We start from the raw sequence: 225,164 nt of genomic DNA on the forward strand, positions 1-225,164 counted from the left end.
CGGAAGGGATGTCGACCCTGCGGCTCATGTACCGGTACGCCACGCCTGCCGGGTCTGTGGCGATGAAGGAGCCCTTGGCGTCGATGAGCCGTCGTACGTACTCACCGTGGGTGGAGGCCGCATTCTTGTCGAGAATCATGGCGCGGTCACGGTGTGCGATGAACATCCCCCGGTCGTCCACGAAGAAGAAATGACCCGTCCTGCCTATTGTCGCGCCCTTGATGTACTTGTCGGTGAAGTAGTCCATGCGTGGTGCGAGGATGATGGTGCCGATGTTGCGCCCTTCATCCATGACCGGGGCGGCGATGACGAAGATGGGATTGCCCCGCAGCAGGCTGGGGTAGACTTCACTGATGAAGTAGGGGCGACCTTCGCGGGTGGCACGGTTGAAGCTCAGTTGTGCTCCTCCTTTGCCCAGTGTCTTGCCGTGCACCGTGTCTGTGAAGAACGCGCCGTCCCTGATGACACGCTCCTCACCCCCGACATTGACGGTGAAGGTGCGCCCGTCCGGCAGGTTCGCAGCCAGCGGAATGTTCTCATAGAACCCGTAGGCATCGTGGAACCCTTGCAGCATCTTCCGGGCCTGCTCGGCCTTTTCGGCGTTCCATGGTTCACGACAGGCGGCTATGACGCTCTCGTCGCGCGCCAGAACCTGCGCCAGTTGGGCCTGACTGCCTATCCAGTCCTGTAGCGCCTGTGCGATGTCGCCAAGCCGTGCCTCGCCGAACGATTCGTTGTAGTCCATCTCGCGGTGAACTTGTGTAGTGTAGGTATACCAGCCGAAAATGCATCCTACGAGAGACAGGACGCAGATGACGGAGAATATGTAGCGTACTGCGATATAGCGTTTCAGGATGTTCATTGCGGATACTCCTGCGATCAATCGTTGGATGAAAGATGCGAGGGTATGCAATGTGAATGGGCGGTGCAATGTCTATGAATGTTCTGGTAGTGCCAGTTTGTGGGGCAGTCGAACTCTGCGTGCCCTTTGGGTAGGCCATGCTGTCATGAAAAGATATCATAGGGCGATGTGTGCGTGGGATTTCGGTATCGATGTTGTGGCTCACCGTTTCTCTGCGAAGTGACGCGGGAGTCGCGTTGATGCGGTGCAGAACATAAAATAACGCCCACACCTTGCGGCGCGGGCGTTTCGGAACGGCGTGAGGGCGATGGCTACATCACATGACCGAAGGAATGGATGATGTTCTTGCGGAAGGCTCGGCCATTCCAGACCGTCTCCGCTCCTTCGGCCCTGACTTCTTCGGCGATGATGGCACGCAATTCGTCCATCTGCGTCGCATCTAGGTCGAGGCGCGAGATATCACCGAGAAGCTCGAGGGGATCGGTCCATTGGACGGGCATGGGCGCTTCCTCGTTGTGGTAGAGAAAGTAGATGACATGCTCACCTTGAACCGGAGTCTTGTGCAGGAAATGTTTCATCGTGTTCCCCTATGCGCGTGGCACGCGCCCTAGCGTTAGCAACCTTTCTTTTTTGCGGTGGGCGTGCAACGGCCTGAAATCCACCCACCTGCAGCCACGACATGTGTCGTGCTGCCGACCCGAAAAACAAAAAACCTCCCCAACAACGGAGAGGCCGACGCCGCAAGCCTGGCCTCATGTTCCCGCGTTCCCGTCGCGGCTGGTTGGCACCGTTGTGCTGGCTGACGGCGTCTCGCCTGCACAGGTTGCCGGGTGGTCATCGGGCCAAGTCCCTCGCACCCTCGTCATGAGTGACGCAGGAATAGCATGGTCGCAGAAAAAACGTCAACAATAAAATATATATTGAGATGAAGGGATATAGTTTGTTTTTCAGTATGTTGAAAATGAAGTTCTGTGGTTCTTTGTAGTACTACTGCTGCCATTGTCCGTTCGCATGGGGCGTGTGGCGCAAAGTGCCCTGATAGGATAGTTCTTCGTCACGTCAGGAGGCCCGGACTATCATGCGACTTTTCACGCGCGTACAGCATATGGGGGCGGCAGCGCTGCTGCTGGCCGTCAGCATCTTCCTTTCCCGATTCATGGGCCTTGTGCGCGACAAGGTCATCTCGTGGCATTTCGGGGCGTCAGCCGAGGCCGACATCTATTTCGCAGCCTTCGTCATCCCGGATTTTCTCAATTATCTTCTGGCAGGGGGCTATTTCTCCATCACCCTCATTCCCCTGCTTGCCGCTGCCTTTGAAAGGGATGCCGACGATGGCTGGCGTTTCTTCTCTGCCGCCTTCTGGTGGGTCGCCATGGCCATAGGCTCACTCACCGCCGTAGCGTGGTGGTTTGCGCCGCAGCTGGCACATCTGGCGGCACCCGGCTTCAGCGAGGTGGAATCGGCCCGTCTTGCGCGGTTTCTGCGAATCGTGCTTCCCGCGCAGGCGTGTTTCCTTCCGGGGGCCTGTCTGACGGCCCTGTTGTACCACCGGAGGCAGTTCACCGTTCCCGCGCTGACCCCCCTTGTCTACAACGGCAGCATCATCGCCGGGGGGCTGCTCATGCTCGACCGTGGCATGGAGGGCTTCTGCTGGGGGGTTCTCGGCGGTGCGGCGCTGGGCAGTCTGCTGCTGCCGCTGCTTGCCGTGCGGTCGGGTGGGCTGTCGTTGCGCCCGGTGTTGCGGCATCCGCAATTGCGTCGCTTCGTGCTGCTGGCGCTGCCTCTCATGCTGGGGCAGTCCATCGTGGTGCTGGACGAGCAGTTCGTGCGGGTCTTCGGTTCTATGGCCGGTGAGGGGGCCGTCAGTCTTCTCAACTATGCCCGACGCATCATGCTCGTGCCCGTTGGTGTAGTGGCGCAGGCGGCGGGCGTGGCGTCGTACCCGTTTCTCGCTGCGCTGGCCGCGAAAGGCGACGGTGCGGCCTTTGATGAGACCATGCGGACGGCCCTTCGCAATACGCTGGTGGTCATCCTGCCGCTTGCTCTCTGGATGGCCGCTGCTGCCGAACCCACACTACGCCTGATCTTTCAGGGCGGTGACTTCGCCACGACCGAGACGCTGGCAGCCACGCCGCTGTTGCAAATCATGTTGTGCGGCGTGGCCTTCTGGGCGGTGCAGCAGGTTGTCGGCCGGGGATTCTATGCGCGGCAGGATACGGTGACGCCTGCAGTGGTCGGCACTGTCGCCACACTGACCACGCTGCCGCTGTACGTCATCGGGGCGAAAAGCCTCGGTGCCACGGGGGTCGCACTCGCCGGGACATGCGGTGTCGTGGTCTACACCGTGTTGCTCACACTGGTCTGGCGCAGACGTCATGGTGGCGGCGGGCTTGAAGGCAGTCTGGGTGCCGCGTTGCGGTCGCTTGCCGTCTGTGTTCCTGCCATGGCGGGGGCATGGTTCTGTGCGACGTCACTTCCTGCATGGGCCCGTGCGATAGTGCCGTTGCCGCCTGCTATCGAGGCCCTTGGCGCACTGGGTGTGAGCGGTGGAGTTTTCGGGGTGGTCTACCTTGCGCTGGCCTGTCGCTTTGCGCCCGATGTGGCCGCGCCTGTCGTGGGACGCGTGCGGGGTGTCCTGAAGCGTCTGACAGGGCGGGGATGAAGGCCGTTCGTTATCAGTTCGTCACGAAGCAAGAGAGCACCGGATGGACCCGCCACCCGGTGCTCTTTGCATCAGAAGCTGAAAAACTGATACCGGATGTCTCCCGGACTGTACGTCGCCCAATCCCGACGGGGCGATGTGCAGGTGGGAACGCTGCGCGGCTGCCGGGACGTATCTGCGGCCAGTCCACATGGTGCACGGAACGACCGCTGTCCTTCGTCTGTCTATCCCGCCGTGCCCTAGACGCCACCACTGGTGGCAGAGGGGCTTGCGCCAATCGGCGGGAGTGGCAGGGGGGCGTCCGAGTGCAGATTGGGACTGAACCCTTTCGCGGCTACTGTTCCAGTCCGGCATCGCCGTCGTACATGAGCGGCGCGCCTTCCTCTTCCATCTCCAGCGTCTCGACCTTGTCTTCCAGCCATTCGAGGATGGCGCGTGCCGAGTGGTAGTTGAGGATGAGCTTCGAGTGGATGTGGCGGGTGATGACCTTCACGTCTTCGTCGTAGGGTGCCACTTCATGGCCGAAGCTGCCGTCGGGCGCGACGATGCGTTCCGAGAACGGGGGAAGCTTGTCGCTTTCGAGGTAGAAGTTCATCTCCACCTCGCCCTGCGGGTTGATGCCGCCCCATACGCCGTGCGCGTAACGCAGGCGTGTATCGGGGTCCTGTTCATATTCGTAGCGGATACGGGTGGGGTATTTGCCCTGACTCATGGACGCTCCTTGCGAAAGATGCGCCCCGAAGGGCGCTCAAATGCGGTGTTGTATGATGGTGCCCGCCCAGCGTTCGGGGATGGATATGCCTCCCATCGCAGCAGCCGCCGTCTTCGAGCGCGCCTTGACGATGGCTTGAGCGCGTTGCAGGCGTGCATCCGCCTCAAGGTCGCCGATGACGATGGCGGCGTCATCCATGAGCGGGGTATAGGGCGGCGGCAGGTAGGGCGGGTCGTTCCACGGGTCGCTGGTTGCCCGGTAAAGCTCGTATTCGCAGGGGCCACCGAAGGGGCACGTTTGCGGGGCGAAACGGGAAAAGGCGACCGGCATGGCTCTCTCCATGTTACATGCGGCGGATTTTACGAGACTTGGCAGGTGAAGTAAAGCAGCCATGGCGGTGCCGTGTCCGTAGCGGGCGCGTGTGCCTTCCCGGTGATTTCCGCAGCCGTCTCCAGCCGGATGAACGCGGACCACGGGTCACCTGCCGGGGGCGCATCGTCTTGACGGCGACGCCAGCTTCTGCTCAAAGTCTCTGGCGCATGGTGCCTCTGGTCGCTCGTCACCACGAGGATGCCGTGCCGGGAGGCTTTCGCGTGAAGGTGCTTGCGCCATTGTACGGTGAACCTCCGCATCAATCCCATCATAGGAGCACCCCATGTCCGAACATACATCCGAAGCCATCTCGATTCAGCCCTATTTCGACATAGAGCTTCTGATGAGCACCTGTCAGGAGACGCGCATCGGTGGCGACGTCATGAAGCGCCTTGCCCAAAGGTGGGAAGCCTGGCTGCCGTCCCTCAACGTACGCCGCATCGACACCGGTAAAATCCAGTATCTTGCTGTATGGCTCGATGCCAGCGTCGAGGATGAGGTCGACAGGGCATGGGAAGAGGCACCTTCCGATGCCTTCATCATCAACGCCCTTGCACAGACCATGTGCATGAGTGTCGTGCACGAAGTCCTTCCTGAAATCGAGGATGCGGGCTGTGCCCCGGCACCGAAGCCCACCGAGAAGCTGCGCGCAGCCATGGCTGCCGAGGGAGTGCCCTACAATGAGGTGGGCAATCTCACGCGCCGGTACGCTGTGGTCACGCACTACCCGTTCAAGGGCGGCTGCGAGATATGCCACCTTCAGAGTGACTGTCCCAAGGGACAGGGGCAGGCAGGAGCACCCTCGTCGCTGGTGTTGCCGGGGTACGAGCGGGAGAACTAGCCTCTTCGGCGACGGCTTGCGTATCGGCTGAAGCCGTTCAGCAATCCGATTCCAGTTGTAAAGGGACAACGGGCATATGCCATCGGCATGTGCTCGTTTTTGCGTTCATGACGGGTTAAGGAACAACCGTCTCGGTAAGGAATGACAGGCGGTGTGCCGGATTGCGGGGGGGGAGTGCGCAGCGCGCCCATGCCTCAAGAGTTGGCGCGTCGCCCCCCCCGGAAGGGGCGGCGCATGGCACTCCGCTGATGGCAGCAATGATTCCGGTGCGGACGAGGTCGCCTCTCCCGGAATGTTCCGCAGGCGTGAGGCGTGGCGCCGGTTCAGCTGTCTGCCGGGTTCAAGGTCCCGTTACCATCGGCAATCATCACACGGCATTCGATTGCCTCTGTCCCTTGTGTCACGAGTCGGGTCAGGACTGCGTCGCGGTCTTCCGTGTGCCCATGCGACAGGACGGTAGCCTTTTCGTCTTCGCGCAGGAATGACGCGATGCGTGCGGCTTCGACGATGACGCCGCGTTGCAGCAGCTTGTGTGCCACTGTGTGCAGGACGAGTCCGAAGATGCGCATCTGGATGCGTCCCCGTTCTTCTGCGGGCTTGTCCGTATCGTTGGTGCCGGTGATGCCGCCCCTCAAGGCGGCTACCGGGCTGTTGCGGCGCATGGCGATGCCCGCCGCCCCCGGAAGTGCCCCGGCTATGGCAATCCGTCCCCCGTCAGGGACACTTGTCCTGTCGATGTCGTCAATGGGATGTCCGTCGAGAAATACGGCATCCACGTGCCGTTCGACGTAGTCAGGGGCAAGCCCCAACTGACCGGTCAGCAGACTGCGAAGTGACGTCCCCGTCGTCACGTCGAGAAATACGCCTTCCTGCAGGAGAAGGCGCCATAATGTCGATGGTGTCATAATGAGTAATTCTTGGTCGTTTATGGTTCTATTCATGCAGTAATCTCTTTTATTGGGCTTTATAAAGAGTGTGAATGACACATAGGCAGCTATAGTGACCTGTAGGGCATTGCACTTGGCTTTGACGATGCTGTCATAGGTAGGTATGTACTAAAATAGTATAGTGAGCAATATTCGGTGTCGAAAGGCATTGGTTGATGCTGCCACATTTCAGTCTGCAACAGGAGTGTATGTCATGCCGAGGATACTACGTATCAATACAAGGGAGCGTAGCTGGAGGTTCGAAGAACCGGGAAAGTACGCAGGACTTGGGGGGCGCTCTCTCACTTCGCGCCTTGTTCAGGACGAGGTTCCAGCGGATACGCATGCGCTGAGCGCAGAGAACAGGATCGTGGCTGCCATCGGCCTGTTGTCCGGCACAGGTGCGGCGAACTCCGGTCGTATTTCCATCGGGGCCAAGTCGCCTCTCACCGGCGGCATCAAGGAGAGCAACTCCGGCGGTTCGTTCTGCCAGAAGCTTGCCCGACTCGACATTCTCGCCCTCGTGCTTGAAGACAAGCCCGAACCCAATGCACCTCTGGTCAACATCGTCCTGACGAAGGATGGCGTGCGCTTCGATGAGGCGGGAGACATGGCCGGAAAGGGCACCTATGCCTGCATGGATGCCGTATCGGAACGCTACGGCAAGAAGGCTTGCGCCATGCTCATCGGCCCTGCCGGCGAGTCGCTTCTCACCGGCGCCTCCATCCAGTTCTCCGACCCGTGGGGACGTCCCGCCCGTGCGGCAGGGCGTGGCGGGCTTGGTGCCGTCATGGGGTCGAAGCGTGTGAAGGCCATCGTAATCGATGACGAAGGCGGTACGCGCTTCGGATACGCCGATGAAGCCCGCTTCAAGGCCGCTTCGAAGCGCTGGGCCGAGATCCTGCGCGCCCACCCTGTCACGGGGCAGGGCTTGCCCGGCTTCGGGACGGCCATCCTCGTGAACATCATCAACGAGGCGGGTGCGTTCCCCACCCAGAACTTCCGTACCGGTCGCTGTGAGCATGCCCCCAAGATCAGCGGCGAAGTCATGGCCGAGTACATGGAGAAGCGTGGTGGCAAGGTCAAGGAAGGCTGCCACGCCGGGTGCATCATCCAGTGTTCCCAGAACTATGTCGACCCGGCTGGCGAGTACATCACCTCCGGTTTCGAATACGAGACGGTGTGGGCCTTCGGGGGCAACTCCCTGATTGCCGACATCGATGACATCGCGCGGCTGGACAGGATGTGCGACGACCTCGGTGTCGACACCATCGAGATAGGCAACACCGTTGCCATCGCCATGGACGCGGGCATCATCCCGTGGGGCGACGGCAAGGCGGCATTGAAGCTGCTTGCCCGCATCGCAGACCCCTCCGACGCCCTCGGCCGCATCATCGGTTCGGGTGTCGGTTTCGCGGCGCAGGCCTTCGGCATCGACCGGGTCCCCACCGTGAAGAACCAGTCCATGCCCGCCTACGACCCCCGTGCAGCCAAGGGTGTTGGCGTGACCTATGCCACCACCACCATGGGGGCCGACCACACGGCTGGCTACGCCATCTGCCAGAACATGCTCAAGGTCGGCGGTGACGTGAACCCGCTAGGCAAGGAAGGGCAGGTCGAAACCTCGAAGGCCCTGCAGGTCGCCACGGCTACCGTCGACTCGCTGGGTCTGTGCCTGTTCGTTGCGTTCGCGGTGCTCGACACCCCCGATGCCGTGCAGTGCATCTGCGACATGGTCTCGGCGCGCCACGGTATAGACTTCACTCCGAACGACTTCATCGCCATCGGTACCGATGTTCTCAAGGTGGAGCAGAAGTTCAATGCCGATGCAGGGTTCACTCCCGAAGACGACCAACTGCCCGCGTTCATGAAGCGCGAACCCCTGCCTCCGCACAATGTCGTGTGGGACTTCTCGGTGGAGGAGTTGCAGCAGGCCAAGGTCTAAAGCTGTACCGGTTGCCGGTGGGGTAGGCTCTCTTGTAGGGCGTGCCGCGGGCAGCAAGGTATGTGCCCTCGTACCGTTGTAATGCAAAGGGCCGAAGCGAAAGCTTCGGCCCTTTTTGCTGTCGCGGCCCAGAAGACCACGGCCCGGTGACGTTGCCGGCTTCCCATGGGCGGAGGCGTGGACATTCCCCCCTTCCCGCGGTCCGGGGGATAGCGACGGTGGATTGCTAGCCGCCACCCACGGCAGGGAAGAGGCCAAGCCTGTCGCCGGACTGCAATACCGTCTCCGGCGTGGCGTGAATGCCGTTGATGAAGACGATCTTGACGTCGTCCGCCGCGATGCCGAGCGCCTGCATCACCCCGGCAACGGTCGTCCCGCCGTCAAGCTGCATACGGCCCCCTTCGGGAGTGAAGCGCGAAAGTGTGGCAAAGCATTTGATCTCGATATCCATGGAGTTCTCCCGGTCAGGATGCTGTGGAAAGGAAGGCATGAAGGCGCGGGTTGTCGCTGCGGACAAGGTCAAGGCACACGCCAGCCGCTTGCGGGCAGAAGAGGGTGCCCATGCCGCTTTCGATCTCGCTCATGGCGTAGGACAGGGGCAGGGCGGGTCTGTAGGGGCGGTGAGAACAGATGGCCTCAAGCACGTCGGCAACGGCGATGATGCGGGCTTCCGCAAGGATGGCATCTCCACGCAGACCTGCGGGATAGCCCGAACCGTCGAGCCGTTCATGGTGCTGGAGCACGATGTCGGCTACAGGCGAGGGAAAGGGGATATCGGCAAGAATCTCGTACCCGAATTGTGGATGCTGTCGCAGGAATGCCATCTCGTGGTGATCGAGCCCTCTTGGTTTGGTCAGAAATTCCGATGGAATGCAAAGTTTGCCGATGTCGTGCAACGTGGCGGCGACACGCAGCCCGTCCAGTCTTTCCCCTTCGTAGCCCAGCACTTCTCCGATGGTGGTGGCGATGATGGCGACACGGCACTGGTGCGCTTCGGTGTAGGCGTCCTTGAGGTTGGTGAGCTTGGAGAGAGATTCGACGGTGGCGAAAAGAGTGGTGTGCAGGCGCGACGATGCCGCCTCGAGTTCGGCGGTGCGCTGGCGCACCATCTGTTCAAGACCGTTGCTGTAGGCCGTGTTCTCGGCGATGAGGGCTGCCCTTTCGAGGGCCCTGCGGATAAGGCGTACGAAGCCTGCGGTGTCGGCAATGGGTTTCGCGACATAGTCCCATGCCCCGTCACGAAGGGTTCCCACGGCGTCTTCGAGCACACCGGTGCCGGAGACCACGATGACAGGGACGAGGGGGTCGGCACTGTGCAGGTGGCGCACGACATCGCGCCCGTTCATGTCGGGCATGGCAAGGTCTACCAGAACAAGGTCTGGCGGCGATGTCGCGAACATGGACAGTCCCTCTGGCCCTGAAGACGCATCCATGACGTAGAAGCCTTCGTCCTCAAGCAGGGCCTTCAGCCCCATGCGGACAGAGGCGTCGTCATCAATGATGAGTATGGTGGCGGGGGCGGGCGCAGATTGCATTGTCGCAGGTGGCATGTTCATACCTGCAATCTAGCAGTGGATATTGCACTAGGCAAGGTCACTTGCAGGAATGGCCACACCCCGTAGCCCGACACAGCGTGTCGTAGCCATGACGGGGGTCAGGTGCAACAGTACATCGGTCGAACCGTTGCAATCGACCACGAGACGGCATGACAATGTCACGGGATGGCTGTGCTGCATGGCTAGCCCGACCCTTTCAGCCAGCCTCGGTCTGTCATCGGGGTGTACGATGTCGAGCAGCCCTGCATCGCCCTTGAGCGCTGCGCGTGCGACAATCATCCGGGTTGCGGGGTTCATGTGCCGGAAGCCTCCGGCTGCGTCCGTCTCGAAGACGGGGATGGTCAGGCCATTGAAGAGCGCGTTGATTTGCCTGTCGTCACTACGGCGCATGGCATCGAGTTCGTGGACTTCAATGGCGTTGGCGCATTGGCGCAAGACCAGCCGCAAGAGGGAAAGGAGCACGGCTGAGACATTGCGGGCGTCACGCGGGTGAACCCCTATGAACATGCCCCGCACGCGCGCTGTCGTGGCCAGCACGCACAAGACGAGACGGTGCGTGCCGTTGCGCGAATAGATGGTGATGGGCCGATTCTCCCTGATGGCAAGGGCGAAAAGACCGCTCTCGGTAAGATGCCGTACCTCGTCGTCGATGAACGCCTGCTGTGATTCGGGGATGCACAGGGCGGGCATGAAATCGGAAGTGCCTTCGACGACAAGCATGAAGCACGTGGTGGCGAACGGAATGAGGTCGCTCAGGCGGGCATGCGTCTCGCTGAGTATCTGTTCCGGCGTCGCCTTGCGGTTCGTCAGGGCCTGGAAGTCGGACAGTTCCGTCGCCATGTCGAGGATGTCGAGGGTCAGACGTGCCTGGTCCTCAAGATGGCGGATGTGCTCGCCAAGAGGGAGCGATGTCTGATGGTCCGTCACAGGGCCTCCATGCATTGTAGAAGGTCGCCGACCTGTCTTTCAAGCTGTGCTGCTGCGGTGGCGAAAGCTGTAGGGGCCAGTCCCGTGGCCTGCCAGGTTTCGGCGCTGAGGCGCGGCATGAGCCGTTCACCGCTGGAGCCCGGGCCGAAGAGATTGGCGAGCGCGTCGGCAGCGGCGAGGATGGCATGGCGCCTTTCGGGGATGTCTGGCGCGTGCACGGCGCGCTGGTCGTCTACGAGGTAGGGGGGGCAGTTCCAGTGTGTGAGCAGTGCGGCCCCGATTTCTCCGTGGTCGGCCCCGACAATCTCCTCTTCGATGTCGACGAGACGCACCTGTCGTCTCGCCGCTTCCTGCAACAGGCAGGCGGCATGGTCTGGGAGGTGGATGAAAGTCACCAGCCTGCCGATGTCATGCAAAAGCCCGGAGAGGAAGAGCCGGTCGGTCGCCTCCAGTCCCGCGTGGACGGCAAGGATGCGGGCAGCCACGCCACATGCCACCGAATGTTGCCAGAAGGTTCGCATGTCGACCATGCGCGACGGAATGCCTCGAAACGACCTGATGAGGCATGTGCCGGTGGCGATGACCATGAGTTGCGCGACCCCGATGACGATGACGGCGCGGTTGATGTTGTCTACCGGCGAGCGCAGCCCGAAATAGGCACTGTTGGCGAAGCGCAGCAGGCGTGAGGCGAGGTCGGGGTCGTAGCTGATGATTTCCGCGGCATCGGCGGCGGTGCTCATGGGGTCGTGAAGGACCTCGGTGAGTCTGTGGAATGTCTCGGGCAGGGTGGCGAGTCTGGTGCCGAGTTCGAGCAGCGTGGGCCTGTCTACGGGGGGCGGGCACGCACACTGCGCACCCACATGACCCGTTGAGATGTCGGCAGCACCCAAGATGCAGGGCGACCTTTCCTCAAGGCGTGTGGCAAGTTCTTCAGCCATGACCCGGTTGTGGGGATGCTCGATGTCGCAACCGTGGAAGCGGCGCTTCACCTCGGCCCATGCCGGAGATGGCATGGAGTGGGGATGTGCCTGCAAGTCTGCCCTTGAGTCCGTGTGGGCAGCCGAAGTGGCTGGCGACCTGTCATCAACGACGACGACCTCTGTGACTCCCCACATGGCGAGAATGCGCAGAGTGGATTCGGTGACTTCGTGTCCGGCGGGAAAAAGGCGACGCCCGTTGATATCCCGCACGGTCTCGACGAGAACCATGCCGGGAAGCAGTCTGTTGAGGCTGAGTGTGCGCATCGTGACTCCGGCGGTCAATCTAGCCGAATGCATGGCCGCGTGGCAACCGGGTTGGGCGCTTCCACTCCGCGACAAGTTCTGATAACCCCGAAGCCACGACGCCGCACCTCTCGCCAAGGCATGGCGCGGCCATCCGTCCATCACGTCACCAGTGCCCCGCCGGGAGAATCATGACGCCGAACTATCTGGATATCGCCTTTCTGGCCGTTCTGGGCCTCTTCACGTTGCGCGGGCTCTTCCGTGGTCTTGTGGAGGAGGTCGCCGGACTCGTCGGTGTCATCGGCGGCTTCTGGCTTGCCAACAGGCATCACGCCGATGCCGCGGCCTATGTCGGTCGCGTGGTCGAAGACCCCGCATGGGTGGGAGTGCTCTCCTATGTGGTCGTCTTCCTCGGTGTTCTGCTCGTGGTCTCCATCGTGGCACGCATCATCCGGAAATTGCTGGTACTCTCCTTCGCGGGGTGGCTTGACCATCTTGCCGGGGGTGCGGTCGGCGTGGCCAAGGGGGTGATCATATGCTCCATCCTGCTGGCGGTGCTGATGCACTTTCTGCCCGACGCCTCTTTCGTGCGCGACTCGCGCGTCATACCCCATCTCGCCAAGGTGACCTCGTTCATCAAGGGCTATCTCCCTCAACAGATTGTAAACTGACGCCTTCCGGCGTCCGGGAATCATCACATGACCAAGGACAACGCATCCCTCGCCCGTCTCACCGATGTCATCGACCGTCTCCTCGCCCCTGAAGGCTGCCCGTGGGACAAGGAGCAGACCCCCGAATCGCTTTGCGACTATCTCGTGGAGGAGTGCTTCGAACTGGTGGAGGCCATTCGCAGCGGCAATGCGGACGAAGTGCGCGAAGAGATGGGCGATGTCATGTTCCTTCTCGCCTTCCTCGGCAGACTCTACGCCGACAAGGGGGCATTCACCCTTGATGACGCCATGGCCAACAACGCCGCGAAGATGATTCGCCGTCACCCGCATGTGTTTTCGGATACGACCTATGCGGACCGCGATGAGTTCCTCCGTAACTGGGAGAGCATCAAGCGCGCCGAAAAGGCCGATGCCGAAGGCGAACCGCAAGGCGTGTACGACAGCCTGCCAGCCTCGTTGCCGCCGCTTCTCAAGGCGTACCGTATCCATTCCAAGGCTGCCCGCGTAGGCTTCACATGGCCCGAAGACGAGGATGTGGAACGGCAGGTCGAGGCCGAATGGCTTGAACTGCTGGACGTGCTGGCCGGAGACGACAAGGCCGCACAGGAGAACGAACTCGGCGACCTCATCTTCTCGCTGGTCGAACTCGGTCGGCGCAAGGGAATCAAGGCCAACACGGCACTGGATATGACCAACCTCAAGTTCCTGCGCCGTTTCCGCAGGATGGAGGCACTGGCCCGCGAGCGCGGTCTCGATTTTCCCGCGCTGTCCCTCGACGACAAGGACGAGTTGTGGAACGAGGCGAAGGCTGCGGAAGCGGCAGCGCGGTAGAACGCCTCGCAGCAACCCTGCTGCGGGCGTTGCGGGAAGGGCTTGAGGTCGACCCCCCGACGTCAGCCTTTCTTGCGTCGCAATTGGGAGAGGCGTCGGCACAGGCGCTTGCTGATGTGCTGGGCGACCCCTCCCACCCCGACCACGACACCGTGCTTGACTATCTCTGCTCACCCGGCCCGGCGTTGCGGCATGAGGTGGAGACGATACTGCTCAAGGCGGGCGATGGGGGGGCCTCCTGCCTGCTTGCGGGACAAGTCGTGGACGCCCTGCGAGCTGCGGTGCCGGGTGTGGATGCTGGCACTTTTGCTGTCGATGTGCGGCTGGACGGGGGCGTGATAGGCTCTGTGTCTCTGTCCGTGGCCGACCTCTCGTCACTGGTCGGGCGACTTCGCCTCGACGCCGGGCCGGATGCCTCGACGACGCGCGTCATGGCGGCGGTGCTGTCCGGGGAGGCGCTCCTACAGGCGCGGCTGGCAGTACGCGCCGCACGCATCCCGTGCACGGTGTTCCATGCGGACCTTGTTGCCTCGTTTTTCAGGTGTGTGCCCGTCACGTCGCCCCATGGCGAAGAAGTGCTTCGCCTCTGGCTGGACATCCTCGAGAATCTTCCGGAGGGCGGCGACCCGGTGGCAGCGGTGCGTCGTCGTCGAGACAGGCTTGTCCGGGCCGCCCGCGAAGCTGATGCCTTCTTCGCCCGACTTGCCCGCTACAATATGGAGATGCTCATGATGCAAGGCATGAGCGCACCGGCGATTGATGGCGACGAAGCGAGGCGCCGGGCCTACCTGCTTGACAGGTTGTGCCTTGCCCTGTTCGGAGTGGTACTTGATGATGAGCGGTCTTTTCAGACCGGAGAGGCCGACCTTGGCGTTCTCGACCTTGATGCCGGGCCAGATGCCGTGCCAGATGCCGTGGCGCGGCTGTTCGACGCGGTGTGAGCCGGACTTTTCGCGAGGCCCGGCGCCGTGGCTGAAGGCTGCGGCGGATGCCCCGCCACCGTTCCATCCCCGTGGAGGTGCGTACCATGTTCGTTACAGCGAGTGATGCCGCAGCCCGTATCTGTCCGCTTCTGCCGCCCGTGGCGGACAAGCCTGCTCCATGTCAGGGCAGCGCATGCATGATGTGGCGTTTCAGGTATCCCGAGCGTCGTTCCGTGGACGACACCGGCTACTGCGGACTCGCCGGCAAGCCTGCCGGGGCGATGTGACCCGCGTCACCACTACAGGAATCCCCATGAACAATGTGCCCAGCGGACGCCATCACGTCTCGACCTCCCGCAATCTCTTCGCCTGGTTCCTCTTCGCCCTGCTGCTGCTTTCGCTGTATCTCAGTTATCAGCTTGTGGCCCCGTTCCTGCACACCATAATCCTCTCCAGCGTGTTCAGTGCCAGCATCTACCCGTTCTACCGCAGGCTGACGTCATACCTTGGCGAGAGGCCGGTGCCCGCAGCGCTACTGGTGCTTGCAGGCGTGGTGATTCTGGTCGTCATCCCTGTCGTCGTCTTCGTCATCGGCCTCATTCCGCAGGCGGTGGCTTCGGTGTCCGCCATCACGCGCTGGCTGGCAGGGCATGGCGGTCTGGACGGTCTCAACGACGCCGCCCTCGCGCCCTACATCGCATGGGTGCGCGAGAATCTGCCCTTCATCGACCCCGCCCAACTCGACGTGCGCAGTAGCCTTGTTCAGGCTTCAAGGGCGGCAGGGCAGACCCTGCTGCAGTGGGGAACGTACGTCCTCGGCAACACCCTGTTGCTGTTCGGACATTTTCTGCTGCTTCTGCTGTGCATGTTCTTCATGCTGAAGGACGGGGCGTGGATGGTACAGCGTGTGCGGTATCTCTCGCCGTTGCGTATCGACCAGCAGGACCGCATCATCCTCGAATTGCGCCGCGTGGGGCGTTCCGTCCTCGTGGGCGGACTTCTCGTCGCGGTCATCCAGGGGCTTCTCGGAGGCGTGGCGCTGGCTGCGGTGGGCATTCCGGCCCTGTTCTGGGGAACGCTGATGGCGTTCGCCTCTCTCGTGCCTGTTGTCGGCACAGGACTCGTGTGGGTTCCTGCCGTGTGCTACCTGCTGCTGACATCGCAGTGGGAGTCGGCCCTCTTCCTGTCACTCTGGTGCGGCATCGTGGTCGTGGGCGCGGACAGCATCCTCAGGCCCTACTTCATGCGTGGCGGCGTGGGGATGCCCGTGTTCTTCATCTTCCTGTCCATCCTCGGAGGGGTCAAGGCCTTCGGGATGCTTGGCATTCTCGATGGCCCGCTGATTCTGAGCTTCACCGTGGTGATGCTCTCACTCTATGGGGACGAGTACCGCGACATCCTTGATGCCGGAAGCCTCGCACACTCTCGTGGGGCGGAGTGCGAAAAGGGTGAAGCCTCCGAGGAAGGGCCTGACGGCACGTAGCCGTCAGGTTGCCAAGTCTTCTCGCTTCATCTACGAAGAGGGGGAGAGGTGCGCACGGATGCCCGTCCGCTTTTCTCGTGAATTTCCGGTCCTCTTCGTGGGATACCCCGCGTGACCGTAGTGCTTGAGGCATTATCCTCGGAGCATGGCCGCTTCGACCTGTATGGTTTTCTGTTGTGGATGTGCCGTCCTTTGGCCAGTAGACCTGCCTTCACGGGACTGACGACACATGAGCACTCTGCCCGATAGCCGCGAATCCCGTGAGATGCCTTCCGGTAAGGAAGGCGGTCTCCCCGGGAGTGCGCACGAAGCCCCGATTGTTGCCCGGGGGGATGTCTCGCGTTCCTCCGACAGCACCGGCCTTGAATATGCTTCGGCTGCAGCACCCGTGGGCGACTTGCTGCGGGCCGTACGTGGCGGCATGCATGGTGTGACGGCCTCCCGTGGGGGTGTGTCCGGTGCCAATGCCAGTGTGGGGGTGGCGGTTTTCGACGGTGCCGGCAACCTGCTGGAGATGAACCCGCAGCTGGCACGCCTTCTGGGGTGCGGTGACTGCCCGCCGCCTTCCCTCTTCTCTTCGGGTTTCGTCGGCCTTGAAGGCACGACAGAGGTCCTTTCGCTGTTCATGCGCATCGCAGCCGGAAAGGTTCCGGGGGGCATGTGCCGCAAGCGATTTTGCGGCGAGGGCGGCAAAACGTTCACTGCGCGGGTGACTCTCTACGCCGAACATGACATCTCTGGGCGCGTCGCACGCATCGTCAAACTGGTGCAGCCCGAGGCGGGAGAGGATGCCTCTGTTCCGGGGGCGGACGTGGCCGACAAGGTGCGCGCCGCACTCGACCTCATCGCCTACGCGCGTCTCAATGAACGTGACCTGCCTTCCCTGGTGGCGCGCTTCCATCGCATACTCCGGTCGCTGATGCCGTTCGAACATTGCTATGTCGCACTCTGCGACGGGCCGGGCGGCATGGTGAGTTATCCCTACTATCGCGACATCGGTGTCGTCAGCCGCGATGCCCGCGCCTTCGGCGATGGCATCAGCGAGTACATCTACACGAACGGTGCTGCGCTGGTCCTTGATGCGCAGGGGATAGAGTCGCTTGAGCGCGCGGGGCGCTTCCGCCTGCGTTGTGCGCGCCCTCGGCACTGGATAGGCGTTCCGCTGCGGACGCACGGGGGCGAGGTCATCGGTGTCTTCGCGGGCAAGAGTTATCGTGAGGGCGATGCCTACACGGTCGAAGACCGGTTGCTTCTCGAACTGGTCTCGGGACATGTGGCGGGGGCCATCATCGAGCGGCGCAAGGCGTTTGCGCTACAGGAAAGCGAAGCACGGTTCAGGGCCATCTTCGAGCATTCAGCCGCCGGCATCTGCCTAGTGGGGCGTGACGGCCTGCTGATGGATGCCAACCCTGCCTTCGAGGAACTGCTCGGGCTGACACGTGCCGAAGTGGTGGGGTGCCGCTTTGACGCCTTCCTGCCCGTGAAGGCCGCATCCGAGCTCGATTCCACCTGCCGCAGCTCTTTTGCCGAGGGGCGCGACACCGTGTCACTGCGGCTGCCGTTCCTGCGGGTGGATGGCGAGCAGCGTTGGGGCAGACAGATCGTCACCGCCGTGCGCGACGTGGCGGGTGATGTGGCCTTCGTGCTTGCGCAGGTCGAGGACATCACAGAGCAGCAGCAGACCGAGGCGCGGCTGACACGCATGGCCTTCCATGATGCGCTCACCGGCTTGCCCAACCGCGTTCTTTTCCTCGACAGGGTGGAGACGGCGCTGCGCCGCGCCCGTCGCCATGAGACCTACCATTTCGCCGTACTCTTTCTCGACCTCGACAGGTTCAAGGTCGTCAACGACAGTCTCGGTCACAAGGCGGGTGACGAGCTGTTGCGCCAGTTCGCAAGGCGTCTGGAACCCTGCCTGCGCGAGGTGGACACCATGGCGCGCTTCGGGGGAGACGAGTTCGCCATCCTGCTGGACGACATGAGCGACGTTGACGAGTCGGTGAATATCATCGAGCGTCTTCAGGCTGCGTTGCGGCAGCCGTTCCTCGTGCAGGGGATGGAGGTCTACACCGGTGCCAGTATCGGGGCTGTGCTCCGCGCCCGCGACTACACGCAGGCGGAAGATATCCTGCGGGATGCCGATATCGCCATGTATCGCGCCAAGGATAGCGGCAAGGGCCGGTTCGTGGTGTTCGAGTCGAGTGCTGCTCCCGGGGCACAGGACATCCTGCGTCGCGAGAACGAATTGCGCAGGGCGCTCGATGGTGACGAGATCGAGCTGTACTTCCAGCCCATAGTGGCCTTGCGGACGGGACGCATCACCGGTCTCGAGGCTCTCGTGCGCTGGCAGCATCCCGAACAGGGGCTGCTGGCTCCCGGCACGTTCATCCCGCTGGCGGAAGAGTCCAATCTCATCTGCGACCTCGACATGCACGTCTTCCGCAAGGGATGCCTTGCCGTGGTGGCGCTGCAGGAGGCCTTCGAGGGGCCGCTGGCAGTCAACATCAATATCTCGGCCCGCAGCTTCCGCAGGCTACGCATGGTGCAGGACATCACGGACATCCTGCGCGAGACGGGATGCCCGCCACAGATGGTGAAGCTCGAGATCACCGAGAACCTGCTGCTGACAGGGCTTGAAGTGACGGACAAGCTCTGGCGTCTCAAGGACCTTGGACTGTCCCTCGTGCTTGACGATTTCGGTACGGGCTATTCTTCGTTGAACTACCTGCGCCAGTTCCCCATGGATATCCTCAAGATAGACAGGTCGTTCATCAGTCGCGTGCACGAGGAGAGGGCGGCGAGGGGTATCGTTGAGTCCATCGCCAACCTCGGGCGCACGTTGGGTCTCGGAGTCGTCGCCGAAGGCATCGAGGTGTCGGAACAGGCAGAGATTCTGCTGGAAGTGGGCTGCCCGCACGGGCAGGGCTATTTCTATTCCCGCCCTCAACCGTTCGACCGGATGCTTCGCACGCTCGAACGACGTCGCCCGTTGCCGTTGTCAGCAGGATAGGGCTGGCCCTCCCCCCCCTCGCGCATTCGCAAGCCGTATGAGGGGGAATGGGCGCATCCCATCACGTTGCGACCTCCTGTCTCCAGCTTCAAGCCGTGCCGGGTTCCGTATGCCCTAGCCGTCTGACAGGGGGGGCGACTCATTCCGTCACGCCGTGTCGGCGGCAAATGCGGTTGCGCCTGAACTTGGGGGCAAGACCCGCCTGCGAAGAGCATGAACCGCCACGCCCGGTCCTTCCGTGACCATGGCCTCTCGTACGTTCCGGTCACGGGCGCAAACGTCATGGACGGCCCGGCCCCGGTGCCGCTGTGGGGATTCGTCGAGAAAGCCCCCGCCCTTCTTCGGAAAGGCGGGGGCTTGTCATTCAGACCTTGCAGCCGGTGTCGGTTCAGTTGGGCTTGAAGGCTACGGGCAGCACGTCGTCGATGTGCGATGCCAGATGCACTTCGATACGGCGCAGCAGGTCGGCGGGCACGTCTTCAAGGTCCTTGGCGTTCTGGGCGGGAATGACGACGTGCTTGAGACCACGCGCCACGCCTGCGAGAATCTTCTCCTTGATGCCGCCCACCGGCAGCACTCTGCCACGAAGGGTGATTTCACCCGTCATGCACAGGTCGCTGCGTACGGGTCTGCCCGTGAGTGCGGAGATGAGCGCGGTGACCAGTGTCACACCTGCCGAAGGGCCGTCCTTGGGGGTCGCCCCTGCGGGGACGTGGATGTGCAGGTCGCGGTCTTCTGCGAAGCCGGGGTCGATGTCCAGTTCTTCTGCACGGCTGCGGGCGTAACTCACGGCTGCCTGTGCGCTTTCCTTCATCACGTCGCCAAGCTGTCCGGTGAGGATGAGCTTGCCCTTACCCTTGAGGGGGGAGACCTCGACATTGAGCACTTCACCGCCATAGGGCGTCCATGCAAGGCCGAGTGCCACACCGGGCAGCAGTTCCTTTTCGTGTTCATCTTCAAGGAAGCGGGGGGCACCAAGGAGTTTCTGGGTGAGCGCGGGCGTCACACGGAAGGGGCCTTTGGAGCCTTCAGCCTTGCGTCGTGCGAGTTTGCGGCATACCGAGCCTATCTCGCGTTCGAGATTGCGGAGTCCCGCTTCGCGCGTGTAGCCCCGCACCAGCGTCTCTATGGCTGCGTCTCCGATGGTTATCTCGTTCTCTCCGAGGCCGTTGGATGTGGCCTGACGCGGGACGAGATGCCTGCGTGCGATGGCGACCTTCTCCTGCATGGTGTAGCCGGGGATGGAAATGATCTCCATCCGGTCGCGCAGCGGCGCGGGAATGGTATCGAGCTGGTTGGCCGTGCAGATGAACATGACCTTCGACAGGTCGAAGGGGACGTTCAGGTAATGGTCGCTGAACGACCAGTTCTGTTCCGGGTCGAGCACTTCGAGCAGGGCGGACGAAGGGTCGCCCCTGAAGTCGGCACCTATCTTGTCGATCTCGTCGAGCATGATGACCGGGTTGCGCGTGCCGCACTGCTTGAGGCTCTGGATGATGCGACCGGGCATGGAGCCTATGTAGGTGCGCCTGTGCCCGCGAATCTCGGCCTCGTCCCTCATGCCGCCCAGCGAGATGCGCTGGAACTTGCGGCCCAGTGTGCGGGCGATGGAACGCCCCAGCGAGGTCTTGCCCACGCCGGGAGGCCCGGCGAAGCACAGGATGGGGCCTTTCGAGTCCGGGTTGAGCTTGCGTACCGAAAGGTATTCGAGGATGCGGTCCTTGACCTTGTCGAGTCCGAAATGGTCCTCGTCGAGAATGACCTTGGCCTTGCGGATGTCGAGCCTGTCGCGCGAGAGCTTGCGCCACGGCAATTCCGAGAGCCATTCGAGATAGGTGCGGGTGACGGTGGCCTCGGACGAGTCGGGATGCATGGCGGCGAGTCGGCGAAGCTGTTTGTCGGCCTCCTTGCGGACGTCCCGGGGCAGCTTGGCGATGTCGAGAGCACGGGCAAGTTCCTCGAGTTCTTCGTCCTCGTTGCCCGATTCCCCCAGTTCACGGCGAATGGCCTTGAGCTGCTCACGAAGGAAGTAGTCCTTCTGGGCCTTGTCCATGCCTTCGCGGGCCATGCTCTGTATCTTCGCCTGCATGGAGGCCACTTCGGCCTCCTTCATGAGCTGCTTGTTGACGAGTTCGAGTCTTGCCACAGGGTCCACGCATTCGAGGATGTCCTGTGCGTCGGAGACCTTCATGCGCAGGTTGGCCGCGATGAGGTCGGCGAGGCGTCCCGGTTCGTCGACGCTGTTGAGGACGGACATGATTTCCGACGTGGAGATGCCGCGCAGGGAGAGTATCTTTTCACTCTGCTCGCGCGCCGTGCGCATCATGGCCTCCTGCTCGACGGTCAGGGGGCCGCTGTCCACTTCCGGCATGGGGGTGACCCGTGCGGAGATGTGCGGTTCCTCGGACGTGAAGGCGTCCACGTGTGCCCGCGTGACACCCTGTACCAGCACCTTGATGCGCCCGTCGGGCATCTTGAGCATGCGCATGATCATGACGACCGTGCCGGTGTGGTGCAGGTCGTCGGGGGTGGGGTCGTCCACCTGTTCGTCGTGCTGTGTGCAGACCATGAGATAGCGGCTTCCGTTGAGGGCCGCGTCCACGGCTTGCACCGATTTCTCCCGCCCGACGAACAGGGGCAGAATCATGTAGTTGAACACCACCACGTCGCGTACGGGCAGGACAGGAAGCTCCTGCGGGATTTCAGGCGTCTCCTGTGCTGCGTCGTCTGATGCAGGCGAAGCGTCATCGGATTCGGGCGTACCCGCATCGTCATCCGCCTCCGCGGCAGGGGCGTTCTCGTCATCCGCACCGGAGGCAGACTTGCCATCTGCTTCCGGGGTGTCGGCAGGTTGCACCGCCGCAAGTGTGTCACCGTCATCCACGACGGTGTCCGGCTTGTCGTCGGTGTCCACGGTGGCGATGGTCGTGCTTTTCGTGTCGTCGTTCGTATGGGTCATTCGCTGGCACTCCCTGGTGCTCGGAAACGTATGTCGAAAGTGTCGGGTAGCGGGCCTTCATGGGCGGGGTCGTCATGTTTCACGACGTGGTCAACCCGGCTGAACATGGGACCTTTGCGCAAGGCCGTCTCCAGTGTGGCGAGGGCCTCATCCGTCCCGTCGGCGCACAATCGCACCGTCCCGTCCGGTTCGTTGCGCACCCATCCGCGGAGGTCCAGGCGCAGGGCCGTTCGCCGTGTCCATGAACGAAAGCCCACGCCCTGGACACGGCCGATGACAGAATAGGAACGGCGGGGCATGAAAACTCCTAGAGCAGACCGTCTTCCTTCAGGCTGTAACAATCTTCGTCCGTCACGATGACATGGTCAAGTAGGCGGATGCCGAGCGTCAGCGCCGAACGCGAAAGCTGGCGGGTCACCTCGAAGTCGGGCTGCGATGGCACAGGGTTGCCACCGGGGTGGTTGTGCACGAGGATGATGCCCGATGCACTGCAACGCAGGGCCATCTCGAGCACATCACGCGGATAGATGACAGAGGCGTTGACCGTGCCCTTCGTGGCACGTTCCCACGCGATGAGTCTGTTCTGGTTGTCCAGAAGGGCCACCCATACTTCCTCGTGCGGGCAGTTGCCAAGGCGCATCCGCGCCATCTCCGCCACCGACTGCGGGGTGCAAAGCACCTTGCGTTCCCGTGCAGGACTCTCTTCGTATCGTGCCATGCATTCGCGCAGCAGAAGCCAGTAGTCCAGAAGCCCCGGCCCGAAGCCCTTCACCGAGAGAAGTTCCGGTGTCCGTGCATCGAGCACGCCCCGCAACGAGCCGAAACGGTGCAGCAGTTCCTTGGCCAGAGGCTTGGTATCACGCCGCAGGACGACAGTGCCGAGCAGCAGTTCCAGCAATTCATAGTCCCGCAGACCCGTACCGTCGACTCGCAGCCGTTCCCGCAATCGCTCCCTGTGGCCGTGGTAGTGTGGCTTGTCTGACATGATAAGTAGTTGTGACCATGGGGCAAGGGGTTGGGTCACATTCTCCTTGTATGGCGTGGGACAGGGCGGGCGAAGACGGTGAACAGGCCCGCCACCAGTGCATCGAGAGACTGTTCGGGAGAACGTTCGCCGGTCTTGATGCCACGTTCGGCTTCAAGGGTCAGGTCGAGCATGCGGGTAAGCCCGCTGTAGCCGAGTTGCTGCGCAAGCTGTTGCTTGACGGGAAGCACCGACGGGGGAAGGCGTACCGGTTCGCCTGAAAGAAGTTGCCAGAGTTGACGCGTCTCCCGCAACAGCATGCCGATGAACGGAAAGACCATGCTGTCTCCGCCAAGCTTGTCCCGTTGCACCTGCCGCCATACGGCCTGTGCGTTGCCACCTTGCAGGGCCTTGATGAAGGCGAAGATGTCGAGGTCGGGCTCATGGCTGACCAGTTTGGCAAGTTCGGGGCCGAGCGTTGCGTCGAGGCCTGCGGCAAGCAGCAACTTGTCAAGTTCCGTGGCGGCGGCGGTGGCATCGGCGGGCATCGCCGCGGCGATGGCGTCGAGTGCCCCGGGGGCGAAGCGCGCCCCGGCGTCGGTCGCCCGCTGCTGGAGAAATCGCCGGATGCCACGTTCGTCAAGACCGGGACTGCGCCACACCCACCCTTTGCGTTCCGCGAAGTCAAGACAGCGAAGTTTGGCGATATGCGCCGGAATCTTGGGTTGCCCGCGTTCGAAGGGCACTTCGAGGCAGAAGAAGGGCCATGAAAGAGGGTTGGGACGGGCGAGGGCTGTGGACAGGCGCTTCCATACGTCGGCGGGCAGGTTGTGGGCGTTGCGCACCACAAGGGCGCGGGGGCTGCCGAAGAGCCCTTGCAGCGTGAGATGTTCCCAGAAGACGGGGGGAAGAGCCTCGTCGCCCCAGAACACCTGTCGCTCAAAACAGGTTCCGCCGGTTTCGGTGGCGTTGACCAGCCCGGATATGTGGTCCTTGAGGAGGCGACTGTCGGGGCAGATGCAGAAGCTGAAGCCGGGTCTGTCCATATTGCTGCTCGCACGGGAGAAATTGAAGGCCCGGAGACTCTTCGTCTCCGGGCCCTGTATACATGAGGTCGCCTTGGAAGGTCTAGAAGTTGCGGCGCATGGCGTCGGTAAGCTCACGCACCAGTTGCTTCGTAGACTCCTTGATGGCCGCCGCTTCGTCGTAGGTGTCGAGCAGGTCGCTGTAGTAGCGTACCCCCGACTGCCATGCCACGGTGTTCGTCGAACCGTTGTACAGGATGAACTCCATCCCCATGACCGACGAATAGAGAATGGCGGTCGTCTGTCGGTCACCTGCCCAGCGACGCAGCGTCATCTGGGTGATGCGTATCTGCAACTCGTAGTCGGTGGGGCCGCTATCCTTCCAGACGGCGAGCTTGCGGGCACCTATCTCGTCACGAACCTGCGAACGGATGATGTGCGGCAGATTCGCATACATGGTCGGGTTTTCGACCCCCTTGATCTTGAGGGTCTTTGTTCCGTCGCCGAGGGTGCTGGGCCCGTCGGCCGACAGCGTGTACCCTGCGCAGCCCGAAAGGACGAGCAGCGCGGCCATGCACAATAGGGCGGCCCGCAGGGGGGCCAGTCTAGCTGACGACCACATTGACGAGTTTCCCGGGGATGACCACCACCTTGCGCACCGTCACGCCTTCCAGATAGCGGAGGACGTTGGGTTCGTTGAGGGCGAGGGTCTCCACCTCTTCGCGCGACGCATCGGCGGGGATGTCGAGCTTGCCGCGCAGTTTGCCGTTGACCTGCACCACCAGCGTCACCGTATCGCGCACGAGGGCATCCTCCTTCCAGCGCGGCCACGGCAAGGTGCTGACGCTTTCGGTGTGGCCGAGAAGCGCCCAGAGTTCCTCGCTAAGGTGCGGCGTGAAGGGAGAGAGCAGCGTGAGCACGGTGGACACGGCGGAAGACAGTACCTTGCGACCGGATTCGTCTGCGACGAGTTCATCCTTGGCGAGATACAGGGCGTTGACCAGTTCCATGACAGCCGCGATGGCCGTGTTGAACTGGAACCTGTCGTTGAGGTCGTCACCGGCCTTGCGGACGGTGGCATGTTCCTTGAGCCGCAGTTCACGCGCGACGGGTGTCTTCGCGTCCTCGGCGGTGCTGGAACAGGCGCCCACAGCCAGAAGGTGCTCGCGCAGTTCTTCGACAAGACGCCATACACGGCCCACGAAGCGGTACGAACCTTCGATGCCGCTCTCGCTCCAGTCGAAGTCGCGCTCCGGCGGTGCAGCGAAGAGGCAGAAGAGGCGCACGGTGTCCGCGCCGTAGCGGGCTATCATCTCCGTGGGGTCGACGACGTTGCCCTTCGACTTGGACATCTTGCTGCCATCCATGAGCACCATGCCCTGCGTGAGCAGGTTGGCGAAGGGTTCATCGAGTTCGATGAAGCCGCAGTCGCGCAGTGCCTTGGTGAAGAAGCGGGAGTAGAGCAGGTGCAGGATGGCGTGTTCGACACCGCCGATGTACTGGTCCACGGGCAGCCAGTAGCGCAGGGCGTCAGGCGTGAAGGGCGCCTTGTCGTTGGTGGCGTCGGTGTACCGTGCGAAGTACCACGACGACTCGACGAAGGTGTCCATGGTGTCCGTCTCGCGCCGTGCCTTGCCGCCGCATACGGGGCAGGTGCACTCGTAGAATGCCGGAGTGTGCGGCAGCGGCGAGCGACCGTCATCGTGGGTCTTCACATCGAGCGGCAGCACCACGGGAAGGTTCTCTTCCTTCTCGGGCACCACGCCGCAGGCGTCGCAGTAGATGACGGGAATGGGCGCACCCCAGTAACGCTGGCGCGAGATGTTCCAGTCGCGCAGGCGGTAGTTGATGGTGCGGCGTCCGTTGCCGGTGGTCTCAAGGTCGTCGGCGATGCGCTGCTTGGCGTCTTCGTTGGCAAGCCCGTCGAAGGCGCCGGAATTGACCAGCGCACCGGCTTCGGTCCATGCCGCAGACATGGTGGCGGGGTCGAGCGCTTCGCCCTGGGGCTGGATGACCACCTGCATGGGCAGGTCGTACTTGCGGGCGAATTCGAAGTCGCGCTGGTCATGGGCGGGAACGGCCATGACAGCCCCGGTTCCGTATTCGGCGAGAACGAAGTTGGCCACCCATATGGGCATCTTTCGGCCGGTGAAGGGGTTCACACAGTAGGCACCGGTGAACACTCCCTCCTTTTCGAGGGTGTCGGACTGGCGGTCGATGCGGTCCATGTTGCGGATGCGCTCGACGAAGGCTCGCACGTCATCAGCTTGCGGCTTGCCGTCGATGAGCTCTTCCACGAGCGGATGCTCGGGGGCGATGCTCATGAAGGTGGCACCGAAGATGGTGTCGGGGCGCGTGGTGAAGACGGTGATGGAGTCGTCGCGCCCGTCCAGCGCGAAACGTATCTCTGCACCCGTCGACTTGCCAATCCAGTTGCGCTGCATGCTGAGGACGCGCTCGGGCCAGCCGTTCTCGAGCTTGGAAAGGTCGGCCAGAAGCTCTTCGGCATAGTCGGTGATGCGCAGGAACCACTGGGTGAGTTCCTTCTGTTCCACTGCGCTGTCACAGCGCCAGCACAGTCCTTCGATGACCTGCTCGTTGGCGAGCACGGTGTGGCACTTGGGGCACCAGTTCTGGGCCGCCTTCTTGCGGTAGACCAGACCCTTCTCGAGGAAGCGCAAGAAGAAGAGCTGCTCCCACCTGTAGTACTCGGGTGTGCAGGTGGCCACTTCGCGCTGCCAGTCGTAGGAGTAGCCAAGCCGTTTGAGCTGGCTGCGCATGTTGTCGATGTTGGCGAACGTCCACTTTGCAGGGTGGGTGCCGTTCTTGATGGCCGCGTTCTCGGCGGGCAGGCCGAAGGCGTCCCATCCCATGGGGTGAAGGACGTTGAAACCCTGCATGCGCTTGAAGCGCGCCACCACGTCGCCGATGGAATAGTTGCGGACGTGCCCCATGTGGATGTTGCCCGAAGGGTAGGGGAACATCTCGAGCACATAGTACTTGGGCTTGTCGGCTTCGGTATCGCACTGGAAGATGCCGCTGTCTTCCCACTTCTTCTGCCACCGGGTCTCGATGGACTGATGATCGTATTTCATGCCCGCATATTCCTTTGATTTCTCGTAGTGAAGGCTCCCCGGTCAGACGCGGGGTTTGAGCTGCCCGCCTTCGAGGGCCTTGGCTGCGGCATCGAGGATGCCGTTGATGAAACCGCGTGCGTTGGCGTCTCCGAATTGCTTCGATAGCTCAAGGGCCTCGTTGATGGCGACCTTGGGCGGGACGTCGATGCGGTAGAGCATTTCGTACACGGCGATGCGCAGGAGCGTGAGTTCGACCCTTCCGATGCGGTCGATGCGCCAATTCTGCGAGAAGAGGCCGATGACCTCGTCGATGTTCGCCTGTTCAGTCCAGATACCCTCGATGAGTTCCCACGCGAAGCCCTCCGGCTGCGGCGAGCGCCCCTTGTCGGCCACGTCGGGCGACGAGGCATAGGCTTCGCGCAACTGCTTCACCGAAGCGGCAGGCGAGAAACCGAGCCCGTAGAGTATCTGGAAGGCAAGTGCCCGCGCGGCCCGGCGGGAAGGGGTGCCTTTGGTCGTCATGGTCTACAGCTGCTCCATCACGCGCACGGTCTCGAGCACTGCGGCGGCGGCTTCGGCACCCTTGTTGCCTGCCTTGCTGCCGGCGCGTTCGATGGCCTGCTCGATGTTGTCGGTGGTCAGCAGGCCGAAGCCCAGCGGCACGCCGCTTTCGAGGCAGGCCTGTGCAAGGCCCTTCGAGGCTTCGTTGGACACGAAGTCGAAGTGGGGTGTGGCGCCGCGGATGACCGCGCCGAGCGCGATGATGCCGTCATACTTGCCGCTGTGGGCCAGCTTCTTGGCTACGAGGGGCATCTCGAAGGCACCGGGAATGCGGACGATGGTGAGGTTCTCGCGGTCGCAACCGTGACGCTGGAGATAGTCACAGGCGCCGCCGATGAGACGGTCGACGATGAAGTCGTTGAAACGGGTGGCGACGATGGCGAACTTGAGGCCCTTGGCGTCGAGCTGGCCTTCGATGGTCTTGATGTGCAGCATGGTTGCTCCTTTTCCGGGCTGGCCGGCGGCTGATATATGCGCCCCTTGCGGGGTTGCGGTCCTTCGGGCCGCGCTTCGGCCAATCTGGCCCGGCGCGGTGTGCAGACCCGTACGGGGCTGCGACGACGCCTCTAGGCGTCGCCTCCGTTCTCGTGGTGCTTCAGTTCAAGCAGGTGGCCCATCTTCTCCTTCTTGGTGCGCAGGTACTCTTCATTGAAGGCGCACGACTCGAGTTCGATGGGCACACGTTCGACGACTTCTATGCCGTAGCCTTCGAGGCCGACGATCTTCTTGGGGTTGTTGGTCATCATGCGCATCTTGCGCACCCCGAGGTCGACGAGAATCTGCGCACCGATTCCATAGTCGCGCAGGTCGGCCTTGAAGCCAAGCTTGTGGTTGGCCTCAACGGTGTCGTACCCTTGGTCCTGAAGCCCGTAGGCCTTGATCTTGTTGCCGAGGCCGATGCCGCGTCCTTCCTGGCGCATGTACAGCAGCACGCCCGACCCCTTGGCCGCAATCTGGCACAGTGCCGCGGCGAGCTGGCCGCCGCAGTCGCAACGCAACGAACCCAGCACGTCACCGGTGAGGCATTCGCTGTGCACGCGCACGAGCACGGGCTCGCTGGGCGAGATGTCACCCTTGACGAGGGCGATGTGGGTCTCGTCGTGCAGTTCGTTCTCGTAGGCGATGATCTGGAAATCGCCGTAGCGGGTGGGCATCTTGGCTTCACCCACGCGCTTCACCGAAAGAAGGCCCGACTGCATCCGGTAGCGGATGAGGTCCTTGATGGTGGCGATCTTCATGTTGTGCTTTTCGGCGAACTCGATGAGGTCGGGCATCCGCGCCATCTCGCCATCTTCGCGCATGATTTCGCAGATGACTGCGGCAGGCTTGAGATTGGCGAGCTTGGCGAGGTCGACGCTACCCTCGGTCTGTCCGGCACGGACCATGACCCCACCCTTCTGGGCACGAAGGGGGAAGATGTGACCGGGCGTGACGATGTCTTCGGCCTTCACGTCGTCGGCGACGGCGGTCAGGATGGTCGTGGCACGGTCGGCGGCGGAGATGCCGGTGGTGACACCGCGGCGCGCCTCGATGGAAACAGTGAAGTTGGTGCCGAACTTGGACTCGTTGCGGCGGGCCATCAGGGGCAGCTGTAGCTTGTCCACCCACTCGGGGGAGAGGGCCAGGCAGATGAGGCCGCGCCCGTGGGTGGCCATGAAGTTGATGACCTCGGGCGTGACGTGCTGCGCGGCGATGGTAAGGTCGCCTTCGTTTTCGCGGTCCTCGTCGTCGACGAGGATGATCATCTCGCCCTTGCGGATGGCGTCGATGGCCTCTTCGGCCTTGCAGATGGACATGTGGTACCTCGCTTATGTGAAGGGAAAAGGGCTAGAAGCCGTTCTCCCGCAAGAAATCCAGCGTGATGCGTCCGGAGGGCGCGTCCTCTCCCGTATGGGGGGTGTTCCACGGCGCGAGCATGTTCTGGACGTATTTGCCGATGACGTCGGTCTCCATGTTCACGCGGGTTCCCGGCTTCCAAGAGGCGATGGTCGTCACACCCTGCGTTTCGGGGATGACGTTGACCTCCAGAAAATCCGGCCCGCAATGATTAACCGTCAGGCTGATACCGTCAAGGGCTACAGAGCCTTTGGGGATGACCTGCGGCCCGAATGCGGAAGGAAAACCGAGGCGATAGACCTTCGACAGCCCCGCCTGCGTGATGGAACGCACCTCGGCCACGCAGTCGACGTGACCGCTGACGATGTGCCCGCCCAGACGGTCACCCACGGCGAGTGCCCGTTCGAGGTTCACACGCGCACCCTGACGCAGGTCGCCGAGGTTGGTGCGCTGCATGGTCTCTGACGAGGCGTAGGCGGTGAACCAGCGGTCGCCGTATGTTTCCACGGTCAGGCATGTGCCGTTGGTGGCGATGCTCTCGCCTTTGACGATGGCGTCAAGGGCGAACAGTGCGCGCAGACGCAGGCGGGTCTCTCCGCCCATCGGTTCCACGGCGACCACTTCGCCCTGTCCCTGTATGATGCCGGTGAACATGTTCGCTATCCTTTGCCGGGGCGCAGAATCATGATGCAGTCGTCGCCACGGCGTTCGATGCCGGTCATGCGGAGGCGCAACGCCTCGTCCATGTGCAGGGGGGCCCTGCCGTCGAACAGAAGTGCGGCCTCGGCATCGCCGATGATCTTGGGGGCCATGTGCAGATGGAATTCGCCGACGAGACCCGCCTCAAGGAGTGAGAGCGCCAGTTTGCCGCCGCCTTCGCACAGGACGTGTTCAACGCCGTGGTCGGCGCGCAGGCGTGTCAGACCGGCCCGGAGGTCGAGCCTGCCGGACGGGGTGAGCGGCAATGCCATGATGCAGACGCCGGAAGTGCGAAGCGCGTCGGCAGCTTCGGTTCCGGCACCGGTGGAGTCGGTCCACACGACGCATTGTCCGGGACGTTCACGGAAGATACGTGGCAGGGCGTCATGGTGCGGGACGTGCCTCGTCGCCACCACCGCCATGGGTTGGCGGCGGGGCAGGGGGGCGACCCGTGCGGTGAGCTGCGGGTCGTCGGTGTAGAGCGTTGTGCCGCCCACCAGTACCGCTCCGCCCGCCTCGCCTATGCGTGCGCGAAGCTCATGTACGGCGGCACGGGCCTCTGCGCCGCTGATCCACTGCGAGTGTCCGCTACGTGTGGCGATGCGTCCATCAAGGGTGCTGGCGAGTTTGAGGATGACGTAGGGCAGGTCGGTGAGCTTCCACGTGAGAAAATCGGCCACGAGGTCGTGGCATTCCTGCTCGCAGACGCCCATGTCCACCGTGACACCGTGGGCGCGCAGGTACTCGGCACCGCCACTAGCTACGGGATTCGGGTCGGCGAGTCCCACCACCACACGGGTGATGCCCGCCTCGACGATGGCGTGGGAACAGGGCGGCGTCTTGCCGTGATGGTTGCACGGTTCCAGCGTGACGACCAGAGTGCAGTGTGCGGGGTCGACTCCTTTCGACGCGGCGTCACGCAGGCATTCCACCTCGGCATGGGGTTTCCCGTAGCCTGTGTGCCAGCCGCGTGCGGCGACTTCGCCGTCACGCACCAGCACCGCCCCCACGGTGGGGTTGGGGGCCGCGTACCAGCGTCCGCGTTCGGCGAGGGCGATGGCCTCGCGCATGAAAGGGGTGAAATCGGGGCCCATGCCTAGCCTTCTCCGTTGCCGCAGCCGCAGGCAACGCCGTCGCAGCCGCAGGGGCCAGATATCCTTGCGGAAGATGCAGGCGCAGGCTTGAAGTCCATCACCGCATACGACACACCGGCCTCGCGCAGCATGGCTTCGGCAAGGCTGTCAGGGTAGGACTCGGTGTAGTAGACGGCACGTACTCCGCAGTTGATCAGCATCTTGGTGCAGATGAGGCAGGGCTGTGTGGTGCAGTAGATTTCGGAACCCGTCAGCGAGACGCCGTGGATGGCCGCCTGTATGATGACGTTCTGTTCGGCATGCAGGCCGCGGCATATCTCGTGACGCTGTCCGGAGGGGACGCCCAGTTGCTCGCGCAGGCATCCCACCTCGAGGCAGTGAGCCACATTGGACGGGGCGCCGTTGTAGCCCGTGGCGAGGATGCGCTTGTCCTTGACGGCAATGGCCCCGACCTTGCGACGGGTGCAGGTCGAGCGCTCCGCCACGAGATAGGTTATCTGCATGAAATAGTCGGGCCAGGGCATACGGGACATGGGGCCTCCGGGCGTCGGACTTGAAGGCGTAGCGGGGCGGCCAAAGGCCGCCCCGCATGCCGTTGCTACCATGCGAACAGGGGGAACTGCCGTGCGAAGCGTTCCACTTCGCGGCTGATCTCCGCCAGTCGGGTCTCATTGGTGGTGTTGGCGATGGCGTCCACGATCCATCCGCCCACCTTCTCCATCTCGGCGGCCTTCATGCCGCGGGTGGTGAGGGCCGGGGTGCCGAGACGCACACCGGAGGTCACGAAGGGCGAACGGGTCTCGAACGGGACGGTGTTCTTGTTGACGGTGATGCCCGCCTTGTCGAGGGCTATCTCGGCGTCCTTGCCGGTGACGTCCTTGCTGGTGAGGTCGACCAGCATCAGGTGGTTGTCGGTACCGCCCGAAACGAGATCGAACCCGGCGGCGGTGAGCACACCGGCAAGGGCGGCGGCGTTGTCCACCACCTGCTTCTGGTACTCCTTGAACGCGGGGCGCAGTGCCTCGCCGAAGGCCACGGCCTTGGCGGCGATGACATGCATGAGCGGGCCGCCCTGAATGCCGGGGAATATCTGGCTGTTCAGCGTCTTGCCGTTGTCCTCGGTGGAGAGGATCATGCCACCGCGCGGGCCGCGGAGCGTCTTGTGCGTGGTGGTCGTGGTGTAGTGGGCGTGCTGCACGGGGCTGGGGTGGTAGCCAGCGGCGACCAGACCTGCGATGTGGGCCATGTCGACCATGAGCTTCGCGCCCACTTCATCTGCGATGGCGCGGAAACGGGCGAAGTCGATGGTGCGGGGGTAGGCGCTAGCACCGGCGACGATGAGGGAGGGCTTGTGCTCGCGTGCGAGTGCGGCCACCTGCTCGTAGTCTATGCGGCCAGTCTCCTTCTCGACACCGTAGAACACCACGTTGAAGAGACGACCGGAAAAGTTGACGGGGCTGCCGTGCGTCAGGTGACCGCCGTGCGAGAGATTCATGCCGAGGATGGTGTCGCCGGGCTTGAGGCACGCGAAATAGACACCCATGTTGGCCTGACTGCCCGAATGGGGCTGCACGTTGGCGTATTCGCAGCCGAAGATGGTGCGGGCGCGTTCGATGGCGATGTTCTCGGCGATGTCGACGAACTCGCATCCGCCGTAGTAGCGCTTGCCGGGGTAGCCTTCGGCGTACTTGTGGGTGAGGACGCTGCCCTGAGCCTGCCGGACGGCGGCGGAGACGAAGTTCTCCGACGCGATGAGCTCAAGCTTGCCGGTCTGACGTTCGATTTCGAGAATGATGGCCTTGCCGACCTCGGGGTCCTGAAGCAGCAACTCGTCCATGTGTGCGCCCTCCGCAGTAAGGGTTGTGGCCGCACGGCAAGCCGTGCGGCCTTGTACTCTAGTCTTCGTACCGTTTGAACAGAAGGCTGGCGTTGGTGCCGCCGAAGCCGAACGAGTTGCACAGCGCATAGTGGGCCTGCATCTCCTTCGAACCTTCCGTCATGTAGTTCAGGTCGCACTCGGGGTCCGGCGTCTCATGGTTGATGGTGCCGGGAATGATGCCCCTGTGCAGGGTGAGCACGGTGAACACGCTTTCCAAACCGCCTGCTGCGCCCAGCAGATGGCCCGTCATCGACTTGTTGGCCGTGATGGCGATGTTGTAGGCGTGCTGACCGAAGACCTGCTTGATGGCGCGGGTTTCGCACAGGTCGTTGAGGTGGGTCGAGGTGGCGTGGGCGTTGATGTGGTCGACGGCTTCCACAGGTATGCCCGCTTCCCTCACGGCATTGCGCATCGCGAGCGCCATGCCATCCCCTGATTCGTGGGGGGCGGTCATGTGGTAGGCGTCACCCGACGCACCGAAGCCGACGACCTCGGCGTAGATGGTCGCACCGCGCGCCAGGGCCGAATCGAGCGATTCGAGCATCAGCATGCCGCTTCCCTCGCCGAGGACGAAGCCGTCACGTTCCTTGTCGAAGGGGCGTGACGCCTTCTCGGGCGAGTCGTTGTGCGCGGTGGAGAGTGCCTTCAGGGCGGTGAAGCCCGAGACACCCATGGGGGTGATGGTCGATTCGACGCCGCCGGTGATGGCTGCGTCGATACGTCCCAGCTTGATCTCGCTGAAGGCGTAGCCGATGGCATGGGTGGCAGACGCGCATGCGCTCGTCATGACCACGTTGGGGCCTCTGGCTCCTGTGAATATCGAAACCTGCCCCGGTGCCATGTTGGAGATGAGCATGGGGATCATGAACGGCGAGACCTTGTTGGGGCCTGCCTCCATGAGTTTGGTGTGGAAGACCTCGATGGTCTCGAGACCACCAAGCCCCACGCCCAGAAGCACGCCCACGCGGTCGGCGTTGCTCTCGTCGATGACGAGGCCGGAATGCTCTACGAGCATCTTGCCGGTGGCAACGGCGAACTGGACGAAGCGGTCCATGCGTCGTGCCTGCTTGGCGGGCATGAACTTCTCAGGATCGAAATCCTTCACTTCGCCTGCGATACGCGAGGCGTATTCTGTGGCGTCGAAGCGGGTGATGGGCCCGATGCCGGACTTGCCGGCAACAAGGTTATCCCAGCTGGTTTCGATGTCATTTCCAAGGGGGGTGAGGGCTGCAAGGCCCGTCACCACAACGCGCTTTCCGGTCATTCGGATGATCCTCTCGGCGTTTCGGACGCATCGGCCCCGCCTGCCCGTTTGAGCGAAAGAACAGCAGTTCCGGTGTGTTGGCACCGGCGGGGTCGGTCGCCGATCGTCCCTGAGAAAAATGCGCAAGAGCGTCTTATGACACCGTCATAAGACGCCCGTGCTCAGTGTCGCATAGAAGAAGACAAGACTACTGCTTGTTGCTGACGTAGTCGATGGCGTCTTTGACCTTGAGAATCTTCTGGGCGTCGTCGTCATCGATTTCAACGCCGAATTCCTCTTCCATGGCCATGATCAGTTCAGTCAGGTCGAGGGAGTCTGCGCCGAGGTCTTCAACGAAAGAGGCTTCGGGCTTGACTTCCTCGGCGGACACGCCGAGCTGGTCCATGATGATCTTCTTGACTTTTTCTTCAACGGACATGGGTCCCTCCAATGCGGTGTTTTCGGTTGTTCAGTCTGTAAGGCAGGCGCGTGTCATCAGCAGTACATGCCGCCGTTGACGGCGAGAACCTGTCCGGTGATGTACGATGCCCTTTCCGAGGCCAGAAAGGCCACTGCGTCCGCGATGTCCTGGGCGGAACCCAGACGACGCAGCGGGATGGCCTCGACATATGCTTTGCGAACCTCTTCAGGGAGGCCCGCCGTCATATCCGTTTCGATGAAGCCGGGGGCCACGGCGTTGACCGTGACGTTGCGGGCGGCAAGTTCCTTCGCGGCCGACTTGGTGAGCCCGATGAGACCGGCTTTTGCCGCGCAGTAGTTGGCCTGCCCGGCGTTGCCCATCTGCCCGACGACAGAGGTGATGTTGATGATACGCCCGAGACGCTGGCGGGTCATCAGTTTCGATGCCTCGCGCAGGCAGGTGAAGGCGCCGCACAGGTTCACGTCGAGAACCCGTTCGAAATCCTCGTCCTTCATGCGCATGATGAGGCCGTCCTTGGTGATGCCCGCGTTGTTGACCAGCACGTCGAGGCGCACCTTGTCCTTGATTTCGGACTGGAAGAAGGCGGCAACGGCGGCGGCGTCGGAGACGTCGAGTCGGAAGGCAGTGGCGCTTCCGCCTGCGTCGCGGATGCCTGCGGCGACGGCCTCGGCCTCATCAGGCTTGCTCACGTAGGTCAGGAACACCTGAAGACCGGCACGGGCCAGCGTTTCGGCAACGGCCTTGCCGATGCCACGCGACCCGCCGGTGACGATGGCGGTGGGGGTAAGTTCGCTCATCACAAACCTTGCATTCTGCGGTTTGACGAAAGGCATCGCCTTATACCTCAAAGGCGTGCCGACTTCAATTGCCGAAGAGGGCCTCTAGAAACGCAGCAATGCCGCGCCCCATGTGAAGCCGCCACCGAAGGTCGTCAGAAGCACCCTCATGCCGGGGCGGATGCGCCCCTGCGCGCGGGCGTCGGCAAGTGCCAGCGGAATGGATGCCGCGCTGGTGTTGCCGAAGTCATGGACGTTGACGAAGACCTTTTCGGACGCGAAGCCGAGACGGTCGCCCACGGCTTCGATGATGCGAAGGTTGGCCTGATGCGGAATGACGAGGTCGACGTCTTCGGTCGTGAAGCCGTTGCGGGCAAGCAGGTCGTTGCAGACCTGCGTCATGCTGCGTACGGCGTGCTTGAACACGTCGCGGCCCTGCATCCGCACGAAGTACTCCTCGCCGACGCTGTCGCCGATGGCATAGGGGTTGGCTGTGCCGCCGCCGATGGTCAGCAGGTCGCCCAACGAACCGTCGGAGGTGACGATGCTGTCTTCAAGCACGGCAGTGCCCTGTGTCGCGTCAACATCAGCCGTGACCACGGTCGCACCTGCCCCGTCGCCGAAAAGGACGCAGGTCGTGCGGTCCTTCCAGTTGCAGCGCAGGGACAGGGCTTCGGCAGCCACGAGAAGCACCCGGGATGCGGGGCGTGCGGCCACGATGCCCTGTGCCAGTTCGAGTCCGTACAGGAAGCCCGAACACGCGGCGTTGCAGTCCAGCGCCATCACCCCCGTCATACCCAGCTTGCGGGCGACGATGCAGGCGGTGTTGGGGCAGGATGCGTCGGGGGTGCAGGTGGCCACGAGGACATGGGTTATGTCTGCGGTGTCCAGTGCCGCGTCGGCAAGGGCTGCGCGGGCGGCTTCAACGGCGAGGTCGGACGTGGTCTGTCCGGGGGCCACCACATGCCGCTGGCGGATACCCGTCCGGGTGGTGATCCACTCGTCGGTGGTCTCGACCATGGACTCGATGTCGGCGTTGGTGAGGATGCGTTCGGGAGCATAAGCCCCAAAGCCCCTCAATAGGCTCGGTGAGGTCATGTCGCTTGTTCCGGAAGATGGGGGACGGTCGGTGTTTCCGTCCTGTGATGGGGGGGTTACTGCCTGACGGCCTTGCCGTAGCGGGTCAGTTCCTCGTTGGCGCAGATGGCTTGCACGACGCGTTCGTTGGTCTTCTTCTCGACGAAGGTCGCAGCCATGTTGACGGCACTCTTTATGGCCTTGGCGTTGGACTTGCCATGACAGACGATGGCGATGCTCTGAAGGCCAAGAAGCGGAGCGCCGCCGTATTCGGCATAGTCTACCACGCGGGCGAAACGCTTGAAGGCCGAACGGGCCAGCAGCGTGCCGAGCTTGGGCAGAAAGCCGGAAAGCAGTTCGCGCTTGAGTACGCGGCTCATGGACGAGCTGAGCCCCTCGCTCAACTTGAGTGCCACGTTGCCCACGAAACCGTCGCAAACCACGACGTCGACTTCACCGGTGAAGAGGTCCCTCCCCTCTACGTTGCCGACGAAGTTGATGTTCTGGGCCAGCTTGAAGAGTTCGTACGCTTCCTTGACCAGCGTGTTGCCCTTGCCCTCCTCCTCTCCGATGCTGAGAAGGCCGATGCGCGGCGTCTCGTAGCCCAGAAGGTCGCGGGCGAAGGCGTTGGCCATGAGGCCGAACTGGAAAAGGTGGTGGGGTTTGCAGTCCACGTTGGCTCCCACGTCGAGGAGTACGATGGGCTGCTTTTCGGTGGGCATGACAGAGGCGAGGGCAGGGCGTTCGACACCCGGCACGCGACCCATGATGAACATGCCGCAGGCGACGGAAGCACCGGAATGACCGGCGCTGACGATGCCGTGGGCGTGACCGTCGCGAACGAGACGGCAGACGACCTGTATGGAGGCGTCCTTCTTGCGGCGGAGAATGTCGGAGGGTTTTTCGTCCATTCCGGCGACTTCGCTGGCATGGACGACTTCCACTTCGACACCGTCGAGGGGAATCCTTGCGAGTTCCTCTTCGACCTTTTGCCTGTCTCCGACGAGCAGGACCTTGAGCCCGCGTTCCCGGGCCGCGTCAACGGCACCGGGAACAACCACGGAGGGGCCGAAATCCCCCCCCATGGCGTCCACGGCGATGATGGTGCTATTCATTGTCCTGCTTGGTCACCTGACGGCCCTTGTAGGTACCGCAGCTGGGGCAGGCACGGTGGGGAGCGGTGGGCTCGCCGCAGGCGCAGTACACGACGGCGGGCACGGCCACGCGGTCGTGGGAGCGACGCATCCCCTTGCGGGAACGGGACTTCTTGTTCTGCTGAACGGCCATGGCTATCTCCTTGCAGTCGGCCGGGGCGTACCCCGTGCCGGGTTCTAGTGCTTGTCTATCCTCACCCCGCGCAGAACAGCCAGACGGGGGTCACCCTCTTCGTGCGCACACGCACAGGGGCCCTCGTTCAGGTTCTTCCCGCAGGACGGACACAGACCCTTGCACGCGCCGCCGCACAGCGGCTTCACGGGCAGGGCCAGCAGAAATTCTTCCCAGAGCAGCCCCGAGAGGCTGATCTCGAAACCCTTGCCTTCAGGCACGGGGCGCAAAACCTCGGTGTCGACATCCGCATCGTCGTCTTCACCGGGGAAGGGCTCGAAACTTTCGAAACGATGTTCTACAGCGACAAGCGTCGGTTCGGCGCATCTGTCGCAAGGCACACTGACCTTGCCGCCGAGGGTGCCGCGCACGAGAACGCCGTCTTCCTGCGGAAGCAGGAACACAGTGGCCCGAAGAGGCTCCGCCACCTGATAGGGCAGGGAGAACTCCTTGATGGGCGCGGCCCACACCGAGGCTTCGTCGACCTCATATTCCTGTCCACCCGACGGGATGTCGTTGAGCGGAACCCAAATCTGATGCATAGCTACCTCGCGAGCAGGGTTTACTACATGCGAACCGACTCCCCTGTCAAGAAACGCCTTGTCGGGGGTTGCATTTTCCGCAGTCAGGGTATAAGACCTCTTTCTCTTGGCGGCGGGGCTACCTGTGCAGGGTTGCCGACATGCCCGCTGTCCGCCATATTACGCCATCATCCAGACATTTGCACATATATGGAGGAACGTCATGGGTAAGCAGTGCGAAGTTTGCGGCAAGAAGCCCCAGGTCGGCCACCATGTGAGCCACTCGAACATCAAGACCAAGCGTCGTTTCGAGCCCAACCTTCAGAGCGTTCGTCATCAGCTTCCTTCTGGCGAAGTGAAGACCGTGACCGTGTGCACTCGCTGCCTGCGTTCCGGTGCCGTCACCAAGCCCGTGGTTCGCAAGAGCGCCTAAATTCTCATCCGGCTCACGGATGGAAGACCCCGGTAGTCCGCTGCCGGGGTTTTTTGCATTGACGGTCGGGGCGGCGAGAGCGGCTGTTCTCTCGGGCGCTGCTCCATCCGTGATTCGCCCCCGATGACACGCCATCTCCGTTTGCCATCTGATTCCGGCGGGTTGACCACTTGCCAGCTTCACGGCAGTGTCTATTTCTTATGCGTCGCCGATATCGGGAGTCATCGCATACGTTCTTCTGACCTGAAGGGGCGATACGTCCCATGGTGAGCGGCCACCCCAACCACAGACCGCCCCGGAGGGTTCATGCTGTCGAGGCTTTTTCTGCTTTTTGCCCTTGTTCCTTTCCTTGAACTCTATCTGCTTGTTCAGGTCGGAACAGTCATAGGTGCAGCACCTACCATACTCCTAGTCATCCTCACCGCTGTAGTAGGGGCGTGGCTTGCCCGCACGCAGGGGCTTGGGGTGATGGCACGCGTGCAGAACGACCTTGCCCGCGGCATCATGCCCGGTCAGGCGCTGATCGACGGATTCTGCATCCTTCTTGCCGGTCTGCTGCTCCTCACACCGGGCTTCCTCACTGATGTCGTCGGTCTTTTGCTGCTTCTTCCGCCCTTTCGCGCGTTGCTGGCGTCGCGCCTGCAACGTCATTTCGCCGTGCGTTACGCCTCCTCGGGTACGACTGCGGAGGGGGGGCACTTCATCGTGTACGGCAGCAGCGGCCCCGCGGCCCATGAAGAACCGCGCCACGCTGTCGTCATCGACACGCAGCCCATCGATTCGTCGTCAGCCGCCACGGGACTCGCCGATGACACGAAACCCCTCGGCGATGCGCAGCCCTCTGGTGACGGACGGCCCCGTTCGTGATTCCCCCACCGCGTCCGCGGCGCGTCCGCATCGGCGGACGTCCACGAATCCGTTTGCGCCGTCGGCCCGGCGGTGCGTCTCCCTGGTGGCGCGACATCACCTGCGCTGTTCCGGGGGGCGGCGAGACGTCACCTGTCGCACCGCACCGTCTCGTCCAGTGGCGCCTCGTCCTCTCCTCGAAACGCATTCCTTTCCGGCAGGTGCAGCGCGGGTCGCGTGTCGGGCTCTATGTGCCCATCGTTCTTGAACGTATGGCCCGCCAGGAGATAGCGGCCTATGAGCTTGAGGGCGTGCGTCCCAGCGTAGAGCGTCGGCCCGTCTCCTTTTCCAATGCCCACGTCACGTTGATGGTGCTTCTCCTGCTCGTACTCTGGCATGGAGTGCGGATGGGCTGGTGGAAGCTTTTCGGGCTTGCGACAGTCCCCGCCCCGGATGCGTGGTCATCCATGGGGGCGCTGGATGTCTACCGGGTCATCGAGAGGGGGGAGTGGTTCCGTGCCGTGACGGCGCTCACACTTCATGCCGATAGCCCGCATCTTTTCTCCAACATCCTTTTCGGGGGGGCGTTTCTCGTTCCCCTGTGCCGCAGGACTGGGGCCGGACTCGGCTTCATGCTCACCCTGTGCGCGGGTGCGCTTGGTAACGTTCTGAACGCTGTCGCCCGTCCTCTTTCATATGTCAGCCTGGGGTCGTCGACTGCCATGTTCGGGGCGGTGGGTGTACTTTCAGGTCTTCTGGCTTTCGAGGACGGGGGGCGTGGGTGGCGACGCATGTTCGTGCCTCTTGCGGCGGGTGTCGCCGTGCTGGGTATGCTTGGCACCGAGGGCGAGAATACCGACGTAGGGGCGCATCTCTTCGGGTTGCTGGCGGGATGTGTCGTGGGTGCAACAGCGCAGTTGCGGCTCAACCGGGTTGGCTTGCCGGGATTCGTCGGGCAGGTTGTTCTGGGCGCGCTCGCTCTAGTTCTTTGCGGTCTGTGCTGGTGGCTGGCGTTCGTCGCCAGAGGCTGATGGCCAGTACGCCTGTCGTCGAGGTCGCGCCGCGCGGGTATGAGCGACGAGGATGCCAGCCGCCTCCGGCAGTGCTCTACGGCCGTCCGCTTTCGCCTTGTATGGCGCACACGTTCTCTCGGTCGCCTGTCCTGTGGTTTCGTTGCCTCATGCGGAGGGATGCCTCCGAATGCATCGCCGTACCTGCCTCATTCCGTTGCCTTCGATGACGCCACCGCATCGCAGTCGACTTCCGTATCTCTACACCGGCATGTGGGCATCATGTGCTGCTGGCTTCCCCCGCCGATGACGGGGGGGCACCGCCGAAGAGGCTGGCTGTCTTGCCAATGGAAAAGGCCCACGGGGACTACCCGTGGGCCTTTTGGCTTTCCATCCTGTGGTCGTACTACTCGGGAGCGCCGGGTGCTGTCGCGTCGTTCCCGGTCTGTTGCGGGGCGACAGGCTGTGGTGCCGGCATGGCGGGCAGTGCGGGCTGGTCCTGGGCGGCCGCGTCGGGGGCGGTTATGGCCTCGGGCTGCGGTGCGGGTGCCACATCTGTGGGGGCGGGCGATGCCGAGGGCGTGGCGGGAGTCTCCACGGCAGGCGATGCGGGGGCTTCAACCGGCACAGCGGGGGCGGGTGCTGCGTCGGGTACTGCATGGCCCTCTGTGCCCGCAGCCGCCGGGGTTTCCACGGTCGGGACGGGCGCGCCCTCCGGCGTCGCAGCAGCGGCATCGGGGGCGGCCGATTCGGTGACCACGACCACGAATTGCCTGTCGACGATCCACTGGCGCTGTATCTCGCGGGCGGAGGCAGGGCGGTTCGGCCACTGTTCCCAGTCGTCAAGACGCATGGCGATGACAGCGCGCGGGTGCGCGCTCAGTGCGGCGTCGAGAAGGGCCCAGTCACGCTGGGTTATCTCCTCAAGCTGTGTCCCGGCGTAGAACGTGTAGGTTCCGGGGTACACGCGGTAACTCAACGGGTGATAGCCCTCTTTCGCATGGGCACCGATGATTTCGGCCTGTGCCTTGGGGCTCATGACCGGGTCGAGGGAAGGGGCCGTGTAGAGTGCCATGGGCTGGACGAACACGGTGGTGAACAGCACCAGCGTGAGCAGGGCCCCGCGAGGCTGGCTACGGTCGGTGGCTTTGAACAGGAGCAGGGCGAAGATGAGACACACACCACCGAGCACCGGGGCACCCGCGACGATGTCGAGCAATGCCAGCGCCTGCGGAGGCAGGGCATCGCGCACCGAACCGGGCAGCAGCGGCAGGGCTGCCACGGCGCCGAGACCGACGGCGAGAATGAAGAGCAGCAGGCTCACCAGAAGGTAGAAGACCCTGCTGTTCGTTGCCGGAAGCCGCAGCAGGCAACGTGCGGTGATGATGGCGAGGATGGGGAAGAGCGGCAGCAGGTAGATGACGATCTTGATGCTGACAGCCGAAAGCAGGGCCACACCGCTGAGCAGGCTTATCCAGAGGTAGGCGGTTCCCAGTCCTTCGGGTTTGCGGGTGTCGAGGGCGTCCCGGACGGGGTTGCGCAGGACGCGTCCCCACGGTGCCGTGAGCAGCAGCAGCGTCCACGGAAGCCACGCGGCGGGGAAGGTGGCGAGGTAGTGCCACCATGGCTGTGCGTGATGCCATGTGGCAGTGGCGCGCTTGACGATCTGGTCCTGGAAGATGTTGCGCAGGTACTCGCTTTCACCTGTCATCCACGCCGCAGCCACCCAGCCGAGGAGGATGACCAGCATCACGGCGAAACCAGCAACGGCGTCACGGTTGTGCAGACGTCGCACCTTGCCCTGCCAGAGGACGAAGAGCACACTCGAGAGCACGGGGAACGCAAGGCCGAGCGGCCCCTTGATGAGAGTCGCCACGGCGGCGAGGGCATAGCCTGCGATGAGCCATGCCGGAGCACTTTCGCGACGCCAGCCCTTGTACATGCAAAGGTGGCTGAGGGTGATGACGGCGGTGAAGAGCAGGTCCATGCGGGCGTAGTGTGTCACGCCAAGAAAGTAGAAGCCCGAAAGCAGGATGAGGCCTGCGGCAAGTCCCGTGGCCTTGTCGTTGCCGGTGGCACGGGCGAGGGCATAGGTCGCCCACAGGACGGCAAGCCCGGATACGGCAGCCCCCAGCAGAAAGAGCATGGGCGGCCGGACACCGGGAATCATGTCCAGTGCAGCAAGAAACCAGAAGTATACCGGAGGCTTGTCAGGGTATGGCACGCCATTGAGCTGGAGCACGAGCCACTTACCGGCGTCGATGACGTTCTGGTAAACGTCGGCGTGGCGCACTTCATCCGAGAACCAGAGCGCGCGGGCATCGAAGCCGCCCATGGTCTGCAGCACCAGCAGAATGGTGAGGGGAAGCAGGGGGAATATGGCGAGCAGGTCGAATGCTCGTGCTGCCATGCTGCGTTGCGGAGTGCCGGAAGCTGTAGCTGTCGCCTGCGAGGCCTTCTGCGTGGTCGCACCGGGGGTGTCGGTCGTTCCGGAAGGTGCGGCGGTTGCGTTGCTGCCGGAAGAGGCAACCCCCTTGCTTTCGGAGGTCGTGCCCAGCGTGGCTGACGCGGGTTCGTTCATGTCCTGCTGTTCGCTCATGAAGGAGTCCTGTCGGCTAGACGGTGTATGATCCATGCGGCCACGCTGCCCAGCAGCAGACCGGCGAAGACATCGGTGATATGGTGCATACCAAGGTAGATTCGTGAATAGCCCACGATGCCCATGTATATGCCGAGAGCCAGTGTGGGGAGCAGGGCCTTGCACCGCCATGCGAGGGGAACGACCGCGCCCACGATCTCTGTGGTGTGCCCCGATGGAAAGGAGTTGTAAACCCCTTTGAAGCTGAAGGGGATAGCGGGGCCTTCGGTGCCGGGTCTTGGCATGCCGAAACCTATCTTGAGGATGCGTACGGCGAGGAACGACACCAGCAGCTGCACGACGATGTAAACGGCCACAAAGCGCATGTCATGCCTGTCTCCGCGCTTGCGCGCCCTGAAGAAGATGGCACCGTAGACCAGATACAGCAGCGGGTTGCCGAAGTCGGTGATGACCTGCATGCACGCCGTCAGTGCAGGATGCGCCTGCCGGTACTGTCGGAAAAAGTTGACGACCTCGTCACCTGTTCCGATGGAGACGGCTGTTGCCAGTAGCGCCATGACCAGGGGCAGGGTGGCAAGTATGTAGGCGGGAAGAATGGTGGGGCGTGACATCCGGCGGACTATAGGGACAAACGAGGCGGAAGAAAAGAGCATAGCAGACGGTGCGAAGACCGGGTTGCATGGGGGCGAGACCGTATGGCGATACCCTGCCTGATGCTAGGACTGCCCGCCTGATGCTTGGACTTCCGGTCTGATGCTAGGACTGCCCGCCTGAAGCGGGTACATCCGGCATGGTGATGGCACATCCGGCATGGTGATGGCACATCCGGCATCATGTCCCGATGGCGGCGACGCCGGGTGGCATTGCGGGCTGAAGTATGGCATTGACATCGACTTGACGCATCGTGCGGGGCACACTAGAGCATAGCGGCACTCGCTCATCCTGTTTTCACCGACCGGCCCCGGTAGAAGTCCCTCGCGCTGCTGCGCGGGTGCTTCTTCTGTGTCCTGCCCGGAGAGACGACGTGAGGGCGGGGACGGGGCCTTCCCCTCAGTGCCTATCGTGGGCCGTCCGGCTTTGCCGATGACCCGTGTTCCGACCGTTCAGGTCGGGTCTTACGAAATATCTTCGGGGGGGCGTCATCCAGACGCTGGCAAATCCCCCGCTTTGCGGGCGTTCATGCCCCGTCAGCCGGTCATGGCCCTGCCGTACCGGATGAGTGCCCCCTGCGGCACCGGGGTGGCAGTGGACGTCGAAACAGCACGGCTGAGGCCGTGACAAGGTATCCATGTCTTCCAAGTTCCCTTCATCTTTCGCGGAAGTCCGCGCGCGTTGGCGCGAACCGGGCGGGTATCGCGAGGTCCTGCACATCGGCCTGCCACTGGTGGCGGGTATGGCCTCCACGACGGTGATGCAGTTCACCGACCGTCTGTTCCTGAGTCATTATTCCGTCGAATCCATTGCCGCGGCGTTGCCCGCCGGACTGGCTTCGCTGCTTCTGCTGCTCACCTGCATGGGTGTGACCGGCTATGCCAGCGTGTTCATCGCCCAGTACATCGGTGCCGGGCAGCCGCACCGGGTCGGCGGAGTCCTCTGGCAATCGCTCATCGCCAGTCTTGTGTTCGGAGGTCTGCTGGCCATGACAAGCCTGCTGGCAGAGCCCATTTTCTCGCTGGCCGGACACGCGCCCGAGTTGCAGCGCCTTGAGGAGACCTATTTCATCATCCTCCAGCTTGGCAGTGTGCTGTCGCTGGTCGGCAACAGTCTCGGAACCTTCTTTTCGGGCAGGGGACGCACCCGGCCCGTCATGCTGGCCAACATCGCGGCAGCGGTGGTGAACGTGCCGCTGGACTACGTGCTCATCAACGGAGTGTGGTTCTTTCCGGAGATGGGTATCGCAGGGGCTGCCGTGGCCACGGTCATGGGGTGGGGCGTGACGGCCGTGCTGCTTGCCATCGCCGTGTTCAACCGCGACCATGAAACCCGGTTCGGGGTGCGCAGCCAGTGGCGTTTCGATGCAGTCATGATGCGCAGGCTCATGCGCTATGGCTTGCCCAGCGGCGTCAACTTCTTCATGGAACTGTTCGCGGTGACGTGGTTCGTCTTCGTCGTGGGCACGCTTGGCGAGGTGGCGCTGGCGGCGACGAACATCGCCTTCTCCATCAACTCCGTCGCATTCCTGCCCACGGTGGGATTGAACATCGCGGTGGGTACGATGGTGGGGCAGGCCATGGGGCGCGGCGACCCGGATGGCGCGGCCCGTGCCACGGGCAGTACCCTGCATGTGGCCATGGCGTGGATGACGGCACTGGCTCTGGTCTTCGTTCTTCTGCCGGGGCCGCTGGTCGACCTCTTCAGGCCGGACAACCTCACGCCTGCGGCCTATGCCGACATCCGGGAGACCACGGCGAGGCTGCTTGCCTACGTCGCCTTCTACTGCCTGTTCGACAGCCTCACCATCATCTTCTGCGGAGCACTCAAGGGGGCCGGAGATACGGCTTTCGTCATGTGGAACATGACGGTGGGGTGCATCTTCGTGCTCATCATCCCGGCGTATGCGTTGCGCGCCCTCGGCTGGTGGAGTCTCGATTCGCTGTGGCTGGTGTTCTCGGTGTATGTCTCGGTACTGGCGGTGGCGTCGTATGTCCGCTTTCGCCTGGGCAGGTGGCGGAAGCTGCGCCTTGTCCATCCCGCCTGACGATCCATCGAGGTCTGATTGTACAAGGGGAGTGCGCCTTCGGGCACACTCCCCTTGTTGATGGCAACGTGCTGTTGCGGGTTGGCGAAAGCCGGCAAAGGATGCTGGCGTATGAAACAGGAGGCGGAGGCTGCATTTGGTCTGCGTGCTCTTGGGGCAACCCCTTGCCGCGACATTGTGCCCCGTCTCGTCCCGTGACGCACCATTGCGCACTCTCGGGAAGAACATGCTCCAACACCTGACGGCAGCCGCATCCTGCGATGGGGCATGCCTGCAGGCTGTCACGTCAACCGGAATGTCTCGACTCCGGCTGCACGCCCTGCGAGGCGTTCAGGCTAGCCTGTCCTCTACGGAAGCCATCTTCTGTGAAAGCCTGCCGTCTCCACCACGGCGTGCGTCGATTTTGAGGGTCATGTACAGGCGGTCGGAGTCCTTCTCGAGGGTGCGGTAGCATCGGTCGACGACGCGCATGACCGCCTCCCATTCGCCTTCGACGCATGTGCCCATGGGGCCGAAACTGTGCGGCAGGCCGCTTGCCCGGATGACGGAAACGGCCTTAGCCACCCATTCACTGACACTGCCGCCCTTGTCCATGGGGAAAATGGCGATCTCGGCGATGACACCCATCATTTCATTCGTCCTCTCGTCTGTAGTCATGTGGTGCCGGAGTCAGGCTGCCACCGTCAGCGCAGTAGAATCACCCTGCATTGCCGGGCTGCCATGGGAATCTGCATATCCGTTCCCATCGACGTGAAGGTCTCGTCGAGCATGTCCTTGCCACGGGTACCGGCATCCAGGTTCCATGTCCTTTCCAGCCTGATGTGCTCTGTCGTCGGCGTCGCGGCGAAGTTGGCGATGGTGAGGATGTGCCCGCGGTCGCCGGGCAGACGGGTGAGCAGGGCGACCGAGCCTTCACCCCGGGTGGCGGGACGCGCGACGACGATGCCCTGCGCCACACCAGTGGCAGTCCGCAACGACGCAAGACGTGCCATGCCGGATACGAACGACCCTTCGATGCCTTTCTGCACCACCACAGGGGGATAGGCCGCAGGGGCGCGTGGAACGCCGCCACGCGTGATGGCAAGTCCTGATATGGGAGGCATGGGCGACCATGCCCCTCTGGCTGCCTGTTCCTTGCGCCATGATTCCGGGCGCAGTGCCACATGTTCCCACGTCAGCGGCAACGTGCCCGCGAGGTTGTCGGCGGGCAGCATGAACAGTCCGGGTTGCGCCGCCTTGAATGCGGCCAGAAACAGGTGATTGCGGACGATGGCGACGACGTTCTCATCCGCAGCAGCCTGGGCGGGCGTGAACCCTGCGGCGATGGCAGAGAGTGTGGTGGCGTTGACATAGAGCACATCCCCTATGAAGGGTGCCTGTTCACCCCATGCCCCGATGCGGCGATGCGCCCCCGCCACCATGTGCGCCTGAAGCACGGCCCCCGGAAGCCCGCCGGGCGAGAGGGGGCGGTGTCCCGCCGCCATCATCTGTGGCAGGGAATAGTCGATGCCATCCGCCGAGGGGAGTGTGTTCACGAAGCGTCTGAATTCGAGGCCGGACTCGAGGGCACTGTCGATGCAGTCGCGCAGGGCCGAGGCGTCTTCGGTCAGCAGGGCGTGTTCCACCGTCGTGGTGGTGACGGGCGAGGTGGCAAAGTCAGGGCCGTCGGGCATGATGTCCTGAAGGTCGGCGAAGGGCAGCACGTCGCGCATCCATGTCCATCCGCCGTAACGCCTCACTTCGCGACCCAGACTGCGTGCCGCCTCGGGCAGGGGGGCTGTCGACACGGTCGCGCCTCCTGCCTCTTGTCCTGCCAGTGGTGCGATTTCGAGCCCCACAAGCGGGAGACGGCGCAACCCCACCTGCCTGATGGCACTGGCGGAGAGGGTGCGGCGGGCTGTCGCGCTGGGGTCGTTCCAGTTGAGGACGGGGCGTCCTGGTTTCTGGTGGAAGCGGTAGACCCACCGTCTGAGGGTGCCGTCCGCCCCGCGTACCTCTCCCGTGGAGGCCCATCCTCCCGTGGCGGCCCACACCAGCGCGTCGCGGGCGAGTCGTGCGGGCAGGATGCCACGTTCGACAAGGGCAGAGGTCTGTGACGCATCAAGGGCTACGCCCCGCCATTCGCCTTCGGGCGGAGGCAGCAGCCCCCACAGGTCGCGGGGTATCTCTATGGCGCAATACAGTCCGGGGTAGTCTCGCACGCCACGTGCCGCGAGAAAGAAGTCGGGACCGAGGCCCGTTGCAGCCGGCACGAGGTCGGAGGCGAGAAGGGTGCGTGACTTCGATGCCGTATGGGCGAGACGCGAGAAATCCTCTTCCGTTCCCACATCTTCGGCGAATCCGTGTCCGGTGATGTCGTTGCCCGTGGTGGTGGCGGCACGGTCATAGCCCCACACGGCGCCCGCCTCGGCTGCCGCGCGAAGGTAGACACCGCGGATGCCGCATGCCCGTAGCGCTTCGAAGACCGGAGGTTGCGCCAGTTCTTCCAGCGCAGAGCGTTTGCCGCCCGTGAGCAGAAGACGGGGTTCCACCGACAGCCACATGTCGGCTTCGGTCAGAAGCAGTGACGGGACAGGGGGGCTGCCGGGCGCGCGCCAGCCTATCTCGCTGCCTGAGACCACGACAGCGGCTTCAGGGGCGGCCCCCAGCAGGGATTGTCGTTCAAGCCACTGGAGAAAACCGGGGTCGGCCCTGCCGAGAGTCCCCGACCCGCCGGAGAGGACGGGCTGGTCCTTTCGGGGGGCCTGTCCGGCACAGCCGGCGAGGGACAGGGAAAGAAGCACGAGCGAAAGCACGAACAGGGGTGTGAGCCGTAGTGCGAGCAGCGGTTCAGGCAGGCGCGCGGGGGACAGTATCGGATGTGGTGGGCGTAACGGCATGGGTCCTCCATCTCGCGCAACCTACTCTTACGCCTTCAATCCTGTAAAGGGGTGGTCTTCCAGATGTTGTTCAAACGCACAGTAGAGGGCTTGGAGAGAACGCCCGCTTGGGGTAGAGAAGTCGCGGAGTCACGACTCCGAAGCGATATCTCACCCGGAGGAAGCAATGGCCTTTTTCGAAGTCGATGCGCAGCGTTGCAAGCGCGACGACATTTGCATAGCCGAATGTCCCATCCACATCATCATCTCCGACCGGGACAGCGGCGTTCCCAAAATGCGTGACGGGGCCGAATCGGTCTGCATCCGTTGCGGGCATTGCGTCGCCGTCTGCCCCCACGGTGCCGTGCGTATTGAAGACATGCCCATAGAGGCGTTCACGCCGGTGGACAAGAGCCTCGCCATCGACGCGCGTCAGGCCGAACAGTTCCTGCGCGGCAGGCGCTCCATCAGGACCTTTCGCGATACGCCTGTTCCCCACGACCAGCTTGCCCAGATCATGGAGACCGTACGATGGGCTCCCAGTGCGAGCCATAAACAGCCGGTACACTGGGTGATGGTGGAGACGCCTTCAGCCGTGCGCGAGATGGCGGAACTGGTGGTGGACTGGATGACCGAGGTGCGTAAGGAGAACCCCGAGCTCGCCCGACGCTTCAATGTGGCGGGCCTCATCGCCGGTTGGCGCAAGGGGCAGGACCTCATCCTTCGAGGTGCGCCACACCTTGCTGTCGCGTGGACGGAACCCGCGGCCACATGGCCCGAGGTGGACTGTGCGGTGGCCCTCACCTATCTTGAACTGGCTGCCCATGCCCATGGTGTGGGCTGTTGCTGGGCGGGGTACTTCACCTATGCGGCCAATGCCTACGGCCCGTTGCGCGAAGCCCTCGGCCTGCCACAGGATGCGCGGGTCTGCGGTGGTCAGATGATGGGCTACGCGCGCTTCCGTTATCGCCGCTTGCCGTGGCGCAAGCCACTTGCCATCGACTGGAAGTGACAGAAGGGGACTTCCCGGTCCCGTCTGCATGTCGCAACGGCAAGCAACCCGCGGGGCGTATGTGCAGAAGGGACAGCCCCGACTACTGTGCCAGTGTCCACGCTTTGCCGTCCGCCATATCAGTGCCGAAGACGGCACAACCTGCGCGGCATGGCATGTCTTCACCCCGGAGGGGCATAGCCCCGGCTTCGCAACGCTGATAGACCGATGCAGGGAGATTTCATGAGCCGCGAACGTTTCGATACGACTGGATTCATGCAGCAACGTGCCGATGTGGCTGACGCCGAACGTACCATGGTGTTCGGCCCCGGAGGACGGGGGACTACGGCTGCGCCTGTTGCGCGGCTGGTGGTGCTGGGGATGCGTGAACAAGGGACGGAAGCCCTTGCAAGCCTTGCCGCATCCCGTCTGGGCCTTGAAGCACGCATCCTTGCCGAGACCGCCGCCTCGCAAGACGTCATCGACGCGTGTTCCGGCGAAGGGTTCGTCCTTGTGCCGCCCCTGACCTCGCTACGTGATGCGTCCGTGTGCGCTGCGTTGCGTGCCTGCAAGGTCTTTCATCTCATGGTCAATCCTGCACGCATCGCCGCGTCCAAGGGGCTTTCGGGCGAGTCGGCCGAAGCCTTCTGCCGCGAGGCCATGGAACTTGATGCGCTGGGGATGTGCGTGATGCAGCACCCCATTGCCGACGGCAAGACCCCCGACGAGATGCTTGAGAACGTGCTGGAGAGTCTGGGCATCATGTCCTGACGACGAGGCGTGCCGTCCTTCCGGGCACGCGCACTGAACGCTGCATCAAGACTGCGAAATGTCTGTATGATGAAAGGCCGGGGCAACCACCCCGGCCTTTTCGTGTCGTCGCGGGGCGCACGCAGCGTGCGACGTTCTGTGCACTGATGCGAGGGCGTGCGCTGGCGTCAGATGTCGTAGCCCATGCGAAGGTAGTTGCGGTAGAGGCGACGGCTGATGCGTGTGCAGTCGTCGAAGTCGGCCGTCAATTCCAGACCGGGGATGAGGGCCTTGACCACCGGCAGACCCAGGTCTGCACGGGTGAGTTCGACATAGACGGGGTGGTGCCCCGTCGATGCCAGCGTCTCTTCGAGCAGGGCGAGATTGCGTTCCGGTGACTCCAGCGTGAATGAGGGCAGGTCTTCAAGCTTGCGTTCGGGCAGTCCGCGAAGCCCCGGCCCCGAAGCCCCGCCTCGGGGGTATGGGTAGGGGGTCTCGGTGAGTGCCGAGATGGCGGCGCGCCTGCCATCGAGCCCCGCACCGGTACCGCGGGCCAGTTTGCCTCGGCTGCTCATGACGAAGCAGGTGTAGCAGGGGATGCCCCATTCCGTGGTCATGTCCTGCATCTGTATCTGGATGCCTCGTGCCGCATAGTCTTCGAGCAGTGACCTCAGAAGCGGGTCGTCGGTGGCGGGCCGGAAGCAGCGTGCACGGTCGTAGGGGGTGGTCGCCTCCGCGTCACGTTCGAGAATCTCGGTGAGTGCCGCGACCTTCGCCTCGGCAAGGGTGTTGCCCGAAGCCAGCCCCGTGGAACTGGACGAGGTGAACAGGGCCACCTCGTCGAGGTTGCAGAACAGGTACACCATCTGGGCGGGCACCAGTGTGGGAGCATTCCCGTTGGCTTCGCTCGCGTGTCCTGTCAGCCAGTGGATGGGCTGGTCGCGATAGGGCACTTCAAGAGGGATGGCGTTGGGGTCGAGCACGGCAAGACCTTCGGCCACAAGTTCGGAGTAGCGTGCCTTGCGGAGGGGCTGCTGACGTGTGAGGCCCAGTATCCCCTCGGGGCCCACATTGGCGTATGAGCTTGCGCGTTCGACCATCTCCATGGCGTACGAGGCCCGCGCGTCGGCAAGCGAAAGGCCGCGACCGTAGGTCGTAGCCTCGCCCCGCAGCGTGTAGGCGAGGCCGCCATTGCGTACCCCCAGGTCGAGACGCCAGCGCCTGAGCAGGGCGATGGGGCTCAACGACGCTTCGTGGCGCATCTCGACACCGGCGATGATGTCGTTCTCGACCAGCACCTCAAGGGCCTTCTGGGCTGTCTCATGGGCAGGCGGGCGTGACCATGGGGTCCCGGGGGCTGCTGCCAGCCGGGCATGGACTGCGGTGATGGGCGGGTCGGGCCGCGTCGCGGGCTCTTCATCGGCGTAGAGAGGCGCGAGGTCGTTGTCCTCCGGGTGGGGCAGCATCCTGTGATTCTGGATGTTGTCGGAGAAGAGACGGCACCACGCCTGATGCAGTTCCCTGTCGGGGAGTGCCGCCCATCCGATGTACGGAAGCGGGGTGTAGGCGCCCAATCGTTCGGCGATGGCGGCAGGTGAGGCCTCTGACGTGGTGGGCAACCCCTCCAGAATCTCCGTGAGGGTTGCCCGCAGGGGCGAACCTTCGGGGGCGAGGGCGCAGAGTTCGCAGAAGAGAGCCTCAAGAACAGGAGACGCCTGAAGCGTTGGACCGAGCTTCGCCAGTTCCTCGGGGCTCATCTCGCCCAGTCGGCGCAGCAGGTGCCTGTGCATGAAGTCGTCCATGGGGTGGACGGCGAGCCATGCAAGCGCCTGCTCCATGGTCATGTCCTGCGGCGGTTCGCACGAGAAGTAGCCCGTGGTGGCTTCGGTTCCGGTGTGGGTGTAGCTGTAGGCCAGCGGTGATGTCGGTCGTGTGGATGCTGACATGTTGCCTCCGGTCGTGTGTCGTCCGCGAGGCATAGCGCATGGAAGCTCTCTTGAAAACTGCGGAGTGGCTGCCACACCCGCAGAAGGTGCGGCTGCATGAATGGACCCGCCCGAGAACGGCGGCAGAAAGGGGGAGCCGTTCTCGGGCGGGTGTTCCGGGGGCTGTGTCGGCGATGTTCCGGGCCAGCGGCCCTTGCATCGTGATTCCTGTCTACACGTTGCCGGGGTCGTATGACAGTGGGCACATCCCGTAAATCGCGAGTAGTGGCACGGGTAGGATATGCCGTAGAAGGGGGGCGGACTTCCGGGGGGCGCTTCTCCTCCGGAGGGGCTGGTGGGCCTTCAGGCGTGCGTCTCGGTGTAAGCGCGGCGGGGCGGCACTGGTAGAGCCCCTTCGGGCAGTAACCGACCTGACGCCCTCTTGGTATCCGGTGCTCATCGAAGTGTGGATTGCCCCTGCATCGGGCATGGCGTATGGGTCATGCGGCGGTGTGGGGCGTTATCGAAGTTCACCCTGCAGGAGAGAGTATGCCGTTGTTCGGAGCCCACATGTCCGCCGCTGGCGGAGTATCCAACGCCATTCGCGATATCGTCGAGATTGGCGGCGAAGTGCTGCAACTGTTCACTGCCAATCAGCGGCAGTGGACGCCCAAGGCCCCGTCAGAGGCTGACGTCGAGGCGTTCGGGCGCCGTCGTGCGGCGTTCGGGGGGCCGGTGTTCTCCCATGCCTCGTACCTCATCAACATCGCCAACGGGGATGGGGCGGCATCGGCGAAGGCGGTGGAGGCCCTTGTGCGCGAGTTCGAGCGTTGTACCGCCCTCGGCGTGGATGCGGTGGTGCTCCATCCCGGTGCGCACCTCGGGGCAGGCCGGGGTACGGGCATCCTGCGGGCCGCCCGGAACATTGATGAGGTGTTCGACAGGTGCGGGGGGCAGACGCCTGTACTGCTGCTGGAGAACACCGCAGGGCAGGGTACCTGTCTCGGAGGTGATCTGAACGACCTTGCGGAGATCATCGACGCCTCGCGCCATGCCTCACAGCTTGGAGTCTGCCTCGATACGGCCCATGCCTTCGGTGCAGGCTATGCCCTGCATACCGATGAGGGCTACCGTCGTTGCATGGAGGACATCGAACACGGCCCCGGGCTGGCGGCCGTGCGCCTGTTTCATGTGAACGACAGCCTTGTGCCGTGTGGAAGCCGCAAGGACAGGCATACGCATATCGGCGAGGGGCAACTGGGTGAGGCCGCCTTTGTCCGCCTCCTGAACGACCCGGTCTTTGCGATGCACCCCATGGTTCTTGAGACACCCAAAGAGGACGGCCATGCCGCGGACAGGCGTAATCTTGCCACGCTTCGTCGGCTTGCCAGAAGTTGATGGGGCTTGATGATGGGGCGTAGGGCGTAGCCTCGTTCGAAAGCCTGCCGCAATCATCCCGCCATCGTCAGAGTGGTGCGGGAGAGGTGGCTGTTTCGGCGCTGCAACGACCCGCCGAGAGTCCTTATCCCGGCTTGAAGCGCTGGCCTCGAAGACATGAACCGCCTGCTCATGGAGGGAGTCGGCAGTCCTGCGATAGGCAAGGATGGCCGACAGACAATCCCCTGCTGGCGCTACGGACCTATCGGCACAGACGTCAGAACAACGTGGGCATTGGCGGCAGCATAGGGCGTGCCTCGCACGTTCACGGCCCCCCCGTGGGGGCATGTCTGATGATGACGTCCGGTGATGGCGTCGGGCGATGGCTTTGCCGGTAACTTCTGATGATGCCCCTGCTGATGTCCTTTGGCGATGGCCTAGGGTGGTGCCATCTGCCGAGGTTGCCCGTCGAGGTAAGCCGTCATGCCCCGTGGCCTCAGCCGCGCGTCACTGGCGGGGCGTGGGGTCGTGCTGCCTCGACAGCTTGGCACGCAGGTAGGCACCAAGGGCGTTGCCCGTCGCATCGGCGTCTGCCATGCGTACGCCGAGGGCTGCGAGGTCCTCGGCTACCTGCTTCTCCATTCGTTCCGACTCCATGAACATCACGTAGACGAGGGCTATGGTGGCGTCGTTGTCTGCGCTGCCGTCACACAGCGACGCAAGCTGCGTGCGTTCGACCGTCTCAAGAAGCCTGTCTGCGAAGAGTGTTGCCCACTTCTCATACAGGCTGTAGGGCAACTCCGGGACAAGGGTGGCGACCTTGTCGGCACTTTGCCCGTCGATGGTGGGCAGGGTCACCTCCATGAATTCTTGCAGGGCTTCCTGCCGCCGTGCGGGGTCTTCGTCGAATCGTCTGAGTACGGTCGATGCGAGGTGCGCGTGCAGGGTCTTGTCATCCATGATGTTCTCCTGTGCTTGGCGGGGGAAGGTACTGTAAGGCTGCACCGGAGGCAATACTTGATGAAGGCACGATGTGCGCGCTGGCGCTGGTCGTTCGCTGGAAGTGACCCGCCATGGGTATCCGTGCGCAGCATGACTTGGCCACGTCGCGGGGCGTGTGTCATGCCGGTGTAGGGTGATTTAAAGGACATGCTGGAACCGGGAGTGTCCGTGGCAGGCGGTCGTGCGGCCAAGGTCTGTCGCATGTTCCATGCGCGGGGGGGCAATGAAAAAAGGGGGCTGATGCCCCCTTTCCGGTTGTGATGACGGTTTTGTAAAACGTCTAGATCGCCTTTTTCGCAGCTGCGATGGCTCCAGCATAGTCAGGTTCGGTCGTCACTTCGGGCACTATCTGGGCATGCGTTATCGTGCCGTTGCGGTCGACGACGAAGACGGCACGGGTAAGCAGACGCAGTTCCTTTATGACCACGCCATAGGCCATGCCGAACGAAAGGTCCTTGTGGTCGGAGAGTGTTTCGACCGCCTGCACTCCTGCGGCACCGCACCAGCGGGCCTGCGCGAAGGGCAGGTCGCAGCTGACGGTGAGTATCTTCACGTCTTCTCCGAGGTTTGCCGCCTCCTGATTGAACCGGCGCGTCTCCATGTCGCATACGCCCGTGTCAAGTGAGGGTACGGCGCTTATGATGACCACCTTGCCCTTGTAGTCGCCGAGGGTGCGGGGAGAAAGGTCGTTGGCAAGCACGTTGAATGAGGGGGCCTTGTCGCCCACGCCAGCGGGCGTACCGAGAAGAGTGAGACCGTTGCCCTTGAAAGTGATGATGCCAGTACGTTCTGTGGTCATGTATGTTTCTCCGATGGATGAGGATTGTCGAGAATGAATGCTGATAACACGGCTTTCGTCCCTTGTGAACCTGTCGGCGCTATTTTTGTGGTTGTTTTAAAAACATGCCAATTTACAATTTTATTCTTTTTGAACTTTATAAAACGACAAAAATGCAAAAAACATAAAAAACAATAAAAACATAACCATCTGAAATTGTTGAACGCATGTTGTCTGGCGCAGTTGGCACGCGACTTGCCTTATGACAGGTGTGTGCAACGCAGGATGGGCCAGCGTTGCGAAAACACCTTCGAGGAGGTCTTATGAACGCGGCCGATACCGCCTTCATCCTTATCTGCGCGGCACTGGTGATGTTGATGACTCCCGGCCTCGCCCTGTTCTATGGCGGCCTCGTCAGGGCCAAGAACGTGCTCTCGACAACCATGCACAGTTTCGTTCTCGTGGGCGTGGCCTCGGTGGTGTGGGCCATCATCGGGTATACACTCGCCTTCGGGCCGGATGTGGCAGGTGTCATCGGAGGACTCGACCACCTGTTCCTCAAAGGTGTGGGCATGGAACCTTCAGAGGCTGCCAAGACCATACCGCATCTCGCGTTCATGGTGTTCCAGTGCATGTTCGCGGTCATCACGCCCGCGCTCATCTCGGGTGCCTATGCCGAGCGTATCAGTTTCCGGGCCATGCTGCTGTTCTCGGTGCTGTGGCTTGTTCTGGTGTACGCGCCCATGGCCCACTGGGTGTGGGGCGGGGGCTGGATGTTCAAGATGGGTGCGCTCGACTTTGCCGGTGGCGCGGTCGTGCACATGAGTTCTGCCGCTGCCGCGCTTGCCGCCGCGCATGTGCTCGGAAGACGCGAGGGCTATGGCCGTGAACCCTTCGTGCCCCATAACCTTCCCATGACGGTTCTCGGTGCGGGCATCCTGTGGTTCGGCTGGTTCGGCTTCAATGCGGGTAGCGCCCTTGCCGCCAATGGTCTTGCCGCCATGGCCTTCGTCACCACGCACCTTGCCACCGCCGCAGGCGTCATGGGCTGGCTCGCCGTAGAGTGGATGCATAGCGGCAAGCCCACCACGCTGGGTGCTGCCTCCGGTGCCGTTGCCGGTCTCGTTGCCATCACGCCCGCTGCTGGCTTCGTAGAACCCATGCCCGCCATGATCATCGGTTTCGGGGGCGGGATGCTCTGCTACGGCGGCGTTCTGATGAAGAAGGTCTTCAAGTACGACGACGCGCTCGACGTGGTCGGCGTGCATGGCGTGGGCGGTACGTGGGGTGCCCTTGCAACGGGATTGTTCGCCAGCGAGGCCGTGAACGGCGTCAATGGTCTCTTCTACGGCAATCCCGGTCAGCTGTGGACGCAGTTCCTTTCGGTGGTGGCTACCTGGCTGTTCTGCTACCTCATGAGTCGCGGTATCTTCCACGCGGTGGACGCCCTGATGGGGCTGCGCGTGACGGTCGATGCCGAACGCGCGGGACTGGATGTGAGCGAACACAACGAGCGGGCCTACGAGCAGTAACCGTATTGCCCGGCCATTGCCGCAGGGCACCGGGCTTGCGGGGGGATGTGATTGTCGCCTACAGATGCGTGAGGATGTTCCCCTTTCGCAGAATATGAACCAGTCTTTCGAAGGTGGTCGCCATGAAGAAGCTCGAGATTATCATCAGGCCGTTCAAGCTGGACGAGGTGAAGGAAGTCCTTGCATCCATGGATGTGAAGGGGATGACCGTGACCGAGGTGAAAGGCTTCGGACGTCAGCGTGGACACAAGGAAGTATACCGCGGGGCCGAGTATCAGGTCGATTTCATGCCCAAGGTCAAGATAGAGGTGGTGCTCGAAGACGCCCAGGTCAAAGCTGTCGTGGATGCGGTCTGCAAGGCCGCACGCACAGGCAAGGTGGGGGACGGCAAGATATTCGTGCTGCCCGTCGACGACGCCATACGCATACGCACCGGCGAGTCCGGCGCCGAAGCCATCTAGCCGCAAAGGGCCGCACTCTCAGGGGGGGTGCGGCCCCTCGCATGGAAGCATGCCGATGCCGAGGAAGAACACTCCGGACATCCCGGGAACCGATTGCAAGAACGACGCCCGGAAGACACTGCGTGAAGGCCGGTCCGCCCTAGCTGAAGGGCTGGCACAGGCGTCCTCCGATGCTCTTCCGTTCGAACACGCCTACAGCCGTCTGCTGGATACGTATTTCAGGCTGCGGCTTGCAGAGTTGGGCACGGGGCATGACCGGGTGGCGCTGGTGGCTGTCGGGGGTTACGGGAGGCAAGAGCTTTGCCCCGCCTCGGACATCGACATCCTGGTCCTTTGCAACCGTAGTATTCCACCGCAAGCCATCGACCTTGCGCAAGCACTCTTCCTGCCCCTGTGGGATGAGGGGTTCACCCTCGGGCATGGTTTCCGTACCGTAAGCGATTGCGTGAAGCTGGCTGCCCACGACCACAAGGTATTGGCAAGCCTCCTCGATGCCCGGCTTGTGGCCGGGAGTCCTGCGCTGCTGGAAGACATGGTCAGAAGGCTGGACGAGCGCGTGCTGCCACGGCGCAGCCACGCGTTTCTCTCATGGCTTGACACCGAACATGAACGCAGGCTGGCGGCCCATGGCGATGGGACGGTGCTGCTTGAACCCAATCTGAAAGAGGGGTTGGGGGGCTTGCGTGATTATCACAGGATACTCTGGCTGGCGCGGATTCGCGGAAAGGCGGGTACGGTCGAGGAACTCATGGCGCAGGCCGGTTTCTCTTCCGGAGACGCCACCCTGTTGCGTCAGGCCGTGACTTTTCTGCATGGGGTGCGCAACAGGCTGCATCTGCTCTCTGGTCGCAAGAACGATACCCTGTTCCTCGACCTGCAACCGGGCATAGCGCAGACCATGGGCTTCCATGACGACGGCGGGTTGCTGGGAGTGGAGCGTTTTCTCGGCGCGCTGCATCGCTGCATGTCGGACATCAAGGGGCTATCTGATGCCTTCCGGGGGGTCCCGGGTGGCCCTGTGCTCCCGGTCAGCCCGTGCCCGGAAGTCGATGCGGGAGTCGTCATCGCCGGGGGGGCCGTGCACCTGTGCCTGCCTGATGGTGTCGAGGCGAGTCCCCGCCTGACCCTCGAGACGTTCGTCCGTGCAGCCGCATCTCCCTCCGGGCCGACGCCCCGACTCGACTGGAACACGAGGCGACGCATGGCGGCGGCCATCGCAGGCAGGGCATCTGAACTGTCCGGTGTGGAAGTGGGGCGTGCCCTCATCGCCATACTCACCTCGGCCAGGGCGTTCGACGTGCTGGAACAGATGGACGCCGTGGGGTTGCTCCCTGCCTTGTTGCCAGCCTACGGCGCTGCCCGTGACAGGGTGCAGTTCGATGGCTTTCATTCCTACCCTGCCGGTATGCATACCCTTTTCACCATACGGCAACTGGAGCAGCTCGCGACGAATGGCCCCGAACCCTTTGCGACCCTATGGCGTGAATGCCCCGAAGGCGCAGGTGGCGGTGCTGAACCGGGCAGGCTGTCGGTGTTGCTGGCGGCGTTGTTCCATGACCTCGGCAAGGGGCTCGAAGATGCTTCGCACCATGAGGAGAGCGGTGCAGGCATCGCCCGTGACGTGCTCTCCGCATGGGGACTTCCTGCACCGGTCGTGGACGATGTGACGTTTCTGGTCAGGGAACATCTGCTTCTCATGCGTACCGCGCAACGCCGCGACCTCAACGACGAGGCTGTCGTGGGACAGGTGGCGGGCATTGTCGGTGACCGGGCACGGCTTGAGCGTCTGCTTCTCCTTTCCTACGCGGATGCCAGCGCGACCGGCCCCAAGGCATGGAACAGGTGGGCCGCCAGCCTCCTTGACGAACTGCGCGGCAAGACCCTCAACATGTTGCGGGATGTCGAGGCGGGGGGCATTCATACCGCCGGAAGTGTGGGCGATGTGCTCGCACGTGTACGGACACTTGCGACGCACCAGCCGACGACGCCTCCCCTAGGTGAGGACATCGCCGCGGCGTTCTTGGCAGCCATGCCGCCGCGTTATGTGGTGGCCAATGACCCTGAACGGATACTGCGGCATATGGAGATGGCCCGCCAGCTCAATCTCGATGTGGAAGAGGCTCGCAAGCGCCTCGAACCGGGCAGGGCCGAACGGGGGCTGGTGGTCATGGAAGGCCGACCTGTACACGGGGGGCGTGAAAGCGACCTGTGGGAGGTCACGATTCTGGCGCGCGACCAGCAGGGGCTGTTCGCTACGCTCGCTGGAGTGGTCGCCCTGCATGGCCTGAACGTCTACGCTGCCGACGCCTTCGTGTGGCGCGACGGGACAGCGCTCGACGTCTTCCACGTCACGGCTCCCCCCGACCCCCTGTATGCCCGTGAATTCTGGGGCAAGGTACGCAGCTCGGTGCAGTACGCCATGACAGGCAAACTCGCCCTCGACTATCGCCTTGAAGAGGCACGCGCCAGCCGCATCCTCCCCGATGCCCTGCGCGAGGCGTTGCGGCGTCCGGCTGAAGTGAGGGTGGACAACGGCCTCTCGGACTTCTATACCGTCATCGACGTCTTCGCACCGGATCGTCCGGCACTGCTCTATGACGTGGCGCGCACGCTGCAATCCCTGCATCTCGACGTGCTGTTCGCCAAGGTGTCAACACTGGGAAATCGCACTGCAGATACCTTTTCCGTGCGGACGGCCCAGGGCCAGAAACTCACGGATGAGGAACATCTCGCAGAGGTGCGGGCCGCCCTGCTGCACGCGGTGGCTTCCCGATAGCTTTTCACGGTAGGCTCATGTCCTTATTGTGCGACGCCCACCCCCACGGGACGGGCGCATGACTGAAACTGTGTCCTTCACCGCGGCCATCTTCGTGGCGGCCGGTTTTCTTCAGGGGTTCGCCGGGTTCGGCGCGGGACTGCTGGCGGTCCCGCTGCTGCTGCTCCGTTTCGATATCACGGTCGCTGTCCCGGTCTGCGTTCTGGCTTCCATCGTCCTCAACGCCCAGTTGTGTGTCAGCTACCGCGACGCCCTCTCGTGGGGCAGAATCATGCCTCTGCTACTGGGGAGCATCCCCGGTCTCATTCTCGGAAGCCTCGTGCTGGTCCATGCCCCGCCCGTGCTGACACGGTCTGTACTGGGCGGCATCCTTGTCGCGTATGGCCTCTGGGGGCTATGGGCGAAGAGTGCTACCGGCATGATGGGCTCACCCCGCCCCGTCTACGGGTATGCCGCAGGCATGGCTTCAGGGGCGATGGGGGCCGCGTTCAGTGCCAACGGGCCGGCAGCTATCGTATACGTATCACTCACCGATTGGCCCAAGAACACCATCAAGGGCACGCTCGCCGGTTACTTTCTGGCCAACAATGTCGCAACCCTCGCCGCAGAGGCGGCTTCGGGTCTGCTGACGTTACAGGTCGCCCTTGCAGGTATGGTTGGGGCAGCCGGAATCGGTCTCGGCGGCTGGATGGGGGTGCGTGCGTGCTCCCGGCTGGGTGAACGTGACTACCGACGTGCCATGTTCGCGTTGTTGTTTCTCATGGGGGGCAACCTTCTCGTCGACGTGATGCGGCATGGATGAGCGTTTCGAACCTCGCAGGTGCACCCTGTTTCGCAATGTGCGTTGGGCCGTCGTCCTCTCCCATGCGCGGCGGTCGGGAAGGCTGTAGCGTAGTGCTTGCGCCATTCCGGTAGACACCCGCCAAGCCGCATCGTCAGAGTGCCGAGCCCCTGCCTGCTGTCTCCCTTCTGGAGTGTCTCGCCTACGAAACCGTTCTGTTCTTTCGCCCATTATCCTTCTGCGGCGCGAGAATGCCTCTGCGTCGGGCTTGCAGCGGGGCTGAACGGGGTCTGGATCACGCCTGCCGTGTGCCTCCACATCGTGTAGCCCCGGCAGGCGCTTGCGGTCTCCCGTTCCAATCACTATCCTGCGGCGATTCTCAGGATGGATGGCAAGGAGATGCTATGCCGGATTATCATGACAGGGTGAACATGCTCATCGGTGAGCATTGCAGCGTCGACGCGCTCAATGCCCGTCTGCAAGGTGAGGGCGACGCAATATCGATCATGGATGACTTCTCCGGTGTTCCGGATATGGAACGCTGGAAGTCTTTTTGCGATGCATGGAACAGGGAATGCTTCGACAGGGCAGGTGTGCGCCGTGAAATCACCTGTACGCGCTTCGGGGCCGGGCATCGCGCAGCACTGCATCTCTATTCCGCCGATAAGGCCCATCTTTTTTTCGGCTGGCTTGCTTCGTTTCGCACGGCTGTAGTTCGTGGCGATACGGATATGGCTTCACAGTATGCTTCCTATCGCGGACTTGGTCTGGTCGGTGCGGGGCCGTTTCTCTTTTCATTGTTGCTGTATCTGCACGCCCCCGAGTGCTATTTCCCGTATAGGCGGTCTTACGCACTGGCATTGGCGACCATCATGGGCGAGGAGGCGGAATCGCTGACACCTTTCTCGCCGGAATCATACGCATTATACTGTAAGGGATGCTCCGCATTCCGAGAGACATTCAACGTGCTTCCGCAGGAAGTCGACTTTTTGCTGCGAGAGTTGGCGCGTGAGGGAACCGCATAGGTTCAAGAGTCGATATGATGGTGTTGCGCGGAACGTGAGGACTATTGCATAGCTGCCAAGGCGGTGAGGACTCATCCGTAGGGCAGGGCCGCTACCCACGTGAGATTCTGCCGTCTGGGAGAGATGCTCGGGCAAGGGCCAGATTCTTGCTCTAGGTGCACGAGGCCCCTTCGCGGCAACACGACCGGTTTCCGGCACTGCCGCACGTCGGGGATTCCGTCCCGATGCGTGACCGGTTCGCAGGAAAGTGCCTGGAAAGACTGACGGGGAGATGGTCGTGGACCATCTCCCCGTCTTGCTTGTGCCTTTGAGGTGCCGTTGTTCGGCCGGTTAGCATGGGATGCGCGGCAGCGATGCAGCGACAGTCCCGTGCGACCCTTTAGAGAATCTGTTGCAGGAACTTCTGAAGGCGCGGATGTTCCGGCGCCTCGAAGAAGTGCTGCGGTGTGCCCTGTTCGAGAATCTGCCCGTGGTCCATGAAGATGATGCGGTCTGCGACTTCGCGCGCGAAGCCCATCTCGTGAGTCACGCACACCATGGTCATGCCTTCCTTGGCAAGGGTCACCATGACATCAAGCACTTCTCCGATCATTTCGGGGTCGAGCGCCGACGTCGGTTCGTCGAAGAGCATGATCTTGGGGTTCATGGCGAGAGCGCGGGCTATGGCGACACGTTGCTGCTGACCGCCGGACAGCATGGCGGGGTAGACATTGGCCTTGTCGCTGATGCCCACCTTCTTGAGCAGGTCGAGTGCTCTTGATTCCGCTTCGTCCCGGGGAACCTTACGCAGGCGCATGGGCGCCATGGTGAGGTTCTGGAGCACCGTCTTGTGGGGGAAGAGGTTGAAGCTCTGGAACACCATGCCGAGATCCTGCCGGATGACGTTGATGTCGCTGTCCTCGGCCCGGATGTCCTTGCCGTCGACGATGATGCTGCCCTTGTCGACGTTCTCGAGACGGTTGATGGAGCGCAGCAGGGTCGACTTACCTGAACCGCTGGGGCCGATGATGACGACCTTCTCACCGGCCTGCACATCGAGACTCACATCATGGAGGGCCGTGAGCTCACCGAAGAACTTCCAGACGTTGCGGATGCTGATGATGGGTTCGTTAGCGGCGGTCATAGTAGTTCAGTCTCGCTTCCATGATGCTGACGCCCTTGGAAAGAAGCAGGGTGATGAGCAGATACACGAGCGCGATCATGGTGTAGGTTTCGAAATACTGGAAGCTCTCGGAGGCGAATTCGCGGCCACGGCGCAAGATGTCGGCGACGGCGATGATGGAGACAAGGGATGTGTCTTTCAGCATGGCGATGAATTCGTTGCCGACAGGGGGCAGGATGGTGCGCCACGCCTGCGGCAGAACAACGAGGAACATCGTCTCGACGCGGTTGAAGCCGAGCGAACGGGCGGCCTCGGTCTGTCCCTTGGGGATGGCTTCGATACCCGCGCGGAACACTTCACCCATGTACGCGCCATAGCACACGCTGAGGGCGATGATGGCGGCGAGCATGTCCGGGACCTTCAGGAAGCGTCCCAGTGCGTAGTAGATGTAGAAGAGTTGCACCAGCAGCGGAATGCCGCGCACCACTTCCACATACGTTGAAGCCACGAGGTTGATGCCCCGGTTGCGCGACAACCTCCCCAGACCGGTGATGAGGCCGATGGGGATGGAGCAGATGATGGAGAAGACCGTCACCTGAAAGGTGACGAGGATGCCGTCCGGCAGGAACTGCAGAAGGCGCCAGTAGGGGTCGGGTTGCGAGGCGCAAAGATAGATGAGGGTACCGATGGCGGCAAGGAACGAGAGCGACCATGCTGTGATCAGTCGTCGTTCTTTCGGGTCGGGGATGGAGGCGCCGTCGGTGATCTCTATGCGCACATTCTGATGTTCGGACATGGCAGTGGTGATGTTGACGTTGGCAAAAGCAGGGGACTGGCGGCATTCCGCCAGTCCCCGTCATATGCGGTAGGCTTTGGGGAAACGGCTACCTGCCGATCCACTTGGCGCGCAGCTGCGCGTCGATACCCTTGGCCTTGACGGCTTCGATGCCCTTGTTGATGAGGTCGACGAGTTCCTTGTTGCCCTGCTTGACGGCGATACCATAGTACTCGCTCTCGGGCGTGTCGACGATGAAGGCGATCTTCAGCTTCTTGGCGTATTCTTCCTGCTGGAGAGCGTAGTTGGCGGCAACGGGGTCGTCGCACACCACGCCGTCGATGCGGCCGTTGAAGAGGTCTTCCATGGCGAGGCCGATCTCGTCGTACGACTTGGCAGTGACGCCAGCAGTGCGCTTGATGGCGAAGTGGCCGGTGGTGCTGATCTGGGCGCCGAGGGTCTTGCCCTTCATGTCTTCGAGGGTCTTGGCTTCGGTGGTCTTGGGAACCACGAGCGCCTGCTTGACGTCGAAGTAGGGCATGGTGAAGTCCATGGCCTTCTTGCGTTCTTCAGTGATGGTCACCGAAGAGGCGATGGCGTCGTACTTGCCAGCGGCGAGACCGGCGAAGATGCCGTCCCACGCCACGTTCTTGTGCACGACCTTGAAGCCGGCTTCCTTGGCGATGGCGTCGACGTAGTCGACGGCAAGGCCGACAATCTGCTTGTTGGCGTCGACGAATTCCATGGGCGGCCAGGTGGCGTCATGGGCGAAGACGACGGTGCGCTCTGCGAAGGCGACGTTGGTCGAGAGCAGCAGCGCGGCGACGGTGAGCAGGACTTTCTGCAGCATCCTCAGGCACTCCTCATAAGTTGATGGTGAAGCAACGGATGAACCCTTGTCTTGGGGGTAAGTGAGCAAATTGTCAAGAAAAGAGTGCCGTGCTGCCATCTTGGCGCAGGCCGATTCACAACTGTGTAACATCACCACGAAAAGATGACCGAAATCAGCAGCGGTACAGCCACGGTGAGCACCATACCGCTGAACACGGCCACGATACCGCACCGTTCGCCAGCGTATCTTGCAATGACGGGGAGGCAGGTGTCCATGGCGGTGGCCCCCCCCGCGGCAACCGGCGCCAGTCCGCCGAAAGCACGAACCAGCAGCGGTGTGGCGAGCAGCGTCGTCAGTTCGCGGGTGATGTTGGCAAGCAGCGCCACGGACCCGAGTGCCGCGTCACCCATGCGCGTGATCATGATGCTTGAAAGACTGTAGTAGCCGAAACCGGCACCGACCCCCAGCACATCGCGCAGGGGCATGTCTCCAAGTGCAAGCCACGCCATGGCAGCCCCGCCGAATGTGCCTGCCATCACCGCCAGCGGCACGAGTGCCACCTTGATGTGCAATTCGCGCAGGATGCGCCATGAGCGGGTGTCGAAACCTATGCCCATGCCCACCACGAACAGCAGCAGGTACAGTGCCCATGAGGCAAGGTCACCTCTGGCGATGGCATCGGGCACGATATCAAGGCGTCCGACGAGTACCCCGGCAAGGAAGAAGCACAGGATGATGCAGCTACCCTTCATGGGAATGCTCCACCGGCGTCTTGCCGCCCTGTGCAGTTGGCTTCAGGTTGACGGCGCTGTCGTTGGGGCCATTCCCTCCGTGGGAGGAAGGCTGACGGGTTGCCTCGTCTCCTGCCCCTGCCCCGAACACGTCGGCGGGCAGAAGCCTTTGCAGTGCCCATGCGGCGAAGACGCTGCCCATGAGCGAGCACAGGCTGATCACCACGGCGCGCATGCCGAGGTCTCCTGCACGGCTGATGAGTTCGTCGTCCGACCCCAGTGAAAGCCCTAGAAGAAAGAGCAGGGCATAGATCGACCAGCTTGTGAGCCTGTCCACGCAGCGCAGGGCCGCCTGTCTATGGCGCAGGGCGAATCCCAGAGGGATGCCCACGGCAATGCACGAGATTTCCGTTATCATGGCAGATGGTTCCGGCTAGAGGTGAAGCTACCGGGTAGCTTCTGGCGGTGGATGTGTCAATTGCCGTGCCGCAGCCAAGCCTTGATGTCGGCGGATTCTACTGGACTCGCCAGCATAATGCGGGCGTATGGTAAAACTGTCGCCATCATTGTGCGGGTGTGATGCGCGTCACGTCCTGTTCTGCTGCCACTGCCTATAGTCATGAAGCAAGAGGCTGCATGAATGGGTTCTTCCATCCCCGGCAGCGTCAGGTAGCGCATCGTGCCGGGGCAACCCTCACCCGAGATCGAAACAAGGAGCAGGTCATGAAGCTCATCAGCAGGGAAGACTACACGACATTCAAGGACGGCGGTTTTCGTATGGATGTCATCAGCGACACCGAGAACGCCAAGATTCTCAACTGCAACATCCGCGCAGGTGCGGAATTGCCCGTGCACAGCCATGACATCGAAGGTGAGCTTTGCATCACCATCCTCGCAGGCGAGGGACTGTTCCTCGGTGCGAACGGGGCTGAACTTCCGGCGCGTGCCGGCGACATGCTCATCAGCGAGATTCGCGAGCCTCATGGGCTGCGGGCTGTGTCAGACCTCCGCGCCATTGTGGTCATCACTCCCCCCATCTAGCGGGGCGGGAAGGGAGTCCAGACTCCCTTATGCGAGACATGAGATAGTCAGAAGGGAGGCCCATGGGCCTCCCTTCTGATTCTGCAATGTCCGATGTGTTCACGAACGCCGTTGCCGGAGTGTCAACGGCGTATCTTGTCGCGTCGCAACTGGATGTAGGCGTTGCGAACAGCCGTGTAGGGTTCTACAGAACCGGACTTGAGACCTTCATAGCCATCGATGGCAGGCCCGAGACCGTTGAGTTGCTTGTACCCGTTGGCAGCAATGGATTCTTCGAGTGTAAGAGCGAACCACGTGGGGTCGAGGAAGTAGTCGCCGGCGAATCCGGCGGTATCACGCAACGTGCTTGGCCCGATGAAGGGCCAGACAAGGTAGAAGCCCTCTCCGAAGCCCCACACCCCCAGCGTCTGCCCCATGTCCTCGTCTTCGACCGGAACGACGGGCCTGTCCTTCTTGGCGACGTCGATGAGGCCACCCATGCCCACGGTCGTGTTGACGATGAAGCGGCCCATCTCGACCCCGGCTGCGTTGAACCTGCCTTGAAGCAGGTTGTTCACGAATCGCAGGGGAAAGAGGATGTTGTGGAAGAAGTTGCGCACACCGCTTCGGAGTTCTTCAGGGGTGACCGCCTCGTAGCCCTTGTAGACGGGCTTGCCTATACGCAACAGGACGAAGTCGTTGAAGCCGAACCACATCCTGTTCCAGCCCTCAAGTGGGTCGGCGACAAGGTGGGCATCGGGGACGTCATAATCGTCAAGGGTATCGCTTGTCTGCGCCGCATAGGGTGCCGGGTCTCCGGCGGCGTGTGCACCGGGGCTGACGCCCACGAGGCAGGCACAGAGAATGACCGCAGCCAGCAAGCGTACACCAGTGAAGGCGCAGCGCGAACACCTCTCGGCTTCGCACAGGGCGGGCTCCACGGGTTGCCTTGATCGAAACATCATGTAGCCCCCTATTGCGCGGCTTTCGCCCTGACTTCATCGGCCTTGGAGCGTACCCGCTCGATCAGCTGGTCGGGCGTGCCCTTGGTGAGCAGGTCCTGAAACTGCGAGCGATAGTTCTTCACGAGACTCACACCTTCGATGATGACGTCGTAGACCACCCAGCGCCCCTGTTTTTCGAGCATGCGGTAGGCGACAGGCACGGTCTTGCCGTCCTTGAGGGTGACGGCGGTCTGCACTTCGACCTTGTCGCCCTTGGTGCTTGCCAACTCTCCGGTGTAGGCGATGCGTTCGCCGTTGTAGCCGTCGATCTTTTCAAGGTAGGTGGCGCGCAGCAGTTGAGCGAAGGCCTCGGTGAACCGGTTTTTCTGGTCGGCCGTGAATGATGGCCAGTTGGCCCCCACTGTGCGGGCGGAGAACTCCTCGTAATCGAAGATGTTGCGAATCTCCGCTTCGATCTTGTTCCGTTCCGCGTCACGCTTGGCAGTGTCGCGGTAGTCGGGGGATTTCAGGATGTCGAGTACGCGCGTGACGGTGCTTTCAAGCGTGGCGCGTGCCGGAGATGAAGCGAACGAGGTGCCGGGCGCTAGGACACAGCATATGAGCAGGGCGGACAGGCATAAGGATGAAAGGCGCAGGAACATGGTCTAGACACCTCCGAAGACATACTTGCTGATGAGCGATTCGATGTCTATGGACGATTCGGTTTCAGTGATTTCATCGCCATTGCCAAGGATGTCAGGGGACCCACCCGGTGACAGTTTCACATACTTGTCCCCGATGAGTCCACTCGTCTTGACCGAGGCGATGACATCGTCAGTGAGTTTGACGCCTTCATTGATGCGCAGGCCCACAACGGCGAGGGGGTGTTCCCGGTCGAGGGTGATGGATGCAACACGGCCCACGGGCACCCCGGCTATCTCGACTTCGGCACCGACTCGAAGCCCAGTGACGGAACTGAACTTGCACATGACAGTATAGCCCTTGTCGGCGAGAAGTTCCATACGTCCGAGTTTGACAGTGAGATAGGCCACACAGAGCAGTCCCAGCAGGACGAACACACCTGCGGCCGTTTCACGAGAGTACTTGTTCATACGCTGCCCCTGTCTGGCTTTATCCGCTTTGCCCCACTCACTGGGGGCGCTGTCGCGGAACGCTATTGTATCTGGCAGGTCTGCCCGCCCATGTCCTGATGTCGCGTATCAGCGTGCAAGCCATGCATCGAGCGCAGCCCTTACTTCCGGCGAGAGTGCCGGGCGCATGGCGTTGTCCGCTGCTGGCGTGCGGTCGAGGAAGTCCCTGAGGTACGGGTCGCGGGTGGCTTGCAGGTCATGATACGAGCCTGAGAAGACGGCTTTGCCGTCATGCAGCACGAGAGCATGGTCTGCTATCATCCGCAGGCTTTGCAGGTCGTGGCTGACGACGACGGTGGTCATTTCAGGAAAATGTGCCTTCATGTCCAGTAGCAGCCTGTCCATCTGTGCGGCATTGATCGGGTCAAGCCCGGAGGTGGGTTCGTCGCACAGAAGGATGGGGGGGTGCATCACGATGGCGCGTGCAAGACCCGCCCGTTTGCGCATGCCGCCCGAAAGCTGGCTTGGATAGTAGTCTGCGAAATCCGAAAGGCCCACCAGCCCAAGCGTGTGCAGCACGACCTCGCGGATGGTTGTCGCAGGCAGCCGGGTATGTTCCTTGAGCGGCAGGGCGACGTTGTCGCCAAGCGTCAGGGCGCCCAGAAGCGCGCCATCCTGAAAGAGCACGCCCATGCGGCGGCGTGTGCGCCTGAATTCGATGCCGGAAAGCGCGAAGAGGTCGTTGCCGCCGAGAAGCACCCTGCCTGACAGAGGCCGCTGGAGTCCGAGAATATGGCGCAGCAGTGTCGACTTGCCGCAGCCCGACCCGCCGAGGATCATGCTGATGCGTCCGGCTGGCAGGGTGGCGGTCACGTCTTCGAGGACGACCTTTTCGCCGTAGCCGAGGCGAAGCCCCTCAAGGCGTATGTCCCATGCCGTGGTGGTGTCGGACATCGTCGAATCTCCTACAGCAGGAACGAGGTGAGAACGTAGTCGGCGACAAGAACCAGCACGCACGACATGACGACAGCAGACGTGGTTGAGTTGCTCACGCCTTCAGGCCCCATACCGTCTCGCCTCATGTGGGTGAAGTACCCCTGATAGCAGCTTACCGTGGAGACGATGAGCGCGAACAGCAACGACTTCATGAAGCCGCCGGTCACGTCGGCGAGTTCCACGCTGGTGGCGATGCGGTGAAAGTAAACCCCTTCGTTGATGCCGAGGAGCATGACGCCGGTCACATACCCTCCGATGATGCCGATGACGTCGAACAGTGCCGTCAGCAGGGGAAAGGCCACCAGCGATGCCGCGATACGCGGTGAGACGAGGTAGCCCATGGGGTTGATGTCCATGACATCGAGGGCGTCTATCTGGTCGGTGATGCGCATGACGCCGATTTCGGCTGCCATGGACGAACCAGCGCGCCCGGTGACCATGATGGCGGTGAGCACGGGGCCGAGTTCGCGTATGAGGGTGAGCGCCACGGCGGCGCCAAGCAGGCCCTCAGAACCGAATTTGACAAGGGTGTAGTACCCTTGAAGTCCCAGCACCATGCCTGTGAAGATGCCGATGAGCAGAATGACGAACAGCGACTTGTACCCGATGACATAAACCTGATTGACGATTTTCGGCAGTTGCTTCGTCGAGGCGAAGATGTGCCGGAATCCGTCGAGCATGAAGATGAACATCGCGCCCAGTTCACCGAGGAGCCGGAGAAAGCTCCTGCCCAGTGCCGTTACCGGATTGTCGCGTTCGGGTGGGTTTGTCATCGCCTTCCGTCGCCTGTCTTGTCCGTGTGCATCAGGATTTGGCCTTGCCCGTGGCCGGAACCTTGGACCGCATGATGATCTTGTCGATACCCTGTTTGAGGAGCGTGGCACGGAGGGCGCGGGTGTCTTCAGGGGTACCCCTGAAGGAGACAAGGATGCGGTACCACGTCACGGTCTTGTCCTTCTGGGTCTCGACGCGTGCCCGCAGTCCCGCCGTTTCAAGCTTGCCGCGCATGGTCTTTGCCGGCCCTTCGTCCTTGAAGGCTGCCACCTGATAGACGTAGTCGAAGGTGTCGTTCTTGGCGGCTTCTGCCTTTGCCGCCTCCGCTTTGGCGGCCTCCGCCTTCGCCTTCTTTTCGGCCTGCGCCTTACGGGCGGCTTCCGCCTTCTGCTCCTGCGCCTTGCGGCTGTTCTCGCGTGCCTTCGCTTCGGCCAGTTCCTTGGCGGACGGCTTGGCCTGTTCCGTCTTCTCTGCGGACTTCTGCTGCGCCTTCGCCGGTGCGGCAGGGGCGGTCGCCGTCGTCGTCGCCGTGGTGTTGTTGCCGGTGGGGCGCCCCTTGAGCGAGTTCATGAACTTCAGCTCTTCGGCCTTGATGACGTCGTTACGCTGCGCCTGTGCCGGGGCCGGAGGTGCCGTGTGGGGCTGGGCGGGCAGGATTCGGGCCAGTTCGGGCACTTTCTGTTCAGGATGGTAGCCACGCCCCACGATGACGCCGAGCATGAAGACCCACCCCAGACCGATGAGGGTGACGATACCTGCCGAGATGAGAGAGGAGAAGGTGACGCGGATGGTGTATCCGCCCTTGCCTTCGCCCCCTCCCGGCTTGCCGCTGTTGCTGCTCGCCCTTGCCATGTTCCTTCCGGTGTTTTTGATTACATCGATTCAGGGGCGGAAACGCCGAGAAGCGAAAGGCCGTTGGCAAGCACGCAGCCCACGGCGCGCAGAAGCGCAAGGCGGGGAACGATGACATCCTGTTCCGTGGCATTCAGGATGGGCTGCCGCGCGTAGTAGCTGTGCAACGCTCCGGCGACCTCCATCAGGTAGTGGCTGATGTGGTGCGGGGCGAGCGCGGTGGCAGCCCCGGCGACCGTCTCTTCGAAGCGGTCGAGCAGGCGCAGCAGTTCCATCTCGTCGTCACCGGAGAGCGGGGCGAGGCTCGCACCATCAAGCTGCGCGGGCATCTCGATGCCGCGCTCGGCAGCCTTGCGCAGCACCGAACACACACGGGCGTGGGCGTACTGCACATAGTAGACCGGGTTGTCCATGGTGCGCTGCTTGACCAGTTCAAGGTCGAAGTCGAGCGGACTGTCGCTCTTGCGGGAGAGGAACATGAAGCGCGCTGCGTCGGCACCGGTCTCCTTCACCACGTCGGCGAGGGTCTCGAACTGTCCGGCGCGGGTGGACATGGCGACGAGTTCACCACCGCGCAGCAGGTTGACCAGCTGGATGAGCACGACGTCGAAGGCTTCGGGCTTGCGGCCCAGTGCCGCGACGGCGGCGCGCATCCGGGGGATGTAACCGTGGTGGTCTGCGCCCCAGATGTCGACGACGAGGTCGAAGCCACGGTCGTACTTGTTGTCATGGTAGGCGATGTCGGACGAGAAATAGGTGAGCGTTCCATCGGACTTGCGGAGCACCCTGTCCTTGTCGTCGCCGAAGTCGGTGGTGCGGAACCACAGTGCCCCGTCCTGTTCGAAGGCGAGCCCGGCTTCCTTCAGGCGGTTGAACGTCTTCTCGACGGCACCGCCCTCAACGAGCGAACGCTCCGAGAACCAAACCTGATGCTCTACCCGAAAATCAGCGAGGTCCTGCTTGATGCCGTCGAGGATGCTGCTCATGGCGTAGGCGAAGCAGCGGTCTTCACCGGCGGCGTCGTCGAGGTCGAGCAGACCAGGTTCCTTCTCCATCAACTCGCGGGCGATGTCCTTGATGTAGTCACCGCGATAGAAGTCCTCGGGCAGTGTGACGGGACGACCGGCAAGTTCCTTGGCCCGTACCCACACGGAGAGGCCGAGCAGGCGCATCTGCCTGCCAGCGTCATTGATGTAGTATTCCGTGCTGACATCATACCCGGCGAAACGCATGATGCGTGCGAGGCTGTCGCCCACTGCCGCACCGCGTCCATGACCGATGTGGAGCGGCCCGGTGGGGTTGGCCGAAACATATTCGACCTGCACCTTGCGCCCTGCGCCCGTGTCGGACGAACCGAAGGCGCTACCCGCCTCCTGTGCGCGGAGAATGGTCTCGCGCCAGAAGTCCTGCGAGTAGGTGACGTTCAGGAAGCCGGGTCCGGCGATGTCGATGGCGGTGATGTCCGCGTCACGGTTGCGAAGGGCATCCGCAATGCGTGTGGCGAGTTCGCGCGGGTTCTGCCCCGCCTGCTTGGCGAGTACGAGGGCGATATTGGCTGCAAGGTCGCCGAAGCCGGTGGCCTTGGGAGTGTCGATGGTGGCCTTTTCGGGCCAGGCCAGCCCCATGTCCTTCACGATGTCCTGAAGGGCGGCTAACAGCTGCTTCTTTGCGCGCATCTATGTCATTCCTGGGTGGTGATGGTGGTTCGCTTCATGTGTCCCTAGTGCGGGAGACTCGCCGAAACGAAAATCGTAGCAGAAAAGTGGCCGGGTGCAAAGTGTGCGTCGTGAGGACGACCGGGGACGCCATGGGAAGAGGGGCGTCGCATGCACATCCGGATTCGCCATGAGCGGCGCGGTGCCCCGGCCTGAAGGCGTTGCGGCCCCCGCAGGGGCCGCAACAGTGGTCATGCAAAGAATGTCTGAGCCTGTTCGAGATTGGCGATGCCCGCCACCATGTAGGCGTCGTCGGTGACTCCGCAGGTAGAGAGGATGGGCTTGACCATCTTGGTCAGCACACCCTTGGGGCCGACTTCGACCCATGAGCGGATGCCATCGGTCCACTGCGAGGATATGGTCTCTATCCAGCGCACCGACGAGGTCATCTGACGGGGCATGATGTCGGCGAGAGAGGCGCCGTCGGTCTGTGCCGTGGCGGTGACATTGCAGTAGACGGCGTAGCGCGGGCGGTTCCACGTCACGCGGGCGAGGGCCCTGGCCAGTTCGCGGGCCGCCTCGTCCATGAGAGGGCTGTGGAAGGCGCCGCTCACAGCGAGGGGCACAGCACGACCCTTGCGTTCCTTGACGCGTGCGGCCGCGTCGGTCACAGCCGACTTGGCCCCGCTCACGACGAATTGTGCAGGAGTGTTGTAGTTGGCCACGATGAGACATGCTCCGGTGGCCTCGCGGGCTTCGCGCACCACGTCTTCGACGTCGGCCAGCGAAAGCTTGAGTACGGCCGCCATGCCGCCCTCGCCGGACGGGTCGGCCTCGGCCATGAGCCTGCCGCGCAAAGAGACGAGTTCGATGGCGGCATCTGCCGCGATGGCACCCGCAGCCGCCAGCGCACTGTATTCCCCGAGGCTGTGCCCGGCCATGCAGGCGGGGCGCAGCCGCCCTGCCACATGCTGCCACAGGGCGAGATTGACGACGGTCAGCGCAGGTTGCAGGTTGCGCGTGTCGGCCATGGCCGCATCATCGCCATCCCAGTATATCTCGCGCAGCGGAAGGCCGCTGATGTTCTCGGCCTTTTTCCAGAGGGCCATGGCCTCTGCCGAGGCTTCGGCGAGGTCGCGCCCCATGCCCGGTTCTTGCGAACCTTGCCCGGGAAAGAGGACTGCCGTGGTGGTATCGTGGTACATTCGCTTCACTCCGTTCCGTGGTGGCGTGCAGTGCGTCTGCACGCGGTTTGTGCGCCGTGCCACTTGCAAGCCCGGCCGCGTGGGGCTAGGTATCCGCACCCGTCATGGCGGCAGTGCGCCGTCCAACCGCAATATCAAGGAGAGAGCCGCATGGCTGGACGTGTTGAAGTCTCCCGCAAGGAATTGACGAAGTTCTGTCGTGAAGCAGGGTTCGAGCCCTCACCCGGAATGCTCGAGGCCATCGCCGGGTATCTCGAACTCTTGCTGCACTGGAACCGGAGCATGAACCTTGTGGGAACCCGCACATGGCAGGACACCTTCCATACCCTTGTGGTGGACAGCCTGCACTTGGCGGCTTTCCTTGATACGCTGCCCTTGCCTCCGGAACCGGAGGTATGGGACCTCGGTGCCGGTGCCGGACTGCCCGGTATTCCCCTCCGGGCAGCATGGCAGCGTGGTAACTATACAATGGTCGAGGCCCGCGAGAAGCGCGCCATGTTCCTGCGCATGGCCCTTGCCCGCCATCCCCTGCCGGGTACGAACGTCTTTCAGGGCAGGGCAGAGGCGTTCATGCCGTCCCGTCCGCCCGCCGACCTCGTGGTGAGCCGGGCGTTCATGCCCTGGCGTGAGCTTCTCGATTTCGTGTCGGGCCATCTGGCACCCGGCGGGCAGGTGGTGTTCCTCTCTCTCGACCCCGTGCCCGCATCGTTACCCGAAGGGTGGGCCGTCGAAGCGGAGAGTCTTTATGGAACACGCTGCGGAGGGCGCTATTTTTGGTCCTTGAGGCCCATCATCGTCCCGAACTGAGAGTTCTTGAAGATGAGCTTCGTCGCCGTGGCGTCGGCGGTCTCAGCCACGTCCATGAGGCGTTCGAGGAACTCGAGGATTTCGAGCCGTCGCTCTTCGGGCGAGTATTCGAACTCGTCTTCCATGCGACCGGAAGACATGTATTCTTCCAGTTCATCGAGATATCGGGCGTTGAGCATGATCATCCTCCGTTGCGCTGTCCGACCGCCGACCCCTTACCGTATTTCGTCATCGGCGTGAAGGGGCGTTGAAGCCCGCGTCCGTTGCGTGTATGCAGCAGGCCATATCTCCCGGAGGCACATCTTCCATGACACGACTACGCGGCACACTGTCCGTCTGCATTGACGCCTTTCCTGCGTGGACACGCCCTCTGGCCCTCGCCTTCGTCGTTTACGCCCTTTCCTTCGGGATGCGGATGCTGGAATACCCTGCATGGCAGAATCCCGAATACATGCTCGATGGCGAGTATCTGCTTGCCACCCATGACGCCTATCACTGGATAGCCGGTGCCGAGGGCTTCGAATTCGGTGCGGGTCATCCCATGTCCGAACTCGTGCGCCTTGCGGCGGCCTTTACAGGCACCACGCCTGCGGCTGTGGGGTTCTGGCTTCCGCCGGTCATGGCAAGCCTTGTTGCCGTGGGCGTATTCGGCTGGGCCGCCGCGCTTGGCGGGGTTGAGGCGGGCGTGTGCGCCGGGGTGCTGGCTTCGCTGGCACCGGGCTTTCTCGCGCGTACACTGCTCGGGTATTGCGACACAGACCTCGTGACCCTTCTCTTCCCGCTTCTGATGGGTCTTGGGCCGGCCTTCTGGATGGCCCGGTTCATGTTCACCCCGTTGCAGGTCGCCCGTCGTCTTCTTGCACGCCGCACGGGCACTTCTGACGTCGTTCCCGATGCCGTGGCGGTCATGATGACGTCCCGCGGGGAGGCTGACGACGACTGGCATGGCGGGGCCTTGTCCCCCCGGTGGCTGGCTCTGCTCGCGGGCTCGGGGCTTGTGGGTAGCTGGGGGGCCGAGTGGCATTCTCTGTTCCCCTACCTGATTCGCTATGATGTGGTACTTCTGTTCGGCTGCATATGCGTGTTCGGCAGGCCGGGCATGCGCCGTGCCCTGCTCGTGGGGGGGCTCGCCTACGCGCTTCCCATGCTCGTGGGGGCCTGGGGGCTGCTCTTCGCGCTGGCACTGGGCTGGGGGCTGCACCGGGCCGACGCCCGTTTCATGGCCTTCGTGCGCGGACGGGCGCTTCCGGTAGCCGGATGGTGCGCCGTCGCCGTGCTTCTGTTCGATCCCGATGTGTTCAGGATGTTCCTCAACTCGATCGCCGGGTATGTCAAACGAAGCGGGGATCCTTCTCCGGGCGCTGGCGGCGATGATCCCCTCGTCTATCCGTCGGTGGCACAGAGCATCATCGAGGTGCAAGACCTCTCGCTTTCCGAGGTGCTCTCGTATTTTCATCCGTGGTTGTGGGTGGCACTTGCGGGGCTTGGCGGATTCGTGCCCTTGTTGCTGGCACGACCTGCCGCCTTCTTCCTGCTGCCGCTTGGCGTGCTCTCGTTCCTCAGCGTGAAGCTTGGCGGGCGCATGGTCATGTTCGGTGCGCCGGTGCTCGCCCTGGGCTTCGCGTTGCCGATGGTGTGGGGTGTCCAGCGGGTGCTCCGGCACGACCTGCGGACAGGATGGGTGCGCCTTGCCTTGTCTGCCGTGCTGCTCGTCATCGTCGCCACCCCGTTCGTCGACCTGCTACCCGCCATGACGCAGGGCCCCATCATCAACAAGCGCCATGCCGAGGCGTTGCGCCATATCCGTACGGCCACGCCAGAGGATTCCATGGTCTGGATATGGTGGGACTGGGGGTATTCGGCCCATCATTTCGCACATCGCAGGACCATCGCCGACGGTGCAAGCCATGGCGGGCCGTCGCTGTATGTGCCCGCCGCCGTGTTCTCGACAGCCAACCCGCGCTTCGCGTGGCAGCTCATCAGGTACACGGCGGAGAGGGGCGGCATCCCCGGCAGTGTCTTCGAGGGCATGGGCGGGGCGCAGGCGCAGGAACTTGTGCACAGGCTTGGCATCGAGAAGATGACCTTTGCCGATGCTCCGCGCCAGTATCTCGTGGTCAGTTACGACATGTTGCGTCTGGGGTTCTGGATAACCAACTTCGGCACATGGGACTTCTTGTCACGCGAGGGCAAGGGGTACGCCATCAGCAGTATCCCGCAACAACTCTCGTACAGCCTTGATACGGGAGAGGTGCAGGTGCAGGGCAACACGACAGGAGTGCTCGCCTCCACTATCGACGTCTTCGACGAGGGGCAGCTTGAGCGGCGCGACTACATCGTGCGGCAGGGGGGCAGCGGCAACGCCATCGCCGACTACGCCGCACGCCAGCGCAACATAGAGAGCAGGCGCAACATCCACTTCCTGTTCAACAAGGTCACGGGCGAAAAACTCGTCCTTGATGACAGGCTCTATAATACGGTGATGGTGCAGCTTCTGCTGTGCTCGCCCGACGACACGCGCTTCGCCCCGTATTTCAAGCTGATATACGACAATGTCTACGCGCGCGTGTACGAGGTGCGGTAGGCGCGGGGCGTGTGGCTGCCGCGTTCATCGCTGTGCCAGTGCGTCCGGTCTCACTTGGGCAGGTCGTGTGCGGTGATGACGGCAGGATGCCGTGACCGAAGTGAATCTGTCGCCGGGTGCGGGCGTGTGGATGCCGCATCCGGCATTCCGAGATACGTTTCCGGCCGTACTACGGTCACTATTTCTGCCGTGAATGCGCGTGTGAGGTGAGACGTCTCTAGTCGTGGTGGTAGGGGGCCCCGCGCAGGATGGCGTCTGCCCGGTACAGCTGTTCAAGCAACACCACTCGCGCCATTTCGTGCGGAAAGGTCATGGGCCCGAGGGCGAGCTTGTGTTCGGCCCTTTGCAGGACGCTCTTGTCCAACCCGAAGGCCCCTCCGATGACGAAGCACGGCGTCCGCGTGGCGTTCTCGGTGAGTCGTTCGATGAAGCCTGCGAAGTCGCGTGATGTCATGTTCCGCCCGTGTTCATCGAGGCATACGACGATGTCGGTGGGGCCCATGGCTGCGATGAGCCGCGCCCCTTCATCCGCATTGCGTGCCGTCGGAGGCAGCGCCGCGCCGCCATCCTTGACCACGGTTTCGGTCAGGCGACAGTTGTGCCGTATCCTCTCCATGTAGTGCGTGGCGGCCTGTTGCCAGAATGGTGTCCGGATACGTCCGACGGCGAGAATGCGCAGTGTCCTCATGAGTGCTCCCGAGTTCGCCGGCGTGTGTCCGGCGAGGGTGTGGTAGCCTGTTGAAGGGCATCCCGCAAGCGTGGGCTATTCGTCGCTGTCGCGCGGGGGACACTGACGTATTGCGCAAGCCTGAGAACTTGACCGGCGGACAGAGAAAAACTAGTCGTCGGGACTCGATCAATGGCGCGCCGCTGTGCGGGGCGTCTGGACTGAACGGCGACGTGTCTCCCCGCAGTCCCGGTCGTCAGTCTGTCCTCGTCTGCTGTCTCTGCTGCGTCTGTCCGGGCTGCCCGGTCGTCGAAATTCCTCATCACGCCACCACATGCAACGCCATATCGTCGAATCCAATACCGGAGCCACCATGTCTGCCGAACTGCTCACGAACATAGCCGACGCCGTACGACTTCTCGCGGGAGGCGGTGTCCTTGTCTACCCCACCGAGACGTTCTTCGGCATCGGGTGCGATGTGCGAGATGCGCGAGCGGTCGATGCCGTGTTCCGGGCGAAGCGGAGGCAGTCCGGGATGGCATTGCCCGTCATCCTCGGCGATGCCAGCCAGCTGGGCATGGTCACCCGAGGTCATGGCGCTGTCGAGGCTGCCCTTGCCCGCGATTTCTGGCCCGGCCCGCTTTCGATACTCTGTCCGGCGCTGCCGGAGTTGCCCGACACCTTGACAGGGGGAACGGGTCGCGTGGCGGTGCGTGTGTCGCCCCATCCTGCGGCCATGGCTCTCGCATTGGGCCTTGGCGCGCCTCTTGCCGCATCCAGTGCCAATGTCAGTGGCAGGGCGGCCGTGGTGCGTGTCGCCGACCTCGACCGTGAGCTTCTTTCTGGCGTCGACGGTGTGTATGATGCCCCGCCGCAGCCTGCCGGGGGATTGCCCTCGACGCTGGTCGATGTCCTGACCGACGGGACGCTCCGAATCCTGAGGGAAGGAGCGGTGCCGAGAGCGGCACTTGTCAGCAAAGGCTACGAGGTGGTCTCGCCCTGCTGATTGCCGCAGGGCATTCCAAGCCGGAGGCTGGCGCGGACGGGGGCGTCCCGTGCGCCTGTTCAGCCGTCGTCGTGCTGTCCGTCATCCATCAGGCTTCGCCCCTGTCCTTCATGCTTCTGCGGTAGCCTCCAGCTGCATGCGCGCCATCTGTAGTACGGAGCCTGTATCCAGAGCGTCCAGACAGGCCGGGATGCCGTCCGGTGTCGTGTGCGTGCAGTGGATGTCCCGCGTGGTGAGGGTGCAGGGTGAGCAGGGCATGTCCGCCCGCAGCAGTCTCTTCCTGTCGGGGGCCCATCGTCTGTGGTCGGCGGGGCCGAAGATGGTCAGGGTGGGGACTTGTGACATGGCGGCAAGGTGCATGGGGCCGCAGTCGTTGCCGATGACAAGGCGTACCCGGCAAAGCAGGTCGACGAGTTCCCGGTACGACTGCGGCATGTGCACCCGGTGCCCGACGGGCGGCGACATGCCCCCGTCCCGTTCCGCAGGGCCCATCACCCATAGAGGCTCCCATCCTTCCGCCGCCAGTGCACAGGCAACATGTTCGAAACGCTGCATGGCCCATCTTTTCATGACATGCCCCGCGCCCGGAAAGAGCACCACAAGGCGTGAATCCGGGCCGTGCCAACTCCCAACGGCATCCCGCCATGCTCCTCGCCAGTCCCAATCCGTCTGGATGCCAAGGGCGTGTAGAGCATGCAGCAAGGCTTGCGTGACATGCATGTCCTGCCCGGCAGTGAGGGCGGGCAGGGGCGTCACGTGGGGGGCCGCGTCACTGGGCGGGGAGTGAAGGCAGAACCATAGGATGTTGTGGCGGGCGAATTCAGGCGTGGGAATGCCTGCATAGAGTCGTTCGATGATGCGCCTGACATGAGGCGTACAGCGCAGATAGCCCAGTTTTTCAAGCCACTGCCCCCGTTCGCTGTGGCCGTAGAAGTAAAGAGGGGCTCCGGCTCTTTTTATTCTGTGATGCTGGGCGATGGCGTGAAGTGCGGGCCATGCGCAGGCGAAATCTCCAAGGGCACCGTTGTGAACGATGATGCACGGGGCTGGCTTGGGAGGCGTTATCGAGTGCTGTGGGGTAGCCATTCTCATGGGGCAAGAATGCGAAAGGCTGTCAGCGTTGGCAAGCCCTCTCCGTGGGCAGGAGACAGCGGGAACGCACGGTTGCCGCGGGCGTGCCGGAAGAATACCGGACAATACTTCTTTCAGGGGGGTGTGGAAGGGGAGGGCATGGTGTAACCACAGCCGTTGCATCTGAGACTGAGGATTTGCTCGTATTATTCTGGCCCGTTGGCTGGCTGGTGTTAGAATCTCGGCTTTCCGCAAAGAAGTTCATTGACGAGCAGAATCGGACTGTGTATTAAAGCGCTTCACACAGCACGGCTAGTCTTTTTTTTCTGTCGAACTTCGCATGGGCAAAGCTCCTGATAGATGAAAGCCAGGCCAAACCAAGGAGTTTTACTCATGTCGAAGACCCTCTATGTAGGCAATCTGCCTTTTACCGCTGAACAGGAAGACGTTCGTGACCTTTTCGCCGCCCACGGTGAAGTTGTTTCCGTGAAGCTGATGTTCGATCGTGAAACCGGTCGTCCCCGTGGCTTCGGCTTCGTTGAAATGGCTGACGCTGACATGCGTACCGCCATGGAAGCCCTCGACGGCTACGATTTCATGGGCCGCAACCTGCGCGTCAACGAAGCGCAGGAGCGTGCTCCCCGCGCCCCTCGTCGCGCGTGGTAGTCGCCACGACCTAGCAAGCAAGGCCCCCGGTCAGATATGACCGGGGGCTTTTTTTGTGTGTAGCCTCCCGCTAGGCGCGGGGGCTACACACAAAAAAGCGGGCTGCCTTTCGGCAGCCCGTTCTGTATCTGTCGATTCTATCCGCGTTACTTGATGAAGAGCATTTCCTGGTAGCTGGGCAGCGACCAGAGGTCGTCGGCGACGATGGTCTCAAGCGAGTCGGCCCACTTGCGGACATCGTTCATGGCGGGGAGGATGGCGTCGCACATGTGGCGCGCCTCTTCCAGAACACTTGCCGCCTCGTGGTCGAGCAGCTTCTCCAGTTCGTTGGCAGCCTTCTGCATGGAACGCAGCTTCGCGGTGACATCTTCAAGCGTCACCATCTGGTAGTCGTGTCCGGCTGCCTTCAGGTTGGCGCAGGTGGTAGCCAGTTCACCCTGATAGCGCATGGCTGCGGGGAAGATGATCGTGCGTGCCATGCGGATGACCAGATTGGCTTCGGTCTTGACGGTCTTGCAGTACTGTTCGAGGTAGATTTCTTCGCGCGAGCGGAGTTCCGCTTCGGAGAATACGCCGTACTTGGTGAACAGTTCGATGACCTCGGGCTTGGTCAGCATAGGCAGGGCGTCGGGGGTGGTGCGCAGGTTGGGCAGGCCACGACGTTCGGCCTCCTTGTGCCAGGCTTCGGAGTAGCCGTCACCGTTGAAGATGATGGCTTCGTGCTCGACCATGATCTTCTGAAGAAGGCTCTGCACGGCTTCGTTGAGCTTGCTGGCATCGCCGCCGATGGCCTTCTCGAGCTCGGAGGCGATGTAGTCGAGCGAGTCGGCCATCATGGTGTTGAGGGCCACCTGCGAACCGGCGATGGACATGCTGGAGCCTACCGCGCGGAATTCGAATCTGTTGCCGGTGAAGGCGAAGGGGCTGGTGCGGTTGCGGTCGCCGGGGTCGCGCGGGAGCGGGGGCAGCGTGTCGACGCCCACGTTCATGACGCACTTCTGCTTGCAGCCGTTGACCTTGCCCTGCTTGAACTGTTCGAAGACGTCGGTCAGCTGTTCACCGAGATACATCGACATGATGGCGGGCGGAGCCTCGTTGGCTCCCAGACGATGGTCGTTGGATGCGGAGGCCACGGTGGCTCGCAGCATCGGGCCGAACTTGTGCAGGGCGCGGATGGCGGCGGCGCAGAATACGAGGAACTTGGCGTTCTCGTGCGGGGTGTCGCCGGGATCGAACAGGCTGCCCAATTCGGCGTTGCCGATGGAGTAGTTGAGGTGCTTGCCCGAACCGTTGATGCCCGCGAAAGGCTTTTCGTGCAGCAGGCAGAGCATGCCGTAGCGCTTTGCCACGCTGCGTAGCGTGGTCATGATGATCTGGTTGTGGTCGGTCGCGAGGTTGCCCGTTTCATAGATGGGGGCGATTTCGTACTGGCTGGGGGCCACTTCGTTGTGGCGGGTCTTCACGGGCACGCCCAACTTGTACAGCTCGCGTTCGACTTCCATCATGAAGGCGAGCACGCGGCGGGGGATGACGCCGAAGTACTGGTCTTCGAACTCCTGTCCCTTGGGGGGGCGGGCACCGAAAAGGCTGCGCCCGGCGATGAGCAGGTCGGGGCGGGAGAAGGCGAAGTTGCGGTCGATGAGGAAGTATTCCTGCTCGGGGCCTGCGAAGGCGATCACGGGCAGCTTGGTCTCGATGCCGAAGAGCTTGAGGACTCGCTTGGCCTGCGTATTGAGGGCCTGCATGGACCGCAGGAGGGGGGTCTTCTTGTCCAGTGCTTCGCCCGTCCATGACAGGAACGCCGTGGGGATGCACAGGAACGTGCCGTTGGGATTCTCAAGGATGTAGGCGGGGCTGGTCACGTCCCATGCGGTGTAGCCGCGGGCTTCGAACGTGCTGCGCAAGCCGCCGGAAGGGAAGCTCGATGCGTCGGGCTCACCCTGAATGAGCATCTTGCCGCTGAATTCGGCGAGGGCGCCGCCTTTCCCGTCAGGCGTGAGGAAGCTGTCGTGCTTTTCCGCAGTCAGGCCCGTCAGGGGGTAGAAAACGTGCGTGAAGTGCGTCGCACCCTTCTCGATGGCCCAGTCCTTCATGGTGTTGGCCACGATGTCGGCTATGGAGGGGTCGAGCTTCTCGCCGAGTTCGATGGTCTTCTGCAGCGACTTGAAGACGTCCTTGGGCAGGCGTTCCCGCATGACCTTTTCATTGAAGACGTTGCAACCGAAGAATTCGGTGAGCTTCGTCTCGCTGAAGTTCATGGGGGCGGTGCTCGGCTTGTAGTTGGTGACAGCCGAGATGGCGTTGAGGCGTGCCTGGATTCCACTCATGACGGCGTTCTCCTCGAGGTTGCGTTGCTACTGAAAGTCAATCCGCCCGCGGGTTGCAGGTGGGTACGTTTGTCTTGAGCAGAGCAAAGAGCGGGCCAATAGTGTAACCTAGCGAAATGTCGATATGATATTCCGGTTCGCCCTGCTTGCGGCGTCTTTGTTCTTTCAAAATAGTAAAAAAATGGCAACCCCTCTTTTGGAGTTTGGTGTTATATTGACACTATTGTAATGAAGGATTGGCCGTTGCGTGGCAATATCGTTTCCAAAAATGTATAATGGTGTTTCGCCGGGGTGCAGGCGCACCATAAAATCAATGGGTTGTGGTAGTGCCGCTCAATGTCGCGGATTCGACCGGTAGTCAACCCGTGGGCGCGCTCACTCCTGCGGCCTGTGCTGTATCAAATATGTAAAAACAGGATCGGGGTGCGGGAGGTGGCTGCCGCTTCGCGATACATACCATTATAACAGCTTTGCTCTCGTAGGGTGTGCTGTTGCCTTCATGTGCGGTTTCATATATCCGAACCCATCAGGCACTGGAACGGCTTTTGTCGTTACGCTGGCTTAGGCCACGAGGGGCGTACCGATGCAGGCCGCTGGAGCGTACCCGGCTATCGCCAGGGAATAAGGTTCTTGATCGAGGGAACAAGAGCCTCTCTTGGCGTGTGTCCGGTGCGTACTACAACCTAGGGGAAACGGAACATGAAGCGACTTTGTACACTTCTTCTTGCCGCTGGCCTTCTGCTTGCGGCCTTTACGGGTTCGGCGTCCGCCGAGGGCTTTGCACTCTATGAGTGGGGGGCGCGTGGCAACGCGCTGGGTGGTTCCATGGTCGGTCGTGCTGACGACCCTTCGGCCGTGGCGTTCAACCCGGCGGGCATCACACAGCTTGAGGGTACCCATGTGATGGGCGGTTTCAGCGCCATCATCCCCAGCAGCACAGTCGAAATCAATCATGGCGCTAGAAGCTACGAAGGCGAGGGCGCCTTCAACATATGGGTTCCTCCGCACGGTTACATGACCACGCAACTCAGCGACAACATGTGGCTGGGTATGGGCATATACACCCGTTTCGGCCTTGGTTCGGAGTATGACGACTCAAGCTGGGGCGGGCGCTACAATATCTATAATGTCGGCATCCAGACCGTGTCGTTCAACCCCAACCTCGCCTTCAAGCTCACCGACGACCTGTCGGCAGCCATCGGTGTCGAGGTGATGGGGCTGAAGCTGGACATGAAGAAGAAGATCAATCCTACCGGCAAGGCCAACAACGCTCCCGGGAACAATCCTGCCGGAGACATCGATTCAGACCTTGAGGCCGACAGCTACGGGGTTGGCCTTACGGCGGGCCTGCATTATCGCCTCAACGACCAGTGGGCCGCGGGCGTGAGCTACAAGAGTCAGGTGAAGCACAAGGCGCGCGGCACCAATGACTTCAGCAATGTCCCTGCTGGACCGTTGCAGGGTGTCTATGCCGATTGCGATGTGAATGGTGTGGTCATCCTTCCTGACATGATTTCCTTCGGCGTCGTCTACTATCCCACTCCGGAGTGGAGCATCGAAGCCGGTGCCACACTCACGCGCTGGAGTCTCTATGACAACCTGCCCATCTACCATTCCGCGCCGTTCTATAACGGAGCTGGAGCGATGGTGAACAGCGAGAAGGAGTGGAACGACGCTTGGCGCTACAACGTGGGCGTGGAATACAAGGCCACCGACTGGATGGACCTGCGTGTTGGCTACGTCTATGACGTGTCGCCCGTCGATGACGACCATGTGGACTACCTCATCCCCACGCAGGACAGGCAACTGTACAGCACCGGTGTGGGCTTCCACTGGGATAGCTACACCGTCGACCTCTCGTACACCTACATCGTCGCCAGCGAAGTCGAGTACTCGCAACGCACATCGGAGGGCATCTTCGAGGGCAATTCCAAGGGTGGCCGGACGCATGTACTCGGCCTCTCGGTGGGATACACCTTCTAGCCTTTCGTAGGTCCATCAACCGGCCGGGCACAATCTGCCGAAAGCCGGTTGGCGGAATTCCTCCACCAAGTGAGGGTCGGGGCTGCGTGCTCCGGCCCTTTTTCACTGGATTCTCTGGCAGGGCGTGCTGCTCTCCGACAGGGGCCCGTCCCCGCAGGGGGCGCCAAGCCGGAGTGCGGGACTGTGTCGGCGTTCTGCACCGGTGTTTGATATGGGGCAACCTGCCGTAGCGGGGATGCAATGATCGCGTGGGTTCGGTCGTTACGCCTGTGATGGTGACCTCTGTCCCGTGGTCTCTCCCGGGACTGTCGCGTCAGGGAATGCGTCGATAGATGATCGTCTCTGGGGGGAGATTGCGCAGGAGGAACGGGGCGGCATCTCGTTTCCCGCTACGGGTCATGGTCCGGACATCCTTTTCTGTGGCGTCGCGTTTTTCGAGCGCGACCATGAATGTGAGGCCGTTCCGGGGCATCCAGACCGGAACGACCATCAAGTCCTGTCTGTTCGCAGTGCTTCTGTAGGTGGCATACGCAGTTTCAAGGGAATCGTGTCTGGAGAGCACGGCAAGACTCAGTCCGTTCACGGCCTCTCCACGTGTGAGCGGCAAGGCGGGCAGGGTGAGGATGGTTCCTGTGGGCAGCATGTTCGGGTTGGTGATGCCGGGGTTGGCTTCGAGAACCTTGTCGAGTACGCCGCCAGCCCGGCCATAGACAGTCTCCAGCAGACGCAACATGGTCTCGCCCCGTGGCAGGACGAGCGCCCCCAACCTTTCGGGGGGCGTTACCGACGATGCCGACGTGGCTGTCTCAAGTCCGTCGATACCATTCGTCCCTGACTCGATCGATGCCACAGGCTGGTCGGAGGCCATGCCCCGTGCCTCCTGTGGCGTGTTCCGTCCATTCTGTTCGCTCTTCGGGACAAAGGGGGCTGCATCGTTCGGAAGGGCTTGGTGCTGTCCCTCAGTGAGGCCTGTCGTGCCTGACAGCGCCGGATGGGGGGCCAACGTCGCCCGTATGTTCGAGAACACCGGTCCTGTCATCGTCGTGAGCGTCTGTTCGACCTGCGCGGGGCGCATCACGAAGAGTGCGACGAGGGCCGCCGCGACGCCTGTCGCACCAATCAAGCGAAGATACGGCGTACGTTTTGGTCCAAGGGCCTTGTCGCGTTGCAGGAAGTCGCGCACGCTACGGGCGGTGATGCGCGGCTTGTTGGTGATGAGCAACGTCATCACCAGCTGGTGACAAAGGCGCATGATGCGTCGCGGATAACCGCGTGTGGCCCTGTGCACCGCCAGCAGCGCACCAAGGGTGAACAGCCGTTCTCCGGCGGGGCCGCCTGCCAGTCGCAGACGGTGCCGCACAAGTCGGATGGTCTCCCGTCTGTCGAGAGGGCGCAGCACGAGGTACTCGTTGATGCGGTCCTTGAAGTTGGGCAGCCCGTCGATGACCTCTTCAAGTTCGCGTTGCCCGAAGATGACGATCTGCAACAGCTTCTCGGTGTTGGTCTCGTAGTTGAGCAACTCGCGCAGCACTTCGAGGCAGTCGGGTGCCAGCTTCTGCCCTTCATCGATGCAGAGCAGCACGATACGCCCGCGTTCCACGGCAAGGCTGAACAGCGCGTTCTGGATGGCTTCGATGCAGTCGCGTCTGGGGAGGGTGTCGGGCACGGGGCCATCCGCCAGCAACCTGCATATGTACCGTGCGAACTCATCCGCCGATTCGAATCCGGGGTCGAGGATGAGATGGGGAATGATGTCTTCCTGCCCGTCCAGTGCCCGCAACAGGCATCGTGAAAGTGTGCTCTTGCCTGTCCCCACATCGCCGATGACCACATTGAGCCCGCGCTTCAGGCGTATGGAGACCTCGAGCCTGTGCAGGCAGTGTTCATGTTCCGGCGCGCGGTAGTAAGCCAGCGGGTCGGGCGAAGTCGAGAAGGGTTCCTGCGCGAGGCCGAGCATTTCAAGGTACTGCATGGACGTCTCTCGTGGCGTATTCCGGTTCGTGGCGTGAACGGGGCGGGTCCAGGCGCAAGGCGGGGAGAGCCCGCATCGCAGCTGATATCGATCTTCATCCATCCGGAGGATCAGTAGTCGTCGTCATCCTGTAGGCTCAATGGACGTTGCTGGGTTGCCGTCTCACGCTGAGCAAAAGCGGCGAACCGCTGCTTGTCCATGGCATGGGTCGCGGCATCGCGCGCGCTGATGACCCCCTGTGACAGAAGGCGCATGATGTCGTCGTCGAGGGTCTGCATCCCTTGTGCCTTGCTCGTCTGGAGGAAACTCGGAATCTGGAAGGTCTTGCTCTCGCGGATAAGGTTGCGCACGGCGGGAACACCCAGCATGATTTCCAGTGCCGCCACACGTCCCGGTTTGTCGGTGCGTCGCAAGAGCACCTGTGAGATGACCGCCTGAAGCGTCTCGGAGAGGCTTGTCCGTATCTGCGCCTGCGTGTCGGAGGGAAAGACCTCCACGATGCGGTCGATGGTCTTCGCGGCCGAGATGGTGTGCACGGTCGAGAGCACGAGATGCCCGGTCTCTGCGGCTTCAAGCGCGAGCGTGATGGTTTCGAGGTCGCGCATTTCGCCAACGAGGATGATGTCGGGGTCTTCGCGTAACGCACCGCGGAGGGCGGCAGCGAAGCTGCGCGTGTCGCGCCCCACTTCTCGCTGGTTGATGAGGCAGCCGCGTGGCGTGTGCACGAATTCGATAGGGTCTTCGATAGTGATGATATGGTCGCGGCGGTGGCTGTTGGCGTAGTCGATCATCGCCGCAAGCGTCGTCGACTTGCCGCTGCCGGTCGGCCCCGTGAGCAGGACAAGCCCCTTGGGGAGCATGGCGAGTTCCTGAAGCAGCGGTGGCAGCCCAAGTTCATCGACTGAGAGGATGTGCTGCGGAATTTCGCGAAAGGCCGCGCCAACGCCGCGTTCCTGCCGGAAGAGGTTGGCGCGGTAGCGGGCGATGCCGGGGACGGCATGGCTGAAGTCCACATCGCCGCATTCTTCGAAGAGTGCCAGTTTCGCGGGCGGTGTGATTTCGTGCAGCAGGGCGCGCATCATGTCGTCTGTGAGGGGCGGGTGGTCGAGCCTTTCAAGCCTGCCATGTACCCGCAACATGGGAACGCACCCCACCGAGAGGTGCAGGTCGGACCCGTGACGCTGATGCAGTATTTCGAAGAACCTGTCGATGGCGGGCATAGGATGTCCTTGTGGTTGTCGAAGCTGGCCATGCGCCGTATGGTTCGGGGCCGACGCACGAGAGCCTTCCGCGGCTGATGGTATGCGAGCGGCAGAAATTAGCAACCCCCATATAATAATAGTCAAAGGTGTCGTGCCACGTTACAGGCGACGCATCCGCGAACGAGGTTCCCCCATGCACCAGCTACCCCCTGAACTATTGCCGTGGTTCGCTCTTGTGTTCGGTCTCGTGTTCGGCAGCTTCTATAATGTCTGCATCCATCGGTATATCGCGGGCGAATCCATAGTATGGCCTCCTTCACGGTGTCCCAAGTGCGAGACGCGTCTTGGCATACCAGACCTCGTGCCTGTATTCAGTTATCTTTTCCTGCGCGGAAAGTGCCGTCATTGCGGCAGTCACATCAGTGTGCGCTACCCCGTTGTCGAACTTGCATCGGGTCTGCTGGCCTTTCTTCTGATGCACCGCTACGGTCTCACATGGCCTTTTGCCGTGTACTATGTCTTTGGCAGTGCACTGCTGGTGGCTTCGTTCATCGACTTCGAACTCTTCATCCTGCCCGACCCCATCACGCTGGGCGGTGCCGTTCTCGCCCCGCCCGCCGCCATCCTGCTACTCGACCTGCCGTGGCAGGCGAGCCTTGCCGGGGCTGTCGTAGGCGGCGGCGGCTTCTGGCTGGTGGCTTGGCTGTTCCGCAAACTGCGCGGTGTCGAAGGCATGGGCCTCGGGGACGTGAAGCTCATGCTGCTCATCGGCGGGCTGTGCGGCGCGTCGGCGTTACCTCTCGTTACCATCATCGCGGGCTGTGCCGCGCTGGGGGCGAGTCTGTGGTTTCTCGCCCGACGCGAGAAGGGAACGGACGCGCGAGAGGTGCAGATTCCGTTCGGGCCCTTCCTCAGTCTTGGTGCGGTGATGCACATGCTCTATGGCCCGGACATCATCCACTGGTGGATAGCCCTTGTCACCGGACGGCCCTTCTAGCGCCTTCTGATGGGTGGATGGATTTCCCCTTGTGCAGGGCACACTGGCGTGTCGTCGCAACCGTCCGTCAGGTGACCGGGGATGTCGGGTGCCGCGAACATACCCTGCGACCACGCCCGGTGGCTTTCCGATGCCCTTCCCCTGCGGTAGCCTGCCGGATGGGGGCTGCACTACGGCGGTCTGGCTGCGTGGCGTGGGGAGCTTGCTGTGACGAGGGTGATGACACTGGTGTGTGTCCACTGATGCGGCTCACCTGCCAGCGCCAGCCTGTGCATTCTCTCACGCTATTGTCGATGCCGCGTGGCCTTCAGCGGCGACTCAGGCGTTCGTAGGTCGCCATGACCTTGGTGACATAGTTCTGTGTCTCCGGAATGGCGGGAATGCCTCCGCAACGTGCCACTCTTTCGGGTCCGGCGTTATAGGCGGCGAGAGCGAGGCGCGTATCGCCAAAGCGCTGCATGAGCGACTTCAGATAGCGCACGCCACCCTCGACGTTGGCGTCGGGGTCGAAGGGTGCCTCCACCCCAAGGTCCTTCTGCGTACCGGGCATGATTTGCATGAGTCCCTGCGCCCCGGCGGATGACACGGCGGTGGGGTCGTAGTTCGATTCCACGGCGATGACCGCCTCGACGAGGTTGGGGTCGAGTCCATGGCGTTTGCCGTACTTGTCGGCAAGGCTGTGAATGCCCCGGGTGCCCACGGTGCGCACGAGGTCGTGGACGCGAAAACGCCCGAACACGCGATACCGTCCGTCGCCGCATGGCCTGTTGGTGAGGTGGACGACACCATGTTCGTCGACGTATTTATAGATGGTGACGCGCTCTTCACCCGCGAAGGCGATGCCCGCCCGTCCGGAGTCTCCCCTCCGTCCTGTCTCTTCCGGTAGGATGGGCAGTGTGCTTGCAAGCAGGATGAAAGCGGCAGTCAGCGCGGGCAGGGGCTGCCGGCCGGTAGCGCTGCGCTGCCTGAAGCGGCGTAAAAGGCTTCGCAGCCGGAGGGTTACGGCGTAGTATAAGACGGTGCAGCAACGTGGCACGTGGAGATGTTCGTTGGTCGTGAAAGGCAGCATGGAGGTTCCCGTGAGTCGTCGCAATTATGTTTCCCTGACCGGAGTGGCGGTCCTTGCCCTCGCGGGGCTGGTCATCTTCGCGCGTCCGGCCGTTTCGGGCAAGGTCTACATGTGGACGGACGAGGCGGGAGTGCGTCACATCACCGACACGCCTCCGCCTGAACAGAAGAGTGGCGTGAAGGAACTCACCGCCAATCCTGCGCCTGCCCGCGAGGCTGCCCCGGCACCTGCTGCGTCAGCCGCCCCGGGAGGGGCATCGGGAAGCGTCTGGGGCGGTGGTCCGGGGGCCGCTGGCATTCTGCCCGGTCTGCTTTCGGGCCAGAATCCGGGCGGGGGGGCTGGCAATGCCCCTTCAGGCAGTGCCGGTGGGGCAGGCGATGCCGCCAAGGGGCTTGTGCCTGCCTCGGTTGCCGACGACCTTGTGCGGAGTGCCTTGCAATCGGCACAGGAGCAAGCCAGAGATGGCAATCTGCCCGGCATGGCTGCGCCGGGTGACGTCATGCCCGGTAGTCCGGTTGCGGGCACCGAAGCCCCCGCGCGTGCCCCTTCCGCAGCCGACGAAGCGCGTCTCAATGAACTGCGTACCCGCCTCGATGCGCTTGAGAAGGAAAAGGCCGCCTACGACCTGCAAGAACGCCGGGCGCGCAGCAAAGGCGACGGCTACGCCAAACAGCGGGCACGCTACCGCCAAAGCGACGTGGAAAAGCGCATCGATGAAGTGCAGGAGCAGATGCGGTCGCTCACCCCTGCCAGCGAGTGACGGATGCCAGTTGTGCGTCTTACGTTCGTCTGACGTCTGACGACGGCTGCATGACGTATTTCGACTGTCTGCCTGTCACCTGCCGGGCTACGTCTGGTCATGCCCGACCACGCCAGCCCAAGGCTGAACAGGGCAGGGGGGCAGGGCAACGTCCGCTGGGAATCGTACCCCCCAATAAAAAACGGTAGTTCAGACGAACGACCGGCAACAGCCTCCCGACGTGTTGAGCGATGCCTCATGCGTTGGCAGGGGTTTCCGAGTGTTCTTCTGCTGGCGGACTCGACGGCAGGGTTGTAGCCGTCGGCATGTGTTGCTCTCACATCCGCAAGCTCTTGCGCCCCGTGCGCCTACCGTCGTTATCTCCCTGCCGCAAAGCATGAAAACTGCGACACCCGGCCATTCCCGCCATTGAACCCCACCGCTATTGCACAAAACCACCTGCCGTAACCATCACTGCTGTATGGGGGGCAGAAATCCCTTGCCGCCACGCAGGTCGAGTTGCAGCCCGAAGTCGTCGAAATAGAAGTTGGTTCCCGTCGGTCCGCTGGTGACGATGGAGATACCTTCTGACGGGCTGTAGACTGGGTTGTCAGGGTCATAGGTCGGTGAAAGCAGGTTGGTACTCCGGACAATCGTTCGTGTGCGTTGCGAACCGTTGATGTACTCGTTAAGGGCTGAAACGCCCGCCACCCCGGAACCCACCAGCGTCGCGTTCCCGGAGTTCGTCCCACCTGACGTGTTCACGACATCCCATTCTACCAGAGAGAAATAGTCGGTGGCAGCTTTCCACTGCTCGTAGTCGTCGGGTATCCAGCGCAGTTTGTCATTGTCGCCAAGGCGCGGGTTAGAGCGCCTGTCGGCGGACGAGAAGCCTCCGTTGCCGCCGGGGGCTTCTGGAGTGCAGGGGTTCGCGTCTCCCGTGCCGTTGCGTTCGGCGTCTGAGTAGTAGACGCGAATGAAGTTGGTCTTCGCCCCCAGTCCGCCGGTGCCTATGGTCGCGTGACTCACGTTGTTGACTTTCAGGGTCTGGCCGTTGCTGAAGTTCCCCGTCGCCCCTGTATCCACGTTGGTCAGCACTAGCCGCCCTGAAGCCGTGCCGGATGTCCAGTCGCCGCTTTCGACGATGGGCTGACCGATGACCCGTGCCTTGGCGCCTGTCTGGGTGATGATTTCGTCGCCGTAGTTGATACGCAGTATACCGCCTGCCCCGTCAGACCCGCCGCCGTTGGTGAACTGCAATTCCTGTCCTTCGACAAGGCGCACCAGCAGGGTCGGCCACGCGTCGAGTCTGTATGTGGGGCCATTCTTACTGTAGGTGACAATACCCGATGAACTTCCAAGCTTCTTGTAGGCAAGCCAGCGAAATTGGCCATTCCTGCGTTCCCAGAGCATGATGGCAGGCCACGAATAGCGGCTCTCTTCATAGAAAATCCACCATCCCTCATCGACAATCTGGTTCAGGTCTTCATTATCGCCGAAAAGGGGGCCGCCCACATCGGGGTTGGGCGTGGCGTTGTAGCCCGGTACGAGTGAACTGGGAACGTCGTTGGGCCAGTACCATCTGTCATTGAGCCATGTACGCCTCTGTCGAAAACGGACGAACGATATCCCGTAGCCGTCAAGGTCGTCTGAACCGCTGTTACGTCCTCTGAAGAGGAGGCCACCGAAGAAAGCCTTGCCCGAATCCTGATTGACATTGACCTTGAACTGGAGGTCGTAACTTGAGTTGCCGTAAGTGTCGGCCCATCCCCGTGCGAGGTTGACGTTCGTCCTGCCCCAGTTGAAGAACAGCGAACTCCATTGGTTATCACCCGAAAGCCATGACAGAAAACCGCCAAAGCCGGAGGTGGCAGCCGTCTGCATCCCGGTAACGCGTAGCGCCCCCCCGGACAGGGCGTGCGTCCCCAGATGGCCTTGACTGGAATCGCCCGTGAACCAGTTGGCGAGGCTTGCGAAATTGTCCTGATACTGTTCCTTACTGAAACTGCCCCCCCCAAGAATCCAGCCGATGGGCACGTTGTAGATGACCTCGCGCGCCATGCCCCCTGCGGGGATGCCCGTGGAGTGCAACCGCAGGTACGATTCAAGGGTCACGTCAGAGGCGGAAGACAGCGAGATGTCGGACCACGTCACGCCCTGACCTTCGACGAGGCGCACGTCTTCAAGGGTGTTTCCGTTCTTGCGCCGGTAGACGTAGGCGATGCGTCCATTGTTGGCGACGGGCCCGCCGCGGACGGTGAACATGCCGTTCACGTTGGGAAAGGCTGCGGCATGTGCCGAGTTGAGCGTCAGGTCTCCGTTATTGCCCACGGATGTGCTTGTGGGCGTGGCACTCAGGAAGATGTCCGCACCCGTATCGATAGGGGGGGAAGGCGTCTGCGTCAGGGTGAAGGTGACCGTGTTGCCCGATGCCTGAATGTTGCTGTAGGTGTAGAAGACTGCGGCGTTGCCGATGCGTAGCCGCCCCGTGGTGTTGGTGGGCAGTGTGGGGGCGGTGCCGTAGACGCGCGTGACCAGCCGCGTTCCGGTGTTGCTGGTCGCCTCGAACCAGTAGGGCTCTATCCCAAGCCGGAATGCCCCTGCATTGTTGGCGAAGGTATAGGTCGAACCGTCCATGGTCTGGAGAAGGTTCTTGCGGGCCTGTTCGTCTCCGGCGGCAAGGAACATGCTGCCCGCCGCCCCGAAGCCCGACTCCGCGAGATAATAGGCCTGGTCGCCCTGCACGGCGAAATAGCTGTTCTGCGTCGAAGCCGTCATCATGGGCACCATGGCTGCGCCGATGACCGAAAAGGCCACGATGGTGACGATGACGCTGATGAGCACAGCACCGCGCGTACGCCCGCCGTTGCGACCATGGTCAGCGGCGGGCGGGTCGTGGCGCGCAATACAGGTGCCGTCAGACTTGCCGGTGTCGTTGCCGGAGAGATGCCTTGCGGTGGTGGGGCTGTTGTTGTCGGCGGCAGCCGTCTGTAACGGCGTGGTCTCTCTGTGCAGGGTGCCGCCGTGCAGTGCCGCCCCCAGCATGTGCCCAAGCACGAGAGACAGCATGAACAGGGTACCAAGGGCTATCGGGGCGTGCACGGCCATGCCGCACAGCGCGGCAAGGGGCGTCAGTATGCCCATGACGGCGGCCCGTACCGTATCATGCCCTTGCAGCATGTCGGCGAGTCGCGGCCCCACGGTGTAATAGGCGCGTACCAGCATGCGCCCCCCGCCCCATGTGAGCAGAAGCCTGTCACGGAATTCTCGTAGCTGCACCACCACCGGGTGGCTTGTGTCACCGCTGGCAGCGGTAGCCACGAAGCAGATGTCGAAGCGTTCCAGAGAAGGCGGCACGGCTTCTGGCAGTGCGCCGCCGCGATTCTCGTTGTTGCGCGGTACGATGCGGTTGCTGAAGGTGCGTGTGGTGCCGCCGGGCGCGGTGAGGGTGAAGGTCACGTCCACGCCGGAGAGGAGTCGCGGGTCTGTACCAGCCGACCATGTGGCCGTGGAGACATCTTCCTGCCAATAGTTGAGGCTGAAGGCCGTGACGTTGTCGATGAGCGTGTCACCATTCTGTGCGCCCTGTGCGCCGTTGGCGATGCGAATCTCGCGGGCGTTGGCAACATATTCTATCGACCTGTCGAATTGCCCCGCGCCGCCCGCCCCCACGTTACGCACCACAAGACGGGTGGCGCTGCTGTCTGCGGGGACGGCGACCAATTCAATCACTTCGCGGGTGATGCGGTCGAGCGCAAGTTGTGCCTCCATGGCCATCGCACCGGCTTCGCGTGCCTGCACGAAGCCGCGCACGCCGCTGACGATGCCCACACCTGCCACGGCAGCGATGACTCCGACGATGAGCAGTACCGCCACGGTCTCTATGAGTGTGAAGCCCTTGGCCTTCATGGTTCGTCTCCTAGCGCGAGAACAATGTGGTGGCCTGCTGGCCGTTCACTTCGATGGTCACGCGCAGCATGTCGCCGTTGGCGTCGGCTTGTTCGGCAAAGGCGTTGGTGCCTGTGTTCACGAAACGGATGCGCCGATTCACCACCACGGTATAGGTTCCATAGGTGGTACTCACCGTGCTGCCCGCAGCACCGATACGCCCGCTGATGATGCCGATGGGGTTCTCTTCGGTGGCCCACAGGTTGCGGTAGTCCGCGGTCATGGACTCGATGGCATCGGTGAGGCGCGACTGTGCGTCAGAACGCACAAGGCTTTCGGCGCTGCCGCGCAGTGCGGTACCTGTCATGGTGAGCAGCATGGTGGACATGATGGCGGCAAGGATGATGGTGACGATGATTTCAATGAGTGTGAAGCCGCCCTGGGCATGACGGGAAGACGCGGACGTGAAGGCGGCAGGGCGAGTGGATTGGGCGATGCTGTCTGCAGGCGGTGGTGCCGGTGCTGCATGGTTGAAGGCAGAACATACGGCAGAGGTTGCGGAATGGGCGGTAGGGGCAGCAGGCTGGCACAACGTCTGGCACTCCGCGTGGCCTGCCATATGGCGTGTCGCGCAATGCGAAGAATACCCCGGAGTATGGCGTGCCCCATGGCGCGAGACTGGGTATGGTAAATGGCGGCAGGGCTGACGTTTCATCGCATGAACCCCGTATTGCGGACGATGACGATGTTCTCCGTGGCACCCTGAAAACCCACCGTCACGGTGACATTGGCTGTACGCAGGGTGGTTCCTGACGCATCGGAACACGGACGTCCCCATTCGTCAAAGGAGATGGTGGTGGCGGCGGTGGTGAAGGTGGCACCCTGTGGCAGTGTGATGGTGCCGCCCGCTTCACCGGGCATGGTCACGCGGGTGTTGACGTTGCCACCGCGAAAGACCGCATAGGTCGTGCCGGAGATGATGCGTACCCCGAACACTTCGTCACTGTTCATGGAACGGGTGCGCGCATAGCGGATGTTGTTGCGAACACTGGCGGCGATGGCACCCACCTCGCCCGCGCGCTGGTCGAACATGCGTTCGGCGGCGACAGCCGTTATCACAGCCATGATGACAAGTACGGCGATGATCTCGACGAGCGTAAAGCCTCGCTGACGCGAGGCATGATCGGCCCTCGAGGGGCGGCGTGTGCTGCTGGCGATGGCGGAAGGGGGCGAAGCCCTTCCGGGAGCGCACGGCGTGTTTTCGGGGCGTATGCTGTTCATGCTGCGACCTGTATGGGGCGGTGCCCATCTGCGAGGCGTGCGCACGGGGCTTGTGTGATGCCGGGACGTATGACGCCTTCGTGGTGCGGGACGTACTGACGTGCCATGTTCAAGCCTGCGCCGCCGTGGGCGTGGGGGCGCCTCTTATTTCTGGTTGAATTGCCGCACGACATCCTCAAGCGGCATGTCGTCGGTGACGGTGACGTACCCGTCGTACTCGTCAGAGGCAAGGGGCGGCAGGGCATGGGCAGGCATGACGTCGTCCATGCCGTTCATGCCGCTGTCATTCATGAACCGCACAGGGCGGGCGTGGCGTGCCTGTTCAGCCGCATAGTGGGTCAGACCCAGACCGTGGTCGACGAGGGGGCTCTCATAGTCTTCGCCGCCCGCCTCTTCAGGCGCGGGGCGAAACACGTTGGAAGGTGCCGAAAGCCGTTGCTGCCGCTCGAGGAATTCTGTTCGGTAGGCGTCGGCGGTGAACATGCCGTCACCCCTGCCCATCTCCATGAGGCTGGTGAGTTGGGCGAACTTGCCTTCGCGCACGAGCATCCGCACCGGGTTGTTACCCACAAGGATGGAAAGCACGGGCACACGGAAGCGCGCCGTGGGGTGCATCTGCAACTGCTGTACGACGATGGCGTTGAGCGAAGACGAAAGCTGATGCCGCACAAGGTCTTGTGCCTCGAGGGGGAAGGCGTTGCACAGCCGGTAGAGGGCTTCTTCGGGCGATGACGAGTGCAGCGAGGCGATGATGAGGTGTCCCGATTCGGCGGCACTGAGGGCAAGGCGGATGGTCTCTGCCTCGCGCAACTCGCCCACCAGCACCACGTCGGGGTCTTCGCGCAGCACGTCAAGCAGCCCGCGTTCGAACGAGGGAAAATGTCTGCCCAATTCACGCTGTTCGACGAACGACTTCTTGGAGGCGAAGCGGTATTCGATGGGGTCTTCCAGCGTGATGATGTGGGCGGGGCGGGTACGGTTTATCTCGTCCAGCATGGCAGCCATGGTGGTTGTCTTGCCGCTGCCGGTGGCACCGCAGACCAGAATAAGCCCCGACCGCAACCGGGTGAATTCTTCGAGAGAGGGGTGCAGGTTGAGGTGGGCAAGGCTGGGGATGTGCCCCGCCAGAAGGCGCACCGCAAGGCTGAGACCCCGCGTGGTGTTGAAGATGTTCAGGCGCACCCGTATGCCCGCCACCGAGTGGGCGAAGTCGACCGACCAGCGGCGGCGCAGGATGTCGCGGCGGTAGGGTGTGAGCAGAAGCCGGGCGAGGTCGTCAAGTTGCGCGGTTGTGAAGGTGACATCGGGCAACATGCCGATGTCGCCGTCTTTGCGGTACACCACCGGGTGGTTGCCTGTCATGTGCAGGTCGGACCAGCCATAGGCGACAGCCTGCTGGATGATGGTGGAGAATCGCTGAAGCATGGCGCACCTCGCTTCGGGTGGGGAGGGGGAGGCGGCGGCACCGGGGTGCCGCCGCCGGGGCTTTATACTACGGGCAAGACGGAAGGGTTACTTGTGCTGTCAGAGGGGTTGCACTGACATCAGCGTTCGTAAAGGCCACGTCGATTGTGTCACCCGCGTCCGTCGCAAAGTTGAAGGCTGTTGGGTTGGTCGTCCAGCCACTGAGGGTGCCTGCAGCTCCTTCCCAGAGTGCGGCTTCACGAGTGTCCATGCCTGCAAGAGCGGTAGCGCAGACACCGTTTGCAGTAATAAGTTCACGAGCAAAAAGCTGGTTGATTCGGGCTTGGAGTTCCGCTGCTGTCGCATCAGCTGCACGCTGCGCAGCGTTAGTTTGAAGCTGGAAATACCTAGGTACTGCCACTGCAGCCAGAATGCCAAGAATAACGAGCACGGCGATGATTTCGATGAGGGTGAAACCCTTCTGCCCCTTCCGCTGTTCATGCAATCTCTTCATGGTCTTCTCCTGAATCGGTTGTTGTGTCGTTTGTTCGGTTACGGCAGTGCCGCACCCCCCTCCACTGACACCGGGTGCGCGGGCACACCGGCGATACTCCCATTCGTTCATCCTAGCGCTTGCCAGCCATCTGCGTGAGGTCCCACATGGGCATGAAGATGGCGAGGGCGAAGAAGCCCACCACCGCCGCGAGGGCGACGATGAGCACAGGACCGATGGCTTCCGCCATGCCCGCCACGGCGTATTCCACTTCTTCGTCGTAGTGTCGTGCCACGTCATTGAGCATGGCGTCGAGACTGCCCGATTCCTCCCCGATGGCGACCATGTTCACCACCAGAGGGGTGAAGAAGCGGGCGGTGCGCAAAGGTTCGGCAATGCCCCTGCCTTCACGCAACTGGTCTTGAATGCGGGTGAATTCGCGGGCGATGGCTGCGTTGCCGATGGTGTTGTTCAGTACGTCCAGCGCATCCAGCACTGAAACGCCGCTGGATTGCAAGATGGCGAAGATGGAGGCGAAACGCGCCATGACCGACTTCTGGATGACGGGACCCACCCCCGGCAGTCGCAGCACGAGTCTGTCGCGCCAGTACCTGCCGTCTTCGGTGCGTACCCAGTACTTGTAGGCGACGGTGCCCGCCACCACCACCGCCAGCACCACATACCAGTAGGTAGAAAAAACATAATGCATACCGATGGCTATCTTGGTGGGCCACGGAAGGGTGATTCTGGCTTGCGAGAAGATGAGCACGAATTTGGGAATGACGAGGTTGAGCAATACGAAGAATGCCACTGCCAGCGCACCCATGACCATCTTGGGGTAACGCAGGGCGGACTTGATGTCTGAACGTATCTTGTGCTCATGTTCCAGCAGGTAGACGAGGCGGTCCATCACCTCGCCCAGTGCGCCAGAGGCTTCGCCCGCCCGCATCATGGAACAATAGAGTTCACTGAACACCTTGGGGTGGGCGCGGAATGCGTCGTACAGTGTGGCGCCACCCATGATGGCTTGCGACATCTCGGCGGCGATGGCTTTCAACCGCTTGTGTTCGGTCTGATTCTGCAACACCTGCAACAACTGGGTGATGGGAATGCCCGCCTGAAAGAGCGTGCGAAACTGCTTGGTGAAGAGAATGAGTTCCTTGGGGGGAATGGGTGAAAGCGCATCCGCCAGTGCACCCAGCCCCAGCGAAAAGCCGCCGCCCGCGCCCGCCTTCACCTCCAGCGGTACATAGCCCCGGCTGAACAGGATGGCACGCGCCGCTTCGGTGCTTTCGGCGTCGATGACGCCTTCCATCTTCACCCCGTTCTCGTTGCGGGCGGTATAGCTGAAGCTTGCCATGGGCTACCCCTGCAACATGACGGCGGTCGCCGCCTCTTCGACGGTGGTGATGCCAGCCCGTACCTTGAGGGCGGCGTCCTGCACGAGGGTACGCATCAGCCCCGCTTCGATGGCGGTGTTGGCGATGACCTGCGTGGACGAACGGCGTACCACAAGTTCCTGTATCTCTGGCACCATGGGCAGAATCTCGAACAGCCCCGTACGCCCGCGGTAGCCCGTGTGGGCGCAATGGAAGCAGCCGCGCCCCTTGAGGAAGCGCGACCTGCCGTCGTGCCCCTCTGCGGGGTCGATGCCGAAGGCAGCCAGCGCGGCATGGGGCGGGTCATAGGGTTCGGCGCAGTTGGGGCACACGCGGCGCACCAGACGTTGCGCGAACGAGGCGAGCATGACCGATGAGACGAGAAACGGTTCGATACCCATGTCGATGAGGCGTGTGACCGCACCCGCCGCGTCGTTGGTGTGCAGGGTGGAGAGCACAAGGTGACCGGTGAGGGCCGCCTGTACCGCGATAGAGGCGGTTTCGGCGTCACGTATCTCACCCACCATCACCACGTCGGGGTCCTGACGCAGGATGGAACGCAGACCGCTGGCGAAGGTCATGCCCGCCTTGCGGTTGAGTTGCACCTGACGGATGCCGCCGATGCGGTATTCCACCGGGTCTTCAAGGGTGATGATGTTGATTTCCGGCGTGTTGATGCTCTTGAGGATGGCGTACAGGCTGGTGGATTTGCCGCTGCCCGTGGGGCCGGTGGAGAGTATCATGCCGTAGGGCTTGTGGATGACCCGCTTGATGACGGTGTGGTCGGTCTGTTCCATGCCCAGCTGGTCGAGGGTGTAGTCGCGTCCGCTCATGTCGAGAAGACGCAAGACCATGTTCTCACCGTAGATGGTGGGAATGCTGGACACGCGCACGTTGATTTCGCGGTTGTCGAGATTCATGGTGAAGCGACCGTCTTGCGGCACGCGGGTGACGGCGATGTCCATGTTGCCCAGAATCTTCAGGCGCGAGACCATGGCGGGGGCCACGTTCTTGGGCGGGGCGGGGGCTTCGCGCAGCTTGCCGTCGATGCGGAAGCGCACCTGTCTGGAGTCTTTCTCGGGGCTGATGTGCACGTCGCTGGCGCCCTCGCGCACCGCCTGTGCCAGAATGGAGTTGACCAGCCGCACCACGGGGGCGAGGTCTGCCTGACTGGCGAGTTCTTCGAGGGCCACGTCGCGGTCTTCGGTCTCGGTCTTGGCTGCGGTGGCGGTGTGCAGGTCGCCGAGGCTCTCTATCACACCGTCGAGATTGGTGAACATGCCGTAGACGGCGCTGAACAGCTGGTTGAATTCCTGCTCTGTGCAGATGACAGGCTCGACTTCGCTGTTGGTGGCGAATTCGATGGTGTCGCAGGCGTCGATGTCCAGCGGGTCGGTCATCGCCACCACAAGCACATGCCCGTGCTGTTGCAGCGGTACGGCGTTGCACTTCTGCGCCGTCTCAAGCGGCAGGCGTTCCGCCATGTTGAGACTCAGCGGAAAGTCCTGCGGGGAGTAGCGGTCGATACGCAGCTGGCGACTCACGGTGGCGACGACGTCGCCCTCGCGGCACACGCCCGTCTTGATGAGGAACTGGCCAAGCCTGAGCCCGCTCTTCTTGTGGTCGCGCAGGGCCACCTTGAGCTGCTCGTCGCTTATGATGCCGGCTTCTACCAGCAGTTCTCCCAACCTCACTCGCTTACGCACTGCTTGCCTGCCTTGTCTTGTTGTGCCGTGGCACGCGCCCCTTGGGGCTTGTGACGGGGCGGTGTGGCGCCCCCGCCTTACGGTACCGTATCGTTGTTTTCTGTCGCCTAGCCCGATGCCTAGCCGGTGCGCCGTCCGGCCCGTCGCGTTGTCTCACCGCCCGGGCGCATCGCTGACGGGGTCGTCTGCCCCGTCGCCCGGTCGAGTGTCCCAAGCTTCTGCATCAGCCTGGGCACCGGGGTTGTTTCCCGCGTCGTGCCCGGTCGCGTGCCTGAGTCCGGCCCCGTGCTAGTTGACGCTGGTTTCCTCGCGGTAGGGCAGGATGGCGGGCGTGATGAATATCAGCACGTCCTCAAGCTTGTTCGCCTTCGAGTCGTTGCCGAACAGCGCGCCGATGCCCTCTACATCCTGCAGGTAGGGCAGGCCCTGTCTGCGGGTGCTGCTGCGTTCCTTGGTGAGGCCGGAGATGACCACCGTCTCGCCGTCCTGCACGATGAGCGTCGTCTCGGTCTGCTTCTTGATGATGAAGGGGTTGCCCTCAACCGTGCGGGTAAGGTCGACCTCGTCCTTCTTGACCTGCACCTTGAGCTTGAGGTTGGACTCGTCGATGACGTGCGGGGTGATTTCAAGGCGCAGCACCGCGTCTTCGAACTTCACTTCGCGGTCGCCCTGTGCGTTGGTGGATACGTAAGGTACCTTCTCGCCGTTCTCGGTGAACGCCATCTGGTTGTCCAGCGTGGAGATGGAGGGCGACGAGAGGATGTTGAGCTTGCCATTGTCCTGCAGGGCCGAAAGCTGCACTTCGAGCATGTTGCCGCCGATGGTGCCGAACATGAGGCCCAGCGAACCCATGGCCGTCTTGCCCGCCTTGTTCACCGGGAAGTTCATGCCGAAGCCCTGCCCGCTGAGGCCGCCCGGCGGGATGACAGGTACGCCGCCTCCTGCCTGCGGGTCTGTGGGCTTGGTGGGCCCCGAACCGCCGGGGGTTACCCACATGCGGTTGCCGTCGCCCATGTTGCCGGAACGACCCACGCCACCCCACTGGATGCCAAGGTCGCGCGCGGTGTCGCGCGTGGCTTCGACGATGTGCGCCTTGAGCAGTATCTGTGCGCGGGGCTTGTCGAGGTTGTTGACGAGCGTGATGATCTTGGAAAGGTCGTCCTCAACGGCCTGTACGATGAGCGAGTTGGTATGCGTGTCCACGACCACGGCGCCCACGGGCTTGTTCTGTTCGTCCTTGCTGAGGAAGCCTTCAAGGTTCTTCTTGAGTTCAGCAGCTTCGGCGTAACGCACCTCGATGACCGAGGTCACCAGCGGCCCCACCTTGCGGCCCTTGAGTTGCTGCGCCATGCGTTGCGTCTCGAGCAGTTCGCGTTCGACCTCTGCCTTCTTGTCGGCGAGGGTCATCACCTGAATGAGCTCGCCACGCCATGCGAAATCGAGCGCGTTGCTGGCGAGAATGCCCTTGAACACGTCTTCCCACGGCACCCTGTTCACGTTGATGCTGGCCGTGCCCTTGACGCCGGGGCTGACGATGATGCTGGTGTTGGCGGCGGCGGCAAGACTGCGAAGGGCCACGCCCACGTCGACATTGTGCAGTTTGAGGGTGACGGGCATCTGCGGCAGCGGGCGCTTCTGCTCTTCTTGCTTGGCGGTGACCTCTTCCTGACGCAGCAGCGTCTTGGGCTTGACGTCGCGCACCACCTTGGGCGGCGAGAAGCCCGTGGAATTGCTGGCGAGGCTCTGCCACTTGCTGAAGAATGGGTCGGTCTCGTCCTTCTTCTTGCTGGCGCAACCTGCGACGAGCGCGACGGCGAGTAGAGCCGTGAACGTGGTCATCAGTATCGTGTTCGTGAAGCGCATTGATATTTCCCCGCTGCTGCTACAGGTCGTCGCCGGTATACGGCAGTTCGCGTTCGGTTCCGTCTTCGGCGGCTGCCAGCACGACCTTGCCGGGCGTGATGGACTTGACCACATAGCCGCTGTCGGCCACGGCCTCTCCGGTGCGGTATTCAAGCCCGTCGACAATGGCGAAGACCATGTTCCCCACGGCAAGGTAGCCCGTGTAGGCCATGGTCTGCGCCGAGTCGGTTCCGCCCGGCCCCGCCATGCTTCCACTGCGTACGGTGGGTGCCGGCGGCAGCCTGAAGGGGTTGCCGCTGGCCTGGCGCACCGCTGCGTCGAGCACATACAGCTGGCTGGGCGAGACAGGCACTTCGGCAAGCGCCTTCTGGACGTTCTGAACCACGGTAGATGCCGGGGTGGTCTGCACCGCCTTGGGCGTGACACCTCCACCGCCGGGCATGGCGAACGAGAGCGCACCCACGACGGCGACCGCTCCCATCACGCCCAAAAGTATCTGTTCCCTGCGGGTCATGGCGCTACCCACCGTTGCCTTTGGTTGTGCCGCCGACCTGAATCCAGACCGACACCTTGTACATGGGCGACTGGGGCCCTGCCGTGACCTCCAGCTGTTCCACACGCGTCACCCACCGCTGCGAGGTGGCCTGAAGCATGAACAGCCTGAAGGCCTCAAGCGGGCCGTCCATGGTGCCGTCGAGCCTCACAAGCTCATTCGAACCCAGCACCGACTCGGCAAGGGGGACGAAGCGCACACCGCGCAAGGACGCGGCCGTGGCCATCTGTTGCAAGGCCGTGAGCCCTTCAGTGAGCGACGACGGCGGAGCGACCTCCGTCCCGGCTGGAAGGGTGGTGTGCTTGCCGAGTCTGCCCATGTCACCCTTCATCGTGGACACCAGCGGGCTGAACGCCTTCTGCATGTCGATGAGGGTCGCAAGCTGGGCGTTCTCGGCCTCGGTGCGAGATGTCTGGTTCATCAGCGGCATGATGACGAGAAGTGTCAGCGCTGCGATGGCGACCAGGGCCAGCACCGGGATGCGGTAGGGTGAAGAGCGGAACTGTTGCAGGGTCATGACGCTCACACCAGTTTGAGGGTGGCTACGAACTGGAGCGTTTCAGCCCCGAGGCCGCTTTCGGCCCCCTTCTTCTCGACGGTGACAGACAGGACGAGAGGCGAACGCTCAAGGCGGTAGAGAAAATCGGCAAGAGCCGCCTCTCGCTGTAGTATGTCGCCGCTTACGGTTCCGGTGACGATGGCCATGGCGGAACCCTGTACCTTCTCGTCCGCCTGCGCTGGCTTCTTGCCGCTGGTGGCGGGTTGTGGTTCGACCCGCGTAAGACGCACCCCCGAAAGGCGCACGGCCTCGGGGGTGACGCTGGAGAGTTCAGAGACGAAGGCGACGCCGACCTGATGCTCACTAAGGGCACGCACGGCCTTGCGTAACGACTGGACCTGCACGGAGGCGAGCATCATCTTCTGTTCGTCCATGGTCTCGCCGAACGCTGCCAGCTTCTGGCGCAGCTCTTGCTGTCTGTGCTTCGCCGCCGCAAGTTGTGTGCCCGTGTAGGAGGCGAACACCGCCGTCAGCGCAACGGCGACGGCACTGCCTATGGCGATGTGGCGGCACAGACGCAGGCGTTTGTCTTCCTGACGGCGTTCGCGGAAGGTGTGCACACAGTTCTGCGTGCGTCCTTCATGCGAGAGCGAGAGGCCTATCGCCCACACCGTCTCGCGATGTTCGGCGGGCAGCTTGGCGAGGTCGAGTTCCGCTCCCGGCGTCATGGCACCGCGCAACGAGTGCAGGCTTGCGCAGGGGAGTCCCAGATATTGCGAAAACTGCTCGAGAAGCGGGCGGAGGCAGCCACCGGGGGTGGCCACGAAGAGCTTCGAAATCTGAGGGTAGCCGAGAGTGTTGGTGAAATGCCCCATGGTGCGTTCAAGCTGACGCAGCAGACGGTCGATGGCAGGGGCGATGCGCTCGTGAAGCGCGTCGATACTGTGGGTGAGCGGGGTGGCGACGGCGCACTGCATGTCACCCATGGACTCTTCGAGCAGACGTTCGCGGACTTGCGCCTCGCCGGGGATGTTGGCGGGCACGTCCTGCCCTGCCGGGGGCATATCCGCGAAGACCGGGGTCGGCATGTACGATTCGACGACGGCGCGGATGATGCTCGCAAAGCCTGTCTTGACGACGCGGCTTACCATCACCGAAGTGCCGGAGTAGATGTCGATGCGCGTCCAGTCTTCATCCATATGCACAACGGCGTATTGCTCGCATCCGGCAGAGACCCAGCCTGAACTGAACAGGTTCTGCATGGCGGCTGCGCGCGTGGTGACGCCCTTGAGGGCGAAGCCCGTTCGCTGGATGATATTGCGCATGTCGTGCAGGGCGGCGCGTCCGGCGATGGTGGCAGACACTGGAAACTTGGGCACACCCTGTTCGATGAGTTCGTCTCCGATGACGCAATCGAACACCGACTGGCGTTCATCGAAGTCGTGTTCTTTCTTCGCTGTCCAGTAGGCGACTTCATCACGCTCTTTGGGGGGAACCTTGGCGATGCGAAAGTGCCACTGTTCTGCCTGTTCGTCAGGCAAGGCCGTCCAGATGTCTATGTCTGGCATGGTGCCGCAGAACTCTGAAATCTGCTTGCGGAGGAATACGGCGAAGGTATCGTCCCCGGGGCGCATCCCCGCCGGGATGGGGGTGACCTGTACCCCTTGCAGTACGGGAGGAGTGGCACTGCCAAGACGTGTCTCGGCAAGGAACAGGGTCTGGTTGCGCCATGCAACGCCAATCGTACGTCTGTCACGGCCGTTGGTGCCAAAGAGCGAAAACAGTCCGCCAGCGGGGCTGCTCTGCGGGCGTGCCGCAGCAGGACCGGCCCTGCCGTTGCGTATGATGTCGACAAGGCGCCCGGTCGCGGTTGCATCGGCTTTGAGACCCATCATCCACCATCCAGATAGTTCGTGTATCAGCGCGGGTGCGGGGGAGAGCACTTCTGCGGTTCAAGCAGACGGATTACGTCGCGTTGGCGGAACCTGATGCATGGGCAAGGTGGATGCCGCCGCCGTGCATGGCGTTGGCAAAGACACTCCACAGCACAAGAGGTCCGTAATCTGTAGCTTGGTTGCGTGTGAGGTCTTACATAAAACCCTTGCGCAAAGTCCCCCCCTGCGCTTTTGTCGGGCTTCTATGGCCTGCGGTTGAGCTATATGCCGTAGTTTTATGAGAATGCAAGAGTATTATAACTTTTTATGATGGCTGCTATTTCTGCAGGTTCATGCATGAAAATGAAGCGACACTTCATTTGTATACTGTGAAACTGTTGATTTGGCGAAGACGTGGCTGGGGCCATGTGACCACAACGACTCTGCCACGTCGCTGTGGGATTGCGGCTAGTGGTGGGGCTGCCGTTTGAACGAGTCAAGATGTGAAGAGATGTGAAAGTCGTTAAAAAACGTTGTGTTATTGCGGTGAAGGCCCTTTCGCCGGGGGCATTCACATCACACACCGTGACTGATGGCTGAATGCGGATATGAAAAAAGCCCGTTGCCGGGCTTGGTATGCTATTGGCGGAAGCGTATAGGAGTCGAACCTACCGTAGACCTCTCGACCTACCACCGGTTTTGAAGACCGGGCCTATCACCGGATAGAAAACGCTTCCAGAAAAAGGACATGTACCTCAAAGAGGGCATTATTTCAAGCGGGAAGCGCTTCTGTGTGCGGATGCCATTCCTTGCCGGAGGATTCGTGAGCGTGGACAGATGATGTCTCTTCGCAGTGCGTCGGGTGAGAATGTTGCAAAAAAGGCGTGACAGGGGGGGCGCACAGTTGCTGGGCCGGTTGCTGATGGTTGGGTGGCAGATGGTTGCAGAAGCGGGCGATGTCGCCGGTGGGGTGCGCTGAAGGGTTTTTCAGGCGTCCCATCTGTGGTGCGCAGGCATAAAAAGGCTTTTCCTGCACGAGAACATTGTCAAACCGTGACAGGCGACTTAGTATCTACCGACACCCGCAGGGTGCTCACAAAGAACACAAGCCATCCGGAGGCACGCATTGAACCAGTTTTCGCGGAACCTGGTGCTCTGGGCGACCATATCGCTGTTGATGGTCGTTCTGTTCAACCTGTTCAATCAACCACAGGGCACGCAGCAGAGGGTCACCTATAGCGAGTTCCTGCAAAGGGTCGAGAAGGGCGAGGTCGTCGAGGTCACCATCCAGGGGCAGAAGCTCTCTGGCAAGACCACCGAAGGCAAACCCTTCCAGACATTTGCGCCCGAAGATCCCTCGCTGGTAAGCCGCCTCCTCGACAAGAAGATCGAAGTCAAGGCAGAACCGCAGGAAGAGGCCGCGTGGTACATGACGCTGCTCGTTTCGTGGTTCCCCATGCTTCTTCTTATTGGTGTGTGGATTTTCTTCATGCGTCAGATGCAGGGCGGCGGTGGCAAGGCCATGTCGTTCGGGCGTTCTCGTGCGCGCATGATCACGCAGGAGTCGGCACGCGTCACTTTCGAGGACGTTGCCGGTGTCGATGAGGCAAAAGAGGAACTCAGCGAGGTCGTCGAGTTCCTGTCCAACCCACGCAAGTTCACCCGCCTCGGCGGGCGCATCCCCAAGGGTGTGCTGCTTGTCGGTCCTCCCGGTACGGGCAAGACGCTGCTGGCGCGGGCTGTTGCCGGTGAGGCAGGGGTGCCCTTCTTCTCCATCTCCGGTTCGGACTTCGTGGAGATGTTCGTGGGCGTGGGCGCCTCGCGCGTGCGCGACCTGTTCATGCAGGGCAAGAAGAACGCGCCGTGCCTCATCTTCATCGATGAAATCGACGCAGTCGGTCGTCAGCGTGGTGCTGGCCTTGGCGGCGGCCATGACGAACGTGAGCAGACTCTCAACCAGCTGCTGGTGGAGATGGACGGCTTCGAATCCAACGAGGGCGTCATACTCATCGCAGCCACCAACCGCCCCGACGTCCTCGACCCGGCGTTGCTGCGCCCCGGTCGTTTCGACAGGCAGGTGGTCGTGCCCACACCGGACGTGCGCGGTCGCAAGCGCATCCTTGAAGTGCACGGCAGGCGCACCCCGCTGTCCAGCGGGGTCAACCTCGAGATCATCGCCAAGGGCACCCCGGGCTTTTCCGGTGCCGACCTTGAGAACCTCGTCAACGAAGCCGCGTTGCAGGCTGCAAAGCTCAACAAGGACGTCGTGGACATGGGGGATTTCGAGTACGCCAAGGACAAGGTCCTGATGGGCAAAGAGCGTCGCAGCCTCATCCTGAGCGATGAAGAGAAGCGCATCACGGCCTACCATGAAGCCGGTCACGCCCTTGCTGCCAAGCTCATTCCCGGTTCAGACCCCATCCACAAGGTCACCATCATCCCCCGCGGCAGGGCTCTTGGCGTTACCATGCAGTTGCCGGAAGGCGACAGGCACGGCTATTCGCGCAACTACCTGCTGGGGAACCTCGTGGTACTGCTTGGCGGACGTGTCGCGGAGGAGATCATCTTCTCAGACGTGACCACAGGTGCAGGCAACGATATCGATCGGGCCACCAAGATGGCTCGCAAGATGGTCTGCGAATGGGGCATGAGCGAGGCCATCGGCCCGCTGGCCATCGGTGAACAGGGTGAAGAGGTGTTCATCGGGCGTGAATGGGCCCACTCGCGCAATTTCAGCGAGGAGACGGCACGTCTGGTCGACGCCGAGGTCAAGCGCATCATCGAAGAGGCTCGCCAGCGTTGCCACACCCTGCTTGAAGAGAACCTGACTGCCCTGCACGACATCGCCAATGCCTTGCTGGAACGCGAGACCATCAGTGGTGATGACATCGACATCCTCATGCGTGGCGAGAAGCTGCCTCCCGAAAGGGGAAACGGCGGGGCCCCGGCAAACTCCGGGACGACACCGCCAGCAGGGAACGCCACGGACGGGGCAAAGGCCGCGCAGTCGCCGCAGGCTTCGGAAGACGCCGCTACCCCGGCCGAGGAGTTCACCCTCGAAGCTGAAGAACCCGAAAAGAGGGACGACCGCGCATGAGCGCAGACGGACTCTGGATATTGAAGGGGGGCAGGGAGTTTCGCCCTGCCCCTTTTTGCGTTTATGGCATCGTCAACGTCACTCCCGATTCGTTCTACGACGGGGGGCAGCACGAGACGACCGAGGCCGCAGTCCAACATGGTCGAAGACTTGTTGACGATGGGGCGCACATCCTGGACATCGGGGCCGAGTCGTCTCGACCCTACGCCGCCCCGGTCTCACTTGAGGAAGAACTCGCGCGTGTCCTGCCCGTTGTCGACGGTCTGAAAGGTCTGCGTGACGTTGCGGGCCTGCCCGTACCCCTTTCGGTAGACACGTACAAGGCGGCAACCGCCGTGGCAGTCCTCGACGCGGGGGCGGACATCATCAACGATATTTCCGCCTGTGCCTTCGACCCTGCCCTGCGTGACGTGGTGGCACAGTACCGCCCCGGCTACGTCCTGATGCACAGTCTGGGCAAGCCCGGCACGATGCAGGATGCCCCCACGTATGCCGATGTCGTTGATGACATCCTCGCCTTCTTCGAACGGGAGATGGCAGCCCTCACCGCTGCTGGCTTGCCGGAGGGGCATATTGTGCTCGACCCCGGTATCGGCTTCGGCAAGACGATGGAGCATAATTTCGACATCCTGCGTCACATCGAGCGCTTTTCGACCCTGGGGCGGCCCGTATTCATGGGACTTTCGAACAAGTCGCTCTTCGGTGCGCTGCTTGGTCTGGCCCCGCATGAGCGAGGCACTGCGACGCAGGTGGCCACAGCCCTTCTCGCCGGGCGCGGAGTGCGGTATCACCGCGTTCATGACGTTGTCGCCACGGTGCACACCTTGCGCCTTGTGGCTGCCATGGGCGCCGTCTAGGAGTATTCATGCTGCTGTTCGATACCGTCACCGTGGGCTGGCGCGACTTGCTCGATATGGCACTCGTGGCTGTCCTCTTCTATCGTGTCATCCTGCTGGTGAAGGACACCCGTGCCGTTTCAGCCATCTATGGTCTGCTACTGCTGGTCGTCGTCTACTTCGTCTCGCGGGAACTCGGCCTCTACACGCTCGGCTGGCTGCTTGAGAACTTCCTCGGGTCGTTGTTCCTCGTCATCATCGTGCTCTTCCAGAGAGACATCCGGCAGGCACTCACGGACATGGGGGCTCGAAGTTTCCGGCGGCGACGCTCCACAGAAGACGAGCATCTCAATGAAATCATCGGGGCGGCACTGTATCTTGCACAGCGGCGTATCGGAGCGCTCATCGTCATCGAACGCAATGTGGCGCTCGGCGACATGCTCGAACGCGGCGTGAAGTTGGGGGCACAGGTCTCGCGCGAGTTGCTCATCACCATCTTTTTTCCGAAGACCCCGCTTCATGACGGGGCAGTTATCATTCGCGGACGGGAGATAGCCGCTGCCGCCTGCATACTTCCGCTGGCCGCCGTCACCGAACGGCAGGACTTCGGCACGCGCCACCGCGCTGCGCTGGGCATCACCGAAGAGAGTGACGCGGTTGCCGTCGTCGTCTCGGAAGAACGGGGGGCCATCACGGTTGCCGTGGGTGGCAAGCTGACGACCAGTCTCGATGCGACGCGGCTCAAGCGCGTGCTACGCAACATACTGGAGAAGTAGGATGCGCTCCAACTGGCTGTATATGCTCATGGCCTGTGTCATGTCGGTGACGATGTGGTACATGGTTACCGGACAAGAGCGTGTCGAAACGCTCATCGAAGTGCGCGTCGAATTCAAGGGGATGCCTGCGGGATTGATCGTGCGCGACGGTCTCGTCAAGAAAGTCTCCGTGCGTCTGCGTGGCCCCAAGGGACTCATGCGGTCCATCAATGAGGCGAGTCTCACCTACGCCGTAGACCTTTCCACACTGAAGAAGGGAACGTCCATCGTACCGGTCGTAGTCGAGAAACTGCCCATCACGCGAGCTTTCGAGGTCGTGGAGGTGACGCCATCCCGGCTGGTGCTTGAGGTCGATAGCGTGGCAGAACGTGAAGTCCCCGTCGATGCGCGTGTGACAGGGACGGTGGCGCCGGACGTGGTGGTCGAAGGGCTGCGGTTCACTCCTGCCAAGGTCAGGGTGCGTGGGCCTGAAAGCGTGGTGGATGCCTTGCGTAAACTCCACGCCGAGGTTCCGCCTCCTCCGGCTGATACCGTTGGGGATGTCCTCGTGGACGTGCCTGTGGTCGTTCCTGAACTTGTCGAAAGCACCCCGGCGCAGTTGCAGGTTGCCTACAGGGTCACCATCGCCCGACGTGAGGTCGTTCTTTCGCGGCAGGTGCGCTTCGATGACATACAGGGGCTTCGCATCAAGGTCGCCCCGGCCAAGGTGTCCATCAGGGCCGAATTGCCCCGGTCGCAGGCTTCCGACGCAGAGGTGCTCAAGAGTATCGAAGCCCGGATAGAACTTCCGGAAGATGTGGCACCGGGAGTGCTGCACCTGCCGGTGCATACGGTATCCCCCGACGGTGTTCGCGTGGACGAGGTCGTCCCCGACACCGTAACGGTGACAATTCAGAAGAGATAGGCTATCTGCCCGTTGCCCTGCGGGGCCTCGGCAGGCATTGCACTTCAGGAGAATGACATATGGGCAGAAGGCTTTTCGGCACTGACGGTCTGCGCGGACAGGTCAACATATACCCTATGACCGCCGATATGGCGTTGCGACTTGGCCTCGCAGCGGGCACGCGTTTCCGCAATGGCAATCGCAGACATCGTGTCGTCATCGGAAAGGACACGCGGCTTTCGGGCTACATGTTCGAGTCGGCCCTCACCGCTGGCTTGTGCGCTGCGGGCATGGATGTCTTTCAGGTGGGGCCGCTGCCTACACCCGCCATCTCGTTCCTGACCCGCAATATGCGGGCTGACCTCGGAGTGGTCATCTCCGCTTCGCATAATCCCTTCATGGATAACGGTATCAAGTTCTTCGACCGTTCCGGCTTCAAACTGCCCGACGATGTCGAGAACCAGATGACCGACATGGTCCTCGACCCGGACTGGCAGTGGGATTATCCCGCGTCGGAGAAGGTCGGGCGTGCCTACAAGATTGCAGACGCACCCGGTCGCTACATCGTCTACATCAAGAGCAGCTTCCCCGCAGACCTCACCCTCGACGGGTTGCGTGTCGTCATCGACTGCGCCAACGGGGCGAACTACAAGGTCGCTCCCCTCGCGCTGGAGGAACTCGGCGCAGAGGTGATCAAACTGGGCACGGAACCAAACGGACTCAACATCAACCACCAGTGCGGGTCGCTCTATCCGGAAGTGGTCGCTGCAAAAGTGCGCGAGACCCGCGCCGACATCGGTCTCGCACTCGACGGTGACGCCGACAGGCTGATTGTCGTGGACGAGAAGGGCACCATTCTGGATGGCGACCAGATCATGGCCCTTTGCGCCCAGGACCTCATGGCCAAGGGAAAGCTTCCCGGCAATATGCTGGTCGCCACCGTCATGAGCAACATGGCGCTCGAAGTCTTCATGAAGGAGCATGGCGGCACCCTGCTGCGTACAGCCGTTGGCGACCGCTACGTGGTCGAGGCCATGCGCCAGCATGGAGCCCTGCTGGGGGGAGAACAGTCCGGGCATCTCATCTTCCGCGAGTACAGCACCACGGGCGACGGCCTTCTGGCGGCCCTGCAGATTTTGCGCATCATGCGCGAACGCGGTAAGCCTCTGTCCGAACTGGCTGGACAGTTGCAGCTTTTCCCGCAGCAGCTTATCAATGTCCATGTGGAGCGGAAGATACCCTTCGCGGAGTGTCAGCCGGTTGCGGACGCGGTTGCAGCCATAGAAACCGAACTTGGCGACCGTGGGCGCGTCCTGCTGAGGTACTCCGGGACAGAATCCGTATGTCGGGTCATGGTCGAGGGTGAACACCCCGAACAGGTTGCCCGGCTTGCCGAGATGCTTGCAGAGACCGTGCAGAAGCATTTGCGCTAGACCTCTTCAACGCCGTAGTTCCCTCGCGGAAAGGAGTATGCCCGTGAACATACGCAAGGTGGTCATTCCTGTCGCAGGGTGGGGCACTCGGTCGCTTCCGGCGACCAAGAACATCCCCAAGGAGATGCTCCCGGTCTACAACAAGCCTGTGGTACAGTATGTCGTAGAAGAGGCGCAAAAGTCCGGTATTGGCGATGTCGTCTTCGTCACCAACCGGGACAAGAAGATCATCGAGGACCACTTCGACTACAACCTCCAGCTTGAATCCGTTCTCGAGCGTGCCGGCAAGACCGAAATGCTCCGGCAGGTGCGCGAGGTCGCCGAGATGGTGAACATCATCTCGGTGCGCCAGAAGAAGCAGCTTGGCCTTGGGCATGCCGTTCTTTGCGCACGTGAGATCGTCCGGGATGAACCCTTTGCCGTCATGGTGGGTGACGACCTGATGTTCGGCATGACGCCGGGTATCCAGCAACTCATCGATGTGGCTGTGGCAGAGCACTTGCCTGTCATCGGGGTCATGGAGGTTCCGGCCGACAAGGTCTCGCGTTACGGCATCATTGCGGGCGAGGAGACGGCCCCGGGCATCTACAAGGTTTCCCGCCTCGTCGAGAAGCCGAGCATCGCTGAAGCACCCTCACGCCTCGCCATCGTGGGGCGCTATGTCCTCACGCCGGATATCTTCGACAGCCTTGAAAAGGTGAAACCCGGACATGGTGGCGAGATTCAGCTCACCGATGCGTTGCAGAACCTTGCCGATGACAGGGGGCTGCTTGCCGTCAAGATTCGGGGCATGCGTTTCGACGCAGGCGACTGGGCCGAATATCTCACGGCCAATATCTATTTCGCACTTCAGGAAGAAGGCTTGCGCGACGACCTCATAAGTCAGTTGCGACCTCTCCTGCCTTTCCGTTGTTGACACTGGTGCCCGGCTGCAAGGCCGGGCACCTTGCTTCGCCCCTCGGGGCCGACCTCTCAATCCCTCCCGGTCACCATGTCTGAACGGTTGTTTTCCGTCGCGCTTACCAGCCCGCCTTATGCCACCCTGACGTATGCACTTCCCGCATGGCTTCAGGACACCGCACTCTCACCGGGAACGCGTGTTATCGTGCCTCTTGGTGCAGGAACCTTGCGCGTCGGTGTCGTGCTGGGCGATGACGGCAATACGGTCGCTCTTCCCGAGGGGGTCACACCCAAACCCCTCATCTGTCCGCTTGACGTCGAACCGTGCCTGAACGGGGACTATCTTGACATGGTGCGCCATCTGGCCTTGCGGCAGGGGGTGACACAGGGGCGTATTCTCGGCAACCTGCTTCCCGCAGGGCTGCGTACGTCGAAGGTTCGTCTGCGACTCATCGATAACGGTCGAAAACGCCTGCTGAAGCCGCGTGAACTTGCCGGACTTGATAAAGAGGTTCTTCAGAGGCTTGGACAGCTGTGGCGCGAAGGCTCTTTCGAGGTGCTTGTCGCCGGAGAGGATGCGGCAGCCAGCGAGATGTGCGTGCTCAAGGCTGACCCGCCGTGGCCGCTACGTCCATCGGCCCATCGGCAGGCGGCTATCCTTGATTTCCTTTACGAACGTGGCACGACGAGTCGCAAGGTGCTCACCGAAACGCTGGGGACCGGCTGTACGACTGCCCTCGGTGCGCTCCTTGAGCGAGGACTTGTCGCTATCGAGGCCATCGACGAGGCCTCTTGCGCGTGCGGTATCAGTGAAGCCTCCTCAACGCCCCTCGATGCGCCGCAAACGCTGGTGCTTACGGAGGAACAGTCCGCCGCAGTCGGAAACTTCGCAGCGGCCATGGATGCGGAAGGCCCGGCCACGTGGGTCCTCTACGGCATCACGGGCAGCGGCAAGACGGCAGTCTATCTCGAACTAGCCAAGATGTGCCTGGCCAGAGGGCGCAGTGTGCTGCTGCTCGCACCGGAAGTCGCACTGGCATGCAAGTTGCGCCGCGACGTGGCGAACAGCCTGCCAGAGGCGCCTGTCGTGCTGTACCATGGCTACCAGACACCTGCCGTGCGTGAGGCTACGTTTCGCCTTCTGGCGACGACCCGAAATCAACCGCGCATCATCGTGGGAACCCGGTCGGCATTGTTCTTGCCAGTTCAGGATATCGGGGCTGTCGTACTCGACGAGGAGCACGATTCTTCATTCAAGCAGGATGAAGGGCTCAACTATCAGGCCAAGGAAGTTGCGTGGTTCAGGGTAGGGCAGTCGAACGGGCTTCTGGTTTTGGGGTCTGCCACGCCGGACCTCAAGACATGGCATGCAGCCCGTGAGGGGGTGCTTCCCGCAGCCCGGCTTACCTCGCGCGTTGGAGGCGGCACCCTGCCATCCGTCGAACTGGTGGACATCCGGTCGTTGGGGCCGACCGACGGCATACTCGCGCCAGCGACCACAGCCGCGCTCGGTGCCACATTGGCAAAAGGGGAGCAGGCGGTCATTCTCCTGAACAGAAGAGGATACGCCCCGCTCATGTATTGCCTGGACTGCGGCACTGTTGCGCGTTGCCCGCACTGTGACATCGGACTCACGTATCACAAGGGCCGCGAACGTCTGGTCTGCCACTATTGCGGCCACTCCGTGGCCTATCCGGCAGTCTGTCCCAATTGCAAAGGCATGCACTACCTGCCCATGGGGGAAGGGACAGAGCGCCTCGAGGAGTCCATTGCGTCCTTTTTGCCACCCGGCGGGCGTGTGCTGCGCCTCGACAGGGACAGCACGCGACGTCAGGGGCGCATGGAGGAGATTCTCGCGGCCTTCGCCCGTGAAGAGGCACAAGTGCTTGTAGGGACCCAGATGCTGTCGAAGGGCCATCATTTTCCCAAGGTCACGCTGGCGGTTGTCGCAGATGGCGACCTTGGCCTGAACCTGCCGGACTACCGGGCATCAGAGCGTACATTCCAGTTGCTCGTGCAGTCATCCGGGCGGGCAGGTCGTGGAGAGTTGCCGGGCAAGGTACTCATCCAGACAAGAGACCCGGGGCATTACTGTTGGCAGTATGTGCTTCGTGGCGACTATGAAGCCTTCTTCGAACACGAGATTGCCATCCGGCAACGGCGACGCTATCCTCCGTTCGTCAGGCTTGCCCTTGTCCGGATGAGCTATCCTGTAGACTGCCGCGAAGGCCTTGCAGAAGTTACGTCATTGGCTGGTGAACTTCGTCGGATGGGGAGTCAGGAAGGTGTTCAGGTGCTGGGCCCCGCACCTGCCCCCCTCCCTCTCCTGCGGGGAAGAAAGCGGTTCAATTGCCTTCTCAAAGGGGCAGACTGGCTAGGTTTGCGCCGTGTCTACGGTGCGGCCTCTGGCAGTGTATCGCACCGCCATCTTTCGCTCTCACTGGATCTCGACCCTGTTAACATGCTATAATCAAGGTGGTTGTCATGATCGTTGTCGTTAGGAACTGTGCTGATTGCCCCTTCTGTACAAGTGGAGACCCTTCACGGTGTAGCGTGTCGACACCAAAGCATAGACCTCTTGATGAGAAGCTGGACAGACCTTCGTGGTGTCCTCTGCGTCGTGAGCAGGTCATCGTCAGAGAGCCTTCCTGAACCTCCACAACATTGCCGTCCGGCCCGCTTTGGTCTACTATCCGATATGGCCGATACCGGGGGGAACATGGATCACGCATCTGTGCTCGTGCTCGTCGTGGATGACGAGGAAATGGTTCGCGAGAATCTCGAAGCCTATCTCGAAGATGAGGGGTTCAATGTCGTCACCGCCTCCAGCGGTGAGGACGCCCTGAATCTTCTGGCAGAGGTCTCACCCCATGTCGGAATCATAGACATGCGACTGCCGGGCATGAGCGGCAACGATTTCATCCTCAAGGCTCATACTTTGCGTCCGGCGCTCAGGTATCTTATCCATACCGGTTCGACGAACTATAAACTCCCACCCGAATTGATCGCAATCGGTGTCACTCGTGACGATATCTACACAAAGCCCCTTCAGAACATGGATGATCTCGTGAAGGGGATTGGGCGCCATATGGGATCGCTGGTTGGTGGTTGAGCCTCGGTACGCTATGTTATGATTGCAGGCGAATGGGCCTCCGGCGTTATGGCCGGGGGCTTTTTTCGTGTGCAGAAAAATCTTCGCAGGCGGGCTGGACATCTGCACACAGCCTTTCGCGTACTCTTTCGCGAAAAACAAAAAAGGCCCGCCTCTTGCGAGGCGGGCCTTGATGTCGGAAGGGGGGCTAGAACGTGCCAGCTTCCTTCTTCACTTCGATGGCTATCTTCCACAGCAGCGAGAGCACCAGAAGGCCGAAGGCGTAGATGCCAAGGGCGATCAGGATTTCGGGGACAGAGGGTGCGTAGACAGTGATGCCTTCGAAGGGGTTCGGGGTGAAACCGCCGATGAGCAGGCCGAGGCCCTTGTCGATCCACGATGCGATGACAAGCATGACCAGAGCCCAAGGCAGAACCTTCTCATTGTCGCGAATCTGGGGCGGAATGAGCAATGCCAGCGAAAGGAAGGCAAAGACGACCGCCGTCCACATCCAGCCGTTCACCCAGTAGGAATGCCCGCCGTGACCGGCGAAGAGGAACACGAGCGGATGCTGGTGTCCGGGCATGCCGCTGTAGAACGCGGTGAAGACTTCGAGCAGGTAGAAGAACACGTTGATGCACATGGCATACGTGATGATCTTCGTGAGCGTCTGCACAGCTTCGCGACCGGGGTTGAAGCCTGTCAGGCGGCGCAGCACGAATACCAGCAGCAGCAGGATGGCAGGACCGGAGCAGAAGGCCGAAGAGAGGAAACGGGCGGCCATGATGGCTGTGAGCCAGTAGTGGCGGCCGGGGAGACCGGCGTAGAGGAACGCCGTGACGGTGTGGATGCTGAACGCCCAGATGACGGACAGGTAGATGAAGAACTTGATCCACTTGGGAGGTTCAACATCATGCCGCTCAGCCTCAAGGGTCACCCACCCGACCAGCAGGTTGATGAACAGGTAGCCCATCAGGACCATCATGTCGTAGAACATGACGGAGTTGGGGGTGGGGTGCAGGATGACGTTGAGCATCCGCTGGGGCTGGCCCATGTCGACCACGATGAAGAGCATGCACATCAGCACTGCCGATATGGCCATGAACTCACCGAGGATGATCATTTTCTTGAACTGCTTGTAGTGGTGGAAGTAGGCGGGCAGCACCAGCATGACCGCCGACGCCGCAACACCGACGAGATACGTGAACTGGGAGATGTAGAGACCCCAGGACACGTCGCGGCTCATGCCGGTGATGGCGAGGCCGTACTTCAGCTGGAACAGGTAGGTGAACCCCCCGAGACCGACGATGCTGCCGAGGAAAAGCAGCCAGATGTAGTACGCCGGGGAGCCCTTGAGAAGCTTCTCAACCATGGCCAGTCCTCCTAGACGATGTAGTAGACGCCGGGCTGGGTGCCTACACTGGGCTTGCGGCGAATGCTGTAGTTTTCGTTCAGGGCCTTACGTACGGGCGAGTTCGGGTCATCCAGGTCGCCGAAGAGAATGGCGCCGTTGGAGGCCTCCACGCACGCGGGCAGCTGGCCCACGGCAAGCCGTTCGCTACAGAAGGTGCACTTTTCCACGACACCGCGTGTGCGGGCCGGGAACTTCGGATTGATGGCCTTGATGTGCGGCTGCGGGTCGCCGAAGTTGAAGCTACGGGCGCCGTAGGGGCAACCGGCCATGCAGAAGCGGCAACCGATGCAACGGTGGTAGTCCATGACGACGATGCCGTCGGCGCGCTTGAATGTGGCCTTGGTGGGACACACACGCACGCAGGGCGGGTTCTCGCAGTGGTTGCACAGGAGCAGATAACGGCGTTCGAGAACTTCCTGCGACAGGTGGGGGTTCATGTCGTCAGGGAAGGTCGCTTCGTAGGTGTCCGTCCAGAGCCACTTGATCTCCTGATTGCCTTCGATGGAAGGAACGTTGTGGATCGAGTGACAGGCCTCGATGACGCGCGAGTAGTCCTCGGGGGAGGTGAACTTGCGCATGTCGATGACCATGGCCCAGCGTTTCGCCTTGAGCGCGGTCGCACCGTCTTCATATTTGCCGGTCAGCGCAGCGGCGTCCGGGGTGGTGCCAGCGGCGACATCAAGGACGCCCTTGGCCCCAAGGCCGAAAACCGAGAGGCTGGCGATCTTCAGGAATCGTCTTCTGCTGTTGTTCATTACTGGTTCCCCCTCGGAGCGACATGGCAGTCCCAGCAGTAGGGGCTCACGCTGTTGGAGTTGTGGCACTTGTCGCAGAAGTCGGCCTTGTTGGCGTGGCACTTCATGCAGGTGTTCTGGAGGCTGATCTCCCACTGCTTGCCGTTGCTCGCCACGTAAAGACGCTTGCCTTCGCGAAGGGCCTCGTCGCGCCAAAGGTTGAGGATGTGCATATGTTCGGCGCGCATGTAGCCCACGGGCTCGATGCATTCCTTCTCCCCGGCGGGGAGGGCAATCTGCGGACGCTCGTACTTGGGCGTCAGCAGGTTGCTCCAGAACGGGAAGGTGAACAGCCCGACAAAGATGACGATGCCGGGGATGATGTACTTGCCGTTATACATGATTATGCGTCCTCCATGCCGGGCAGGTCTTCTTGACGGAGGTCCATGGTGCGCTTGGTCTCACCACGCATGACGAGGGCGTTTGCAACCAGTTCGTGCGTACCGTAGACGGAAACGCCGGGAGCCCAGTAGTTGGCAAGGGGAGGCAGCGTGGCACGGTCGATGGCGCAAATGCAGGCCATGGTGTCGACGCCGTGCTTCTGCTGCACATAACGCAGGGCGTTGCCTCGTGGCAGACCGCCGCGCATGCGCAATTCCATGATCTCGTCGGTGTTCAGGCCGGAACCGCCGCCGCAGCAGAAAGTCTGCTCACGGATGGTGTTCTCGGGCATTTCGTAGAAGTTGTTGCACACCGACTTGATGACGTATCTGGGCTCTTCAAGCAGACCCATGCCTCGTGCAGGGTTGCACGAGTCGTGGAACGTCACCGTGAGGTGGTCGTTGCGGCTGGGGTCGAGGCGCAGCTTGTTGTGCTTGATGAGGTCGGCCGTGAACTCGGTGATGTGCACCATCTTGGTGGCGGCGGCGTTTTCGAAGACCGTGCCGGTGATGGGCGACTTGGGCACTTCCATGTGCGAGGGGGTGGGGCCGTTGAACGTCTCCATGTACTGGTGGACGACGCGCCACATGTGACCGCACTCGCCGCCGAGAATCCACTTGGAGCCAAGGCGCTCGGCTTCGGCGTACATCTTCGCGTTCAGCTTCTTCGCCATGTCGAAGGAAGTGAATGAACCGAAGTTGCCGCCTTCGGAGGCGTAGGTCGAAAGGGTATAGTCCAGCCCGATCTCGTGGAAGAGCATGAGGTAGCCCATGAACGTGTAGATGCCGGGATCGGCGAACACGTCACCCGAAGGGGTGATGAAGACGATCTCATGTCCCTTCTCGTTGAAGGGCGGGTCGATGTGGATGCCGGTGATCGTTTCGATGTCCTCGCAGAGGAACTCGACGATCTCCTTGAAAGCGTGGGGCTGGATGCCGAGGTGGTTGCCGGTGCGGTTACAGTTGTACACCGGCTCCATGATCCAGTTGATGCCCAGACCTACTTCGTGCAGCAGCTCGCGGGCGATGGCCGTGATTTCAGCCGTGTCGATGCCATAGGGGCAGAACAGGGAGCAACGGCGGCATTCGGTGCACTGGTAGAAGTAGTAGAACCACTCCTTGACCACGTCCTTGTCGAGCTTCCGGGCTCCCACCAGCTTGCCGAGCAGCTTGCCGGCGGTGGTGAAGTCGCGCCGGTAGACTGAACGCAGCAACTCGGCACGCAGAACGGGCATGTTCTTGGGGTCGCCGGTGCCGATGAAGAAGTGGCACTTGTCGGCGCAGGCGCCGCAACGCACGCAGATGTCCATGAACAGCTTGAGCGAGCGGTGCTTTTCGAGACGCTCCTTCAGGCCATTGTAAAGAATCTCCTCCCAGTTCTCCGGAAGGTTCCAGTCTTCCTGATCAGGAGCCCACTCGTGCGGGTTGGGCATCCCGAGGCTCTTCATGATGTCCGGCTTGGACGGATAACACCATGTGCCGGGGCGGAAGTCGGGCTTCACATCCATCCAGCTTTCGGCGGGAAAGCCGGGCTTGCTTGCGATCAGCTGTTCGGGGGTTGGCAGTTTGGACATGTCGGCTCCTTACTCGGCAGCAGCTTCGTCGGGTTTCTTATCGAGCGGAAGCCCGGCCTCGGCCATCAGGTCGCGGAACTCGTCTTCGTACTCGGCGTAGGTGCGGTACTTCTTGGGCGGGTTCCAGGGGTTGACGTGCCGCACGGCGCGGGAGTTGTTCGGAAGGTTGCGCGTGGGGCTGAGGAACACGCCACCCATGTGCATGAGCTTGCTGAAGGGGAAGTACATGAGCAGCGCACTCAGGAACATCATATGGATGAAGAACACGGTGCCGATGCCATCGGGCACGACCGGGTTCAGCGTGACAAGACCCATGGTCAGCACCTTGACCGAAGCGATGTCGACCTTCGCGAAGTAGCGCATCCATATGCCGCTGCCGACAAGACCAAGGATCAGGAACAGCGGGAAATAGTCGTTGGCGAGAGAGATGTAGCGAATCTTCTCGCTGAAAAGGCGGCGGCAAAGCAGGAAGACAAGAGCGACGACCACGAGCACGTCAGTCATGAACATGCGCGGGGCACCAATCTGCATGATACCGTCAAGCGTCTCCATGAAGCTGATGGCAAAGGGGACGGGCTCGAGGAAGAACCTGAAGTGCCTGATGAAGATGGTCAGGAAACAGTAGTGGAAAATCAGCGCGAAGAGCCAGAGCCACTTGGCCGAGTAGTAGACCACGCGCGGACCGTTCTGGATCTCCATCGAAGTGTTGCGGAAGAGCGAACGGAACAGCAGTACTTCGAGAAGCATGCGTCCCACGGTGCCCGTAGTGGTGTAAGGGCTGTCAAGGCGCGCAGGCTTGATCCAGTCGAGCGACCGCTGCTGCCCGCCGGTGGTGGGAATACGGAAGGGCACGGGAGACTTGGCCCAATCCACTATCCGCCAGACGAAGCCGACGATGAACACGAGCATTGCGGCAAGCGGCAGTACCACCCCAAGAACGTACTGAAAGCCGGAAACGGCTCCCAGCCAGGCGATACAAGCGAGCGCAATGACCGCTAAAAATGAAAAAAACATTCCGTTACCTCGCTGCTAGGCTTTCGGTTGTCAATTATTCCGGTTCCCCTGCCGGTCGGTCCACTATCATTTCAGCCCTGCGTATGATCTGGGCGTAACGCCTTTTGTATTCATCGACTTTGAGCATGTGCATGCGTTCCCGGTCTTCCGAGTACATGCGAAAGGCCATCAGACAAAGGGAGTCGACACGCGACTCCATTGCAAGGTAGTTCGCGAATCCTTCCTGCCCGGCATACATGGGCAGGATTTCTTCGCGGAGTATCGGCTTCACGCAGAAGATGATCCCGGTAGCCTGTTCAGGCGTGAACTGCTGGATGGCGCGAACCCTGATGAGGTCGGCAAGAGCACTTTCGACCTCGCCATCAACCATATCGTCACCGCAGATTGCGGCAACCATGAGGGTTACGGCCTTCTCCGTGGCATGTCCCACGGGGTTGGAGAATTCGTTTTTCCTGCTCCGAAGGAATCCTGTCGTGTCAAAGGGGTAGGTTGCGTAGATGAACTCACCCCATCTGGCGCTGATTTTTTCCTTCAGTTCGGGGGTAATGGTCGATGTCGTCATGGTCTCTCGCATTTTGTAGGGAAGAGGGTCGCTTGCGCGCCAACCCTATACGGTCAATCGAGTGCACTGGACAAGCGAAAATAGCGGTGAAACCGAGAAAACCCGCACCGTGCAAAAGAAAAGCCCTGTCATCCGAAAATGATTTTTTTCACATAGTCCGAAACCGGTGAAAGGTCAATAAAACAACATGTTGTTGTTTGGGTGAACAGCTTAGCGTGCTGTGGCGTCTGGGCAGGGTGCCGCTGAGGGCTGACCGCTGCAGCCTTCAAATTCCAGAGGCTGCAGGGGGAGTGTTGCGTCCGCAGCAGGGGCGTTACTGCCGATTCCCGGGAGTTTAGCCAATCCATGAGTCTGGATGAGTGGCAGCCTGTTGCTGCCAGCGGCGAACACATGCGCTTTATTCCGCAATAGTTTGAACCGGAGGCTTGCTTCCTGTGTCGCAGAGAGAAGGGCCACAGGACGCGGGGTCGCTTCTGTCGCCCGGCGGTAGGCAAGGAAAAAGCTGCTGCCTTCGGCAATTTGACCTTGCATGACAGCGATGGCATTCAGGTCGTCGTCGTTTTCAGCGACGGGTATGAACGCAACATCCTTGGCGGAGGGCAGGAGCCCCATGATGGCATCGCGGCACGCCGGACATGAAGGCGAAAAGTAGATGCGCACCGAGGCTTCGGGGGTACCCTGCAGTATCCAGGGAGAAAGCCGCTCTTCAGCCAGGGAGACGAGGTTGCTGCTGCAAAGCAAGGCCCAGATGATGAGCAGCCACGGAAAGCCGAGCGGTTCTCTAGGAGATGCTTTGGCTGCCCTGAACGCGGCATAACTGAGAGCAAACAGGGTGGCGATGATCAGGCAGTTCGCACATGGTGCAATGAAGGCCATGAGTGCCAGTAGAGCGATGTCGCCTAAGAGGAAGAGTCCTGCGAGAGCGAGGCCCAAACTCGTGCGACCGAGAAGCGCGGCGAGGGAAAGCGTCGCGAACGCAAACATGCCCACATGCCATAGCGAGACGCCAGCGTACGACAAGTCGCTGAAGAGCTGGCATCCGGTGCTGATGCATGTTTCTTGTGAATCTGCAAAGGCCACCCATGTGGCGAAAGAAAGCCCTGCGAGGCAGACAAGCAAGGGAATGCCAAGCGTGGAGCTATTGCGACGCTGCAACATGAACTTCCTCCGGTGGAGCCGGTTGGTGGCAAAACGGGCTGACCTTACGTCGTTATCTTGCGCAGGTAAAGCCTGTATGAGGTGTTCCCAATGTCTTCGGTGTTTCCTGACCCCCTGTCGGGTCTCTTTTCAGTGCGGAAGAGTCAAAAGGCAAGACGCATTTCGCTCCGTGTCGTCTCTGGGCGACTTGAAGTCGTCCTCCCGAGGGGAGTCTCCGAGTCGGTCGTGCCGGAAGTCTTGGCGCGTCATCAGAAGTGGATTGAGAGACATCTCTCCGGATTTCGAGATGTTCATCACGCCAGGGGCGCAGCGCTTGTTCCTGACAGGATATGCTTGGTGGCTCTCAACGAGTCGTTCCGAGTTGAAATCGGTGATGGTGGGGCAGGGCGCGTCAAGGCAGAAAACGTGGTGGTTGTCCCTCAGGAGACGGCGCACGCCGTCGTTGGTTTACGAAAGTGGCTTTGCCGCGTTGCGAGGTCGTTCTTTTTATCCGAACTTGGAAGCTGTGCTGCTACAACAGGTCTGGAATGGGGTGCCCTTCGAGTTGGTATGCCGAAAACACGATGGGGGAGTTGCTCATGCAGAGGAACCATAAGTCTGAATGCAAGGCTGCTCTTTCTGGCGCCATCGCTTGTCAGACATGTCGTCATACATGAGCTTTGTCATCTGAAACATCCGAATCATGGGAGAATGTTTCATGAACTCTTGCAAAGCTTCGATCCGTTAGCTGTCATCCACGCGCGCCAGCTCAAATACGCCCGTTATGCCATCCCCATGTGGGCTGCATAGTGCCCATGACAGTTCAGTCGACAAAAGTAAAAGAAGCCCACACCCATTGACTGGATACGCCTCGTCGATGTCCCTTGCTCCTCCTGCGGCTGTTTCCATAAAAAAAGGAGGCACCTTGCGGTGCCTCCTTCGTATTTGTGCCTGGAAGTCGTTACATCACAGAGCCGGAAGCGGCCTGCTGCATCTTGACTTCGACCTTTTCGGTCAGGCCGCTGTAGTACTCGCGAAGGATCACGAGAACTTCGTCGCGACCGAAGTGGTCGACAACTTCGGCGCCTTCGGAAAGGGCCTTGCGCAGCTTGGTGCCGGAGAGGATGACGCGGTCTTCCTTGCCGTGCGGGCAGGTACGCAGGGAGGCCATGCCGTCGCACTTGTAGCAGTAGAAGGTCCAGTCGATCTTCAGGGGCTCGCAAAGCAGAGCCTTGCCGGGGGTGGGGCAGGCTTCGTTGATGTAGGGGATCTTGTTGAAGATCGTCTGAGCTTCGAACATCCCGTAGAAGTCGCCCACACCGGCGTGGTCACGGCCGATGATCATGCGGTTGATGCCGTAGTTCTGGCGGAAGGTTGCGTGCAGCAGACCTTCACGGGGGCCGGCGTAGCGCATGTCGAGGGGGTAGCCAGCCTGAATGACGTTTTCCTTCACGAAGTACTTTTCGACGAGGGTGTCGATGCAGCGAACGCGAACTTCAGCAGGAATGTCGCCGGGCTTCAGCGAGCCCACGAGGGAGTGGATGACCACACCGTCGCAGACTTCGATGGCGATCTTGGCAAGGAATTCATGCGAACGGTGCATGGGGTTGCGGAGCTGCAGGGCAGCAACGTTGGCCCAGCCACGCTCTTCCATTTCCTTGCGGAGTTCGGCAGGACGCTTGTAGACGCCAGCGAACTTGGTGGGGAATTCGCCTTCGGACAGCACCTTCACGGTACCGGCGATGTTGAATTCCTTCTGCTCCATGACCATCTTCACGCCGGGGTGGTCATCAAGAGCCACTTCCCAGAACTTCTGCGAGTCGGGGCCTTCGCCCTTGAACACCAGCTCGCATTCCCACTTCTTGTCGGCTTCGGTCATCTCGTAGATTTCTTCCACGAGCATGGTGGCGAAGGTTTCGCCCTTGCGGACGAGAGCGATTTCCTGACCGGGCTTGATGGCTGCGGCGTCGTCCTTGGACACGTCAAGGGTCACAGGCACAGGCCAGAAAGTGCCGTCGGCGAGGGTCATCTTTTCGCAAACGCTCTTCCAGTCGGCCTTCTTCATGAAGCCGTTCAGCGGCGAGAAGCCGCCAATGCCCATCATGATGAGGTCGCCCTTGGCGCGGGAGGAGATTTCGATCTGCTTGAGGCCGGCAGCCTTCTTCAGTTCGGCTTCGCGATCAGCGCCTTCGAGCAGGCAGCACACAAGGCCCTTACCACCATGAGCGGGAACCAGCTTGGACATACCTTACATCCTCCAGATGCGTGATGTTGTTGACACCGTCCGGGATCAAAGTGATGCCCGGACCAAAATTACAATCACCAAAAAATCAACTTCAGGCGATGCCTTCGGGGTGGCGTCGCGTTGATTCCGTCTTGTGAAAAAATTTACAAAATGTCAAGCGGCAAAGCGCGAAAATCAGAACGCACTGCAAAGGGCACAATGAATAAAGGGCCAATAACCTGTATTCGCAGGGCAAGCTCAAGACTGGAGAGGATGGCGGGCACATTTCGCTGATTCAATGCATGCTTCAGAATCGTGAGCTCCCGCGTCTGCCTGTCGTCATTGTTCACCGTTATGGTTCAGAATGTGATTAATGGTGCAAGCGTTGGGTGGATGGGGCTGGCGTTGAAGGTTGGGTGATGCGAGAAAGTTCTTGTGCGCTTCTGAAGAAGGGGATATTCAAGGTGGGTTCGGAGTTGATCCGACAACGTCCTCGGGGCGGGCTGCTGGCCCCCGGGGGCCCCGTGTCGTAGCGCGCATCGTTGCCGGGTAGGTGAACCGGCGGCGGGGTGTGCTGTTGCTTGACAATCGCTGATCGGGGCGCTATGTCGTTTCCCCTTTACCGGTTGTTTTCGATTTTCATTCACGGAGGAGACTCATGCCCACTATCAACCAGCTCATCCGCAAAGAGCGGAAGAAGGTTGTAAAGCGGAAGAAGACCCCGGCGCTCCAGGCCTGCCCGCAGCGTCGTGGCGTGTGCACCCGCGTGTACACCACCACCCCTAAGAAGCCTAACTCGGCATTGCGTAAGGTCGCACGTGTGCGCCTCACCAACGGCCTTGAAGTGACCGCCTACATCCCCGGCGAAGGCCACAACCTTCAGGAACACTCCGTGGTCATGATCCGCGGCGGTCGTGTAAAAGACCTTCCGGGTGTCCGCTACCACATCGTGCGCGGCACCCTCGACACCTCCGGCGTTCAGGATCGTCGTCAGGGACGTTCCAAGTACGGCGCCAAGCGCCCGAAATAGTAAGGGAGTTTTTAGATGCCTCGCAAAGGACCTGTCCCCAGACGTGAGATTCTGCCCGACCCGCTGTACAACAGCCGTCTTGTCGCCCGCTTCATCAACCGACTCATGTACGACGGTAAGAAGGGTGCGGCTGAAAAGATATTCTACAGTGCTCTGGACACCCTTGCCCAGAAGACTGGTGAAGAGCCTCTGAAGGCTTTCGAGAAGGCGATCGAAAACGTGAAGCCCCACCTCGAAGTGAAGGCTCGTCGCGTTGGTGGTGCCACCTATCAGGTGCCCATGGAAGTTCGCCCCGACCGTCAGGTCTCTCTTTCCCTGCGCTGGCTCATCGCCTACTCCCGCTCGCGCGGTGAGAAGGGTATGGTGAGCAAGCTCTCGGCAGAACTTCTTGACGCCTTCAACAATCGCGGCGGCGCCGTGAAGAAGAAGGAAGACACCCACCGCATGGCCGAAGCCAACAAGGCTTTCGCCCATTACCGCTGGTAGAGCCGGGAGACCACAGTGGCACGAGTAGTTCCTATCGATATGCAGCGGAACATCGGTATCATGGCCCACATTGACGCGGGCAAGACCACGACTACCGAGCGTATCCTCTTCTACACGGGCGTTTCCCACAAGATCGGCGAAGTCCATGACGGCGCAGCCACCATGGACTGGATGGAGCAGGAGCAGGAGCGTGGTATCACCATCACTTCTGCTGCTACCACCTGTTTCTGGCGTGAACACCGTGTCAACATCATCGACACCCCCGGCCACGTCGACTTCACCATCGAAGTCGAACGTTCCTTGCGTGTCCTTGACGGCGCGGTCTGCGTATTCGACGCCGTTGCCGGTGTCGAACCCCAGTCCGAGACGGTGTGGCGTCAGGCCGACCGTTATGGCGTTCCGCGCATCTGCTTTGTCAACAAGATGGACCGTATCGGGGCCAGCTTCGAGCGTTGCGTCGGCATGATCCGTGACCGTCTGCGTGCGAAGCCGATTCCGGTTCAGCTTCCCATCGGTGCCGAAGACCGCTTCGAAGGCGTCATCGACCTCATCACCGGCAAGGCTGTGACTTTCGACAAGGCGTCGAAGGGGCAGACCTTCAACGTGGGGGATGTGCCTGCCGAGTACCGCGATCAGTACGACGCCATGCGCTTCGAGATGATCGAGGCCGTAGCTGAGGAAGATGAAGCGCTCATGGAGAAGTATCTCGGTGGTGAAGAACTCACTGTCGAAGAAATCATCTCCTGCGTACGCAAGGCCACCATTGCCCGTAACATCGTTCCGGTGCTGTGCGGTTCCGCCTTCCGCAACATGGGTGTGCAGCCTCTTCTCGACGCTGTCGTCGACTTCCTGCCTTCGCCTGTCGACATCGAACAGATGAAGGGTGTGAATCCGGACAAGGAAGAAGAGACCATCGTCTGCCCCTGCGACGACAAGGAACCTCTCGCTGCCCTCGTCTTCAAGCTCTTCTCCGACCCGTACATCGGGCACCTCTCGTTCTGCCGCATCTATTCTGGCTTCATCGAGTCAGGCATGACGGTTCTGAACGCGAACACCGGCAAGCGCGAGCGTGTCGGTCGCCTGCTGAAGATGCACGCCAACAAGCGTGAAGAAATCAAGTGGGCGGGTGCTGGTGATATCGTGGCCCTTGTTGGCCTCAAGCTGGCTTCGACCGGTGACACCATCTGCGATGAAAAGCGCCCTGTGGTGCTCGAATCGCTGGATATTCCGGAGCCGGTCATCGAGGTTGCCATCGAGCCCAAGACCAAGGCTGACCGAGACGCCCTTTCCGCCGCGCTCGCCAAGCTTGCCAAGGAAGACCCGTCCTTCCGCGTGAAGGGCGACGACGAGACCAACCAGACCCTGATCGCCGGCATGGGCGAACTCCATCTGGAAATCATCGTCGACCGTCTTACCCGCGAGTTCAGCGTCAACGCCAACGTGGGCAAGCCTCAGGTCGCCTACCGTGAGACCATCACCAAGCCCGGCAAGGCTGACACGAAGCATGTCAAACAGTCTGGTGGTCGTGGTCAGTACGGTCATGCCGTCATCGAAATCGAACCGAACCCCGGCAAGGGGTACGAGTTCGTGAACAGCATCACCGGTGGTGTCATTCCCAAGGAATACATCGCCCCCATCGACAAGGGTATCCAGGATGCGCTCAAGAGCGGTATCCTTTCTGGCTTCCCCACTGTCGACATCAAGGTCAATCTTGTCTTCGGTTCGTACCACGACGTCGACTCTTCGGAGCAGGCGTTCTACGTGACCGGTTCGATGGCTATCAAGGAAGCCATCGCCAAGAGTGGCCCGGTTCTGCTTGAGCCCATCATGGACGTCGAAGTCGTCACCCCTGACGAGTACCTCGGCGATGTCATGGGCGACCTGAACGGTCGTCGTGGCAAGGTGCAGAGCATGGAAGCACGCGTAGGTGCGCAGTCCATCCGTGCTCAGGTCCCCCTGAGCGAGATGTTCGGCTACGCGACAGACCTGCGTTCGAAGACGCAGGGCCGTGCGACCTTCTCTATGCAGTTCCATCATTACGAGCGGGTGCCTGCGGCTCTCGCCGAGGAACTTGTAAAGAAGAAGGGCTAGTTGATCTGCCTTCGAGACCCCGGCTTCGGCCGGGGTCTTTTTTTTTGTGGAAATGTGTTGACTGGGGTGCTGGCTCCGTGTAGAAGATTCTTCGCGCCACCAACTGGCGTGATTTTTAAGACCCCTGTGACGGCAGGGGAAGGGCGGATGGAGTCCGTCCTGATGCGCTTGGTTCGCCAAGTTTGACATTTGCAGGCGTTACTTATGCCGCAATTTTGTCTTGCCGTTCCAGTCCAGAGTGTGGGCTGTAAGGTACTGAACATGCGCGGGGAGCTTGGTTTCCCCGATTGGGTAACCCTGTGGGACCACCTGACTAGCCGGACATTGTCCGGTAAGGGCCAGGCTGGCTACACGCAAACGTATCTTCCTTGTTCGAGCGGATGGCTGTAGCTGGCAACTGGTCAGCAATCACTGTCTAGCTTTCGAGAGCAACGAAGATACCCCGCAAATAGCGGGGTTTTTGCGTAGCATCGTTCTGCCTGAGTCCGCGTCGAAGGATTGTGACGAACGGCGACCTCATGCGCTCTTCGTCCGGGCGGAGATCGATGCCGCCACCGTCTGTGAGGAACTCGCGCCGGAGGGCACTCGCTTCCCGTGGCGGGCTGCCGGAAAGCAAGGGTATGTTTTCCAGATAACGGAGTAATCAACAATGACGACAGTTAGCAGTGATCGTATCCGGATCAAGCTCAAAGCTTACGATTACCGCATCCTGGACAAGGCTGTGGCTGAGATCGTAGATACGGCGCGCAACACGGGCGCTGGTGTCGCAGGTCCTATCCCCCTGCCCACCAACATCCATAAGTTCACTGTGAACCGAAGCGTGCACGTGGACAAGAAGTCGCGTGAGCAGTTCGAGATGCGTATCCACAAGAGGCTCATGGACATCCTCGAGCCCACGCAGCAGACCGTGGACGCCCTGGGCAAGCTGAGCCTGCCGGCCGGCGTTGACGTCGAAATCAAGCTCTAGTGAGAGGAAGTCATGGCTGAGAAAATGGGAATTCTGGGTCGCAAGATTGGTGTGACCCGCATCTTCGCCAGCGATGGTTCCGCCGTGGCTGTCACGGTCATCAAGGCCGGCCCCTGTCCGGTCACTCAGGTAAAGACCGTCGCTACCGATGGGTATGACGCCATCCAAATCGCTTTTGACGAAGCCAAAGAAAAGCACCTGAACAAGCCTGAAATCGGCCATCTGGCCAAGGCTGGCAAGGGTCTGTTCCGTACCCTTCGTGAAATCCGCCTCGAAGCTCCCGCCGCCTACGAAGTGGGCAGTGAGCTTGACGTTACCCTGTTCGCCACCGGCGATCGCGTCAAGGTCTCCGGGACCAGCATCGGTAAGGGCTACCAGGGCGTCATGCGCCGCTGGAACTTCGCCGGCTCCAAGGACACCCACGGCTGCGAAAAGGTTCATCGTTCCGGTGGTTCCATCGGTAACAACACCTTCCCGGGTCATGTGTTCAAGGGCAAGAAGATGGCTGGTCACTGGGGCAACGAGAGCGTGACCGTCCTCAACCTCGAAGTGGTGGACGTCCGCCCCGAGGACAACGTGATCCTGGTCAAGGGTTCCGTGCCCGGTCCCAAGAACGGCCTGGTCATGGTGCGCAAGCAGTAACGAAAGAGGAAGATCACAATGGCTGTGGTTAAAGTATACGATCAGAACAAGCAGGAAGCCGGAGAAATCACCCTGGCTCCCGAAGTGTTCGAAGTCGAGGTGAGGCCTGAGATTCTGCACCTCGTCGTGCGCGCGCAGCGTGCCGCCTTCCGTGCCGGCACCCATGCGACCAAGACCCGTGCCTTCGTCTCCGGCGGCGGCCTCAAGCCTTGGCGCCAGAAGGGCACCGGTCGTGCCCGTGCTGGCTCCATCCGTTCGCCCCTTTGGCGCGGTGGTGCCATCATCTTCGGCCCCCAGCCGCGCGACTACGAGTTCAAGGTCAACAAGAAGGTGCGCAAGCTCGCTCTTCGCATGGCCCTCAGCTCGCGTCTGGCCGGCAGCAACCTGCTTGTTGTCAAGGGGTTCGAACTGCCCGAAGTCAAGACCAAGCTGTTTGCCAAGATTGCTGACACGCTCGGCCTCGACAAGGCGCTGATCATCGCCCCCGAAGAAAACACGACGCTGGCCCTGTCTGTCCGCAACATCCCCGGGATCACCATCGCCACCCCTGAACAGCTCAGTGTGTACGAGATTCTCAAGCACAAGCAGCTCGTTCTCGTGGAAGGTGCCGTGGCCTCCGTTCAGGACAGGCTCAAGTAAGCGAGGTAGGGTCATGGACTACACGAAAATACTCATCAAGCCCCTCATCTCCGAAAAGACGACCTACATCAAGGAACTCTCCCGTCAGGTCGCCTTCTTCGTTGATCCCCGGGCCAACAAGATCGAGATCAAGAAGGCCGTGGAAGCGGCGTTCAAGGTGAAGGTCGCCGACGTCAACGTGGTAAACCGCAAGTCTTCCGACCGCGTCCGTCAGGGCCGCGTTGTGGGCAGGGTTGCCGGCTTCAAGAAGGCTTATGTGACCCTCGCCCCCGGTGAAAAAATCGAATTCTTCGAGGGAGTGTAAGCAATGGCTGTCCGTAAGCTCAAACCGACCTCTCCTGGCCGTCGCTTCCAGACTGTCTCCGATTTCGAGGAGATCACCCGGAGCACACCTGAGAAGTCGCTCGTCATCGGTCTGACCAAGAAGAGCGGTCGTAACAACAACGGTCGTGTAACCAGCCGTCGTCGTGGTGGTGGCCACAAGCGCCTCTACCGCATCATCGACTTCCGTCGTGACAAGGCTGGCATTCCCGCGAAGGTCGCTCATATCGAGTACGACCCGAACCGTACCGCTCGTATCGCACTGTTGCACTATGCTGACGGTGAGAAGCGTTACATCCTCGCACCTGTCGGCATTCGTCAGGGCGACATGATCCTTTCCGGCGAAGGTGCCGACATCAAGCCCGGCAACGCGCTTCCGATGTCCCGCATCCCGGTGGGTACCAACCTGCACAACATCGAACTGCAGCCCGGTCGTGGCGGTCAGTTCTGCCGTGCAGCTGGCACCTACGCCCAGCTCGTCGCCAAGGAAGGCAAGTACGCGCTGCTGCGCCTCCCCTCCGGTGAAGTTCGCAAGGTGCTTGCCGCCTGCTGCGCCACCGTGGGCCAGGTTGGCAACGTCAACCATGAGAACATCTCCCTGGGCAAGGCCGGCCGCGCACGCTGGCTCGGCAATCGCCCCAAGGTCCGCGGCGTAGCGATGAACCCGATCGACCACCCCTTGGGTGGTGGTGAAGGCCGCAGCTCCGGTGGCCGTCATCCGGTGTCCCCGTGGGGTATGCCCACCAAGGGCTACAAGACTCGCGACCGGAAGAAGGCTTCTTCCAAGCTCATCATCAAGCGCCGCGGTCAGAAGTAGGAGTAGAGCATGCCCAGGTCTCTGAAGAAAGGCCCGTTTGTAGACGGGCATCTGATGAAGAAAGTGGATATGGCTGTGGCGAACAGCGACCGTCGCGTTATCAAGACGTGGACGCGTCGCTCCACCATCCTTCCTGAGATGGTGGGCCTGACCTTCGCCGTGCATAACGGCAAGAAGTTCATGCCTGTGTTCGTTACCGAAAACATGGTCGGTCACAAGCTGGGTGAGTTTGCTCCCACCCGCACGTACCATGGCCATGCCGCCGATAAGAAGAGCAAAGCCAAGAAGTAGTGGGTGACTCCGATGGAATCGAGAGCAACTGCGAAATTCATGCGCGTTTCTCCGCGCAAGACCCGACTGGTCGCCCGTAACATCGACGGGCTGCCCGTCGAGGATGCGATGAACCTCCTGCGGTTCACCCCCAATAAGCCGGCCGGTGTGCTTTACGACGTGCTGCGTTCAGCGCTTGCCAATGCCCAGCAGATGCCCGGCGTTGACGTGGACGCCATGGTCGTCAAGCAGGTCGTCGTGAACGAAGGCCCCAGCTGGAAGCGTTTTCTGCCCCGTGCACAGGGCCGCGCTACTCGCATCAAGAAGCGCACCAGCCATATCACCGTGATTCTCGCAGAAGGTCAGGAATAGGCTTATGGGTCAGAAAGTACATCCGTTCGGGTTCCGGCTGGGGTACAACAAGAACTGGCAGTCCCGCTGGTACAGCAAGAAAGAGTACCCTGCCTTCGTGTTTGAAGACCACAACATCCGCAAGTTCGTGAAGAAGACCCTCTACCATGCGGGTCTTGCGAAGATCGAGATCGAACGTGCCGGCGGTAAGGTGCGCCTCATTCTGAGCACCGCCCGTCCCGGTATCGTCATCGGTCGCAAGGGTGTGGAAATCGAGAAGCTCCGTGCCGACCTGCGCAAGAAGTTCAAGCGCGAGTTCGCCATCGAAGTGAACGAGATCCGCCGCCCTGAAGTCGAATCGCAGCTTGTGGCTGAGAACATCGCTCTTCAGCTTGAGCGTCGCGTCGCCTTCCGTCGTGCCATGAAGCGCACGGTGAGCATGGCTCGCAAGTTCGGTGCTGAAGGCATCAAGGTCACCTGCTCCGGTCGACTTGCCGGTGCTGAAATCGCGCGTACCGAATGGTACCGTGACGGCCGCGTGCCGCTGCAGACCCTGCGCGCTGACATCGACTTCGGCTTTGCCGAGGCCCGTACCACGTACGGTGTGATCGGCGTCAAGGTCTGGATATTCAAGGGTGAACTCCTTGACAACGAGGTAGCGTAGCAATGCTTAGCCCCAGAAAGGTAAAATTCCGCAAGTGGCAGAAGGGCCGCAACAAGGGTGTCGCCACCCGCGGTGCCACTGTCGCTTTCGGTGATATCGGTCTCAAGGCCATCGAGCACGGCAAGCTGACGAGCCAGCAGATCGAAGCTGCTCGTATCGCCATGATGCGCCACATCAAGCGTGGCGGTAAGGTTTGGATTCGCATCTTCCCCGACCGCCCCGTAACCGCGAAGCCCCTCGAAACCCGTCAGGGTTCCGGTAAGGGTTCGCCTGTGGGCTGGTGCGCCCCCGTGAAGCCCGGTCGCGTGCTTTACGAAATCAAGGGTGTCAGCCTCGAACTGGCCAAGGAAGCTCTGACTCGTGCTGCGCACAAGCTTCCGGTCAAGACTGTCATCGTCGTGAGAGAGGGCGTCTAAGATGAAGGCCGCTGAACTTAGGAAACTCACTGCCGAAGAGCTTAAGACCAAGCTCGTCGAGCAGCAGCAGGAACTGTTCAATCTGCGCTTCCGTCATGCCACCGCGCAGCTGGAGAACACCTCCAGCATGGGTGACGCCCGGCGTACCATCGCGCGGATTCAGACCATTCTGAAGGAAAAGGAATAGGGAGCGTAGCATGTCCGAAGCTACTTACCAGCGGAAGGGAAGAACGCTCGTCGGAATCGTCGTCAGCGACAAGAACGACAAGACCATCGTCGTCCGCGTCGAGACTCTGGTCAAGCACCCGCTTCTGAAGAAGTATGTGCGCCGTCGCAAGAAGTTCACCGCTCATGATCCCATGAACGAGTGTGGCATTGGCGACAAGGTTAAGATCATCGAGTTCCGTCCGCTTAGCCGCAACAAGCGCTGGCACCTCGAATCCATTCTCGAAAAAGCCGTCTAGGGGTTAAACGATGATCCAGGTTGAATCCACACTGCAGGTGGCGGATAATTCCGGCGCGAAGAAGGTCGCCTGCATCAAGGTGCTCGGCGGTTCCCATCGTCGGTACGCCACCGTGGGCGACATCATCATGGTCTCCGTCAAGGAAGCCATGCCTCACTGCAAGGTGAAGAAGGGTGATGTCATGCAGGCTGTCATCGTGCGGACCGCCAAGGAAGTCCGCCGCGCCGACGGCTCCTACATCAAGTTCGACTCCAACGCCGCCGTTCTCCTGAACAAGCAGGGTGAACCGGTCGGGACCCGTATCTTCGGTCCCGTTGCCCGCGAACTTCGCGCTCGCAACTTCATGAAGATCGTCTCCCTGGCGCCTGAAGTCCTCTAGGAGTTCACCGTGAAGCAGTTTCGTATTCACAAAGACGACAAGGTGATGGTGATCGCCGGTAAGGACAAGGGGAAGATCGGCAAGGTGCTCAAGATCCTTCGCAACAAGGATCGCATCCTCGTCGAAAAGGTGAACGTGGCCAAGCGCCACGTTCGTCCCAACCCCTACCGTCAGCAGCCCGGCGGCATCATCGAAAAGGAAATGCCGTTGCACGTTTCGAACGTGATGGTGGTGTGCGATGCCTGTGCCAAGCCTACGAAGGTCGGGTACCGCTACACCGAGGACGGCAAGAAAGTCCGCTTCTGCAAGAAGTGCAACGAAATCATCGACTAAGGTGAGAGACGATGACGCGTCTTGAAAATATCTACCGCGAGAAAGTGGTTCCGGTATTGCAAAAGGAGTTCAACTACGACTCCTCGATGCAGGTTCCCGGGATTGTAAAAGTCTCTCTCAACATCGGTCTCGGTGCTGCGAGCCAGAACAACAAATTGATGGAAGAAGCCCTCAAGGAGTTGACTGTCATCGCCGGTCAGAAGGCCGTCGTCACCCGTGCCAAGAAGTCCATCGCGTCGTTCAAGCTTCGCGAAGGCATGCCCATCGGCTGCCGTGTGACCTTGCGCAAGGAACGTATGTGGGACTTCCTGGACAAACTGATCAACTTCGCGCTTCCGCGCGTGCGTGACTTCAGAGGCGTTCCGGATCGTGGTTTCGACGGCCGTGGCAATTTCACGCTCGGCATCAAGGAACATGCGATTTTCCCGGAAATGGAAGCCGATAGGGTTGAGAATCCCAAGGGGATGAACATCACCATCGTCACCACCGCCACGACCGACAAGGAAGGCAAGCTCCTGCTCGACCAGCTGGGCATGCCTTTCAGAAAGTAAGGAGAAACGGCAGTGTCTCGTACCTCCCTCGAAGTCAAGGCGCAGCGCAAGCCGAAGTTCTCTGCCCGCGCCTATAACCGTTGCCCGATCTGCGGTCGTCCGCGTGCCTACCTTCGGAAGTTCGGCCTGTGCCGTATCTGCTTCCGCAACATGGCCCTTCGCGGCGAACTGCCCGGCGTTCGCAAGTCGAGCTGGTAAAGTCACAAGGAGAAAGGAATGTTGACTGATCCTATTGCTGATATGCTCACGCGTATCCGCAACGCGCACTTGGCCCTGCATAAGGAAGTGAGTGTGCCGCGCTCGAAGATGAAGGAATCCCTCGCCGCCATCCTCAAGCAGGAAGGCTACATCGAAGATGTCGCGACGGAAGAGGGCTCCATCAAGCTGACCCTCAAGTATTTCAAGGGTAAGCCCGTCATCAGCGGTCTGAAGCGGGTGAGCAAGCCCGGTCGCCGCGTGTACGTTGGCATGCACGAGATCCCCAAGGTCCAGAACGGCCTTGGCATCTGCATCCTCTCGACCTCCCGCGGGGTCATGGATGGGAACAGCGCCCACGAAAGCAAGGTGGGCGGCGAACTCTTGTGCGAAATCTGGTAGGCGGGTGCAAACATGTCCAGAATAGGTAAGCAGCCCATTCCCATTCCTTCCGGTGTGGAAGTGAAGATCGGGAATGATGTTGTAGAGGTTAAGGGCCCCAAGGGGGCGCTGACCACCCCCGTTTGCTCCGTGCTTTCGTACGAAGTGACCGACGGCAAGGTTGTCATCACCCGCCTCGACGAGACCCGTCAGACCCGTGCGCAGCATGGTCTGCGCCGCACGTTGCTCGCCAACTGCATCGAAGGTGTCTCGAAGGGCTTCTCCAAAACCCTCGAAGTCGTCGGTGTCGGTTACAAGGTAGCTGTCAAGGGCGACGTGGTTGACCTGTCGGTGGGCTACTCCCACCCGGTGCTCATCGACCTGCCCGCTGGCATCTCTGCCAAGGCGGAAGGTAACAAGCTGACCATCTCCGGTGTTGACAAGGAACTGGTAGGCGAAGTTGCCGCGCAGATGCGCCGCGTGCGTAAGCCTGAGCCCTACAAGGGCAAGGGTATCAAGTACGATAACGAGCAGATTCGCCGCAAGGCCGGCAAGTCTGGTGGTAAAAAATAGGTTGGGTTGAGACATGAAATTCACCAAGAATGAAGCCAGACTGCGGCGCAAGGTCCGCATCCGGAAGAAGATTTCCGGAACTGCCGAAAGGCCCCGGCTGGTGGTCTACAGGTCCAACCTGCACATCTACGCCCAGATCGTGGATGACACCACCGGAAGCACCCTCGTCGCTACGTCCACGCTGTCCATCAGCCGTACGCAGGAAGGCGTGCACGCCAACAAGGCCGGCGCCGAGCTGGTCGGCAAGGAAATTGCCCGCCTCGCCAAGGATAAGGACATCCAGAGCGTGGTGTTCGACCGCAACGGCTACCTCTATCATGGGCGCATCAAGGCCGTTGCCGACGGTGCCCGTGAAGCTGGCCTTGAATTCTAACGGTTGGTAGGTATCTGGCATGGAACAGAACGAATTCGGATTGATCGAAAAGATCGTCTACCTCAACCGCGTTGCCAAGGTCGTGAAGGGCGGTCGCCGTTTCAGCTTCAGCGCCCTCGTCGTCGTTGGTGACGGGAAGGGGTCTGTCGGCTTCGGCCTGGGCAAGGCTCAGGAAGTGCCGGAAGCTCTTCGCAAGGCCACCGAGCGTGCCAAGAAGAGCATGATCGAAGTCCCGCTGATCGACGGTACGCTCCCTTACGAGATCCTCGGTCGCTTCGGTGCAGGGCATGTCCTGCTGAAGCCCGCTTCGAAGGGTACCGGCATCATCGCTGGCGGGGCCGTGCGCGCCGTCATGGAAGCTGTCGGTGTCACCGACGTGCTCACCAAGGCGATCGGCACCAACAACCCGCACAACGTCCTGCGCGCCACTGTCGCCGGTCTCGCCTCGTTGCGTAGCGCCGAGGAAGTGGGCCAGCTGCGCGGCAAGAAGCTTGAAGCGCCCAGGAAGTAAGGACTAGCCATGATCAAGGTCAAGCTCGTTCGCAGCCTGATCTGCTGCAACCCCACTCAGCGCGCCACCGTTGCCGCTCTGGGTTTGCGCAAGGTCGGCAGTGAGAAGACGTTCAAGGACGATGCCGCCATTCGCGGCATGATCAACAAGGTGAAGCATCTGATCGAGGTCAGTGAGTAATGAGACTGCACGATCTGTATCCGTTCCCTGAGGAACGCAAGACGCGCAAGCGTGTAGGCCGTGGCTCCGGCTCCGGTCTCGGCTGCACGTCCGGTAAGGGTAACAAGGGTCAGAATGCCCGCGCAGGCGGCGGTGTGCGTCCCGGCTTCGAAGGTGGCCAGATGCCTTTGCAGCGTCGTCTGCCCAAGCGTGGCTTCAAGAACATGTTCGCGGTCAAGTACGAAGTCATCAACCTTGCTCGCCTCCTTGCTGCCTTTGAAGGCAAGGCGGAGATCACCCTTGATGACATCTACGACCGTGGCCTGTGCAGCCTCGGCTCTGCTGTCAAGATCCTCGGCGAAGGTGACGTGACCACGGCCATCAAGGTCGAGGCTCACAAGTTCAGTGCCTCCGCTGTCGAGAAGATCCGCAACGCCGGTGGCGAAGCCAAGGCATTGGAAGGGTAAACCGTGGCTCTGAGTGGTGTTGATAATCTGGCGCGTCTGCCTGAGCTTCGGAGCAAGCTCATGTGGACATTCCTGTTGCTGGCCGCCTACCGGATAGGGGTACATGTCCCGATTCCCGGTGTGGATTCCTCGGCTCTGGCAGATTTCTTTGCCAGCGTTCAGAACACCCTTTTTGGCCTCTTTGACATGTTCTCCGGGGGCGGGCTTCGCAACTTGTCGGTGTTCGCCCTCGGGATCATGCCTTACATATCCGCATCCATCATCTTGCAACTGCTTCAGGTCGTTAGTCCCGACCTGAAGCGGCTTGCCAAGGAAGAGGGCGCTGCGGGCAAGCGGAAACTCACCCAGTATACCCGGTATGCCACTGTCCTGATCACCGTGATCCAGGGCCTTGGTATCGCCATCGGTCTTGAGAGCATGCACAGCCCCGCCGGGGCTCCTGTCGTGCTTGAAGCCGGGTGGGCCTTCCGTCTTGTGACCATCATCACCCTGACCGCGGGCACTGTGCTCATCATGTGGCTGGGTGAACAGATAACCGAGAAGGGACTGGGCAACGGTATTTCGTTGATCATCTTCTCGGGTATCGTCGCCGGTATCCCCGGCGGCATTCTGAAATCTGCACAGCTCATCAGTGCCGGAGACATGAGCCTCTTTGCGGCCATCGTCATCCTCGCGCTGATGGGATTGGTGCTGGCAGGCATCGTGTTTGTGGAACGCGCTCAACGACGGATTCCGATTCATTATGCCAAGCGGCAAGTGGGTCGTAAGATGTTCGGCGGGCAGACCACACACCTTCCGCTTCGCGTGAACACGGCCGGGGTCATCCCGCCCATCTTCGCGTCGAGCCTGCTCCTGTTCCCGGCGACCGTAGCGAACTTCGCCACAAGTGACTGGCTCAAGTCCGTGGCCTCTTGGTTCTCACCCCACACGATCCCGTATAACATCCTGTTCATTGCGTTGATCGTGTTCTTCAGCTTCTTCTATACGGCTATAATCTTCGATCCGAAGGATATTGCTGAGAATCTGAAGAAGGGTGGTGGTTTCATCCCCGGCATCCGGCCCGGAGACAAGACCAAGGAGTACATCGACAAAGTGCTGACCCGGATCACACTCTGGGGTGCCATCTACATATCCGTGATTTCCGTGCTGCCCATGTTCCTGATTGCGCAGTTCAACGTGCCGTTCTATTTCGGCGGCACCAGCCTGCTCATTCTGGTCGGTGTGGCGATGGATTTCATGTCGCAGATCGAATCCCATCTGATTTCGCGCCAGTACGAAGGGCTCATGAACAAGACCCGGATCAAGGGGCAACGGTAACTTGAAAAAGTACCGCGGTATATTCATCAAGAACGAGAATGAGATAGGCCTCCTTCGGGAGGCCAATCGAATCGTGGCTTCGATCCTTGACGTTCTGGGCGAACACGTTCGCCCAGGCGTCAGGACGATGCATTTCGAAGAACTGGCTCAGAAACTGTGTCAGGAACACGGAGTGAAGCCCGCCTTCCAGGGGTATTACGGCTATCCGTTTGCCCTGTGCTGTTCCGTCAACGAAGAGGTCGTTCACGGCTTCCCGTCTGAACGGATACTGAACGAAGGCGACATTGTGAGCTTTGACATGGGCGTCGTCTATGAAGGCTTCTACGGAGACTCGGCACGCACCTTCCCGGTCGGAAAGGTGAGCGACGAGGCTACCCGTCTCATGGACGTGACCCGTGAATCGCTCATGAAGGGCATAGCGCAGGCAAAACCGGGAAACAGTCTCTATGACATCTCTGTTGCCGTGCAACGGCATGTTGAGAGCAACGGTTTTCAGGTCGTCCGGCGTTTTGTGGGGCACGGTATCGGTCGCGCCTTGCATGAGAAGCCCGAAGTGCCCAACTTCGTGCCTCCGGGCATCACGGGCGTACCTCTGAAACCCGGTATGGTGCTAGCCATCGAACCCATGGTGACAGTCGGTACGTACGAGGTGGAAATCCTCGATGACAACTGGACGGCCGTCACCCGGGACAGAAAGCTGTCTGCTCACTTCGAGCATAGTGTCGCGATCACCAACGACGGCTGTGAAATCCTCAGCCTGTCACCCGGTGCTGTACGCTAGAGGTTGACGACCTTGTGACGGAGTGGTATCCGTCCCTGTTCCGGCAGGGCTTGTCGTTCTGCCGGCGTCCAACGTTACCTAACGGAGACGAAGATGAAAGTTAGGCCTTCCGTCAAGAAAATCTGCCCCAAGTGCAAGGTGATCCGGCGCCGGGGCGTGCTGAGAGTCATCTGCGAAAACCCCCGGCACAAGCAGCGCCAGGGCTAACCACTCAGGAGTCAGACTGTGGCCAGAATTGCTGGTGTCGATCTGCCCCGTGGCAAGCGCGTTGACATCGCGCTGACCTATATCTACGGTATCGGTCGTGCAACCGCCCTTCAGATCCTCGATGCTACGGGTGTCAACTGGACCCGTAACGTTGACGATCTCAACGCGGACGAAGTCAACGAGATCCGCAAGGAAATCGAACAGAACCACAAGGTCGAAGGTGACCTGCGCCGTGAAATCAGCGCGAACATCAAGCGTCTGATGGACATCGGCTGCTACCGTGGTCTGCGTCATCGTCGTGGACTTCCCGTCCGCGGTCAGCGTACGCATACCAACGCCCGCACCCGCAAGGGTCCGAGGCGCGGTACCGTCGGCAAGAAGAAGTAGTCTCTTTTTCGGCTAGTTAGGCGTGGAATCTCACCTGGCTTGCGGGACAATCTCCCCCAATGACCAGTGCGGCACGGCTCTGTCATGACTGAGCTCGTTCAGAGGTTCCGGCACAGCCCAAATTCCAGCGTCAAAGAAGAGTGAAGTTATGGCAAGACCCAAGCGTACGGTCAAAAAGAGAGAGAAGAAGAACGTCCCTGTCGGGCTCGCCCACATCCAGGCGACGTTCAACAACACCATCGTGACCTTCACGGACACCAGGGGTAACACCATCAGCTGGGCCAGCGCCGGGCAGAGCGGTTTCAAGGGGTCTCGCAAGAGCACTCCTTTCGCCGCCCAGATGGCCGCCGAGCAGGCTGCCAAGAAGGCTCAGGAAAACGGCATGAGGACCGTGGGCATCTACGTGAAGGGCCCCGGTTCCGGTCGTGAAGCCGCCATGCGTGCTATCAATGCCGCCGGTTTCAAGGTCGCGTTCATTCGCGACATCACCCCCATTCCGCACAACGGTTGCCGTCCGCCCAAGCGGCGCCGCGTCTAAGAGGAGGACACAGCCTTGGCTAAGTATACCGATGCTAAGTGCCGTCAGTGCCGCCGTGAAGGTACCAAGCTTTTTCTGAAGGGCGACCGTTGCTTCACCGATAAGTGCGCTTTCGATCGTCGTCCCTACGCTCCCGGCCAGCATGGCCGCGCGCGCAAGAAGGTAAGCGACTACGCCGTCCAGCTGCGTGAGAAGCAGAAGGTCCGTCGTATGTATGGCATCCTCGAACAGCAGTTCCACGCGTATTTCACCAAGGCCGACATGGCCAAGGGTGTTACCGGTGCGAACCTTCTTTCGCTGCTCGAGAGACGCCTTGACAACGTCATCTACCGCCTTGGTTTCGCAAACTCGCGTAACCAGGCTCGTCAGCTCGTCCGTCACGGGATCTTCACCCTCAACGGCCGCAAGGTGAACATTCCTTCCTTGCAGGTCCGTATCGGTGACACGATCGAAGTGCCTGAAAAGAGCCGCAAGATCCCCGTGCTGGCCGAAGCGCAGGAAGTGATCGCCCGCCGTGGCTGCCCCGCATGGCTTGAAGCCGACGGCGCGAACTTCCGCGGCGTTGTGAAGGCCCTGCCGCAGCGCGAAGACATTCAGTTCCCGATCAACGAGCACCTGATTGTCGAGCTTTACTCCAAATAAGCGGGTGTGAGCATGCTCATCAAACAAGGCGACAGGCTTATCAACACGCGGAACTGGTCGGAACTGGTCAAGCCGGAGCAGATCTCCCGGGATGGCGAAGTCTCCGACACCATGTACGGAAAGTTCGTCTGCGAGCCTCTGGAGCGCGGGTATGCAACGACCATCGGCAATGCCATGCGTCGCGTGCTTCTCTCTTCTCTTCAGGGTGCTGCGTTCGTGGCGGTCAAGATCTCGGGCGTACAGCACGAGTTCACCACCATCCCCGGCGTGCTCGAAGACGTGACCGATGTCGTGCTGAACCTCAAGCAGGTTCGTCTTGCCATGGACACCGAAGAGCCCCAGTATCTGGAGCTCAAGGTGGACAAGAGGGGCGCGATCACCGCTGGTGACGTAAGAACCAACCAGCATGTCATGGTTCTCAACCCTGATCAGCATATCGCGACCCTGACCGAGGACATCGAGCTCACCTTCGAGCTCGAGGTCCGCATGGGCAAGGGCTACGTGCCCGCCGATATGCATGAAGGGCTCAGCGAGGAGATCGGCCTCATCAAACTCGACGCCAGCTTCTCGCCCGTGCGCAAAGTCGCCTATACGGTTGAGCAGGCTCGCGTCGGCCAGATGACGAACTATGACAAGCTCATTCTCGAAGTCTGGACCGACGGTTCAGTCTCTCCCGAGGATGCGATTGCCTACAGCGCGAAGATCATCAAGGACCAGATTTCCGTCTTCATCAACTTCGATGAGCGGATTTCGGGCGAAAACTCGAACGGGTCTGCCGATTCCGGCGAATTCAACGAGCATCTCTTCAAGAGCATCGATGAGCTCGAACTTTCCGTTCGTGCCACTAACTGCCTGAAGAGCGCCAATATCGCCCTCGTGGGTGAACTGGTCCAGAAGTCCGAGAACGAGATGCTGAAGACCAAGAACTTCGGTCGCAAGTCGCTAGACGAAATCCGTCGGGTGCTTGGTGACATGGGGCTCGACTTCGGCACCAAGGTCGACGGCTTCGAGAAGAAATATCAGGAATGGAAGAGGAAGCAGCAACATGAGGCATAGCAACTCCGGCAAGAAGCTGGGGAGAACGCCCTCGCACCGTAAGGCGTTGTTCCGCAACCTGGCTAAGGCCCTCCTGACGCACGGCAAGATCCGTACGACCGAGATCAAGGCCAAGGAACTTCGCCGCGTGGTGGAGCCCCTGATCACCCTTGCTCTGCGCAACGATCTGCACGCTCGTCGTCAGGCCTACAGCGTTCTTGGCAGCCACCAGCTTGTCAAGCGTCTGTTCGACGAGATCGGCCCTGCATTCGTCGGCGTGCCCGGCGGCTACACCCGCGTGGTGAAGCTTGGCCAGCCCCGTCGTGGCGACTGCGCGCCCCTCGCCATCATCGAGTTCACCCGTACCGTTGCTGCCTCCGAGGCCGCTGCGGCACCTGCTGAAGCCGAATAGGCGAGTCCTGACGTAGTATGAGAGGCAGCTCCTTCGGGGGCTGCCTTTTTTTCGTGTCTTGCCCGATGAGAACTGTCTGCCGACTATCAAGGTTACGGCTACGAGCTTGCGTTATTGGGATATTCGATATATCCTATAGCCATGATTGATTATCGTAGGCTTGAAGCCTTTTGCAAAGTGTATGAGTTGCGTAGCTTCTCTCGTGCAGGTGAAGATCTCTTTCTCTCTCAGCCGACCATAAGTGCTCATGTCCTCGCCCTGGAGAAGGACCTCGGCATGCAGCTTCTCGACCGGCTCGGGCGAAGTGTGCTGCCGACTCCGGCTGGGGATGTGCTGTACCGGCACGCGATGAACGCCTTTGAAAGCCTTGAGGCTGCCAAATCCGAGCTGGCGATGCTTCGGGATGAAGTGAGCGGTGAACTTGTCCTCGGGGGCAGTACGATCCCTGCGCATCATATCCTGCCGCCAGTGCTTGGCACCTTCCTTCGCCGTCACCCGTGCGTCAGTGTGAAGATTTGTGTCGGCGATACAGAGGACATCATGCAAAGCGTCGCACAGGGCGAAGTGATGCTTGGTCTTGTGGGTGACCTGCGGCCTCAGCCCGACCTCCATTTCGAGGCTGTGATTGATGACGAACTTGTCGTCATTGCGCATCCGCAGATGGTAGAGGGGGGCGTCCCTCATGCTGTTGCCGAATTGGCCTCATATCCTTGGGTCATGCGTGAGAAAGGGTCCGGGACGCGTAGCGCCTTCCTCAACGGGCTTGATGCCCTTGGTGTCGACTGGCGCCTGTTCGATGTCGTGCTGACCGTGGGCAGCACTGAAGCCGTCATCCAGTATGTCCGGGCAGGGCTGGGCATCAGTGTCACATCCCGTATCGCCGTTGCTGACGCCCTTGGCAGGGGTGAGCTTGTGGAGATTCCGCTTTCCGACTATCATCCTGCGCGAAAATTCTATTGCATTCATCATGCGCGGCGAACCCTGTTCCCTTCCGCCCTCGCCTTCATGACGGCGCTTCGGGAAGGTGCCCGTGTTGTTGCTGAAGATGGAGAATCGCATGACCGTTGACCGCCTCACATCGCGTTCGCGCGCCGCCGGTTGAGCGGCAAAGATTGCTCCGGGGGACCTGGAGCGTATTCTTGCGACGCTTCCCCGCGACCCGCGGGAAGGGGAGAGGGTGGTTGTAGGTACGCGTGACAATGAGGACGCAGCGATTGTCAGGGTGCCGGGCGGCAAAGCCATCGTCCAGACCCTTGATTTCTTCACACCCATCGTCGACGACCCGTATCTGTTCGGGCAGATAGCCGCAGCCAACGCCCTTTCTGATGTCTACGCCATGGGAGGGGAACCGTGGTGCGCGTTGAATATCGTCTGTTTTCCCGTGAAGGAACTGCCGGAGGATATTCTCGCAGACATCCTGCGGGGCGGGGCCGACAAGGTGCGAGAGGCCGGCGCTGTTCTTGTCGGTGGCCATAGCATCGAAGATGAGAGCATCAAGTATGGTCTTTCCGTCACCGGCATCATCGACCCTGATTGCTATGCTACAAACACAGGGCTTCGTCCCGGAGATGTGCTTCTGCTCACCAAGCCCCTTGGCAGTGGTGTGCTTGCCACGGCAGTGAAGGCCGGGTGGGATGGCTTTGAAGCGCATGAACAGGAACTTGGCAGGTGGGGGGCGATGCTGAACAGGGCAGGGGGACGGGTCATCCGCGAACTTGGCCTTGCCGCCGCAACCGACGTGACCGGCTTCGGGCTTGGCGGACACCTGCTTGAAATGGCCAATGCCTCGAACATGTCGGTGCATGTGGATGTCTCGACGTTGCCACTCATGCCCGCCGTGCTGGACCTCGTTGCTACCGGCTTGTTGCCTGCGGGAAGCCACGCCAACAGGCATTTCTGTTCCGGGAATGTGTCCGTGCATCCCGAAGTCGATTCCCTTCTTGTCGACATCGTGTTCGACGCGCAGACCTCGGGCGGGTTGATTCTTGCCGTGCCGCCGCATCTTGTTGATGACGCCTGTTCCATCCTGCGCGCTGAAGATGCCCCCTTCTGGCGTATCGGACATGTCGAAGAGATGGGCGAGGGCGTGCCGCGACTCGTCCTTCAGCCTTGAGCCTGTCCTAATGCTTCGGGAAGTCGAATGTTTCTGGGTAAATGTCTCGACTTGCGCATAACTGTCACAAATGGTACACAAGCGGGCTTCGTGACAACGACGCGTTGTTGCGCGCTGCGCAACAACCCCGTGTGCGCGAGAGTGGCGGAATAGGTAGACGCACTGGACTTAGAATCCAGCGCCTTTGTGCGTGGGAGTTCGAGTCTCCCCTCTCGCACCAGCTACAGGGCTGACAGCATGGCTGTCATAACTGTCCGTAAACGATATCACGCCCCACATCGAGGAGGAGCGTAGCGCCATGGAATATAAGGTAGAAGACGTTTCGCCGGTCAAGAAGAAGGTCAACGTCACTGTTCCCGTCGAAGAGGTCGATGCCGCTCTTGGTGCCGCCATCGCCATGTACCGCACAAGCGTGAACCTCGACGGTTTCCGCAAGGGCAAGGTTCCCGCCTCCATCGTCGAGAACCGCTTCCGCAAGGAAATCTACGCCGAGGCGACGCAGGACCTCGTCAACGTGCATATCAATGAAATTGTCACGTCTCTCGCAGTGTCTCCGCTTTCGCGCATCGATTTCGATGGCGGCGAGCTTGAGCGTGGCAAGGAGTTCTCGTACACCATCTCCTTTGAAGTGATGCCGCAGTTCGATCTGCCCGACTACGAAGGCTTCGCTGTCGAACAGGAGAAGGCCGTCGTCGACGAGAAGGAAGTGGACGAGGTCATCGCCCGCATCCGTCGCAACATGGCTGAACTCGTGCCCGTCGCCGAAACCCGTCCGGGTGCAGACGGTGACGTGGTCGTGCTCGACTTCGCCGCTTTCGAGAACGGTGAGCCCATCGAAGGCGTCAGCGCCGAGAACTTCCAGCTTTCCCTCGGCGAGAAGCAGTCTCTCGAAGACTTCGAGAATCTGGTGAAGACCATTCCCGCCGGTCAGGAGGCTGAAGGCCCCATCACCTTCCCCGATGACTTCCTGAACCCCGATTTCGCAGGCAAGACCGTGACCATGAAGGTCAAGGTCCATGCCGTGAAGGAACGCCGCCTGCCTGAAATCGACGACGCGCTGGCCCAGAAGGCCGGTGGCTTCGAGAGCATGGAGAAGATGCGCGAAACCGTCGTCACCTCCTACATGCAGAGCCGCGAGCAGCTGCACAAGGCCACCGCGCAGAAGTCCATGCTGGACAAGCTGCTCAAGATGGTCGATTTCGCGCTGCCCGAATCCATGGTCGACATGTATGTCGGCAACCTCATCGAAGACATGCGCGTCAAGATGGAGCGACAGGGCCGGGGGCTCGAGTCGCTCGGCAAGACTCCCGAACAGTTGCGTGAGCAGGTACTGCCCGAAGCGCAGCAGATCGCCCGCAGCCAGATCTTCCTGCTGGCCGCAGGCCGCAAGGAAGCTGTCGAAGTCTCCGAGCAGGAAGTGGATGGACAGCTGCAGCAGCTGGCCATGCGTTCCGGTCAGGATTTCGATACCCTGAAGGACTACTACGTCCGCAACGGCCTCATCTTCAATCTGCGTGACCGCCTGATCGCCGACAAGGCGATGGACGCCATCTACGCCAAGGCCAATGTCACGATGGTAGACCCTGCGCCCGCAGCCTAGGGCTGCGCCTCGGCGAACGTCGAAGCGTAACGGGGAGCGCCCAGGCGCTCCCCTTTTTCGTCCTGTGTGCGACTGTCGCCCTTGTGGTGGCTACGCCTCTTCTGTTATCAATCAGGGTGTGCTCGACATCAGGCGCTCCAGAAAACGCCCTGAGACGCACAGCATATCGCCATCGAGGAGTCTCACATGCCAGTGCCGATAGTCATCGAATCGACCGGACGCGCAGAGCGCGCCTATGATATCTATTCCCGTCTGCTCAAGGACCGTATCGTCCTGCTGGGAACCCCCATCGACGATCAGGTCGCCTCGCTCATATGCGCACAGCTGCTCTTTCTCGAATCGGAGAATCCGGAGAAAGAGATACACATGTACATCAATTCCCCTGGTGGCTCCGTGACGGCGGGCATGGCGATCTATGACACCATGCAGTACATCAATTCGCCCGTATCCACGCTGTGCATGGGGCAGGCGGCCAGCATGGGAGCGTTGCTTCTGGCTGCAGGCGCGCCGGGGCTGCGTTTCTCCCTGCCGCATAGCCGTATCATGATCCACCAGCCCTCCGGGGGCTTTCAGGGACAGGCCACGGACATCGACATTCAGGCGCGCGAAGTACTGCGACTCAAGCAGAGCCTGAACGCCATCATGAGCCAGCACACCGGCAAGCCGCTGGAACAGGTTGCGCTTGATACCGAGCGTGATTACTTCATGGGGCCTGAAGAGGCCCAGGCCTATGGCCTGATCGACCGTGTGCTCACCTCGCGTAGCGAGGCCACAGATACCATTTCCAAGTAGGGTACCATCAATGTCCAGCAATACCGGCGGTTCCGACCGCGAATTGCGCTGCTCGTTCTGCGCCAAGGGGCAGGATGAGGTGAAGAGGCTCATCGCCGGGCCGGGCGTATACATCTGCGACGAGTGCGTCGCTCTTTGCAACGAGATCGTGGCGCATGAGGATGCAGGCGAGCGGGAGGAGATGGACAGGCTTCTCACGCCTGCCGAGATCAAGGCGCGGCTCGACGAGTATGTCATCGGCCAGCATCAGGCCAAGAAGATCCTTTCCGTAGCCGTGCACAACCACTACAAGCGCGTCTTCTATGCCGAGGCTCTCGGGGGCGAGGTCGAGCTCGAGAAGAGCAACATCCTGCTCATCGGCCCCTCCGGCAGCGGTAAGACGCTGCTCGCCAAGACGCTTGCACGCGTGCTGAAGGTCCCCTTCGCCATCGCTGACGCCACCACGCTGACAGAAGCGGGCTACGTCGGCGAGGATGTGGAGAACATTCTCGTGCAGCTTCTGCAGAATGCCGATTACGACATCGAAGCTGCAGCCAAGGGCATCATCTACATCGATGAAATCGACAAGATTTCACGCAAGGGCGATGGCCCCTCCATCACCCGCGACGTGTCCGGCGAAGGTGTGCAGCAGGCCCTGCTGAAGATCATCGAAGGCACGGAAGCCAACATCCCGCCCAAGGGTGGGCGCAAGCATCCGCAGCAGGAATTCATCAGGATGGACACCTCCAACATCCTGTTCATCCTCGGTGGAGCCTTCATCGGCCTCGACAAGATCGTAGACCAGCGTTCGGGCGGCGGTTCCATGGGCTTCGGCGCCAAGGTGTCCAACCGCAAGGATCGTCCGCTTGGCGAGTTGCTCGATCAGGTGCACCCGAACGACCTTGTGAAGTTCGGTCTCATCCCCGAGTTCATCGGCCGTATCCCTGTCGTCACCCATGTCGACGAACTGGGCGAGGAAGACCTCATCCGCATCCTCACCGAACCGAAGAATGCGCTGGTGCGGCAGTACCAGAAGCTGTTCGAACTCGACAAGGTGACGCTGCGCTTCACCGCCAACGCGCTCAAGAGCATCGCTTCGCAGGCCATCGAACGCAAGACCGGCGCACGCGGTCTGCGTAACGTGATGGAAAACGTCATGCTCGACATCATGTACAGCCTGCCCACCCTCGAAGGTGTGAAGGAATGCATCATCAACCGGGCCGTGGTCGAGAAGGGCCGCGAACCGGTTCTCATCTACGATACCGAGGCCAAGACAGGCTCATAAAAAGGCCGGTCACACATCGGAGCGTTGACTTTACCGGACGGGGCGTTACTTCTGCCAGACGCCCCGTTCCTTTTGAACGGCGTAACGCGCCGCGGCCGCGGAGACGAGGAGGAAAATGATGACTGATACAGGAAGGGAAGGCTTGCAAAACCGTGAAGAGGGCTTTGAACTGCCCCTGATGTCCCTGCGGGAGGTCGTCATGTTCCCGCGGTCCATCGTGCCCCTCTTCGTGGGACGCGAGGCTTCCATCAAGGCCATCGAAAGCGCCATCTCCGATTATGGAAAGAAGATATTTCTCGTCGCCCAGCGCGAACCCGAGTTGGAGAAGCCCGGCCCCGAGGATCTTTTCGAGGTCGGTACGGTAAGCAAGATATTGCAACTGTTGCGTCTCCCCGACGGCACGATCAAGGTGCTGTTCGAGGGGCTTTATCGCGCCCGGTGGGACGGAACGGCCGATGCCATCATCGGTGCCGACGACGCCTACCCGCGTGTGCGTGTGACCCGCATCGAGCAGGAAAGCTCCGAGGATGACGACGAGGCGCTGGTGAGGGCGACCCACGAAGCCCTCGACGAGTACGGCAAGATCAACAAGAAGCTCGCGCAGGAGACCCTTGTCGCCATCTCCGCCTTGTCCGACGCGGCCCGCCTTGCAGATGCCATCATGCCCCACCTCAAGGTCGACTATCGCCGGAAGCAGGAACTTCTCGAGGTCGAGAGCGGGGCTGAACGCCTTGAGAAGGTCTATGAGCTGTTGCAGGGCGAGATCGCCGTCGCCTCTCTGGAGAAGCGCATCAAGAGCCGCGTGAAGAACCAGATGGAGCGCAACCAGCGCGAGTACTATCTCAACGAGCAGATCAAGGCCATCCACAAGGAGATGGGGCGTGAAGACGACCCGCAGGCCGAGGTAAACGAACTCGAAGCTCGGCTTGCAGAGAAGAGCATGCCCGAAGAGGCGCGCGAGAAGGCCCTGCGCGAGATGAAGAAGCTGCGGCAGATGCCGCCCTCATCCGCCGAGTACACGGTCGTCCGCAACTACGTCGACTGGATTCTCGACCTTCCCTGGAACACGCTCAAGGAAACCGAGATAGACATCGACAACGCCCGCTCCATTCTCGATGCCGACCATTACGGGCTGGAGAAGCCCAAGGAGCGCATCCTCGAATACCTCGCGGTGCAGAAGCTCGTGAACAGGCTCAAGGGGCCCATCCTCTGTCTGGTCGGACCTCCCGGTGTCGGCAAGACCTCGCTCGCCAAGTCTGTGGCCAAGGCGACCGGGCGTGAGTTCGTGCGTCTCTCGCTCGGTGGCGTCCGGGACGAGGCGGAGATTCGTGGTCACCGCAGAACCTATGTCGGGGCACTGCCCGGCAAGATCATCCAGTCGCTGAAGCGGGTTAAGCACAACAACCCGCTGTTCTGCCTCGACGAAATCGACAAGATGAGCACCGACTTCCGGGGCGACCCGTCGTCGGCCCTGCTGGAAGTGCTCGACCCGGAACAGAACTCCACGTTCAACGACCACTACCTCGACATGGATTACGACCTGTCGCAGGTGTTCTTCATCACCACGGCCAACAGCCTGCACTCCATCCCCCTGCCGTTGCAGGACCGTATGGAGATCATCAGGCTGCCCGGCTACCTCGAGACGGAAAAGAGGCGCATCGCGCACGACTTCCTGCTGCCCAAGCAGGTGGAGGCGCACGGCCTTGCCGCTTCGAACCTGCGTATCTCGGACAATGCCGTTCTGGAGATCATCCGCAGCTATACCCGGGAGGCGGGCGTTCGTAACCTTGAGCGCGAGATCGCGTCTGTCTGCCGTAAGGCTGCCATGCAGGTCGTCGAGGCGGGCGACAAGGAGAAGACGCTCACCGTGAGTCGTCAGAACCTCGGCAATTTCCTCGGGGTCAAGAAGTACCGCCATGGAGAACGTGAAGACACGTCGCAGGTCGGCGTGTGCACGGGCCTTGCGTGGACCGAGATGGGTGGTGAACTGCTCGTCGTCGAGACGGCGCTCATGCCCGGTAGCGGCAGGGTCGAGATCACAGGCAAGCTTGGCGACGTCATGACCGAATCCGCCAAGGCTGCCCTGTCGTACCTGCGTTCGCGTTCAGACCTGTTCGGCCTGCGTCCCGATTTCCACAAGGAGATCGACATTCACGTGCACGTTCCGGAGGGAGCCACCCCCAAGGACGGTCCTTCTGCGGGCATCACGCTCGCCACCTCCATGGTCTCTGCGCTGCTGGGTATCCCGGTGCGCAACGATGTGGCCATGACGGGTGAGATCACGCTGCGCGGACGTGTGCTGCCCATCGGCGGTCTGCGCGAGAAGCTGCTTGCCGCCCACCGTGGGCAGATAGGCAAGGTGCTCGTGCCGCGCGAGAACGAGAAGGATCTCAAGGAAGTGCCCGGCGAGATTCTCAAGGGACTCGAGATCGTCTTCGTGGACCATGTTGACGAAGTGCTGCCGCAGGCCCTCATGGCGCAAGCCGAGTCCATCTTCGGTGGACGCACCCAGTCGACACCGCTTTACGCCAAGCTGCGCAAGGACGCGCAGGATGGCGGGGCTACCATGCCGACGGCGCAGTAATCCGCATCCCTGATTGTCAAAGAGGCCCGATAGCACCATGTGCTGTCGGGCCTCTTCATGTATGCATCATAAGTCTGAACGGTTGACCGTTTGGAGGGGCTGTCGATTCCGGTTCGCGTGGTGGCGTGTACTGGAAGCCTCCGGAACACCGTAGCCGAGGCCCTAGGGCAGGCGCGTTCCCACACTGGGGGTGACCTTGCGGGGGCCCTTCAGGTCTGCCAGCAGAGGTTGCAGTTCTTCGGTGACAGGCACCGTGGCGGTGCCCATCGAGAGGATTTCGTTGGAGTCGGTCCGTATGAGGCGCATGTTGAAGCGGACGCTACGGCTGGTCACGGTGTAGGTGCCGACGAGCACCGCGACGCTGTTCACCGTGGTCGATGCCAGCTGGTCGACCTTGCGCGTCAGCAGCATCTCGCCGTCGGGCCTGAACACGACCTCCCGCCCTTTGCGTATCTCCTGAACGCGATACCCGGTGTTCACAAGGGCACTGGCTATCTCTTCGGCCATCTGGCGTGCCAGAGGGCTGGAGGCCTCGAAGTCGGTGAGGTTCACCGGAACGGTGACGGCGATGCTCACATCGCCACGGGTGCCTTCCACCCCGGCAAGGCGTGTGAGCATCTGCGGGTCCATCTGGGCAATGATGCTCTCTGCCGCTTCGGGTACGCTGCCTCGACCCGCTGCGGCGGCAAGGGGCAGCAGAAGTGCCGTGAGAAGGATGACAAGGGCGAGAGTCCAGCGCGTGTTCATGGTGTCTCCTAGCGCAGGCTGCGCAATTGCCGGTCTACGACGGCAAGTTCGCGGGCGAGTGCGTCGTGCACGTCAGCCGTACGGGCGGCTGCGATGGCAAGCAGATAGTGTTCGCGAGCGAGTTCGTAACGGCCCTGTGCCTGATAGTCGCGACCCAGGTGCCAGTTCTGGATGGCTTCGTCGCTGTCGGGCACGGTGGCGACCCTGCCGCCGCAGCCGTTCATGAGAATGGCGACGGCGAGGAGGAAGCCTGGAAGCAGGGCGCGTAGCCCCTTCATGGTGATGCAGTCGTTCATGGCGTCACTTCTTCGCGTTGCGGGGGGAGACCTTGCGTCCCCCGGAGGTGGACACCGCAGCCGGTGTCTCGCTGCGTATGCCGAGAGTACCGCCCGTGATGCCACGCGACGTCGCCGTCCGGGGCAGCATCCGCGCCACGAGTTCGTTGGCAGGCAGCACCAGTTGCGCCGTTCGCAGCACAAGCCCGTCCGAGGCGCGGATGAGCCTGGCGTTGAGAAACACTGCGTACTTGTCGCGGTAGTAGGTGCCAGTGACAAAGACGGCCCAGGCTTCGCGTCCGGGCAGGGTTCCGAGTTGTCGCGAGAGGACGAATTCACCTTCGCCTTCGCGGGTGCGCAACGTCCCCGGCATCCTGTATTCCCTGACAGGGAAGCCCCGCTGGTTGAATTCGTAGAAGAGCGATTCTGAGAGGAACCTGCCGAAGGGCGACGACCTGTCGAAGTCCTCCTGGTCGACGAACGAGGCGGGCAGGGCCACGAAGCCCATGAGCCCGTCGTTGGGCATGGTGGACAGCAACTGGTCGCAGAGTTCGCGGACCTTGAGCTTGAGTTCACGCGCCTCCATGAAGGCGGAATCCTGTCCCGGTCGCGGCTTTCCTTGCGACCAGACCACACCGCCCTGACCATCGGGCAACATGAAGCCGGTGTCGTGCCGTTTCACCTCTGCGAGGGGGGCCTCACGGCCGAAGACCGACGCCTCGCCCTTGTCGGACACCACAAGCGGCGCTCCGGGGTCGACACCGGGCGGTGGGCCGGGGTTGCGTTCGGCACAGCCGACAAGAAGCGAAACACCCACGAGCAGGGCGAGGGCGATATGATGGCGGATGCGGAGCATGTGTCCTCCGTGGGCACTGGGCAATCTGTTGCTGACAGTCCTATCGGCAGGATTTCGCGATGCTTGAGGGGCTCGGGGCGAGATATGCCCGATGACACGCCGTTGCCCCGTTTTGGCATGTCATGCCTGTCAGGCGGGAGAGGCGGGTATACCGGTGTGGGTCAGGGGCGTGGTGCTCCGTGCGTGTCTGGACGGCGCGCCGGGGTGGTGGAACCGGATTGGCTGTCCGAACCGGAAGAGGGAGCGTCGCCACAGTGGTTGCATATGCCGTCGAAGCGGACTTCGACCCTCTCTGCGGTCATACCTTCGGCAAGTCCCTCGGGGCGGGGCGGGATTGTGGACGTGGCAGGCAGACACGACATGCGGCGGCAGCGTGTACAGTAGAAGTGGGCGTGGAAGGGGCGCGTCTCCTCATGCACGAGGCAGTAGCGCAACAGACCGTCGCCGCCCGGATGGCGGCCGACGATGCCCGCTTCGACCAGCAGGTCGAGTGTGCGGTAGAGCGTCACCTTGTCGAGGTGCACCGTCTTACGCACCTCCTCGAGGAGTTCAGGGGCCGTGGGGGCGTGGGGGAAAGCCGCCAGTCCCTCGAGGACGGCAAGGCGGCGTGGCGTGGCTTCCACGCCATGGGCATCGAGTTGTTCACGGGCGTTCATGGCGTCTCCTTTCCGAAGCGTTCGAGGAGCATGTCCCGGCCCATCATCAGCGAAAAACCGACCACAGCCGCGGCGATGATGGCTGCACCGGAGGTGAGGTCGAAGCGGTAGGCGAGCCATAGCCCGGACAGGCAGAAGACAAGGCTCCACAGCGTTGCGGCAAGCATCATGCGTGGCAGCGACCGGGCACGGCGTTGCGCGATGAACGGGGGGATGGTCAGCAGGGCCATGACAAGCACCAGCCCGACGATGCGGATGAGCAGCACCACGCCAAGGGCCGTCATACCCACCACGAGGAGGAAGGTCGCCTTCACCGGTAGACCCCGTGCCTCTGCGAACTCGGGGTCGAACGAGGCGACCAGGAGCGTCTGGTGGCACAGACCGACGATGAGCAGAAGGCCGACGTCGACCACGAGCATGAGCAGAAGGTCGCCCTCCGGGACGGCGAGAATGCTGCCGAAGAGGAAGCTCATGAGGTCGGCCCTGTATCCCGGAGTGAGGTCGAGGAGGATGATGCCGAAGGCCATGCCCGCTGCCCACAACAGACCGATGGCGGCATCGGCCTTTTCAGCATGGCGGTAGGCGATGTGGGCCATGCCCAGTGATGCGGCGAGTGAGAAGCCCACCGTGCAGGGCAGCATGGGCAGCCCCCAGTGGACGGCGATGCCTATGCCGCCATAGGCGGCGTGGGCTACACCACCCGCGAGGAACACGATGCGGTTGACCACGACAAGCGTGCCGATGATGCCGCAGGCTATACTGGCGAGAACGGCTGCGGCGCAGGCGTTGCGGACGAAATCGTAGGCGAGGGCGTCGAACATGTCAGGCTTCCGGGGGCTGTTGGGGGAAGATGGAGGTCATGGACTGGATGAACGAGCCCATGGGGCATGTCGGGTCATGTTGCCCGTAGAGCATCTGAAGCATGTCGCGCGTGAGACCGCCGCCCCTGCCGACGAGTACGGAACGGTTCACGAACGCCACAGAGGTGAAGCCCGTGCTGGCAAGGCTGAGGTCGTGGCTGACCACCACGATGGTGCGCGGGCCGTGCAGCCCCCCGAGGAACTCATAGAAGCAGAACTTGCCCTGCGGGTCGATGGAGGCCGTTGGTTCGTCAAGCAGCAGAAGTTCCGGGTCGCCCATGAGTGCGCGGGCTACCACTGCCCGTTGTCGCTGCCCTCCGGAAAGCCTGCCGAAGGGTCTGTCGTCGAAGCCATCGAGGCCGACCTGCTGCAGGACAGTACGGGCCTTGTCCACGGATGCCCGGTCGCGAATCCAGTGTCTGCCGACAAGCCCGTGGTGCATCCCCGCCATACCCATAAGGACGGCATCGAGCACTGTGACGGGAAAGTCGAGCCTCGCTCCTGTGTACTGGGGTACGTAGCCGATGCGTGATAACGCCTGCGCTGGCGGGCCGCCGAACATCTCTACACGGCCGGTACGGGGCTTGAGCAGGCCAAGCATGAGTTTGAGCAGGGTGGTCTTGCCCCCGCCGTTGGGGCCCAGCACGGCGAGATAGTCGCCGTGCCCGACTTCGAAGGTCACTCCTTCGAGAACGCGCGACTCGCCATAGGCGAACGATACGTCATCGAAACGTATGACGGGTGAGCGGGTTGGGGTCGTGTCGGTCATGTTCAACGCCCCGTCGCCTGCGCCAGTGCCTTTGCGGTGCGTTCGAGGTTGGCGGCCCAGTCTTCGGCGAGGGGGTCGGCATCCACGAGGCGGGCACCGATTTCGGTGGCGATGGTCTGGGCTGCACGGCGTGAGAACTGCGGCTGCACGAAGATGGTCGTGATGCGCTCGCGCCGGGCGAGGTCGATGATGGCACGCAACTGCCGGGGCGAGGGTTCGCGCCCTTCGACCTCGATGCTCAGTTCGGTGAGACCGTAGTTGTGTGCGAAGTAGTTCCATGAGGGGTGGAAGACGAGAAAGCGCCGCCTGTCCTGGGGCAGGGCTGCGAACAGGTCGGCGAACTTCTTGTCCATGGCGTCGATGTCGGCGGCGAACCGGTCGTAGTTGGCGCGATAGGTGGCGGCATGGGCAGGGTCGGCCTTGGCGAGCGCGTCACGGATGGCAAGCGACATGTGGCGCACCAGCATGGGCGACAGCCAGACATGCGGGTCGGTCGTACCGTGGTCGTGTCCATGCCCGTCGGCGTGGGCATGGTGGTCCTCATGATGCTCTTTGCCCTCTGCGTGTTCGGCCTCATCGCTGTGAAGCGGTGCCGCGGCGGGAAGCAGGGTCACCCCCTTGTGCATGGGAACGACGGAGAGTGAGGGCCCGGCTGCGGCCACGATACGCGCCAGCCATGCGTCTTCGAAGGGCGCCCCTATGGAGAAGTAGATGCGCGAACCCGAAAGGCCGCGCAACTGGCTGGGCTTGGGTTCGTAGGTGTGCGGGTCCGCACCGGGCGGGACCATGACGGTGGTCCTGACAAGGTCGCCGCCGATACGCTCGACGAAGTACTTCTGCGGCGGGATGCTGACACTGATTTGCAATGGGGCATCTGCGGCACTGACGATGACCGGCGTCACCATGGTGAGGCATAGTGCGAGGGCAAGCACGGCGAGCACTCCGAGAGCATGGGCAGAGGAGTGGGCTGCTGCGGGCTTCGTGGCGTTCATGCGCTGAAGGGTCTTCATGAGGGAACTCCTGTTCGTTGCACCGGGTAAGTCGTGTGCGAAGATTGTCGCAATGATGCCGTTCTATCCGAATGAACGGGGTATTGCACAGGGGCAGCGGGCAAGGTTCGCCCGGTTGCCGGATACGTCAGGAAAACCTTGTCTTGTATCTTCGGTCGTTGCGTTCGAAGGGGCAACCGTGCTGTACGTTCCATCATATGATGCAACACTGTTGCATCTTGAGTCCTATGACCGAAGGCCCCGGCTGTCAACCTCGCAGGTATGCTTGGCTTGCCGGGTGAAATGCAGTATGTACCCGGCATCCATTCACCCAATGAAGGACCGCGCCCCATGACCATCCAACGCAAGCAGACCCGCGAGGTGCGCATAGGCAAGGTGCGTATCGGCGGTGCCAATCCCGTTGTCGTGCAGAGCATGACCAACACCGACACGCGGGACGTCGAGCAGACTGTCGAGCAGATACGCCAATTGCAGGAAGCCGGCTGCGAGATCGTACGTCTCGCCGTCCTCAACGAGGACGCGGCATGGGCCATCAAGCCCATCCGGTCGCAGGTTTCCGTACCGCTGGTCGCTGACATCCATTTCGACCACAGGCTCGCCGTCTCCGCCCTCGAGGCGGGAGTGGACGCCCTGCGCATCAACCCCGGCAACATCGGAACGAGGGCTGCGGTCGACCGCGTGGTGGACGCCGCCAAGGCCCATAACGCCGTCATCCGCATCGGCGTGAACTCGGGCTCGCTGGAGACCGACCTCATCGACCAGTATGGCGGGCCCACTCCCGAAGCCATGGTGGAGAGTGCGTTCCGTCACATCAGGATGCTCGAGGATCGCAATTTCGGCGACATCAAAGTCTCGCTCAAATCCTCGTCCGTGTCGCGTTGTATCGAAGCGTATACGCTGCTTTCCGCGAAGTGCGACTACCCGCTGCATATCGGCGTCACTGAAGCCGGTACGGTGCTGCGTGGTTCCATCAAGTCTGCTGTCGGGCTCGGTGTCCTGCTGTGGCAGGGCATCGGCGATACCCTGCGGGTGTCGCTCACCAGCGACCCCGTGGCCGAGATGGCGGTGGCGTGGGAGATACTCCGCTCACTCGGGTTGCGCTCGCGGGGGCCTGAGATCATCGCCTGTCCCACCTGTGGTCGCTGTGAGATAGGACTCATCGCCCTCGCGGAAGAGGTCGAGCGACGTCTCGAAGGCGAGACGGAGAGCTTCAAGGTGGCGGTGATGGGGTGTGTGGTCAATGGCCCCGGAGAGGCGCGCGAGGCCGACCTCGGCATCGCGGGCGGGCGCGACAAGGGCATCATCTTCCGCAAGGGTGAGATTGTGCGCACCGTCAAGGGCGGCTCGAACCTGCTTGCCGCCTTCATGGAAGAACTCGACACTTTTCTGGCCCACCGCAGGGCCGAACGTAAGGATGACTGATGCGCTGGAGCAGATGTTACATACCCACCCTCAAGGAAGCCCCCTCCGACGCGGAGGTTGTGAGCCACAAACTGCTGGTGCGCGCGGGCATGATCCGCAAGCTCACCTCGGGCATCTACACCTTCATGCCGATGGGCCTTCGGGCTCTCAACAAGGTGGCCGCCATCGTCCGCGAAGAGATGAACAGGGCAGGGGCGCAGGAAGTGCTCATGCCCATGGTGCAGCCTGCCGACCTGTGGCAGGAGACGGGGCGCTGGGAGTTCTACGGCAAGGAGCTTCTGCGCTTCCGCGACCGTAACGACCGCGACTACTGCCTCGGCCCCACGCATGAGGAGGTCATCACCGACCTCGTGCGCGGCGAGGTGCGCTCGTATCGCCAGTTGCCCATCAACCTGTACCAGATTCAGACCAAGTTCCGCGACGAGATTCGTCCGCGCTTCGGTCTCATGCGCGGTCGTGAGTTCGTCATGAAGGACGCCTACTCCTTCGACCGCGACCAGTCCGGGTGCGACGAAAGCTACAAGGCCATGTATGCGGCCTACCAGCGCATCTTCAGCAGACTCGGTCTGCGTTTCCGTGCCGTCGAGGCCGACTCCGGTTCCATCGGCGGCAGCTTCTCCCATGAGTTCATGGTACTCGCCGATACGGGCGAAGACACGCTCGCCGTGTGCACGGCGTGCGAATACGCCGCCAACGTGGAGCGTGCCGAAGTGACGGGCACACCCTGCACTCGTCCCGCCGCCGCAGCGCTCGCAGAAGTGCCCACCCCCGGTGCCCATACCATCGAAGAGGTGTCCGCCTTCCTCGGCGTGCCCGCCGACATGCTGGTGAAGACGCTGCTCTTCGTGGCAGATGGCGAGCCCGTGGCTGCTCTCGTGCGTGGCGACCGCGAACTCAACGAGGTCAAGCTCAAGAACCTTCTGGGTGCGGATTCGCTCGAACTCGCCACGCCCGAACAGGTCGAGGCATGGACGGGCGCTCCCGTCGGCTTTGCCGGGCCCGTGGGCCTGCATGGCGTCAAGCGCGTCTTCGCAGACACCGAACTGAAGGGTGACGCGGGCTGGATCGTCGGTGCCAACAAGGCCGATACGCATCTTCGTGAGGTGAGCCTCACCCGCGACGCCGCCATCGAAGCCTACGCAGACCTGCGCATGATCACCGCTTCCGACCCCTGCCCGCGTTGCGGCGGGGCCGTCGAACTGCCCAAGGGCATCGAAGTGGGCCATGTGTTCAAGCTGGGCCTCAAGTACAGCAAGTCCATGAATGCCACCTTCCTCGACGAGAACGGCAAGGAGCAGGTCATGGTGATGGGCTGCTACGGCATCGGCGTCTCCCGCGTGGTGGCGTCGTGCATCGAGCAGAACAACGACGGCGACGGCATCGTCTTTCCGCCGCCCATCGCCCCCTACGAGGTCGCCCTGTTGCTGCTCGACCCCAAGAACGAAGAGGCGGCGGCCAAGGCTGCCGAGATCGAATCGTTCCTCGAAGCCGAAGGGCACGACGTGCTGCTCGACGACCGTGACGAACGCCCCGGCGTCAAGTTCAAGGACGCCGACCTCATAGGCTCACCCTACCAGCTTGTGCTGGGTGGCAAGGGGCTTGCCCGCGGCGTGGTCGAGGCCAAGAACCGTCGTTCCGGCGAAAAGACCGAACTCCCTGTCGAGGGCTTCGCCGAAGCGTTCCGTGACTGGCGCGCCGGCGTGCTCAAGGGCTGGGGACTCTAGCCATGTGGCGGGTCGGCGTTACGGCGTCGACCCGCTTTCCTGATCCATGAGCAGGGTATTCACGGTGCGGGAACTCACCCGCGCCATCCGCGACGCCATAGAGGGCGGTTTTCCCTATGTATGGGTGCAGGGACAGGTCTCCAACCTTTCCCGCCCGTCATCGGGCCATCTGTATTTCACGCTCAAGGATGAAGAGGCGGCCCTCAACTGCGTCTGGTTCCGTGGTAGCCAGCGCGATGCCGAGACCTTCGACCCGCTCACGGGCGAAGTGTTCGAGGACGGGCCGCGCCCCGGACTTTCGCGTACGGTCCGCAACGGGCAGGAACTGCTCTGTGCGGGCAGGCTCACGGTGTATGCCCCTCGCGGGGGCTACCAGCTTGTGGTCGAGATGGCGCAGGACGCAGGACTCGGCAGGCTGCACCTTGCCTTCGAGGAACTCAAGCGTCGCCTTTCGGCCAAGGGCTATTTCGCCGTCGAACGCAAGCGCCCCCTGCCGCGCAGCCCGCGTCGTGTCGCGGTGGTGACCGCACCGCGCGGGGCCGCCATCCACGACTTCCTGCGCATCGCCGGAGAGCGTGGGGTCGGCTGCGAGATACGCATCCACCCCGTCCCGGTACAGGGTGCCGAAGCACCACCACGGATAGCCGCCGCCATCGCCGAGGCGGGGCGGCTTGGCTGTGCCGAGGTCATCGTCGTCATACGTGGCGGCGGTTCCCTTGAGGATTTGTGGGCCTTCAACGACGAGGCCGTGGCCGACGCCATCTACGCATCGCCCGTTCCCGTGCTTGCCGGGGTGGGGCACGAGGTCGATTTCACCATGGCGGACATGACCGCCGACGTACGTGCGGCGACGCCTTCCCATGCTGCACAGCTGTTGTGGCGTGAACGCCGCGAGTTCGTGCAGGGACTGGATGAACTGGAGATGCGCCTCTCGCGTGCGTTCGACCGTGCCTTCACGACCGGAGAGGGCCGCCTCGCGGCCTTGGAGCGCGCCCTTGGCTGGCTTTCCCCTGTACGCGCTCTCGACCGGTACGATGAGCGCTTCGCGGAGTCCGCTTCGCGACTGGCACGTGCGTGGGAAGCGGGTTCCCGTCTGCGCTCGCAGCGTGTAGAGCAACTTGTCGCCGCTCTTCGGCACAGCTTCGGACCGGAGGCTCTTGAAAAACGGCAAGCGCGGTTGCAGACTTTACACGCCAGCCTCATCCATGCCGGTCAGACGCAGTTGAACACCGTTGAGCGGCGGGTAGAGAATCTGGGAGTGCGCCTTGCAGCGCTCGACCCCGAAGCCCCGTTGCAGCGCGGGTATAGTCTTGTTCGCGGCCCCGATGGGCGTTTTTTGAAGAGCATACGTGAAGCAGCCCCCGGTCAGAGACTGGACATCGTGCTTCATGATGGCGAGGTGGGTACTGTCGTTACGTCGGTCAGGGAGCGCGATGATGTATAGCCTGCTTTCAGGGGTGCCGCGCCTCTTCATGTCTGCCGGGCGATACCGGCCTTGCGGCTTTCGCAGGGCGGCATACGCTGCGCTGGTGTTCGTCGTGTGTTGTTGCCTAGCCGCCACGTCCCAGCGGGTACGCGCTGCCGATGCGCTGACGGTGTCGCTTCCCGATGCGGTCGGCGATGGAACCGCCGTGCATGTCGTCGTCACAAGTGCAAGCCCGGTGAAGGACTTCATCTTCACATGGGGGAAGGGGACGTTCGTGGTTCCCGCATTTGTGGAGGCATCCGTATGGAAGGCGCAGCTGTTGCTTCCCGTGGCGCTTGACGCCGCCCCCGGTGTGCGTTCGTTCTCCGTCCGTCGAGGTGACGAGGCCGAAAGCTGGGCCGTGCGTCGTCAGGTGCAGGTGCAGCGTGTCGAGTACCCGGTGCAGAAGTTGACTGTTGCCGGGCGGTACGTGAACCTTCCGAAGGCGACACTGGCACGCCATGAAGCCGAACGCCAGCGGGTGCGCGAGATTCTGGGGCGGTTCACGCCCGAGGTGCACTGGCGTCTGCCTTTCAAGCGTCCGGTACCCGGCGAGGTCTCCAGCGACTTCGGGTTACGTCGCGAGTTCAACGGTGAGCGTCGTGCGCCGCATCGAGGTCTCGACCTGCGCGGAGGCGAGGGCGACAGCGTTCGTGCGTGCGCCGCAGGGCGTGTCATGCTTGCCGAAGAGCATTATTTTTCCGGTAACGTGGTCTACATCGACCATGGTCTCGGCGTGGTGAGCAGCTATATGCATCTTTCCGCCTTCTCGGTTCGTCCCGGTGACATGGTCTCCGCCGGGGACGAGGTGGGCAAGGTGGGCAAGACGGGCCGCGTGACAGGGCCGCATCTGCATTTCGGTCTCGCCGTACTCGGTGAGAGCATCGCCCCCTTACCGCTGCTTGAAGGCGGCGTATACTAGGGAGACTGCCCGTGGCAGGACGCAAGAAGGCGGCGGATTTCGAGCAGCAGCTCGCCCGCCTGCAAGAGATAGTGGATGCCCTTGAAGGCGGTGACCTGCCGCTGGAGAAGAGCGTCGCCCTCTACAAGGAAGGACTTGGGCTCGCCCGCGCTTCTCGAGAGCAGCTGGCGAAAGCCCGTAACGAGATACGCCTGTTCACCGAGGGCGAAGTCAGGGATTTCGATCCGGAGGAAGGGGACGATGGCGACGACCGCTGACCTCAAGGCCCGTCTGCGGATGCAGGCGGCGCGCGTCGAAGGCTACCTTGCCACTTGCCTTGCAGGGCGGGGTATTCCCCCTCGTCTGCAAAGTGCCATGGAATACAGCCTTCTAGCGGGTGGCAAACGCCTTCGGCCTGTGCTCTGCCTCTCGACGGCTGGCATGACCGGGCTCGACCCCATGTCGGTGATGCCGTTCGCTGCAGCCATCGAGCTCATCCACACCTATTCGCTCATCCATGACGACCTGCCTGCCATGGACGATGACGACCTGCGCAGAGGTCGTCCCTCCAACCATCGCCAGTTCGATGAGGCGACCGCCATCCTCGCTGGTGACGGCCTGCTGACCGATGCCTTCGACCTCATGGCTTCGGTGGGCGGGGGCATCCCCGCGGGGCACGTGCTCGCAGCCTTGCGCGAAGTGTCGTCTGCCGCAGGGTCGTCCGGCATGGTTGGCGGGCAGGCTCTCGACATGGACTATACCGGTCGGGATGACATCGACCTAGCCGCCTTGCGTACCATGCACGCCATGAAGACCGGGGCTCTCATCCGCTGTTCGTGCGTCGCGGGTGCGCTGCTCGGTGGCGCACCGGCTTCCGCCGTAGAGCAGGTCGCGGGGTATGGTGCCGCCATCGGCGCGGCGTTCCAGATCGTCGACGACATCCTCGACGAGACGGGCGACGAGGCGCAACTCGGCAAGCCCGTGGGCAGCGACGTGGAGCAGGGCAAGGTGACCTATCCTTCGCTGCTCGGCATCGAACGCAGCCGGGCCCTGGCGCAGGAACAGGCAGACATTGCCGTGACGTGTCTCGCAGATTTCGAGGGCGAGGATGCAGACTTCCTTCGCGCTCTCGCCCAGTATATTGTTGATCGCGTCTCTTGACGCAGCGGCGGGGCTTCCTCCGCACTGACAGGATGGCACATGACCGATAGCACCATTCCAGGCCTTCTGGCGCGTATCCAGCGCCCTACCGACGTGGCGGGCCTCTCCGCAGATGACCTGCGTACCCTCGCGGCCGACCTGCGCACCGCCATCATCGATACGGTTTCCAAGAACGGCGGGCATCTCGCCCCCTCACTCGGCGTTGTGGAACTCACGCTGGCGATGCTCTCCACATTCGACCCCGGCAAGGACAAGGTCGTCTGGGACGTGGGGCATCAGGCCTACGCATGGAAGCTTCTCACTGGCCGGGCGGCCGATTTCCACACCCTGCGCCGCAGGCACGGCATCAGCGGCTTTCCGAAGCCGTGCGAGAGCGAGTACGACCATTTCGGGGTGGGGCACTCCTCCACGTCCATCTCGGCGGCACTGGGCATGGCCTTGGCGCGTGACCTCGCCGGGGATGATCATCATGTGGTGGCCGTCATCGGTGACGGTTCGCTCACGGCCGGGCTGGCCTTCGAGGGGCTGAATCAGGCTGGTGACATGGGCAGGCGGCTCATCGTCATCCTCAATGACAACGAGATGTCCATCTCGAGGAACGTGGGGGCGCTCTCGCTGTTCCTCAGCCGCAACCTGTCCAAGGGGTGGGCGCGTCGCGTCAAACGCGATGTGGAGACGGCCCTCAAGTCCATTCCCGGCATCGGCGACGAGATGGTCGCCTACGCCAAGCGCAGCGAACACAGCCTGAAGAGCTTCTTCACCCCGGGGATGCTGTTCGAGGCGTTCCAGTTCAACTACATCGGGCCTGTGGACGGGCACGATGTGAAGGCGCTGGTCCGTAACCTCGAACTGGCGAAGACCAACGACAGGCCCGTGCTGCTGCATGTGCTCACCCGCAAGGGAAAGGGCTATACCCCGGCCGAGGCCAACCCTGCGTTCTTCCACGGTGTGGGCCGCTTCGAACCGGAGACGGGCAGGGCACGCAAGCCCGGCGACACTCCCGTGCTGCCCACCTATACCGATGTGTTCGGCGAGACGCTGTGCCGTCTTGCCGACATGGATGAGCGTATCGTTGCCATCACGGCAGCCATGCCGGAAGGGACGGGTACGAACTGTTTCCGCGAGCGGCATCCCGACAGGTTCGTGGATGTGGGTATCTGTGAGCAGCACGCCGTCACCTTCGCCGCCGGTCTCGCCATTCAGGGTTATCGCCCCTTCGTCGCCATCTATTCCACGTTCCTGCAACGTTCCTATGACCAGATAGTGCACGACGTGTGCATCCAGAAACTGCCCGTGGTGCTGTGCCTCGACCGTGCCGGACTGGTGGGCGAGGACGGGCCGACCCATCATGGGGCGTTCGACCTGTCGTTCCTGCGCCACATCCCGCACATGAGCATCATCGCACCGCGTGACGAGGCCGACCTTCAGGCTGCCATGTACACGGCGCTGCATCTCGATGCCCCGCTGGCGATACGGTATCCGCGTGGCGTGGGCTTCGGCATTCCGCTGGCGGAGTCGCCATCGCCATTGCCTGTCGGCGTGGGTGAAGTGCTCAAGGAAGGCGAAGGCGTAGCCGTCATCGCCGTCGGCAGCCGCGTCCATCCGTCACTGGAGGCCGCCGAAAGGCTGGCGGAGGAGACGGGCAGACACGCCACCGTCTTCGACGCCCGATGGGTGAAACCTTTGCCGGAGGCGCAGCTTCTGGACATCGTCGCCCGCCATGACGCCTTGCTCTTCGTGGAGGAGAATGCCCTCGCCGGTGGCTTCTCGTCTGCGGTCCTCGAACTGCTGGCAGACCGGAACGCTCTTTCAGGCAAGCATATCCGTCGCATCGGGTTGCCCGACGAATTCGTCGAACAGGGTACGCAGAAGGAACTGCGGGTCTCTCTGGGCCTCTGTATGGACGGCGTCGGAAAGGCCCTGAAAGAGCTTTTTGCCGCCGTGGGGAACGCGACCGCTTCATAGCAGGCGGCAAGCGGATTGCCCCGTCCGTGACGGGTTCCTGTCGCCTTGCGCGGGGCACGGTTAGGCTCAAGGCTTGGCCCCAAGACTGGCCCAAGGCGGAAGCCAGAGGGCGCACGGGTTGAGGCTCTTCGGTAGAGGAAGGTTCGCACATCGGGCGGCGATGCCGCGTGTTGCAGTGATATGAAACGAAAAGGCCGGAACCTGTGGCAGGTTCCGGCCTTTCTGCTATCTTTCCGACACGGTCACAGACTCTGCACGAAGATGCGGATGCCATTCTCCAGCATCTGCACGGCCATGAGGATGAGGATGAGGCCCATCAGCCGTTCCATGGCGCGCATCGCGCGCGGCCCGAGAATACGGGCAAGGTCGGGGGTGAAGGCCATGATGAGCGCAGTGGCACCCCATGCCATGAGCACGCCGCCAAGGACGCTCGCCTGTCCCATCATGCCCGCCTGCGCCTGCCTCGCATAGACCATGACGGCCGCCAGAAGAGACGGCCCGGCGATGAGCGGTACGGCGATGGGCACGATGAACGGGTCGCGGGTGACGGCTTCGGGGTCGTTCTCCTGTGCGGGGGGAAAGACCATCTTCATGGCGATGATGAACAGGATGATGCCCCCCGAAAGACGCAGCGTCGATTGCTCGATGTCGAGAAGCCCCAGAAGCGCATCGCCGAGGAAGTGGAAGAGCAGCACGATGGCGAGGGCGAACACGAGTTCGCGGCGGATGATGGCCCGCTGGCGCGACGGGGTGTGTTCGCGGAGTATGGCGAGGCTGGCGGCGGCGTTGCCGACCGGGTCCATGATGAGAAAGAGGGGCAGGGCCACTTCGAAGGCGTCCTGCATGGAGAAGGTCTGGAACATGGGTGCGTTGGGTGAAAGGTTCAGGGCTGCCGGGGTGTCAGCCTCCACGTCATGAAGGCATGACGGGCGAAGCTGGCGCGTGGCAAAGCGCAGGGACGTGGCGCTTCGGGGCTAGTCGCATTCCATGTACGTGGCCGATTGTACGGCCTTCTCGGACACGGTCACGGCATGCATCCGCACACCGTGCGGTGCAAGGCGTGGTGCAAGGGCCGTGTAGATGAAGCGGGCGAGGTTCTCCGACGACGGGTTGATGGTGTCGAAAGGGGGCACCTCATTGAGGTTGTGGTGGTCGAGAAGGTCGAGCACCGTGTTCAATTCCCCTTTGAGTACCTTGAAATCGAGCACGATTTCCGTTCCGGGTGACAGCCTGTCACCTTCGACCACGGCTTCGACGGCGAAGTTGTGCCCGTGGAGGTTCTCGCATTTGCCCTCGTAGTGGCGCAGCGCGTGCGAGGCGCAGAACTCGGAGCGTACCGTAAGACGCCAGACAGGCTTGCCCATCCTACATTCCTCCGTGGGTCCATTTGTTGAGGTCGTTCTCGAACACGGGGCCGGGCTGGACTGTCCAGCGCGGGCCTAGCTGCAGGAGGCACAGCGATTCGTCGACCACCATGTGCACGTTCACAGGAACGGTGCCCTTATGCTTTTCGAGGATGGCGCGCAAGCCCGCGAGATAGTCCGCGCTCATGCGACGGGTGTCGAGCTCGACGATGACGGGCTCATCGCTGGAACAGCAGGCCATCGCCAGCGGCATGACCTTGGCACCCATGATCTTGATGTCACGCGGCGCGGCTTCCTCGTCATCACCCCCTTGCCCCTGCCCGCCGTTGCCATCGTCGGCCTTCTTGTCGAGTGTGCCCTCCAGAAGCAGGGGCTGGTCCGACTTGAGCAACTCGCGCGCCTCGGCGAACGGTTCGGGAAAGAAGACCACCTCGGCAGAGGCTGTGAGGTCTTCCACACCCGCGAACGCCATGCGCTGGCCCTTCTTGGTCATCAACTCCTTGAGCGTGGTGACGAGCACCGCCGTGCGTATCTCGGCACCGGGGGGCATGTCGCGGGCCTCTTCAAGAGGGGTGAGGCGCAGCCTGAAGAGTTCCTTGCGGTAGGGCTGAAGGGGGTGGCTGGTGAGAAAGAAGCCGAGAGCCTCCTTCTCGAAGCGCAGCTTCTGGTCGTCGGGCCATTCGGGGGCGGTCTGTTCCTCGCAATCGAAGCCGATGCCGGGGCAGACCTTGGGCTCTTCCTTGATCATGGTGAAGAGCGAGACCTGATTCGAGTCGCGTTCCTTGAGCTTCTTCTGGGCGCGCGCCACCACGGTGTCCAGCGATGCCAGCATCCCGGCGCGTGTGCAGCCGAGACAGTCGCACGCACCGCCTTTGATGAGATTCTCGATGACGCGCTTGGTGACCTTGCGCAGGTTGACGCGAACGCACATGTCGAGCAGCGAGGCGTAGGGCCCGCCTTCTTCGCGTGCGTCGACGATTTCGCGAATGGCTTCGTCGCCCACGTTCTTGATGCCGCCAAGACCGAAGACGATGCGTCCCTCATGCACCGTGAACTCGCGTCGGCTCACCTGCACGTTGGGTCGCAGCACCTCGATGTCCATGTCCTTGCAGGCGGCGACATACTTGAGCAGCTTGTCCTGGTTGCCCATTTCCGAGGTGAGCAGGGCGGCCATGAACTCGACCGGGAAATGCACCTTGAGGAAGGCCGTGTAGTACGAGATGAGGGCATAGGCCGCGCTGTGCGACTTGTTGAACCCGTATTCCGCGAACTTCTCCATAAGGTCGAAGATCTCGTTGGCCTTCTCCTTGGGGATGTCGTTCTTCTGCGCGCCTTGTACGAACTTCGTCCGCTCCTCGGCCATGGCCTCGGCGATCTTCTTGCCCATGGCACGCCGCAGAAGGTCTGCGCCGCCCAGCGTGTAGCTGCCCACTATCTGGGCGATCTGCATCACCTGTTCCTGATAGACGATGACGCCGTAGGTGGGTTGCAGGCACGCTTCGAGTGAAGGCACGGGGTAGGTAACGGGCACCTCGCCATGCTTGCGCTTGATGAACTCGTCGACCATGCCCGAACCCAGCGGGCCGGGACGGTAGAGGGCGAGCATGGCGATGATGTCGTCGAAGCAGGTGGGCCGCAGCATGCGCAGATACTGCCGCATGCCCGAGCTTTCGACCTGGAACACCCCGTCGGTGTCGCCGCGCGAGTAAAGCTCATAGGTCTCGGCATCGTCGAGAGAGAGCGTGTCGAGGTCGGGCGGGGTCTTGCCCTGTCGTGTGATTTCGTCCAGCGCATCCTGCACGAGGGTCATGGTGCGCAGGCCGAGGAAGTCGAATTTGACGAGGCCGACCTTCTCGACCATCTTCATGTCGAACTGGGTGACGGTTTCACCCTTCTTTCCCTTGTACAGCGGCAGATACTCCGACATGGGCTTGTCGGATATGACCACCCCCGCCGCGTGCGTGGAGGCGTGGCGCGAAAGCCCTTCAAGGCGCATGGAGACGTCCAGCAGCTTGCGTATCTGCGGGTCGTCCCGGTAGAGCGTGGCAAGGTCGGGTTCCGCCTCAAGAGCCTTCTTGATGGTCATCTTGAGGTCTTCGGGGATGAGCTTGGCGATGCGGTCGGTCTCGCCGAACGACATGCCAAGGGCGCGTCCCACGTCACGCACCACCGCCTTGGCCTTCATCTTGCCGAAGGTGGTTATCTGCGAAACCGAATCTTCACCGTATTTTTCGGCGACGTACCGTATGACTTCGGTGCGACGACGTTCGCAGAAGTCCACGTCGATATCCGGCATGCTGACGCGTTCGTTGTTGAGAAAGCGCTCGAACAGCAGGTCGTAGGGGATGGGGTCGAGGTTGGTGATGCGCAGCGACCATGCCACCAGCGACCCGGCAGCCGAACCACGCCCCGGCCCGACGGGGATGCCGTTGTTCTTGGCCCAGTTGATGAAGTCCTGCACGATGAGGAAGTACCCCGGAAAACCCATGTCTGTGATGACCTTGAGTTCCCATTCGAGGCGGTCCCAGTAGGCCTTGTGGTCGATGGTGTCGCGGTCGGGGTGCTTTTCGAGGCGCTTCTTCAGGCCTTCTTCGGCGAGGCGCTGGAATTCGGTGTCGAGGGTCATGCCCTCTGGCAGTTCATAGACGGGGAAGAAGTACTTCCCGAAGCTCATCTCGATATTGCACATCTCGGCGATGCGCCCCGTGTTGGCGATGGCCTCCGGCACATGGGCGAAGGCCTTTTCCATCTCCTCCGGCGACTTGTAGTAGAGTTCGCGCGTCTCGAAGCGCATCCGCTTCGGGTCGTCCACCGTGGTCTGCGTCTGGATGCACAGAAGGATGTCGTGCGCCTCCACGTCGGTGGCGTCGAGGTAGTGGCAGTCGTTGGTGGCGACAAGGGGCAGGTTCGTGTGGCCTGCAAGTTCGATGAGCTTCTCGTTGAGGACTTCCTGTTCCTTGATGCCGTTGGATTGCAGTTCAAGGTAGAAGCGGCCGGGAAATATGGAGGCGTATTCCTGCGCGGTGGCGATGCCCGCATCCATGCCCTGCTTCATGAGCACGCGCGGCACTTCACCTGCGAGGCAGGCTGAAAGGGCGATGAGTCCGTCGCTGTATTCGCGCAGCAGTTCCTTGTCCACGCGGGGCTTGTAGTGGAAGCCCTCCGTGAAGCCGCGTGTCACAAGGCGCACGAGGTTGTGGTAGCCTTCGTTGTTCTGCGCCAGCAGCACGAGATGGTACCGGGTGCGCGCGAATTCGGAGGTCTTGTCGGTGCGGTCGGTGGCGGCGACGTACACCTCGCAGCCGATGATGGGCTTGATGCCGAACGACTTGCAGGTGGTGTAGAAATAGGCCGCGCCGAAGAGGTTACCGTGGTCGGTGATGGCGGCGGCGGTCATGCCGTAGTCCTTGGCGCGTGCGCCGAGGTCCTTCAGACGGATGGCCCCGTCGAGGAGGCTGTATTCCGTATGACAGTGCAAGTGTACGAAATCTGACATGTTCTCTTCTGTGCGTGAAAGGTGAAGCGGCATCGTAGCAGAAGGCGGGCCCTGCCACAATGAGTGGCCTTGGCGTGTGGTAGTGTGCCCTGAGGTGTGGTCGCGGCGACTCCAGTGTGCACTGCGGCACGCCACTGTCGGTGACGGCCGCTTGATGCGTGACGTCTCGTTGTAGCCTTGCCGTCTCAAAATCGTCATGCCCCGGCATGGCGTTCCCGGGTCGAGTCGCTATGCCATGGCCCTGCATCCATATCCCGGCGCGTGCACCCGCATCATGCCCCGCATTATGTCTGGCACCTTCGTCCTGCACATGGTCGCCGTCATGCCCGACGCCTTGCGCGGTGCAGCCGTGCGCGGTACAGGCTTGCGTGCGCCGTCATGGCGTACCCGGAATGCCCGCCTCGCGCGGATGTTGTTTCATCTGTCGCCCCTTGGCGCGGCGCAGCCGGGATGAACCGACCCCACAGGGAGTGAAACGTGCCCTTGCCAGAGTTGACCGCCTCCATCGACACCATGTTATCTGCTGAGAATCTCGGGGCATTCTTCGCCTCACGCTGGGGCCAGTATGCGATGATCATCACCTTCTTCGGCCTCGTCATCACCTTCTTGAGGGTGCTGTACGGGCCGAAGGGCTTCTTCCGCGACCCGGAGTGGGACCGCTGGAACGAGGCGGCCCTTCGCAAGGAGGAGGAAGACGCCGCACAATCTGCGGCCGCGGTGCGAGGCGAGACCGCGGCGGTGTCGTCTGTGGCAGAGGGGCAGGTCGTGCCTGCTGATGCCGCACCGGGGTCGGTCGCCCCGGTCAAGGTGAGCCAGCCCGGTTCAGAGGCGGAGCGTGATGGCTGATACGTCCATGCGTACCCCCACCTGTGACATCACGACCCACGAGCGGTGGTTCGGCGCGTTCACTGCGCCGTATCTCGAAGAGGGGCCGGAACATGTAGGCCCTGTGCGCCTCAAGATAGAGCACACCCACCATGTGCTCTCCAATGCCCGCAGCATAGTGGACAGCGAGGACTTCTCGCCGCTGGTGCAGCGTGCGGCCCTTCTTGCCGCCCTGTATCACGACACGGGGCGCTTTCCGCAGTACAGGCGCTGGCGCACCTTCAGCGACCCGCGTTCGGTCAACCATGCCCTGCTTGGCGGGCGGACGTTGCGCGAAGCCGGGGCGCTCGATGACGAACCTGTTGAAGTGCGGCGACTGGTGCTTGGCGCGGTGGTCATGCACAACCGCTTTCGTGTGCCGTCAGGCATCCCGGACGATGCCCGGACCGTGACCGATGTGGTGCGCGATGCCGATAAACTCGACATCTTCAGGGTCATGGCGCCGCATCTGGCCCCCGGTGCGGAGCGCGACAAGGTCGTGGTGCTGCACGTGGAGGATGCGCCCGGTAAGTGGTCACCCGTCATCGTGGCGGATGTGCTGGCGGGGCGCGTGGCGAGTTATGCAGACCTTCGCTATGTCAATGACTTCAGGCTGCTTCTCGGCACATGGGTGCGTGATCTTCGTTTCCCCGCATCGCGCCGGATGCTGGCGGCTTCAGGCCTTGTGGAGAACATCCTTTCCGCGTTGCCCGCTTCGGACGACATCGCCCGCGCCCGTACCCGCATCCTGTCCGACCTCGCCGATGCAGCACGGGGCAGGGGGGGAGCATGACGCCCCCCGCATCCACCTTTGATGCCCGCGACCCCTACGCCCGTGTCGCCAGCTGGTATGAACCCCTGCTGGGCTGGCCGCTGCGTTCCATGCGTGAGGCCGTGGTGGCGTTGTGCCGTGAGGCCGTCGTCGGGCGCATGGTCGACCTGTGTTGCGGCACCGGGCGCCAACTGGCGCTGCTGCGTGCTGCCGGGGTACGTGCCTACGGTGCGGATGTCTCCGCTGCCATGCTTTCGCAGGGGCAAGGGGGAGACATCGTCAGGGCGCATGGGGGAGCATTGCCCTTTGCGGACGATGCGTTCGACCTGTCTCTCGTCTCTCTCGCGTTGCACGAGATGGACCGTGAAGTGGCTGATGCCGTGCTATGCGAAGCGTTGCGGGTCGCCCCGCAGGTGCTGCTTGCGGAGTACCGCATGGCCGAGCGCAACATCGACCTGCCCGCTGCGTTGTTCGTACATGTACCTGAACGCATCGCGGGCGGGGCGCATTACCGCAACTTCAGGGCGTTCATGCGTGCCGGTGGTGTGGAGGGGCTAGTGGCACGACACGGCCTTTCCGTCGTGCGACGCGAACGCCTGTGGGCCGGGGCGGGAGCGCTCGTGCTGGCCAGAAGGCCGTCCTAGCCGGGGACGGGGCGACGTCTCCCGGTTGGTAGCCCCCGCGAAAAATGCACCAATGAAGGCAGCGGTGCCTTCGCGCCCAAGCCGTCCTCTGCAACGGCGACCATCCGGCCGTTCGGCCGTGCGGGGCGGGGCATGCTGCCGTGTCCGGTCTCCTCGGGGATGGTCATTCGCCGCGAGGCAGAGTGCCGACAGGTAACGGCCTTCCCCCTTCGTGCCCCTCAGGCAGTGAACAAGCCGAGCCGGGTGAACAGGTCGTGGCAATCGTCGGCCACATAGGTGGCACCCGCCTCGTGCAACAGTTCGCGTGACGTTTCGCCCGACGCCACTCCGGCGGTGAAAGCCCCTGCCCGTATTCCCGTCTCCACGTCCATGCGGTGGTCGCCGACCATCAGCGTCTCGTGCGGGCCCCGTTGCAGCAGTGCCAATGCCTCCAGCAGATGGCCCGGATGGGGCTTCACCACCTTCACGTCATCACGGGTGAGCAGGCAGCCGCAGTGTTCGTCCACGTCAGGGAACACGGTGCGCACAGCTTCCGGACAATTGCGGGTGATGATGCCGGTTGCGACACCGGCTGTCGTCAGCGCGGCAAGAAGGGGGCGCACGAACGGAAAGAGGCTTGTACGTCGTGCCGCTTCGACCTCGACAGCGCGGATGGCGTCGTGACCTGCCGCGAATGCGCGGTCAGCCTTCTGGGGTGCTGTCGCGGCCAGTGCGTCGTGCACGGTCTGTAGCCATTCCATCACCGGCAGGTCGGGGCGTGGTTCGGCCTGCGGCATGAACGGCACGACAGCTTCGGAGACGGCACGTCGCATGACCCCGAAGTCGAGTTCAGGGCGGGCGAGCGTCCCGTCGAAGTCGAAGACCACGGCCCCGAGGCGAGCACCTCCCGGCAGAAGTGGTGGCTTCGTCATTGTTGGCCTGCGAAGGGGAGCGACAGCGGGTCGTTGCCGGGCATCACCACGGTGTCGGGATGGAAGGCGAACCACGCGAACCACATCGACTCGACCCCGGGAATCTCGGGGAGTACGGCATCCTTGAGCTTGCCTTCGACGGCTTTGCCTTCCAGCGTCCATACGCTACCGGTCTCGCGGTCGCGCAGCTTGCCTTCGCGTATCTCGAAGGTCGTGGGGCGGCCCCATATGCGGGCGTCGAAGATGCGGATGATGCCCGCCCCCGGCGCGTAGACGGCGGCGATGGGGGTGATGCCCAGAGTCAGGTTGAGTACGCCCGCCTTGCGCACCGCATCAGGTTCGATGGCGGCGCGTGCTCCTTCGAAATCGATGCCTATGACCCGCTTCTTGAGCGGCAGACGCTTGTCCCGCTTCGGAACAGCATAGATGAGCTGGTCGTTGTCGTAGTAGGTTCCGGGCCTCAGATAGGAGCCGTAGGGGTCTTTTCCGTACGCTCGGCGCGACCCCAGCGGGTAGGAGAGGACGAGCGCGCGAGGCAGTGCGTTACGGGCGTGGCCCCATGTCGTCCGGTACAGGGGAATGCGTTCGAGCAGTTTCCCCTTCTGGGGGCCTTCGAACGCAAGGCCCAGCATCTGCGACCACAGACTCTCGGTGGTGCGGTCGAACATCACGGTGTTACCGTACAGAAGCCGGCCTTCGACCCCGAAGATGAGGGGCGTACGCCCGGTGCGGCTGCGGTAGGCTGTCGCCGTCCCGGTGATCGGGCTGTAGGTGATGCAGAACGGCTGGTCCTCGAGTAGTTCGTTGACCACCTCATGCCATACCATGATGCGCTGCGGATAGATGCGCGGGCCCCCCGGAAGGGGTACGATGAATACCGGGTCGATGTCGTCCAGACTGAGCGAGGCGTCTATGGCTTCAACGTAGCGCGGGCGATAGAGTGCCGGGATTTCGTCGCGCTGTACGGGGGTGCGGACGAGAGCGTCACCCATGGCGGTGAGGTCTTCCGGGGTGAGGGGCAGCGCGGCGTGAGCCTGAACGGACGCCGCAAAGAGTGCGAGAAGGAAGAGCACGGCGCGTACCGCGGTGGCTGTTGCCGTATTCGGCCGGATGTGCACTCGTGGAGTACGAGAGCAATGTTGCATCATGGTGGGCATATGATAGAAACCTCTCACGACATCTGTACGGAAAACGGCCTGTGGGGGCAACCGCTGCGACCATAGCGGCCTCGCCACCTTGACCGGAGGGGGAAACATGACCGTAAGCGGCTGTTGCAGCAATGTTCTGGTTTGTGGCGGCGCGGGATATATAGGCTCGCATATGGTGCGGGCTCTTGTCGAGCACGGGTATGTGCCTATCATCTTCGACAACCTGTCAACGGGCCATGCAGAGTCGGTGGGGGATGTCGACCTCGTGCGTGGCGACTTGCTCGACAGGCAGGCCTTGCGGAGGCTGTTCGCAGAGCACTCGTTCGATGCCGTCATGCATTTTTCGGCAAAGAGCCTCGTCGGGGAGTCCATGACCGACCCCGGCATCTACTTCGTCAACAACGTCGTCGGCACCATCAATCTGCTCGAGGCCATGCGTGAGGCTGGCGTCTCCCGTCTGGTGTTCTCGTCTTCTGCGGCGGTCTTCGGCAATCCCCTGACGGCGCGCATCGCCGAAGACCACCCCCGGCAGCCGGTCAACCCCTACGGGCGCAGCAAGCTCATGATCGAACAGGCCCTGCGCGACTACGCCAACGCCTACGGGATGCGGTCTGTGTCGTTGCGATATTTCAATGCGGCAGGGGCCGATGAGGCTGGCGACATCGGCGAGTCGCACAAGCCCGAGACGCACCTCATCCCCAACGTGTTGCGCGCTGCCCTTGGCACCGGGCCTGAACTGAAGATTTTCGGCGATGACTACGATACGCCCGACGGCACATGCGTCCGTGACTACATCCATGTGGCCGACCTGTGCGACGCCCACCTGCGTGCCCTGTCCTACATGCAACTCAAGCCGGGAGCCCATGCCTTCAACCTCGGCAACGGCAATGGCTTCTCGGTCAAGCAGGTCGTGGAGGCCGCCTGGCGCGTGACAGGTCGTGACGTGCCCCATAGCATGGCCCCGCGCCGCCCCGGCGACCCGGCGTGGCTGGTCGCTGACAGCACCCTCGCAGAGCGTGAACTGGGCTGGAAGCCGTCGTTCACGGATATCGACGCCATCATCGATTCCGCGTGGCGCTGGCACCAGAAACCGCGATACTGATGCGCGCATGAAGTCGCAAAGCACAAGGCCCCGGACGAACGAACGTCCGGGGCCTTTCGTGTCTGAGGTTCCGCCGGTCTGTCAATCCTGCTGCTTTCGGCCCGTCAGGTCGTCGATGATGATGCGTGCAGCCCGCCCCGCTGCACCGGGTTCACCCAGCATGGTGCGCAGGACGTCAAGTTCGGAGCGCACTGCGGCAAGGGCCTCGGGGGCATCGAGCCATGCTGCGGCGTGCTGTGCGATGACAGGGCCGGTGGCCTTCTCCTGAAGGAGTTCAGGGAAGACCTCGCGGTCGAGAACGAGATTGGGCAAGGCGGCGAAGCGCACTTTTACCAGTTTGCGGCCAAGCCAGTAGCTGAAGGGCGAGACCTTGTAGGTGACGAGGGTGGGGGTGCCGATGAGTGCCGTCTCAAGGGTGGCGGTGCCGGATGCTGCGATGAGCATCTGGCACGAGCGCACGGCGTGGTAGCGGTCTTCGGGGGCCACGATGTGCAGGGGGATGTCCTGTGGCCATAGGGCGCGCAGGGCCGCTTCCGTGGTGGAGGGGGCGCGCATGCAGTGGAATTCGAGACCGGGACGGTGTTCGAGCATGAGCCGCGCCGCGTCGCCGAATGCAGGCATCAGCGACTCCACTTCCTTGCGACGGCTGCCTGGCATGAGGCCGATGCGCCCCGCGACGGGTGCGATGGCGGCAAGTGCGGGCCAATCCACCATGTCGACCAGCGGGTTTCCCACATAGTCGACCTCCATGCCGTGGCGGCGGTAGAAATCCACCTCGAAGGGCAGGATGGAGAGCATGCGCCGCACATGACGTTTGATGAACTGCACCCTTCCGGTGCGCCACGCCCATATCTTGGGGCTGATATAGTAGTAGACGGGAATGCCGAGGTCGGTCGCCGCCTTCGCCACACGGAAGTTGAATTCCGGGGCATCGATGAGCACGACGGCGTCAGGGCGGGTACGGGCGAGTTCGGCGCGTATGTCGCGCAGCATGGAGAAGATGCGCGGCAGGTAGGCGATGACCTCGGTGATGCCCATCACCGAGAGGTCTTCCACGCGCAGCATGGCCTGTTGTCCCGCCGCCCGCAGATAGGGGCCACCCATGCCGGTACACGAGAGGTCCGGGGCGAGGGCGCGCAAGGCCTCAAGCAGGGCGGCCCCGTGCATGTCGCCCGAAAGTTCACCGGTATTGATCCAGATGGAAGGGGGCATGTCACGCGCTCCTGGCCGCTGCGGGAGACGTCCGGCGTGGGGTGAGACGCCCGATGACCGCCACGAAGAGAAGGGCGAAGAGCAGCCTGCCGCCCAATGTCGCGCTGATGTCCCCGCCGATGAGCACCATCAGCAGGGTGTCTTCGATGAGCGCGTGGGCGAGTCCCATGAGGGTGATGGAACAGAAGACGTCGTGTCTGTCGAGCGTTCCCTTGTTCACTTCGCGGATGATGAGGCCGCTGCCGTAGATGATGCCCATGCACATGCCCACCACGGTGATGGTGGCGGCGTTGGGGCCGATGCCCAGCAGGCGCAGTACGGGGCGCAGCGCGGCGTTGAGCAGCGGGGTGACGTCGAAATGGTCGAGGGCCCGCTTGAACAGCATCAGCGCGAAGATGACCCAGAACAGCGAGAAGAGGTTGCGCAGTTCGTTCAGCCCCCACGGCACCAGCCCCGGTTCGACACGGCGGGGTTCCCACAGCATGGTGGCAGGGTCGGCAAGCCAGCCTGTGGCGGAGTACACCCTGTGCAGGACGAAGCCGCAGACGATGGCGCAGACGATGCGGATGGCGAGTTGCGGCATCATGCGTACGCCGCATTGCTGCGCGATGCGCCCTTCGACAGGCAGGCTGTGGGCGATGAGCATCATGGTGGCGAACACGGTCGCCTGTGCGCCGGAAAGCGGTTCCATGGAGGTCATCAACGAGGCGAACACCAGCAGCCCGCTGTAGATGTTGACAGCCATGCCGGTGGCCCATGCAAGGCCGAGGTCCGGCGGCAGACCCACAAGGCGCATCACGGGTTCGAGGGGCAGTGCGAGGTAGCGGATGAGGTCGAGCTCAGCCAGTATCTTGACCGTGATGATGATGGGTACCATGACCCTGAACAGGCCAAGGCTCACATGGATGGCGTCACGGAACGAACCGGTCGCCGCGCCGAGAACACGGGAGAGAAGCGGGGGCAGGGGCATGGCACGGGGGTGCGGCGTTGCCGCGGGTCAGTTCCCGGAGGGGATGCAATCCTTGTAGATGTAGTCCCGCAAGGCCTGTGGCCATGGGCGGGGGACGATGCCGGTGACTTCTGTGAAACGTGACGTGTCGAGTACGGAGTAGGCAGGGCGGGCGGCCTTCTGAGGCCAGTCCTTGGAAGTGATGGCGTGCACCTTGCAGTGCAGGCCCGCCAGATGCACGGCTTCGGAGGCCAGTTCGCACCAGCTTGCCTGCCCTGCGTTGACCACATGGAAAAGACCCGTTGCCCGCAATTCGGCAAGGCGTACACAACCGGCGGCAAGGTCCACCGTGTAGGTCGGCGACCCCGTCTGGTCGTGCACCACCTGTATGTCGTCCTTGGCGGCGCACAGTCCCAGAATGGTCTGAACGAAGTTGCGTCTGCCGGGACCGAACAGCCATGCGGTGCGGACGACGCAGCAGTTGTCGGGGGCGATGGACAGGAGGGCGGTTTCGCCAGCCAGTTTGGTCGCCCCGTAGACTGAAGCCGGGTCGGGGGTGTCGTCGGTGGAGTAGGGCGTCGTCTTGCGTCCGTTGAACACGAAGTCGGTGCTCAGATGCACAAGGTGCATGCCGGTACCACGAACGATGCGTCCAAGAGAGGCGGGCAGCGCCCGGTTCAGTTGGGCGGCTTCCTGCTCATGCTCTTCTGCAAGGTCGACCTGCGTCCACGCCACGGTGTTGAAGACCGCTTGTGGCGAAGCCTTGTCGATGAAGTCGGCCAGGCGTTCTGCGTCAAGGACGTCGACATCGTCGCGTCCGACGGGCACGGCATCCCAGCCGCCGTTTCGCAACGCAAGCACGAGGGACTGCCCCAGAAGCCCGGTGCGTCCCCCCAGTACGACCGCACGCGGCCGCGCGGTCATCGTCTGTCTCCATACCAGCGGTCCATGAATTCCCTGTACGCTCCGGATTCCACACTGGCAAGCCACGCATCGTTGGCGCGGTACCAGTCTACGGTGGCAGCAAGGCCGTTTTCGAAGCTGTGTTCAGGGGCGTAGCCAAGTTCACGGGCAGCAAGGGTGAAGTCCATGGCGTAGCGCCTGTCGTGCCCCGGTCTGTCCTTCACGAAGCGTATGAGTTCCTCGGAGCGCCCGGTCAGCTTCAGTATCAGGCGCACGACGTCAAGGTTCGTCCTTTCGGAGGCACCCCCGAAGTTGTAGACCCCGCCGGGGCGTCCCTTCTCCAGCGCCAGCAAAACACCCCGGCAATGGTCTTCGACATGTATCCAGTCGCGGACATTGCCGCCGTCGCCGTATACGGGTAGCGGTTCGCCCGCTGTCGCCTTGCGGTACATGAGCGGAATGAGCTTCTCGGGAAACTGGTAGGGCCCGTAGTTGTTGGAACAGCGGGTGGTCACGGTGTCGAGGCCGTAGGTCTCGTGAAAGGCGCGCACCATGAGGTCTGCCCCCGCCTTCGAGGCGGAGTAGGGGCTGTTGGGCGCAAGGGGGGTGTCTTCCCTGAACAGTCCTTCAGGGCCGAGGGTCCCATAGACTTCGTCTGTGGATATGTGGACGAAACGGGGTATTCCCCTGTCGAGGGCCGCCTGAAGCAGGACTTGCGTACCCAGCACGTTGGTCGTGATGAAGGGCGTCGAGTCGTTGATGGAGCGGTCGACATGGGTCTCGGCGGCGAAGTTGACGATGGCGTCTATGGCATGGCGTTCGAGAATGTCGCGCACTCGTCCGGCGTCGGCGATGTCGCCATGTTCGAAACTGTAGCGGTTGCCGCCGTGTTCACCTTCGATGTCGGTGAGGTTGGCGGGGTTGCCCGCGTAGGTGAGCTTGTCGAAGTTGACGACCGAGACTTCAGGGCGGACGGCGAGCACGTGCCGGATGAAATTGGTGCCGATGAAGCCGCAGCCGCCGGTGACGAGAAGACGCATGAAAACTCCTGATGCATGGGTGTGATGAGCGATGATTCTACAGCCATGCATACCGCCGGTCAATGTGCGCGAGGGTGCGCATGGTGCAGAAATTACTTGCAGAATGTGAAGATGGTAGATAGCCTGTACAATCAGGCTGCGGACTTGCGCGCGCGTTTGCCCGCACGGTTTGCGGGCAGGGCTTGCTATGGTTCCGCCCCGTTGGGGTAGCCTCGATTCACTGAAACCGCAACAGCATCTTCCCATGACCAAAAAGGGTATACTTCTCGCCGCGTTCGGTTCGGGCAACAGGCAGGGCGAATCGACGTTGCGTCTTTTCGACGAGCGCGTACGCGAACGGTTTCCGGGGGTTCCGGTTCGATGGGCCTTCACGTCCGTGATCATGCGCAGGCGTCTCGCAGCAGCCCGCAAGAAGACCGATTCGGTACTCAAGGCCCTGCAGAAGATGTGGTTCGAGAAATACACGCATGTGGCCGTGCAGTCGCTGCACATCATTCCCGGTGCCGAATACGGCGACCTCGTGGCTGATGTGGAGGCCATGCGCAGGGACGATGGCTTCACCGCTGCCACCGTGGGTGCCCCCCTCCTTGCCGGAAGCGGTGACATGGAACGCTCTGCCGCAGCGCTGCTGGCGCATCTGCCTGCCGGACGCAAGCCCGACGAGGCCGTGGTCTTCATGGGGCACGGAACGCGGCATCCTGCCGAATCCAGCTACGAAGCCCTTGCGGCGCTGGTGCGACGTGTCGACCCGCATGTGCACATCGGCACCATGGGCGGTTCACGCACACTCGACCACATCCTTCCCGAGTTGCAGCAGGGCGGGGTGAAAGGGGTATGGCTCATGCCCCTGCTTTCTGTGGTGGGGCGTCATGCCACAGAGGACATGGCAGGCACCGACCCGGAATCGTGGAAGTCGCGGCTTGAGGCGTCAGGGCTTCGCTGTATTCCCGTGCTGCGTGGTACGGCGGAGTACGAGGGGTTCGTCGACATCTGGCTTGACCATCTGACGGCTGCGGTGTCGGCCCTCGACGACTGACGGCATCGGTTGCGGCCTTTCCTTTCCAGTGTCTTTGCAGGTCGTGCGGCGCTTGGGCGCCACTTCCGGCTGGCATCCGGCAGCGGGCCTGCCGCTGGCGCTCCGGGGCAAAATCCGGTAGTCATTGCCGAAGTCCCGATTTCAAGCGGAGCATATGCCGATGCGTTTTCGTCATCTTTTGAACATGTTCGGCGCGGCGTTCGTCTGCGCCTGCACCCTGTCGTTCATCGCCCCTGACGTGTGCGAGGCCCGCCGCGTCGATGTGGGCTGGCAGGATTCCGGCCCCGTGAAGACCCGCGCACAGGCGCTGGGCGAGGCCTTCGCCCTTGCCGCCGTGGACGAGTCGCTCGACATCCTTCGGGTCTCGCTGCCCGAAGCCCGCCGTGTCGCCCTGCAGGAGTATCTTGCCGCCTCTTCCAGCGAATTCGTGCGCTCGTACCATGAAGAGGGCATGACACAGGTCGAGGGGGGCGGCTACCGGATGTCGGTCGAGGTCGACCTCAACCGGGAGCATCTCAAGGAAAGGTTGAAGCAGGCGGGCATCTACTACACGACCGATTCCGAGATTCCCTGCAATCTTCAGGTGTCTGGCGATGCCGATTCGCAGGCCCGCGTGAAGCGGCTGCAACTGGTGGCGGGCATCGTCACCCGGCCCGGGGCGTCCCTGCGTTGCGTCATCAAGCCGTCCGGCAAGGGCTGGTATGGTACTCTTGACGACGCTGGCGTGGCTTCGTCCGCATCTGGCGCCACAGCCGAAGAGGTATGGGCCAGACTCTGGCCCGACTATCTGGCACGGCGCACCATGCCCGCTACGGCATCCGGCACGCAGGAGGCCATCGTGCGGGTCTGGGGCTGGCTCACCCCTGATGGTACCGAGGTCTTCGACAAGACCTTGCGTGACTGGGACAGGGCCCTGACCGGGGCTGCACTGGCCGAAGTCTCCATGCGTCCTGACGGAATGGCGGGTGTCTGGCGGGTTCAGCTTGTGGACAGGGCGGAACTTGAGCGTCGGCTGGCCGAATACGCCACCCCGCGCAAGCTGCGCTTCGAGATTTCTGCGCCCTAGGGGCGTAAACAGAGAATCCCGGTCTTGCCGGGATTCTCTGTTGTAAACGTCTGACGCGGCAGTTAGGCCTGCTTGTCGTCGTTCTTGTCTTTCTTGTCGGTCGGGGTGACGTCAATCTCGTCTGGTTCCGACGCGGCCCGCTTGAAGTTACGGATGGCCCGGCCAAGCCCCCCCCCGATCTCCGGGAGCTTGTTGGCTCCGAAGACGAGCAGGACGAGGACGAGGACGACCAGCAGTTCCTGAAAACCGATACCGAACATGGCATGCCTCCGCGTTGTGTCTTGTCGCTGGCTATACACAGCGCCCAACGACAGGTCAAGGCGACGCGGAGCAGGCAAGGCCCCCGTAACACGGGGAAACAGGAGAATCATATGCGGCGCGTTATCATAGTCGGCAGCAGTCTGGCGGCGGCCAAGGTGGCTACACGCCTGAAGCGCAAGGATCCTTCCTCCGAGGTCAACATCATCGTTCCCGCGGTGGAGTCCGGACAGGAGTCGGTGAAGGACGGTGTTTTTTACAAGGCACGGGCCGAACGGCACGCCGTCGCCGAACTTCTTCGTTCGCGTGAGGTGGGTGTGGTAGAGGCTTCGGACCTGAGTGTCGATTTCGACGCTCGCGTCGTGTTGCCCACATCCAGCCGTGGCAGCCTGCCCATCCGCTACAATGTGCTGGTGCTCGAAGTGCAGGCACAGCCGCGCATCCCCAGGGTCTTGCGCGGTGCGCCCAACGTCATCGGCTGGCCGGGTGAAGGTGCCGCTACGCTCGATGCCATGCTCTCCACCACTGCCGAGGTGCGCGTCGTCGTTGTCGGGCAGGGGCAGGCTGCCATGGAGGCCCTGCGCCTTGTGGCCCGTTCCGGACAGGTGCCCGTATGGCTGCGCCTCGGCGATGTGGGCCCCGATATCCTTGACGGTGACACGTGGCGCATGGTCGAGCGTCTGGCTGCCAACGGCGGCGTCGAAGTCCACGACTGGAGTCACGTGCCCATGGAACGCATGGGGGCGCGGCCTGACGAACACGGCGGAGTGGCTGCGCTGGTGGCTGCCCTCGAAGGCGGCAACGACCTGCGCGTGGAGGGCGATGTCTTCATCTGGACGGCGCCCACTGTCGTGCAGCATCCCGTCGTCGCGCAGGAGGGTATCACACTCGACGCCCACGGGCGTATCGAGGTCGACGGCAACCTCGCCACCGTGGAGGAGGGCGTGTACCTCATCGGAACCGGTGTCGCCATGGCTTGTGGCTGCGGTTCGGCACCTCTCCACGTGGGTGAGCACGACCTTGCGGGGCTTGCACGCGGTCTGGCCGACCATCTCGCGGGCGACGCCACGACGACCATGCCTCCCTGCACAGGGTTGGTGCACGCCGAAGGCCCCGGCTTTGCCGTGAGCCGTGCCGGTGTCACCCTCGAAGAAGCGGTGCGCCGTGGGCTGGAGGGCGAATTCGCCCTGTTGCCCCTTGAGGATGGCGGACTGCTCAAGCTGGTGGCCGATAAGGTTTCGCGTCAGGTGATCGGGTATCAGGCCACCGGGACGGGCGAATCGCTCGACCTGCTTGCGCCTTTGCTTTCTTTCGCAGTGGGCCGTTCTGCAACGGTGGACGAGCTTGCCGCATCCGACTGCCCCGGCCCTGTGGGCACAGTCGTGCGCAAGGTGGCTGGCATTCTCGCCAACAAGATGGAAGGGCGCTTCTACGGCATCACCGCCGATGAACTGCGTGCCTCCCGCGAGGCAGGGGCCGAGTTCTTTCTGCTCGACCTGCGTGCCATGCCCGAATGGCGCAACGGCCACATTCCCGGGGCCTACAACATCCCCCTGCCGCAGCTTGCCAAGCGTTTGCAGGACGAAGTGCCGCGCTTCACGCCCATCGTACTCGTCAGCCGGACGTCCGACGCCGCGTGGAGTGTCGCATGCAAGCTCTTCGGGCTTGGTGCCACGGCCCTCTACGTGCTCGATGGCGGCATGCGTTGCTGGGACTACGAACTGGAGACGGCGTGACGGCGAAGGTGACGCGCCTGCCGGGAGTCGCATGTCGCTTCTGGCTGACGGGGCGTTGCGCCTACGACGAGATGCTCAACCCCGGCCTTCACGATGCGTGGCGCTGCCCTGAAGAGCAGCGGCTGCTCGGCTACTATGACGGCTTCATCGAACGGGTCGACGTGTTCGACCTGCCGCCGGAAGAGGTTGCGGGCCTGTGGGCGCGCCGTATGGAGCGTTTTCCGCCCGTGGGAGCCCTGTGCGGCAACTACGAGGCGCAGGGTGATGAAGGCGCAGATGACGCCGCGGACGGAGACCTGCCCGATGCGGAAGGCGGAATGCACGATGTTCTGGTCGATTGCATCCGCTTCCGCGACGGGATATGCCTTTTGCTGCTGCCCCCTTGCGAGGGTGTGTGCGAACGCTTCCGACGCGCAGACACCCCCGGAGACGGGCGAAACGGATAACCCAGGGATGTCATGCTGAAGACCCATACTCGACGACTCGTCTATGTCCCGCACCTCCACCGCGAGAGTGCCCCGGCATGTCTGCCGCAGGTTGTGCAGTTCCTTTCCGTCGGCCTGACGGACAGGTCCGTTGCCGGAGAGTTGCTCCCCGACGGATTGCCCTACACACCGGCAGAGGCCCGTGCCTGCCTGCGCGACCTGCTCGAATACGGTCTTTCTGTGGGGCGTGAAGGCGACCTGTACGCCCTGACTGCCGCCGCCGATGACTCGCAAGCCGTCGCGGCGCGACGCGCCGAATCGAGGGCCCTGGCTCGCTTCGCCGATACGGGCGAGTCCGAAGCCGCGTCCTCCGCCGGTGAAGCGTTGCCCGGAGAGAGGCTTCGCAACGCGCAGAAGACGTTGCTTCTCGCCTCCTATCTTGAGGAACGTGCCCGTGAACTGGATGCGCTTCAGGCCCGCTTTGCCGATGGGCGCAAAGGTCTGGCGCAGGTCATCGGCGTAGAGGACGGCGATGACGACATCGACCTGCCCGCACTCGACGCCTTCACTCCCGACCTGCCCGGTAGCGGCATGGACGTGCTGCGTCCCTCATGGCGGGTGGTGCTCGACAATATGGCCTGCTTCCTGCCGGAAGACGCGGCACTCTTCACCTGCGACCATGTCATGCTTGCCGCCCTGGGTGACGCCGGGGTCGTTTTCGAGCCTGTCTCGGTCGAGACGCTGCGCCGCTTCGAGGGGCTCGATGCCGCACTCGCGCCCAAACTGGTGCAGGCGTGCGTTCCCCTGTGGCAGGCTCTAGGGCTTTCGGGGCCGCAGGCCGAGCGTCCGTGGCTTGACCGCGAGGCACTGTTCATCGGGTGCGCCGCCTGTCAGACCGGGGCCTAGCGGGGGAGTCATGCAAGGCATCAGGTACGGCCTCGACAGGCATTTCCCCGAGGGGATACGGGGCATCGTCTTCGATTGCGATGGTGTTCTGTTCGATTCGCGCGCCTCGAACATCCATTACTACAACCTCCTGCTTGATGCGCTGGGTCTGCCGCGCATGACGCCTTCGCAAGAGGACTACGTGCACATGCACACCGTGGGTGAGTCGCTCAACCACATCGTGCCGACGGACTACCGTGACAGGCTGCCGGAGGCACGGTCGCGCATCCGCTATCGGCAGCACATCCTGCCGCTTCTCGAGCCTGAACCGGGGCTGCGCGAGACGCTGTGGTGGCTGCGTGATGCGGGCGTGAAGCTTGCCGTGCATACCAACAGGACAGACTCCATGGAGTACGTCCTAGACCATTTCGGCATGACGGACTTCTTCTTTCCGGTCATGACGGCAGGGCGTGTGCGTGCCAAACCCCACCCCGAAGGACTGCATGTCATCCTCCGTTCGTGGGGGGTCGCCCCGTCGAGCATCGTCTTCATCGGCGACACACGCCTCGACGAGGAGACAGCACGCGCAGCCGGTGTGCCCTTCTGGGCGTACCGTAGCCCGACCCTGACGGCACAGGTGCATGTCACGGACTACTGGTCGCTTTCGCAGACGCTGCGAGGAGTGCTCGCGCGCGACTGCGACTGAGGGCCGAGGCCCCGGAAGTTTTCGCTTGATTCCGGAGGCCGACCAATGGAAATATCGCCACAACGGGTACTCCACACTCCGGGTACCCCAAGTCTGGAGGATACATGTTCGTCGTCGCCAATATCGTCGTAGGCATCGCCAAAATCCTCGACGCCATCCTGAATCTCTATTTCTGGGTCATCATCGCCGCAGCGGTACTGTCGTGGGTGAACCCCGATCCCTATAATCCCGTGGTGCGCGTGGTTCGCAATCTCACCGAACCCGTCTTCTACCGTGTGCGCAAATGGCTGCCCTTCACCTATGTGGGCGGACTCGACCTGTCGCCGCTGGTGGTGCTTCTCGGCATTCAGATCATCAATTCGGTGCTCGTGCAGTCGCTGTACCAGCTTGCCGTGAGACTCTACTAGGAGCGGGCATGGCCGTCAGTCGCATCGACATCCTCAACCAGCGGTTCGCGCGCTCCCTGCGGGGGTATGACACGGCAGAGGTCGACCGCTTCGTTCAGGAGGTGGCCGACACCGTGGGCACCCTCAGCGAGGACAAGGCTGCGCTTGCTGCGCGTGTCTCCGACCTCGAGGCGCGGCTTGCCGAGTTTCGTGAGCGGGAGACGGCACTTCGCGACACCCTGATGACCACGCAGAAGATGAGCGCGGAAATCAAGGCGGGGGCACAGCGAGAGGCGCAGCTCATCATCGATGCGGCCCACGCCAAGGCGGAGAATCTGCTCAATCAGGGTAATCTTCGCCTCGCACGCCTCGAAGAGGAGATAGCCTCTGCCCGCAAGCTCAAGGCCCAGTTCGAGATGCGGGTGAGGGCCGTGGTCGAGCAGCATCTTTCGCTTCTCGACATGAGCGCCCGTGAGGATGCCGCCCTTGATGCCGCGGCAGCACGGGCAGCCGCCCGGGGCAGGGGTGAGAATGGCTGACCGCCCCGCCTACGTCGAGGCCATGGGTGACGGCCGCTGGGCCTTGCTCGTCTGGGTGCAGCCCGGCGCGAAGAAGGACGGCCTTGCGGGAGTGGCGGACGGCAGGCTGCGGGTGCGTCTCAGTGCCCCGGCAGTTGACAACAAGGCGAATAGAGGGCTTGAAAGATATATGGCTTCGTTGCTCGGGGTCAGACCGGCAAGGGTGTCGGTCGCATCCGGGCAGACAAGTCGCAGAAAGAGGGTTGTCATCGAATCGGACGCGGAGCCGGACTGGGCTTCGCTGTATGAGACAATGCAAGAACGCAACCTCTAGCCTCCAGGAGATGAGTTCCCATGGAACAGCACGAACTTCGCTTGGTAGAGAAGTATGCAGCGCAGGACACCGAACTGAAGGCCCTGTGGGAGGACCACGTTCTCTTTGAAAAGCAGCTCGCGAAGCTCGAATCCAAGGCGTATCTGACCCCTGTCGAGGAGAAGACCGTCAAGGAACTCAAGAAGCAGAAGCTCGACGGCAAGACACGCCTGCTGTCGATGCTTGAAAGGTACAGAGCCACGGAGGTCTAAATGCAACTGAACGGGGCCCAGATCCTGCTCGAATGTCTCAAGAAGGAAGGCGTGGACGTCTTCTTCGGCTACCCCGGCGGGGCTGTCATCGACATCTATGACGAGATTCCCCGCCACCCCGAATTGCACCACGTGCTGGTGCGCCATGAGCAGGCAGCGGTCCATGCGGCAGACGGTTACGCCAGAGCCTCGGGCAAGGTGGGCGTCTGCCTCGTGACATCCGGTCCCGGTGCCACCAACACCGTCACCGGTATCGCCACAGCCTATAGCGACTCCATCCCGGTGGTCATCCTTACCGGGCAGGTGCCAACGCCGCTCATCGGCAATGACGCCTTCCAGGAAGTGGACATCGTGGGTATCACGCGTCCGTGCACCAAGCACAACTATCTCGTGCGCGACGTGAAGGAACTCGCAACGGTCGTGCGTCAGGCCTTCTACCTTGCCCGTACGGGCAGGCCGGGCCCCGTTCTTGTCGACCTTCCCAAGGACGTCATGCAGGCGAAGACGGATTTCGTCTGGCCTGAAGACGTGTCCATGCGAAGCTACAACCCGACGTACAAGCCCAACCTCAACCAGATTCGCCGGGCTGCCGACGCCTTCTTCGAGGCCGAACGCCCTCTGCTTTTCGTAGGCGGCGGCGTGGTCATGTCCGACGCCAGCGAGGAACTCGGCTGGTTTGCGCGCACCTTGCGTATTCCCGTGGCTTCAACGCTCATGGGGCTTGGCGCCTTTCCGGGCGATGACCCCCTGTGGCTTGGGATGCTGGGGATGCACGGCACCTATGCCGCCAACAAGGCCGTCAACAATGCCGACCTCATCGTGGCGGTGGGGGCGCGTTTCGACGACCGCGTGACGGGGCGCCTGTCAGCCTTCGCCTCGAAGGCACGCATCATCCACATCGACATCGACCCGACGTCCATCCGCAAGAATGTTCAGGTGGGCATTCCGGTCGTGGGCGATTGCCGGCAGTCGCTCGCCAACATACGCGAGATACTCGTGCCGCGCCTTGAGGAGAAGGACTGGGGGGCGGCCCATGCGCGCTGGCTCGAGCAGCTTGCCTCGTGGCGTGTCGAACAGCCGCTCGGCTTTTCGCGCGAGGGGGGCATCAAGCCCCAGCAGGTCATCGAACAGCTTTTCGCCATCACTCGCGGTGACGCCATCATCACCACGGAGGTGGGGCAGAACCAGATGTGGACGGCGCAGTTCTACACTTTCCGCAAGCCGCGTACGCTCATCACCTCGGGTGGACTCGGTACCATGGGGTACGGTTTTCCCGCGGCCATAGGGGCGCAGTTCGCCTTTCCGGACAAGCTTGTCGTCGACGTGGCGGGAGACGGTTCCATCCAGATGAACATCCAGGAACTCGCCACGGCGGTATGCAACAAGCTGCCGGTGAAGATACTCATCCTCAACAATGGCTATCTGGGCATGGTGCGCCAGTGGCAGGAGCTTTTCTACCAGCGCAACTACTGTTCCACATGCATGGATGCGCAGCCTGATTTCGTGAAGCTGGCCGAAGCCTACGGGGCTGAAGGCTATCGCATCACCGAGGTGGAAAGCCTTGAATCCACCCTGCGCGAGGCCCTTGCGTCGCCGCATCCGGCCATCATCGATGTCCGCGTCGAACGTGAGGAGAATGTCTACCCCATGGTGCCCGCAGGCGCGGCGCTCGATGAAATGCTGCTGGTGTAGGAGGCTTTCGTGCGTCACGTCCTTTCCGTCCTCGTCGAAAACGAACCCGGTGTGCTCTCCCGCGTGGCGGGGCTTTTCAGCGGTCGCGGCTTCAATATCGAATCGCTCAACGTCGCCCCCACGCTCGACCGTGGGGTGTCGCTCATGACCATCTCGACCAGAGGCGACGAGCAGGTCAAGGAACAGATAGTCAAACAGCTTCGAAAGCTGGTCACCGTCATCAAGGTGGTTGACTTCGAGGGGCTTGCCACCGTAGAGCGTGAGATGGTTATCGTGAAGGTGCAGGCAGAAGATACGCGGCGCGCAGAAGTGCTGCGCATCGCCGACATCTTCAGATGCAAGGTCGTGGATGTAAGCCTGAATGACCTGACCCTCGAGGCAACGGGCGACCATGGCAAGATAGAGGCGATCATCAGCCTCTTGCAGAAGTTCGGCATCAAGGAAGTTGCGCGCACGGGCACCGTAGCCCTACGCCGTTCCATGCAGCCCGAAATCTAGCAACCACCCGGTCGGCTCCCCGTTTCCGAGCCCCGGAAGGGGTGGAAGCGGGGTTTTTTCATAATATGCAACCCCGACACAACATCGAGGGAGCCGCGCGCGTGCGCGGCAGGGAGTAGAGATGAAGGTCTATTACGAGAAGGATGCGAATCTGGAGGCCCTGAAGGGCAAGACCGTCGCCATCATCGGTTACGGCAGCCAGGGTCACGCGCATGCCCAGAACCTGCGCGACTCCGGCATCAGCGTCATCGTCGGTCAGCGTCCCGGCGGCGCCAACTATGCGCTCGCCAAGGAACACGGCTTCGAACCCGTATCTGCCGCCGAAGCCGCCGCCAAGGCCGACCTCATCATGATCCTACTCCCCGACCAGGTACAGGCCGCCGTCTACGAAGCGGAGATCAAGCCCAATCTCAAGGCGGGAGACGCCTTGCTGTTCGCGCATGGTTTCAACATCCACTTCGGTCAGATCGAGCCGCCCAAGGACGTGGACGTGTTCATGATCGCCCCCAAGGGCCCCGGCCATCTCGTGCGTCGTACCTACACCGAAGGTGGCGGCGTGCCCTGCCTCGTGGCGGTGCATCAGGATGCCACGGGCAAGGCCATGGAGAAGGCCCTCGCCTACGCCAAGGGCGTGGGCGGCAGCCGCTCCGGTGTCATCGAGACCACCTTCCGCGAAGAGACCGAGACCGACCTTTTCGGCGAACAGGCCGTTCTTTGCGGTGGTCTCTCGTCGCTCATCAAGGCAGGTTTCGAGACGCTCGTGGAAGCGGGCTACCAGCCGGAGATCGCCTATTTCGAGTGCCTGCACGAAGTGAAGCTCATCGTCGACCTCATCTACGAGGGCGGCCTTGAGCGGATGCGCTACTCCATCAGTGACACCGCCGAATACGGCGATTACGTCACCGGCAAGCGCATCGTCACCGAAGAGACGAAGAAGGAGATGAAGAAGGTTCTGCGCGACATCCAGGACGGTACGTTCGCGCGTAACTTCATCCTTGAGGCCAAGGCCGGATACCCCGGCTTCAAGGCCACCCGTCGTCTCGAAGCAGAACACCAGATCGAGAAGGTCGGTGGTGAACTGCGCGGCATGATGCCGTGGCTCAAGAAGAAGGTCTAGCCGTAGGGCATATGATTGATAAAAGGCCGCGCCATCAGGCGTGGCCTTTTCTTTTGTCATCCGACTTTGGCGTATGGCAGGGTGGCCACTCGTGCATCGACTGTCCTTCAACGTGCCGGGGCAAGGGGAAGGCTTGAACCTTACGCCCCGCAGAAAGGCCACGACATCTGCGGGAAGGTACGGCTGCACTATGCCCGCAGAGGGCTTCTCGACACGTCTTGTCCCTTATCGTCGGGCAAGTAAGAACAAAAGTGGGGACCGTTCACGCAGAAAGAGCACCAGCCTCTGCGGTGTGGCGGCAGCAAGGGATGCCTTCTGGCAGGCTCGATGCGGTGCATGCAGCATAGTGGTGTATCGCTCTCGAAATACTGGCATTGCCGTCAGCAGTACGGGCAATACCTGCCAGCGTCCAGATGGGAGAGACATCGCATGCCGCGGGTAAGTTGGCGGCTGTGGTCGGGACCGATGTGTGATCAAGCCCCTTCAGCGACAAGACGCGCGAAGAGGTCTTCGTCTTCAGGATATTTGATGCCGTCGCCTGTGACAATCAGGCTGGGCGACAACTGGTCGGAGCGCGAGTCGTCAAGGGGCATGATTTCCCATCGTCCTTCCTGACGTCCCACGACGAGTTCGCGCTGCTGTTTGCGCGCGAGTTTGATGGCGAGTATGACCGATTCCTTGAAGACCATGCGTACTCACGAATGTCGCGGCCTCCCGTTGGGGAGGCCGCGTTCTGTTGTCCGGGATATCTACGAGCAGCAGCTGCTTGAGCTGCCGCATCCGCCGCAGCTTCCACCGCCGCCTGCAAGCGGCTTTCCGGGTTCGACCTGGAAACCCATGTAGGTGAGGTCGATGCGGACAGATTCAATCTGGCTCAGCAGATCGCTATTCACGCAGAAGGTGAAGTCGCCTTCCTTGAAAACATTGTCGCTCTCGTTCGGCTCATCCAGAGCCAATGCCAGCCGGGGGCCGCTTCAGCCGCCGGGGGCGAGATAGACGCGAATGGGGGTCTTCTGCTTGTCCGCAAAGTAGGCTTCAAGCTCCTTGCGGGCGTTATCAGTAAGCTCGAACATGCAATCCTCCACGGTTGGTATACGGAAAGCCAGAGTTAAGTGCGGCTCCCGTCTTTGTCAATGGATGAACTGCCGAGCAATCAGTTGTATCAATGATTTTCAGGGGTGGCGTCTCGACGCACGGGGAAGGGGCGCTGCGGAATGACCTCAAAACCCGAGCATTTGCCCCGGATGATGATGTCGCCGACCTGCTTCTCAAGTCTCTCGCTGATGATGAACATGTAGGGGCCACACGGGTAGTGACGGTCGTGGTCGCTGGCTTCGTCAGGGGCGAGGGCAAGGCGGGGGCCGTGGTACGACCTCGTGGAGACGTAGACGCGGATGGGGCGCACTTCGTTTTCTGTGAAGTACTCGTCGAGGATGGCCCTTGCCGATTCTTCGATGGTGATCATGGTTCTCTCCCTGCGGCGTTGCCGCACGTTGAACCGATAGCAGAGACCAGCCCGAATTGCCATGTGTTGCCGGGGCTTTTCCTGCTGCTTGAAAGAGGCTATCGTACAGAGTCCGTTACACTATAGTCAACACAGGTGCAGGACTATGCAATCCACTGTTATCCTCGACCACGACGCCATGGGGCGTACCATCGAACGCCTCGCCTATCAGGTCCTCGAACGGCATGGCGACTGCTCCTCTCTGATGCTTGTGGGCATACGGCGGCGTGGTGTCGACATTGCCGGGCGCCTTGGCAAGGTGCTGGCCGACCGTCTCGGTTGTGCGCCTCCAGAAGGTGCTCTCGACATCAATCTCTATCGCGATGACTGGACGACCCTATCAGGCAAGCCCGCCATAGGTCAGTCGTCGATGCCGTGCGACCTTGAAGGGCGCGATGTGCTGCTGGTCGACGATGTGCTCTTCACTGGACGCACCATTCGGGCGGCACTCGAAGCCCTTCTCGATTATGGCAGACCGCGGCGCGTCGAGCTTCTCGTGCTCATCGACCGAGGCCATCGTGAGTTGCCCATCCATGCCGACTATGTCGGCAAGGTCGTTCCTACCTCGCGTACGGAGCAGGTGGATGTGTTGCTCGCCGAGCACGATGGATGCGACGAGGTGCGTCTGTCGCATATGGCATGAGCTCCCTCTGGCTGGGCGCAGACACGGCACGAGCGTAGGCCACCCCCGTCTTGTGACGTACTCCCGGCACCCTGTGGAACGGGTGCACTCGGTGTCCCTGTTCAGGTCTTGCAAGCCCTGACATGCCGTGGCTATGCATTCTCCGTTGGCTGTCGTCGTGACGATTGCCTCTTGACGGTGCCGGATTTGCCTGAATCAACAAGCCAAAAGGCGAGTGTCTCCTGCGGGGGCACTCGCCTTTTGGCGTTACTCCCGGTGGGCCGAGTCGCCGTATGCCTGCTTCAGCGAAGCGGGGCGGGCCTCATCGCCAAGATGACAGCGGGAGGAGGGGGCTACTGCTTATGCAGCGGCAGCAACAGTCGGCGCAGGGTGAAGGCCACCATGACGGCACAGGCGGCGGCGATGCCACGCACCGCACGCGCAGCACCGGCATCGTCACTGATGGCTTCCCATAGGCCCCTTATGCCTGTACCGGCATCGCCGAAGGCAAAGAGTGCGACCGCGCCAGCGCAACCGATGACGGCGGCGGAGGCGAAGAACCAGCGAAGCGGATATTCTTCCCGGATGAGCGAAGACTTCCGGTAGAACCGACGGCGTGAGCCCAGAAGTCCTGCAAGGGCAAACGACAGGAGTACAGCCTCGTGCCAGTCGAAGCCCTTGAGCAGGGCGCACACCATGCCCGTAAGCAGCAGGGTGACGACGACCTTCCATACCGACGCAAGGCGGCGCTCGATACCGCGTGAGAGCAGCAAGAGTCCGGCCCCGGCCATGCTTCCAAGAATGTGGGCGGCCTCCTGCACTGCAGGCGGAACGACAAGGGGCGACTGGGCGATGAGCAGCTTGTTCGGGGGAATGCTGCCGGAAAGCAGCAGGATGACACCTGCCGCGAATGTCACATACGAAAGCAGGATATGGGAGAGTACCCACATCCAGCGTCCTGCGTCACGAAATGCCTTTTCAGCCTGATGGCGTCGTACCTGCACTTCGTAGCCCGCCAGCAGAAGCGCCGCGAACAGGAGCGGCAGCAGGTAGTAGATGACCCGGAACGCCAGAAGTGCCGCGATGACGGCCTGCGGGTGCGTTGTCTGTGAAAGGCTGAGGATGACAAGTTCGAAGACTCCCGCCCCGCCGGGAACGTGGGTGAGGACCACCACGACTGTGGCCAGCAGATACACGGCGAGAAACGTGAGAAAGTCGAGTCCGAGGTCGCTCGGCATCAGCATGTAGAGGCAGCCCGCGGCGGCCACAAGGTCGGCGCATGCCGTCAGTGTCTGCGCGAAAGCGATTTTCGGACAGGGGAGCGCGAACTCCCTGCCAAAAAAATGCAGGGGCTTGCGAACGAAGAATGTCAGAAGAAGATAGCCTGTCGTCGCCGCAAGCAGGGCAAAACCGAGAGGGCGCACGTCATCTATGGGCAGACCAAGCCCCGGTGGGAGTGGCAATGGTTCGATGACGAATGATAGACCCGCCAGTCCGAGGGCGCCCACCCAGAAGGTGACCGCCAGCATGAGCACAAGCCGCACGACATCGGGGATGGTGAAACCCCACGCCGAATAGAAGCGGTAGCGGACGGAACTGCCGCCCAGCAGTGCGCCGAAATTGTAGCTGCATGCGCAGCCCACGAACGATACCAGCGCCGTCTTCCCGAGAGGCAGCGGTCTCCCTATGGCCTTGAGCGCAAGGGCGTCATAGCCCACGAGGATGAGGTAGTTGACGATCATGAGCCCGAAAGAGGCAAGAAGCCTCAGGTCGGGAATGAGTTCAATGCTTTGTCGGATGTCGGCAAGATGGTATTTGCGAACTTCGTGGTAGAGCAGCCATGCGGCACCGGCGAAAATGCAGAGAACGACGAACGACCCGAGAGAGCGGAGATGTCTGTTCATGCGCTGGAGCTTTCCCGTGCAGAAGGTGATGGCGGGCGGGCATTGAACGCTGGCTGAAAGGCCACGCGTAGTCGGACCCGGTGGCGTCGGTGGGAGATGGATAACCGCTCTTCACCCGGTGAGGCAAGGGGGGGATGCTGTATGATGTAATATTCATGAAAAAGACATCATTCACCGATTGCAGCGCGAAACGGCTTGGCGTAGAAGCCTGTCGGTTGGCTGCTGTAGTGGTGTTCCCGTGATGGAAAGGTCGCGCTGTAGCCTTCAGAGGGCCAGTTGACGTTGTTCTCATGACGGATGCCCATACGATGCAAGAGGTGCAAGTAGTGACAGGTTCGAATCCCGGCCAGGATATGTACAAGTGGGCGTGTGATCTGTTTCCGGTGTGCAGAAGTCTCACCGGAGATGGTGTCCGAACGACGCTGGACTACCTTGGAAATGTCATGGGTGGGCTCGGGTTGCATGAGATTCCTTCAGGAGCTGCATGCTTCGACTGGAATGTCCCGGATGAATGGAACATCCGTTCAGCATTCGTCATGGATGAGAACGGGAACAAGGTCATCGATTTCGCCCGCAACAACCTGCACGTCGTCGGTTATTCCGAGCCTGTGGATGTCACACTCTCTCTTGATGAACTCCAGCAGCATCTTCATTCGCTCGAAGAACAGCCCGATGCCATCCCCTATGTGACATCCTACTACCGCCGTACATGGGGGTTCTGTCTCAGCCACAACGAGCGTATGGCGTTGCGCCCCGGCAACTACCGTGTGGTCATCGACAGCACGCTTGCGCCCGGATTCATGACCTACGGTGATGTCGTCATCCCGGGGCGTTCAGAAAAGACGGTGCTGCTGACAAGCTATGTCTGTCACCCTTCCATGGCCAATAACGAACTTTCCGGTCCCGTGCTGCTGGCGGCCCTTGCACGGCTGTTGCGGTCGCGTGAAAACAGGCTGACGTACCGTCTCATTCTGGTGCCGGAGACCATCGGTACCATCTACTATCTGAGCAGACATCTAGAAGAACTCAAGCGTACTGTCATCGCCGGGTTCGTACTCAGTTGCGTGGGTGACGACCGCGACTACTCGTACCTGCCATCACGTCGAGGCAACACTCTCGCAGACAGGGTGTTGCGACACGTACTCGACGCCTACCATCCGGGTTACAGCCGCTATACCTTTCTCGACAGGGCGAGTGATGAGCGGCAGTACAACAGCCCCGGTGTTGACCTGCCCGTTATTCCGTTTGCAAGAAGTCTGTACAGACGCTACCCCGAATACCACACATCCCTTGATGACCTTTCCGTCATCTCTCCCGAAGGGTTGCAGCATTCTTTCGAGACGATGTTGCGCTGCATCGACATCATGGAAGGCAATCAGACCTACAAATGCAACTGTCTCTGTGAACCGCAACTCGGCAAGCGCGGTCTCTATCCCACGACATCGGTCAAGAACGGCTATGGTGACGCCGTACGTATCACCATAGATTCTTTGGCTTATTGCGATGGTCAGACAGATGTTCTTGGCATCGCGGAGGCCATCGGCATACCTGCAGACAGGTGCATCCCCATCATGGAACGCCTCGCGCAGGGGGGCGTGCTCTCCTGTGTGACCGACTGATGTTGAGCTGACCCGCAATAGGCTGTCTATCCTTTCACGCGTTCTGCGGTGAGGGTGGACAGCCGTGTCATTCCATCTGCTTCCCTTACTTGTTGCACGCGGCGATGCACTCGTGTATTCGTGTGTATAGCTGTGGCTATTTCATGCCTGAGGTTTTGTGTCGGGGGGCGATATGCGTTGCGGGTGGCTGCTCGGTTTCCTGTTCCTTTTGTCCGTACTCTCATATCCCCGTCCTGCCGTGGCGATGACGGTGCTGGCTGAAGAGTATGCTCCCCTGTCATACAGTGTAGACGGGCAGCCACGCGGTTTTGCCGTGGAGTTGTTCCACGAACTAGAACGGAGGCTGGCACTGCCGCCTTCGGATGTGACGTTCATGGCGTGGAGCAGGGCCTACCGCCTTCTTTTGCGTGGACCGCGTCATGCCATCCTCTTCATGGGCAGAACCATGGAGCGCGAGGACAAGGTCTGGTTCGTCGGTCCCATCTGGGTCGAAGACGACTACTTCTACAAGAAGGCGGGTAGCCACGTTGCCGCTGCGACGCTCGATGAGGCTCGCACCGTATCCCGTATCGGGGTCGTCCGTGACGATTTCTACCAGTTGCGTTTGCAGGAGATGGGGTTCACCAATCTTGACCTCGGCACCAGCCATGAACAGGGGCTGCGGAAGCTCGCCCAAGGGCGTGTCGACCTTGTGCCCATGGGGGAACTTACGGCAGCCAGCCAGATAGCGAACTACCCCGGACTTTCCATGGATTCGTTCGAACGGACGGACATCCACCTGCTCAGGTCCGAGATGTACATCGGGTTCTCACGTGACATGGCATGGGTTGAGGTCGAAAGGTGGCAGAAAGCGCTCGACCATCTGCGACAGGACGGAACCTATGACCAGATTCTGCGCAAGTTCGTCCCACAATGGCGTTCCCGCTGACGAGGCGGTTGTGCCCTCCGCACTCGAGCATCCACGATGCTGACACCGGCAGGGAGTCACGCCTCTTTGCGGTTGGGGCTGTCACCATTGCGGGTGAGCCTTTTCCCGCTTTGCCGGTGATTCTCCGAACGCGCCTTGCGCCCGCTTCTGCCCCGAAGTAGCGCCGGGGCCCGACGGGGCCTCATATAGCCACACGTTCTTGCCAGTGAAAAACCGGGCAGTGCGCCGCGGGTCGTTTACATGTCACGAACCTGGAGAATGGTGCCGTTGTCGAGCAGCATCATGTGCACTTCTGCCTCGCAACGTAGCGGGGTCTTCGCCTGTGCCAGTGCCCGGGCTTCGGCCCTGCTCATGTCCAGCGAGATGGGCCATGATTCGACGAACCGTCCATCGTGCGAAAGGGGTGTTCCCATGACGAGGCGCAGCGTGTGCACCGGCCTGCCGTCGGCATCGAGGATGCGGAACGTGAACCCCACCTTGCGGGGAGGCATCTCGCCAAGGAGCCCCTCCACGCGCAGGATGAGCACCCTGTCGTTGGCTTCGGTCAGGGTGTCGAGCCCTGCATAGGCGGCAGAAATGGACAGGCGTGAAGCCATCTGGGAGCGTGTACGGGCATTGAAGGCCTCTACCGACTGCCGATAGGCCGCCTTCAGGTCCGCGACCCGCTGACCATAGATGTCACGAAGCTCTTCCGCATTGGCAACTTCAGTGACCCGCCACTTCCAGAACCCCTTTCTCATCGCAAGCCGCAGAGGATACTCGACCCCAAGCTTCTCATGGGCGACTTCGGTCGCCGCAATGGCGATTTCACCATCCCGGGCGAAGAGCCTCAAACCGTGTCTGGCAATCTGCGGGCCGAGGTCTTCGGGCACAGGGCCCGGTATCGGCGGGGGGGGCGGAAGCGTGTTGCTGTCACTGGCATGCGCGGTGCTCGCACCGCTGCTGGCGTGAGATTCTTCCTTGGGTGCTTCGGCAGGGGGCGTCGTCAGTTGCAGCAGGACTGCCAGCGCCGCCTTCGTCAGTTCCTGCTCATCGGGAACAGGATTCGCCGTTGGAGAGGCCTGCCGTTTTGTCAGCTCACGTACCAGTCCGCCTGTGAGTGCGTCGCGGTCCACTGCTTCGGCAAGACGTTTCGTGTCGTGCTCACGCAATGCCTGTTCGATCTGCCGAAGCGTGTATTCGGGTTGTGAGGCCGTATAGCCGTGCCATGCTGCAGCAGCTGCGATGCCTGTGAAGACGCACGCCCCGAGGGCAACGGTCAGGCGCCGGAGAAGCTGCGGGGTGACCCATCCCGGCATCTTGTCATAGGGGATTGAGGGCAGGCTTGGCAGCTTGATGCGGGGCAGGCTGACTTTGGGCAGTTTTGGCATGTGGGCTCCGTTCCCTATGGACACGCGGATGCCTTGCACGGGCATTGTGCCTTGTGGACCCGTTTCGGCGTATCCTCGCAGGATACCCGTGTGGACGTCTTCGGGCAATGCGTCCGGGCAATGCGTCCGGGCATGGCGCGAAGCGGCTCATTGCGCCGCTTCTAAAATCCCGGGTAGGCTGGACCTAGCGGCAGACGTTCCTTTCAGCTGTGCCTTTGGCATCCGTGATGGTCACAGCCGTCCCAGAGAGCCCGTGAGCCGCCAGTTCCCGGCAGATACGCTCGGACATGCCCGAAGCGTCGGCAACGTCGGACTTGCTGCTGACAGAGAGTTCCAGCGGGCCTTGTTGCGGTGCGGACCACGTGACGTTGGCAACATGCTCGATGGACGCCACGGCCTTCAGGACGCTTTCGCGTGTCTGGAGAGGGATGGATGGGGCGGGGGCCTCGGTTTGTGGCTGTGCTGCTGGCATGGGCTGGCGTTCGACAGGCAGTAAGGAGACGACGATGAGGCAGGCGATGCCGCCTATGATCATCTTTCGCGAGCGCCAGATGGCTGTGGGATGCCCTTTGCGGTGCAGGACGAGATTGAAGACGGCACCAGCCGTGAGCACCATGCCGGTGATGGAGAGAATGTAGGAGAGGATTTCCATGGAGACCTCACAGGTTCATTTTCCAACGGGGAAGAGCTGTAGTTCTGAAAAGGTCCGGTCTGAGAGGCTGAAGAACTGCCTTGTGACCTCAAACGGGTGTACGGAGCAACGTTCTGGTATCCAGGGGGAGGGGCGCCCGCGTTCCCGTCCCTGTCTCCGGCTATCATCCGGCTAGCCATCCTGCACAAGGGGCGGCATGAGCCGTAGTGGGGGCGTTCGCATCACCCGACTTGAGCAGGGGAGAATCGGCCTGTCGTCTGGAAGAGGTGGAGCATCTCGGTGATGGGCAGTGAGCGACAGCAAGGACGCGGAGTGGGCAACGTGTCGGGAAGTGCCGTCGTGAGCGTGCAGTCGGCCGGAACGCTATCGCAGGATTCGGGGAGGCAGCGGCATCCGATTGCATAGGGTGGTAGTTTTTCCATCAGGCCGGGCAGCGACGCCGGCACACAGATGCCGTCGAGGGCGTCACATGCGTCACACGCGTGCGCCCCCTTGCAGACACGGAAAGCCACAAAGCCCGAAGGGGTCTCGTCAATGCGCTGGAGCGTTTCAAGCAGGTGCTCCCGCCATGCGAAATACCAGTCCATGAATTGTTCGACTTCATCGGGAGAGGCTCCCGCGTCCTCAACCAGATTCCAGATGACCTGCCCGGAGAGGATGCCGAGAAGCCCGTGGCGTGCAGCAATGTTCGCGTAATTGTCTGGCATGTGCGGGTCTACCTTGTGGCGTGGAAAGATGCATTGGCCCGGAAAACAGGGTGCGCAGCTGGCTGGCGGATGGTCGCAGTGCCGATGCTGCGCGACAGGACGACACGTGGGGTTGCCCTCCGTATGTCGATACCCAACAGTAGGAGACAGATACCCGGCCCGTTCCGTGTCGGCAAGGGGGAGGGGTTGCAAAAAATGAGATGTCTTGGCATCAATGGAAAGGCTTAGTGCATGTGGCTTGTACATCGTGGTTCGCTCAACCTTTGGCCCCTGAATCGCCTATGCAGAAGACGCGCTACTCATCATCCTGCCTGTTCACGTCATGCCTTCTGGCACTGTGCGTTTGCTTTCTTTCCACGGGCTGCGTGCGGCAGCCGACATCGAGCAATTCCCCCGAAAAGGCGGTGTCTGCCTCTGCATCCCTTGCCGATGCTGACGATGCCGGTGATGCCTCCATCTTCGATGCTGCGGCAGAAGAGGACGCCACGCTCGCCGATGATGTCCTCGCGGATATCGCCGAGCTGGATGAGCTTCTCGCCGAGGGGACAGAAGACGAGAGCGACCTCATCGCCGGAGGCATGAGCCCCGTACCGGCCAACCAGATGGAGTTCGGCGACGGAAACGCCGCCTACAGGCTTGTGAATCTGGCGCTCAGCCAACTGGGAACACGCTACAGAAGGGGTGGAACCGAACCCCGGACGGGCTTCGACTGCTCCGGGTTCACCTCATGGGTGTACAGCACGATGGGGATCGATCTCCCCAGAAGTTCACAAAGCCAGTATCTTGAAGGGCGCAAGATCAACAAGTCTCAGTTGCAGACAGGTGATCTTGTATTCTTCCAGCGCAAGAAGCGCAGAATATCGCATGTGGGCATCTACCTCGAAGACGGCAAGTTCATCCACAGCAGTTCCCCCGGCGACACCGTCAAGATTTCCCGGCTTGACGAGCCAGTGTGGCAACGTCAGTGGGCGGGGGCGCGTCGGGTGATACGCTACTAGACACGCTGCAATCATGATGGGGCACCCTTGGGTGCCCTTTTTTCGTGCACTGTTCTTCCGGCCCGCAACGCATAGTACGAAAGCGAATGGGGATGCCGTGGACTGCGTTATGCCGGGTGCGCTTTTTGCCTCTTGCGTCTCATGCGCTTTCGTCGTATCTCGCCCGCCTTCATCGTGAACGGCTTTCGCGCGTCACCAGACACGAACGGCGAAAGCACGACATGCTCCCGGTACTCATCGAAGCGTAATGACTGGAGGTTCCATGGCCGATATTTTCGATCAGGCTTCTGACTATGAGGCGCGCGACCGCGAGGCGGCCATAAGTGCTGCCCGCAACAGGCTTGCTTCCGGCCCCGGGCCTGAGTGGATTGACGGTAAACCTTGCTGCCGTGAATGCGGCGAGGTCATTCCCGAAGCGCGGGTGAAGGCGCTTCCGGGGTGCGGCCTGTGCCGCGAATGCGCTGAAGAGATGGAAGGGGCCTGAGGCTGCATCCGCGGTAATGCCGCGAAAGACCCCGACATGCGCTGAAGTGGCCTGAAGTCCCACGTCATCTGGGTCTCCGGACTCCCCCCAAGCGACATCGGTGCTTCATCTGGGGCCATCTGGTTCTACTCTGTGCGGTTGTCGAAACCGCGCAGGAGGCTGGCCGGGGCCCATGCAATCCAGCCGAAACAAAGCCCTCCTTGCACTCGACGTGCATGGAGGGCTTTTGTCGTAGGGTCAATCAAGCGGCACGAAGGTCGTGCCAGAGGCTGCATGGAGTGGGAAAGGGCCTCTTTCGGTTTGCCGGGAGAATCCAGAGGCAACGTCTCGTGCCCCATACGCGGACGGCCCGTCCGCTTGGAGATGCCCGGCAGCAGGGTCATGCGTCTGCATTCATTCCTGTGCCCTGTGAAGGCGGCCCGTCGACCGAAAGGTCGCTCGCTCCCTGCTAGCCCCCCTTGTTCAGGAGAAAGCCCTTGGTCGAGGGGCCGGTAGAGGCAGAAGTCCCGGCAATCTTGGACAGGTAGGTGTCGCCGAGCGTTCTGATGTGACCGCCGACATTGTCGAAGTAGTTGAAGTGGGCCTGCTCTTCATCGATGATGGTCTCGAAGAGCTTCATGCTCACGCTGTCGCCACATTCACGGCAGACGAGCAGGAACTGGTTGTAGGCATCGATGGTGTCGTCTTCGAGGTCTGCATCGAAGGGGAACACGATGCGTACTTCCTGCCCCTTGATGATGGCACCTTCGGGGTCGGTGGTGGGTTCGCCGCCCAGTTCCTTGATGCGTTCGGCGAACATTTCCGCGTGGCGCATCTCGTCAATGGCGATGAGCTTCACGTTGGCGGCAAGTTCTCCGTAGTCCATGCTATCGAGACCGTAGTGCTGGTTCATGTACTGTGTGATGGCGTAAAGCTCCATGGCACGTGCCTTGTTCAGCACTTCGATGACTTTCGCCTTGCGCTGTTCCCTGTCAGTGGCTGTTGTCATTGGTCTGGCTCCTCTCGAACGCCCCGCCGAACGGGACAGTTTTGCCGTACCTTGAAGCACGGTGTTGCGTGAGAAATCCACTATAACCTAGTATTAAGATGGCAGGCCACGTGTCAAGCCATGCAGTGTTGAAATTGGAAAGTCAGAGTATAATTACCGAATTGTCCATGTTTCATGGCTGTTGTGTATGGCAAGTGTGTAAAGATTCGTTTACGGTCGCCGATAGGATATCTGGGGGGCGTAGCGAACCATAACGCTAGGAGCGGTGATGAAGCTATCCATCATGGCGAAACTTTTGACGATGGTCGTTGCTGTCGTCGTATTGTCAGGCGTTTCCATCTTTCTGACATCGCACTATTTCATGTCGCTTGGTTTCGATGATGGAGTTGCCCCCGCTAAACCGGACACCCTGCGGTTGCTGACAGTCGGATGAATTGTCTTGGCGAGCGCATCCGTAATCCCTTGTGTGGAGCATTTTCGTTGTAGTCTTCGAACCACTCGGAAAGGCGCTTCAGAACGCTCGGTGCGTCGGGACAGATGTTGCAGTCAACGTAATCACGCTTGAATGTCTTCACGAATGCCTCTGCCATGCCATTGCTCTCTGGACTGCGCACCGGGGTAAAGCAGCTTCGCAGGCCTAGCCACGAGGCAAACTCCACTGTTTCCTTCGCAGTATAACAAGATCCATTGTCTGAAAGCCATTCCACTGTATGGGACGTGTGCGCATTGCCGAATCGGCGCTCCACGCTTTCCAGCATCAGATCGCGGACCATAGAGCCTGAGATGCCCCTGGTCGTCGCAACGTAGCTGATGACTTCCCGGTCGCACGAATCGAGGACGAACGCGACACGCACGACCTCCCGGTTATCGCATGGGATCTCAAACCCATCAGAACACCATCGTGTATTGCGGTGCAGAGTAACAATCTTGCCTTCGTGCGCCTTGTCTGGACGTTTGCCGTTATGACGGGTGAGCAACAGGCCATTCATCCGCATGATGCGGTAAACGCGCTTGTGATTGACTTCAGATTGCCCTGTAGCTCTCAAATGGGCATTGAGGCACGCCTGTATCCGCCGATAGCCGTAGGTTTGCCGCTCATCAAGAATGGCACGGATGAGACGAAGCAATTCCTCATCCTGCGCCTTCACGTAACGAGGCTTTCTGGTACGATGTGGACCGTCAAGCCGCTCTGCCAAACGCGAACGGGAGACTTGCAGGGAGTCCGCTACACGCTTCATAGGGAACCGTCCTCGAATGGCAACGGCGAACGCGAGATCAGTTTTTTTTCGCGTGCAATGTCGATAGCTTCCTTCAGGATTTCGACTTCCATCGTCTTTCGGCCGAGAAGCCGTTCCAAATCCCGAATGCGCTTCTTCAAAGCCTTCGCCTCTGCCACGCTCACCACTCGGTCGTCGGCCTGAATAGCCACTTTTCCGCCATCGCTCATGAGCTTTCTCCATCGAAAGACAAGATTCGGAGCGATGCCGTATTTGCGAGCCACGAAGGAGACGCTCATTCCGGGTAAAGACGACTCTTCAACTACCCGTAGCTTCTCGGCAATGGTCCAACGACGACGTTGAACCATGGTCACGACCTCGACCGTGGAAATCTCTTTAGCACTCTGTCTGGACATACCTCTAGCACTACCTCTTCGGTTGGCAGAGAGGTCCGGCCTAATTGGGGGCTACTCCAGATGAAGAGGCCGTCCGTAACATCAAGGGAATGCGCAATGTCATCGAGAAGGACATTGACGATAGCATGCGCGCCTACCTTGTTTCGGCGAAGCTCTTCGGAGAAAAGCCCGAACTCGCACAGGCTGTGGTGGCGGGTGATCATGGCAAGGTCATGGCACTCGCCAAACGGTACATGCACGATGCCGACGCCGACTTCATGACGGTGAGTGACGCCAGCCTCAAGGTCGTGGGGCGCGGGCACTCGGATAAGGCGGGGGACGACATCAGCAATCAGGCAACGGCGCGCAAGGCCCTTCAGGGACAGACATCGGTAGGCGTCGTGTCGGGAACGGTCGTTCCCTTCTCTGTGCGGGCATCTGCGCCTGTCATGCTCGACGGGCGTGTCGTCGGTTCGGTCTCCCTCGGGCGCTCCATGGTCACCGAGGCATTCGCCGATAGCATCAAGGGCTATTCCGGCGTCGAGTTCACCGTGTTCAAGGGTGACACGAGGGCCATGACCACCATCATCAAGGCTGACGGCAAGCGTGCCATCGGTACCAAGATGGACAATCCCAAGGTGCTTGAGACCGTGCTGCAGCGTGGCGCGCAGTTCCTCGCGCGCAATGCCATCCTCGGCAAGGAGTACCAGACGGCCTACTGGCCCATAAAGGATATCGACGGTGCCGTGGTCGGCATGTGGTTCATCGGCGTACCGCTGGCCTCCATTCAGGCGGCCATTGCCAAGGTAGAGCAGTCCACAGTCGGGGTGTCGCTTGGCATCATGTTCGTGATGGCTGCTGCCGCCTTCTTCTTCGCCCGGTCACTAGCCCGCCCCATCGGCATCACGACGGCCTTCGCCGGCAAGGTGGCGGCCGGTCAGATGAACGAGACCCTCGATGTGCATTCGAATGACGAGGTCGGGCAGCTTGCCGACGCCTTGCGGACGATGGTGTCCTCCCTCAAGGAGAAGATAGCCGAGGCGCAGGCCCAGTCTGAACGTGCAGCCGAAGAGACGGTGAGGGCACAGCAGGCGACCCGGGAGGCCGATGAGGCGAGGCGCGAGGCCGAGAACGCACGCAGAGAGGGGATGCTTCAGGCGGCTGACAGGCTTTCGGGCATCGTCAATGTCGTCGGTGCCGCCTCGGAACAGCTTTCGGCGCAGATAGAGCAGTCCTCACGCGGGGCCCTGTTGCAGAGTCAGCGTGCGGGCGAGACCGCCACCGCCATGGAGGAGATGAACGCCACGGTGCTCGAGGTCGCACGCAGCGCCTCCGAAGCCGCGGCAAGTTCCGACGCCACACGAGACAAGGCCGAGGCCGGGGCGGGCATCGTCAAGTCCGTTGTCGACGGCATCGCCGGGGTACAGCGGCGTTCCGAGACCCTGCAGGAAGGCATGAACGACCTTGGCAAGCGTGCCGAAGAGATAGGGCGAATCATGAACGTCATCTCCGACATCGCCGACCAGACCAACCTTCTCGCCCTCAATGCGGCCATTGAAGCCGCGCGGGCCGGTGACGCGGGGCGGGGTTTTGCCGTCGTCGCCGACGAGGTTCGCAAACTCGCTGAAAAGACCATGAATGCCACCAAGGAAGTCGGCGAGGCCATCGTCGGCATCCAGAAGGGCACGCACACCAACGTCGCACATGTGGGCGAGACCGTGCGCGAGATCGAAACGGCGACGAAGCACGCGCATGAGGCGGGCAACGCCCTGCATGAGATCGTCCGCCTTGCCGAGGCGGCATCCGATCAGGTGCGTTCCATCGCCACTGCGAGCGAAGAGCAGTCGGCTGCATCCGACGAGATCAACCGTGCCATTGAAGAGGTCAACCGCATCGCATCCGAAACCAGCGACGCCATGGGGCAATCGGCTCAGGCCGTTGGTGAACTTGCGGAACAGGCGCAACAGCTGCAGTCCATCATCACGGAGATGCAGCAGGCGTAGCACAGACTGTCGCACAATGGCACTGTCGTCCTGCTGTTGCCGTTCAGCAACCGCATATCAGGACGCAGTGGTCTACGATGAAAAAGTCCCCGGCAGAGGATAGCCTGCCGGGGACTTTTTTCATCGCCTTCTGTCAGCGCCATGCCGTCTGGCGACACGCCTGCATCACAGGAGGTGCATGTGCTGCAGGGCCGCGATGGTGAGCGGGATGGTGAGCATCGATGCGGCTGTGTTGGCGAGAATGGCCCGTGACGTCTCTCCGGTACAGGTGCCGTAGTTCTCGGCCAGCACGTACGCGATGGTGCCGGTGGGCATGCCGGAGAGGATGACGCCCATGGCCAGCCATGCCCCGTCGACGCCGAGGGCCTTGAGGCACAGAAAGGTCACTACCGGCTGTCCAAGCAGTTTCACGGCATTGACCGGTATCTGGCGCAGCAAACCCGCACCGTCACCCTTGCGACTTACAAGCTGGTTCGCCAGCACCATGCCGATGGCGAAGAGCGCACAAGGCGATGCCGTGCCGCCAAGCATACGGAACATGCCTTCGATGGATGCAGGCAGGGGAACGCGCCCAAGGCAAACGGCAACGCCTGCCACAGTGGAGAGTAGAATGGGATTGGTAGCGAGGGAGCGCGCAAGTTTGCGGGCCAGTCCCTGTTGTTCCGTGCCGTCGGCACTGCGCCTGTACTCCTGCTGCCCGATGACCAGCATGAGCAGCGGAAGCCCGAGAATGGTGCTGATGCTGCTGGCAAGAACGGCGTCCTCGTTGCCGGGGAAGAGTGCCACCAGCACCGGAAGCCCGAGGAACGCCGTATTCGGAAAGCTGGCGAGGAGGGAGAGCATGCCGCTTTCGCCATGTCTCCGTCTGAATCCGCCGGAGAAGAGCCCGTAGACGAGCACGAACGAGGCGAACATGCCCGCCACCGTGCCGCCGATGTAGCCGATGCGTGCCAGTTCGGCCGGTTGCTTGGTGGCGATGGCGATGAAGATGAGCGCGGGCATACCGATGTTGAAGACGAACTGGTTGAGTATGGCGGCTGTGCCGTCGGGCATGATGCGCATCCGTTCGATGACCATGCCCAGAGCCACGAGGGCGAAGACAGGGAGAAGGGTATTAGCGATGGTTAACATGGTTCCTCCGGTCGCGGCGGTGGCGAGAAAGACGTCCAGCCATTGACTGGCATCGCCTGTGATGCCAGCATGGATACCGCGACGGTGGGAAGATAGGTCTGCTCCTTCCGGGTCGCAAGCTGCAAAAACTAGGGATGTCATAAGGAAAACTTATGAAGGACGGATTGCCTCCCCTGAACGCACTGGTCGCCTTCGAGGCTGCCGCCCGGCTAGGCAGCATCACGCGGGCGGCACGCGAGCTTTGTGTGACACAGGCGGCTGTGAGTCAGCAGGTGCGTCGGCTCGAAGGCCATCTCGGGCTTGCCCTGTTCGCCCGGGGCGGGCAGGGGCTGCGGCTCACCGATGAAGGGCGACGCTATCTGGACGGCATCGCAGGCCCGCTTGCCTCCATTCGCAGGGCTACGGATGCGCTCATGGCCGAAGACACGTCGGGCGTGCTCACCGTGATCGCGGCGCCGAGCTTCGCCAATCGCTGGATTGTCCCAAGATTCAACCGGTTCTATGAGCGGCATCCCGACATCGACCTGCGGATAGGCCCTGCGCCGGTCGCTCCCGAGTTGGGGCGTGGCGTTGACATCATCATCTATCACGACATCGGTGACAGGCCGGGTACCTACAGTATGCCGCTCATGGGGGAACGCATCTTTCCGGTGTGCAGCCCGGAGTTGCTTGACGCCAACGGTGGTGAGGCCGCTTCATTCCTGCGCGGGCAGCTTCTGTTGCGCCACGCCCGTGACGGCATGGGGCTGTGGGAGGCGTGGCTCGAAAAGGCGGGATTAGGTGACGAGGGGTTGCGGTTCGGGCCTCGTTTCGACTTCTCCTATCTTGCCCTCGCAGCCGCGCTTGATGGTGCGGGCGTGGCGCTGGGCCGGACACTTCTCGTAGCCGAAGACCTTGCTGCCGGACGACTTTGCGTTCCCGTCCCGCTTACCATGGTCGCGCCGCGTCCGTATTGGTTCTGCTGTGCGGAGGCCCATGCCGAACGACCGCGTGTGGCAGCCTTCAGGGAGTGGCTGGTCGACGAGATGCGACGTGATGCCGACGTGGATGCGTGGCTTCAGTCGCGTGAGGCTGCCTACATCGCCGGACGGGGCGGGGTGGCGTGTCTTGGCGGGGGCGGGTTGTCTCCGGCCCGCGGGTCATTCTGATGCGTCAGTATTCGATACCCTTGGTGGCGGTCACACCCTGTTGCCACGGGTGTTTCACTTCACCCATTTCCGTGATGAGGTCGGCCTCTGCGGCAAGCCATTCCGGAAGTCCACGTCCCGAGAGCACGAGATGCACCCCGCGTTCGCGGGCCTTGTCGACCAGTGCGCGGACTTCGGTTTCTTCGAGAATGCCGCAGCCGAGGGCGTAGAGAGTCTCGTCAAGCACCAGCATGTCCACGTCTTCCAGTTGCCGCATGCCCCAGTCGAACATGGCGAGGGCGGCCTCGCGGTGTGCGGGCCTGTCTTCCTCCTTGCGCAGGAAACCCTTTCCGCCAGCGCGGAAACCGTCTCCCAGAAGTCGCGACAGCATGCGCTGTTCACCGGCCTGTCCATCCTTCTTCATGAACTGGCCGAACGCGACGTGCATGTCCTGCCCGAGGGCGCGCAGGGTCTGTCCCACGCATGCTGAGGTCTTGCCTTTGCCGTTACCTGTATAGATGAGGAGCATGTCCCTTCCGTGTCGTGTGCCCCCAGCCGACACCCGGAATGTGCGCGCCGCAGCGGGGGCATTCCGGGCCGTTGGGAAGTTGTGTCCTGTAGCCGAAACGTTCGGCGAACAAGGTTCCGCATCCGGGGCAGAAGGTCGATTCGGAGGTGTGCCCCGGCAGGTTGCCGAGATACACGAAGTGCAGTCCCGATGCACGTCCGATTTTCCATGCCCGTTCCAGTGTTTCCAGAGGCGTGGGGGGCAGGTGCCCCAGTTCATGGGCGGGGTGGAAGCGCGAGATGTGCCATGGCACATGTGCACCGAGTTCGTCATGGATGAAGCGTGCTATGGCGGCGAGTTCGTCGTCGCTGTCGTTGAGACCCGGAATGACGAGCGTCGTCACCTCGACCCACCAGCCGAAGCCCACCATGCGCTTCAGGTTGTCGAGTACCGGGGCGAGGCGTGCCCCGCACACGTCGCGGTAGAAGCGGTCGCTGAATGCCTTGAGGTCGATGTTGGCGGCCTTGATGCGCGGTCGTAGCGCTTCAAGGCACCGTCTGCTCTGGTATCCGTTGGAGACCATGATGGTGCCGAGGCCCGATGCGAGCGCGAGGTCTGCCGTACCAGCCATGAGTTCATAGAAGACTGTGGGTTCGGAATACGTGAAGGCGATGCTGGCTGCCCCGCAGGAGACGGCCTCCTCGACGAGTACCTGCGGTGTCACCTGATGACCGGGAATGCTGCGCGGCGGCACATAGGTGACTGTCGTCGGGCTGGAAACCCCGTCGTCATGCGCCGCTGTGGACAGTGACCAGTTCTGGCAGAAGCCGCAGGTGAAATTGCAACCCACGGTGCCAAGTGAGAGTGTGGCTGTGCCGGGAAGGTAGTGGAACAGGGGCTTCTTTTCCACGGGGTCGACATGGAGGGCCGCGACCCTGTCGTGGACGAGCGTGTAGAGAGTGCCCCCCTTGTTGTGGCGGACTCCGCAGCGTCCGCTGCGGCCTTCGGGCACGATGCAATAATGGCTGCAAAGGCGGCAGTGCACCCGCTGTTGCGAGAGTGGCTTCCAGAGGCTTGCCCTGCGTATGTCAGCGGATGGCGTCATTGTCGTGGCGGGGCAGGTCATGGGGGATACCCCTTTCCCTGATGCGGTCAGGAGGGTTGGTGCCCTGGGACGGAGGCGCAGGGACGTAGGGAGTGCCGTCGAGACGTATCTCCGGGGCGATGATGAGCGGCGTCTGGTATTGCGGCTGCAATGGAGGCGGCGGCGGGGTCACCTGCATGATGGTGTCGCCGGTCGCAGGCTCGCGCCCTGTCTGCACATCGCCCCCGGTGCCGAGTATCGTGTCGCGTCGCTCGACCGCCGTGGCCGCATGGAGGTCTCCGGTGGCGACCGGGAGGCAGGTCGCCGCGAACACCACGACCATGCAGATGGTCGTGTTACAGAGTCGGGCCATCCGCGCTGTGGCGGCTACTACAGGACGCTTGCACGGCAGGTGCGGTGAGGCTACTATCATGTCTTGTTCCTCTTGCGCTTCAAGGGGTAAAAGCCTATGAAGGGCTTCCGGAAATCCCAAGGGTACATGACGCAAGGAGCTTTTGATGTCTGAGGATCGTGCAAGAGCCTACACCGAGGCGGGGGTCGATATCAACGCTGGCAATGCCCTCGTTTCCCGCATCAAGTCCATTGTCTCCAGAACGCATACCAACGGCGTGCTGTCTGACATAGGCGGCTTCGGTGGGCTGTTCAAGCCCGACACTGCCGGTATGGAAGAGCCCGTTCTCGTGGCCTCTACCGATGGCGTCGGCACAAAGCTCAAGCTGGCGTTCCAGTTCGACAGGCACGATACGGTCGGCATCGATCTCGTGGCCATGAGCGTGAATGACATCCTCGTACAGGGTGCCCGTCCGCTTTTCTTTCTCGACTACTTCGCCACGGGTAAGCTCGATGTCGAAAAGGCGCAACAGGTCATCAGCGGAGTCGCCGAAGGCTGCCGCCGCGCCAGTTGCGCCCTGCTTGGCGGCGAGACCGCCGAAATGGCCGATATGTACGCCCCCGGCGAGTATGACCTTGCCGGGTTCTGCGTGGGTATCGTCGATAATGCCAAGATCGTCGACGGGGCTTCCATCCGTGTGGGCGACGTGCTCATAGGTCTCGGTTCCACCGGATTGCACTCCAACGGGTACACCCTCGCGCGAAAGCTTTTCGAACAGAGTGGGCTCTCTCCCGACGACCTGCTGCCCGGCACGGACAGGAAGGTGCAGGATGTCCTCATCGAACCCACCGCCATCTACGTCGACGTGGTTCGCAACATCATGCGTGACTTCGACGTCAAGGGCATGGTGCACGTCACCGGCGGCGGCTTCTATGACAACATCCCGCGTGTGCTGCCTGCCACGGTCGAGGCACATATCACCTTCGGGTCGTGGACGATGCAGCCCGTCTTCAACTGGCTGCTGGCGCAGGGCGGTCTCACCTGGCCCGAGATGTTGCAGATATTCAACTGTGGCATCGGCTATGTGCTGATCGTCTCGCGTGAGGTGAGCGAAGACATCATGAACCGCCTCGAAGCCATGCACATGCCTTCGTGGGTCATCGGTTCCATCGAGCGCCGCAAGGACAAGGAGTCCGAGCAGGTGCAGGTGCTCTTCTAGCCCGCAATCATTTTGCCTGATAGCTGAAACGGGCCGGAACCGATGGGTTCCGGCCCGTTTGCCGTTCATGCATGGAAGTGTGCGGGTGTGCCCCATGTCGTGATCGGGGACGGTTGGGCTGGCTTGGCAGTGGCGGCACTGTGGAAAGGTTGCAGGGTGAAAGCCATGGGTGACCGTAACCCGAAAAGGTCGAGCCCGGGATAGCCGCGTCTCCTTCTGTACTTCACGCCTGAAGTCTATTCGCCCGATAGTCGCGGGCAGGTCGTATCTGAACCCGCCTGCCCGCGCTTCCGCTCAGGTTGCCGAGAAGGCGAGGTCAGTCTTCACAGCTGCAACGGTTCTCCGACGGTGGTCCGTCATCATGGCTGCCGTCTTGTCCCGCTTCTTCAGGGAGCGCCTCGTCCGGCAGATCCGCATCGTCGAAGTCTTCGGCTTCAGGTTCTGCTTCGGCGCTCTCGGCGAGTGCGGCAGAGAGCGACGGTGGTTGCCATGCTCCGGGCATGGGAGCGGAGAGTTCAGCCTTGTCACCCACATACGGGTTGAAATAGCCGAAGCCCAGCCACGGACATTCACGGCGTAGCCGTTTGCGGAAGTTCACCAGCCCCATGGACGGCCCGAAGGTGATGCCTTCGAGCAGTTCAAGGTACATCTCGGGGTCGATGTTGAGGTTGCGCAACTGGATGAAGCTCACTCCCGTGGCGCGTACGAGTTCGACCAGCGCTTCGGTCTCCGGTTCGGTGTCGGTGATGCCGGGAAAGAAGAGCAGGTTCAGCGAGACGAAGACGCCACGTTTTCGCGCTTCGACGATGCTCTGCCTCACGTCCGCAAAGCTGTAGCCATGCGGCCTGTAGTAGCGCCCGTAGGTCTCTTCGCGGGCGCTGTTGAGGCTGACACGCATGGAGGTGAGACCGGCGTCGGCGAGGGCAGCCACTGCGTCCGGCAATGAGGCGTTGGTATTGAGGTTCACCGTCCCGCGTCCGCCTCCCGCACGGAACGTGCGGATGGACTCTTCAAGGAGGCGGGCTTCGGTGAGGGGTTCGCCCTCGCATCCCTGCCCGAACGAGAAGATGGGCTTCTCCACTTCGTTGCGGGAATGGTGTTGCATCACCTCGACGATTTCCTGTGCCGTGGGGGTGAAGCTCATGCGGTTCTGTGGCGTGGCACAGACCTTGGAACCCTTCTCCTGCTGCGAGATGCAGCCCACGCAACGCGCGTTGCAGGCGCGCGACGTGGGCAGCGGGGCTTCGTGGCGACCGAGGCAGAGATTGCGTGCGGCAGGGCAGGAGTAGGTCAGGGCGCAGTTGGCCATGAGATGCTGCATGAGGCGGTTGTCGGGGTAGCGCTGCATGATGGCGTGGGCGTTCTTCTTGATGCGCGCAGGGGGAATGCCCTTGAATACCTGTCGCTTGTCTTCGTCCACACGTTTGGCGCACACGTAGAACCTTCCGCGTGCGTAGCCGATGGCGCCATACGCGAACAGGGGCAGTGTGGGGGCGTCCTTGTCACTGACATAGGCGGGATGCCCCGTGAGGGTATGGGCTGGTGATACGAAGGCAGAGACGGCAAGCTCTTCAAGCGCCTCTGCTTCGCCTGTTTCGGGGTCTAGCCCCACGGCGCGCCGTCCGGGCAGAAGGAAGATGTCGCTCTCTTCAGGCAGCGGCATGAGTTCGTCCGGGCGGGGCAGTGCGAATTCGTGACCGCGGCGACAGACGAGAAGAAGGTCGGGGTGATCGTAGATGTTGCCTTCGGCGTCGGCGACGACGAGGCGGGGGCGGATATGAGCCGAAGCCATGATATGTCTCGTGTTGTGGGGGTATGGAGTTTGTGCTAGGTCTTTGAAGGTAAAGTAAGCCGGGAGCGTCGGCAAGAGGCGTGTCGTTCTGCGGCGGCACGGGTTAGCTCCCCCTTCGTCGCAGGTCAACCTGTTCATGGTATCGACGGGCCAACTCATGTTCATGGTTTTCATGCTGCTCGGTTTTGCAGCCCTATGTGTCATGCTCTTCTTCGTTCTAAGATCGCTTGATGAACTTTCCAGAACCATCCGTGCCGACAGGGAACGCCTGACCGCCCTTGTCGAGGCGCTCGACGCCAATGTGCGTGAAGGGCTGCGCTTGCAGGGGGTCGTGTTGCCAGAGGCTGCCAGCACTCCAAAGGCGGACGATGTGCTCGACCTCGGCTTTGCTGCCGGTGCACGTGCTCCCCGGGGGGCCGGTTCCTCTTCCGGTCTGCCGGAACTCAAGCTTGGTGAATAGCCGTTGCAGGTGTGCCTATGGAGACCATGGCCATCACTCTCGTCATCAGCCTCGCCCTTGTCTTTATTTTCAAGGGGGAGGGGCGGCGAGGGCGTCTCTTTCGGCATAGCATGGCTGCCCTTGAGGGCGAGATGGCGCGCATCGAAGTCAAGTTGCAGGGCCTTCGCGAAGAGCAGGAACGGTTGCAGACAAGCGTAACGTCGTTGCAGGCGCGGTTGCAGCCCCACACGATAGCCGCCGTGAACGCCGTCGAAGTGAATCTCGACAAACAGTTGCGGCGTAGCATGGCACGGGCCGAGACATTTGAACAACACCTGGTCCGGCGCGGGCTTGTTTCGCAGGAACAGCTTGAGAAGGTGGCGTCCTATCGGCAGGGTAGTGGCAGCGACTTGCCGACGGAAGAGCTTCTTGTCATGTTCGACTACATATCCGCCGAGGTCATGCGGCGGGCGAAGGCCGATTTCGGACGCCAGCAGGTGTGACGGATCGTCTTTATGATCTTGCAGGCAGCCCCCGGCACATCGTGGCGGGGGCTGCTTGCGTCTGCCTGCCGCGCCCGGACAGTGCCTGAGGACCGGGGAGTCATGGGGTGCGCGGAACGCGCGCGCGTCGTGGCGGCCTGTCGCCCTGCCCGGTGGGCGGGCCGGGGCATTGGCCTGACCAGGTTGAGCAGGAGCAGATGGAGATGGCGCTACGACCCCCTTTCTGCAATGCCCAGACGCACCCTTCGTTGCGCGGTACGACTCGGCGGGGAGTCGTCAGACGCGCCTTGCGTCGGTTCTGGCTGCTTCGAGGTATTTCTGTTTGAGGTACGGGGGGGCCAACTGTTCGGCGAAGAGCAGGTAGACCATGCGCAGCCACTGGCTGTGGATGTCCCGTGCCTTCGCACGGCGCCGTTCCACAATGCCGTCGGGCAGGCGTTCGAGAGAAGCCATGAAAGAGGCGGCACGATGCTGCGCCCTGTGTGCGGCGTCGATAAGCGCAAGTCCCTCGCGTCGCATGGTTGCGCATCGTTCCGGCGAGGCGAGCAGGTCTTCGAGAAGGCGCACGAGGGCGTCCATGTCGTCGGGCGGGTAGGTGGCAAGGGCTTGGCCCTCCGGGAACAGGTCGAGGAGCCCATGCCCTATGCGGGGGGTCACCAGACAGCCTCCACAGCCCAATGCCTCGAAGACCCTGAAGTTCAGGTCGCCGTGTTCGCAATAGTTCAGGATGATGCGGCCTTCTGGGTACAGACTGCGATAGTCTCCGGTGCGAACCGCAAGACCCGGCACCCGGTCACGCAATGCGGACATGAAGGCATGTCGCTTGGGTGTGCGTGTTGCATCCACGGTCCCCACGAACATGACGTCCCACTGGAAGGTCTGCGGGCGAGGCCTGTCGTCGTCCTTGGCGAAGGCGGGAGTCCACCATACACGGTCTTGTGTCAGCCTCCGGCCTAGCATGGCGGGGATATGGTCGCGCAGGCTCATGAGGCAGATGTCGAAAGCCTGAGCGTAGTATGGGTACCAGCTGTGGATGTGCGAGTCGACGCAGTAGAAGACCGTGAGACACGGGAACGACTCGACACCCGTCACGAATGGGGGCCGACTCTTGTCGGCAACCACCAGCACGTCAGGTTCGAAGCCCGCCATACGGACGATGTCGTCCCATCCGAAGACGGCCATCTCCTGAAAGTCGGTACTGCGGATATCGTATCCGTGTCCTTCGAGTGCCTTGGAGAAGAACGGGCTACCAAGCCAGAACAGACGGGGCATGTGACCTCCGGCTTCTGCTATAGCCCAGTGCCCGGACGGGGGCAACGCATGACCGTGTCGCCACGGATGACGGGGCCGGATGACGGGGACACCCGGAGATGGGGTGCCCGGCCGGAGGGCAGGGCCCGATGCTGGTGCGCGGGGCGTTCTTTCACGCATGTGAGAGACCCTGCGGAGTGCGGTACGCGCGACTTTTCATGCCACCCCACCGCGTAGCGTGCTTCGGAGGGTTCGCCATCGCCCGCTTGCCGGACTCCTGAAGGCGGTGCTTGCCAAGCCATGCGCGTGCTGCTAGACGAAGGTCGTCGTGTGTCGTCAGAGGCCACTCCCCGCACCTCGTGGGGTACATAATGTCCATTCTCAACAGCAACGCCGCCTTGCGCGGCCTGCTTGACCAGCACCTCGCCGACCTTTCGCGCGAGGAGGGGCTCGCCCCCGAAACCATCAGGGACGCCATCGAGCGGGGCACCATGGTGCTGCTCGGCAATCCGTCCCACCCTTCTTTGCGCCCGATCCTCGTGGGGCAGCCTGCGCGTGTGAAGGTCAACGCCAACATCGGCACCTCGCCCATGCGCAACCATCCCGAATGCGAAATGCAGAAGGTGGACGCGGCTGTCGAGGCCGGTGCCGACACCATCATGGACCTCTCCATCGCAGGAGACCTCGACGCCATCCGGCGCGAGATGCTGGCCCGTTGTCCGCTGCCTCTCGGTACCGTGCCGCTTTACTCCGTGGCGCAGAAGTACATCGAATGCGGCAAGGACCCGGCTTTGATCGATCCTGAGGAAATCTTCGCAGAGATCGAAAAGCAGGCTCAGCAGGGCGTCGACTTCATGACCGTCCATTGCGGTCTGACGCGCCGAGGCGCGGAATGGGCCGCCAAGGGCGACCGTCTGCTCGGCATCGTCTCTCGCGGCGGTTCCATCCTTGCTCGCTGGATGCTCCGCCATGACCGGGAGAACCCGCTTCTCACCGGCTACGACCGCATCCTCGACATCGCCCGCAAGTACAACGTCACGCTGTCGCTTGGCGATGGGCTGCGTCCCGGTGCCGGGGCTGATGCCGGTGACGCCGCACAGTGGGAAGAGGTCATGGTGCTTGGGCAACTTGCCAAGCGAGGCCTTGAAGCCGGAGTCCAGTGCATGATCGAGGGCCCCGGGCATGTTCCCATGAACGAGGTCGAGGCGCAGATCGTGGGCATCAAGAAGCTCACGCACGGTGCCCCCCTGTATGTGCTCGGGCCGCTGGTCATCGACTCCTGCCCCGGCTACGACCATATCGCCGGAGCCATCGGCGGGGCGCTGGCCGTGCGTTCCGGTGTGGATTTCCTCTGCTATCTTACTCCGGCGGAGCACCTGACGCTGCCCACCAGAGAGGATGTTCGCGCTGGGGTTATTGCGTCGCGCATCGCCGCTCAGGCTGGCGAAGTCGCGCTCGGTCGTCCTCATGCCCTTGCGCGTGAACTCGGCATGGGCAAGGCCCGCAAGGCTCTGGACTGGCCCGGTATGGAGCGCCATGCGCTTGATGCCGCCATGGTGGATGAGCGTCGCGGCGAACATCGCAACGAAGAGGAATGCGCCATGTGCGGCAAGTTCTGCGCAGTGAAGATGCTGCGCGACGACCCGCAGGGCGCGTTCTAGGCCGACCGTCCGTCCGTGCCCCGGAGGCGACAGGGGCGGCGTTGCCGCCATGCGGCCTGCTATCGATGATGAAGGGAGCCCCCACCGGGGCTCCCTCTCTGTTTGGTTGATAGGGGTGCGTTCATGTTCACAGACTGGCAGGGCCGGGTCTGGCAGTGCCGGGGCTGGAGACGTCTGGTGGCGGGCAGGTTCGCTCCTCCGGTGGATGGATTTGCGCTAGCCTCCTGAGTCACGCTCCCCCACAGGGCCCCTCTGGCAGCCATCCGCCTCCCCCTCCGTCTTTTCCCGCGGGCCGGGGCGCTTCATTGTCACGGCTACCCGCTATCCCTTCGTCCGCAGGTGTGCCGCGTTCACGACATTGACCGGGGTTCCTTCGATAAAGCTACGGATGTTGGCTGCGGTCGAGTCCATGAGTGTCCGTCTCGCCGTGCGCGACGCCCAAGCCAGATGCGGCGTGATGAGGCAGTTCTTTGCGGAAAGCAGCGGATTGTCTGCCGCGGGTGGTTCCTGCGAGAGGACATCCAGTCCGGCACCGGCGAGACGCCCGCTGTCGAGGGCTTCGGCAACGGCCCTTTCGTCCAGCAGGGGGCCGCGTGCGGTGTTGATGAGGTAGCTGCCGGGGCGCATGGATGCGAGACGTCTGGCATCGACCAGACCCTCTGTTTCGGGTGTGAGCGGACAATGCAGACTCACCACGTCGGCGGAGGTGAACAGTTCGTCAAGCCCCACATGTTCGAAGGGGCGATAATCCGGGTCGAAACGACTGCGTGGAGCATACGCGATAACGTTCATGCCCAGCGCATTGGCAATACGGCCCACACGCCGACCCGTATTGCCGAAGCCGACAATGCCCATGGTCTTGCCCGTGAGCTCTTCTTGCGTAGAGTCCCAGAAGCACCAGTCGGGACTCTGTGTCCATGCCCCGGCGCGGATACGATGGTCATGGAGTGCCGTTCTGCGGCAGAGTTCAAGAAGCAGGGCGAACACATGCTGCGCCACCGAGTCGGTGCCGTAGCCGGGGACGTTGGAGACGGGGATGCCCAGTACACCGGCGGCAGCCACATCCACCTTGTCGTAGCCCGTGGCAAGCACGGAGACGAAACGCAGCCCGGGCAATGCCTGCAGTGCGCTCATGTCGAGGGGCACCTTGTTGGTGAGCACGACATGGGCCCCGGCAGCACGTTCAATGATCTTGTCTGACGGGGTGCGGGGATGGACGACAAGCTCTCCCAGTTCTTCGATGGGGGCCCATGAAATGTCACCCGGGTTCAGGGTGTAGCCGTCGAGGGCGACGATGCGCATGGCTTCTCCGTTAACGTTTTGCAGTTGCATTGGGATGGCGAACTATGTGATTACTGACTCGATAAATGTACGTAACCGCAACTGCCCGGTAAAGTCCCGGCACAGGGGGGAACATGCGGTTCTTCGTGGCGACAGTCTATCTTGTGATACTCGCCGTGTTCCCGTTTCCGGTCATGGCCTCAGGCTACGAGCCCGTGCGCCTTGGCATGTCGGCAGCCCTGACGGGCCCTACTGCCGCCCTGGGCCTTTCGTACCTCGCCGGCGTCAGGGCGGGCTTTGCAGAGGTTAACGAGGCCGGGGGCGTCGGGGGGCGCAAGATACAACTCGTCGCCCTTGATGACGGATACGACCCGGATAGGGTCATCCACAACTACATCCGTCTTGTGGAGGAGGAGAGGGTCGATCAGCTTTTCGGTTTCACCGGAACGCCGACCGTCACAAGAGTGCTGCCCCTGCTCGTGCATGGGCGTTCTGCGGCGTCTGCCATGCTCTTTCCCCTTACCGGGGCCTATCCTCTTTCACTCGAACCGCAAGCCTCGCATATTTTTTCTCTCCGTGCCAGTTACGCTGACGAGATCGATGCCGTGGTCGAGCGTCTTGTCGGGGTGGGGGTGCGTCGTTTCGCGATCGCCTATCAGGCTGACGCCTATGGTCGAGAGGGATGGCACGATCTGCGGCAGTCGTTGCGGAGGTACGGGCTGGACATGGTCGCCGATGCGGCCTTCCAGCGCAATGGAGTCCTCCGCGTCGAGGATATCTCGGTTCAGTCCGGCATCCTCGTCGATGCTCATCCCGAGGCAGTCCTCTGCATGGGAACAGATGTCTCGTGCGCCGCGCTTGCCTGCAATCTTCGTAATGTGGGGTTTGTCGGCCCGATCATCATGCCCTCCTTTGTCGTGAACCGAGGTTTCAAGGATCGCTTCAACGCATTGTGCCCGGTGACCCTTCCTGACAACCTTCTCTTCTGCGAGGTCATGCCGGAATATGGCGCCAGCCCGGCAGACCGGGCAGGGGATGGCGCGTCACCGTCCTGTGCGCTTGCAGCCGCGTTCGAGGCCGCCATGGCCCGGTACGCCGTGGGAGCACCCGCGGGTGACCGTGAGGCGCAGCCGGACGGAGTGCACAGCGGGACCGTTTCGTCTCATGCCAGCAAGCTGGATGAAGTGGCCTTCGAAGGGTATCTCGCGGCACGTGCCGCCGTCCTTCTGTTCGGTGAGGCGGCCCCGCGTACAGACCTCGAAGCCCTTCGCGCGGCATGGACAAGGCTCGGGGGTGCACGGGGGGTGTTCTCAAGGTTTTGTACCCAGTTTCAGGGCCATGACGAAGCACGGCCCTATGTGCGCTTCGTGACCATAGAGGGTGCTGACGAGAAGACGGTGGACGACTTCGAGCGGTGGCGCCGATGAGCCGGGCAGGGAGTGTCTCAGGAGGGGCGGCATGATCCGTTCGCGTCTCTTCAGGCGTACCCTTCTTGGTATGCTCGTGCTTTTCGGCTTCTATGCCTTGGCCGTTTCGGCGGGGTCCGACATCTTCACGCGCCGTCAGCTCATGCGCGAGAGTGAGGCCACGGCGCGGGCTGTCGCGCAGAGCATCGCCGGCAGCAGCATGGACAGCCTCTACGGCCTCGACCCCATCACCATACAGTCGCGCATCGACCAGTACCTGTCTGTTCCCGGTGTCCGCTATGCCCTGGTGACGGCTTCTTCGGGGGACATCGTCGCCCATACCTTTGCACCGGTCGTTCCGGAGGACGTCCGTGCACTTGCGCGCTCCCTGTCCGATGCCAGAAAGGCAGACTCCACATTCCAGCAATACGACGTGGACCTCCCTGACGGTTCGGCGGCCCTGCACTGCGTCATGCCTGTGTACGAGGGGCTTGGCGGGTATGTGCACATCGGGATGGACCGTAGTTCCCTCGACAGCCATGTGGGGCACGTGGTGCGCAGTCAGCAGATTCTTGCCCTCGTCTTCTTCTGCGTCGCGGCGTTCGCCTCATGGTTCTTCCTCCAGTCCATATCGCGTCCGCTTGCCGCCCTGACCGACTATGCCCGCAAGGTCGCGGCGCACGAGTTTCCTGCGCCGGTCGAAGTGAAGAGTCGCGATGAAATCGGAACGCTGGCACGTGTGATGGGGTTCATGGCGGCTGACCTTGCCCGCTTCGTCGGCGGGCTTGAGGCGGAGGTCAAACGGTCTACAGGTGAGTTGCGCACTGCCCTGGGTGAGCTTTCGGCCATCGTCGGGGGTATGGGGGAGGGCTTGCTTGTCGTTTCCGCCGAAGGGTTGGTGCTTCGTTCCAATGAGGCGTTCGCTTCGTTGTTCTGCCTTGAACCCTTCGGGTGCCCGGTCGCGCTTGATGCCTTGTTGCCCCTGTCCGGACAGGATGATTCGGGTTTGCGCGGCGTGCTTGAAGATGCCTTGCAATCAATGGCCCGGGGCGAAGCCGCACGCCATTCCGGCGAGTATCCGTTCATTTGCGGCGACGGTGTCCGGCGCTGGGTCGGGTGCACCATAGAGCCTGTGACCATCGGCGGAAAACCATGCATCGTGTGTCTTGTGCAGGATGTCACGGCCCGCAACGAGGCACAGCAGGCCCTTCGCGACGCCTACGACAAGCTTGAGGCCGAGGTCGCCAGCCGCACCCGAGACCTTCGTCGGGCCAACGCGCAACTGCTGCTCGAGAACGCCGAACGCCGGAGCGTGGAACAGGCGCTTCGCCGGGCCGAACAGCGATACCGGGGCATCTTCGAGAATGCCGTCGAGGGTATTTTCCAGATTGCGCCGGACGGTATGCTCCTTCGCGGCAACCCCGCCATGGCGGAGATGTTCGGGTACTCCGACATCGAGTCGTTGCGTGAGGTGGGCAGCATGGCGGAGGCCATGTTCGCCGAGGCGACCTCCTCGGACGTGTTCTTTCACCAGCTAGAAATGACGGGGAACGTGTCAGGGTTCGAATTCCGGGCCCGCCATCGGGAAGACCGGGAGTTGTGGCTGAGAGTCAATGCGCGCCGTGTGGCCGACGCGCATGATGCCACGTTGTTCTACGAAGGGTTTCTCACCGATATCACCATCAGCCATCGTTCACGCCAGCAACTGGCGCATCAGGCGTACCACGACCCTCTCACCGGGCTTCCGAACCGGCTGCTTTTCCTCGACCATCTCCAGTTGGCCATGCAGCGGGCGGCGCGACGGACAGACGCCATGTTCACCGTGCTGTATCTTGACCTCGACAGGTTCAAGATCATCAACGACAGCCTGGGGCATGGCATCGGCGACGCCCTGTTGCGCGAGGTCGCCTGTACGTTGCGCCGCTGCGTCCGTGATGTGGACACGGTGGCCCGTTTCGGGGGCGATGAGTTCGCCATCCTGCTCGAAGACACGGGCAATTGCGCCGGGGCGGTGCGCATCGCGCGACGTATCCGTGAAAGCCTCGCCCAGCCGGTGAACATCGCCGGACATGAGGTGTTCACCACGGCCAGCATCGGCATCGTGTTGCAGACAAGGGACTACCTCACGCCCGAAGACATCCTGCGCGATGCCGACACGGCCATGTACCGGGCAAAGGAGATGGGCAAGTCGCGCTTCAAGGTGTTCAATGCCCGTATGCGTGAAGATACGCTCCGTCTCATGGCGCTGGAGACCGATTTGCGTTTCGCTGTCGAACGGGGTGAATTGTCGCTCCGTTATCATCCCATCGTCGACCTCGAAGACGGTAGCCTGCACGGCTTTGAATCGTTGCTTCGATGGCGTCGGGGCAACGAGGACGTTTCTCCGGCGGAGTTCATTCCGGTCGCGGAGGATGCGGGGCTCATCGCAGATATCGGAGCTTTCGTCATCGAGGACGTTTGCAGGCAGGTAGCGGCGTGGCAGGACACGGCGTGCGATTGCGGCATCGTCCACGTCAATATCTCGGGGCGCCAGCTCATGCGTCCGGGCTTCGCCCAGATGGTCGACGAAATCCTGCGGCGCCATGGCATCGCCGGGTCGTGCCTGCGGTTCGAGGTCACTGAGAGCGTTCTCGTGCGACATGGCACACTGGCTGTCTCCGTCATGCACCAGTTGCGCGAACTCGGTATACGACTGTGTCTGGACGACTTCGGTACCGGCTATTCCTCGCTGGGGTACCTGCGTCGTCTGCCCGTGGAGAGTCTCAAGATAGACCGGAGTTTCGTCTGGGGCATGGAGAAGGACGAGGCTGGAAGGGCCCTTGTCCGGGGTATCCTCACGTTGGGGCTGCATCTCGGACTCGAGGTCGTGGCGGAAGGCGTGGAAACCGAAGAACAGGCCGTGCTCCTGCGCGATATGGGCTGCCGCTACGGGCAGGGCTTCCTTTACGCGAAGCCTCTCCTGTCTGAACGGGTACCCCCTTTCGTTTGTCTCAGAGAGGCAGCCGTCGCGGGTTATGGCGTTTCCGTCTCGACTGGGGTAGCCTAGGCGGGCATCACAAGTCCGCTTTCCCCCGGTAGCAAATGCATCGAAATCGTTTCCTCATTGGTGTCGCCTGTCTCCTGCTGTCCTTGCTGGTCGTGGGAGGTGTGCTGCTGCCGCGTCTGGTTTCCCCCGAGAGGCTTGCTGAAGAGGTGCGCGCGCTGGTGCGTGAACGCACGGGCGTTGTACTTGACAGCAGGGGGGGCGTGACATTCTCGTTGCTGCCGCAGCCCGCTGTCATACTCCGCGACGTGACAGCCACCGTACCCGAATCCATGTTCGGCAATGCCGCGAAGGGGCATGCCAGCGTGATCGTCTGCCGTCCCTCATGGCGAAGCCTGCTTGAAGGGAGACTGCTGCTAGCCGGGCTTGAACTGGAAGATGCCGTCATAGAGTTTGAGATGGCGCTGGCAACGGATGGCCTTGTTTCTGGAACAGTGGCGGGCAGCGCATACCGTGAAGCCTCAGAGACCATGCGCAGGGCACCAGCCCTCCAAGGCGGTACGGGTGGCAATGGCACCGCCGTGGCGACTCCGGTATCGCCTGCTGGCGACAGTGTGCTCAATGCGCCGGGCTCACCGGATTCACCGGGGTCACCGGAGGCGCCGGGGGTGCCGGTCTGGAGAGACCTGCCCGTGGGAGTCGCCGCCTTTCTTCTGCGTGACCTGCCTTGCGATTTCATCCGCATCACTCGAGGACGTATCGTCGTATCGGAT

Annotated in this window: 223 protein-coding genes, 2 tRNA genes and 1 riboswitch (2 of these 226 running past the window's edge); of the genes, 116 read left to right on the top strand and 109 right to left on the bottom strand. The window is 61.9% G+C overall.

Translation table 11 applies throughout. From position 1 onward, the window contains the following. Together DVU_RS05535 and DVU_RS05540 are read right to left on the bottom strand one after the other, a co-directional pair. Window positions 1-862, bottom strand: partial view of a methyl-accepting chemotaxis protein gene (locus tag DVU_RS05535; RefSeq protein ID WP_010938466.1) — the beginning only. The gene continues 1,553 nt to the left of window position 1, outside the view; the window shows 862 of its 2,415 coding nt (coding positions 1-862); its start codon is at window positions 860-862; the stop codon falls past the left edge of the window. Between the two features lie 311 nt (window positions 863-1,173). Next, entirely contained in the window at window positions 1,174-1,440 is a 267-nt protein-coding gene (locus DVU_RS05540; RefSeq protein WP_014524324.1) for a hypothetical protein, read from the bottom strand. Between the two features lie 171 nt (window positions 1,441-1,611). Next, window positions 1,612-1,733: riboswitch (SAM riboswitch) on the bottom strand. 207 nt (window positions 1,734-1,940) lie between these two features. Here DVU_RS05540 and murJ point away from each other — a divergent pair. Then, a complete protein-coding gene (gene murJ / locus DVU_RS05545) occupies window positions 1,941-3,524 on the top strand; it encodes a murein biosynthesis integral membrane protein MurJ (RefSeq protein WP_011792519.1) in 1,584 nt (527 codons plus the stop codon). A gap of 334 nt (window positions 3,525-3,858) precedes the next feature. On the opposite strand, the gene DVU_RS05550 is transcribed toward murJ, so the two are convergent. Both DVU_RS05550 and DVU_RS05555 read right to left on the bottom strand, forming a co-directional pair. Next, entirely contained in the window at window positions 3,859-4,236 is a 378-nt protein-coding gene (locus tag DVU_RS05550) for a hypothetical protein (protein ID WP_010938471.1), read from the bottom strand. Between the two features lie 36 nt (window positions 4,237-4,272). Further along, window positions 4,273-4,566 (bottom strand): hypothetical protein, encoded by a 294-nt coding sequence (locus DVU_RS05555; protein ID WP_223294584.1) that lies wholly within the window; start codon window positions 4,564-4,566, stop codon window positions 4,273-4,275. Window positions 4,567-4,891: 325 nt separating this feature from the next. On the opposite strand from DVU_RS05555, the gene DVU_RS05560 reads away from it, so the two are divergent. Next, complete coding sequence (locus DVU_RS05560) at window positions 4,892-5,449, top strand: hypothetical protein (RefSeq protein ID WP_010938473.1); 558 nt, start codon at window positions 4,892-4,894, stop codon at window positions 5,447-5,449. A gap of 323 nt (window positions 5,450-5,772) precedes the next feature. Here the strand turns inward: DVU_RS05560 and DVU_RS05565 are convergent, their stop codons facing one another. After that, entirely contained in the window at window positions 5,773-6,354 is a 582-nt protein-coding gene (locus tag DVU_RS05565; protein ID WP_223295146.1) for a hypothetical protein, read from the bottom strand. 235 nt (window positions 6,355-6,589) lie between these two features. Between DVU_RS05565 and DVU_RS05570 the strand changes: the two genes are divergently transcribed. Further along, on the top strand, window positions 6,590-8,320 hold the full coding sequence (locus tag DVU_RS05570; protein ID WP_010938476.1) for an aldehyde ferredoxin oxidoreductase family protein: 1,731 nt from the start codon (window positions 6,590-6,592) through the stop codon (window positions 8,318-8,320). A 226-nt stretch (window positions 8,321-8,546) separates the two neighbouring features. Here DVU_RS05570 and DVU_RS05575 read toward each other — a convergent pair whose 3' ends face one another. From DVU_RS05575 to DVU_RS05590, 4 genes are read right to left on the bottom strand one after another with little or no spacing between them, the layout of a single operon-like run. After that, a complete protein-coding gene (locus DVU_RS05575; protein WP_010938477.1) occupies window positions 8,547-8,771 on the bottom strand; it encodes a MoaD/ThiS family protein in 225 nt (74 codons plus the stop codon). 13 nt (window positions 8,772-8,784) lie between these two features. Beyond that, the gene (locus DVU_RS05580) at window positions 8,785-9,870 is read right to left on the bottom strand and encodes an HD domain-containing phosphohydrolase (protein ID WP_014524326.1); all 1,086 of its coding nucleotides are present in this window, start codon (window positions 9,868-9,870) and stop codon (window positions 8,785-8,787) included. A gap of 33 nt (window positions 9,871-9,903) precedes the next feature. Then, window positions 9,904-10,803 (bottom strand): PAS domain-containing protein, encoded by a 900-nt coding sequence (locus DVU_RS05585; RefSeq protein WP_014524327.1) that lies wholly within the window; start codon window positions 10,801-10,803, stop codon window positions 9,904-9,906. Beyond that, window positions 10,800-12,047, bottom strand: a complete 1,248-nt coding sequence (locus DVU_RS05590; RefSeq protein WP_010938480.1) for an HDOD domain-containing protein — start codon at window positions 12,045-12,047, stop codon at window positions 10,800-10,802. The genes DVU_RS05585 and DVU_RS05590 overlap by 4 nt, the downstream gene beginning before the upstream one ends. Before the next feature lie 170 nt (window positions 12,048-12,217). On the opposite strand from DVU_RS05590, the gene DVU_RS05595 reads away from it, so the two are divergent. The 6 genes from DVU_RS05595 to DVU_RS05620 all read left to right on the top strand — a co-directional run bounded on the left by DVU_RS05595 (window position 12,218) and on the right by DVU_RS05620 (window position 18,944). Beyond that, window positions 12,218-12,697 (top strand): CvpA family protein, encoded by a 480-nt coding sequence (locus DVU_RS05595; protein WP_010938481.1) that lies wholly within the window; start codon window positions 12,218-12,220, stop codon window positions 12,695-12,697. A 27-nt stretch (window positions 12,698-12,724) separates the two neighbouring features. Further along, the gene (mazG, locus tag DVU_RS05600) at window positions 12,725-13,528 is read left to right on the top strand and encodes a nucleoside triphosphate pyrophosphohydrolase (RefSeq protein WP_010938482.1); all 804 of its coding nucleotides are present in this window, start codon (window positions 12,725-12,727) and stop codon (window positions 13,526-13,528) included. Further along, window positions 13,489-14,469 carry a hypothetical protein gene (locus DVU_RS05605; protein ID WP_014524328.1) on the top strand — a complete coding sequence of 327 codons (981 nt, stop codon included), beginning with the start codon at window positions 13,489-13,491 and terminating at the stop codon, window positions 14,467-14,469. Before mazG ends, DVU_RS05605 begins: the two co-directional genes overlap by 40 nt. 86 nt (window positions 14,470-14,555) lie before the next feature. After that, window positions 14,556-14,738 (top strand): hypothetical protein, encoded by a 183-nt coding sequence (locus tag DVU_RS05610; protein WP_014524329.1) that lies wholly within the window; start codon window positions 14,556-14,558, stop codon window positions 14,736-14,738. Window positions 14,739-14,764: 26 nt separating this feature from the next. Beyond that, the gene (locus DVU_RS05615; protein WP_014524330.1) at window positions 14,765-15,934 is read left to right on the top strand and encodes an AI-2E family transporter; all 1,170 of its coding nucleotides are present in this window, start codon (window positions 14,765-14,767) and stop codon (window positions 15,932-15,934) included. Between the two features lie 229 nt (window positions 15,935-16,163). Continuing rightward, window positions 16,164-18,944 (top strand): putative bifunctional diguanylate cyclase/phosphodiesterase, encoded by a 2,781-nt coding sequence (locus tag DVU_RS05620; RefSeq protein WP_010938486.1) that lies wholly within the window; start codon window positions 16,164-16,166, stop codon window positions 18,942-18,944. A 388-nt stretch (window positions 18,945-19,332) separates the two neighbouring features. On the opposite strand, the gene lon (DVU_RS05625) is transcribed toward DVU_RS05620, so the two are convergent. The 20 genes from lon (DVU_RS05625) to DVU_RS05720 all read right to left on the bottom strand — a co-directional run bounded on the left by lon (DVU_RS05625) (window position 19,333) and on the right by DVU_RS05720 (window position 38,444). Next, window positions 19,333-21,903, bottom strand: coding sequence for an endopeptidase La (gene lon / locus DVU_RS05625; protein WP_010938487.1), 2,571 nt, complete (start codon window positions 21,901-21,903; stop codon window positions 19,333-19,335). Next, window positions 21,900-22,202 (bottom strand): acylphosphatase, encoded by a 303-nt coding sequence (locus tag DVU_RS05630; RefSeq protein WP_010938488.1) that lies wholly within the window; start codon window positions 22,200-22,202, stop codon window positions 21,900-21,902. The genes lon (DVU_RS05625) and DVU_RS05630 overlap by 4 nt, the downstream gene beginning before the upstream one ends. Window positions 22,203-22,210: 8 nt before the next feature. Beyond that, entirely contained in the window at window positions 22,211-22,888 is a 678-nt protein-coding gene (gene radC / locus DVU_RS05635) for a RadC family protein (RefSeq protein WP_010938489.1), read from the bottom strand. A gap of 35 nt (window positions 22,889-22,923) precedes the next feature. Continuing rightward, complete coding sequence (gene holA / locus DVU_RS05640; protein WP_014524331.1) at window positions 22,924-23,913, bottom strand: DNA polymerase III subunit delta; 990 nt, start codon at window positions 23,911-23,913, stop codon at window positions 22,924-22,926. An 82-nt stretch (window positions 23,914-23,995) separates the two neighbouring features. Next, on the bottom strand, window positions 23,996-24,514 hold the full coding sequence (lptE, locus tag DVU_RS05645; RefSeq protein ID WP_010938491.1) for an LPS assembly lipoprotein LptE: 519 nt from the start codon (window positions 24,512-24,514) through the stop codon (window positions 23,996-23,998). After that, the gene (gene leuS / locus DVU_RS05650) at window positions 24,498-26,987 is read right to left on the bottom strand and encodes a leucine--tRNA ligase (RefSeq protein WP_010938492.1); all 2,490 of its coding nucleotides are present in this window, start codon (window positions 26,985-26,987) and stop codon (window positions 24,498-24,500) included. Before leuS ends, lptE begins: the two co-directional genes overlap by 17 nt. Before the next feature lie 42 nt (window positions 26,988-27,029). Next, the gene (nusB, locus tag DVU_RS05655; RefSeq protein ID WP_010938493.1) at window positions 27,030-27,491 is read right to left on the bottom strand and encodes a transcription antitermination factor NusB; all 462 of its coding nucleotides are present in this window, start codon (window positions 27,489-27,491) and stop codon (window positions 27,030-27,032) included. Between the two features lie 3 nt (window positions 27,492-27,494). After that, the gene (gene ribH / locus DVU_RS05660; RefSeq protein ID WP_010938494.1) at window positions 27,495-27,965 is read right to left on the bottom strand and encodes a 6,7-dimethyl-8-ribityllumazine synthase; all 471 of its coding nucleotides are present in this window, start codon (window positions 27,963-27,965) and stop codon (window positions 27,495-27,497) included. 131 nt (window positions 27,966-28,096) lie between these two features. Continuing rightward, window positions 28,097-29,326 (bottom strand): bifunctional 3,4-dihydroxy-2-butanone-4-phosphate synthase/GTP cyclohydrolase II, encoded by a 1,230-nt coding sequence (locus DVU_RS05665; RefSeq protein WP_010938495.1) that lies wholly within the window; start codon window positions 29,324-29,326, stop codon window positions 28,097-28,099. A 31-nt stretch (window positions 29,327-29,357) separates the two neighbouring features. Next, window positions 29,358-30,020, bottom strand: a complete 663-nt coding sequence (locus DVU_RS05670; protein ID WP_010938496.1) for a riboflavin synthase — start codon at window positions 30,018-30,020, stop codon at window positions 29,358-29,360. 5 nt (window positions 30,021-30,025) lie between these two features. Further along, window positions 30,026-31,159, bottom strand: a complete 1,134-nt coding sequence (gene ribD / locus DVU_RS05675) for a bifunctional diaminohydroxyphosphoribosylaminopyrimidine deaminase/5-amino-6-(5-phosphoribosylamino)uracil reductase RibD (RefSeq protein WP_010938497.1) — start codon at window positions 31,157-31,159, stop codon at window positions 30,026-30,028. A 2-nt stretch (window positions 31,160-31,161) separates the two neighbouring features. Beyond that, on the bottom strand, window positions 31,162-31,692 hold the full coding sequence (locus tag DVU_RS05680; protein ID WP_010938498.1) for a deoxycytidylate deaminase: 531 nt from the start codon (window positions 31,690-31,692) through the stop codon (window positions 31,162-31,164). A 65-nt stretch (window positions 31,693-31,757) separates the two neighbouring features. Beyond that, on the bottom strand, window positions 31,758-32,996 hold the full coding sequence (gene glyA, locus DVU_RS05685) for a serine hydroxymethyltransferase (protein ID WP_010938499.1): 1,239 nt from the start codon (window positions 32,994-32,996) through the stop codon (window positions 31,758-31,760). A 58-nt stretch (window positions 32,997-33,054) separates the two neighbouring features. Next, entirely contained in the window at window positions 33,055-34,302 is a 1,248-nt protein-coding gene (gene fabF, locus DVU_RS05690) for a beta-ketoacyl-ACP synthase II (protein ID WP_010938500.1), read from the bottom strand. A gap of 187 nt (window positions 34,303-34,489) precedes the next feature. Beyond that, entirely contained in the window at window positions 34,490-34,720 is a 231-nt protein-coding gene (gene acpP, locus DVU_RS05695; protein WP_010938501.1) for an acyl carrier protein, read from the bottom strand. Between the two features lie 56 nt (window positions 34,721-34,776). Further along, window positions 34,777-35,520: a 3-oxoacyl-[acyl-carrier-protein] reductase gene (fabG, locus tag DVU_RS05700; protein WP_010938502.1), complete on the bottom strand. Its 744-nt coding sequence runs from the start codon at window positions 35,518-35,520 to the stop codon at window positions 34,777-34,779. Window positions 35,521-35,604: 84 nt separating this feature from the next. After that, window positions 35,605-36,597: a beta-ketoacyl-ACP synthase III gene (locus DVU_RS05705; RefSeq protein WP_010938503.1), complete on the bottom strand. Its 993-nt coding sequence runs from the start codon at window positions 36,595-36,597 to the stop codon at window positions 35,605-35,607. A 56-nt stretch (window positions 36,598-36,653) separates the two neighbouring features. Next, a complete protein-coding gene (gene plsX, locus DVU_RS05710; RefSeq protein WP_010938504.1) occupies window positions 36,654-37,691 on the bottom strand; it encodes a phosphate acyltransferase PlsX in 1,038 nt (345 codons plus the stop codon). Continuing rightward, window positions 37,684-37,863 carry a 50S ribosomal protein L32 gene (rpmF, locus tag DVU_RS05715; protein ID WP_010938505.1) on the bottom strand — a complete coding sequence of 60 codons (180 nt, stop codon included), beginning with the start codon at window positions 37,861-37,863 and terminating at the stop codon, window positions 37,684-37,686. Before rpmF ends, plsX begins: the two co-directional genes overlap by 8 nt. A 44-nt stretch (window positions 37,864-37,907) precedes the next feature. Beyond that, window positions 37,908-38,444, bottom strand: a complete 537-nt coding sequence (locus DVU_RS05720; RefSeq protein ID WP_010938506.1) for a YceD family protein — start codon at window positions 38,442-38,444, stop codon at window positions 37,908-37,910. A gap of 202 nt (window positions 38,445-38,646) precedes the next feature. Between DVU_RS05720 and rpmB the strand changes: the two genes are divergently transcribed. From rpmB to DVU_RS05735, 3 genes are all read left to right on the top strand, one after another. Then, window positions 38,647-38,856, top strand: coding sequence for a 50S ribosomal protein L28 (gene rpmB / locus DVU_RS05725; protein ID WP_010938507.1), 210 nt, complete (start codon window positions 38,647-38,649; stop codon window positions 38,854-38,856). Between the two features lie 306 nt (window positions 38,857-39,162). Beyond that, on the top strand, window positions 39,163-39,723 hold the full coding sequence (locus DVU_RS05730) for an FxsA family protein (protein ID WP_010938508.1): 561 nt from the start codon (window positions 39,163-39,165) through the stop codon (window positions 39,721-39,723). A 53-nt stretch (window positions 39,724-39,776) separates the two neighbouring features. Then, on the top strand, window positions 39,777-40,733 hold the full coding sequence (locus tag DVU_RS05735) for a rhomboid family intramembrane serine protease (protein WP_223294582.1): 957 nt from the start codon (window positions 39,777-39,779) through the stop codon (window positions 40,731-40,733). A gap of 385 nt (window positions 40,734-41,118) precedes the next feature. Here DVU_RS05735 and DVU_RS05740 read toward each other — a convergent pair whose 3' ends face one another. Beyond that, window positions 41,119-43,311, bottom strand: a complete 2,193-nt coding sequence (locus DVU_RS05740; protein ID WP_010938510.1) for an ArnT family glycosyltransferase — start codon at window positions 43,309-43,311, stop codon at window positions 41,119-41,121. Beyond that, entirely contained in the window at window positions 43,308-43,922 is a 615-nt protein-coding gene (locus tag DVU_RS05745; protein WP_011792502.1) for a phosphatase PAP2 family protein, read from the bottom strand. Before DVU_RS05745 ends, DVU_RS05740 begins: the two co-directional genes overlap by 4 nt. Before the next feature lie 677 nt (window positions 43,923-44,599). On the opposite strand from DVU_RS05745, the gene DVU_RS05750 reads away from it, so the two are divergent. Next, the gene (locus DVU_RS05750; RefSeq protein ID WP_010938513.1) at window positions 44,600-46,009 is read left to right on the top strand and encodes an MATE family efflux transporter; all 1,410 of its coding nucleotides are present in this window, start codon (window positions 44,600-44,602) and stop codon (window positions 46,007-46,009) included. Between the two features lie 330 nt (window positions 46,010-46,339). On the opposite strand, the gene DVU_RS05755 is transcribed toward DVU_RS05750, so the two are convergent. Together DVU_RS05755 and DVU_RS05760 are read right to left on the bottom strand one after the other, a co-directional pair. Beyond that, window positions 46,340-46,639, bottom strand: a complete 300-nt coding sequence (locus DVU_RS05755; RefSeq protein WP_010938514.1) for an MTH1187 family thiamine-binding protein — start codon at window positions 46,637-46,639, stop codon at window positions 46,340-46,342. Between the two features lie 53 nt (window positions 46,640-46,692). Beyond that, window positions 46,693-48,888 (bottom strand): hypothetical protein, encoded by a 2,196-nt coding sequence (locus tag DVU_RS05760; protein WP_010938515.1) that lies wholly within the window; start codon window positions 48,886-48,888, stop codon window positions 46,693-46,695. A 166-nt stretch (window positions 48,889-49,054) separates the two neighbouring features. Between DVU_RS05760 and DVU_RS05765 the strand changes: the two genes are divergently transcribed. Next, window positions 49,055-49,879, top strand: a complete 825-nt coding sequence (locus tag DVU_RS05765; RefSeq protein WP_010938516.1) for a nitroreductase family protein — start codon at window positions 49,055-49,057, stop codon at window positions 49,877-49,879. Between the two features lie 222 nt (window positions 49,880-50,101). Beyond that, complete coding sequence (locus DVU_RS05775) at window positions 50,102-50,629, top strand: hypothetical protein (RefSeq protein WP_010938518.1); 528 nt, start codon at window positions 50,102-50,104, stop codon at window positions 50,627-50,629. Window positions 50,630-50,796: 167 nt separating this feature from the next. Here DVU_RS05775 and DVU_RS05780 read toward each other — a convergent pair whose 3' ends face one another. Beyond that, a complete protein-coding gene (locus DVU_RS05780) occupies window positions 50,797-52,554 on the bottom strand; it encodes a YcaO-like family protein (RefSeq protein ID WP_014524333.1) in 1,758 nt (585 codons plus the stop codon). Window positions 52,555-53,082: 528 nt separating this feature from the next. Here DVU_RS05780 and DVU_RS05785 point away from each other — a divergent pair. Further along, window positions 53,083-53,931 (top strand): deoxyribonuclease IV, encoded by an 849-nt coding sequence (locus DVU_RS05785; RefSeq protein ID WP_010938520.1) that lies wholly within the window; start codon window positions 53,083-53,085, stop codon window positions 53,929-53,931. Window positions 53,932-54,417: 486 nt separating this feature from the next. On the opposite strand, the gene DVU_RS05790 is transcribed toward DVU_RS05785, so the two are convergent. Together DVU_RS05790 and tpx are read right to left on the bottom strand one after the other, a co-directional pair. Further along, complete coding sequence (locus DVU_RS05790) at window positions 54,418-54,870, bottom strand: hypothetical protein (RefSeq protein WP_010938521.1); 453 nt, start codon at window positions 54,868-54,870, stop codon at window positions 54,418-54,420. Between the two features lie 322 nt (window positions 54,871-55,192). Continuing rightward, entirely contained in the window at window positions 55,193-55,711 is a 519-nt protein-coding gene (gene tpx / locus DVU_RS05795) for a thiol peroxidase (RefSeq protein ID WP_010938524.1), read from the bottom strand. Window positions 55,712-56,013: 302 nt separating this feature from the next. On the opposite strand from tpx, the gene DVU_RS05800 reads away from it, so the two are divergent. From DVU_RS05800 to DVU_RS05820, 5 genes are all read left to right on the top strand, one after another. Beyond that, window positions 56,014-57,222 (top strand): ammonium transporter, encoded by a 1,209-nt coding sequence (locus DVU_RS05800; RefSeq protein WP_010938527.1) that lies wholly within the window; start codon window positions 56,014-56,016, stop codon window positions 57,220-57,222. Window positions 57,223-57,344: 122 nt separating this feature from the next. Then, window positions 57,345-57,683: a P-II family nitrogen regulator gene (locus tag DVU_RS05805; protein WP_010938528.1), complete on the top strand. Its 339-nt coding sequence runs from the start codon at window positions 57,345-57,347 to the stop codon at window positions 57,681-57,683. A 55-nt stretch (window positions 57,684-57,738) separates the two neighbouring features. Then, complete coding sequence (gene glnD, locus DVU_RS05810; protein ID WP_010938529.1) at window positions 57,739-60,459, top strand: [protein-PII] uridylyltransferase; 2,721 nt, start codon at window positions 57,739-57,741, stop codon at window positions 60,457-60,459. A 58-nt stretch (window positions 60,460-60,517) separates the two neighbouring features. Next, the gene (locus DVU_RS05815; protein WP_011792492.1) at window positions 60,518-61,261 is read left to right on the top strand and encodes a sulfite exporter TauE/SafE family protein; all 744 of its coding nucleotides are present in this window, start codon (window positions 60,518-60,520) and stop codon (window positions 61,259-61,261) included. 383 nt (window positions 61,262-61,644) lie between these two features. Next, window positions 61,645-62,265, top strand: a complete 621-nt coding sequence (locus DVU_RS05820) for a hypothetical protein (protein WP_010938531.1) — start codon at window positions 61,645-61,647, stop codon at window positions 62,263-62,265. Window positions 62,266-62,644: 379 nt separating this feature from the next. On the opposite strand, the gene DVU_RS05825 is transcribed toward DVU_RS05820, so the two are convergent. The 5 genes from DVU_RS05825 to DVU_RS05845 all read right to left on the bottom strand — a co-directional run bounded on the left by DVU_RS05825 (window position 62,645) and on the right by DVU_RS05845 (window position 66,123). Further along, complete coding sequence (locus DVU_RS05825) at window positions 62,645-63,388, bottom strand: amino acid ABC transporter ATP-binding protein (RefSeq protein WP_010938532.1); 744 nt, start codon at window positions 63,386-63,388, stop codon at window positions 62,645-62,647. Next, window positions 63,375-64,163 carry an amino acid ABC transporter permease gene (locus DVU_RS05830; protein ID WP_011792490.1) on the bottom strand — a complete coding sequence of 263 codons (789 nt, stop codon included), beginning with the start codon at window positions 64,161-64,163 and terminating at the stop codon, window positions 63,375-63,377. The genes DVU_RS05825 and DVU_RS05830 overlap by 14 nt, the downstream gene beginning before the upstream one ends. 88 nt (window positions 64,164-64,251) lie before the next feature. After that, window positions 64,252-64,992, bottom strand: a complete 741-nt coding sequence (locus DVU_RS05835; protein WP_010938534.1) for a basic amino acid ABC transporter substrate-binding protein — start codon at window positions 64,990-64,992, stop codon at window positions 64,252-64,254. A gap of 131 nt (window positions 64,993-65,123) precedes the next feature. Then, on the bottom strand, window positions 65,124-65,726 hold the full coding sequence (locus DVU_RS05840; RefSeq protein ID WP_010938535.1) for a lysine exporter LysO family protein: 603 nt from the start codon (window positions 65,724-65,726) through the stop codon (window positions 65,124-65,126). Next, window positions 65,716-66,123 carry a LysO family transporter gene (locus tag DVU_RS05845; protein WP_010938536.1) on the bottom strand — a complete coding sequence of 136 codons (408 nt, stop codon included), beginning with the start codon at window positions 66,121-66,123 and terminating at the stop codon, window positions 65,716-65,718. Before DVU_RS05845 ends, DVU_RS05840 begins: the two co-directional genes overlap by 11 nt. Before the next feature lie 305 nt (window positions 66,124-66,428). Between DVU_RS05845 and DVU_RS05850 the strand changes: the two genes are divergently transcribed. Next, complete coding sequence (locus tag DVU_RS05850) at window positions 66,429-66,746, top strand: cupin domain-containing protein (protein ID WP_010938537.1); 318 nt, start codon at window positions 66,429-66,431, stop codon at window positions 66,744-66,746. 122 nt (window positions 66,747-66,868) lie between these two features. Here the strand turns inward: DVU_RS05850 and DVU_RS05855 are convergent, their stop codons facing one another. From DVU_RS05855 to fabD, 8 genes are all read right to left on the bottom strand, one after another. Beyond that, window positions 66,869-67,690 (bottom strand): MlaA family lipoprotein, encoded by an 822-nt coding sequence (locus DVU_RS05855; protein WP_010938538.1) that lies wholly within the window; start codon window positions 67,688-67,690, stop codon window positions 66,869-66,871. 8 nt (window positions 67,691-67,698) lie between these two features. Further along, window positions 67,699-68,331, bottom strand: coding sequence for an MlaC/ttg2D family ABC transporter substrate-binding protein (locus DVU_RS05860; RefSeq protein ID WP_010938539.1), 633 nt, complete (start codon window positions 68,329-68,331; stop codon window positions 67,699-67,701). 3 nt (window positions 68,332-68,334) lie between these two features. After that, entirely contained in the window at window positions 68,335-68,781 is a 447-nt protein-coding gene (mlaD, locus tag DVU_RS05865) for an outer membrane lipid asymmetry maintenance protein MlaD (protein WP_010938540.1), read from the bottom strand. A gap of 108 nt (window positions 68,782-68,889) precedes the next feature. Then, window positions 68,890-69,714 carry an ABC transporter ATP-binding protein gene (locus DVU_RS05870; RefSeq protein WP_010938541.1) on the bottom strand — a complete coding sequence of 275 codons (825 nt, stop codon included), beginning with the start codon at window positions 69,712-69,714 and terminating at the stop codon, window positions 68,890-68,892. A gap of 11 nt (window positions 69,715-69,725) precedes the next feature. After that, a complete protein-coding gene (locus DVU_RS05875) occupies window positions 69,726-70,529 on the bottom strand; it encodes an MlaE family ABC transporter permease (protein ID WP_010938542.1) in 804 nt (267 codons plus the stop codon). A 31-nt stretch (window positions 70,530-70,560) separates the two neighbouring features. Next, entirely contained in the window at window positions 70,561-71,382 is an 822-nt protein-coding gene (locus DVU_RS05880) for an SPOR domain-containing protein (RefSeq protein ID WP_010938543.1), read from the bottom strand. Between the two features lie 20 nt (window positions 71,383-71,402). Beyond that, window positions 71,403-73,058, bottom strand: a complete 1,656-nt coding sequence (argS, locus tag DVU_RS05885; protein ID WP_010938544.1) for an arginine--tRNA ligase — start codon at window positions 73,056-73,058, stop codon at window positions 71,403-71,405. A gap of 230 nt (window positions 73,059-73,288) precedes the next feature. Beyond that, entirely contained in the window at window positions 73,289-74,242 is a 954-nt protein-coding gene (fabD, locus tag DVU_RS05890; RefSeq protein ID WP_010938545.1) for an ACP S-malonyltransferase, read from the bottom strand. Window positions 74,243-74,392: 150 nt separating this feature from the next. On the opposite strand from fabD, the gene DVU_RS05895 reads away from it, so the two are divergent. After that, on the top strand, window positions 74,393-75,049 hold the full coding sequence (locus DVU_RS05895; RefSeq protein ID WP_010938546.1) for a 16S rRNA (guanine(527)-N(7))-methyltransferase RsmG: 657 nt from the start codon (window positions 74,393-74,395) through the stop codon (window positions 75,047-75,049). Here DVU_RS05895 and DVU_RS05900 read toward each other — a convergent pair. After that, window positions 75,010-75,228 carry a hypothetical protein gene (locus DVU_RS05900; protein ID WP_010938547.1) on the bottom strand — a complete coding sequence of 73 codons (219 nt, stop codon included), beginning with the start codon at window positions 75,226-75,228 and terminating at the stop codon, window positions 75,010-75,012. The genes DVU_RS05895 and DVU_RS05900 overlap by 40 nt on opposite strands. Window positions 75,229-75,356: 128 nt before the next feature. On the opposite strand from DVU_RS05900, the gene DVU_RS05905 reads away from it, so the two are divergent. Then, entirely contained in the window at window positions 75,357-77,633 is a 2,277-nt protein-coding gene (locus DVU_RS05905) for an STT3 domain-containing protein (protein ID WP_010938548.1), read from the top strand. A 217-nt stretch (window positions 77,634-77,850) separates the two neighbouring features. Here the strand turns inward: DVU_RS05905 and DVU_RS05910 are convergent, their stop codons facing one another. Further along, window positions 77,851-78,321 (bottom strand): 23S rRNA (pseudouridine(1915)-N(3))-methyltransferase RlmH, encoded by a 471-nt coding sequence (locus tag DVU_RS05910; protein WP_010938550.1) that lies wholly within the window; start codon window positions 78,319-78,321, stop codon window positions 77,851-77,853. Between the two features lie 352 nt (window positions 78,322-78,673). Between DVU_RS05910 and DVU_RS05915 the strand changes: the two genes are divergently transcribed. Then, window positions 78,674-79,306 (top strand): L-threonylcarbamoyladenylate synthase, encoded by a 633-nt coding sequence (locus tag DVU_RS05915; protein WP_010938551.1) that lies wholly within the window; start codon window positions 78,674-78,676, stop codon window positions 79,304-79,306. Between the two features lie 108 nt (window positions 79,307-79,414). Here the strand turns inward: DVU_RS05915 and DVU_RS05920 are convergent, their stop codons facing one another. After that, entirely contained in the window at window positions 79,415-80,392 is a 978-nt protein-coding gene (locus tag DVU_RS05920; protein WP_223295147.1) for a glycosyltransferase family 9 protein, read from the bottom strand. A gap of 378 nt (window positions 80,393-80,770) precedes the next feature. Here DVU_RS05920 and DVU_RS05925 point away from each other — a divergent pair, with 378 nt between their 5' ends. After that, complete coding sequence (locus tag DVU_RS05925) at window positions 80,771-81,043, top strand: RNA recognition motif domain-containing protein (protein WP_010938553.1); 273 nt, start codon at window positions 80,771-80,773, stop codon at window positions 81,041-81,043. Window positions 81,044-81,189: 146 nt separating this feature from the next. Here DVU_RS05925 and DVU_RS05930 read toward each other — a convergent pair whose 3' ends face one another. Beyond that, window positions 81,190-83,370 (bottom strand): glutamine synthetase III family protein, encoded by a 2,181-nt coding sequence (locus DVU_RS05930; RefSeq protein WP_010938554.1) that lies wholly within the window; start codon window positions 83,368-83,370, stop codon window positions 81,190-81,192. Window positions 83,371-84,069: 699 nt separating this feature from the next. Between DVU_RS05930 and DVU_RS05935 the strand changes: the two genes are divergently transcribed. After that, window positions 84,070-85,353, top strand: coding sequence for an OmpP1/FadL family transporter (locus DVU_RS05935; RefSeq protein ID WP_010938556.1), 1,284 nt, complete (start codon window positions 84,070-84,072; stop codon window positions 85,351-85,353). 313 nt (window positions 85,354-85,666) lie between these two features. Here DVU_RS05935 and DVU_RS05940 read toward each other — a convergent pair whose 3' ends face one another. Further along, complete coding sequence (locus DVU_RS05940; RefSeq protein WP_014524335.1) at window positions 85,667-87,325, bottom strand: AAA family ATPase; 1,659 nt, start codon at window positions 87,323-87,325, stop codon at window positions 85,667-85,669. A 110-nt stretch (window positions 87,326-87,435) separates the two neighbouring features. Further along, complete coding sequence (locus DVU_RS05945; RefSeq protein ID WP_010938558.1) at window positions 87,436-88,545, bottom strand: type IV pilus twitching motility protein PilT; 1,110 nt, start codon at window positions 88,543-88,545, stop codon at window positions 87,436-87,438. Window positions 88,546-88,720: 175 nt separating this feature from the next. On the opposite strand from DVU_RS05945, the gene DVU_RS05950 reads away from it, so the two are divergent. Then, window positions 88,721-89,524 (top strand): prepilin peptidase, encoded by an 804-nt coding sequence (locus DVU_RS05950; RefSeq protein WP_010938559.1) that lies wholly within the window; start codon window positions 88,721-88,723, stop codon window positions 89,522-89,524. 307 nt (window positions 89,525-89,831) lie between these two features. On the opposite strand, the gene DVU_RS05955 is transcribed toward DVU_RS05950, so the two are convergent. Then, entirely contained in the window at window positions 89,832-90,593 is a 762-nt protein-coding gene (locus DVU_RS05955; protein WP_010938560.1) for a lytic transglycosylase domain-containing protein, read from the bottom strand. Window positions 90,594-90,603: 10 nt separating this feature from the next. Here DVU_RS05955 and DVU_RS05960 point away from each other — a divergent pair, with 10 nt between their 5' ends. Next, on the top strand, window positions 90,604-91,353 hold the full coding sequence (locus tag DVU_RS05960) for a DUF4124 domain-containing protein (protein ID WP_010938561.1): 750 nt from the start codon (window positions 90,604-90,606) through the stop codon (window positions 91,351-91,353). A gap of 450 nt (window positions 91,354-91,803) precedes the next feature. Here DVU_RS05960 and DVU_RS05965 read toward each other — a convergent pair whose 3' ends face one another. From DVU_RS05965 to DVU_RS06020, 12 genes are all read right to left on the bottom strand, one after another. After that, the gene (locus DVU_RS05965; RefSeq protein ID WP_010938562.1) at window positions 91,804-95,241 is read right to left on the bottom strand and encodes a type II secretion system protein; all 3,438 of its coding nucleotides are present in this window, start codon (window positions 95,239-95,241) and stop codon (window positions 91,804-91,806) included. Window positions 95,242-95,251: 10 nt separating this feature from the next. Further along, the gene (locus tag DVU_RS05970; RefSeq protein ID WP_223294579.1) at window positions 95,252-95,839 is read right to left on the bottom strand and encodes a type II secretion system protein; all 588 of its coding nucleotides are present in this window, start codon (window positions 95,837-95,839) and stop codon (window positions 95,252-95,254) included. A gap of 92 nt (window positions 95,840-95,931) precedes the next feature. Beyond that, entirely contained in the window at window positions 95,932-96,501 is a 570-nt protein-coding gene (locus DVU_RS05975; protein ID WP_014524337.1) for a pilus assembly FimT family protein, read from the bottom strand. A gap of 144 nt (window positions 96,502-96,645) precedes the next feature. Next, window positions 96,646-97,926 carry a type IV pilus twitching motility protein PilT gene (locus DVU_RS05980; protein ID WP_010938566.1) on the bottom strand — a complete coding sequence of 427 codons (1,281 nt, stop codon included), beginning with the start codon at window positions 97,924-97,926 and terminating at the stop codon, window positions 96,646-96,648. A gap of 67 nt (window positions 97,927-97,993) precedes the next feature. After that, a complete protein-coding gene (locus tag DVU_RS16965) occupies window positions 97,994-98,419 on the bottom strand; it encodes a type II secretion system protein (RefSeq protein ID WP_014524338.1) in 426 nt (141 codons plus the stop codon). Between the two features lie 112 nt (window positions 98,420-98,531). Next, entirely contained in the window at window positions 98,532-99,758 is a 1,227-nt protein-coding gene (locus DVU_RS05990; RefSeq protein ID WP_010938567.1) for a type II secretion system F family protein, read from the bottom strand. Window positions 99,759-99,761: 3 nt separating this feature from the next. Further along, complete coding sequence (locus DVU_RS05995; RefSeq protein WP_010938568.1) at window positions 99,762-101,483, bottom strand: GspE/PulE family protein; 1,722 nt, start codon at window positions 101,481-101,483, stop codon at window positions 99,762-99,764. Window positions 101,484-101,771: 288 nt separating this feature from the next. Continuing rightward, the gene (pilQ, locus tag DVU_RS06000; protein ID WP_010938569.1) at window positions 101,772-103,346 is read right to left on the bottom strand and encodes a type IV pilus secretin PilQ; all 1,575 of its coding nucleotides are present in this window, start codon (window positions 103,344-103,346) and stop codon (window positions 101,772-101,774) included. 19 nt (window positions 103,347-103,365) lie between these two features. Continuing rightward, window positions 103,366-103,860: a hypothetical protein gene (locus DVU_RS06005; RefSeq protein WP_011792466.1), complete on the bottom strand. Its 495-nt coding sequence runs from the start codon at window positions 103,858-103,860 to the stop codon at window positions 103,366-103,368. A 4-nt stretch (window positions 103,861-103,864) separates the two neighbouring features. Continuing rightward, window positions 103,865-104,416 (bottom strand): hypothetical protein, encoded by a 552-nt coding sequence (locus DVU_RS06010; protein ID WP_011792465.1) that lies wholly within the window; start codon window positions 104,414-104,416, stop codon window positions 103,865-103,867. A 5-nt stretch (window positions 104,417-104,421) separates the two neighbouring features. Then, window positions 104,422-106,293 (bottom strand): type IV pilus biogenesis protein PilM, encoded by a 1,872-nt coding sequence (locus DVU_RS06015; RefSeq protein WP_223295148.1) that lies wholly within the window; start codon window positions 106,291-106,293, stop codon window positions 104,422-104,424. A gap of 622 nt (window positions 106,294-106,915) precedes the next feature. Further along, window positions 106,916-107,009, bottom strand: a tRNA-Sec gene (locus DVU_RS06020). A 389-nt stretch (window positions 107,010-107,398) separates the two neighbouring features. On the opposite strand from DVU_RS06020, the gene ftsH reads away from it, so the two are divergent. The 8 genes from ftsH (at window position 107,399) to DVU_RS06060 (ending at window position 117,309) form a co-directional block, all read left to right on the top strand. Beyond that, on the top strand, window positions 107,399-109,369 hold the full coding sequence (gene ftsH / locus DVU_RS06025; protein WP_010938574.1) for an ATP-dependent zinc metalloprotease FtsH: 1,971 nt from the start codon (window positions 107,399-107,401) through the stop codon (window positions 109,367-109,369). Continuing rightward, window positions 109,366-110,226, top strand: a complete 861-nt coding sequence (gene folP, locus DVU_RS06030; protein ID WP_010938575.1) for a dihydropteroate synthase — start codon at window positions 109,366-109,368, stop codon at window positions 110,224-110,226. The genes ftsH and folP overlap by 4 nt, the downstream gene beginning before the upstream one ends. Before the next feature lie 8 nt (window positions 110,227-110,234). Next, on the top strand, window positions 110,235-110,981 hold the full coding sequence (gene cdaA / locus DVU_RS06035) for a diadenylate cyclase CdaA (RefSeq protein ID WP_010938576.1): 747 nt from the start codon (window positions 110,235-110,237) through the stop codon (window positions 110,979-110,981). 1 nt (window position 110,982) lies between these two features. Next, window positions 110,983-111,885: a CdaR family protein gene (locus DVU_RS06040; RefSeq protein ID WP_010938577.1), complete on the top strand. Its 903-nt coding sequence runs from the start codon at window positions 110,983-110,985 to the stop codon at window positions 111,883-111,885. 59 nt (window positions 111,886-111,944) lie between these two features. Continuing rightward, window positions 111,945-113,297 (top strand): phosphoglucosamine mutase, encoded by a 1,353-nt coding sequence (gene glmM / locus DVU_RS06045; protein ID WP_010938578.1) that lies wholly within the window; start codon window positions 111,945-111,947, stop codon window positions 113,295-113,297. Window positions 113,298-113,340: 43 nt separating this feature from the next. After that, on the top strand, window positions 113,341-114,213 hold the full coding sequence (gene galU / locus DVU_RS06050) for a UTP--glucose-1-phosphate uridylyltransferase GalU (RefSeq protein WP_011792462.1): 873 nt from the start codon (window positions 113,341-113,343) through the stop codon (window positions 114,211-114,213). Window positions 114,214-114,288: 75 nt separating this feature from the next. Beyond that, the gene (gene priA, locus DVU_RS06055) at window positions 114,289-116,667 is read left to right on the top strand and encodes a replication restart helicase PriA (RefSeq protein ID WP_010938580.1); all 2,379 of its coding nucleotides are present in this window, start codon (window positions 114,289-114,291) and stop codon (window positions 116,665-116,667) included. Window positions 116,668-116,916: 249 nt separating this feature from the next. Beyond that, window positions 116,917-117,309, top strand: a complete 393-nt coding sequence (locus DVU_RS06060) for a response regulator (RefSeq protein ID WP_011792460.1) — start codon at window positions 116,917-116,919, stop codon at window positions 117,307-117,309. Between the two features lie 187 nt (window positions 117,310-117,496). Here DVU_RS06060 and dsrP read toward each other — a convergent pair whose 3' ends face one another. The 7 genes from dsrP to DVU_RS06095 all read right to left on the bottom strand — a co-directional run bounded on the left by dsrP (window position 117,497) and on the right by DVU_RS06095 (window position 124,184). Next, on the bottom strand, window positions 117,497-118,660 hold the full coding sequence (gene dsrP / locus DVU_RS06065; RefSeq protein ID WP_010938582.1) for a sulfate reduction electron transfer complex DsrMKJOP subunit DsrP: 1,164 nt from the start codon (window positions 118,658-118,660) through the stop codon (window positions 117,497-117,499). A gap of 11 nt (window positions 118,661-118,671) precedes the next feature. After that, window positions 118,672-119,457: a sulfate reduction electron transfer complex DsrMKJOP subunit DsrO gene (gene dsrO, locus DVU_RS06070; RefSeq protein WP_010938583.1), complete on the bottom strand. Its 786-nt coding sequence runs from the start codon at window positions 119,455-119,457 to the stop codon at window positions 118,672-118,674. Continuing rightward, the gene (dsrJ, locus tag DVU_RS06075) at window positions 119,457-119,837 is read right to left on the bottom strand and encodes a sulfate reduction electron transfer complex DsrMKJOP subunit DsrJ (RefSeq protein WP_010938584.1); all 381 of its coding nucleotides are present in this window, start codon (window positions 119,835-119,837) and stop codon (window positions 119,457-119,459) included. Before dsrJ ends, dsrO begins: the two co-directional genes overlap by 1 nt. A 2-nt stretch (window positions 119,838-119,839) precedes the next feature. Further along, the gene (gene dsrK, locus DVU_RS06080; protein ID WP_010938585.1) at window positions 119,840-121,450 is read right to left on the bottom strand and encodes a sulfate reduction electron transfer complex DsrMKJOP subunit DsrK; all 1,611 of its coding nucleotides are present in this window, start codon (window positions 121,448-121,450) and stop codon (window positions 119,840-119,842) included. 9 nt (window positions 121,451-121,459) lie between these two features. Further along, window positions 121,460-122,464 carry a sulfate reduction electron transfer complex DsrMKJOP subunit DsrM gene (dsrM, locus tag DVU_RS06085; protein WP_010938586.1) on the bottom strand — a complete coding sequence of 335 codons (1,005 nt, stop codon included), beginning with the start codon at window positions 122,462-122,464 and terminating at the stop codon, window positions 121,460-121,462. Window positions 122,465-122,498: 34 nt separating this feature from the next. Continuing rightward, entirely contained in the window at window positions 122,499-123,026 is a 528-nt protein-coding gene (locus DVU_RS06090; RefSeq protein WP_010938587.1) for an RsbRD N-terminal domain-containing protein, read from the bottom strand. Between the two features lie 210 nt (window positions 123,027-123,236). Further along, complete coding sequence (locus DVU_RS06095) at window positions 123,237-124,184, bottom strand: hypothetical protein (RefSeq protein ID WP_014524341.1); 948 nt, start codon at window positions 124,182-124,184, stop codon at window positions 123,237-123,239. A 90-nt stretch (window positions 124,185-124,274) separates the two neighbouring features. Between DVU_RS06095 and DVU_RS06100 the strand changes: the two genes are divergently transcribed. Then, window positions 124,275-124,973 carry a YgjP family zinc-dependent metalloprotease gene (locus DVU_RS06100; protein WP_010938589.1) on the top strand — a complete coding sequence of 233 codons (699 nt, stop codon included), beginning with the start codon at window positions 124,275-124,277 and terminating at the stop codon, window positions 124,971-124,973. A gap of 151 nt (window positions 124,974-125,124) precedes the next feature. Here DVU_RS06100 and sat read toward each other — a convergent pair whose 3' ends face one another. Next, entirely contained in the window at window positions 125,125-126,408 is a 1,284-nt protein-coding gene (gene sat, locus DVU_RS06105; protein WP_010938590.1) for a sulfate adenylyltransferase, read from the bottom strand. A gap of 637 nt (window positions 126,409-127,045) precedes the next feature. On the opposite strand from sat, the gene rpsL reads away from it, so the two are divergent. The 39 genes from rpsL (at window position 127,046) to lon (DVU_RS06305) (ending at window position 153,139) form a co-directional block, all read left to right on the top strand. Next, window positions 127,046-127,417, top strand: coding sequence for a 30S ribosomal protein S12 (gene rpsL / locus DVU_RS06110; RefSeq protein WP_010938593.1), 372 nt, complete (start codon window positions 127,046-127,048; stop codon window positions 127,415-127,417). Window positions 127,418-127,432: 15 nt separating this feature from the next. Next, entirely contained in the window at window positions 127,433-127,903 is a 471-nt protein-coding gene (gene rpsG, locus DVU_RS06115; protein ID WP_010938594.1) for a 30S ribosomal protein S7, read from the top strand. A gap of 15 nt (window positions 127,904-127,918) precedes the next feature. Continuing rightward, window positions 127,919-129,994 (top strand): elongation factor G, encoded by a 2,076-nt coding sequence (gene fusA / locus DVU_RS06120; RefSeq protein ID WP_010938595.1) that lies wholly within the window; start codon window positions 127,919-127,921, stop codon window positions 129,992-129,994. Between the two features lie 649 nt (window positions 129,995-130,643). Continuing rightward, window positions 130,644-130,961: a 30S ribosomal protein S10 gene (rpsJ, locus tag DVU_RS06130; RefSeq protein WP_010938597.1), complete on the top strand. Its 318-nt coding sequence runs from the start codon at window positions 130,644-130,646 to the stop codon at window positions 130,959-130,961. 12 nt (window positions 130,962-130,973) lie between these two features. Then, window positions 130,974-131,603, top strand: a complete 630-nt coding sequence (rplC, locus tag DVU_RS06135; RefSeq protein WP_010938598.1) for a 50S ribosomal protein L3 — start codon at window positions 130,974-130,976, stop codon at window positions 131,601-131,603. Window positions 131,604-131,621: 18 nt separating this feature from the next. Beyond that, complete coding sequence (rplD, locus tag DVU_RS06140; RefSeq protein WP_010938599.1) at window positions 131,622-132,242, top strand: 50S ribosomal protein L4; 621 nt, start codon at window positions 131,622-131,624, stop codon at window positions 132,240-132,242. 13 nt (window positions 132,243-132,255) lie between these two features. Then, a complete protein-coding gene (gene rplW, locus DVU_RS06145) occupies window positions 132,256-132,546 on the top strand; it encodes a 50S ribosomal protein L23 (protein WP_011792455.1) in 291 nt (96 codons plus the stop codon). Window positions 132,547-132,549: 3 nt separating this feature from the next. After that, window positions 132,550-133,380, top strand: coding sequence for a 50S ribosomal protein L2 (rplB, locus tag DVU_RS06150; protein ID WP_010938601.1), 831 nt, complete (start codon window positions 132,550-132,552; stop codon window positions 133,378-133,380). A 9-nt stretch (window positions 133,381-133,389) separates the two neighbouring features. Further along, window positions 133,390-133,671: a 30S ribosomal protein S19 gene (gene rpsS, locus DVU_RS06155; protein ID WP_010938602.1), complete on the top strand. Its 282-nt coding sequence runs from the start codon at window positions 133,390-133,392 to the stop codon at window positions 133,669-133,671. Between the two features lie 12 nt (window positions 133,672-133,683). Then, window positions 133,684-134,022, top strand: coding sequence for a 50S ribosomal protein L22 (gene rplV / locus DVU_RS06160; protein ID WP_010938603.1), 339 nt, complete (start codon window positions 133,684-133,686; stop codon window positions 134,020-134,022). A gap of 4 nt (window positions 134,023-134,026) precedes the next feature. Beyond that, window positions 134,027-134,665, top strand: a complete 639-nt coding sequence (gene rpsC / locus DVU_RS06165; protein ID WP_010938604.1) for a 30S ribosomal protein S3 — start codon at window positions 134,027-134,029, stop codon at window positions 134,663-134,665. A 2-nt stretch (window positions 134,666-134,667) separates the two neighbouring features. Then, window positions 134,668-135,081, top strand: coding sequence for a 50S ribosomal protein L16 (gene rplP, locus DVU_RS06170; RefSeq protein WP_010938605.1), 414 nt, complete (start codon window positions 134,668-134,670; stop codon window positions 135,079-135,081). Window position 135,082: 1 nt separating this feature from the next. Next, on the top strand, window positions 135,083-135,268 hold the full coding sequence (rpmC, locus tag DVU_RS06175) for a 50S ribosomal protein L29 (RefSeq protein WP_010938606.1): 186 nt from the start codon (window positions 135,083-135,085) through the stop codon (window positions 135,266-135,268). Window positions 135,269-135,278: 10 nt separating this feature from the next. Continuing rightward, entirely contained in the window at window positions 135,279-135,545 is a 267-nt protein-coding gene (gene rpsQ / locus DVU_RS06180) for a 30S ribosomal protein S17 (RefSeq protein ID WP_010938607.1), read from the top strand. Window positions 135,546-135,555: 10 nt separating this feature from the next. Next, entirely contained in the window at window positions 135,556-135,924 is a 369-nt protein-coding gene (gene rplN / locus DVU_RS06185; protein WP_010938608.1) for a 50S ribosomal protein L14, read from the top strand. Window positions 135,925-135,933: 9 nt separating this feature from the next. Then, complete coding sequence (gene rplX, locus DVU_RS06190) at window positions 135,934-136,257, top strand: 50S ribosomal protein L24 (protein ID WP_010938609.1); 324 nt, start codon at window positions 135,934-135,936, stop codon at window positions 136,255-136,257. A gap of 11 nt (window positions 136,258-136,268) precedes the next feature. Further along, entirely contained in the window at window positions 136,269-136,808 is a 540-nt protein-coding gene (rplE, locus tag DVU_RS06195) for a 50S ribosomal protein L5 (protein ID WP_010938610.1), read from the top strand. A 12-nt stretch (window positions 136,809-136,820) separates the two neighbouring features. After that, window positions 136,821-137,006, top strand: coding sequence for a type Z 30S ribosomal protein S14 (locus tag DVU_RS06200; protein WP_010938611.1), 186 nt, complete (start codon window positions 136,821-136,823; stop codon window positions 137,004-137,006). A gap of 18 nt (window positions 137,007-137,024) precedes the next feature. Beyond that, entirely contained in the window at window positions 137,025-137,405 is a 381-nt protein-coding gene (gene rpsH / locus DVU_RS06205; protein ID WP_010938612.1) for a 30S ribosomal protein S8, read from the top strand. Between the two features lie 12 nt (window positions 137,406-137,417). Beyond that, on the top strand, window positions 137,418-137,957 hold the full coding sequence (rplF, locus tag DVU_RS06210; protein ID WP_010938613.1) for a 50S ribosomal protein L6: 540 nt from the start codon (window positions 137,418-137,420) through the stop codon (window positions 137,955-137,957). 13 nt (window positions 137,958-137,970) lie between these two features. Continuing rightward, window positions 137,971-138,330, top strand: a complete 360-nt coding sequence (rplR, locus tag DVU_RS06215) for a 50S ribosomal protein L18 (RefSeq protein ID WP_010938614.1) — start codon at window positions 137,971-137,973, stop codon at window positions 138,328-138,330. A gap of 19 nt (window positions 138,331-138,349) precedes the next feature. Next, the gene (rpsE, locus tag DVU_RS06220; protein WP_010938615.1) at window positions 138,350-138,841 is read left to right on the top strand and encodes a 30S ribosomal protein S5; all 492 of its coding nucleotides are present in this window, start codon (window positions 138,350-138,352) and stop codon (window positions 138,839-138,841) included. Window positions 138,842-138,850: 9 nt separating this feature from the next. Further along, window positions 138,851-139,021, top strand: coding sequence for a 50S ribosomal protein L30 (gene rpmD, locus DVU_RS06225; RefSeq protein ID WP_010938616.1), 171 nt, complete (start codon window positions 138,851-138,853; stop codon window positions 139,019-139,021). Next, window positions 139,021-139,467: a 50S ribosomal protein L15 gene (gene rplO, locus DVU_RS06230; protein ID WP_010938617.1), complete on the top strand. Its 447-nt coding sequence runs from the start codon at window positions 139,021-139,023 to the stop codon at window positions 139,465-139,467. The genes rpmD and rplO overlap by 1 nt, the downstream gene beginning before the upstream one ends. 3 nt (window positions 139,468-139,470) lie before the next feature. After that, a complete protein-coding gene (gene secY / locus DVU_RS06235) occupies window positions 139,471-140,784 on the top strand; it encodes a preprotein translocase subunit SecY (protein ID WP_010938618.1) in 1,314 nt (437 codons plus the stop codon). A 1-nt stretch (window position 140,785) separates the two neighbouring features. After that, a complete protein-coding gene (map, locus tag DVU_RS06240) occupies window positions 140,786-141,565 on the top strand; it encodes a type I methionyl aminopeptidase (protein ID WP_010938619.1) in 780 nt (259 codons plus the stop codon). A 93-nt stretch (window positions 141,566-141,658) separates the two neighbouring features. After that, window positions 141,659-141,772, top strand: coding sequence for a 50S ribosomal protein L36 (gene rpmJ / locus DVU_RS06245; RefSeq protein ID WP_010938620.1), 114 nt, complete (start codon window positions 141,659-141,661; stop codon window positions 141,770-141,772). Window positions 141,773-141,790: 18 nt separating this feature from the next. Then, entirely contained in the window at window positions 141,791-142,159 is a 369-nt protein-coding gene (rpsM, locus tag DVU_RS06250) for a 30S ribosomal protein S13 (RefSeq protein WP_010938621.1), read from the top strand. 148 nt (window positions 142,160-142,307) lie between these two features. Next, a complete protein-coding gene (rpsK, locus tag DVU_RS06255; RefSeq protein WP_010938622.1) occupies window positions 142,308-142,697 on the top strand; it encodes a 30S ribosomal protein S11 in 390 nt (129 codons plus the stop codon). Window positions 142,698-142,712: 15 nt separating this feature from the next. Next, window positions 142,713-143,339, top strand: coding sequence for a 30S ribosomal protein S4 (gene rpsD, locus DVU_RS06260; protein ID WP_010938623.1), 627 nt, complete (start codon window positions 142,713-142,715; stop codon window positions 143,337-143,339). Between the two features lie 12 nt (window positions 143,340-143,351). Then, entirely contained in the window at window positions 143,352-144,395 is a 1,044-nt protein-coding gene (locus tag DVU_RS06265) for a DNA-directed RNA polymerase subunit alpha (RefSeq protein WP_010938624.1), read from the top strand. Next, a complete protein-coding gene (gene rplQ, locus DVU_RS06270; protein WP_010938625.1) occupies window positions 144,385-144,786 on the top strand; it encodes a 50S ribosomal protein L17 in 402 nt (133 codons plus the stop codon). Before DVU_RS06265 ends, rplQ begins: the two co-directional genes overlap by 11 nt. Window positions 144,787-144,927: 141 nt before the next feature. Then, window positions 144,928-145,854 (top strand): selenium metabolism-associated LysR family transcriptional regulator, encoded by a 927-nt coding sequence (locus tag DVU_RS06275; RefSeq protein ID WP_010938626.1) that lies wholly within the window; start codon window positions 144,928-144,930, stop codon window positions 145,852-145,854. Beyond that, window positions 145,844-146,899 carry a selenide, water dikinase SelD gene (gene selD / locus DVU_RS06280; protein WP_010938627.1) on the top strand — a complete coding sequence of 352 codons (1,056 nt, stop codon included), beginning with the start codon at window positions 145,844-145,846 and terminating at the stop codon, window positions 146,897-146,899. The genes DVU_RS06275 and selD overlap by 11 nt, the downstream gene beginning before the upstream one ends. 135 nt (window positions 146,900-147,034) lie before the next feature. After that, window positions 147,035-147,119, top strand: a tRNA-Leu gene (locus DVU_RS06285). A gap of 78 nt (window positions 147,120-147,197) precedes the next feature. Beyond that, window positions 147,198-148,499 (top strand): trigger factor, encoded by a 1,302-nt coding sequence (gene tig / locus DVU_RS06290; RefSeq protein WP_010938629.1) that lies wholly within the window; start codon window positions 147,198-147,200, stop codon window positions 148,497-148,499. Window positions 148,500-148,685: 186 nt separating this feature from the next. Then, window positions 148,686-149,291, top strand: coding sequence for an ATP-dependent Clp endopeptidase proteolytic subunit ClpP (gene clpP, locus DVU_RS06295; protein ID WP_010938630.1), 606 nt, complete (start codon window positions 148,686-148,688; stop codon window positions 149,289-149,291). A 10-nt stretch (window positions 149,292-149,301) separates the two neighbouring features. After that, a complete protein-coding gene (gene clpX, locus DVU_RS06300; protein WP_010938631.1) occupies window positions 149,302-150,555 on the top strand; it encodes an ATP-dependent Clp protease ATP-binding subunit ClpX in 1,254 nt (417 codons plus the stop codon). A gap of 118 nt (window positions 150,556-150,673) precedes the next feature. Further along, window positions 150,674-153,139, top strand: a complete 2,466-nt coding sequence (lon, locus tag DVU_RS06305; protein ID WP_010938632.1) for an endopeptidase La — start codon at window positions 150,674-150,676, stop codon at window positions 153,137-153,139. Between the two features lie 162 nt (window positions 153,140-153,301). Here the strand turns inward: lon (DVU_RS06305) and DVU_RS06310 are convergent, their stop codons facing one another. From DVU_RS06310 to DVU_RS06340, 7 genes are all read right to left on the bottom strand, one after another. Then, window positions 153,302-153,886 (bottom strand): FlgO family outer membrane protein, encoded by a 585-nt coding sequence (locus tag DVU_RS06310; protein WP_010938633.1) that lies wholly within the window; start codon window positions 153,884-153,886, stop codon window positions 153,302-153,304. A gap of 8 nt (window positions 153,887-153,894) precedes the next feature. Continuing rightward, the gene (locus DVU_RS06315) at window positions 153,895-154,182 is read right to left on the bottom strand and encodes a hypothetical protein (RefSeq protein WP_011792449.1); all 288 of its coding nucleotides are present in this window, start codon (window positions 154,180-154,182) and stop codon (window positions 153,895-153,897) included. Between the two features lie 4 nt (window positions 154,183-154,186). Further along, a complete protein-coding gene (locus tag DVU_RS06320; protein ID WP_010938634.1) occupies window positions 154,187-155,017 on the bottom strand; it encodes a FlgO family outer membrane protein in 831 nt (276 codons plus the stop codon). A 161-nt stretch (window positions 155,018-155,178) separates the two neighbouring features. Beyond that, on the bottom strand, window positions 155,179-155,673 hold the full coding sequence (locus tag DVU_RS06325; RefSeq protein WP_010938635.1) for a Fur family transcriptional regulator: 495 nt from the start codon (window positions 155,671-155,673) through the stop codon (window positions 155,179-155,181). Continuing rightward, the gene (locus DVU_RS06330) at window positions 155,670-156,494 is read right to left on the bottom strand and encodes a metal ABC transporter permease (protein WP_010938636.1); all 825 of its coding nucleotides are present in this window, start codon (window positions 156,492-156,494) and stop codon (window positions 155,670-155,672) included. The genes DVU_RS06325 and DVU_RS06330 overlap by 4 nt, the downstream gene beginning before the upstream one ends. 1 nt (window position 156,495) lies before the next feature. Further along, window positions 156,496-157,302: a metal ABC transporter ATP-binding protein gene (locus DVU_RS06335; protein ID WP_010938637.1), complete on the bottom strand. Its 807-nt coding sequence runs from the start codon at window positions 157,300-157,302 to the stop codon at window positions 156,496-156,498. Window positions 157,303-157,304: 2 nt separating this feature from the next. Then, on the bottom strand, window positions 157,305-158,312 hold the full coding sequence (locus DVU_RS06340; RefSeq protein ID WP_010938638.1) for a metal ABC transporter solute-binding protein, Zn/Mn family: 1,008 nt from the start codon (window positions 158,310-158,312) through the stop codon (window positions 157,305-157,307). Between the two features lie 330 nt (window positions 158,313-158,642). On the opposite strand from DVU_RS06340, the gene ispG reads away from it, so the two are divergent. From ispG to dxs, 7 genes are read left to right on the top strand one after another with little or no spacing between them, the layout of a single operon-like run. After that, entirely contained in the window at window positions 158,643-159,734 is a 1,092-nt protein-coding gene (ispG, locus tag DVU_RS06345; RefSeq protein WP_043629734.1) for a flavodoxin-dependent (E)-4-hydroxy-3-methylbut-2-enyl-diphosphate synthase, read from the top strand. Further along, window positions 159,734-161,458 (top strand): proline--tRNA ligase, encoded by a 1,725-nt coding sequence (locus DVU_RS06350; protein WP_010938640.1) that lies wholly within the window; start codon window positions 159,734-159,736, stop codon window positions 161,456-161,458. Before ispG ends, DVU_RS06350 begins: the two co-directional genes overlap by 1 nt. A 46-nt stretch (window positions 161,459-161,504) precedes the next feature. Beyond that, window positions 161,505-162,902, top strand: coding sequence for an exodeoxyribonuclease VII large subunit (gene xseA / locus DVU_RS06355; protein ID WP_010938641.1), 1,398 nt, complete (start codon window positions 161,505-161,507; stop codon window positions 162,900-162,902). Continuing rightward, complete coding sequence (locus DVU_RS06360) at window positions 162,892-163,845, top strand: M23 family metallopeptidase (RefSeq protein WP_041722595.1); 954 nt, start codon at window positions 162,892-162,894, stop codon at window positions 163,843-163,845. Before xseA ends, DVU_RS06360 begins: the two co-directional genes overlap by 11 nt. Before the next feature lie 11 nt (window positions 163,846-163,856). Further along, window positions 163,857-164,102: an exodeoxyribonuclease VII small subunit gene (locus tag DVU_RS06365; RefSeq protein WP_010938643.1), complete on the top strand. Its 246-nt coding sequence runs from the start codon at window positions 163,857-163,859 to the stop codon at window positions 164,100-164,102. Further along, window positions 164,086-164,985, top strand: a complete 900-nt coding sequence (locus DVU_RS06370; RefSeq protein WP_011792441.1) for a polyprenyl synthetase family protein — start codon at window positions 164,086-164,088, stop codon at window positions 164,983-164,985. The genes DVU_RS06365 and DVU_RS06370 overlap by 17 nt, the downstream gene beginning before the upstream one ends. 39 nt (window positions 164,986-165,024) lie before the next feature. Next, window positions 165,025-166,950: a 1-deoxy-D-xylulose-5-phosphate synthase gene (dxs, locus tag DVU_RS06375; protein ID WP_010938645.1), complete on the top strand. Its 1,926-nt coding sequence runs from the start codon at window positions 165,025-165,027 to the stop codon at window positions 166,948-166,950. Between the two features lie 242 nt (window positions 166,951-167,192). Here the strand turns inward: dxs and DVU_RS06380 are convergent, their stop codons facing one another. The 3 genes from DVU_RS06380 to dnaE form a co-directional block, all read right to left on the bottom strand. After that, window positions 167,193-167,813, bottom strand: a complete 621-nt coding sequence (locus tag DVU_RS06380; protein ID WP_014524345.1) for a MarC family protein — start codon at window positions 167,811-167,813, stop codon at window positions 167,193-167,195. Between the two features lie 111 nt (window positions 167,814-167,924). Beyond that, entirely contained in the window at window positions 167,925-168,314 is a 390-nt protein-coding gene (gene queD, locus DVU_RS06385) for a 6-carboxytetrahydropterin synthase QueD (protein ID WP_010938647.1), read from the bottom strand. A gap of 1 nt (window position 168,315) precedes the next feature. After that, entirely contained in the window at window positions 168,316-171,810 is a 3,495-nt protein-coding gene (gene dnaE / locus DVU_RS06390; RefSeq protein WP_010938648.1) for a DNA polymerase III subunit alpha, read from the bottom strand. A 274-nt stretch (window positions 171,811-172,084) separates the two neighbouring features. Here dnaE and DVU_RS06395 point away from each other — a divergent pair, with 274 nt between their 5' ends. Genes DVU_RS06395 through DVU_RS06410 form a run of 4 tightly spaced genes read left to right on the top strand, consistent with a single transcriptional unit; the run spans window position 172,085 to window position 174,090 of the window. Continuing rightward, window positions 172,085-172,264, top strand: a complete 180-nt coding sequence (locus DVU_RS06395) for a hypothetical protein (RefSeq protein WP_164928125.1) — start codon at window positions 172,085-172,087, stop codon at window positions 172,262-172,264. Window positions 172,265-172,287: 23 nt separating this feature from the next. Then, window positions 172,288-172,656 carry a hypothetical protein gene (locus DVU_RS06400; RefSeq protein WP_010938650.1) on the top strand — a complete coding sequence of 123 codons (369 nt, stop codon included), beginning with the start codon at window positions 172,288-172,290 and terminating at the stop codon, window positions 172,654-172,656. Continuing rightward, window positions 172,649-173,467 carry an HD domain-containing protein gene (locus DVU_RS06405; protein ID WP_011792435.1) on the top strand — a complete coding sequence of 273 codons (819 nt, stop codon included), beginning with the start codon at window positions 172,649-172,651 and terminating at the stop codon, window positions 173,465-173,467. The genes DVU_RS06400 and DVU_RS06405 overlap by 8 nt, the downstream gene beginning before the upstream one ends. After that, window positions 173,464-174,090 carry a class I SAM-dependent methyltransferase gene (locus DVU_RS06410; protein ID WP_010938652.1) on the top strand — a complete coding sequence of 209 codons (627 nt, stop codon included), beginning with the start codon at window positions 173,464-173,466 and terminating at the stop codon, window positions 174,088-174,090. The genes DVU_RS06405 and DVU_RS06410 overlap by 4 nt, the downstream gene beginning before the upstream one ends. 218 nt (window positions 174,091-174,308) lie before the next feature. Here the strand turns inward: DVU_RS06410 and DVU_RS06415 are convergent, their stop codons facing one another. Both DVU_RS06415 and DVU_RS06420 read right to left on the bottom strand, forming a co-directional pair. Beyond that, a complete protein-coding gene (locus DVU_RS06415; protein WP_011792434.1) occupies window positions 174,309-175,001 on the bottom strand; it encodes an HAD family hydrolase in 693 nt (230 codons plus the stop codon). Next, a complete protein-coding gene (locus tag DVU_RS06420) occupies window positions 174,998-176,074 on the bottom strand; it encodes a DUF3179 domain-containing protein (RefSeq protein WP_223294576.1) in 1,077 nt (358 codons plus the stop codon). Before DVU_RS06420 ends, DVU_RS06415 begins: the two co-directional genes overlap by 4 nt. 181 nt (window positions 176,075-176,255) lie before the next feature. On the opposite strand from DVU_RS06420, the gene galE reads away from it, so the two are divergent. Continuing rightward, window positions 176,256-177,251, top strand: a complete 996-nt coding sequence (gene galE, locus DVU_RS06425) for a UDP-glucose 4-epimerase GalE (protein ID WP_010938655.1) — start codon at window positions 176,256-176,258, stop codon at window positions 177,249-177,251. Between the two features lie 81 nt (window positions 177,252-177,332). On the opposite strand, the gene lpxB is transcribed toward galE, so the two are convergent. The 4 genes from lpxB to rfbB are packed head-to-tail and all read right to left on the bottom strand — an operon-like array spanning window position 177,333 to window position 181,355. Next, entirely contained in the window at window positions 177,333-178,463 is a 1,131-nt protein-coding gene (gene lpxB / locus DVU_RS06430) for a lipid-A-disaccharide synthase (RefSeq protein WP_010938656.1), read from the bottom strand. Window position 178,464: 1 nt separating this feature from the next. Further along, the gene (locus tag DVU_RS06435) at window positions 178,465-179,433 is read right to left on the bottom strand and encodes a hypothetical protein (protein ID WP_010938657.1); all 969 of its coding nucleotides are present in this window, start codon (window positions 179,431-179,433) and stop codon (window positions 178,465-178,467) included. A 27-nt stretch (window positions 179,434-179,460) separates the two neighbouring features. Further along, window positions 179,461-180,336, bottom strand: a complete 876-nt coding sequence (rfbD, locus tag DVU_RS06440) for a dTDP-4-dehydrorhamnose reductase (RefSeq protein WP_010938658.1) — start codon at window positions 180,334-180,336, stop codon at window positions 179,461-179,463. Further along, window positions 180,333-181,355: a dTDP-glucose 4,6-dehydratase gene (gene rfbB / locus DVU_RS06445; protein WP_010938659.1), complete on the bottom strand. Its 1,023-nt coding sequence runs from the start codon at window positions 181,353-181,355 to the stop codon at window positions 180,333-180,335. Before rfbB ends, rfbD begins: the two co-directional genes overlap by 4 nt. A 187-nt stretch (window positions 181,356-181,542) precedes the next feature. Between rfbB and DVU_RS06450 the strand changes: the two genes are divergently transcribed. Further along, window positions 181,543-182,391, top strand: a complete 849-nt coding sequence (locus DVU_RS06450; protein ID WP_010938660.1) for a sirohydrochlorin cobaltochelatase — start codon at window positions 181,543-181,545, stop codon at window positions 182,389-182,391. 160 nt (window positions 182,392-182,551) lie between these two features. Beyond that, window positions 182,552-183,457 carry a lipoprotein gene (locus tag DVU_RS06455; protein ID WP_010938661.1) on the top strand — a complete coding sequence of 302 codons (906 nt, stop codon included), beginning with the start codon at window positions 182,552-182,554 and terminating at the stop codon, window positions 183,455-183,457. A gap of 62 nt (window positions 183,458-183,519) precedes the next feature. Here DVU_RS06455 and DVU_RS06460 read toward each other — a convergent pair whose 3' ends face one another. After that, the gene (locus tag DVU_RS06460; RefSeq protein ID WP_010938662.1) at window positions 183,520-183,717 is read right to left on the bottom strand and encodes a twin-arginine translocase TatA/TatE family subunit; all 198 of its coding nucleotides are present in this window, start codon (window positions 183,715-183,717) and stop codon (window positions 183,520-183,522) included. Window positions 183,718-183,828: 111 nt separating this feature from the next. On the opposite strand from DVU_RS06460, the gene DVU_RS06465 reads away from it, so the two are divergent. The 11 genes from DVU_RS06465 (at window position 183,829) to ilvC (ending at window position 192,263) form a co-directional block, all read left to right on the top strand. Further along, window positions 183,829-185,451: a rhodanese-like domain-containing protein gene (locus DVU_RS06465; RefSeq protein ID WP_010938663.1), complete on the top strand. Its 1,623-nt coding sequence runs from the start codon at window positions 183,829-183,831 to the stop codon at window positions 185,449-185,451. Then, entirely contained in the window at window positions 185,448-185,897 is a 450-nt protein-coding gene (locus tag DVU_RS06470) for a hypothetical protein (protein WP_011792423.1), read from the top strand. The genes DVU_RS06465 and DVU_RS06470 overlap by 4 nt, the downstream gene beginning before the upstream one ends. Before the next feature lie 12 nt (window positions 185,898-185,909). After that, entirely contained in the window at window positions 185,910-186,782 is an 873-nt protein-coding gene (locus DVU_RS06475) for a hypothetical protein (protein ID WP_010938665.1), read from the top strand. A 10-nt stretch (window positions 186,783-186,792) separates the two neighbouring features. After that, on the top strand, window positions 186,793-187,467 hold the full coding sequence (locus tag DVU_RS06480; protein ID WP_010938666.1) for an HAD family hydrolase: 675 nt from the start codon (window positions 186,793-186,795) through the stop codon (window positions 187,465-187,467). 104 nt (window positions 187,468-187,571) lie between these two features. Beyond that, entirely contained in the window at window positions 187,572-187,874 is a 303-nt protein-coding gene (locus tag DVU_RS06485; protein ID WP_010938667.1) for a YggT family protein, read from the top strand. An 8-nt stretch (window positions 187,875-187,882) separates the two neighbouring features. After that, window positions 187,883-188,392: a DivIVA domain-containing protein gene (locus DVU_RS06490; protein ID WP_010938668.1), complete on the top strand. Its 510-nt coding sequence runs from the start codon at window positions 187,883-187,885 to the stop codon at window positions 188,390-188,392. Beyond that, complete coding sequence (locus DVU_RS06495; RefSeq protein WP_010938669.1) at window positions 188,385-188,705, top strand: DUF167 domain-containing protein; 321 nt, start codon at window positions 188,385-188,387, stop codon at window positions 188,703-188,705. The genes DVU_RS06490 and DVU_RS06495 overlap by 8 nt, the downstream gene beginning before the upstream one ends. 20 nt (window positions 188,706-188,725) lie before the next feature. Next, window positions 188,726-188,956 (top strand): hypothetical protein, encoded by a 231-nt coding sequence (locus DVU_RS06500; protein WP_010938670.1) that lies wholly within the window; start codon window positions 188,726-188,728, stop codon window positions 188,954-188,956. Continuing rightward, a complete protein-coding gene (gene ilvB / locus DVU_RS06505; RefSeq protein WP_010938671.1) occupies window positions 188,957-190,648 on the top strand; it encodes a biosynthetic-type acetolactate synthase large subunit in 1,692 nt (563 codons plus the stop codon). A gap of 9 nt (window positions 190,649-190,657) precedes the next feature. Further along, window positions 190,658-191,146 carry an acetolactate synthase small subunit gene (ilvN, locus tag DVU_RS06510; protein WP_010938672.1) on the top strand — a complete coding sequence of 163 codons (489 nt, stop codon included), beginning with the start codon at window positions 190,658-190,660 and terminating at the stop codon, window positions 191,144-191,146. 121 nt (window positions 191,147-191,267) lie between these two features. Next, window positions 191,268-192,263, top strand: coding sequence for a ketol-acid reductoisomerase (gene ilvC / locus DVU_RS06515; RefSeq protein WP_010938673.1), 996 nt, complete (start codon window positions 191,268-191,270; stop codon window positions 192,261-192,263). Between the two features lie 473 nt (window positions 192,264-192,736). Here ilvC and DVU_RS06520 read toward each other — a convergent pair whose 3' ends face one another. From DVU_RS06520 to DVU_RS06530, 3 genes are all read right to left on the bottom strand, one after another. After that, complete coding sequence (locus DVU_RS06520; protein WP_010938676.1) at window positions 192,737-192,952, bottom strand: hypothetical protein; 216 nt, start codon at window positions 192,950-192,952, stop codon at window positions 192,737-192,739. Window positions 192,953-193,012: 60 nt separating this feature from the next. Next, window positions 193,013-193,336, bottom strand: a complete 324-nt coding sequence (locus tag DVU_RS16785; protein WP_010938677.1) for an IscA/HesB family protein — start codon at window positions 193,334-193,336, stop codon at window positions 193,013-193,015. A gap of 89 nt (window positions 193,337-193,425) precedes the next feature. Continuing rightward, on the bottom strand, window positions 193,426-193,728 hold the full coding sequence (locus DVU_RS06530) for a hypothetical protein (protein WP_011792418.1): 303 nt from the start codon (window positions 193,726-193,728) through the stop codon (window positions 193,426-193,428). A 145-nt stretch (window positions 193,729-193,873) separates the two neighbouring features. Between DVU_RS06530 and pyrR the strand changes: the two genes are divergently transcribed. After that, window positions 193,874-194,410: a bifunctional pyr operon transcriptional regulator/uracil phosphoribosyltransferase PyrR gene (pyrR, locus tag DVU_RS06535; protein ID WP_010938679.1), complete on the top strand. Its 537-nt coding sequence runs from the start codon at window positions 193,874-193,876 to the stop codon at window positions 194,408-194,410. A gap of 332 nt (window positions 194,411-194,742) precedes the next feature. On the opposite strand, the gene DVU_RS06540 is transcribed toward pyrR, so the two are convergent. Then, on the bottom strand, window positions 194,743-196,293 hold the full coding sequence (locus DVU_RS06540) for a putative bifunctional lysylphosphatidylglycerol flippase/synthetase (RefSeq protein WP_010938681.1): 1,551 nt from the start codon (window positions 196,291-196,293) through the stop codon (window positions 194,743-194,745). Between the two features lie 353 nt (window positions 196,294-196,646). Here DVU_RS06540 and DVU_RS06545 point away from each other — a divergent pair, with 353 nt between their 5' ends. Together DVU_RS06545 and DVU_RS06550 are read left to right on the top strand one after the other, a co-directional pair. After that, a complete protein-coding gene (locus tag DVU_RS06545; RefSeq protein ID WP_041722597.1) occupies window positions 196,647-197,912 on the top strand; it encodes a DUF4910 domain-containing protein in 1,266 nt (421 codons plus the stop codon). Between the two features lie 172 nt (window positions 197,913-198,084). Continuing rightward, window positions 198,085-198,840 (top strand): substrate-binding periplasmic protein, encoded by a 756-nt coding sequence (locus tag DVU_RS06550; RefSeq protein WP_010938683.1) that lies wholly within the window; start codon window positions 198,085-198,087, stop codon window positions 198,838-198,840. 236 nt (window positions 198,841-199,076) lie between these two features. Here the strand turns inward: DVU_RS06550 and DVU_RS06555 are convergent, their stop codons facing one another. The 3 genes from DVU_RS06555 to DVU_RS06565 all read right to left on the bottom strand — a co-directional run bounded on the left by DVU_RS06555 (window position 199,077) and on the right by DVU_RS06565 (window position 201,569). After that, window positions 199,077-200,210 (bottom strand): DUF2939 domain-containing protein, encoded by a 1,134-nt coding sequence (locus DVU_RS06555; RefSeq protein ID WP_010938684.1) that lies wholly within the window; start codon window positions 200,208-200,210, stop codon window positions 199,077-199,079. A gap of 184 nt (window positions 200,211-200,394) precedes the next feature. Further along, a complete protein-coding gene (locus tag DVU_RS06560; protein ID WP_010938685.1) occupies window positions 200,395-200,862 on the bottom strand; it encodes a hypothetical protein in 468 nt (155 codons plus the stop codon). A gap of 221 nt (window positions 200,863-201,083) precedes the next feature. Continuing rightward, window positions 201,084-201,569, bottom strand: a complete 486-nt coding sequence (locus DVU_RS06565) for a hypothetical protein (RefSeq protein WP_014524348.1) — start codon at window positions 201,567-201,569, stop codon at window positions 201,084-201,086. 281 nt (window positions 201,570-201,850) lie between these two features. On the opposite strand from DVU_RS06565, the gene DVU_RS06570 reads away from it, so the two are divergent. Together DVU_RS06570 and DVU_RS06575 are read left to right on the top strand one after the other, a co-directional pair. Beyond that, on the top strand, window positions 201,851-202,567 hold the full coding sequence (locus DVU_RS06570) for a C40 family peptidase (protein WP_014524349.1): 717 nt from the start codon (window positions 201,851-201,853) through the stop codon (window positions 202,565-202,567). Between the two features lie 262 nt (window positions 202,568-202,829). Further along, complete coding sequence (locus DVU_RS06575) at window positions 202,830-203,051, top strand: TraR/DksA family transcriptional regulator (RefSeq protein ID WP_010938690.1); 222 nt, start codon at window positions 202,830-202,832, stop codon at window positions 203,049-203,051. A 448-nt stretch (window positions 203,052-203,499) separates the two neighbouring features. Here the strand turns inward: DVU_RS06575 and DVU_RS06585 are convergent, their stop codons facing one another. Then, window positions 203,500-204,039 carry a bacterioferritin gene (locus tag DVU_RS06585; protein WP_010938692.1) on the bottom strand — a complete coding sequence of 180 codons (540 nt, stop codon included), beginning with the start codon at window positions 204,037-204,039 and terminating at the stop codon, window positions 203,500-203,502. Window positions 204,040-204,434: 395 nt separating this feature from the next. Further along, window positions 204,435-205,672, bottom strand: a protein-coding gene (locus tag DVU_RS06590) for an IS3-like element ISDvu2 family transposase (RefSeq protein ID WP_150103616.1) whose coding sequence is annotated in 2 segments (ribosomal slippage) — window positions 204,435-205,327 and window positions 205,327-205,672 — 1,239 coding nt in all. Because the reading frame shifts where the segments join, the coding sequence is not laid out codon by codon here. Window positions 205,673-205,716: 44 nt separating this feature from the next. On the opposite strand from DVU_RS06590, the gene DVU_RS06595 reads away from it, so the two are divergent. Beyond that, on the top strand, window positions 205,717-207,654 hold the full coding sequence (locus DVU_RS06595) for a methyl-accepting chemotaxis protein (RefSeq protein WP_014524447.1): 1,938 nt from the start codon (window positions 205,717-205,719) through the stop codon (window positions 207,652-207,654). A gap of 165 nt (window positions 207,655-207,819) precedes the next feature. Here DVU_RS06595 and DVU_RS06600 read toward each other — a convergent pair whose 3' ends face one another. Next, window positions 207,820-208,785, bottom strand: coding sequence for an AEC family transporter (locus tag DVU_RS06600; RefSeq protein ID WP_010938694.1), 966 nt, complete (start codon window positions 208,783-208,785; stop codon window positions 207,820-207,822). 152 nt (window positions 208,786-208,937) lie between these two features. Here DVU_RS06600 and gcvA point away from each other — a divergent pair, with 152 nt between their 5' ends. Continuing rightward, a complete protein-coding gene (gcvA, locus tag DVU_RS06605; RefSeq protein ID WP_010938695.1) occupies window positions 208,938-209,933 on the top strand; it encodes a transcriptional regulator GcvA in 996 nt (331 codons plus the stop codon). A gap of 4 nt (window positions 209,934-209,937) precedes the next feature. Here gcvA and DVU_RS06610 read toward each other — a convergent pair whose 3' ends face one another. From DVU_RS06610 to DVU_RS06620, 3 genes are read right to left on the bottom strand one after another with little or no spacing between them, the layout of a single operon-like run. Beyond that, window positions 209,938-210,441, bottom strand: a complete 504-nt coding sequence (locus DVU_RS06610) for a cob(I)yrinic acid a,c-diamide adenosyltransferase (protein ID WP_010938696.1) — start codon at window positions 210,439-210,441, stop codon at window positions 209,938-209,940. Continuing rightward, window positions 210,419-211,546: an AmmeMemoRadiSam system radical SAM enzyme gene (gene amrS / locus DVU_RS06615; protein WP_014524446.1), complete on the bottom strand. Its 1,128-nt coding sequence runs from the start codon at window positions 211,544-211,546 to the stop codon at window positions 210,419-210,421. Before amrS ends, DVU_RS06610 begins: the two co-directional genes overlap by 23 nt. Next, on the bottom strand, window positions 211,509-211,937 hold the full coding sequence (locus DVU_RS06620; protein ID WP_014524445.1) for a hypothetical protein: 429 nt from the start codon (window positions 211,935-211,937) through the stop codon (window positions 211,509-211,511). Before DVU_RS06620 ends, amrS begins: the two co-directional genes overlap by 38 nt. A gap of 85 nt (window positions 211,938-212,022) precedes the next feature. Between DVU_RS06620 and purM the strand changes: the two genes are divergently transcribed. Next, window positions 212,023-213,075: a phosphoribosylformylglycinamidine cyclo-ligase gene (purM, locus tag DVU_RS06625; protein WP_010938699.1), complete on the top strand. Its 1,053-nt coding sequence runs from the start codon at window positions 212,023-212,025 to the stop codon at window positions 213,073-213,075. A 316-nt stretch (window positions 213,076-213,391) separates the two neighbouring features. Here purM and DVU_RS06630 read toward each other — a convergent pair whose 3' ends face one another. Beyond that, a complete protein-coding gene (locus DVU_RS06630) occupies window positions 213,392-214,867 on the bottom strand; it encodes a radical SAM protein (protein WP_010938700.1) in 1,476 nt (491 codons plus the stop codon). Window positions 214,868-215,003: 136 nt separating this feature from the next. On the opposite strand from DVU_RS06630, the gene DVU_RS06635 reads away from it, so the two are divergent. Beyond that, complete coding sequence (locus DVU_RS06635; protein ID WP_014524444.1) at window positions 215,004-215,327, top strand: hypothetical protein; 324 nt, start codon at window positions 215,004-215,006, stop codon at window positions 215,325-215,327. Between the two features lie 26 nt (window positions 215,328-215,353). Beyond that, window positions 215,354-215,809: a hypothetical protein gene (locus tag DVU_RS06640; RefSeq protein ID WP_223294575.1), complete on the top strand. Its 456-nt coding sequence runs from the start codon at window positions 215,354-215,356 to the stop codon at window positions 215,807-215,809. A gap of 276 nt (window positions 215,810-216,085) precedes the next feature. On the opposite strand, the gene DVU_RS06645 is transcribed toward DVU_RS06640, so the two are convergent. Further along, window positions 216,086-217,081 carry a glycosyltransferase family protein gene (locus DVU_RS06645; RefSeq protein WP_014524443.1) on the bottom strand — a complete coding sequence of 332 codons (996 nt, stop codon included), beginning with the start codon at window positions 217,079-217,081 and terminating at the stop codon, window positions 216,086-216,088. A gap of 350 nt (window positions 217,082-217,431) precedes the next feature. On the opposite strand from DVU_RS06645, the gene thiC reads away from it, so the two are divergent. Beyond that, window positions 217,432-218,721, top strand: coding sequence for a phosphomethylpyrimidine synthase ThiC (thiC, locus tag DVU_RS06650; protein WP_010938704.1), 1,290 nt, complete (start codon window positions 217,432-217,434; stop codon window positions 218,719-218,721). Between the two features lie 321 nt (window positions 218,722-219,042). On the opposite strand, the gene DVU_RS06655 is transcribed toward thiC, so the two are convergent. Beyond that, window positions 219,043-220,023 carry a D-2-hydroxyacid dehydrogenase gene (locus tag DVU_RS06655; RefSeq protein ID WP_010938705.1) on the bottom strand — a complete coding sequence of 327 codons (981 nt, stop codon included), beginning with the start codon at window positions 220,021-220,023 and terminating at the stop codon, window positions 219,043-219,045. A gap of 113 nt (window positions 220,024-220,136) precedes the next feature. Between DVU_RS06655 and DVU_RS06660 the strand changes: the two genes are divergently transcribed. The 3 genes in view from DVU_RS06660 to DVU_RS17040 are tightly spaced (at most 35 nt apart) and all read left to right on the top strand, a layout consistent with a single transcriptional unit that may run on beyond the window. After that, window positions 220,137-221,429 (top strand): ABC transporter substrate-binding protein, encoded by a 1,293-nt coding sequence (locus tag DVU_RS06660; RefSeq protein WP_010938706.1) that lies wholly within the window; start codon window positions 220,137-220,139, stop codon window positions 221,427-221,429. Window positions 221,430-221,460: 31 nt separating this feature from the next. Continuing rightward, a complete protein-coding gene (locus tag DVU_RS06665; RefSeq protein WP_010938707.1) occupies window positions 221,461-224,454 on the top strand; it encodes an EAL domain-containing protein in 2,994 nt (997 codons plus the stop codon). Between the two features lie 35 nt (window positions 224,455-224,489). Next, window positions 224,490-225,164, top strand: partial view of an AsmA-like C-terminal region-containing protein gene (locus DVU_RS17040; RefSeq protein WP_010938708.1) — the start only. The gene runs 2,910 nt beyond the window's last position; only the first 675 of its 3,585 coding nucleotides appear in the window; its start codon is at window positions 224,490-224,492; its stop codon lies beyond the right edge, outside the window.

The organism is Nitratidesulfovibrio vulgaris str. Hildenborough, from assembly GCF_000195755.1.
Taxonomy (GTDB): Bacteria; Desulfobacterota; Desulfovibrionia; order Desulfovibrionales; family Desulfovibrionaceae; genus Nitratidesulfovibrio; species Nitratidesulfovibrio vulgaris.

Coding starts and splice junctions, on each gene's coding strand:
- rfbB (WP_010938659.1), bottom strand. CDS start 181,355: ATGCGTCTTCTCGTCACCGGCGGCTGCGGCTTCATCGGCACCAATTTC.
- ilvB (WP_010938671.1), top strand. CDS start 188,957: ATGCAACTGAACGGGGCCCAGATCCTGCTCGAATGTCTCAAGAAGGAA.
- DVU_RS06610 (WP_010938696.1), bottom strand. CDS start 210,441: ATGCTCCTCATCTATACAGGTAACGGCAAAGGCAAGACCTCAGCATGC.
- clpP (WP_010938630.1), top strand. CDS start 148,686: ATGCCAGTGCCGATAGTCATCGAATCGACCGGACGCGCAGAGCGCGCC.
- DVU_RS06100 (WP_010938589.1), top strand. CDS start 124,275: ATGTCTTCGGTGTTTCCTGACCCCCTGTCGGGTCTCTTTTCAGTGCGG.
- pyrR (WP_010938679.1), top strand. CDS start 193,874: ATGCAATCCACTGTTATCCTCGACCACGACGCCATGGGGCGTACCATC.
- DVU_RS06620 (WP_014524445.1), bottom strand. CDS start 211,937: ATGATAGTAGCCTCACCGCACCTGCCGTGCAAGCGTCCTGTAGTAGCC.
- rpsG (WP_010938594.1), top strand. CDS start 127,433: ATGCCTCGCAAAGGACCTGTCCCCAGACGTGAGATTCTGCCCGACCCG.
- queD (WP_010938647.1), bottom strand. CDS start 168,314: ATGGGCAAGCCTGTCTGGCGTCTTACGGTACGCTCCGAGTTCTGCGCC.
- rplQ (WP_010938625.1), top strand. CDS start 144,385: ATGAGGCATAGCAACTCCGGCAAGAAGCTGGGGAGAACGCCCTCGCAC.
- DVU_RS06090 (WP_010938587.1), bottom strand. CDS start 123,026: ATGACGACATCGACCATTACCCCCGAACTGAAGGAAAAAATCAGCGCC.
- DVU_RS06415 (WP_011792434.1), bottom strand. CDS start 175,001: ATGACGAAGCCACCACTTCTGCCGGGAGGTGCTCGCCTCGGGGCCGTG.
- DVU_RS06460 (WP_010938662.1), bottom strand. CDS start 183,717: ATGTTCGGTATCGGTTTTCAGGAACTGCTGGTCGTCCTCGTCCTCGTC.
- DVU_RS06405 (WP_011792435.1), top strand. CDS start 172,649: ATGGCTGATACGTCCATGCGTACCCCCACCTGTGACATCACGACCCAC.
- DVU_RS05840 (WP_010938535.1), bottom strand. CDS start 65,726: ATGAAGGGTAGCTGCATCATCCTGTGCTTCTTCCTTGCCGGGGTACTC.
- rplC (WP_010938598.1), top strand. CDS start 130,974: ATGGCTGAGAAAATGGGAATTCTGGGTCGCAAGATTGGTGTGACCCGC.
- DVU_RS06010 (WP_011792465.1), bottom strand. CDS start 104,416: ATGACCCTGCAACAGTTCCGCTCTTCACCCTACCGCATCCCGGTGCTG.
- DVU_RS06560 (WP_010938685.1), bottom strand. CDS start 200,862: ATGGAAATCCTCTCCTACATTCTCTCCATCACCGGCATGGTGCTCACG.
- DVU_RS05955 (WP_010938560.1), bottom strand. CDS start 90,593: ATGCTGCCTTTCACGACCAACGAACATCTCCACGTGCCACGTTGCTGC.
- DVU_RS06500 (WP_010938670.1), top strand. CDS start 188,726: ATGGAACAGCACGAACTTCGCTTGGTAGAGAAGTATGCAGCGCAGGAC.
- rplB (WP_010938601.1), top strand. CDS start 132,550: ATGGCTGTCCGTAAGCTCAAACCGACCTCTCCTGGCCGTCGCTTCCAG.
- DVU_RS06640 (WP_223294575.1), top strand. CDS start 215,354: ATGGCCATCACTCTCGTCATCAGCCTCGCCCTTGTCTTTATTTTCAAG.
- DVU_RS06350 (WP_010938640.1), top strand. CDS start 159,734: ATGCGCTGGAGCAGATGTTACATACCCACCCTCAAGGAAGCCCCCTCC.
- DVU_RS06310 (WP_010938633.1), bottom strand. CDS start 153,886: ATGAACACGCGCTGGACTCTCGCCCTTGTCATCCTTCTCACGGCACTT.
- ribH (WP_010938494.1), bottom strand. CDS start 27,965: ATGCTGCACATCAAGACCATCGAAGGCCAGCTCGACGCCAAGGGCCTC.
- leuS (WP_010938492.1), bottom strand. CDS start 26,987: ATGAAATACGATCATCAGTCCATCGAGACCCGGTGGCAGAAGAAGTGG.
- dsrP (WP_010938582.1), bottom strand. CDS start 118,660: ATGGTTGAGAAGCTTCTCAAGGGCTCCCCGGCGTACTACATCTGGCTG.
- DVU_RS05760 (WP_010938515.1), bottom strand. CDS start 48,888: ATGCCGTTACGCCCACCACATCCGATACTGTCCCCCGCGCGCCTGCCT.
- DVU_RS06585 (WP_010938692.1), bottom strand. CDS start 204,039: ATGACAACAGCCACTGACAGGGAACAGCGCAAGGCGAAAGTCATCGAA.
- DVU_RS05845 (WP_010938536.1), bottom strand. CDS start 66,123: ATGATAACGGAAATCTCGTGCATTGCCGTGGGCATCCCTCTGGGATTC.
- DVU_RS05745 (WP_011792502.1), bottom strand. CDS start 43,922: ATGTCACGCCCCACCATTCTTCCCGCCTACATACTTGCCACCCTGCCC.
- DVU_RS05570 (WP_010938476.1), top strand. CDS start 6,590: ATGCCGAGGATACTACGTATCAATACAAGGGAGCGTAGCTGGAGGTTC.
- lpxB (WP_010938656.1), bottom strand. CDS start 178,463: ATGCCCCCTTCCATCTGGATCAATACCGGTGAACTTTCGGGCGACATG.
- rpsQ (WP_010938607.1), top strand. CDS start 135,279: ATGTCCGAAGCTACTTACCAGCGGAAGGGAAGAACGCTCGTCGGAATC.
- DVU_RS06495 (WP_010938669.1), top strand. CDS start 188,385: ATGGCTGACCGCCCCGCCTACGTCGAGGCCATGGGTGACGGCCGCTGG.
- DVU_RS06575 (WP_010938690.1), top strand. CDS start 202,830: ATGGCCGATATTTTCGATCAGGCTTCTGACTATGAGGCGCGCGACCGC.
- priA (WP_010938580.1), top strand. CDS start 114,289: ATGTCTGAACGGTTGTTTTCCGTCGCGCTTACCAGCCCGCCTTATGCC.
- DVU_RS05750 (WP_010938513.1), top strand. CDS start 44,600: ATGTCTTCCAAGTTCCCTTCATCTTTCGCGGAAGTCCGCGCGCGTTGG.
- DVU_RS06395 (WP_164928125.1), top strand. CDS start 172,085: ATGCCCCGCATTATGTCTGGCACCTTCGTCCTGCACATGGTCGCCGTC.
- DVU_RS05900 (WP_010938547.1), bottom strand. CDS start 75,228: ATGCTCAACGCCCGATATCTCGATGAACTGGAAGAATACATGTCTTCC.
- DVU_RS06380 (WP_014524345.1), bottom strand. CDS start 167,813: ATGTTCCAGACCTTCTCCATGCAGGACGCCTTCGAAGTGGCCCTGCCC.
- fabG (WP_010938502.1), bottom strand. CDS start 35,520: ATGAGCGAACTTACCCCCACCGCCATCGTCACCGGCGGGTCGCGTGGC.
- clpX (WP_010938631.1), top strand. CDS start 149,302: ATGTCCAGCAATACCGGCGGTTCCGACCGCGAATTGCGCTGCTCGTTC.
- DVU_RS05830 (WP_011792490.1), bottom strand. CDS start 64,163: ATGTCCGAACATCAGAATGTGCGCATAGAGATCACCGACGGCGCCTCC.
- DVU_RS05970 (WP_223294579.1), bottom strand. CDS start 95,839: ATGGCAGGCCACGCGGAGTGCCAGACGTTGTGCCAGCCTGCTGCCCCT.
- DVU_RS05990 (WP_010938567.1), bottom strand. CDS start 99,758: ATGGCAAGCTTCAGCTATACCGCCCGCAACGAGAACGGGGTGAAGATG.
- DVU_RS06480 (WP_010938666.1), top strand. CDS start 186,793: ATGCAAGGCATCAGGTACGGCCTCGACAGGCATTTCCCCGAGGGGATA.
- DVU_RS05775 (WP_010938518.1), top strand. CDS start 50,102: ATGAGCCGCGAACGTTTCGATACGACTGGATTCATGCAGCAACGTGCC.
- rpmC (WP_010938606.1), top strand. CDS start 135,083: ATGAAGGCCGCTGAACTTAGGAAACTCACTGCCGAAGAGCTTAAGACC.
- rplR (WP_010938614.1), top strand. CDS start 137,971: ATGAAATTCACCAAGAATGAAGCCAGACTGCGGCGCAAGGTCCGCATC.
- DVU_RS05740 (WP_010938510.1), bottom strand. CDS start 43,311: ATGAGCGAACAGCAGGACATGAACGAACCCGCGTCAGCCACGCTGGGC.
- DVU_RS05850 (WP_010938537.1), top strand. CDS start 66,429: ATGAAGCTCATCAGCAGGGAAGACTACACGACATTCAAGGACGGCGGT.
- rplD (WP_010938599.1), top strand. CDS start 131,622: ATGGCTGTGGTTAAAGTATACGATCAGAACAAGCAGGAAGCCGGAGAA.
- holA (WP_014524331.1), bottom strand. CDS start 23,913: ATGGACAGACCCGGCTTCAGCTTCTGCATCTGCCCCGACAGTCGCCTC.
- ispG (WP_043629734.1), top strand. CDS start 158,643: ATGACCATCCAACGCAAGCAGACCCGCGAGGTGCGCATAGGCAAGGTG.
- murJ (WP_011792519.1), top strand. CDS start 1,941: ATGCGACTTTTCACGCGCGTACAGCATATGGGGGCGGCAGCGCTGCTG.
- DVU_RS06530 (WP_011792418.1), bottom strand. CDS start 193,728: ATGATCACCATCGAAGAATCGGCAAGGGCCATCCTCGACGAGTACTTC.
- DVU_RS16965 (WP_014524338.1), bottom strand. CDS start 98,419: ATGAAGAGATTGCATGAACAGCGGAAGGGGCAGAAGGGTTTCACCCTC.
- DVU_RS05800 (WP_010938527.1), top strand. CDS start 56,014: ATGAACGCGGCCGATACCGCCTTCATCCTTATCTGCGCGGCACTGGTG.
- dsrO (WP_010938583.1), bottom strand. CDS start 119,457: ATGAACAACAGCAGAAGACGATTCCTGAAGATCGCCAGCCTCTCGGTT.
- DVU_RS05815 (WP_011792492.1), top strand. CDS start 60,518: ATGACTGAAACTGTGTCCTTCACCGCGGCCATCTTCGTGGCGGCCGGT.
- rpmD (WP_010938616.1), top strand. CDS start 138,851: ATGATCAAGGTCAAGCTCGTTCGCAGCCTGATCTGCTGCAACCCCACT.
- lon (WP_010938487.1), bottom strand. CDS start 21,903: ATGACCCATACGAACGACGACACGAAAAGCACGACCATCGCCACCGTG.
- DVU_RS05590 (WP_010938480.1), bottom strand. CDS start 12,047: ATGCGCACACTCAGCCTCAACAGACTGCTTCCCGGCATGGTTCTCGTC.
- rpsS (WP_010938602.1), top strand. CDS start 133,390: ATGCCCAGGTCTCTGAAGAAAGGCCCGTTTGTAGACGGGCATCTGATG.
- tpx (WP_010938524.1), bottom strand. CDS start 55,711: ATGACCACAGAACGTACTGGCATCATCACTTTCAAGGGCAACGGTCTC.
- DVU_RS05780 (WP_014524333.1), bottom strand. CDS start 52,554: ATGTCAGCATCCACACGACCGACATCACCGCTGGCCTACAGCTACACC.
- rplO (WP_010938617.1), top strand. CDS start 139,021: ATGAGACTGCACGATCTGTATCCGTTCCCTGAGGAACGCAAGACGCGC.
- gcvA (WP_010938695.1), top strand. CDS start 208,938: ATGAAGGACGGATTGCCTCCCCTGAACGCACTGGTCGCCTTCGAGGCT.
- pilQ (WP_010938569.1), bottom strand. CDS start 103,346: ATGCGCTTCACGAACACGATACTGATGACCACGTTCACGGCTCTACTC.
- DVU_RS05580 (WP_014524326.1), bottom strand. CDS start 9,870: ATGCCACCTGCGACAATGCAATCTGCGCCCGCCCCCGCCACCATACTC.
- DVU_RS05945 (WP_010938558.1), bottom strand. CDS start 88,545: ATGCCCGCCATCGACAGGTTCTTCGAAATACTGCATCAGCGTCACGGG.
- DVU_RS05720 (WP_010938506.1), bottom strand. CDS start 38,444: ATGCATCAGATTTGGGTTCCGCTCAACGACATCCCGTCGGGTGGACAG.
- ilvC (WP_010938673.1), top strand. CDS start 191,268: ATGAAGGTCTATTACGAGAAGGATGCGAATCTGGAGGCCCTGAAGGGC.
- DVU_RS05555 (WP_223294584.1), bottom strand. CDS start 4,566: ATGCCGGTCGCCTTTTCCCGTTTCGCCCCGCAAACGTGCCCCTTCGGT.
- DVU_RS06265 (WP_010938624.1), top strand. CDS start 143,352: ATGCTCATCAAACAAGGCGACAGGCTTATCAACACGCGGAACTGGTCG.
- DVU_RS06360 (WP_041722595.1), top strand. CDS start 162,892: ATGATGTATAGCCTGCTTTCAGGGGTGCCGCGCCTCTTCATGTCTGCC.
- rpsK (WP_010938622.1), top strand. CDS start 142,308: ATGGCAAGACCCAAGCGTACGGTCAAAAAGAGAGAGAAGAAGAACGTC.
- DVU_RS06340 (WP_010938638.1), bottom strand. CDS start 158,312: ATGAAGACCCTTCAGCGCATGAACGCCACGAAGCCCGCAGCAGCCCAC.
- rpmF (WP_010938505.1), bottom strand. CDS start 37,863: ATGGCCGTTCAGCAGAACAAGAAGTCCCGTTCCCGCAAGGGGATGCGT.
- DVU_RS06315 (WP_011792449.1), bottom strand. CDS start 154,182: ATGAACGACTGCATCACCATGAAGGGGCTACGCGCCCTGCTTCCAGGC.
- DVU_RS05855 (WP_010938538.1), bottom strand. CDS start 67,690: ATGATGTTTCGATCAAGGCAACCCGTGGAGCCCGCCCTGTGCGAAGCC.
- DVU_RS05860 (WP_010938539.1), bottom strand. CDS start 68,331: ATGTTCCTGCGCCTTTCATCCTTATGCCTGTCCGCCCTGCTCATATGC.
- galE (WP_010938655.1), top strand. CDS start 176,256: ATGACCGTAAGCGGCTGTTGCAGCAATGTTCTGGTTTGTGGCGGCGCG.
- DVU_RS06410 (WP_010938652.1), top strand. CDS start 173,464: ATGACGCCCCCCGCATCCACCTTTGATGCCCGCGACCCCTACGCCCGT.
- DVU_RS06635 (WP_014524444.1), top strand. CDS start 215,004: ATGGTATCGACGGGCCAACTCATGTTCATGGTTTTCATGCTGCTCGGT.
- DVU_RS06450 (WP_010938660.1), top strand. CDS start 181,543: ATGGTTCCGCCCCGTTGGGGTAGCCTCGATTCACTGAAACCGCAACAG.
- DVU_RS05965 (WP_010938562.1), bottom strand. CDS start 95,241: ATGAAGGCCAAGGGCTTCACACTCATAGAGACCGTGGCGGTACTGCTC.
- DVU_RS06455 (WP_010938661.1), top strand. CDS start 182,552: ATGCGTTTTCGTCATCTTTTGAACATGTTCGGCGCGGCGTTCGTCTGC.
- DVU_RS05565 (WP_223295146.1), bottom strand. CDS start 6,354: ATGACACCATCGACATTATGGCGCCTTCTCCTGCAGGAAGGCGTATTT.
- DVU_RS05915 (WP_010938551.1), top strand. CDS start 78,674: ATGTCTGCCGAACTGCTCACGAACATAGCCGACGCCGTACGACTTCTC.
- dnaE (WP_010938648.1), bottom strand. CDS start 171,810: ATGTCAGATTTCGTACACTTGCACTGTCATACGGAATACAGCCTCCTC.
- dsrM (WP_010938586.1), bottom strand. CDS start 122,464: ATGTTTTTTTCATTTTTAGCGGTCATTGCGCTCGCTTGTATCGCCTGG.
- DVU_RS06490 (WP_010938668.1), top strand. CDS start 187,883: ATGGCCGTCAGTCGCATCGACATCCTCAACCAGCGGTTCGCGCGCTCC.
- DVU_RS05785 (WP_010938520.1), top strand. CDS start 53,083: ATGCCGTTGTTCGGAGCCCACATGTCCGCCGCTGGCGGAGTATCCAAC.
- DVU_RS05790 (WP_010938521.1), bottom strand. CDS start 54,870: ATGGATGACAAGACCCTGCACGCGCACCTCGCATCGACCGTACTCAGA.
- glyA (WP_010938499.1), bottom strand. CDS start 32,996: ATGGACGAGTTGCTGCTTCAGGACCCCGAGGTCGGCAAGGCCATCATT.
- DVU_RS06565 (WP_014524348.1), bottom strand. CDS start 201,569: ATGCCAGACAATTACGCGAACATTGCTGCACGCCACGGGCTTCTCGGC.
- amrS (WP_014524446.1), bottom strand. CDS start 211,546: ATGACCTGCCCCGCCACGACAATGACGCCATCCGCTGACATACGCAGG.
- rpsC (WP_010938604.1), top strand. CDS start 134,027: ATGGGTCAGAAAGTACATCCGTTCGGGTTCCGGCTGGGGTACAACAAG.
- rplW (WP_011792455.1), top strand. CDS start 132,256: ATGGACTACACGAAAATACTCATCAAGCCCCTCATCTCCGAAAAGACG.
- rplF (WP_010938613.1), top strand. CDS start 137,418: ATGTCCAGAATAGGTAAGCAGCCCATTCCCATTCCTTCCGGTGTGGAA.
- nusB (WP_010938493.1), bottom strand. CDS start 27,491: ATGACGACCAAAGGCACCCCTTCCCGCCGGGCCGCGCGGGCACTTGCC.
- DVU_RS05705 (WP_010938503.1), bottom strand. CDS start 36,597: ATGACCTCACCGAGCCTATTGAGGGGCTTTGGGGCTTATGCTCCCGAA.
- DVU_RS06005 (WP_011792466.1), bottom strand. CDS start 103,860: ATGACCCGCAGGGAACAGATACTTTTGGGCGTGATGGGAGCGGTCGCC.
- DVU_RS05950 (WP_010938559.1), top strand. CDS start 88,721: ATGCACCAGCTACCCCCTGAACTATTGCCGTGGTTCGCTCTTGTGTTC.
- DVU_RS06320 (WP_010938634.1), bottom strand. CDS start 155,017: ATGCTCCGCATCCGCCATCATATCGCCCTCGCCCTGCTCGTGGGTGTT.
- DVU_RS06465 (WP_010938663.1), top strand. CDS start 183,829: ATGCGGCGCGTTATCATAGTCGGCAGCAGTCTGGCGGCGGCCAAGGTG.
- DVU_RS05630 (WP_010938488.1), bottom strand. CDS start 22,202: ATGCCCCGCCGTTCCTATTCTGTCATCGGCCGTGTCCAGGGCGTGGGC.
- dsrJ (WP_010938584.1), bottom strand. CDS start 119,837: ATGTATAACGGCAAGTACATCATCCCCGGCATCGTCATCTTTGTCGGG.
- rpsL (WP_010938593.1), top strand. CDS start 127,046: ATGCCCACTATCAACCAGCTCATCCGCAAAGAGCGGAAGAAGGTTGTA.
- DVU_RS06545 (WP_041722597.1), top strand. CDS start 196,647: ATGTACAAGTGGGCGTGTGATCTGTTTCCGGTGTGCAGAAGTCTCACC.
- rpsE (WP_010938615.1), top strand. CDS start 138,350: ATGGAACAGAACGAATTCGGATTGATCGAAAAGATCGTCTACCTCAAC.
- DVU_RS06475 (WP_010938665.1), top strand. CDS start 185,910: ATGCTGAAGACCCATACTCGACGACTCGTCTATGTCCCGCACCTCCAC.
- DVU_RS06665 (WP_010938707.1), top strand. CDS start 221,461: ATGATCCGTTCGCGTCTCTTCAGGCGTACCCTTCTTGGTATGCTCGTG.
- DVU_RS05825 (WP_010938532.1), bottom strand. CDS start 63,388: ATGACCGCCGCTAACGAACCCATCATCAGCATCCGCAACGTCTGGAAG.
- DVU_RS05920 (WP_223295147.1), bottom strand. CDS start 80,392: ATGGCTACCCCACAGCACTCGATAACGCCTCCCAAGCCAGCCCCGTGC.
- DVU_RS06485 (WP_010938667.1), top strand. CDS start 187,572: ATGTTCGTCGTCGCCAATATCGTCGTAGGCATCGCCAAAATCCTCGAC.
- folP (WP_010938575.1), top strand. CDS start 109,366: ATGAGCGCAGACGGACTCTGGATATTGAAGGGGGGCAGGGAGTTTCGC.
- rplV (WP_010938603.1), top strand. CDS start 133,684: ATGGAATCGAGAGCAACTGCGAAATTCATGCGCGTTTCTCCGCGCAAG.
- rpmB (WP_010938507.1), top strand. CDS start 38,647: ATGGGTAAGCAGTGCGAAGTTTGCGGCAAGAAGCCCCAGGTCGGCCAC.
- lon (WP_010938632.1), top strand. CDS start 150,674: ATGACTGATACAGGAAGGGAAGGCTTGCAAAACCGTGAAGAGGGCTTT.
- DVU_RS06550 (WP_010938683.1), top strand. CDS start 198,085: ATGCGTTGCGGGTGGCTGCTCGGTTTCCTGTTCCTTTTGTCCGTACTC.
- DVU_RS05935 (WP_010938556.1), top strand. CDS start 84,070: ATGAAGCGACTTTGTACACTTCTTCTTGCCGCTGGCCTTCTGCTTGCG.
- DVU_RS05540 (WP_014524324.1), bottom strand. CDS start 1,440: ATGAAACATTTCCTGCACAAGACTCCGGTTCAAGGTGAGCATGTCATC.
- DVU_RS06600 (WP_010938694.1), bottom strand. CDS start 208,785: ATGTTAACCATCGCTAATACCCTTCTCCCTGTCTTCGCCCTCGTGGCT.
- DVU_RS06520 (WP_010938676.1), bottom strand. CDS start 192,952: ATGGTCTTCAAGGAATCGGTCATACTCGCCATCAAACTCGCGCGCAAA.
- DVU_RS05730 (WP_010938508.1), top strand. CDS start 39,163: ATGCTGTCGAGGCTTTTTCTGCTTTTTGCCCTTGTTCCTTTCCTTGAA.
- DVU_RS05980 (WP_010938566.1), bottom strand. CDS start 97,926: ATGCTTCAGCGATTCTCCACCATCATCCAGCAGGCTGTCGCCTATGGC.
- sat (WP_010938590.1), bottom strand. CDS start 126,408: ATGTCCAAGCTGGTTCCCGCTCATGGTGGTAAGGGCCTTGTGTGCTGC.
- ribD (WP_010938497.1), bottom strand. CDS start 31,159: ATGGGCCCCGATTTCACCCCTTTCATGCGCGAGGCCATCGCCCTCGCC.
- DVU_RS06275 (WP_010938626.1), top strand. CDS start 144,928: ATGATTGATTATCGTAGGCTTGAAGCCTTTTGCAAAGTGTATGAGTTG.
- DVU_RS05880 (WP_010938543.1), bottom strand. CDS start 71,382: ATGGCAAGGGCGAGCAGCAACAGCGGCAAGCCGGGAGGGGGCGAAGGC.
- DVU_RS05595 (WP_010938481.1), top strand. CDS start 12,218: ATGACGCCGAACTATCTGGATATCGCCTTTCTGGCCGTTCTGGGCCTC.
- DVU_RS05805 (WP_010938528.1), top strand. CDS start 57,345: ATGAAGAAGCTCGAGATTATCATCAGGCCGTTCAAGCTGGACGAGGTG.
- DVU_RS06660 (WP_010938706.1), top strand. CDS start 220,137: ATGCGGTTCTTCGTGGCGACAGTCTATCTTGTGATACTCGCCGTGTTC.
- DVU_RS06040 (WP_010938577.1), top strand. CDS start 110,983: ATGCGCTCCAACTGGCTGTATATGCTCATGGCCTGTGTCATGTCGGTG.
- lptE (WP_010938491.1), bottom strand. CDS start 24,514: ATGTGGTCGTCAGCTAGACTGGCCCCCCTGCGGGCCGCCCTATTGTGC.
- tig (WP_010938629.1), top strand. CDS start 147,198: ATGGAATATAAGGTAGAAGACGTTTCGCCGGTCAAGAAGAAGGTCAAC.
- DVU_RS05680 (WP_010938498.1), bottom strand. CDS start 31,692: ATGTCCCGTATGCCCTGGCCCGACTATTTCATGCAGATAACCTATCTC.
- purM (WP_010938699.1), top strand. CDS start 212,023: ATGTCTGAGGATCGTGCAAGAGCCTACACCGAGGCGGGGGTCGATATC.
- thiC (WP_010938704.1), top strand. CDS start 217,432: ATGTCCATTCTCAACAGCAACGCCGCCTTGCGCGGCCTGCTTGACCAG.
- rplN (WP_010938608.1), top strand. CDS start 135,556: ATGATCCAGGTTGAATCCACACTGCAGGTGGCGGATAATTCCGGCGCG.
- rpsJ (WP_010938597.1), top strand. CDS start 130,644: ATGACGACAGTTAGCAGTGATCGTATCCGGATCAAGCTCAAAGCTTAC.
- DVU_RS05560 (WP_010938473.1), top strand. CDS start 4,892: ATGTCCGAACATACATCCGAAGCCATCTCGATTCAGCCCTATTTCGAC.
- DVU_RS06570 (WP_014524349.1), top strand. CDS start 201,851: ATGCAGAAGACGCGCTACTCATCATCCTGCCTGTTCACGTCATGCCTT.
- DVU_RS05870 (WP_010938541.1), bottom strand. CDS start 69,714: ATGTCCGACACCACCACGGCATGGGACATACGCCTTGAGGGGCTTCGC.
- DVU_RS05575 (WP_010938477.1), bottom strand. CDS start 8,771: ATGGATATCGAGATCAAATGCTTTGCCACACTTTCGCGCTTCACTCCC.
- DVU_RS05940 (WP_014524335.1), bottom strand. CDS start 87,325: ATGCAGTACCTTGAAATGCTCGGCCTCGCGCAGGAACCCTTCTCGACT.
- cdaA (WP_010938576.1), top strand. CDS start 110,235: ATGCTGCTGTTCGATACCGTCACCGTGGGCTGGCGCGACTTGCTCGAT.
- glmM (WP_010938578.1), top strand. CDS start 111,945: ATGGGCAGAAGGCTTTTCGGCACTGACGGTCTGCGCGGACAGGTCAAC.
- DVU_RS06630 (WP_010938700.1), bottom strand. CDS start 214,867: ATGGCTTCGGCTCATATCCGCCCCCGCCTCGTCGTCGCCGACGCCGAA.
- rplP (WP_010938605.1), top strand. CDS start 134,668: ATGCTTAGCCCCAGAAAGGTAAAATTCCGCAAGTGGCAGAAGGGCCGC.
- DVU_RS05820 (WP_010938531.1), top strand. CDS start 61,645: ATGCCGGATTATCATGACAGGGTGAACATGCTCATCGGTGAGCATTGC.
- DVU_RS06060 (WP_011792460.1), top strand. CDS start 116,917: ATGGATCACGCATCTGTGCTCGTGCTCGTCGTGGATGACGAGGAAATG.
- DVU_RS05755 (WP_010938514.1), bottom strand. CDS start 46,639: ATGATGGGTGTCATCGCCGAGATCGCCATTTTCCCCATGGACAAGGGC.
- dxs (WP_010938645.1), top strand. CDS start 165,025: ATGACCGATAGCACCATTCCAGGCCTTCTGGCGCGTATCCAGCGCCCT.
- DVU_RS06015 (WP_223295148.1), bottom strand. CDS start 106,293: ATGATGGGTCTCAAAGCCGATGCAACCGCGACCGGGCGCCTTGTCGAC.
- DVU_RS06655 (WP_010938705.1), bottom strand. CDS start 220,023: ATGCGCATCGTCGCCCTCGACGGCTACACCCTGAACCCGGGTGACATT.
- DVU_RS06095 (WP_014524341.1), bottom strand. CDS start 124,184: ATGTTGCAGCGTCGCAATAGCTCCACGCTTGGCATTCCCTTGCTTGTC.
- DVU_RS05905 (WP_010938548.1), top strand. CDS start 75,357: ATGACACGACTACGCGGCACACTGTCCGTCTGCATTGACGCCTTTCCT.
- DVU_RS06540 (WP_010938681.1), bottom strand. CDS start 196,293: ATGAACAGACATCTCCGCTCTCTCGGGTCGTTCGTCGTTCTCTGCATT.
- mlaD (WP_010938540.1), bottom strand. CDS start 68,781: ATGAACAAGTACTCTCGTGAAACGGCCGCAGGTGTGTTCGTCCTGCTG.
- DVU_RS06555 (WP_010938684.1), bottom strand. CDS start 200,210: ATGCCAAAACTGCCCAAAGTCAGCCTGCCCCGCATCAAGCTGCCAAGC.
- rplE (WP_010938610.1), top strand. CDS start 136,269: ATGACGCGTCTTGAAAATATCTACCGCGAGAAAGTGGTTCCGGTATTG.
- argS (WP_010938544.1), bottom strand. CDS start 73,058: ATGCGCGCAAAGAAGCAGCTGTTAGCCGCCCTTCAGGACATCGTGAAG.
- fabD (WP_010938545.1), bottom strand. CDS start 74,242: ATGTACCACGATACCACCACGGCAGTCCTCTTTCCCGGGCAAGGTTCG.
- DVU_RS05550 (WP_010938471.1), bottom strand. CDS start 4,236: ATGAGTCAGGGCAAATACCCCACCCGTATCCGCTACGAATATGAACAG.
- mazG (WP_010938482.1), top strand. CDS start 12,725: ATGACCAAGGACAACGCATCCCTCGCCCGTCTCACCGATGTCATCGAC.
- glnD (WP_010938529.1), top strand. CDS start 57,739: ATGCCGAGGAAGAACACTCCGGACATCCCGGGAACCGATTGCAAGAAC.
- acpP (WP_010938501.1), bottom strand. CDS start 34,720: ATGTCCGTTGAAGAAAAAGTCAAGAAGATCATCATGGACCAGCTCGGC.
- DVU_RS05910 (WP_010938550.1), bottom strand. CDS start 78,321: ATGAGGACACTGCGCATTCTCGCCGTCGGACGTATCCGGACACCATTC.
- DVU_RS05765 (WP_010938516.1), top strand. CDS start 49,055: ATGGCCTTTTTCGAAGTCGATGCGCAGCGTTGCAAGCGCGACGACATT.
- DVU_RS05975 (WP_014524337.1), bottom strand. CDS start 96,501: ATGAACAGCATACGCCCCGAAAACACGCCGTGCGCTCCCGGAAGGGCT.
- dsrK (WP_010938585.1), bottom strand. CDS start 121,450: ATGTCCAAACTGCCAACCCCCGAACAGCTGATCGCAAGCAAGCCCGGC.
- DVU_RS06370 (WP_011792441.1), top strand. CDS start 164,086: ATGGCGACGACCGCTGACCTCAAGGCCCGTCTGCGGATGCAGGCGGCG.
- DVU_RS05925 (WP_010938553.1), top strand. CDS start 80,771: ATGTCGAAGACCCTCTATGTAGGCAATCTGCCTTTTACCGCTGAACAG.
- fabF (WP_010938500.1), bottom strand. CDS start 34,302: ATGACCGGAAAGCGCGTTGTGGTGACGGGCCTTGCAGCCCTCACCCCC.
- DVU_RS06435 (WP_010938657.1), bottom strand. CDS start 179,433: ATGCCCCTGCCCCCGCTTCTCTCCCGTGTTCTCGGCGCGGCGACCGGT.
- plsX (WP_010938504.1), bottom strand. CDS start 37,691: ATGAATAGCACCATCATCGCCGTGGACGCCATGGGGGGGGATTTCGGC.
- DVU_RS05610 (WP_014524329.1), top strand. CDS start 14,556: ATGTTCGTTACAGCGAGTGATGCCGCAGCCCGTATCTGTCCGCTTCTG.
- DVU_RS06645 (WP_014524443.1), bottom strand. CDS start 217,081: ATGCCCCGTCTGTTCTGGCTTGGTAGCCCGTTCTTCTCCAAGGCACTC.
- DVU_RS05615 (WP_014524330.1), top strand. CDS start 14,765: ATGAACAATGTGCCCAGCGGACGCCATCACGTCTCGACCTCCCGCAAT.
- DVU_RS05665 (WP_010938495.1), bottom strand. CDS start 29,326: ATGTCCATCTGCAAGGCCGAAGAGGCCATCGACGCCATCCGCAAGGGC.
- DVU_RS05930 (WP_010938554.1), bottom strand. CDS start 83,370: ATGAGTGGAATCCAGGCACGCCTCAACGCCATCTCGGCTGTCACCAAC.
- DVU_RS06335 (WP_010938637.1), bottom strand. CDS start 157,302: ATGACCGACACGACCCCAACCCGCTCACCCGTCATACGTTTCGATGAC.
- DVU_RS06330 (WP_010938636.1), bottom strand. CDS start 156,494: ATGTTCGACGCCCTCGCCTACGATTTCGTCCGCAACGCCTGCGCCGCA.
- rpmJ (WP_010938620.1), top strand. CDS start 141,659: ATGAAAGTTAGGCCTTCCGTCAAGAAAATCTGCCCCAAGTGCAAGGTG.
- DVU_RS05620 (WP_010938486.1), top strand. CDS start 16,164: ATGAGCACTCTGCCCGATAGCCGCGAATCCCGTGAGATGCCTTCCGGT.
- DVU_RS05670 (WP_010938496.1), bottom strand. CDS start 30,020: ATGTTCACCGGCATCATACAGGGACAGGGCGAAGTGGTCGCCGTGGAA.
- DVU_RS05875 (WP_010938542.1), bottom strand. CDS start 70,529: ATGACAAACCCACCCGAACGCGACAATCCGGTAACGGCACTGGGCAGG.
- rfbD (WP_010938658.1), bottom strand. CDS start 180,336: ATGACCGCGCGGCCGCGTGCGGTCGTACTGGGGGGACGCACCGGGCTT.
- DVU_RS05895 (WP_010938546.1), top strand. CDS start 74,393: ATGGCTGGACGTGTTGAAGTCTCCCGCAAGGAATTGACGAAGTTCTGT.
- xseA (WP_010938641.1), top strand. CDS start 161,505: ATGAGCAGGGTATTCACGGTGCGGGAACTCACCCGCGCCATCCGCGAC.
- DVU_RS06325 (WP_010938635.1), bottom strand. CDS start 155,673: ATGAACGCCCGTGAACAACTCGATGCCCATGGCGTGGAAGCCACGCCA.
- radC (WP_010938489.1), bottom strand. CDS start 22,888: ATGTCAGACAAGCCACACTACCACGGCCACAGGGAGCGATTGCGGGAA.
- DVU_RS05835 (WP_010938534.1), bottom strand. CDS start 64,992: ATGCTGCAGAAAGTCCTGCTCACCGTCGCCGCGCTGCTGCTCTCGACC.
- rpsH (WP_010938612.1), top strand. CDS start 137,025: ATGTTGACTGATCCTATTGCTGATATGCTCACGCGTATCCGCAACGCG.